Origin of the sequence: Azoarcus sp. DN11 (genome assembly GCF_003628555.1) — a bacterium.
Lineage (GTDB): Bacteria > Pseudomonadota > Gammaproteobacteria > Burkholderiales > Rhodocyclaceae > Aromatoleum.
Map to the genome: position 1 here is coordinate 2,318,612 of NZ_CP021731.1, position 229,327 is coordinate 2,547,938.

Genomic DNA, 229,327 nt, shown 5'->3' on the forward strand with positions numbered 1-229,327 from the left:
CGCGCCCGCGCACGCATGACGGCGGCAGTGACGGACGACGGTTCGCTGCGTGTTGCAGCGGACCGCGCGCCGGTGGCCGATTTGCCGCCCGCCGTGCGCGCGGTCGCGGCGGAAGGCTATGCGCAGGTGCGCGACTACCAGGACGCGGCTTATGCGGAACGTTACCTCCAGCGGCTGCGATCGGTCTGTCTCAAGGCAGGCGATGCAGAAGAGATCGGTGCGGAAGCGGCCCGTCACCTCGCGTTATGGATGACCTACGAGGATGTCGTTCGCGTTGCCGAACTGAAGACTCGTCGCTCGCGAATTACCCGGGTGCGTGCTGAAGTCGGCGCACGGCCGGGCGAGCCGGTGCGCGTCACCGAGTTTCTCAAACCGCGCCTGGAGGAAATCTGCGCGGTGCTGCCAGCGGGGCTTGCGCAGCCGATCGCACGGATGTTAAAGGGCTCGCGCCTTGCCGAGGGCATGACCTTGCGGCTGCGGACCGACACCGTGTCCGGTTTCGCACTTCTGGCGCTACTGCGCTGCCTGAAGCCCTTGCGGCCGCGAAGCCTGCGCTTCGTCCAGGAACAGCGGGCGATCGAGGAGTGGCTGGCGGCGATAGAGCGGGCCGTGCCGCGCAGTCCCTCATTGGCGCTCGAGATTGCACGCTGTGGCCGCTTGATCAAAGGCTACGGCGATACGGCCGAGCGTGGTCAGCGCAGCCTGCGGCTGATTCTCGAACTGGTGGAACAGGGCAGCGACGATCTCGAAGGGTTGGCGGGGCGGGTGGGTGCGGCGCGGACTGCTGCATTGGCCGATCCGGAAGGGCGCGCACTCGCCGGAGCCCTCGGATTGTCTCGGCCCGAGCCGAAGCCGCAACCGATTCGCATTTTTAGCAGGACATCGACCGCCGCTGGTAGTTGAAATTACAATTGTTTTGCGTACAACATAAAACACACTGAAGGAGACAAAATAATGACCAAGGCAATCAAGGCACGCAGCATTCTTCGCCACCTCGTGATCGTTGCCGGTGCATGTACCTTGCTGCATGCCCCCGCCCAGGCCGAAGCACCGATCAAGATCGGTGCAGTCGTGTCGGCCACCGGTCCCGCGTCCTTTCTCGGTGACCCGGAGGGGAAAACCCTGCGGCTTTACGTCGACCGCATCAATGCCGCGGGCGGCGTGCTGGGACGCAAGCTGGAACTGGTGCTGTACGACGATGCGAGCGACGCGAACAAGGCGAATTCGTTCGCGCGGCGTCTCGTGATGCAGGACGAGGTGGACGCGATCATCGGCCCTTCGACCACCGGATCGACGATGGCGATCGCGCCGCAGGTTGAAGGCGCGAAGATCCCGATGATCTCGCTCGCTGCCGCTTCGGTGATCGTCGAGCCGGTCCGGCCGTGGATTTTCAAGATGCCCCACTCGGACCGCATGGCGGCGCAGAAGATTCTCGGCGACATGAAGTCGCGCGGCGTCAAGCAGTTTGCGCTGCTGTCCGACACGGGAGGTTTCGGCAAGTCCGGGCGCACCGAGACGCTCAAGCTCGCGGAATCGATGGGACTCAAGGTCGTCGAGGATCAGCAGTACGGCGAGAAAGACACGGACATGACGCCGCAGCTCACCAAGATCAAGTCATCCCCGGCCCAGGCGATCATGATCTTCGGCACCGGCCAGGCACCGGCGATCATTGCACGCAATTACCAGCAACTGGCGATCAAGCAACCGCTTTACACGACGCACGGCCAGGCTTCCCAGGAATTCATCCGCATCGCCGGTGATGCCGCAGAGGGGATCCGCCTGGCGACGCCGGCCCTGCTGATCGCCAAGGCTCTTCCCGATGGCGACAAGCAGAAGGCGGTCAGCGTCAGTTACCAGAGCGCGTTCGAAAGCGAGTACAAGACCGACGTATCGTCGTTCGGCGGTTATGCGCACGACGCGATCCTGATGCTGGTCGATGCCATGAAGCGCGCGGGGGGTACGAACAAGGAGAAAGTTCGGGCCGAAATCGAGAAGTCCAATGGTTTCGTCGGCGTCAGCGGGGTCTACACGATGTCCGCCACCGACCATATGGGCCTGGATGTGTCGGCGTTCCGCATGGTCGAGGTGCAGCGCGGCGCATTCAAGGAAGTGAAATAGTCGCGCGGCAACGTGCTCATCAAAGACGGGCGGCTCCGGGCGCCCGTCGAATCGAAGAGACTACGTCATGCAACTCAATGTTGAGGACTTCCGCCGCCAAGCGCGGCGGAAGCTGCCGCGCTTCGTGTTCGATTATGTCGATGGCGGTGCCGAGGACGAAGATTGCCTGCGCCGCAACACCAGCGACCTGCGGCAACTGCACCTGGTCCCGGGCTGCCTGCGCGACACCAGTGAGATCGATCTGTCGATCGAGGTGTTCGGCCGGCGCTGGCGCGCACCGTTTGCGATTGCGCCGATAGGCTTCAACGGTTTGGTGCGGCCGCGCGGCGACGAGCTGCTGGCGCGCAGCGCCGCGGATGCCGGGGTGCCTTTCACTTTGTCCACCGCGTCGAACGGGCGAATCGAGGCAGTCCGGAATGCGGCTCGCGACGGCGAACAATGGATGCAGCTTTACGTCATGAGCGACCGCAGCATCGCCGAGCAAATCGTGCTGCGTGCGCGACGCGAGGCGTATACCGCGCTGGTGTTGACCGTGGATGTCCCCGTCAGCGGGTACCGCGAGCGCGACGTGCGCAACGGCTTCAAGCTGCCTTTCCGCCCGACGCTGCCGGTCCTGTTCGACCTGGCGCGCCACCCCGGCTGGCTGCTGGGTGTCGCGCGCCATGGCATGCCGCGGTTCGTCAATTTGAGCGAGACCGTGGAGGCGGGCACATCCGCCCAGTTGCAGGCGGCCCTGCTGGCGCGCGCGATGGACCGCGCGCTGGTCTGGGACAGCCTGGCCTGGCTGCGCAAACTCTGGGACGGCCCCTTGCTCCTCAAGGGGGTGCTCGGCCCTGACGATGCGCGCGAGGCGACCCGCCGCGGCGTCGACGGCATCATCGTCTCGAACCACGGCGGGCGCCAACTCGACGCAGCTCCGTCGACCATTTCGGTGTTGCCCGACATCGTGCGCGCCGTGGGCGGGCAATTGCCCGTATTCATCGACAGCGGATTCCGCCGCGGCAGCGACATCGCCAAGGCGCTCGCACTTGGAGCCAAGGCGGTATTGATCGGACGCCCGGCCATTTATGGCCTCGCTTGCGGCGGCTCCGCCGGCGCGTCGTCCGTCCTGAAACTGCTGGCCGAAGAGCTGGCGCGCAGCATGACGCTCCTCGGTGCCGCATCGCCCGCGGCACTTACCCCCGGTCACCTCCGGCCGTCGGCGCCGGGATCTCATTCGGGAGTCACCCATGTCTGATTTGATGCAATTCATATTTTCGGGTCTGACGACCGGGGCGATCTACGCCCTGGTCGCACTGGGGTTTGCCCTGATCTACAACGCCAGCGGCGTCATCAATTTCGCGCAAGGGGACTTCCTGATGCTGAGCGGAATGGTGTGCGCGGCGTTGCTCGGCGCAAACATGCCATTCGGTTTCGCGATCGTGATTTCCGTGGTCGTGACCGTCGTCGTAGGGCTCCTTCTCTATCGCTTTGCGATCAAGCCCGCCGGCGATACGAACGTGGTGACGCTGATCATCATCACCATCGGCGCGTCGATTTTCATCCAGGGCGTCGTGCAGGTCGTGCTCGGCAAGAACCAGCATACGTTGCCGGCATTCACCGGGGACAAGGCGTTCGAATTCATCGGCGCCTACATCCTTCCGCAGAGTCTGTGGGTGATGGGCGTTGCCCTGATGCTGGTGCTGGTATGCGGCGCGTTCTTCCGCTACACGCTGCTGGGCAAGGCGATGCTCGCGGTGGCGGCGAACAAGCTCGCCGCGCAGGCAGTGGGCATCCCGACCCAGTACATCCTGCTGCTGTCGTTCGGCATGTCAGCCTTCCTGGGGGCGGTGGCAGGTGTGACGGCGGCGCCGATCACGACCACCGTCTATGACCTCGGCCTGATGCTGGGGATGAAAGGTTTCGTGGCGGCGACGCTGGGGGGCCTTGGCAGCGGTGCCGGCGCGGTCGTCGGCGGCCTGCTGGTCGGGCTGTTCGAGGCCCTGGTCGCCGGTTATGTGTCCTCCGCCTACAAGGATGCCGTGCCCTTCGGGCTGATCATTTTCATCCTGCTGGCGATGCCCCACGGTCTCTTCGGCGCCAAACAGACGGAGCGCGTATGAAAACGATTCTTCGCCCCCCGGTGCTGGTCACCATTGCCTTTCTCGCGCTGCTGCCGCTGATCCTGCCGAACAACTTCATGATGGACGTGGCGGTTCGCATCGCGCTGGCCGCGATCGCGGTGGTCGGGCTCAATCTGCTCATCGGCTTTGCCGGTCAGGTCAGCATCGGCCACGCCGCCTTTGTCGCGATCGGCGCCTATGGCAGCGCCATCATCACGACGCGCTTCGAAGCATCGCCGGTCGTCGCCTTGCTGGGGGCCGCTGCGGGCGCAGCAGTTGTTGCGTGGCTGGTCGCGAAGCCGATCCTGCGGCTCAAGGGCCATTCGCTGACGATGGCGACGCTCGGCCTCGGGATCATCGTCAACATGGTGCTGATCAACGAGGTGAACTGGACGGGAGGCCCCGACGGCATGCCGGTGCCTCCCTTGAGTCTCGGCGGCTTCGAACTGGTCAAGATGGGGCACTGGTATGCCGTCGCTGCCGTGCTGCTGGTGCTGGCGATCGTGCTGTCCCTGAACCTGCATGAATCGCCGGCAGGCCGTGCGTTGCGCGGGCTCAATGGCGCCGAGGTCGCGGCGCGCGTGATGGGGGTGGACGTCGGGGCGTTCAAGGCCCGCGCGTTCGTCGTGTCGGCCGTCTTTGCGACCGTCTCGGGCAGCCTCACCGCGCACTATCTGGCGTTCGTCAGCCCCGCGATGTCCTCCTTCACCCACTCGGTGGAGCTTGCCACGATGGTCGTGCTCGGCGGCATGGCCTCCACCTTCGGGGCGGTGCTCGGGACGGCACTGCTGACCGTGCTGCCGCAAGTGCTAGGCGGTTTGGAAGGCTATGAAATGGTCTTGTTCGGGCTGATCCTGATGCTGACGATGATGTTTCTGCCCCGCGGGCTGGTGCCCTCGTTCGCACGCCTGATTGAGCGCCGGAGGAGCAACTGACATGCTCGAAGTACTGAATCTCTCGAAGACATTCGGCGGTGTCGCGGCGGTACGGGACGTCAGCTTCACGGTGCGCGGCGGGTCGGTGCACTCGGTGATCGGCCCCAACGGCGCCGGCAAGACGACTTTGTTCAATCTGGTCAGCGGCGTCTATACGCCCAGTTCGGGCGAAATACGGTTCGAGGGGGAGAATGTCGCCGGACTGGGCCCCGATCTGCTGGCGCGGCGCGGCATGTCGCGCACGTTCCAGAATCTCCAGATCTGCATGAACATGACCGCCTGCGAGAACGTCATGCTCGGCGCCCACCTGCTCTCCCGCAGCTCCCTGCTCGGCGGCATGCTCGGCTTCACGCGCCGGGCGGACCGTGCGCTGCGCGACGAAGCCCGTCACCTGATGGACTACGTCGGCGTGGGCGCCTACGTCGATGCCCATGCCACGCAACTGTCGTTTGGCGTGCTCAAGCGGCTCGAGATCGCCCGCGCGCTGGCCGGCAAACCGCGCCTGTTGTTGCTCGACGAGCCCGCGGCCGGCCTGAACGACACGGAAACCCACCAGGTGAGCGAGCTGATCCGCAGCATCGCGGCTTCCGGGATCACCGTCGTGCTCGTCGAACATGACATGAAGATGGTGATGAATATCTCGGACCACATCCTCGTGCTCGACTACGGAAAGAAGCTCGCGGAGGGGACCTCGGACGAAGTCCGCAGTGATCCCCGGGTCATCGCGGCCTATCTGGGCACCGAATGAAGGAGTGCGCATGAACGCAAATACCCAGCAATTTGTCGACGCATCCGCCTCTGCGATGCAGACCGCCGCGCCGGCCTTGGAGGTGCGGGGCCTCGTCGCGGGCTACGGTCGCATCGAGGCACTCCACGGGATCGACCTCACGCTCGCCCCCGGAAAACTGGTGGCCCTGGTCGGGGCGAATGGCGCGGGCAAGACCACGCTGCTGCGCACCATCTCCGGCCTGATTCGCGCCCGGGCGGGTACGGTGGAGCTATTCGGGCGCGACATCACGCACAGCCGGCCCGAGCGGCACGTGTCGGCGGGCTTGTCGCAGGTGCTCGAAGGCAGGCAGGTGTTCGGACCGCTTTCCGTGCAGGACAACTTGCGTCTCGGCGCCTTCACGCAGCAGGAACATACCGATCGACTCATCGAAGAGATGTACGAGTTGTTCCCGGTGCTGGGTGAAAAGAGTCACCTGGCGGCCGGCACACTATCCGGTGGGCAACAGCAGATGTTGGCGATCGCGCGTGCGCTGATGAGCCGTCCGAAGGTGCTGCTGCTCGATGAACCTTCGATGGGCCTGGCGCCGCTGTTGGTGCGCGAGATATTCGCCATCATCGTGAAGCTGAAGTCGCAGGGCATGCCGATCCTGCTCGTGGAGCAGAACGCGCACGCCGCACTGTCGATTGCCGACCATGGTTACGTGCTCGAACTGGGGCGCATTTCGCTGCAAGGCCCCGCGAAAGAGCTATTGCAGGACGAGCGGGTCATGGCGGCCTACCTCGGGCTGTGAAGCTTGCAGGTTCTCCTTTTTGCGGGCGAATGACTTACCAACTGGAGAGTGTTCATGGCAATAGTAGTCGCGTACGTCCCAAGGCCCGAGGGCAGGGCCGCACTGGATAAGGGAATCGAGATCGCTTCTCGGCGCCAGGAGCGCCTGATCGTTGTGAATGCGAGTCCGGGTGGCACGCACAATGATCCCGCGTTGGCCGATACCGAGGATGCGGAGTCGATTGAAAGAATCATCGCGTCATGCGGCACCGAGGCGGAATTCAAGCAATTTGTTCGCGGGCGCAGTGTCGTGGATGAGATCACCGAACTCGTCGACACCCTGCCTGCCTCGCTGCTCGTCATCGGGCTGAGAAGGCGCTCGCCAGTAGGCAAGCTCTTTCTCGGCAGCACTGCCCAGGATCTCCTGCTCAACGTGTCCTGCCCCGTTCTGGCCGTCAAGGCGGGTTAGAGATAGCGCAGCCTGGCCGCTCAAGCGGTTGTGCCGGATCAATGACCAGGAGACCCGAAGATGGAAACCGGTTCAATGCAGGGGATGGCCAGGGTAGAACGCGTGGTTGCCCGCGCGGTGAATGTGCCGTTGGAATATCCGGTACGGACGAGCGTGGGCATCGTTGCCACCTCGCCGCTGGTGCTGGTCGATCTCCACCTCGACAACGGCGTCGTCGGTCATTCCTACCTGTTCACTTACACGCCGCTTGCGCTCGAGAGCACGCGGGTATTGGTGCAGTCCTTGGGAGCGGAGCTCGTAGGCAGACCCCTGGCGCCGCTGGAGTTTGATACCTTTTTCGCCGCCCGCCTGCGCCTGCTCGGTCGCAGCGGCCTGGTGACGATGGCCTGCGCCGGACTGGACATGGCGGCTTGGGATGCACTCGCCAAGCTGCGCGACTTGCCGCTCGCGCAACTGCTCGGCGGATGCGTGAAGCCGATTCCCGCTTACGATAGCCACAGCATGGACGGCGAGGAAGTCGGGCTCTTGCGTGCCGGGCGTGCGATGGAGGCGGGATTTCGGGCGATCAAGATCAAGATCGGCTATCGCGAGCTCGCTGAAGATTGCCGCATCGTCGAGCTGATACGACGTCGCATCGGTGACGATGTGGAACTGATGGTGGACTACAACCAGTCGCTCTCCGTCCCTGAAGCGATGCGCCGTATCCGCGCACTGGAGCCTTACCGGCTTGCATGGGTGGAAGAGCCGACGCGACAGGAAGACTACGCCGGCCACGCGCATATTCGCGCCGCGGCCGGCACGCCGGTGCAGATGGGGGAGAACTGGTGTGGGGTGGGCGAGATGCAGCGCGCGCTCGATGCGGATGCCTGCGACTTGGTCATGCCGGACGTGATGAAGATCGGCGGCGTGACCGGTTGGCTGAAGGCGGCGACACTGGCGGAATTGCGTGGTTTGCCGATGTCCAGCCACATTTTCCAGGAGGTGAGTGCTCACCTCCTGGCGGTTTCCCCGACCGCGCACTGGCTGGAGCGGATGGGCCTTGCCGATCGTATCCTGCGCGAACCCTTGCGATTCGAGGACGGGGCGGCTGTCCCGTCGGATGCGCCGGGTAGCGGGGTGGCCTGGAATGAGTCGGAGGTGCAGCGTTATCTCGCGTAAGGTTGCGCGGGGTCGGCGCTGCCGTAGCGCGCCAATCCGGCGGCAACCAGCGCAGATCCGGCGGCTCGTCGATGTCATGCAGGGCAGGGCGGGACTGCACGCTCCATCCCAGGCGTCCCATGCGGCACAAGGTGTCGAAGGCAACGCTGTCCGTGCTCCACGGGATGTCGCGGAAGACGAGCGGATGGAAGGCGCGCAGGCCCAGCATGGCATACCCGCCATCAACCGTGGGTTGCATGAACGCGTCATGCGTTTCGAGCACGCGGGATGCTGACATCAGATCGCCCACCCCGATGGCCGGGCAGTCGGTGCCGATCAGCAGTATCCGTTCCCGCCGTGCGAGCGTGCGTGCGGCGACCCGGGCCATGCGGGCGCCGAGATCCCCCGCGCCCTGGCCGCTCCAGCTCAATTGCCCCGCCAGTTGCAGGCTCGCCCAGACCGGATCCTGCGGATCGGGCGTGACGCACAACTCGACCGGTCCGAGTTCCGCAGCGAGTGCCGTATTCACGGTGTGATGGAGCATCTGCCGTGCGAGCCGCGCGGCGCCCTCCGGGCCGAGCGCCGGGATCAGGCGGGTCTTCGCAAATCCCGGGATCGGCGCCTTGGCGATGATCACGATCCGCGTGGTGGTCATCGGTAGGCCTCGGCGAGCCGGCTCGCGGGGACGCCGCGCCAGTAGCTCCAGCGCAGGCGCCACATGAGAAAAATGGTGCGCCAGACGCCCCGCGATTCCCAGCGGCGTCCCGACGTCGTCACCTTGATGCGCAGGCAGGCGGGCCAGGAGCGGGTACGCAGGCGGCGCGACAGTTCGATGTCCTCCATCAGCGGCTGATCCGGGAAGCCGCCGACCGACTCGAAGGCTTCGCGCGTCATGAACATCGCCTGGTCACCGGTGGCGATACCGGTGATGCGCGAGCGCCAGTTCATCATGCGGGCGACGACGCGCAGCATCCGGGGACGGCCCGCGATGTGCACATCGAAACGCCCCCACTCGTGCCCCGCGCGAAAACTGGCGTCGATGGCTTGCAGGGCGCCGGTCGGGAGCGCCGTGTCCGCGTGCAGGAATATCAAGGTGTCGCCGTGCGATGCCTTTGCGCCGGCCTCCATCTGGCGCGCTCGACCCCGCCGGCCGCGTATCACCCGGAATCCCGCCGCTTCGGCAAGACTCGCGGTGGCGTCTTCGCTACCGCCATCGACGAAGAGCACCTCCACCCCTGCGCGCACGAGCGGTGCCAACCGACGGCTCAGATCGGGCAGGTTCGACGCTTCGTCGAGGACGGGGATGATGATCGAGGGATGCATGCCTTCCTGTTCCACTATCGGGCCACACCTTACGTCATTGGTCGGTGCGGTGCGCTGATTCCTTACAGCGCGGTTCCCCCTGCGCAATATACCGTCGGTCATGTCAACGAGACGCCCGGTGTCACTCGTGCCCGCCTCCGGCCCTAAAGTGGTGACGTGTCCACCAACGCCGCGACCCCGGGCGCCGGTTCGGACCTTTGCTAACCGGGAGTAACCATGACAGAGATCACGATGTACAGCGCACAAGGGTGCGCGTATTGCCAGGCGGCCGAACGGCTTCTCCTCGGCAAGGGTGTCGCACGGTTGAACAAGATCAGGGTGGATGCCGAGGAGGGACGCCTCGAAGAGATGATCGAGCGAAGCGGGCGCCGCACGGTTCCGCAGATCTTCATCGGGTCGCTGCATGTCGGCGGCTTCGACGATCTGGCACGTCTCGACCGGGCCGGGCAGCTCGAGCCGCTGCTGCGAGGCTGAAGGCGAAAAGCGCGACGATTCGCCGCGCGCCGCCCGGTCTACTTGGGGCGATTCCGGTCGAAGAAGACATACTTGATGGCCGCAATCGCCACGAGCACCAGCACAAGGATCGCCAGCCAGCCCACCAGGCCCATGCCGATCATCATGTTTCCCATGCCGTTCATCATGTCCTTGGTCCTCCGTCGAGGTGACCTGCGCGGATAGGAGCTGCCGGAAGCGGCCGCTCCGGCGGCGCAACCGGCGGACGGCCACGCCGCCAGTCGTGGAAGCGCCCGACCCATGCTAGCAGGGCCTGCGGCGCGTGGGCACGTTTCCACTCGCCGGCCGCGTACTTGTTGGCCTCGGCGAGCGTCGGGTAGATGTGGATCGTGCCGAGGATCTTGTTGAGCCCCAGGCCGTGGCGCATCGCGACGACGTATTCGGCGATCAGGTCGCCGGCGTGCTCGCCGACGATCGTGACCCCGAGGATCCTGTCCTTGCCCGGCACGGTGAGCACCTTGACGAAACCGTGTGCTTCGCCGTCGGCGATCGCGCGATCGAGCTCTTCGAGAGCGAAGCGCGTGACCTCGAAGGGAATCTCGCGTTCGCGCGCCTCCTGCTCGTTGAGGCCGACGCGGGCGACCTCGGGATCGACGAAGGTCGACCACGGCACCACGGAGTAGTCGGCGCGGAATTTCCTGAACGGCGCAAACAGGGCGTTCACCGACGCGTACCAGGCCTGGTGGGCGGCCGTATGCGTGAATTGATACGGGCCGGCAACGTCGCCCGCGGCGTAAATGTTCGGGTAGCTGGTCTGCAGGAACTCGTTGACCGTGACGGTATCCCCGGTCGGGATGCCGAGCGCCTCGAGCCCATAGCCCTTCAGGTTCGCGGTGCGGCCGACCGCGACGAGCAGCACGTCGAAGGGGATGCGGACTTCCTCGCCGTCGTGTTCGGCGATGAGCAGCTTCGCGCCGTCGTCGACGACGAAACGCGCGATCTTGTGCCGGGTGCGCAGGTCTATCCCTTCCGCGCAGAAGCGCTGCATGACGAGTTCGGACACCTCGGCGTCCTCGCGCGGCATCACGCGCTCGCCGCGCAGGACCATCGTCACGTTCGCGCCGAAGCGGGCGAAGGTCTGCGTCAGTTCGGCACCGATCGGCCCGCCGCCGAGCACGAGGAGCCGCCGCGGCAGTTCGCGCAGGCTCCAGATCGTGTCCGAGGTGTAGTAGCCGACGTCCTCGATGCCGGGGATCGACGGCACCGCGGGGCGCGCGCCGGTCGCGATGATGATGCTGCGCGTGGTGAGCCGCTGGTGCCCGCCGTCATTGCGCGCGATCTCGATTTCCCACGGCGAGACGATCTTCGCCCGGCCTTCGATGACGTCGACGCCGAGGCCGCGGTAGCGCTCGACCGAATCGTGCGGCTCGACGGTCCTGATGATCGCCTGCACGCGTTCCATCACGTCCGCGAAGTCGAAATCCGCTCGCGCGTCGCGAATGCCGAACTCCTTCGCGCGCCGGATGTGCGACAGCAGTTTCGCCGAGCGGATCAGCGCCTTGGATGGCACGCAGCCGGTATTGAGGCAGTCGCCTCCCATCTTGTGCTTTTCGACCAGGGTCACCTTGGCCTTCACCGCTGCGGCGATGTAACTGCTGACGAGCCCCGCCGCCCCCGCGCCGATGACGACGAGGTTGCGGTCGAAATGGCCGGGGCGCTGCCAACCGGCGTAGACCTTGCGCGCCCTGACCGCGTCGACGAGCTTTCTGGCGACCAGCGGGAATATGCCCAGCAGCGCAAAGGAAGCGAGCAGTCCCGGCGACACGATGCCGGCGAGCGAGTCGATCTGCGCGAGGCGGGTGCCGGCATTCACGTAGACGAAGGTGGCGGGGAGCATGCCGAGCTGACTGACCCAGTAGAAGGTCCGGGTGCGGATCGGCGTCAGACCCATCGCGAGGTTGATGACGAAGAAAGGGAACGCGGGCACGAGGCGCAGCGTGAAGAGATAGAAGCCGCCGTCCTTCTCCACTCCGGCGTTGATCGGCGCAAGCCGGCCGCCGAAACGCGACTGCACGAACTCGCGCAGCATGAAGCGCGACGCGAGGAAGGCGAGGGTGGCGCCGATCGTCGAGGCGAACGAGACGATCAGCGTGCCCTGCGCGAGGCCGAAGATGGCGCCGGCGACGAGCGTCATGACCGCGGCGCCGGGCAGTGACAGCCCGGTGACGGCCACGTAAAGGGCAAAGAAACCGAAGGCTGCGGCCACTGGCCGCGCGTCGCGCCAGGCGCCGATGGCGGTCTGCTGGCGCCTGAAGAAATCGAGGTCGAGGTAGCGGTCGAGATCGAAGAGGAAGAAGAGCGCGATCCCGAGGACCAGGATGGCGGCAAGGACGAGTCGGCCGGCTTTCATTTGTGGATCTCCTTTTTACAGGCCGAAATGCGGGCGAAGCCTGGCGCCCAGCCATGTTCCGGGTAATGCCGCTGCGAACCACAGCCAGCCGTGAAGACTGGTCGAAGCCACCCCCGCGAGCAGTGCGCCGATTGTGCAGCCGAACCCGATACGTGCGCCGTATCCCATCAGGAGGCCGCCCAGTACCGCCGCGGTCACTGCGCCCGGCCGTTTGTCGAAACGTGGCGCCCAGCGCCCGGCCGCGAGCGCCGCGCCGGCCGCCCCGAGCACGAGCCCGATGTCCATCAGCGAGGTGACGTCGTCGAGCACCCCGCGGGCGAGCGCGGCCGACTGGAACGGCGCCTGCCAGAAGGCCGATGACGCAGGATCCCAGCCGAGGCTCGCGGCCGCCTTCGCGCCCCACAGCGCGTAAGCCCAGGTGATCGTCCAGGGGTGGCCGGCGAGCAGCAGGGTCGCGAGATCGAGGAGGGCGATGGCGAGCAGCGCCGGCAAGAGGCTGCGCGTGCGCGCCGGCGTCGCGGGGGCCGCGAACCGTGGCCAGCCCGTTCGCCGCGGACGCCCGAGCCACCACCACAGCGCGGCGATCGCAAGGCTTTGCAGCAGTGCGGCCTGCGGCCAGCCGAGCCATTCGCCGAGCACGATCGGATCGGCCGTAGGCAGCGACGCCCACCAATCCATGTGCAGGCTCGCAGCGAAAGAGCCGGCGCAGAAGAACAAGGTCACGATCAGCATGCGTCCGTTGCCGCCGCCGAGGCTGAACAGGGTCCCCGAGCCGCAACCGCCGGCGAGTTGCATGCCGATGCCGAAGAGAAGCGCACCGACAGCGACCTGCACGGCGGCCGGCCCGAGCGGCTGCCCGAAGGCCTCGCCGGCGGCGAGCGCCGGTGCCAGCGCGAGCGTCGTCAGGCCGAGCAGTGCCAGCGGCGCCTGCAGCGCGCGCCGGTCGCGATCGACAATGAAACGCCGCAGCGTGCCGGTGAAACCGAACTCGCTCGACAGCAGCACCGCACCGAGCAGCAGACTCACCGCATAGAGCGCGAGGTGGCGCCCGCCCTGCGCAGCATAGGCCACGGCACCGACCGCCGCCGTGAGCAGGAGCCAGGCGAGCGTCGCGGCCGGGTGTCGCATCTCGTGCGGCGAGGCGAGTTCACCGACTGGCGTCACGGCCGATGGCTTCAAAAATCGGGTCGAGCTCGCGCGCCAGTTCGTCGAGCTTGGGGCTGTCGTAGGGGCCGAACACGCTGCCCGGCGTCCGCCACGACAGCGTCGCCGTGCCGTCGGTGTTCTCGGTCACGTAGTAGCGCAGCGGTGCCTCGACGCCGGCCGGCACGCTCGCCTGGAGCATGCGCACCGCGTAGTCGTTGCGGAACACCATCACCACCGCGTTGCCCGGGATCTTCACGCCACGCGCGGCGGCGCCGCGGCTCGCGCTCGCGACGGCGACGACTGCGAGGCCATGCCGGTCGACCGCGCTCTCCAGTCGATCGAGCAGTTCCGGAAACGGATATGCGCTTGCAATCGTGCGCACGCCGTCGGGCGGGGCCGCGTGGGCGACGGCGGACAGGACTGTCAGGGTTGCGAGCATCGGCGCAATCGCGTGGCGCAGGCTGATCTTCTGCATGGGATCTCCCGAAAACGGAAAGGCGGAACCGCGCCCGGTGCGTCCCGGTTCCGCCCGTCGGGGGCAGGTTGTCGGGGCAGGGCAGGCGCGCATGAAGCTTAGTCGCGCGGCGCCCGCCGTCCTTACAGAGCCGGTCAGCCCGTCGCGGCGGGCTTGGTAAGACCTAGACACTCGGGCAGGACGGAAAGATCTCGGATCTCGCCGTCCGGCGTCGCCGGGATGCGCTCCGGCTCCTGGCCGAAGCGGTTGCACCAGAGCACGCGGAAGCCGAACGCCTTCGCCGAAAACGCGTCCCAGCCGTTCGACGACAGGAAGCAGATTTCGTCCGGCGCGGTGTCGAGCCGCGTGGAGGCGAGGCGATACACCGACGGATGCGGTTTGAAGACGCGAACCTCCTCGACCGACAGCACGGCGTCGAAGAGCGTTTCGAGGCCGTTGTTACGCACCACCGCCCACAGCATCGGCAGCGATCCGTTCGAGAGGATCGCCAGTTTCATTCCCGCCGCTTTCAGCTCGCGCAGCGCCTGCGGCACTTCCGGGTAGCACTGCAGGCGCAGGTACAGGTCCATCAGCCGCTCGCGCAGGCCGGGCCGGTTCAGGCGCAGGGTGGCGAGCGCGAAATCGAGCGCGTCGCCGGTCACCTGCCAGAAGTCGGCGTAATGCTGGCCGAGCCCCCGCAACCAGGTGTACTGCAGTTGCTTGTGGCGCCAGAGTTCGGACAGGCGCTGCCAGTCGTCGCCGAGCTCGTCGCGCGCGCCTTGCGCCGCCGTGTTGAAGTCGAACAGGGTGCCGTAGGCGTCGAAGACGCACGCCTCGATACCGGTCAGTCGTGTGGGCTGCATGTGTCACCTCCAGGAAACGTGCTCGTCGGTTCGGGTTCTGGTTATCGCGAACGGGAAGTCAGCGAGCGAAGTCGTTATCGACCTGCAGCCCTTCGAGCATCTTGTTGAAACCGCTGAAAAGGTCCACCACGGCCATCAGCTCCACGAGTTCTCCGTCCGTGCTCCCCATCGCGCGCAGCGCCCCGGTGTGCGCCTGAACGCAGTAGTCGCAGCCGTTGGTCGCCGATACGGCGACGGCGATCATCTCCTTGGTCTTGCGGTCGAGCAGCCCGGGTCCCATGATCGTCTTGACCCGCTGCCAGCTGGCCTGCAGATAGGCCGGGTTGTGCGCCATGACCTTGAAGAGATTGGGCACGAAGGGCATGCCGAAGGTCTTGCGGATGTCCTCATAAACTTCCCGCACGACGCCGACGGCGTCGCTTTCACTGACGTAAGCCACGGTTGCCATTTCTTTTTCCTTTGTGTCGATCTTCGGGGTGGATCTCTGCCGGGCCGTCCACGATGGCGGCCCCGCCGGCGGATGTCTTGCGGGCCCCTTCGGTCAGCGCGGATCGACCCAGCGGCGTTCGGCGAATTTCTCGTCGAGTTCGGTGTGGAACAGGTGGTTCGAGTAGTTGCTGAGCGTCTTGACGGCAATTGCGAGGACGATCTCCAGGATCTGGCGCTCCGCGTAGCCGGCGGCCAGGAAGGCATCCACGTCCTTGCGCCGGGGCAGGCCGCGGCTTGCGACCATCGTGCGCGTGAATTCGGCGAGCGCCCGCAGTCGGGCGTCCGGAATCGGGCGGCCGTCGCGGATGGCGTTCGTCACTTCGACCGGCACGCCGGAGAATTTGTCGGCGATGAGGCTGTGCGCGCCCACGCAGTAGTCGCACCCGTTCTCGCGCGAGATGGCGAGGAAGACGACCTCCTGCTCCGCCGGCGTGAAGCCCGAATCCTTGCGGAAGGCGGCATAGCCGTCGAGATAGGTGTTGAGCACGCCCGGCGAATGCACCATGTTGGCGTACATGTTGGGGATGAAGCCCACCTGCTTGAGCGCCTTGTCCAGCACTGCTTTCGCATTGCCTTCGGCGGTTTCGGGTGATTGGGGGGGTAGGGTCAGTCTGTATTCGGCCAGCATTACGCTCTCCTTCTTCTGGTTAAATGGACCAAACGGTCCAAAAATGGCGCAAAAAAATCAGTGCAGGGCGCTCATCGCGACCTCGACGACTTTTTCGAGCTCGTCGGCGGGAAGCCCCGCCTTGACCATCGTGCGCAGCCCCGCCATCGTCGTCAGCAGGTAGCGCGCGAGCACCGCGGCATCGGCGTTGCGCGGGATCTCGCCATGCTCCTGCGCCATTTCGATGGCGGTCCGGAACATGGCGGCGAAGTCCCGTGCGGCATCCGATATGCATGCGGCGACGGCCGCGTCGCGTCCCGCGAACTCGGTCGCCGTGTTCATGATGAGGCAGCCGCGCCGCGGGCCCGGCTCGCGGGCTTCGCGCGCATTCGTAAGGAGCATCTCGCGCACGAACGCCAGCGGAGACGCCGCCGCATGCATCATTTCGCCCATGCGTTCGACATGGCGCCGGCGAAAACGCACGAGGCAGGCCTCGAACAGCTGCTGCTTGCTGCCGAACGCGTTGTAGAAGCTGCTTTTCGACAGCCCCATCGCCGCGAGCAGATCGGACAGGGACGTCGCCTCGAAGCCCCGCAGCCAGAACACGCTCATCGCGGCATCGATGGCGAGCTGGGGGTCGAATTCGAGCGGGCGGCCGGTTTGCATGAGTGTATTTTGTACCGTGCAGTCCATTTGTCAAGCTTCCGCGAACCCGTTCGTGATTTTTTCGCCGATCGGCGCGTCGTCCCAGCGCAGCGACTGGTAGTCGAGGTCTCGCGCCAGGGCCGGTTTGATGATCGCGAAATAGGGTGACACGTCGAAGTCGCGCGGCGCGAACAGGCTGTGATGGCGCACGCGCAGAAGCTCCTCGACACAACCCGGGCAGGCGGGGTCGTGGCTCGCGCGACGCGTCACGATCGGCAGGATCGGGTAGCGTACCGACTGGAATGCCTGTGCGATCAGGGTGGAGCAGATCGCGCGGGTCGGATCGCCGCTGCCCAGCGCGAGCATCCGCCGCCGGAAACGTTGCGGGACCGGCGGCGTCGGCAGCAGGTAGCGGGCGAGATCGAAGACGTTGCGCAAGTCGTACTGATGGCCGATGCGTTCGATCGCATAGGTGACGACCCGGCGACAGTCCTCTTCCGTCAAGCCGCTCGGGCGGCAGATGCGGGTGTGCAGCCCGGCGAACTCCTCGACGCCGACGCTGCGCACGCCTGCCACGATGTCGACCTCGACGAAGCAATGGCCGCGCGACGCGCGCCCGCTCAGCGCGTCGCCGACGTACAGCGCCGCATGCGACCACGTCGACTGCGTCAGGTACTTGATCGCGGTGCTGACGCGCGAATGCCCTTCGACCAGCAACACGTCGCCTGGCCGAAGACAGACGAGCAGTTCCTCGGCCGGCGTCGGCTGCGAGAGGGTGTGGACGTGGATGGGGCGAGTCAGCGTGCGCCCGAGCCAGCGGCCCATCCGGTCGAACAGGAATCCCATCGCGCTTGCCTCGGGCAGGGCGGATCAGGGCTCGCTGCCGGAATCGCCCTCGCGCAGGCGTCGTGTGGCCTTGCGCAGGAACTGGAGGTGCTTGCCGTAATTGGCGCAACCGCTGCATGCCATCGTATGCAGCCTCAGCGCGAGGCGCTCGCGCAGCGTCAATGCACGCTCCTGGCTGTCGGAAATGAGGCGGGTTACCTCCTTGCAATTCATCATGTGACGGCCTCCCCGTGGAACCAGCGGTTTTCGAGACATTCCCGCAATCCGAGACGGGCGCGGTGCAGGATCACCCAGCAGTTGCGATCGGTGATGCCGAGCCGGCGGCAGATTTCGCCGGTCTCCAGGTCGAGGAACTCCCGCATCATGTAGACGCGGGCGATGCGGTCCGGCAGATGGTCGAGGCAGGCCTCGAATACCGCCCAGAATTGCCGCTGCGAGAGCAAGGCCTCCGGATCCGCCCACGTGACTGGACGGTCCTCGGGGTTCCAGAAGCCGCGTTTGTCGAAAAGCGCGTCAAAGTCCTGGAGCTCGCCATCGTCGTCGGTGGCCTGGATGAGGTCCGAGCCGCAGATCTCGCGCGACGAGGCACGGATGTGATCGACGATCTTGTTGCGCAGGATCGCGAACATCCAGGTCTTCAGCGCCGCCCGTCCGGCGAAGCCCTTCGCGCCGGTCATCGCGGCGATGAGTGCCTCCTGCACCATGTCTTCCGCCGCGCCGGCATCACGCAGCTGCAGTTGCGCGAAGCGCAGCATGTCGCGGCGGATCGTGATGATGGACGGATCGTCCCACAGGATTTCCGTCGTCCGGCCCTTGCCCTGGTTCATCGCGTATTCCTCCCGCATTCCCGGGTTGCATTGAGTGCAGCACTGTAGCTGGACACGCAATACGGCACCAGAAAATTCAGCAGGCCGCGGCCCCAATCGATCGCCCCTCCGTCAAGCAGGACGCCTCCCTGGTTGACCCCATTCAGCATCACGCCGACCACGAGCGACACCTTGAGTGCCGCGCTGGCGATCTCGGGCCGGCAGGCCGCACATAGCACCGCGACCGGACGACTCATGCCGGACAGCCCTGCGGCAGGCTGTCGAGAAGATCCTGCAGCGGGGCGCGGCCGGCGGCGGACTGCACGACGCGCGCGACAAGCGCGACGTCGGCGGCCGGCTCCAGCGCGCGCGCATCACCCTTGCGCCCGGTCGCTGCGACGCCCAGCGTCCCTTCGGGCTTCGCCGTGACGCGATACCCGTTGCCGCAGGAGCGGCAATGCACGACGTCGCCGGGCGCGGTGGCGCGCGTGAGCACGAGTGTCGGCCCGCACACCGGACAGCTTTGCAGGGGAATGCCGTCGTCGCTGTGGCCGACGATGTGCGCGAGCACGCCGGTGTCGGCGAGTGCGAGAAAGTGGGCGCCCAGATCGGGGTCGAACTGCGTGCCCAGATGGGCGCCGACGATGTCGAGCGCGGTATCGATGGGCATGCCGGCACGGTGGGGGCGGGTGCTCGTCATCGCGTCGAAGGCATCGCAGATCGCCACCAGGCGGGCGTCGAGCGGGATCTCGCCGGCCGGCAGGCCGCGCGGGTAGCCGCGGCCGTCGGGGCGTTCGTGGTGCGACGCGACCGTCGGCAGCACTAGGCCGGCGAGAGGATGCGTGGCGAGCAGCCGTACGCCGATGTTGGGATGCGTGCGGATCGTGGCGAGCTCGTCGGCGTCGAGACTGGCCGGCTTTCTCAGGATCGCGTCGGGAATGCCGATCTTGCCCAGGTCGTGCAGGAAACCGCCGATCGTCACGCGCGCCACGTCTGCAGGGCCGAGGCCGGCCTTCTCCGCGAGCAGCTCGGCATAGCGCGAGACGCGCCACAGGTGCCCGCCGGTATAGGGGTCGCGCGCCTCGACGATCCCCGCGATCACCAGCAGGCTGGCAAGCATGTCATGGGTGCGGCTGCGTGCGGGCCGGTGCGCGCGAGGGGTGATCCACCGACCGAGTGCGTTATGAAAGTTCATGGCGACCTCCTCCCCGATTCGTCGCGCGGGGACGGGCCGGCCTTACGGCGGGGCGAAGAATTCTCACGTCGCCTCGCTCAGCGCCGCTACCAGCCGCTCGACCGATACCGGCAGGTAAGCGGTGATATCGAGCGCACGATCCTCGAAGACATCCTCATCCGGGCGCGCGCGCAGACGGGCCGCGATGACCGCGTCGCGATGCCGCAAGAGGCCTTCGATCCACGGCCGGTAGAGCCGCAGCATCGCACCCAGCCAGCGGTTCGCCGGCCACGACGGCCAGGCATGGTCGATCTCGAACCGCCCGAGCATGCGGATGACGTCCTCGGCCGGATACCAGGTCTCGCCCGTGACCCAACGGTTGGTCGCGAACAGGCCGATCGGCTCGCCCCAGGCATCCATCGAGATTGCGACGAGATGGCTGATCGCCTCGTCGCCGGCGGGCCAGGGCTCGGTCGCTGCGTGAAACGCGAACGGCGCGACTCCCGCCGGCATGCCGCCCGCACGCAGGAATGTATGGAAGTGGCCATGCTCCGCGTCGCCGCGATGGGCGTGGTAGTAGTACTGCGCGTGCGTGTCGGCGTCGAACACGTCGTCCTGCGGGTAGTGCTCGATCTCAACGAATTCGCCCTGACCGCGCAGCACCTCGCCGACGACGTTGAGGCCGACCTTCGCCAGCACGCGCCGACAGCCGAGCGCCTCCCGGCCGGCATCGAGCAGTTCGCGCCGGGTCGGCAGGTCGAACTCGTGCAGGGCCGGCAGGTAGTACGACGGCAGCGGTGGCGCAGTCAGGCCGGCGAGCAGCGGCCCGGAAGCGGTGTCGACAGCGATCATTTTGCCGCGCAGGGGTTCGCGGCGCCCGGCGCCTGGCTTCCCGCGGCGCACGGATTGCCGGCTGCAAACGCCGCCAGCGGCTGGCCGAGGGCGGTGCTGATCAGGCCGGCGGAAACCCTCGCGGCGACACTGCGACGGGTACGACACGTATGGGTGTGGTTCATGGAAACGTCCCTTCATCATCAGTGTTTTTTCTGGCGCGACCAACCGTCCGTCGACGCGGATGGTCACTCATATTGGTCGTTTCCGATAAGGAATCCTTACAACGGCGACAGGGTCAATTCTTGTGCGGGCCTGCACGCCGGGGCGGTCGGCCGGATGTAAGGACAGGGCCTCCACCACGACCAATAAGGAGGATGGAAGGGGCGGCGGGTCTCGCATCGCTTGACCCCGTAGCCAACTACGGAAATACGCTGGGCCTTCGCGACGATAGAGGAGTTCGAAACCATGAAGACGCGCACCTTGCTGCGAACAGGCATTGCCGGATCGGCGGTCGCTGCCCTGTGCTGCGCCACGCCGGTGCTCGTGATCGTGCTGGGGGCCGTGGGACTTTCCGCATGGATCGGCTGGCTCGATTACGTGTTGATGCCGGCGTTGATGATCTTCGTCGGCATCGCCCTCTACGCCCTGCGGCGGCAGTGGATCGAAGGCGCCTGTTGCGAGCCCGAAACCGAACTCGGGCCGGACTGGAAAAAGCAGGCGTCAAATGAGTGAATATGCTGCGCCCGCGCCTGCTGATAATGCCAGGCATCCCATGATTCCCTTTCGACCAGCGGCCAGACCATGAATCCCAGTTCCCGCATCCCGACCGACTCGCGGCACCGCTTTCCCTGGTACGCGCGCCTGGTGTTCGCCAACCAGCGCCGCCGCTACGGGCGCGAACTCGAGCCGGCGCGTCTGTGGGCGCGCACGCCGAGGGTCTTCGCCGCGCTGTCGCTGCTCTACGGGGCGCTCGATCGGCGCCGCTCGCCCATTGAGCCTGCGCTGCGCTCGCTCATCACGGTGCGGGTGTCGCAAATCAACTGGTGTGCGTTCTGCGTGGATATCAATTCGGCCACCTGCCTCAAACGCGGCGTGAGCGAAGTGCAGCTCGCCGAGCTCGCCGGGTTCGAGCAGTCGCCGCATTTCGACGCGCGCCAGAAGGCGGCGCTTGCCTATGCCGAGGCCATGACGCGCACCGATGCCGGCGTTGACGACGCGCTCATGGCGCGCCTGAGGTCCCATTTCGGTGATGACGGAATCATCGAACTGACGGCGCTCGTTGCCTTCCAGAACATGTCGAGCAAGTTCAACGCGGCGCTCGCCGTGGCGCCGCAAGGCTTTTGTCGAACCGGCGGCGCCCGCGCCGGCGCGGCCGACCCGAGACTGCACGCGGATTCGGCTGCCGCAGGCGGCCATCAGCACGGCGATTGAACCGATGGTCCCCGTTCGCCCCGAGCTTGCCGAAGGGCCGGGCGTGGACGGGTTCGGCCCAAACGGTACTTGACCGCGCCATTGCATCGAACGAGGAAGCCGCTTTGAGTGCCTTGCCGCCGCAGCCCCTGCCGCACCGGATCCCGTTCGTTCGCCGGCACCCGCGCCTCTTCCGGCTATGGGTCGGTATTTTGATCGCAGGCTGGGCTGCCGCCTTCGCCTTTACCTTGCGCCTGATCAATGCGTTCGATTTCGGGGCCGGCGGGTTGGCCGCGACGGTAGCGATGCGCTTTGCGGTCGAAACCGTGGCATTCACCGCGCTCGCATATGCCGCCCTCCGCAGCCTGCCGCTGGGCCTCAAGCCCGGCCTGCGCGCGACCGTCGCGCTGGGCCTATGGATCGCCCTTGTCGTGCTGGGCGATTGCCTGTCGCGCCTCGAATACGGCGCGCTCGATACGATGCTGGCCTCGCTGCGCGACGCGATGGGGCCAGGCGACATCGTACTGGCGATTCTCGCCTACATGCTGGCGCTGGCGCTGCCTTTCGTTCCCGGCGTCGAGATCGGCCTGATGATCATCATGCTGTTCGGCGCTGCAGGGGCCATCGCCGTCTACGCGGCCACGATCGCCGGGCTTGGCCTCGCCTTCGCCGCGGGCCGTCTGATCCCGGCGCGCAGCTTGATGCACCTGCTGGAGCGCGTGGGCGTCGCCATTCCCGACGAGCCGCTCGACGCGGCGATGCGCGGCCTGGTGGCCGGCGGAAGAACCGGCGGCGGGGCGTGGAGACGGGCGGTCGTGCGGCTCCTGGCCTATCGCTACCTGACGCTTGCGGTCGCCTTCAACCTGCCCGGAAATTCGGTGCTCGGCGGCGGCGGGGGCATCGCTCTGCTGTGCGGGGCGAGCCGCCAGTTCGCGTGGCACTGGTTCGTGCTCACGGTGGCGGTGGCAACCGTGCCGGTGCCGCTGCTCGTCGTCGCCGGCGGACTCGACGTCCGTGACCTCGTCCACGCGCACGACTTCGTCGAGAGCGTGATCGGGCAACTCGTCGCCGGATGGTGATGGGGAACAGCACGGCCGGGGCAACGCTGCGCCCGGCTTCGACGATGACCCCGCGGATCGTGGCGCGCACCGGGCAGGCTGAGCTTCGATCAAGCGCAAATGAATATCAGCACGCTATGATGTAAGCGGGGCAACCGGTTCGAAACCACATGTGCATTGCGCCCATGCAGTCCCGGGTTGCCATCAAACTCAACGACGTGGGAGCTTCGCGATGCGAACCCTGTTCATCCTCAACGACGCCCCCTATGGGAGCGAACGCAGCTACAACGCCCTGCGTCTTGCCCGTGCCCTGGCCAGGCGTGACGGCGAGTCGGTTCGCCTGTTCCTGATGGGGGACGCGGTGGCGTGCGCAAAGGCAGGCCAGAAGGTGCCCGACGGCTACTACAACGCCGGCGACATGGTGCGCATGGCCGGTGGCGAAGTCGGACTATGCGGGACCTGCCTCGATGCGCGGGGGATTCAGGCGAACGAACTCGTCGAAGGGACCCGCCGCAGCACCCTGAACGAACTGGCCGAGTGGACGGCGGAGGCCGACAAGGTGTTGGTCTTCTGAAAAGATGGCTTTCACCGTACGGCAGACACGGCTCGCGCCCCGGAGGCATGCCTCCCGCCTGCTTCGGGCCGCGGGAGGTCTCCTAGGCCACGCCCGCTTATTTCTTGGCCGCGCAAGGGTTGGCGGCGTTCGCCGCGCAGGGATTCTTGGCCGCGCACGGATTCGCGGCTTTTGCGGCGCACGGGTTGGCCACTTTGTCCTTCATCTTGGGGGCGCAGGGATTCTTGGCAGCGCAGGGATTCTTGGCCGCGCAAGGGTTCATCATCTTCGCCGCGCACGGGTTGGCCGCGCTATCGGCGGCAGCCGCCGGCAGTGCCAGCGCGGCAGCGGCAAGGGCTGCCAGCCCGAACGACAGGGTCTTGCGGGATAGGGTTTTCATGGGGAATCCTTTGTGTCGAGTGAGTTGAAGTGAAGGCCTTGCCAGCGGGGCGCAGCGCACGCGCCCTAGTGGTTTGGTCGGGCCACAAACGGATTCCTTACAACGAATTGCGCGGTCGTCACGCGGACGCCTCACCGGCCCGCGCCTGCAGATGCGGTATGCGGCATGCGGTGCTTGGGCGGCGGGTTCATGAGCGCTCGGCCTGGGCGCCGTGCAGGGCCGCGATCAGCGGGCAGGAAACCTTGCCCCGATGCGCCTTGCATTCACTCACCAGCGTCGACAGCGCCGCTTCCATGTGCAGCAGATCCGCCAGCCGTGCGCGCACGTCGGCGAGCCGCAGCGCGGCCAGTTCCGCTGCTTCGCTGCAATGGGTGCCGTCTTCGAGCTTCAGCAGCTGGCCGATCTCGTCCAGGCTGAACCCGAGCCGCTGCGCCGCTTTCACGAACCTGACCCGCCCCACGTCGGCACGCGGGTAGCGGCGGATTCCGCCGTAGGGCCGATCCGGTTTGGGCAACAGGCCCTTGAGCTGGTAGAAGCGGATCGTCTCCACATTGACGCCGGCTGCCTTGGCGAAGGCACCGATGGTGAGGTTTTCCGGCTCATCGTTCATGTACTTGACTCCGTAGTTGACTACGGAAGTAACTTTAGTGCACCAAGCGCAGACCCGGAAGGAGAATCCCGTGCACTATCTGAAAACCGGCCGCAGCGCCCTGGCCGCCGGCGGCTTCGCGGCCATCCTCGCCTCGACCTGCTGCCTCGGTCCGCTGGTGCTGGTCGCGCTGGGCTTCTCGGGGGCGTGGATCGGCAACCTCACGGTGCTGGAGCCGTACCGGCCGATATTCATCGGCGCGGCGTTGATTGCGCTGTTTTTCGCCTGGCGCAGCATCTTTCGCCCCGCCCAGGCGTGCAAGCCGGGCGACATCTGCGCCGTGCCCCAGGTCAGAACCACTTACAGGCTCATTTTCTGGATTGTGACCGTGTTGGTGGCGGTTGCGCTCGCCTTTCCCTATGTCCTTCCGCTGTTCTATTGAAAGGAGATCGTCATGAAGAAGCTCGTTACCCTCATCGTTCTCGGCGCCACCCTTGCCACGCCCGCCTGGGCCGCGCTGAAGACGGTCACGCTGTCCGTGCCCGGGATGACCTGTGCGGCCTGCCCGATCACGGTAAAGACGGCGCTTTCGAAAGTGGACGGCGTACAGAAGGCGGACGTCAGCTACGGAAAGCGCGAAGCGATCGTCCTCTTCGACGATGCCAGGACCAATGTCGCGGCCCTGACCCGCGCCACTGCGAATGCCGGTTACCCCTCCACCGTCAGGCAGTGAGGATGAGATCATGACCCAGGCAATCACGTTGTCCATCTCGGGAATGACGTGCGCTTCCTGCGCCGGGCACGTCAAGACGGTGCTGGAGCAGGTACGAGGCGTGCGGGTGGCGGAGGTGTCCTACCCCGGGGCGCGCGCCGACGTCAGGGCGGAAGAAGGTGTGACCGTCGAGGCCCTGACCGCCGCCGTGGCGGGGTTGGGTTACGGGGCTCGCGGGATCGGTGCGCCGGCGCGCTCCGTCAGCGAGTTCGGGGCGGGAGCGAAGCGCGACGGCGAACATCCGCTGCACGTGGCCGTGATCGGCAGCGGCGGCGCCGCGATGGCGGCGGCGCTCAAAGCCGTCGAGCGGGGTGCGCGCGTCACGGTGATCGAGCGCGGCACCATCGGCGGCACTTGCGTCAATGTCGGCTGCGTGCCGTCGAAGATCATGATCCGGGCGGCCCACATCGCCCACCTGCGCCGTGAAAGCCCGTTCGACGCGGGCATCTCCGCCGCGTCGCCGGTGATCCTGCGCGAGCGGCTGCTGGCGCAGCAGCAGGGGCGCGTCGATGAGCTGCGCCATGCCAAGTACGAGAATATTCTGGACAGCAATCCGGCGATCACGGTGCTGCACGGCGCGGCTCGCTTCAGGGACGGCCACAGCCTCACCGTGCGTCTGAACGCGGGCGGGGAATGTGCGGTGAGCTTCGATCGCTGTTTCATCGCCACCGGTGCGAGTCCGGCGACCCCGTCGGTCGCGGGCCTGAAGGAGACGCCGTACTGGACCTCGACCGAAGCGCTGGAAAGCGACACGATACCGGAGCGCCTCGTCGTCATCGGTTCGTCGGTGGTCGCCGTCGAGCTGGCCCAGGCTTTCGCCCGCCTAGGGGCCAAGGTGACGATCCTCGCCCGCGGCACGCTGTTGCGCAGCGAAGATCCGGCCGTCGGCGAGACGCTGACCGCCGCCTTCCGCAGCGAGGGTATCGAGGTGCTGGAGCACACGCAGGCAAGCCGCGTCGATTACCGGAACCACGAATTCGTGCTCGCCACCGGGCAGGGCCGGCTCGTCGCCGACAAGCTGCTGGTCGCCACCGGGCGCAGTCCCAACACGCGCGGCCTGAACTGCGAGGCAGCCGGCGTGGCACTGAACCAGCAGGATGCAATCATCATCGACGCGGGTATGCACACGAGCGCGCCGCACATCTATGCGGCCGGCGACTGCACCGACCAGCCGCAGTTCGTGTACGTCGCCGCGGCGGCCGGCACCCGCGCGGCGGTGAACATGACCGGCGGCGAGGCGCGGCTCGATCTGAGCGCCATGCCGGCCGTGGTGTTCACCGAGCCGCAGGTTGCCACGGTCGGGCTGTCCGAAGCTGGGGCGCGCGCGCAAGGGATAGTGACGGACAGCCGCTCGCTCACGCTCGACAACGTGCCGCGTGCGCTCGCCAACTTCGACACATGCGGCTTTATCAAGCTCGTGATCGAGGAAGGCTCGCACCGCTTGATCGGCGTGCAGGCGGTGGCGGCGGAAGCGGGCGAGCTGATCCAGACGGCGGCGCTGGCGATTCGTGCCGGGATGACGGTGGAGGATTTGGCCGACCAGTTGTTCCCCTACCTGACGATGGTCGAAGGGCTCAAGCTCGCCGCGCAGACTTTCCACAAGGACGTGACGCAACTGTCCTGCTGCGCGGGCTAGCGCAAAACATGGCGATGCTGCTGTCGAGCAGTGCATGTCGCTGACCTGAACTCACGAGGAGATCCATTGTGAAACGGATAGTGCAAATCACGGTTCTGGCTGTCGGCCTGATGCTGGGGACGGCGTCCGCCACGGCCGCGCCGCAGACCTACAAGCTGCGCGTTGACGGGCTGTCCTGCCCGTTCTGCGCCTATGGCATCGAGAAGAAGCTGGGCGCGGTCAGCGGCGTCGAGCACGTGGCGGTCGACATCGCCAGCGGCACCGTTATGGTCACGACGGCGGACGGTGCGACGCTGGACGAGGCCGTGGCCAGAAAGGCGGTGAAGGAGGCCGGATTCAGCCTGCGCGGCCTCCAACCGGCCGCCGCCCCGCAGGAGGCGGGACAGGCGAAATGAAGGCTGCGCTCAGGAGCGGCCTGGCCGCCGTGGGGCTGTCGGCCACAACCGCTTGGGGTGCGCCGATCACCTTCAACACGGCGCTGCCGGTGCACGAGGGCGGCTGGGTGCTGCGCGAGCAATTCGTCTTCATGAAGGCGAGCGACGATCCCACGCCTGCCCGGCGCGACATGGAGGCGACCGGGCTGGTGTCGGTGCTCGGCCATGGCCTGACCCGGGACTTCGCGCTGTTCGGCATGCTGCCCTGGTTCGACAAGCGCCTGGACATGCGCATGGGCGGTCAGGACCTCACCCGGCGCAAATCCGGCGTCGGCGATCTGACCGTGCTGGGGCGCTACACCGCCTACCAGTACGATGCACCCGGTCGCACGCTGCGCATCGCGCCGTTCCTGGGCGTGAAGGCGCCGACCGGCGACGATGGCGCCCGCGACCGCCTGGGCCGCCTGCCTTCGCCGGTGCAACCCGGTTCCGGTTCGTGGGACGTGCTCGGCGGTGCGGTACTCACCTGGCAGACCCTCGATTTCGAGTTCGACAGCCAGGTGAGCTACAAGGCCAATCGCGAAGCCAACCGCCTGGGGGCCGGCAACGTCGTCGCCCTCGACGCCTCGCTCCAGTACCGCCTGTGGCCGCGCAGCCTGGGGGCCGGCGTCCCGGCCTTCCTCTATGGCGTACTCGAAGCGAATCTCGTGCATGCGGCCCGGGATCGCGTGCACGGCGCCGACGATCCGAACTCGGGGGGGACGACCCTGTTCCTTACCCCCGGCCTGCAATACGTGACCCGGAAATGGATCGCCGAGGCCGGGGTCCAGCTTCCCGTCATCCAGCATCTCCATGGCGCGGCACTCGGGACCGATTACGTCCTCACCGCCGGCTTTCGCATCAATTTCTGAGGCGCCGAATGCAGCTTCGATCCATCGCAAAGTGGGGGCGGAACCTCACGCTCGTGCTGGCCGCGCTGATCGCTGCGGGCTGGCTCGCATTCGTGCCCCGCAGCAAGGAGCCGCCCTACACGTTCGTCGCCGCGTGGGGCGAAAAGGGCAGTGCGCCAGGCCAGTTCGATGATCCGACCGGGATCGCAGTGGCCGGCGACGAGGTGTTCGTCTCCGACTCGCGCAACGGCCGCATCCAGGTCTTCGACTTCGACGGCCGCTTCAAGCGGCTATTCGGCACGTCCGGGAGCGGCCCCGGCCAGCTCGGCCGTCCCATGAACCTGAAGGTGCACGACGGGCGCCTTTACGTCGCCGAGTACTTCAACGATCGCATTCAGGTATTCGGCCTCGACGGCCGCTCGCAGCGAATCATCGGCAAGACGGGGAACGGACCGGGTGAATTCAATGCGCCTGGCGGCGCGGCGGTGGCGCCGAACGGCAACCTGCTGGTGGCCGACTTCTACAACCAGCGCGTCCAGCGGCTCGGCGCGGACGGCACTCCGGTGCGCCAGTGGGGCGAAACGGGCAAGATCGGTATCTGGGGGGGCGAGTTCAACTATCCGACCGATGTCGCCGTTGGCCCCGACGGCACGCTCTTCGTTGCCGACGGCTACAACGACCGGATACAGGCCTTCGCCCCTGACGGCGCGTTGCTGCGCAAGTGGGGCGGCCCGTTCGCGATGAACATCTTCGGCCCGTTTAACGGCTGGTTCGCCACGGTGACCAACGTGACGGTGGATGGGCAGGGCCATGTGTTCGCCGCCGACTTCTACAACCACCGCATCCAGAAATTCGCCGCGGACGGCACGTTCCTGACCGCCCTGGGCGCCAAGGGGAGCGGCCCGGGGCAGTTCGATCACGCCATCGCCGCTGCCGTGGCCGATGACGGCACCGTCTTCGCCGTCGATTTCGGCAATAACCGCATCCAGAAGTGGCGCCAGACGGGAGCGGGACGATGATGAGCGCCACCGACCGGACACGCAGTGCCCGGCAATTTGCCTAGGAAGCAGCATTTCCGGTTCCGACGGGGGTGGGTTCGGGGTGCGTGCTTCGGGGGATGGCGCCTGGTCAGTCCTCGCTCAGTTGCGCCCGGAAGAAGGCAACGTTCACGATCAGTCCCGGCAGCAACCACTGGAACAGACGTACCATATTCAGAATCTCGTTGAACTGTGCGCCGGCGGCAGCGCGCAGTTGCTCGGGCACGAGCCTGCCAGGGTTCGGAAGGGCGAGCACCGTATCGACGGCGGTGCGATGAACCTCTTCCGTGATTCGCTCGTACGCCTCACCGCCGACTTGTTCCCGCAGCCCCGCCCATGCGGCGGAAAAGTAGGTAGGCCACCGAGCGAGGGCGCGGTAGTCCGTGTTGACGAAAGGCAGGCCGAGGCGCGACGTGATGTCACTGTAAAGTTCGCGCGTCGGCGCGTCGACGTGATGCTTTTCCATCAGGACCAGGGGGACAGTCGCGGCTGCGCCGTGCCTGTTCGCGCCCGGCTGAACCGACGTTTCCGCGCTGAGGGAATGACCTTCGAGAAGTAGCCGCGCCTGGGTCGCGATCAGCAGGTAAGGCATGTTGCCGTGCGAGAAGACCTCGATCAGTTCCCTGATCTGCTCGATCTCACGCGCCGCGTAGCCGAGTTCGGCGAGCTGCGGTTGTAGCGGCGTGACCGAAAGGCTGCTCGCAACATCCTCCGCCGCCTCGCGCAGGCGCCGACATGCGGCGACGAACTCGACCGATTCGTACAGCGGCCGCAGTCCCTCCCATAAGGTCCCGTAGAACGCCGGGTAGTGCGCCATCGCCATCGTAACCACGCCCATCCAGGGCACTTGAAGAACGCGTTTGGTCTCGTCGTAAACCGCCTTGCGTGTGCCGGTCGCCAAATACTCGGGTACCGGATGCAGGAGCGGGATGGGGTCCGGCTTCAGACGCATGAGAGCGTTCGAACCGGCCGTTTGAAGTTTCCCGGTCATCTCTTTTCAGTCCTACAGGTTGAGTACAGCACTCGCTTCGATCAGATGTACTGCGTAGCGGGCGGTAACGGTCGTTGCGTCGGAGATGATTTGTCGCGACGGCGCCCGTTTCCTTACGACGGGCCTCGCTCTGGGTTCAGCGTTCCCGCCTCGCCCAGGCCATCGGCGATGCCCCGAGCCGCGTCGAAAAGGCGCGCGAGAGCGCCGTGGCGCTCCCGTAGCCGACTTCCTCGGCAACGATCTTGACCGGCCTGCCCTTGCGCAGGAGGGTCTGCGCGAGACCGATGCGCCAGTCGGTCAGGTAGTCGAGCGGGGTCTGCCCCACGGTTTCCCTGAAGTTCACGGCAAAACGGGCGCGGGACATGCCGGCACGCGCGGCCAGTTCCTCCAGCGACCACTTGCGCGCCGGCTCCGCGTGCATCGCCTCGATCGCGCGGGCGAGCCGGGGTTCGGCCAAGCCCGCGAAAAGACCGGTTGGCATCAGGCGGTGCTCGATCGTATGACGCAATACGTGCACCAGCACGACCTCGCACAGACGGTCGACGATGGCCTGCCGACCGGAGCGCTGCTCGAACGCTTCATCGAGCAGGAGGGCGAGCGTGCTCGCGAGCGCAGGCAGGTCGGCAAGGCGGATCACCAGCAAAGGGGGCAGGGCGCGCGCCAGGGGGTTGCCCAGGCCGCCGCCGAATTCGACCGACGCGCAGACGACGTCCGCCCCCGTATCGCGATGGGTGCGCAGGCGGTGGCCGGCGGGCCGGGGGTAGAACAGGAGGCTGGGCTCGTCGATGTCGATCAGGCGGCGATCGGCGCCCTCCACCTGGAGCGGCCCGCGGCGCACGACGTGCAGGTGCCCGGCTTCGTCGGTCGCCTCGAAGGTCGTCACGCCGCACAACGTGCCGGAATAGAAGACGCGCGCACTCAGCGCGAAGCGGTCGAGCAGGGATGACAGACGGTCCATGAGATGTGAGACGCAAAGTGGTTCAAACGATAAGGAACGAGTCCTGAAGTATCGTTCGATCACTCATTCTATGCACCGTGCACTTCCGCACGCAAATGCATGAATGGAGATGATGATGCCCACGATCCTTCCTTTGAATATTTCTGACGCCGACGAATCGACCGCGGCCACCCTCAACGCAGTCAAGGCCAAGCTGGGCGGTGTGCCGAACCTCATCGCGACGCTCGCCAATTCTCCGGCGGCGCTGCAAGGCTATCTGCAGTTCTCCGAGACGCTCGGTGCCGGACAACTCAGCGCGCGCCAGCGTGAAATCGTTGCGCTGGCGACCGCCCAGGAAAACGTCTGCGGGTACTGCCTGAGCGCGCACAGCCTTCTCGGCAAGGCCATCGGGCTGAGCGAGGACGAGATCCGCCTGGCGCGCGCCGGCACGGCGAGCACGCCGCGGGAGGCTGCGATCGCGTCGTTTGCCCGTCAGCTCGTGCAGACGCGGGGGCGCGTCGGTTCCGGTGCCGTGGCGCATGCGCGCGAGGGGGGGCTGTCGGACGTGGTGATCCTCGAAATCATCGCCAACGTCGCACTGAGCGTGCTGACCAATTACACGAACCACGTGGCGGGGACGGTGATCGATTTCCCGGTCGTGGAAGTCGCCTGAACGCACACGTGAAAACCAGCCAATCTGAGGGAGTTCGACATGAAGAACGATGAGCATGAATCCGTTGCGGGCCGCCGCGACGTGCTGAAGGGGGTGGTGGGGGCCGCTGCGGTGGGCCTCGCCGCGGCGCTGTCGCCGACGGCGCACGCGCAGGCGAAGGCCGGATCGCCTTACGCCGACCCGGAGAAAAGCGCGTTGCCGCCGAGCAACATGGAATTGACGAGGGGGCGCACGGCCCTGCTGGTGGTCGATCCGCAGAACGACTTCCTCAGCGAGAAGGGCGTCGCGTGGGGCGTGGTGGGCGAATCGGTGCGCGAGCAGGGGACGGTCGCGAACATCGAGCGTCTGTTCAAGGCCGCCAAGGCCGCCGACATCCCCGTCGTGATCTCGCCCCACTACTACTATCCGAGCGACAAGGGCTGGAAGTTCGAGGGCGCGCTCGAGAAGGTGATGCACAAGATCAAGATGTTCGACCGCAAGGGGGCGCTGAATCTCACCGGTTTCGAGGGTTCGGGCGCGGACTGGCTGGAGCGGTTCAAGCCCTACATCAACGACGGCAAGACCATCGTCGCGTCGCCCCACAAGGTGTATGGGCCGCAGAACAACGACGTCGTGCTGCAACTGCGCAAGCAGCGGATCGACCAGGTGATCCTGGCCGGCATGTCGGCCAACCTGTGCATCGAGAGCCATCTGCGGGAACTGCTGGAGACAGGGTTCGAGGTCGCGGTGGTGAAGGATGCGACCGCGGGTGCGAAGCTCCCCGACGGCGACGGTTACCTCGCGGCGCTGACCAACTTCCGCATGATCGCGAACGCGGTGTGGTCGGCCGACGAGGCGACGCGCCGTATGGCGGTCATCGCGGGCTGACGTGGCTGACGACCGCGGGGCACCTTGGGCGCCGCGGTCGTTCCGCGAAGAAGTTCGGAGCAGTTGTAAGGATCGGCGCGCTGCGCCGACTATTCCCCATCATCGACACCACGACCGCGACAGGAGCAACTGATGCACGCAACGTTTCCGCTGCTCGCCGCAACCGATTTCCCCCGCATCCGGCGGGGGACGATCGAGACGCTGCAGGTGAATCTCGGCTATCGCTGCAACCAGAGTTGCGTGCATTGCCACGTCAATGCCGGGCCGACCCGCACGGAGGAGATGTCGGTCGACACCGCAAATGCGGTGCTCGATTTCATTGCCGCGAGCCCTTCGTTGACGACGCTCGACCTGACCGGCGGCGCGCCGGAGATGAATGCGAACTTCCAACGCCTGGTGAAGGCGGCGCGCGCCCGCGGCCTGCGGGTGATCGACCGCTGCAACCTGACGATCCTGGAAGAGCCCGGATACGAGGATCTGGCGCAATTTCTCGCCAAGCAGGGCGTGGAGATCGTCGCCTCGCTGCCGTGCTACCTGGAGGACAACGTCGACCGGCAGCGCGGCAAGGGCGTGTTCGGGGCGAGCATCCGCTCACTGAAGAAGCTCAATGCGCTGGGTTACGGTGCCTCCGGCAGCAGCCTGCAGCTCAGCCTGGTGTACAACCCGCAGGGCCCGGTGCTGCCGCCCCCGCAGGCGGCGCTGGAGGGGGCGTATCGCGAGCATCTCGGCGAAACGTTCGGCATCGTCTTCAACCAGCTCTTCACGCTCGCGAACATGCCGATCAAGCGCTTCGGCAGCCTGCTCGTCTCGAAGGGGCAGTTCCACGACTACATGCGCACCCTGCGCGATGCGCACCGCTCGGAGAACCTCACCGCGGTGATGTGCCGCAGCCTCGTCAGCGTCGATTGGCAGGGCTATCTCTACGATTGCGACTTCAACCAGCAGCTCGACATGCCGATCGCCGGCGGCGGCCGTCCGCGCCTGCATGTGCGCGACGCGACTGCCGCGACGCTCGCCGGCGGCGTGATCCGCGTAGCCGACCACTGCTACGGCTGCACGGCGGGGCAGGGGTCGAGCTGTGGCGGCGCGCTGGGCGAGGACCATCCCGCAAATTCAAGCTGCGCGGCGTGACGGGCGAGCTGCCGCGGATCCGACATTCAACCCCAAGGGAACACAAACCATGCATGAGCTCGTGAAGGACTATTACGGCAGCCGGTTGCAGGGCAGCGAAGACTTGCGCACCACCGCCTGCTGCGATGCGAGCCAGATGCCCGCGTGGCTGAAGCCGCTGCTCGCCCGGGTTCATCCCGAGGTACTGTCGCGCTACTACGGCTGCGGGCTGGTGTGCCCGCCCTTGCTCGACGGCTGCCAGGTGCTGGATCTCGGCTGCGGCTCGGGGCGCGACGTGTACGTGCTGTCGCAACTGGTCGGCGAACGCGGGCAGGTCGTCGGTGTGGACATGACCGAGGAGCAGCTCGAAGTGGCGCTGCGGCACCGCGACCATCACCGCGAAGCCTTCGGTCATGCCCGCGACAACGTGGGCTTCATGCTGGGCTATATCGAACATCTCGACGAACTCGGGCTGCCCGACGCGAGCTTCGACGCGGTCGTGTCGAACTGCGTCGTGAACCTCTCGCCGGACAAGGACGCGGTGTTGCGCAACGTCTTCCGCCTGCTGAAGCCGGGCGGCGAGTTCTACTTTTCCGACATCTATGCCGACCGCCGCGTGCCGGCGCAGGTGCGCAACGATCCCTTGCTGTATGGCGAATGTCTTGGCGGGGCGCTGTATTGGGGGGATTTCCTGGCGTTGGCGAAACGCCACGGTTTCGCCGATCCGCGCCTGGTCGAAGACCGCCCGATCGCGATCACCGACCCCGCCCTGGCCGAACGTGCCGCGGGGGTCCGATTCCACTCGGCGACCTATCGGCTCTTCAAGCTCGACGGCCTCGAGCCGCAGTGCGAGGACTACGGGCAGGCGGTGATCTACCGCGGCACGGTGCCGACGATGGCGCAGCGCTTCCGCCTCGACAAGCACCACGAAATCGAAGCCGGGCGCGTCTTCCCGGTGTGCGGCAACACCTGGCGCATGCTGCACGAGACGCGCTTCCGGCCGCACTTCGAGTTCATCGGCAATTCCGAGCGCCATTACGGCCTGTTCGCAGGTTGTGGCAATTCAATACCCTTCGACCGCGATGCGCAGACGCGCGTCGCCGGCGGCTGCTGCTGAGGAGTAGGTGCAATGAAATTTCTGTCGAGGAAGCTGTTTTTCGTGGTGACGCTCGTCGCCGCCCTGTTCGGCGCGGGTTGTTCACGCGAGTCGGGCGAACATCTCGTCCTGACCGGCTCGAGCACCATCGCGCCGCTCGCGACGGTGCTCGCCGAACGCTTCGAGGCCGCCCATCCGGGCGTCAAGATCGACGTGCAGGCCGGTGGTTCGGCACGCGGGGTCGCCGACGTGCGCCAGGGCCTGTCGAACATCGGCATGGTGTCGCGCGCGCTGAAGGCGGACGAAGGCGATCTCGTCGCCGACACCATCGCGCACGACGGCATCGCAATGATCGTGCATCGCGATAACCCTGTGACGGCGCTCACGCGCGAGCAGATCATCGCGATCTATACCGGCACGCTGCGGGACTGGAAGGCGGTCGGCGGTGCGGACGCGCCGATCACGGTGGTGAACAAGGCCGAGGGGCGCTCGACGCTCGAGCTCTTCCTCTCCCACTTCAAGCTCGAAGCACCGGCCATTCGCGCGGACGTCGTGATCGGCGACAATCAGCAGGGGATCAAGACCGTGGCGGGCAACCCGCAGGCGATCGGCTATGTGTCGATCGGCACGGCCGAGTACGAGGCGAGCCACGGCACGCCGATCCGCCTGCTGCCGCTCGACGGCGTAGAGCCCTCGACCGCGACGGTCGCCGCCGGGCGCTTTCCGCTGTCGCGGCCGCTGAATCTGGTCCATCGCGGCGAGCTTTCCGGCATCGCGCGCGATTTCGTCGCGTTCGCACGCTCGCCCGAGGTGAACGACCTTGTCACCGGCCAGTATTTCGTTCCGCTGGCCGTCCGCTGACCGCCTGCTGTATCGCGCGCTCGCGGTCTCCGCGGGCGCCGTGGCGGCCATCCTCGCGCTGATCCTCGTCTACCTGACGGCGGCGAGCGCAGGTCTGCTCTTTGCCGACGCGGGGCTGTGGCGGCTGGATTGGCATCCTTCGCTCGGCGCCTACGGCCTGCTCGCGATGCTCGTCGGTTCGGTGGCGGTGAGCGTGCTGGCCTTGCTTCTCGCCGTACCGCCTGGCCTGGTGCTCGCGATCTGGGGACGCTTCTTCGCGCCGCCGTGGCTGGGCGGGCTGTACCGCGGTGCGATGGGTCTGCTCGCGAGCATCCCGTCGGTGGTGTATGGTTTCTGGGGGCTGGTGGTGCTGGTGCCATGGCTCAATCGCCGGGCGCCGCCGGGGGCGAGCCTGCTCGCCGGGGCCCTGGTGCTGGCGCTGATGATCCTGCCCATCCTCGTGCTGCAGGCCGACCTCGCGCTCGACGAGGCGCGGCGCCGGCACCTTGCCGCGGCCATGGCGCTGGGCGCCTCGGTCAGCGGAACGGTGCGCCGCGTGCTACTGCCGGCGGCCGCGCCCGAACTGCTCCCGGCCGTCCTGCTGCAGCTCGGGCGGGCGCTGGGCGAGACGATGGCGGTGCTGATGGTGGCAGGCAACGTCGTGCAACTGCCCAGCGCCATCACCACGCCGATCCGTACGCTCACCGCCAACATCGCGCTCGAGATGGCCTACGCCAGCGGGACGCATCAGACGGCGCTGTTCGCCAGCGGATGGCTGCTGCTCGTGCTCGTGACGCTGATCATGCTCGGCGCAAGGGCGATGGCCGGGCGCTTCGCAGCGGGGCTGGCGGGCGCGGGGAGGGACGATGGGCGTTGAAGCACTCGATCGCGCGGGACGCAGCGATCGCCTGCACGGCCGCTGGATGGGACTGCTCGCCATGCTGACCCTGATGGTGCCGCTGTTCCTGTTCGGCGAACTGCTGGTCGACGGGCTGCCGGCGCTGAACGCCGACTTCCTGCTGCGCGCGCCGACGGACGCCGGACTGGGCGGCGGCATAGGCCCGGTGCTCGTATCCACGCTGTGGGTGCTCGCGGTGTGTCTGGGCGTCGTGCTGCCGCTGGGGCTGGGCTGCGCGCTGTTCCTCGTCGAGCATGTGCGCGCGGGGAGCCGGCTCGAACGCGCCCTGCAGCTTACGCTCGACATCCTGGGCGGCGTGCCCTCGATCGTTTTCGGGCTGTTCGGCAACCGCTTCTTCGCGGTCGAACTGGGGCTGGGTTTCTCCATCCTGTCCGGCGGGCTGACGCTCGCCTGCATGGTGCTGCCGCTTTTCATCCGCGCCGCCGAGCAGTCGCTGCGCCAGTGCCCCACCGGCTACCGCCGGGCTGCGGCCGCGCTGGCCTTGTCGCGCTGGGGCTTCGTGCGCCGCATCCTGCTGCCCACCGCGGCCCCGGGCATTGCGCTGGGCGTGGTGCTCGCGTCCGGCCGCGCGCTGGCCGAGACCGCGGTGCTGCTATTCACCGCCGGCTACGTGACGCGCTGGCCGGGGAGCTGGTTCGACTCGGGCCGCACATTGGCGGTACACATCTACGACCTCGCGATGAACGTATCGGGGGGCAGCACCAATGCCGCCGCGAGCGCGCTGGTCCTGCTGGTGTTGGCCATCGGCATCCAGACACTCGCCGTCGCACTCGGCCGGATCTCAAGGGGAGCTTCAGGATGATCGATGACCGCAAGACCGCGCCCGCACTCGAACTCGATGACGTGTCGGTATCCTACGGCAACCGTCCGGCCGTCCGGCATGCGAGCCTCAGCGTCGCGCCGGGCGAGCTGATGGCGCTGGTGGGGCCCAGCGGCTGCGGCAAGAGCAGCCTCCTCGCCACCATCAACCGCATGACCGACATGGTTCCTGGATGCCGCGTCAGCGGCGACATCCGCATCGACGGCGCCACCGTGATGGGGCAGGGGATGTCCCTGCCACGCTTGCGGCGACGGGTCGGCATGGTGTTCCAGCAACCCAATCCCTTTCCCCTCTCGATCGCCGACAACTTGCATTTCCCGTTGCGCGAGCACGGCATCGGCCGCCGCGACGTGCGCGAACGCATGGTCGAGCGCGCGCTGCGTGATGTCGGCCTGTGGGGCGAGGTGGCGGGGCGCCTCGACCAGTCGGCGCTCACGCTTTCGGGCGGCCAGCAGCAGCGGCTGTGCGTCGCGCGGGCGATCGTCCTGGCGCCCGAGGTGCTGCTGCTCGACGAGCCGTGCAGCGCCCTCGACCCGATCGCCACGGCCTCGGTCGAGCGCCTGATCCGCGACCTGAAGGGGCGCTACACGATGCTGATGGTCACGCACAACCTCGCGCAGGCGCGACGGCTCGCCGACGCGGTCGCCGTGTGCTGGGTTGAGAACGGCTGCGGCTGCGTGATCGAGAGCGGGGCAACCGAGCATATCTTCATGACCCCCGGTCACCCGGTCACCCAAGCGTACTGCCAAGGGCTGGCGGGTTAGGCGACTCTCGTCCCGCCGGCACCGGAGGTTGAACAGGCGCCCGCGCGGCGCCGATCGCTATGGCCGTTTGGCGATCAATACCGCGCTGGTGCCGCCGAAAGCGAAGGAATTGGACATGGTGTAGTCGAGATCGGCCACCTGCCGGCCCTGGTTCGGAACGTAGTCGAGGTCGCACTCGGGGTCGGGGAGGGCGAGGTGCTGCGTGGGCGGGACGGCTTGATTGGCCAGCGCCTGCAGGCAGGCCACGAATTCGACCGCGCCGGCAGCGCCCATCAGGTGGCCGTGCATCGATTTGGTGGAACTCACAGGCAGGCGGTAGGCGCGCTCGCCGAACACTTCCTTGATCGCCTGGGTCTCGGTGCGGTCGTTGAGGAGGGTGCCGGTGCCGTGGGCATTGATGTAGCCGATGGCGTCGGCCGGCAGTTCGGCGTCGGCCAGGGCGGCGCGCATGGCGGACGCCTGCCCGGCGACCGAGGGCTGGGTGATGTGGGTACTGTCGCTGCCGCTGCTGTAGCCGACCAACTCGCCGAGGATGCGGGCGCCGCGGGCCTTGGCCGTCTCCCACTCCTCGAGGACGACGATGGCCGCCCCTTCGCCGAGCACCAGCCCGCTGCGGTCGGCCGAGAAGGGCTTGCACGAGGCTGACGGGTCGCTTGCGTCCTCTTTGGCCAGGGTGCGCAAGGCTTCCCAGGCGCGGATGGTGCCCAGGGTCAGGAGCGCTTCCGAGCCGCCGGCCAGCATGGTATCGGCGTAGCCGTGGCGGATCAGGCGGTAGGCCTCGCCGATGGCGACTGCCGACGACGAGCAGGCGGTCGAATAGGTGTAATTGGGACCGGCGAGCTGGTATTCGAGCGCGATATTCGAGGCGGCCGCGCCGTTCATCGCCATGAGGACGATGAAGGGATTCAGGCGCGATACATTGTCGCGGTAAAGGCGGGCATAGGCTTCATCAAGGGAGTTCGCGCCGCCCATGCCGGTGCCCAGGGTGACGCCGGTGCGGGCGAGGTCGAGGCGGGCCGGATCGAGTCCCGCTGCGGCGACGGCCTGGCGTGCCGCCACCAGCGCGAACTGGCTGACGCGGTCGAGGCTGTTGACCTGGCGCTTGTTGAAATGGGTCTGCGGATCGAATTCGGTCTGTGCCGCGATCCGGCACTCCAACTGGTCGGCAAACTCCGCGCGCAGGCGACCGATGCCGGACTTGCCGGCCATCAGCGCGAGGAAGAAAGCGTCGGGAGTGTTGCCGAGGGGCGAAATGACCCCCTGTCCGGTGACGGCAACGCGGCGTTTCGTCATGCTTTCCCCTGGGCGCTGCGGTAGCGGTCGATCAGATTGACCAGGTCCTGAAAGTCGCTGATCTTGACATCGTCGTTCGGCACCTTGATGCCGAGGATGTCCTCGACCTTGAACACGACGTCAAAGAGGTCGAGGGAATCGATGCCAATATCTTCCAGGGTCGCTTTGGGAGTGATCTTGCCCGGGTCGATTTCGAATTTTTCGCAGATGATCTGGGTGAGAACGTCAGCAGTGGCGGTCATGGCAAATTTCCCTTCAGACAGGTGCCGGGGCGCAGAACGACGCGACGCGGGCCGCGATCTCGTCCTTGCGCTTGTCCAGTGTGAGTACGTGGTAGCTGTCGTCGACGAAGAAAGTCTCGACTTGTTGCGACCCGATGCGACGGGTGACGAAATGGGCGTTCTTGATGCTCGCCATGTCGTCTTCGACCGAATGGACGACCAGCGTCGGCCGTCGCACCCTCCGGAGTGACTGTTTTGCTGCCCTGACCAGGCGCTTGCTTTCGCGGATGACCGTGGCCGGGGTCTTGAAATGCCCGATCTTGTCCGCCGTGCGGGCGTCGCGGTTCTCCAGCACGGCGGCGACCATCGCCCGGACGCGCTCGTCCTTGATCCCGTAGGGAGGCGGTTCCTCCCACGAGACGAAGCGATGCAGGGGGCTATGGATGACCAGCGGCAGGAGCAGGCGCTGCCGCCACTTGGGGATATTCCAGCCGTCGTAGAAAAAAGTCGGGGAGAGCAGGGTGACGCCGGCCAGGCGCTCCTCTTTGCTGGCCGCGAGCAGCAGGCCGAGGAGGGCGCCCATGGACAGGCCGGCCACGTAGACGTGCCGGCATTCCTGGGCGAGCGCCTCGAAAGCCTCGTCAACCGAGCGGTACCAGTCTTCCCAGGTACTCGTCTTGAGGGCGTGCACCGAGTCGCAATGGCCCGCGAGCTGGGGGCAGGCGACGGTCAACCCCTTGCGCGCCAGCTGCCGTCCGAAGTGACGCATTTCGGACGGCGTGCCGGTGAGGCCGTGAATGAGCAAAACGCCGGTCTCCCCCCGTTTCTCATAGAAGCCGTTGGGGCCGAGAATCTTCTCCATGCTGCGCTTGCTCATGCCGCCATTCCTTCCTTTTCCCCTTATTGTGCGCCGCAGCGGCGGAGCAGTTGTTCAAAGAGGGCAATGCCCAGGTCGATTTCTTCGTTCGTGATCGTGAAGCTCGGCGCCAGGGTGAAGACGTTCTTGTAATAGCCGCCGACGTCCAGCACCAGACCGTAGCGCTTGCCATTGGCTTCGAGATCGCCCTTCAAGCCTTCGTTGAAAATCCGGTCGGCAAGTTCCCGGTTGGGCGTGTAGCCGTCCGCCTGGCACATCTCCATGCGCAGGGCGAGGCCGAGGCCGCTCACATCGCCAACCATTTTCCAGCGCGCTTTCAGCTCTTCCAGGCGCTGCAGGAAATAGGCGCCCTTCTCGCGGATGCCGGGTTCCAGGTCGGCCTCCTGGGTCATGCGCAGAACCTCCAGGGCCGTCGTCGTGCCCAGCGGATTGGACGAGAAGGTGGAATGAGTGGATCCGGGCGGGAAGACCTGCGGATTGATCAATTCTTCGCGTGCCCAGATGCCCGAAATGGGGTTGAGGCCGTTGGTGATCGCCTTGCCGAAAACGAAGACGTCGGGGACGATGCCGAAATTCTCCCACGACCAGAGCTTGCCGGTACGGTAAACGCCCATCTGGATTTCGTCGACCACCAGCAGGACATTGCGCTCCTTGAGGGTCTTGGCCAGCTTGGGGAAGTATTCGGTCGGCGGAATGACATAGCCGCCGGTGCCTTGGATGGTTTCGACGTAGAAGGCGCCGTATTCGCAGGACTTGGCCTTGTCGTCCCAGACGGCGTTGTACTCGGTCTCGAACAGCTTCTCGAATTCCTTGTGGCAGTACATGCCGCAGCTCGCTTCCTTGAGGCCGTAGGGGCAGCGGAAGCAGTAGGGGAAGGGCACGAACTGGGCGCGGTCGGAGAAGTGGCCGTAGCGCCGGCGGTAGCGGTAGCTGGAGGTGATGGCCGACGCGCCGAGGGTGCGGCCGTGGTAGCCGCCCATGAAGGCGAACATGAGGTTCTTGCCGGTGTGGTTGCGCACCAGCTTGAGCGAGTCCTCGACCGCCTGGGCGCCGCCGACGTTGAAATGGACGCGGCCCTTGACCCCGTATTTGTCCTCGATGTACTTGCAGATGGTTTCCGCCAGCTCGACCTTCTCGGCATGCAGATACTGGCAGGCAAGCTGGGGCAGGGTGTCGATCTGGCGCTTCAGGGCCTCGTTCAGGCGGCGGTTGCGGTAGCCGAAATTGACCGCCGAGTACCACATCTGCAGATCGAGGTAGGGCGTCTGCTGCTCATCGTAGAGATAGTTGCCGTCGCAGGAGGCGAAGATCTTGGGGGGATCGGCGTAATGTACGGTGTCGCCCCAGGAACAGTAGCGGGCGTCTTTTTCGAGCAGGGAAATGGTTTTCTGGTCCATGACAAAGGCTTGCTTGGTTGCGGTTAAACGGCGGCGAACAGCTGGTTGTCGATATCCCATGCCTGGACGGCGCAAAGCACGTCGCCGAAGTGTTCGAACGGGATGTGGCTGATGTTCTCACTCTGGCAGTGCCGGATGAGTGACCCCTTGGCGAACACGATGTCCGCCTCGCCTGCCAGGCAGGCGTCCGACTTGCCGTCGCCGACGAGGACGATCGGCCCGCCGTGCCGCGCCGCCAGCTGTCGGGCGACGGTGCACTTGCAGACGCCGTTGCCGCCGCGGCAGTCGGTTTGCCGGTGCGGGAAGCTCAGCTCCAGCCGGTCCGGCGAGATGAAATGCAGCTGATTGGCATAGACCGGCAGATCCTCGTGGCCGGCGTGGCGCAAGGCGGTCTGGATGGCGAAATCGAGGCCGTCGCTGACCACCGCGAGGTGGGCGAAGCGGCGCACGTACTGCCGGAAAACGTCGAAATGCGGATCGAGGCGGATCTGGCGGAAGAACTTGCCGAGGGTGATGTGATCGCCGCGCACCAGCCGCACCTGGCTCTGCATGCATTCGAGAGCGCTGATGCGTCCGTCCACCCAGTCCGTTTCGAGCGCTTGCCAGGCAGGATCCGCGTGGTGTTCCAACAATTGATCGACGGTGTCCTCGGTAGCCAGCGTGCCGTCGAAGTCGAGTACGAAAATCATCTTTCTCCGTGAAGCCTGCCGCAGAAAACTCGTCATCGACGGGGCTCGGGCGGCTGAGCTGCGCAATTTGAACGCCGCGATTGTCCATGAACGAAACTGTCGGTTTCCTGACGAGCGCGAACCGGGGCCGAGTCCCGATCTCCTCGGGTGGGGCGCCGATCCACCGAAGGCCGGTACACGGGAGCTTGTGAGCTAGCTTGCACGGGAGCGAGTGGTCCATGTTCCGGGTGAATTTCCGGAAGGAGGGGGCGATGCGGACGGGCGAGGGTGATCGACGCGCAAGCCGTCACGCCCGGCGGTATTTTCATCTACACTCTCGCCGGCGATTCGAGGAGTCGATGCGCTGCCGCCACTTCGGTTTCCACTCCAGCTTCAATTCGCGTCGCAGAACTGCGGCCTCCTCCGATTTCTTCCCGACGCCTCCCGGCTTACGACCGTCCATCCAATGAATTCCGCGCTTGTCATCTGTACTTGGTTGCTGAACATCGCCATCGACACCGGCGGCCACCTCGCCTTCAAGGCGGCAGCTCTCGAACCTGGGCACGCCACCGGGCTGGCGCGCTGGCGGCACATGCTGGCCCGTCCCTGGCTGTGGATCGGGGTCGCCTGCTTCGTGGTCGAATTCGTCGTTTGGCTGGCGTTCCTGTCGCTGATTCCGCTGGCCGAGGGCGTCCTCCTCGGCATGTTCAGCATTGTCGCGGTGATGGTCGGCGGCCGCGTCTTCTTCCACGAGCGCTTCACCCGTCTGCGGCTCGTGGGGGTGGCGCTGATCGTCGTCGGTGTCGGCATCGTGGGGTTGGCGTAAATGTCCCTCAGGCGCTTCTATCTGCTCGGCTTCGTCGTCCTGATCGCCTTCGACACCCTGTCGCAAATCTGCTTCAAGATGGCCGCCATTCATGCGGCGCCCTTTGCCGTGGAGTTCGCGTGGCTGTTGCGGGTACTCGGCAATCCCTGGGTTTACGGCTCCATCATCGGCTATGTCGGCGCTTTCGCCACCTGGATGACCCTCCTGCGGCATGCCCCCGTCGGTCCGGCGTTTGCGGCGTCGCACCTCGAAGTGATCGGGATCATGATCATTTCGGTGCCGATGTTCGGCGAGCGCCTCGGTGCCTTGCAACTCATCGGGGCGGCGCTCATCGTGGCCGGCGTCGTGTGTCTCGCCTGCGGTGAGAGATCGGATGCCTCCGTCCACAGCTGACGTCCGCCTGGAAATCCCTCCCACTGCTGGACTGCCGATACGCCTGCGCGATCTTTTTCCGCCTTGGCAAGGCGATTTCCCCGAGCGCGCGGCGGCCTTTCTCGGTGTTCCCGGAGTCGGCATCGAATGTTCCGGCACCGCCTGCCTGGTTGTCATCCTCGAGACCTTGCGCCGCAGCTCCGGCCGGAGGACCGTTGTGGTCCCGGCCTATACCTGCCCCCTGGTGATCTTCGCCGTGGCCGCTTGCGGGCTGCGTCTGCGCCTGTGCGACGTCGTCCGGGACGGCTTCGAGCTCGACCCGGAAGCCTTGGCCCGGGCCTGCGACCAGGACACCCTGGCCGTGATTCCGACTCATCTTGGCGGTCGGGTGGCGGCCATCGGGCCGGTCGCGGCGGTCGCCCGCCAGGTTGGCGCCTTCGTGGTCGAGGATGCGGCGCAGGCCTTCGGCGCAAGGCAGGACGGGCGCAGCGTCGGCCTCGCCGGCGATGCCGGCTTTTTCAGTCTCGCCGCCGGCAAGGGGTTGAGTCTCTACGAGGGCGGGATATGGGTCGCCGGCGACCCGGAACTGCGGCGCGAGATCGTCCGCGTCAGCGGCGAGATCGTGCCTGCACGCCCGCTGTTCGAGGCCTGGCGCTGCCTGCAGCTTCTCGGCCTGGCCGCGCTCTACAGGCCGCGGCTGCTGCGCTACGCCTACGGCATGCCGCTGCGCCACGCGCTCGGACGCGAGGATCCGGTGGCGGCAGCCGGCGACCTCTTTTCTTCCGATATCCCGCTGCATCGCGTCTCCGGCTGGCGCCGCTCGGTCGGCAGCCGCGCGCTCGCGCGCCTGCCAGGCTTCCAGGCGGCCCTCACGGCCCGTGCGGCCGCGCGCCTTCCCCGCCTCGCTCGCCTGCAGGGCGTCAAGGTATTCGCCGATGGCCCGGGCGGCGAGGGTACCTGGCCCGTTCTCATGCTGACCACGGCGAGCGCCGCCCAGCGCGACGCCGCGCTGCGGGAACTCTGGGGGAGCGGACGCGGGGTGGCGCGCATGTTCGCCCATGCCCTGCCCGATTACGATTACCTGCACCCCTGGCTGGAGCCGCGGTCCTGCCCGAACGCCCGCGACTTCGCCGCCCGTTCCTTCACCATTTCCAACAGCCCCTGGCTGGACGACTCCCGCTTCGAGGCCATCGTCGCCGCGCTCGAGCGCCACACGCAATGAGCGGCGGGGCTAGCGGCTGGCGGCGGCGATCCAGGCGAGAAGCTGGCGATTCACTTCCAGTTGCTGGGCCTGCCAGCGGGCCAGCGCTTCTTCCGCCACGGCGGGTTGATCGTCGAGGGCGCTGAGCCAGCGTTTCCAGCCGGTCCGGTAGTGGTGGATGGAAATCTCCCCCGTGATGTCGCTTCCCACCAGGCGGCCCGTCAGGGACGCGATCACCCGCGCGATGTCGTCGAGACCGAGGCGGCCCTGGTCCCAGTTGGTTCGCGCCACCTCCGGCGCGAGCACGTCCTTGTCGATGGACAGGTAGACCGGGGTATCGCTGCCCGCCAGCCGGCAAACGAAGGCGTCGATCAGGTCTGCGACTGCGGAGAAGGCGTGGAAGCCTTTGCCCAGCCCCAGACGGCTCGCCCAGGCGGTATCGACGCCCAGCGTCCAGTAATGCACCTGCCCGCGGAAGATCGGCGACAGGTAATTTTCCCAGGCATGGCGCCAGCCCACGTCCGGCGAGCAGATCCCGAGGACGTGGATGGTCCCGACCTGCGGCAGGCTCGCCGCATGCCGCACCCACGAGCCGCAATGGATGCCGAACGGAAAGCGCATATTGTCGGGGTGGTTGTCGAACACCACGACGTCGAATTTCTCGCTGCCGTCGAGGCGTTTGAGCAGCAGGTGGCTGAGGTGATGGTAATCGCCGCTGCCCATGAGCACCGTGCCGTACCGGCTTGGCATGCATTCCCGCAGAAAGGCCTCGAGGCGGCGCCATGCGGGCAGGCCGCAGCCGAAGCGGATCGCCTCCTGCCAGTTCGCCAGCGGGACGACCTGCGCCCCTTCCAGGCCGCGCAACGAACCGTCGAAATCAAGAACGAGCGGGGGAGGCGTGGGTATGGGCGTCGAACCAGGCGCGATCATGCTCGAAGCGTCGGGAAATCTTTTTCAGGCAAACGCGTAGCAAGGGATTGCGGACGTAGACCGCATGCCGCGTGAAGGTGAACAGGGCTCCCAGGTAGGCCTTGATTTCGGGATCGGTCCACCCCGCTACGTAGTGGCTCAGACCGTGGGCGCGGGCGAATTCGAGATTCTCCATCCAGCTCACGAAATAGAGATTGTGCTCACGTGAAGCGGGGTAGCTGAAGCCCACGTACTTGTCGATGAGCATGCCGCCGTGCGTGAAGCAGAGGTTGAAGCCGATCAGGGCGTCCTGGCTGTAATAGAGAAAGAGGTGGCCGGGAAGCGATCCATCCTGCAGGATGGCACGGAGGAATTCCCGGGTCAGCTTGTCGAAGCGGATTTTGCTCTGGGCGTACACTTCCTCGTAGAGGGCGTAGAGCGCATCGAGGAATCGAGGATCCTGAAAACGCTCGTCGCCGGTCGGCAGGATCTCCACCTGGAGCCGATCCCGAGCCCGCAGCTTGCGCCGGATATCCTTGCGCCGCCCCGACGACAGCCGGGACAGGTACTCGTCCTGGCTGGAAAAATCGATATTCACATAGGCGAGCGCTTGCCCTTCCAGCATGACGAACCCCGCATCCTCGCAGGCGGCGACGAAAGCGGCGGAATATTCCCGCTCCGCCTCCGGGAGCAGTGGGGAATGCTCGGGCAGGTCCTTGACGATCAAGAGCGCAGAACGTTCGGCCCAGGATTCGAGCATCGCTTTGGTGAGCGCCACCGGCGCGATGCCGCGCGGCATCGGCGCATATTCGCTGGAGGTGGTCCCGAAAAAGCAGGTGCGCCAGGTCAGGAGACGGCGCAGCCAGCGGCTGCCCGGCAGCGAATTGGCCAGGCGCAGGGTCTCGGCATCGGCAGTGGTGAACAGGTCGAACGGAGCGAAGAACCCGGGCGCTCCCTCGCGGGAAACAAAGGGGACGAATCCCTCGGGAGGGTGCGCGAGAAAGTGCGCAACCAGTCCGGCCGGCTCCAATGCGTTCATGTGCTGCGTCGGTGCGGAAATTTTTGCTGGAACCATGCGTGCAAAAGCGAATGTCGATACCCATGCCTGCCCATCGTCGGGACCCCGAAAATTCGCGGAAAATCCGGAAACGATGCGCGTGCTTGAAGTGTTCGACACGCCGGAAAGTTCTCGTGGTACGAGCACCGTTTCCTTCGTGGCGCCCGGTAAATGATCAACCATCCATTATCGCCCATTTCGCCGCGTTGCGGCAGATCCATCGGGCGCAGATCCATTGGGCGCTGGGTGCTGTCCGGTCGATACGCTAAACTGGCAGCCCCGATTCTGATGGCTCAGCCATAGCGGATCCCGCTTCCCCATGAAAATGTCTCGCCTCCTCGCGCTTTCGCCCGTCCTCCTTGCCTTGAGCGTCAGTACCGGTGCGGGGGCGGCCGAGCAGGAGCAGCCGCCCGGCGGGTCCGACACGCAGGCAAAACCCCTGACCGTGGCCCTGGGGGCCGGCGCCGAGCGCCTGCCGAGCTGGCTGGGAGCGGCGGACAGCAAGACCCGGGGCGTGCCGTACATCAATATCAATTGGCAGGAGCGGGTCGAATTCTCCACGGTCGATGGCCTGGTCATCGATCTCGTGCACCAGGACCGCTGGCACGGCGGCCTGGTCGGGACCATGTTGTGGGGGCGCAGCCGCAGCGACCTCGGCACGCTCGCCGACCGCGGCGTTCCCACGCTCAACAACACCCTGCAGGCCGGCACTTATCTCGAATACGACGTCACCAAAGCGTTGAGCGTGGGTGTGCGCCTGCGCCACGATATCCAGGGCACCGGCGCGGCTTATGGCGACATCTATGCCAGTCTCGATCTGCCGGCGGTAGGCTACGTCGAGCACAGCCTGCGGGTTGCGGGCGAGGCGATGAACCGCACCGCCATGCGCCGCTTTTTCGGCGTCTCGTCCGAAGCCGCGGCGAGCCTGGGCACCCCGGGGTATCGGCCCGACGGTGGCCTCAGCCAGGTCTCGGTAACCTACGATGCCTTCATCCCCACCAGTCAGTCGACCGGTGTCGCCTTTGCCGCGAGTTATGGCAGATTGGCGCATAACGCCGCCGACAGCCCGCTGGTGCAGGATTTCGGCAGATCCAGCCAGCGCAGCCTGATGGCGGCTTTCGTGTACCACTTCTGAGTTTCAGCAAGGGGCCGAAATGCGTGTTCTCCTGGTGGAAGACGACCTCCTGGTGGCCGCGGGCATCCGCGAGGGGCTGGAAAAGGCCGGCTTCGCCGTCGATCACCTGGCTGCCGCCGAGCCTGCAGAATCGGCGCTCGGTTTCACCCATTACGATCTCGCCATCATCGACATCGGCCTGCCGCGCATGGACGGTCACGAACTCATCCGCCGCCTGCGCCGGCGCGGCGTCCAGCTGCCGGTCCTGATTCTGACCGCCCGGGACGGCCTCGACGACCGGGTCGTCGGCCTCGACCTCGGTGCCGACGACTACATGGTGAAACCCTTCCTCCTGCCGGAGTTGCTCGCCCGGATGCGGGCGCTGATCCGCCGCAGCCGTTCGGCAGTCTCGTCGGAACTGAGTGCCGGCCAGGTCAGCCTCGACCTCGCCCGGCGCGTCGCGACCGCCAACGGGGCACCGCTCGAACTGACCGGGCGTGAATGGGAAATCCTGCAGCAATTGATGCTCGCCAGCCCGAACGTCGTCGTCAAGCAGAAACTCGTGGAAAGTTTGAGCGAGTGGGACAAGGAACTGACCGCCAATGCCGTGGAAATCTACGTTTCCCGGCTGCGCGCCAAACTGCAGGGCTGTGGTGTCGAAATCCGCACCTTGCGCGGCATTGGGTACCGGCTAGATGAAACCGGGACGGCCTGAACGCCACCGGCGGACGCTGCGCCAGCGGCTGCTCCTGTTCCTGCTGCTGCCCATGGCAGGTCTGCTGGTGATCAGCCTGACGACGGATTATCAATTCGCCTTCAATCCCGCGCAGGAAGCCTACGATCATGCCCTGATCGACGATGTTCTCGCCCTGGCGGCGCGGGTCCGCTCATCCGGGCCGACACTCGAGGTCGACCTGCCGGCGGCGGCCGACGCGGTTCTGCGCAGTGATACCACCGACGAGGGATTCCTCGCAGTGTATGGCCCGGACGGGCAACTGCTGGCGGGCGATGCCGATCTCAAGCCGGATGCGCTCTCGGCCAGCCTGGTCCCGCTCTTTACCAATGCCAGGCTACGCGGCCACCGCATCCGCAAGGTCTCCTACCGTTTGGAAACGGAGCGGGGGGTGGTGACGGTGGTGGTGGCCGAGACGACCCGCAAGCGCGAGCGCGCCGGGTCGAAAATTCTCGCGGCGATGATTCTTCCCAATGTCCTGATGATTGTCGCCACGCTGGCTCTGGTTTATTTCGGCATCCGCACCGGCCTTGCGCCCCTGAATCACCTCAGCGAGGAAATCGGCCTGCGTTCGCCGCGCGACCTGAGCCCTCTGCCCAAGGGCGACGCCCCCGGCGAGGCGGTCCCCCTGCTCAATGCCATAGACGCCCTGATCAAGGATCTGCGGGCGGCGGCCATTGCCCAGCAGGCTTTCCTCGCCAATGCTGCCCACCAGCTCAAGACCCCGATCGCCGGGCTGCAGATCCAGCTCGAACTGACGGCCGAAGAACTGCCGCGGGAATATCGCAACCGCATTTCCCACCTGCGCGATGCCACCCAGCGCCTGGGCCACCTCGCGCATCAGTTGCTGGCCCTGGCCCGCTCGGGCTCCGAAGCCGACGTGGTGCACGAACGCCGGCCTGTCGACCTGGCCGTGCTGTTGCAGTCCTGCGCATCGAACTGGTTCGACGCCGCGCTGGCGAAGGACATCGACCTCGGTTTCGAGCCGGAGGCGGCGGTGATCGAGGGCTCCGAATGGCTGCTTCGGGAACTGCTCAGTAATCTTATCGACAATGCCCTTGGCTACACCCCGCAGGGAGGCGTGGTCACCGTCCGCTGCGGCGTCGGCGACGAGCACCGGCCTTACATCGAGGTCGAGGATACCGGGCCGGGAATTCCGGAATCCGAGCGCGGGCGCATCTTCGACCGGTTCTATCGCGCCGAAGGGACCCCGGGCACCGGTACCGGGCTGGGGCTGGCCATCGTCAAGGAAGTGGCCGACCGGCATAACGCCGATATCGAACTGACCGACGCGACTTCCGAGGGGGGCACCCGCATCCGCGTCAGTTTCCCGCCGCTCCGGCCGCTCGCCGAAGTCCCGCTGCCACAGGCCGATGCGTAGGCAGCCATCCGCCCCTTCCGTCCTGCGCGTGTTGACGGAAGAAGTGTTTGCCGGGGGGCGATCCCGGGCGACGTGACGGCTCACGATGGTGATTTCCAAAAAAGGTCCAGAAGAGGGGGAGTGGACGTCTTTCACGCACGGTCTATAACGTGGCAGTGCAAGTGGCCGGGCGTGAACAACCTCCAAGGTGGTCGATACAGATCGGATTCAGGGGGAGTCGATGACAAGTGAGCGTGTTGCCCCTGGGATATCGCTGCGTGCAGCCCTGCTGCGGCTGGTTCTGGCTTCGCTCATGCCGCTCGTGCTGGTGGGGGCGGGCTTCCTGTGGCTGCAGTGGAACACGTATCGCACCGTGGCCGTCGAGGGGCTGCGTGAGCGCGTGCAGACGCTGGCGCTGGCGGTGGAGCGCGAGCTCGGCATGAATCTGGCAATCCTCGATACGCTCGCCGCGCTGCCGGAGATCGATAGGCGCGACTGGACCGGGTTCCACGAGATCGCCGCTGCCGCGATGTCGCCGCACGCGCTCGGCTGGGTCGTGCTGGTCGAGCCATCCGGGCAGATGGTGGTCAATACGCAGGCTCCCGTCGGCGCCCCTCTGCCCAATCTGCTGCAGATGTATGCGAAAAGGCAGGAGATCGAATGGGAGGGGCGGCACCTGCCTTCGTTCGACACGCGCATCCTGGAGCCGCTGCGCTCGGGACACGCCAGTGTCACGAGCCTGTTCTACGGTCCGGTGACCCGGCGGCCCGTGCTGAGTGCGAGCGTGCCGGTGCTGCGCAACGGCGAGCCACGCTACTCGCTTAACATGGGTTTCACGCCCGACGCGCTGGCCGCGCTGGTGGGCAGCCAGGGCGGTTCGAGCTCCGCAAACGCTGCGGTGGTCGATGCCAACGGGCGGATCATCGCGCGCAGTGCGGATCAGGCTCAATACCTGGGCGCCCGGGCTGCGGCTCCTTTCGATCGGGTCGTTGCGCTGGGGCGCGAAGGCGTCGGTGAAACTACCGACCTCGAAGGCGTGCCCATCGTATACGCGTATCGGCGTGTGGCGTCGGCCGACTGGGTGATCGTGATCGCGATTCCCCGCCACGAACTCCTCGCGCCGGTCTTGCACATGTTCGTTCCGTGGCTGATCGCGGCGGTGCTGCTTCTCGGCGCAGCGGCCTACCTCGCGCACCGGCTGCAACGACGCATGGCGCTGCCGCTCACCGCACTGGCCGCCTCGGCAGGGGCGCTTCAGCGGGGTATCGCGCCCGACATCCCGGACACCCGCATCCGGGAGCTCGACACCCTGAGCCGTGCACTGCGCCTGGCGGCGCAGCGGGAGCGGGAGGTCCGCGAGGAACTCGAACTGCGGGTACAGCAACGCACCGCCAGCCTCGAGGAGGAGTCGCGACGGCTGGAACAGACCGCCGCCGCCTTGAGGGTGAATGAGGGGCAGATGGAGGCGTTGCTCGAAAATACGCCCGCCATCATCTTCATGAAGGATCTCGAAGGGCGTTACCTGCTCGTGAACCGGTATTTCGAGCGGGTCTTCAATCTGCGCGGCGAGGGTATCGTCGGCAAGACCTGCGCCGAGCTCTTTCCGCCGGACGTTGCCGAAAGGCTGCGCGAAGACGACCGCCACGTGCTCGAGGCCGGCGCACCGGTGGAAGTCGAGGAAGTCCTCCAGCAGGAAGGCGAGCCGCGCAGCTACCTGGCGATGAAGTTTCCCGTCCGGGACGCCGACGGACGCATATACGCCTTGTGCGGCATCGCCACCGACATCACCGAGCGCAGGCGGACCCGGCTCGAACTGATGCGGACGCTCACCGTGCTGCAGGCGATCCTCGACAGCGCGAGCTACGCGATCATCTCCACCGACACGCAGGGTACGATCCTGACCGTCAACCACGCGGCCGAACGCATGCTGGGGTATTCGGCCGCGGAACTCGTGGGCCGGGCGACACCGCAGATCTTCCATGACGCGGAGGAAATGGCGCAACGCGCGGCGGCGCTCTCGCGCGAACTGGGCAAACCGGTGGCTGCAGGCTTCGAGGTCTTCACGGTGAGACCGCAGCGCGACCAGCTCGACGAGGACGAATGGACCTACGTGCGCAAGGACGGCGTGCGCGTTCCGGTACGGCTTTCCATCACTGCGCTGCGGGATGCGCAAGGTGAGATTACCGGCTACCTTGGCATCGCCTCGGACATTACCGAGCGCAAGCGGGCGCAGCAGGCAATGCTCGAGCACGAGCGCCGCTTTCGTGCCATCTTCGACCAGACGTTCCAGTTCACCGGGTTGCTCACCCCGGACGGCACCGTGCTCGAAGCCAATCAGACAGCGCTCGACTTTGTCGGCGCCGAGCGTATCGACGTGGTCGGTCGCCCTTTCTGGGAGACGCGGTGGTGGCGCATTTCGCAGGAAGTGCGGGATCGACTGCGGCTGGCCATCGCTGAGGCCGCGCAAGGCAAGTTCGTGCGCTACGAGATCGACGCCTTCGGTGCGAACAACACCATCCGCACCCTGGATTTCTCGCTCAAGCCGGTGTACGACGAGCATGGTGAAGTCGTGCTGCTCATTCCGGAAGGGCGCGACATCACCGAGCGCAAGCGCGCGGAGGAAGAGGCGCATGCGGCGCGCGCCCGGTTCGCCGGCATCCTCGAGATCGCCGCCGATGCCATCGTCTCCATCGACGAGACGCAGCGCATCACCTTGTTCAACAAGGGGGCGGAGCAGATCTTCGGCTACCGCGCAGACGAAGTCCTGGGCCAGCCCCTCGACATCCTGCTTCCCGAGCGGCTGCGGGCAGTGCACCGGGAACACGTCGCCGCGTTCGGCCGGTCCGAAGACGTCACGCGGAAAATGAACGCGCGGGGGTCGGTCTCCGGGCGTCACAAGGACGGCACCGAGTTTCCGGCCGAGGCATCGATCTCCAAGCTCCGATTGACGGGCGAAACGGTCTTTACCGCGACCTTGCGCGACATCACCGAGCGCAAGCAGGCCGAGGCCGCCATCGAGCACCTCAACCGCGCCTTGGAGCGGCGCGCGGCCGAACTCGAAGAGGTTAACCGCGAGCTGGAGTCTTTCTCCTATTCGGTGTCTCACGACCTGCGCGCGCCGCTGCGCAGCATCGATGGCTTCAGCCAGGTGTTGCTGGAAGACTATTCGGATCGCCTGGACGAAGAGGGGCGCGACTCGCTGCGGCGCGTGCGCGCTGCCAGCCAGCGCATGGCGCAGCTGATCGACGACATCCTCACGCTGTCGCGCTTGTCGCGCGCGGAGATGCGGCGCGAGCGGGTCGATGTGTCGGCCATGGCGCGCGCGGTTGCCGACGAACTGCGCGAGGCCGATCCGCTGCGCGAGGTGGAATTCGTCATCGCGGACGGCGTCGCCGCGGCGGCCGATCCACGCCTGTTGCGTGTCGTGCTGGAGAACCTGTTGGGCAATGCGTGGAAGTACACCGCGCATCATCGGCGCGCGCGGATCGAGTTCGGCACCGAACGGCGCGACGACGGTGCCATCGCGTACTTCGTGCGCGACGACGGTGCCGGATTCGACATGGCGTACGCCGGCAAACTGTTCGGGGCATTCCAGCGATTGCACACGGCGGCCGAATTTCCGGGCACCGGCGTGGGTCTCAGCAGTGTGCAACGCATTGTTCACCGTCATGGCGGCAAGGTGTGGGCGGAAGCTGCGGTGGAAGCGGGGGCAACGTTCCGCTTTACGCTCCCCGATGATGCCGCGATCGAGTGGCAAGGCCACGAGCATCCATAGGGAGGCTATGCAATGGAAAACCGAACCGTACTCCTCGTGGAGGACAACGCGGACGACGAGGCATTGACCCTGCGCGCGTTGCGCAAGCACAACATCACCAGCGTCGTGGTCAAGCGCGATGGTGCCGAGGCGTTGGGCTACCTGTTCGACGGGCGCACACCGCTGCCCGCGGTCGTGCTGCTCGATCTGAAGCTGCCCAAGGTGGATGGGCTCGAAGTCTTGCGGCAGCTGCGCGCGGAAGCGCGCACGCGCATCCTGCCGGTGGTGATCCTGACCTCGTCCAGGGAAGAGGGCGACCTGCTCGAAGGCTACGGGTGTGGCGCAAACAGCTACATCCGCAAACCGGTCGATTTCGTCGCATTCATGGAGGCCGTGCGCCAGCTGGGTGTGTACTGGCTCGATCTCAACGAACCGCCGCCCGTGCAAGGATAGCCATCATGGCCGGCCAGCCGCTCAAGGTGCTGATCGTCGAGGACGTCGAGGACGACGCGCTGCTCATCGTGCGCGAACTGCGTCGCGGCGGCTACGATCCGCTGCCGACGCGCGTCGAAACCGCGCCGGCGATGCAGGCCGCCCTCGGTGGCGGCGGCACCTTCGATCTCGTCATCTCGGACTATACGCTGCCGCACTTCTCCGGCCCCTCGGCGCTGGAGCTGTTCAACCGCTGCGGCTGCGATCTGCCGTTCATCATGGTCTCGGGCACCATCGGCGAGGAAACCGCGGTGCGCCTGCTCAAGGCCGGTGCCCACGACTTCATCCTCAAGAGCAATTTCGCGCGGTTGGTGCCGGCGGTGGAACGCGAACTGCGCGAAGTCGCGGTACGCCGCGCGCGCCGCCTCGCCGAGGCACGCCTGCGCGAGAGCGAGGAGCGCTACGCGCTCGCTGCGCAGGGCGCCAACGACGGCCTGTGGGACTGGGACCTGCGGTCCGGGTGTGTGTACTACTCGCCGCGCTGGAAAAGCATGCTCGGTTACGCCGGGGACGAAATCGGTGACGGAATCGAAGAATGGATCTCACGCGTGCATGAAGAGGACCGGCCGGGCGTGGAGGCCCGGCTGCAGGCGCACCTTTCGGGCGCCACGGCGCATTTCGAAAGCGAGCACCGCATGCGCAACCAGCGCAACGAGCTGCTCTGGATGCTCACGCGCGGTCTTGCCGTGCGCGACGAGGCTGGGCAGCCGTACCGCATCGCCGGTTCGCAGACCGATATCACCGAACGCAAGCTCGCCGAGGAGAGGCTGCGCTTCCAGGCCCTGCACGACGCACTGACCGGCCTGCCCAACCGCACCCTGTTCATGGAACGGCTGCACTGTGCGCTCGCCGGCGCTGGCGGATGCCACTTTGCCGTGATGCTGGTCGACCTCGACCGCTACAAGATCATCACCGACAGCTTCGGTCACAACGTCGGCGATGCGCTGGTGCTTGCGGTGGCGCGCGCGCTCAAGGCGCGGATCGGCCCACGCGACACGGTCGCCCGCCTCGGCGGCGACGAGTTCGCGCTGCTCGTCGAGGGGATGTCCAGCACCGATGCGGCTGCTGCCTTCGCGCGGGATTTCCAGGCTTCGCTCGCGCGGCAGCTGTCGATCGACGGCCACGAGGTGTTCACCTCGGCGAGCATCGGCATCGTCATGGGGCCGGGCGATTACGCCATGCCGGAGGAAATGTTGCGCGACGCCGATACCGCCAACCAGCGCGCCAAGGCGCAGGGCAAGGGGCGCTGCCAGGTGTTCGACACGACGATGCACACCTTCGCGGTCAACCAGTTGGGCCTGGAAACCGACCTGCGCCGGGCACAGGAGCGCGACGAACTGGTGCTCTATTACCAGCCGCTGGTCAATCTCGCCAGCGGCGAAATCGAGAGTTTCGAGGCCCTGCTGCGCTGGCGCCATCCCGTGCGGGGCCTCGTGTCGCCGACCGAATTCATCCCGATCGCCGAAGACACCGGCCTGATCGTACCCATCGGACGCTGGGCGCTGCAGGAAGCCTGTCGCCAGATCAGCGCGTGGCAGGCGCAGTTTCCGCAGCGGCGCCCGCAGGTGAGCGTCAACGTCTCCGCGGTCCAGTTCGCCCAGCCCGACCTCGCCGATGCCGTCCTCCAGTCACTGACCGAGGCCAGGCTGGAGGCCCGTTATCTGAAGCTGGAGATCACCGAGAGCGTCCTCATGGACGGCAGTGACGCTGTCCGTGCGGTGCTCGAACGGCTGCAGGGCGAGCAGATCAAGTTCCTGATGGACGATTTCGGCACTGGCTACTCGAGCCTGTCGTATCTGCACCGCTTCCCGCTGGACATCCTCAAGATCGACGCGTCGTTCGTGCAGAGAATGGACATCGAGGCCCGGCACGACGAAATCGTGCAGGCCATCGTCGCCCTCGCGCGCAGTCTCAACATGGACGTGGTGGCCGAAGGCCTCGAGACGCCGACGACGCTCGCGCGGCTGCGCGAACTGAACGTTGCCTTCGGTCAGGGCTTTCTGTTCTCGCGCCCGCTCGATGCCGAGTCGGCCGGCCGCCTGCTTGCGAGCGGACGAAGATGGAACGGGGCGAAGGCGTCGCACGGGGCGTCGGCAAGGTGATGCTGATGAAATCCGGCCGGCGCACGCCCAGGGCAGCTGCAGATCGGGCTGCGTGACGAAACAGCGGGCTCCGGGGAGGTCCCGGAGCCCGCTGCGCGGCATCACTCCTTGTCGGAAACGCCAGCCGACTCGAAGCTCGCCATCTCGTTGACGAAATTGACGGCCGCCTGCACCAGGGGATAGGCCAGCGCCGCGCCGGTGCCTTCGCCCAGGCGCAAGCCGAGGTCGATGAGCGGGCGGGCGTCGAGCGCGCTCAACTGCGCAAGGTGGCCGGGCTCGGCCGAACGGTGGCAGAACACGCAGTAGTCGGTGATGGCCGGCGCGAGGCGGGCGGCCGTCAGTGCAGCCGATCCGACAATGAAACCGTCGATCAGCAGCACCATCCCGGCCCGGGCTGCCGCCACCATCGCGCCCGCCATCATCGCGATTTCGAAGCCGCCGAATTCGGCGAGCACCGACAGGGGATCGTCCACCTTGCCGGTGCGGGCGAGGGCCTTTTCCAGCAATTGGCGCTTACGCGCAACGCCGGCGTCGTCGAGGCCGGTGCCGCGCCCGATGCAATCGGCCAGCGGCGTTCCGGTCAGGCAGTGGGTAATGAGCGAGGCGGCGGCGGTGTTGCCGATACCCATTTCGCCGAAGCCGACGATGTTGCAACCGTCGACGGCTAGGGTGCGGACGATGCCGGCGCCGCGCTCCATGGCTGTGGCGCACTCGGCCCGGGTCATCGCCGGCTCTTCGAGAAAATTCCTCGTTCCCGGCCCCACCTTGGCATCGATCAGCCCCGGGCGCGGACCGAAATCATGTGCTACGCCGGCATCGACCACGGTCAGCCCAAGGCCGTTCTGACGGGCGAAGACATTGATGCCTGCGCCGCCGGCGAGGAAATTTTCGACCATCTGCCAGGTCACGTCCTGCGGGTAGGCCGACACACCCGCCTTGGCCGCTCCATGGTCGCCCGCGAAGACGATCACGTGAGGGTTCCTCAGCGCGGGTGTGAGGCTCTGCTGCACCAGCCCGATCTTGAGTCCGAGGCCTTCCAGATCACCGAGCGCGCCGAGCGGTTTGGTCTTGCGATCGATCTTGTGCTGCAGGGCAACGGCAAACGCCCGATCCGGGGCTGGCACGGAAAATTCAGAATGCATTCGATTCATCCGGTAATGGAAAAGAAAAAGGGCTTCGCGGCCGCATCCCGACGGAATGCAACCGCGAAGCCCTGTCCACAGGCTCCCTGTACCACGTCACAGCAGGTCTTCTGGCTTTCGGATCAGCCGGATTAGCCGCGCCTTCCCGCCGGGTCTGTTTCCCCTGGGCAGTGGCATGTGCGGCATCCGTCCCCGATTACAGCGGCGGGCCCGCCACGGATTTGCACCGTGTTCCGTTTTGCTGTGACGGAACAAATTATCCCGATTGCCGACACGTCATGCAATCGCCTGCGCGCAGACCGATTCTGCGCCGGCCGACCATGTCGGGGCCGGCCGTCATTCAGGTGTTCGAGTCGGGGAAGGATTCCTTGCGCCGGCGCATGTAGGCCTGCAGGGCCTCGTCGACCGCGGGGTCGAGCTCGGGCGCCTCGTACTCGGCGAGCATCCTCTTCCAGCGCGCGTTGGCGCGCTGGGCCATGTCGAGGCGGCCCTCGGCGTCCCATTGCTCGAAGCTGTTGTTGTCCGCGATGGGCGAGCGGTAGAAGGCGTTTTCGAAGTTCGCCTGGGTGTGGGCGCAGCCGAGGAAGTGCTTGCCGGGGCCGACATCGCGGATCGCGTCCATCGCCTGGCCGTTCTCGGACAAGTCCACGCCGCCCATCAGGATCTGCATCATGCCGGCCTGGTCGGCGTCCATGATGAACTTCTCGTAACCCATCGCGAGTCCGCCTTCGAGCCAGCCCGCGGTATGCAACGCAAAGTTCACGCCCGCCAGCGCGGTCGGCAGCAGGGTGTTGGCGCTTTCGCTCGCGGCCTGCGCATCGGGAACTTTGGCGGCCGTCAGCGAACCGCCGGAACGGAAGGGAACGCCGAGGCGGCGGGCGAGGTGGGCCATCACGTACAGCACCAGTGCGGGCTCGGGGGTGCCGAACGTGGGTGCACCGGACTGCATCGACATGGAACTCGCGAAGCTGCCGAACACCACCGGCGCACCGGGATTGACGAGCTGGACGAAGGCCATGCCGGCCATCGCCTCGGCGAGCGTCTGCGCCGCCGTGCCGGCGACGGTCACCGGCGACATCGCGCCGGCGAGGATGAACGGGGTGACGATGCAGGCCTGGTTGTTGCGCGCATAGACCTTCGCCGCGCCCAGCATCGTGTCGTCGAAGGTCATCGGCGAGTTGGCGTTGATCAGGTTGATCACGGCGGTGCGCGGCTTGCCGGTCTCGGGGTCGATCCACCGGTCGCCAAGCAGGATTTTCGCCATTTCGACGGTGTCCTGCGCGCGGTCCGGATGCGTCACCGAGCCCATGAAGCACTTGTCCGAGTACTTCATGTGGCTATAGACCATGTCGAAGTGCCGCTTGTTGACCGGCAGGTCGACCGGTTCGCAGATCGTGCCGCCCGAGTGGTGGAGGCTCGCCGACAGGTAGGCGAGCTTGACGAAGTTGCGGAAGTCCTCGATGGTGCCGTAGCGGCGGCCGTCGTCGAGGTTGTGGGTGAAGGGGCAGCCGTAGGCGGGGGCGAAGACCGTGTTGGCGCCGCCGATGCGCACGCTGCGCTCGGGGTTGCGGGCGACCTGCGTGAACTCGCGCGGCGCATGCTCCTGGATCAGCTTGCGGCACATGCCGCGCGGCATGCGCACCCGCTCGCCCTGCACGTCGGCCCCGGCATCGCGCCAGATCTGCAGCGCCTCCGGGTCGTCACGGAAGTCGATGCCGATCTCCTCGAGAATCGTGTCGGCGTTGTGCTCGATGATCGAGAGCCCTTCTTCGTTGAGCACTTCGTAGAAGGGAACCTTGCGGGTGATGTACGGCACACTCGTGCCTTGCCCGCGTGACCGCGCCGCCCGGCGTGCCTCGCTTCCGCTGCGACCGCCGCGCCGGCGGGTTTCGGTGGTAATCATTGTCTCGCTCTCCATGGTGTGGTTCCGGACACATCGTCGTCATGAGTATGCGGAGGGAGATGGGGGCCGACATGACACGATGCGACCCGGGATTAGCGAATTGCGCCATGCCCGCTCCGGTAGGGCAGGGCAGATGTTTTTCGATCGCGCGTTGAAAACAGAAAAAGCGATTGCCGCAACCGCGACAATCGCTTTCGATTCGAATCGGCTTGCCCCGCCTTTCGGCGGCGCGCTCAGAAGTAGTAACCGATGCTGGCGTTGAAGCGCCTTCCCGATGCGTTGGACGAGCGGCCGGCGGCCAGTGCGTCGCCAAAGACTGGCGAGAGGTAAGGCTGGTTCTTGCCGTAGGCAAAGTCGAGCATGATCCACCAGCCGCCGCTGCCGAATTCGACGCCCGTCACGTTCTGCGTGCTGCGCTGAAAGCCGGCCGCGGATTTCCTCAGCTGGCTCCAGTCGTTATAAACGCGGAAGTTGCTGAACGGCCCGATCGAGCCGGGAATCTTGTAGCTGAGGCTGACGATATCGATATTGCCTTTTGCCGCCAGACGATTCGTAAAGCCGTACGAGCCGATGATGACGCAATCGTTGTTGCATGCCGTCCACCAGTTGCCATTCGCCGAGCCGTTTCCGGAGAAGTTGTTGCGATAGCGGATGGTCTCGAGCTTCACCCCGAAATTGCCGAATTCGCCCGCGTAATGAATCGTCTGGGCATTGCGTCGGCCGGCCGACAGGGTGGGGTTGGTCGTGTCGAGCTCGCCATTGAGTGCGGAAACACCGACTTCCGACTTGCCGCCACCGAGCTCGAACTCGTAGGCAAGGCGGCCGACAAAGGTGTTCCGTTCTTTTCTTCCGTAAGACTTCATCAGGTGGTTGCTGAAACGGAGCGAGTCATACCCGTCGAGCACCCGTGTATTGTCGGTGGCACCGAGCAGATGGCCACCGTCGGACGGAAAGAAAGCCAGCATCGTGCTCAGGCCGCCGTCCTTGCGCAAGTACTTCAGACCGAACGCGAAGGTGTCCTCATAGCCGGCGTAATAGGCCATTGATTCGAAGAAATTATGCGAGGCATACCGCAAACTTCCGAAGGGCACCAGATCCTCGCCGACGTGAAGTTCGCTCTTGTCAGAGAATCGCAGGCCGGCCCACAGGTATTCGTTCATCAGCAGGCTGGCGCCTTCGTTGGCACCGGTCTGGCGGGTCGAGTAATGGTAGTAGCGCTCCCGGCCGGACGAGATGAAGCGCCCGTCGTCATACGTGTAGCCAAGGCGGACCGTGTCGAATTCGAGCGTCCCCTTGCGGTCCGGATTCCAGCTGAGGTGCTCGGCCCGGATCCGCACGGCTCCGTCGAACTTGAGGGGAGAGTCCGCAGCCTGTGCCAGTGCCCCCGGGGCCGACAGGGAGAGACAGGTGGCGACGACCATAAGCGGCGCGGACGATGAACGCTTCAAAGACTTCATTGATCTTCCTCCTTGGTTGAATCTCGTTGTTGTGTAGTTTTCTAAATGCTCGGGCCACGTGCTCTGAATCGAATCGCCGTCCCCTTATCGCCGTGAATCTCTTCCCGTTTTGCGACGGACGACGCCATCGGGATCCCCTGAATCGAAAATGCGCGCCCGACCCGATTGGCACGCAAGAAAATGCAAGGGCAATTCGCACCCGCGGGGATCGACATCGCGGTGCCGGCAGATGAAACAGGAGTGCCGGTTCGGGTTCAATAGACGCGACGCAGGGAGAATGCCGAAGGTCGCAAGGGGAACATTGCTGCACTGCGGGCGTTCAACGGCGACGCCTTCGTGCTGCCGCGGGCAGGCAGTCAAAAAGCAGGGTATTGGCGGTCGAACGGGACCGACCGGAACTCCATGTCGCGTGCGACAAAAATCATGTCGTAATGGGACAAGCCGGGAGCCTCCCCGCGGTTGATTAGCCCTGCGTGCAGTGTCACTATTTCCACGTCGGAAACGACCGCGTGCGATGGTTCCGGGAAAGTTCAAATATGACTTTCGGACGAGCGACACCACAGCGCACACGGGTGTGTTCGAAGGGTATTCAAATGACAAGGCCGGCAATAAAGATCGGCCTGCATGGCACAGCGGTGCCTATGGAGGAGGGGTAATGAAAGACGAGCGCAATGGCGCGGCCGCAGGCCGGGCTGCGGGGCGAGGTGTTGCGGCGGGGCCGACGCGAATCGGTTTTCTGCTGCTCGACAATTTCACGCTGATCGCGCATTCATCGGCCATCGAGCCTTTACGCATGGCCAATCACCTGAGCGGGGAAGAGCATTACCAGTGGTTCACCCTGAGTGAGAACGGGGATCCGGTGCGCGCGAGCGACGGCCAGCGGATCCTGCCGGATGCACCGATGGACGCCGCAAACGATCTGGACATCGTGATCGTGTGTGGCGGCGTCGCGCAGCAGCAGGCGATCCGCAAATCCCACCTGAGTTTCCTGCAAGCACAGGCGCGACGCGGTGCCTTGATCGGCGGCGTGTGCACGGGTACCTGGGCGCTCGCACAGGCGGGGCTGCTCGACGGCTATCGGGCCAGCATCCACTGGGAGTGTATTTCGGGCTTGCAGGAGGCCTTCCCGAAGGTGCTCGTCACCAACCGCCTGTTCACGATCGAGGCCAACCGCCTCACCGCCTCGGGTGGAACGGCGCCGCTCGACATGATGCTGAACCTGATCGGCAAGCAGCACGGGCGTGAACTGATGGCGGCGATCTCCGAAATGTTCATGTGCGAACGGATCCGCAACGATCAGGAGCAGCAGCGCATTCCCCTGCGCCACGTATTGGGAACCTCGCAGCCGAAGCTCCTCGAGATCGTTGCGCTGATGGAAGCGAACATCGAGGAACCGCTGGAACTCGAGGATCTGGCCGAGATCGCCGGCATTTCGCGGCGGCAGCTGGAGCGACTCTTCCTCAAGCATCTGAACGGTTCGCCGTCGCGCTATTACCTGACCCTCCGCATCAACCGCGCGCGCCAGTTGCTGCGGCAGACCTCGATGATGATCATCGAAGTCGCCACCGCCTGCGGCTTCGTCTCGACGCCGCATTTCTCGAAGTGCTACCGCGGCTTCTTCGGCGTGCCGCCGAGCAGCGAGCGGACCATCGAGCCCGTGCCGCGCGGCGCGCGCGGGCGACGCGAAATCTTCATTGCCGACGAGAGCGCCGAAGTGCACGACACCGTCCTGCCGGCTTCGACTGCCGAAGTGGCGCTGATGGCGGCGAGAGGTGAGGCGACCTATGGGAGCGTGTTGGGCGTGGCGCGCCGCGCCGTCTGCTGAACCGGCGCGCGCCGGGTTGGAGCCCGTCCGGGACCGAAGGGTCCTCGACGGGCTTTTTAACGTCCGAATCGCGCGTGTTCCGGTATTTCCCGAAATGACGCGTTTTGGCTCTTCGCCGTCGCTTCCTGTGCAATAGGCTTTTCGGCCCCGACGCTATTCTCATCCCCACGAATAGCGCTTGCGGAGGAGCCGGAGATGAACGCGAAGGAAATTCACGATAGTGCCGTTGTCATAGACGGGCTGATCATTGCGAAGTGGAACAGGCATCTGTTCGAGGACATGCGCCGCGGCGGCCTGACCGCGGCGAACTGCACCGTTTCGGTGTGGGAAGGATTCCAGGCGACCATCGACAACATCGTGATGGTCAATCGCCTGATGGCGGAAAGCACGGACCTCGTGATGCCGGTGCGCACCACCGCGGATATCGCCGCGGCGAAGGAAGCGAACAAGACCGGGATCATCCTTGGCTTCCAGAACGCGCACGCGTTCGAGGACAAGCTGGGCTACGTCGAGATCTTCAAGAAGCTCGGCGTGGGCATCGTGCAGATGTGCTACAACACGCAGAACCTCGTGGGCACCGGCTGCTACGAGCGCGACGGCGGACTGTCGGGCTTCGGCCGCGAGGTCGTCGCCGAGATGAACCGCGTCGGCATCATGTGCGACCTGTCGCACGTCGGCGCGAAGACTTCCGAGGAAGTCATCCTCGAATCGAAAAAGCCGGTCTGCTACTCCCACTGCCTGCCCTCCGGCCTCAAGGAACATCCGCGCAACAAGTCCGACGCCGAGCTGAAGTTCATCGCCGATCACGGCGGTTTCGTCGGCGTGACGATGTTCGCGCCTTTCCTCAAGAAAGGCATCGACTCGACGATCGACGATTACGCCGAGGCCATCGAGTACGTGATGGACATCGTCGGCGAGGATGCGATCGGCATCGGCACCGACTTCACGCAGGGCCACGACAACGAGTTCTTCGAGTGGCTCACGCACGACAAGGGTTACGCCCGCGAGCTGACCCGCTTCGGCAAGATCGTCAATCCGCTTGGCATCCGGACCGTCGGTGAATTCCCCAACCTGACCGAAACACTGCTCAAGCGCGGCATGCCCGAGCGTGTCGTGCGCAAGGTGATGGGCGAGAACTGGGTGCGCGTGCTGCGCGACGTCTGGGGCGAGTGAGCCTGACGCGAGCCGCCTTTCTGCCCCTTTGCTGCCCCGACAAAAATTCTGGAGACAAAACGAACATGAAGACCGCACCGCAACTGCCGATCGAAGTCGATTCCGAAACCGGCGTCTGGACCACCGACGCGCTGCCGATGCTGTACGTGCCGCGCCACTTCTTCATCAACAACCACAAGGGCATCGAGGAAGAGATCGGCGCCGAGCGCTACGCCGAGATCCTCTACAAGGCCGGCTACAAGTCGGCCTGGCACTGGTGCGAGAAGGAGGCCGCGCTGCACAAGCTTTCCGGCGTGGCGGTGTTCGAGCATTACATGAAGCGCCTGTCGCAGCGCGGCTGGGGCCTGTTCTCGATCGAGGCGATCGATCTCGACGCGGGCACCTGCCGCGTGCGCCTGGACCATTCGGCCTTCGTCTATGAGTACGGCAAGGTCGGTCGCAAGATCGAATACATGTTCACCGGCTGGTTCGCCGGCGCGATGGACCAGATCCTCGCCGCGGCCGGCAGCCCGCTGCGCACGCTGGCCGAGCAGGTCCAGAGCGGCGCCGAGGAAGGCTGCGACTACGGCGTGTTCGTCACCCGTCCGCGCTGAAAGGAGTAATAGGCCATGGCACAGTTCGACGCCCTTTTCCAGCCGATCCAGATCGGCAAGCTGACGATCCGCAACCGCATCGTCAGCACCGCGCACGCCGAGGTCTATGCGACCGACGGCGGCATGACCACCGAGCGCTACGTCAAGTACTACGAGGAAAAGGCCAAGGGCGGGATCGGCCTGTGCATCTGCGGCGGCTCGTCGGTGGTCGCGATCGACAGTCCGCAGGGCTGGTGGAAGTCGGTGAATCTCGCGACCGACAAGATCATCCCGCACTTCCAGAACCTCGCCGACGCGATGCACAAGCACGGCGCGAAGATCATGATCCAGATCACGCACATGGGCCGGCGTTCGCGCTGGGATGGCGAGAACTGGCCGCATCTGGTGTCGCCGTCGGGCATCCGCGAGCCGGTACACCGCGCGACGTGCAAGACGATCGAGCCCGAGGAGATCCAGCGCATCATCGGCAACTACGCACAGGCCGCCCGCCGTGCGAAGGAAGGCGGGCTGGACGGGGTGGAGCTGTCGGCGGTGCACCAGCACCTCATCGACCAGTTCTGGAGCCCGCGCGTGAACCAGCGCACCGACGAGTGGGGCGGCTCCTTCGAGAACCGCATGCGCTTCGGCATGGAAGTGCTGAAGGCGGTGCGTGCCGAGGTCGGGCGTGATTTCGTGGTCGGCATGCGCATCTGCGGCGACGAGTTCCACCCGGACGGCCTCACGCACGAGGACATGAAGCAGATCGCGAAGTACTACAGCGATACCGGCCTGCTCGACTTCATCGGTGTCGTCGGTTCGGGCTGTGACACGCACAACACGCTGGCGAACGTGATCCCGAACATGAGCTATCCGCCGGAGCCCTTCCTGCATCTCGCGGCCGGGATCAAGGAAGTGGTGTCGGTGCCGGTGATCCACGCGCAGAACATCAAGGATCCCAACCAGGCGCAGCGCATCCTGGAAGGCGGCTATGTCGACCTGGTCGGCATGACGCGCGCGCATATCGCCGATCCGCACTTCGTGAACAAGATCAAGATGGGCAAGGTCGACCAGATCCGCCAGTGCGTCGGCGCGAACTACTGCATCGACCGCCAGTACCAGGGCCTGGACGTGCTGTGCATCCAGAACGCCGCGACTTCGCGCGAGCATCAGGGGCTGCCGCACATCATCGAGAAATCGACGGGCCCGAAGCGCAAGGTGGTCGTCGTCGGCGGCGGGCCGGCCGGCATGGAGGCGGCGCGCGTCGCGGCCGAGCGCGGCCATGACGTGACGCTGTTCGAGAAGAAGGACGCGCTGGGCGGCCAGATCTCGATCGCCGCGCGGGCGCCGCAGCGCGACCAGATGGCGGGCATCACGCGCTGGTATCAGCTCGAACTCGCGCGCCTGAAGATCGACCTGCGCCTGGGTGTTGGGGCGGATGCGGCGACGATCATGGATCTGCGGCCGGACGTCGTCGTGCTGGCAGTCGGTGCCCATCCCTTCCTGGAGCAGAACCCGCATTGGGGCGCCGCCGAGGGGCTGGTCGTGAGCAGCTGGGACATCCTCGAAGGCCGTGTCGCGCCGGGCAAGAACGTGCTGGTGTACGACACGATCTGCGAGTTCTCCGGCATGTCGGTCGCGGACTACCTCGCCGACAAGGGCGCCAAGGTCGAGATCGTCACCGACGACATCAAGCCGGGCGTGGCGATCGGCGGCACGACCTTCCCGACCTACTACCGCAGCCTGTACCCCAAGGAAGTGATCATGACCGGGGACATGATGCTGGAGAAGGTGTATCGCGAAGGCGACAAGCTCGTCGCGGTTCTGGAGAACGAATACACCGGCGCGAAGGAAGAACGCGTGGTCGACCAGATCGTGGTCGAGAACGGCGTGCGGCCGGACGAGAAGCTGTACTACGAGCTGAAGCCGGGTTCGCGCAACAAGGGCCAGGTGAACATCGAGGAGCTCTTCGCGATCCAGCCGCAGTCGTGCCTTGCGGAAAAGGGCGATGGCTATTTGCTGTTCCGCATCGGCGACTGCGTGTCGCAGCGGAATACGCATGCGGCGATCCTCGATGCGCTGCGCTTGTGCAAGGATTTCTGAGTCGAAACTCCTGATCGGCAACGTAATGCAGTGAAGGATGCGCGGGTTTTCTCCCTCCCCTTCAAGGGGAGGGTTGGGGTGGGGATGGGTTTCTTGCTGCGCAAATCGAAACCCATCCCCATCCTGTCCTTCCCCTTGAAGGGGAAGGAACCTGCTAACCGCGCCCGGCAATGTGTCGCCGAGAGCCCAAGCGACACAAGGAGAGAACAATGCTTGACGTAGTACTCCCCATACTGATCTTCGCCGCGCTGGCGCTCGCGCTGGCGGGCGCCGTCCGGCGCGTCCGCCTGTGGCGCCAAGGACGCCCATCGCCGGTCTCCGTGCTCGGCGGCCTGGCCGCGATGCCGCGCCGCTACCTGGTGGACCTCCACCACGTCGTCGCGCGCGACAAGGTGTTCGCGAACACCCACGTCGCGACGGGTGGCGGTTTCGTCGCGGCTGCCGTGCTGCTGATCCTGGTGCACGGCTTTCAGCTTGAAAGCCGCTTGCTGAGCTGGGCGCTGCTCGCGGCCACGGCCGTCATGTTCGCCGGCGCGCTGCGTGTCGCGGCGCGACGCAAGAACCCGCCGGCGCGGCTCTCGCGCGGCCCGTGGATGCGTCTGCCGAAAAGCCTCTTCGCGTTCGCGAGCGGCGTGTTCCTGGTCACGCTGCCGACGGCCGGTGTGCTGCCGGCCTCGTTCGGCGGCTGGGCGCTCGCCGCGGTGCTGGCGCTCGCCGTCGCGTGGGGCATCGGCGAGATGTTCCTCGGCATGGCCTGGGGCGGACCGATGAAGCATGCCTTCGCCGGCGCGCTGCATCTGGCTTTCCATCGTCGGCCCGAACGCTTCGGCGGCGGGCGCTCGACCGGCCTCAAGCCGCTCGACCTGAAGGACTCCACCGCGCCGCTGGGCGTCGGCAAGCCCGCGGACTTCACCTGGAACCAGCTCCTGGGCTTCGACGCCTGCGTGCAGTGCGGCCGCTGCGAGGCGATGTGCCCGGCCTTCGCCGCCGGTCAGCCGCTCAACCCGAAGAAGCTGATCCAGGACATGGTGGTCGGCCTGGCCGGCGGTACGGATGCGGCCTATGCGGGCTCGCCTTACCCGGGCAAGCCGGTCGGCGAACACGGCGGCGACGCGCACAGCCCGATCGTGCTGCGAGACGTACGTGAGGGCCGCGCGCTGGTCGATGCGGAGACGCTGTGGTCCTGCACGACCTGCCGTGCCTGTGTCGAGGAGTGCCCGATGATGATCGAGCACGTCGACGCGATCGTCGACATGCGGCGCTTCCTGACCATGGAACACGGCAACACGCCGAACAAGGGCAGGGAGGTGCTCGAGAACCTCGCGACCACCGACAACCCCGGCGGCTTCGATCCCGCCTCGCGCATGAACTGGGCGGCGGACCTGGACCTGCCGCTGATGGCCAAGCGCGGCACCGCCGACGTGCTGCTGTGGATGGGCGACGGCGCCTTCGACATGCGCAACCAGCGCACCCTGCGGGCACTCGTGAAGGTGCTGCGCGCGGCACAGGTTGATTTCGCGGTGCTCGGCAATGAGGAGCTCGACAGTGGCGACGTGGCGCGCCGTCTCGGCGACGAGGCGAGCTTCCAGACGCTCGCGGTACGCAACGCGGCGACGCTCGCGAAGTACCGCTTCCGCGAGATCGTGACCTGCGACCCGCACAGCGTCCACGTGCTGAAGAACGAATACCCGGCCTTCGGTGCCAGCTACACCGTGACGCATCACAGCACCTTCATCTCGAACCTGATGGAGAAGGGGCGGCTCACGCTGGGCGAGTGGACCGGCGGCCGGGTGACCTACCACGACCCGTGCTACCTCGGCCGCTACAACGGCGAGTACGAAGCGCCGCGCAAGGCGCTCAAGGGGATCGGCATCAAGGTCGTGGAGATGGAGCGTTCCGGCTTCCGTTCGCGCTGCTGTGGTGGTGGTGGCGGGGCGCCGATCACCGATATCCCGGGCAAGCGGCGTATCCCGGACATGCGCATCGAAGAGATCAACGCGACGAAAGCCGAGGTCGTGGCCGTCGGGTGCCCGCAGTGCACGGCAATGCTCGAAGGCGTCGTCGGGCCGCGCCCGGAAGTGCTCGACATTGCCGAACTCGTCGCGGCGCAGCTCGTGACGGCGCCGGCACCGGCACGACGCGCGGAAGAAGCGCTGGAAGCGGAGGTGGCAGCATGACGGACATCATTCGACGTGACCCGCGCACCGAGTGGATCGCGCGCAATCGCCTGCATCCCGAGCACGAGGCGGTGCTCGCGCAACTGAATGGCGGCGTGCCCGTGGCGCAGTGGATGGGGCCGAACGGCATCATCCGGCGCAATCCGCATGCGGTCGGCTTCATCGGCCCGAACGGCATCCGTCGCATCGATTGCAGCGGCGCGCAGACCGCCAACGCGGTCGTCACAGCGAGGCGCGAGTCCGGTGCTGCCCCGGCGCGGCGGCGCGTGCAGATCGACACCCCCGCGTTCTGCGTCGCGGTGGTCGCGGACATGCCCGGCGGTCGCCTGTCGGCGCATGACCGCGACGTACTTGGACTGGCACGTCAGCTCGCCGACGGTGTGGAGCAGGGCGCTGTGCTGCTGGTGAGTTTCGGCGAGTCGCGCGACGAGGGGCTCGGCGAAGCGGGCGTGGACCGCGTCGTGAATTTCGCCGGCGAGTCCTTCGACGGCTACGCACCGGAACAGCGCCTGAACGCGCTGGGCGGCATCGAGCGTCAGCACGAGCCGCGCCACTGGCTGTTCCCCGATTCGCCCCTCGGCGGCGCGGAACTGGGCCGGCGCTTCGCGGCACGGCGCGGCGAGCGGCCGGCGACCCAGGTGTGGCAGATCGCGGATGGGCAGTGCATCGCCCGCGGCGCGGCCGGCACCGTCGACATCACCCGCGCTCTGCCGCGCATCGTCCTCGCGCTGCCCGAATGTGCCGAACCGGTCAGCGAAACGGTCCATGCGGCCGAGTCGGTCGCGCCACCGGCGGCCTTGCCACAGGCGTTGCGCCGGGTCGAGGACCTTGGCGCGGTGGCGGTCGATCCCGCCGGGGTCGCGCTCGCGGAGGCGGAATTCATCCTCTCCGCGGGCAACGGCATCCGCGACTGGGACGGTTTCCATCGCGCGGCGAGCGTGCTTGGTGCGACCGAAGGGGCGTCGCGGGTCGCGGTGGACAACGGCTTCATGCCGCGTCACCGCCAGGTCGGCGCGACCGGCACCTGGGTGACGGCGCGGGTGTATCTCGCCGTCGGCATCTCGGGCGCGATCCAGCACCTGCAGGGCATCCAGCAGTGCGACAAGGTCATCGCGATCAACACGGACCCCGGTTGCGACATGGTCAAGCGCGCGGACCTGTCGGTGATCGCGGATTCGAGCGAAGTGCTCGCGGCCTTGGTGGAGTTGGTCGAAGGGGTTCGCAAGGAGCAGCGCAATGCAGCGTGAAGACAACGGAAAACCGACGGGCGAGCAGGCGCTGAAGATCGCGGCCCTGGTTTCGGTGGGGCGTCACCCCGTGACCGGGCGCACGCGTCGCGCGGAATACGATGCGCGCGCCGTCGAGATCGGCTTCTCTCTGGCGAAGGGCGAGGACCTTTACCTGGTCCATGCGGGCGAGTGTTCGCCCGAGGCGGAAGCCGCGCTGCGCGGCTATCTGGGCATGGGTATCGGTGCGATCGACGTGCTGCAGCAGCCGGCGGGGTCGGATGTCGTGCCGGCGCTCGAAGCCTGGCTGCGCACCGCCGCGCCACGCATCGTGCTCTGCGGTGCGCGGGGCGAAACGGGCGAGGGGTCGGGACTCGTGCCCTTCCTCCTCGCCGAGCGCCTGGGGTGGTCGTTGGTGTCGGGGCTCGCCGAGGTCGAATCGGTCGTTCGCGACACGATGACGGTGCTGCAGGCCTTGCCACGCGGGCAGCGCCGGCGGCTCAAGGTGAGGCTGCCCGCCGTCGTGACCGTCGATGGGGCGGCGCACGCTGCGCGACAGAGCGCGTTCGGTCCGGCACGGCGGGGCGAACTGCGCCGGAAGGCATTCGGGACCAACCCCGACGGTGCGGCGCGGGAGTGGACAATCGCGCCGGCACGCAAGCGCCCCAAGCGCCTCAAGATCGTCAAAGCGAGCTCGGCGCGAGACCGTTTCAAGGCCGCTGCGGCGAAAGCCGAGGGCAGTGGCGGACAGGTGCTCAACGGGGTCCCGGCGCAACAGGGGGCCGAGGCCATTCTCAAGCTGTTGCGCGAAGAAGGGGTCCTGCGGTGAGCGGCGGGCTGTCAGGGGGGACGATCTCATGATGTTTGCCGACCTCGTCGATATCGACGATTTCCGTCAGCGGCTGGGCGAACTGGGCATCGATCTCCCGGCCGACGGATCGCCCGAGTCCTGGGCACGCCAAGTGCGGGCAGCCCAGCCCGTCAACGGTCTCCCCCGCCTGATCGCGAAGTTGTGCTCCGAAGGCATCACGCTGCAGCCCGAGGTGCGCGAGGCCATCGAAATGATCCTCAAGCCCTGAGGCTCCGCTCGGAAGCGCGGCACGAGAATCTGCCGAAAATCGAATGCGACTGCCGCACCGCGGTTTGACGCAAACAGGATGGATGGAGGTCGCAAGGGGGTAACTTGCCTTGCCCCGGGAATCCTAGACTGGCTTCACGCCCGATCGACCCGAAGCATCCCTGCCGCGGCGCCTGAGGACCGCTGCACTCGCAGGACCGAAGGTCTCGACTCGTATCACTCAGATTCACCATTAACGGGCCGATGTATAGAGCCCGCCAAACCAAAACCGGAGGAGCAGATGTTTTCAGGACTGAAGCAAGCATTCAAGCATGCAATCGGCGCAGCGATGATCGTATCGGCGGTGGCAGGGGCGAGTGGCGTCCAGGCTGCCGAACAGAAGACGATCAAGATCGGCTGGACGGCATGGTCCGATGCGGAGGCGGTGACGAACATCGCCAAGCAGCTGCTCGAGCAGCGGCTCGGCTACAAGGTCGAGCTGGTGATGACCGACATCGGCCTGCAATACCAGGGCGTCGCCAAGAAGCAGCTCGACGTGATGCTGATGGCGTGGCTGCCGAATACGCACAAGGCTTACTGGGACAAGCTCTCGGGGGATCTGATGGATCTGGGAGTCCTGTACGGCGACGCAAAACTCGGTTGGGCCGTCCCCGACTACGTGCCGGCGTCCGAGCTGTCGTCGATCGCCGACCTGAACAAGCCGGAAGTGGCGAAGAAGCTGAAGAGCCAGATCCAGGGCATCGACCCGGGTGCGGGTCTGATGCGTGCGTCCGAGCAGGCGCTGAAGGACTACAGCCTCGCCGGCTATGACCTGCGCACCGGTTCGGATGCGGCCATGATCGTCGCCCTCGACCGGGCGATGACGCGCAAGGAATGGATCGTCGTGACGACCTGGAACCCGCACTGGATGTTCTCGAAGTACAAGGTGCGCTACCTGGAGGATCCGAAGAAGTCCCTCGGCGGCGCGGAAGCGATCCACGCGATCGGCCGCAAGGGCTTCGACCAGGACTTCCCGAAAGCCGCGGCCTTCATCAAGAACTTCAAGATCCCGCTGGCGGACCTCGAAGGCATCATGGCCAAGGCGAAGGATTCGTCCTACGAGAAAGAGGCCGCGGCCTACATCGCGAGCCATCCCGAGATGGTTGCAGGCTGGCTGAAGGACGCCCAGTAAGGGCGTCGTCCGGTCAGGACGCTAAACCGGTGCTCACGGCAATGCGGGCACCGGCTGTTGACGGATGGAGCAGTACGGTGGAGGCACGCAAGACCATGCAGGAAAAAATCGTTGTAAAGGATCTGTACAAGATCTTCGGACCCAAGCCGGACGTGGCGATGCAGATGCTGCGTTCGGGCAAGGACAAGGACGACATCGTCCGGCAGACCGGGATGGTGGTCGGTGTCCAGAATGCGAATTTCCATATCAACGCGGGCGAGATCTTCGTCATCATGGGCTTGTCCGGGTCGGGCAAATCCACGCTGATCCGCCTGCTCAACCGGCTGATCGAGCCGAGCTCGGGGCAGGTGCTGGTCGACGGCCAGGATGTCGCGTCGATGGATCCGCAGCAGCTCATCAAGCTGCGTCGCCGCGACATGGCGATGGTCTTCCAGTCGTTTGCGCTGCTGCCGCATCTCACGGTGCTCGCGAATGCCGCCTTCGGGCTGGAGGTGTCAGGCGTGCCGCGCAAGGAGCGCGAAGCGCGGGCGATGAAGGTGCTCGAACAGGTAGGACTGGGCGCCTTCGCCAACCGCTATCCGCGCGAGCTGAGCGGCGGCATGCAGCAGCGGGCGGGGCTCGCACGCGCATTGGTCGTCAATCCGTCGCTGATGCTGATGGACGAGGCCTTTTCCGCTCTCGACCCCCTGAAGCGCACCGAAATGCAGGGCCTGCTGCTCGACCTGCAGCGGGAGCACCAGCGCACGATCATCTTCGTCTCGCACGACCTCGACGAGGCCTGCCGCATCGGCGACCGCATCGCCATCATGGAAGGGGGGCGCATCGTCCAGATCGGCACGCCCGACGACATCATCCGCAACCCCGTGGACGACTATGTGCGAGCCTTCTTCAACGGGGTGGACGTGAACAAGTACCTGTCCGCCAAGGACGTTGCCGATGTCGACGCGGTGCCGGTCTTCTTCGCACAGAGCGATTTCGGGGACGGCTTCCACCCCGTGATCGAGCGTTTGCGCGCAGCCCGCCGCAACTACGGCTTCGTGCTCGATCCCGATCGCAAGCTCGTCGGCACGGTCTCCATCGACTCGATGATCCGCTCGCTGGAGTCCGGCTCCCGGGAGCTGTCGTTTGCCTTGCTGGGAGACCTGCCCCCGGTGAACGGCGACCTCAACCTGAGCGACCTGATCTGCCGCATCGTGAAGATGCCCTATCCGCTGCCGGTGGTCGAACCCCAGGGCCACTACATCGGTGCCGTCACCCAGACGATCCTGCTCAAGAAAATGGCGAAGGAAGAACTGACCCATGCATGATTTCCTGCCACTCGGTGAATGGGCCGAGAAAATCGTCAATTTCATCGTCAAGAACGATCACGGGGTGCTGGCCGGCCTCGGCGACGTGGTCGGTCAAATGACCGAACTGACCGAAGGCTTCCTGCATCTGATCCCCGACTGGCTCCTCGCGAGTGTGTTCGTCGCGCTGGGATTCTGGCGTATCGGCTGGAAGTTCGCCGTCGTTGCCGCCGGGGCGCTTCTTGTCATCATCGGCACGGGCTTCTGGCAAGCGACGATGGCGACGCTCGCGCTGATCATCTCGTCGACGCTCATCAGCCTGCTGGTGGGCATACCGCTGGGCATCGCGGCTGCCCTCAACCGCCGCGTCAATTATCTGCTGCGGCCGGTGCTGGACTTCATGCAGACGATGCCGGCGTTCGTGTACCTCATCCCCGCCGCGATGCTGTTCGGCCTCGGCCGCGTGCCGGCCGTCCTCGCGACGGTGATCTTCGCGATGCCGCCCGTAGTGCGCCTGACCGCGCTCGGCATCCGCCAGGTGAACAAGGAGCAGGTCGAAGCCGGCATCACCTTCGGCTGCACGCCGCTGCAGGTCCTGCTGAAGATCCAGATTCCCGGCGCGCTGCCGTCGATCATGGCGGGCGTGAACCAGACGATCATGATGGCGCTGTCGATGGTCATCATCGCGTCGATGGTCGGTGGCGGTGGCCTGGGCAACAACGTGCTCGCCAGTATCCAGCGCCTCGACATCGGGCTGGGTTTCGAGTCCGGCCTCGCCGTGGTGCTGCTCGCGATCATTCTCGACCGTCTCACCGAGAGCTTCGGTGTGCCGAAGGAAGAGCGCATCGCACGCAGGAAAAGCCAGGGTCACGAGTCCTGACCGCCGGGTGCCCGGGGCGCTTCATCTGCGCCGGGCACCGCGATGCTACATGCCCTTTACGCCGCGATCCGCGGGCCGGCGCATCACGCTGCCAGGTCGTGCTCCGCGGTCGCGGTGCGCTGCTGCGATTCGACGTCCGCCGTTCCCTGTGGCCAGCGCTCGCCGCTCGGCGGCTTGCCGAACAGCGCGCGGTAGCACTTGCTGAAGTGGCAGGCGGACTGGAAGCCGCAGGCGACCGTGATGTTCGTGATGGACATCTGCGTCTGCATCAGCAGTTCGCGCGCACGGCGCAGCCGCAATTCGAGGTAGTAGTGGCTGGGGGTCACCTGCAGAGCCTCGCGGAACAGGCGCTGCAAATGGCGCTGGGAGAGCCCAGCTAGTTGCGACAAGTCCTCCAGCGACAGCGGCTCCTCGATGTTGGCCTCCATCAGCGCGGCCACCTCCACCAGTGCCCTGCGGTTGCATCCCGCCCGTGCGGCCAGCGGGATGTGCTGGCGATCCTTGCTGTCGCGCACCCGTTCGAGGATGAACTGCTCGGAGATCTCGGCGACCAGGGTCTTGCCGAAGCGCTCGCGCACGACGGCCAGCATCATGTCGATGGGCGCGATGCCCCCCGTGCAGGTGATGCGGTCGCGGTCGATGACGAAGAGCTCCTCGACGAAGCGGATCTTGTCGTGGGCCTCACGCAAGGCGCTGAGGTTTTCCCAGTGGATCGTGGCGCGGTAACCGTTCAGCAGGCCGGCTTTCACCAGGGCATAGGTCCCGGTACATAGCCCGCCGAGAACCACCTTGTCGTGGGCGACGCGGCGCAACAAGGCGATCACCTTGTCATCGACGAAGCGGGTGACGTTCGTCCCGCCGCATACGAACACCATGTCGAATGGCCCCGCGTCCTCGTAGGTGCCGATCTGGGCCGGCGCCAGCCCGTTGCTGGAGGCCACGGGCTGGCCGTCAGTGCTGATCACGGACCAGCTGTACAAGGGCTTGCCGCTGATGTGGTTGGCCATGCGCAGGACTTCGACGGCACTCGAGAACGCGATCATCGTGAACTCGTTCAGCACCAGAAAGCCGACGCGCGTCGCCGTTGGGAGTGCGGACACTTCGGGCCTCCAGTCTCAGCGTCGCGATCGGGGCGCGGAAGATCTCGGCGCCGCGGCCGGGTGGAAGTCGAACATCGTTGTCTCCTGTCGGTGGTCCTTGCGCTTCACGCCCTGAAAGGTGGCGTGGCGCCGGCGCTGTGCGCTGCACGGATCGAGTTATATGGCTGTAAACATAGCGTCTTCCCCTTGCCTTGGCCAGTGCCGGCCATGGCTTCACTTCGGCGAAGGAATGCCCGGCCAAGGAAGCCCGATGTCGGAATTGAATGGGATTGCGTCGACAAAGCACAAATGCGCCCGAGCGGCCTGCGGGAACATTGCCTCAACGTTTCTGCACCGAAGAGGAAAGGACATGAAAGTGAGCAACCGGGTGAGGGAACTCCTCGCCGCCCGCCGTCCCGGCCACAGCCTGGACGCGCAGTTCTACACGAGCCAGGAGATCTTCGACCTCGATATGGAGGCCATCTTCGCGCGGCACTGGATCTACGTCGGCGTCGAACCCGACATCCCGGAGCCGGGCGACTATTTCACCGTCAAGCTGGGCCGCGCCTCGGTCGTTGTCTTGCGCAACGACGACATGGAGCTGCGCGCCTTCCACAACGTCTGCCGCCATCGCGGCGCGCAGTTGTGCAACGCCCACAAGGGCAGCGTCGGCAACCTGGTGTGCCCGTACCACCAGTGGACCTACGACCTGTCCGGCAAGCTGATCTACGCCGAGCACATGGGCGAGGACTTCGACCCTTCCGGGCGAGGACTGAAGCGCGTGCATGTCGAAAGCGTCGCGGGCCTGATCTTCGTCTGCCTGGCCGAGCATCCACCCGAAGACTTCGCTCAGATGCGCGAAGAGATGTCGCGCTACCTCACGCCGCACCGGCTGACCGACTGCAAGATCGCCGTGCAGGACGAGATCGTCGAGGCCGGCAACTGGAAGCTGGTGATGGAGAACAATCGCGAGTGCTATCACTGCGTGGCCAATCATCCGGAGCTGACCGTTTCGCTCTACGAGTACGGTTTCGGCTACCAGCCTTCCTCGTCGAACATCGGGCAGGTCCAGGCCTTCCGTGACCTGACCGAGCGCGAACACGCACGCTGGCAGGCGGCAGGGCTCGAGTCGGCCGAGATCGACGAGCTGGACAGCCGCGTCACGGGTTTCCGCACGCAGCGCTTGCCGCTGGACAAGGCCGGCGAATCGCAGACGATGGACGCCAGGGTCGCCTGCCAGAAGCTCCTCGGCCACTTGAGCCAGCGCAACCTCGGCGGGCTGTCGTTCTGGACCCAGCCCAACTCCTGGCACCACTTCATGAGCGACCACATCGTGACCTTCACGGTGCTGCCGATCGACGCGGATCACACCCTCGTGCGCACGAAGTGGCTGGTGCACAAGGACGCCGTCGAAGGGCGGGATTACGACCCTGCGAATCTCACCGCGGTGTGGCGCGCGACCAACCAGCAGGACCGCGAGCTGGTCGAGATGTCCCAGCGCGGCATCGCCGATCCGGCCTACGAACCGGGCCCGTATTCGCCCTACACCGAGGAGCTGGTCGAGAAGTTCGCCGGCTGGTACGTGGGGCGTTTGCAGGCGGCAGCGGAGTGACCGGCATGAACGGACCGATCACTCGTGACATCCCGCTCGCCGTGCCGTCGCTGTGGAACGCGGAGGACGACGACGTCCTGATCTGCTGTCAGGTGCGTCAGGAGACGCACGACGTCAAGAGCTTCATCCTTCGCCCGTGGCGTCCCGGCCTGGTGCGCTTCCTCCCCGGCCAGTTCCTCACGCTGGAACTGGAAATCGACGGCGAGGCGGTCAACCGCTGCTATACGATCTCCTCGCCGCCGACGCGCCCCGACACCCTGTCGATCACGGTCAAGCGCGTGCCCGGCGGCCGCGTCTCCAACTGGCTGCACGACCACCTCAGCGCGGGCATGAGCGTGCGCGCCCTGGGGCCAAGTGGCGACTTCGCATGCGCGCTGCACCCGGCGGGCAAGTACCTGTTCCTTTCCGGCGGCTCGGGGATCACACCGCTGATGTCCATGTCGCGCAGCTTCCACGACCTGGGCGAGGACCGCGACGTCGTCTTCGTGCACAGCGCTCGCACTCCCGCGGACATCGTCTTCCGCCGCGAGCTGGGCCTGCTCGCCGCCAACCAGCCGGGCTTCCGTACCGCCTTCGTCTGCGAAGGGCGCGGCAGCGAAGCCGAATGGGCGTCGCCCACCGGCTACCTCGACCTGCCGCTGCTCAAGCGGATCGCCCCCGATTTCGTCGAGCGTGAAGTGTTCTGCTGCGGGCCGGCGCCCTACATGGCTGCCGTGCGCGCCCTGCTGGCCGAGGGCGGTTTCGACATGAAGCGCTACCACGAGGAAAGCTTTAGTTTTGCCGACACGCCGGGCGAAAGCGGGGAGGGCGCCGGCACCTCGGAAACGACGACGGGCGACGCGGCATGTTTCACCGTCGAGTTCACCAAGAGCGGCCGCAGCGTGGTCTGCGCCCCCGACCAGAAGCTCCTCGACGCGGCGCGCGCGGCGGGCCTGCGGCTGCCGTCATCCTGCGCCAAGGGCATGTGCGGCACCTGCAAGTCCCGTCTCGTCTCCGGCGAGGTGGACATGGCCCACGGCGGCGGCATTCGCCAGCGCGAGATCGATCAGGGCTTCATCCTGCCCTGCTGCAGTACGCCGCGGAGCGACCTGGTGATCGAGCGATAACGGCCGCAGCGCTCCGTTCGTCGTTCTCACTCTGCATCGGGCTGGGCGGCGGGTGCGGCGCGTTGGAAGGCGTCCAGCGTCATGCAGCGCTCGAAGATCTCCATCACGGTCGGCACGTGGTCGAGGTGGCAGTCGAAGCGCTGGGCGTTGAAGATCTGCGGCACCAGGCAGCAGTCAGCCAGGGTCGGCGTGTCGCCGTGGCAGAAGGCGCCGGCGGGCCGATCGGCGAGCAGACGCTCCACGGTGGCCAGGCCTTGCTCCGCCCAGTGGTGGTACCAGGCATTCTTGGCGTCTTCGCCCACCCCCAGGGTCTGCTTCAGATACTTCAGGACCGAGAGGTTGTTGAGCGGATGGATCTCACAGGCGATCGTCTGAGCGATGGCCCGGATGCGCGCGCGGCCGGCGGCGTCGCCGGGCAGCAATGACGGATCGGGATAGACCTCATCCAGATATTCGATGATCGCGATCGATTGGGTGAGAACCTCGCCTTCATCGACGAGGGCCGGAACCAGCCCGGCCGGGTTGACGGCGAGGTAGCCCGCGTCCCGCTGCTCGCCCCTGACGAGATGCACGGGCACGGTTTCGTACTCGAGCCCCTTGAGATTGAGGGCGATGCGCACCCGGAAGGAGGCCGAACTGCGGAAATAGCTGTAAAGCGAGCGCATATCAATCCTGGTCACACGAGTGCGGGCAGCACGCGCCCGACCACTTCGCCGAAGCCGATGCGCGCCGCGCCGGGCTTCTCGCACCAGCCACGCATCACCACCGCATCCCCGTCCTCGAGGAAGGTCCGGGTTTGACCGTTCGGCAGGACGAGCGGCTGCTTGCCGCCGAAGGTGAGTTCCAGCAGCGATCCGGCTTCCTCGGGCGTGGGCCCGGACTCCGTGCCGCTGCCCAGCAGGTCGCCGGGCTGCAGGTTGCAGCCGTTGACCGTGTGGTGCGCCACCATCTGGGCGATGGTCCAGTAGGCGTGCCGGAAGCTCGTCTGCGACAGGGGTGCGGGGGCCTGGCCGGCTTCGCGCATCTGCGCCGTCTCGACCAGCACCTGGAGCCGGATGTCGAGTGCACCTTTGGCGCGGTTGGCGCCCGATTCCAGATAGGGCAGGGGCTGCGGATCCTCCGCCGGACGGGTCCATTCCACCCGAAAAGGAGCCAGCGCCTCCAGCGTGACGATCCAGGGCGAGATCGTGGTGGCGAAGTTCTTGGAGAGGAACGGCCCCAAGGGTTGGTACTCCCAAGCCTGGAGGTCGCGGGCCGACCAGTCGTTGAGGAGGCACAAGCCGAAGACGTGGGCCTCCGCCTCGTCGATGCCGATGCGGCTGCCGCGCTCGTTGCCGGTGCCGACGAACACGCCCAACTCCAGCTCGTAGTCGAGGCGCTTGCTGGGGCCGAAGACCGGCGTTGCGGCGCCGGCCGGCAGGGTCTGACCCACGGGCCGGGGAAAGCTCTGGCCCGAGACCTCGATGGACGAGGCGCGGCCGTGATAGCCGATCGGCACCCACTTGTAATTGGGCAGAAGGGGGTTGTCCGGACGGAACAGGCGACCGACGCTGGTGGCGTGGTGGATGGACGTATAGAAATCCGTGTAGTCGCCGATGTGGGCCGGGACCGTGTATTCGACCTCGGACTGGGGGACCAGGCAGGGACGCAGCGTCTGCTCCGCCGGGGAACCGGCGCGCAGGGCACGGGACAAGGCCAGACGCAGCGCCGACCACGCTGCGGGCCCCAGAGTCATGAACGGATTCAGGGTCGGACCCGAAGCTGAAGCCGCGGCGGCGGCTGCCTCTCCGGTGAACACCCCACGAGCCTGGACTGCCGCCAGGTCGACGATCTGGTCGCCGATGGCCACGCCACCCCGGAAGGCCTCATTCGAGCCGGCGCGGCGGAACACCGCGAAGGGCAGATTCTGGATGGGGAAGTCGCAGCTTGCGGCGTTGGCCGAAGCCACCCAGCTTTGCAGGCCCGCATCATGGGTTTCGTTCAGTCGCGTCATCTCGGTTGCTTGGATTGGACAGAAAAGGGTCAGTGAGCGAGGGAACCGGCGCTGCCGACGGCTCGCGGCGACGAGCCTCGACCGGCCTTGGACATCAGCACCAGCATCAGCGCGGAAATCACGGTGGGCACCGCCATGGCGAGGAATATCTCGTTGGTGGACCAATTCAGGCGGATCAGTTCCCCGCCCAGGACCGGGCCCACGATCGAGCCGATGCGTCCGACGCCGAGGCTCCAGCCCACCCCGGTGGAGCGCAGCGCCGTCGGGTAGTAGGTTGCCGCCAGCGCATTGACCGCCGGCTGCCCGCCAATGATGCAGAAGCCCGTCATTGTCACGACCAGGAACAGCAGCGGCAGGGCCACGCCCGGCTGACCGATCGTCGCGATCGTGACGGCAGCGAGCAGAAACGAGGGTACCAGCACCTTGATGAATCCGACGCGGTCGATCACCGGGCCCATCAGCAGGGTGCCGATGACGCCCCCGATCTGCAGCGCGGTGCCCACGAGCACGGCTGTCGAGGTGGACAGGCCGGCGCTGTTGGCGATGGTCGGCAGCCAGTTCGACAGGAAGTACAGATTGATCAGGTTCATGAAGTTCACGACCCACAGCAGCAGCGTGATCATGGCGCGTCCCTCACGGAACAACTCGATCATGGGCACGCCGTCCTGCTTCACCTCGGGCATCGCATAGCGGGTACGGCCATCGATCTGCACGGACGGGTCGATCTTGCGCAGGCAGGCGGCGACGCTGTCCAGACGGCGCCCCTTGAGGACCAGGAACTGCATCGATTCGGGCACATAGACGTACATCAGCACGGCCATCGCCAACGGGATCACGCCCCCGAGATAGAAGACCGACTTCCAGCCGAAAGCGGGGATCATGGCCGCCGACAGCAGTCCGCCGAGCACCGCCCCGACAGTGAAGCCGCAGGACACCAGCATCATCAGCGTGACCTTCTTGCGCCTGGGGCTGAACTCGCCGGCCAGCGCCATGGCGTTGGGCATGATCGCGCCCAGCCCGAGGCCGGTGATGAAGCGCAGTATCTGAAGTCGCGGGATCGTCGTGACGTGCGCGGTCGCCAGCATGCACAGCGAGAAGAAGACGGTGGCGCCGATCAGCACCGGGCGGCGGCCGATCTTGTCGGCCAGCACGCTCAGCGTCAGCGACCCGACCAGCATGCCGAAGAGGCCCGCACCGAACACGGGGCCGAGTTCCGCCTTGCTCACCCCCCACTCCTTGATGATCGCCGGCGCCACGTAGCCCATGGCCTGGACGTCGAAGCCGTCCATGACCACGGTCAGCGCCACCATCAGCAGGATCCACACCTGCGTGCGACTGACCCGGTTCGCGTCGATCAGCGCCGGGATATCGATGGTCGTGGCGGCATTCATGCTTTATCTCCCTGCAGCAAAGCGACTACCGACGCGGCGCAGCAGGCCGTGGCGACGGATTGGGAGCGCGGGCGCTCGGGGGGCAGGGAATGGCGGTGCATGGTTGTCTCCAGGTATTTTTATAGGGGCGATCAACTCCGCGACGCATTCGACGCGAACAGATCCTTTCGGTTGGCATGGCTGCGAAGCGATGCCGACCGTTTCCGTGATGCAATTGAAACGCGGAGCATACGTGGCGACAAACGGTCTTTTCTTGTCGATTTATAAGAAAAGGCGATGAATGGGCGATTTGCGCGGCCGATAGCCATGCGTATTCCCTCGCACGCGCGACGTCGCCGCCCCCGTGCGAGCGGGGCAGGGGTCAAGCGTCGGAACGCAGGGGCCGCAGGACAGCTGCCCGACAGGGGCCGATTGACCTTCCCTACCGGGAGCGGCGCTCAGACATCCGCGTCGACTTGCGCATTGATGTGGTCGAACAGATAGGGGTCGTCTCAGAAAATGGAAAATAAAGCACGCTAAGCCGGTTGCAACGGCCGTAGCGGCCTGAACTTCCCCGCGCCGGATCTTGGCAATGCTGCGCCAGACGTAATCGCCGGTCAGGTTAATGTGCTCCCAGCCCAGCGGCGACAGGTATTGCGACTGAGCGTCATCGACGATCTGACCGTGCCCGCGCAAGGCCTTCGCGGCTCGCTCCAGATAGACCGTGTTCCACAGCACGACAGCGGCTGTGACCAGATTGAGGCCGCTGGCCCGGTAGCGCTGCTGCTCGAAACTGCGATCGCAGATTTCGCCGAGGCGGTTGAAGAACACGGCACGGGCCAGCGCGTTGCGCGCCTCGCCCTTGTTCAGACCGGCATGGACGCGGCGGCGCAGTTCGACGCTTTGCAGCCAGTCCAGGATGAACAGCGTGCGCTCGATACGGCCCAGCTCGCGCAGCGCCACGGCCAAGCCGTTCTGGCGCGGATATCTGCAAGCCCACGATTACAGCGGCTACCACGCAAGCTTCCGTGAAGGGGTGACCCACGTCGCCTGCTGGGCCCACGCGAGGAGGAAGTACTTCGACGTGGTCAAGGCCATGCCCAGGGGGGCCCGGCCGGGGCTTGCGCATCATGCGCTGCGCCTCATCGGGCTCATCTACCGCATCGAACGGCAAATCGCCGAGGCCGACCCCGACACCCGACGGCAGCACCGACAACGGCGCACGAAACGCGTGCTCGCCTGGTTTCATTGCTGGCTGACCGCGCACGCCTCGACCCTGCTGCCCAAGTCGCCGCTGGCGAAGGCCTTCGCCTATACGCTGTCGAACTGGACAGCGCTCACCGTGTTCATCGACGACGGCAGTCTCGCCGCGGACAACAATTTGAGCGAATGCGCCATGCGTCCGGTGGCCCTGTCGCGCAAGAACTGGCTCTTCGCCGGCAGCGAGCGCGGCGGGCAGGCGGCTGCGGTACTCTTCAGCCTGATCGAGACGACACGCCTGAACGGCGTCGAGCCCTATGCCTATCTGAAGGACGTGCTCGCGCGCATCAACGCCCACCGCGTCGATCGCCTCGAAGAACTGCTGCCGATGAACTGGACGCCCGCCGCCGTATGAACGCTGCCCTGATCGAAGCCCTCAACCGCGCCACCAGCCTGGAACTGTTCCACCTCTCGACCATCCTCGAACGCCTGATGTCGGACCCGGCCCGGATCATCGAGATCCGTCGCCACCTGCATCTGGGGCAATCCGTGCGTTTCCTCGATTGGCAACAGGCCGGCGCCCAGATGTCGCTGCGCACGGGGCGGATCGTCGCGATGAAGGACACGCAACTCACCGTGCAGGACGAGCGCACCCGGCGCGAATGGAAATTGCCTTATGCAGCGATCGAGATGCCGGATGCCGGTGCGGTCCCCGCGCCATCGGTGCCCGAACCGCTGTCTCCGACCCGCGCAGACTTCCAAGTGGGCGACCGCGTAAGCTTCGAGGACCGTCACCTGCAGACCCGCGTCGGTACCATCGTCCGCATCAATCAGCGCACCGCCACCCTCGACTGCGACGATCAAAGCTGGCGCGTCTCCTTCCCGCTTCTGCGCCATCTCGTCGATCTCTGAGTCGCGGGGATTACCGGACGGATACGATGATCTCGTCGGTGACGGTGGCCATGCCCTCGATGGCCAGCGCGACGAGGGTGGCATATCGGCGCTGCGGCTCGAACTTGGCGAGGTCGGCAGGCGTCATCTGGTTGCCCTCGCGGGCAATCTTGAGCAGCCGGTTTTGGTGCACCGACCGCTCGATGCCGGCGGGCAGGTCGAGCACCTGCCATGCCTTGAGGCGCTCGATGTGTTCGAGCATATGCCGCGAGTTCGGCTTGGCGGGCGACTGGCGCAGCCACACCAGCCAAGTCGGCTTGCCATTGTCGCGGCGCTTGAGCAGCTCATCGAGGCGATGCCGGTGGGTGTCCATGAGCGGGTCGGACAAGGCCTCGTAGATGCGCCGGTTGGCGCGGGTGATCGCCTCGGCGCTCGCACGCTCGATGGCGTTGACCGCGGGCAGGATGACCGACTTCCGGCGCAGATGCTCTATCAGGGCGCTGGCCAGCACGATGCCCTTGTCGGTCTGCATGGCCAGCTCAATCAGCGTCCGCACGACTTGCCGGTAATGGCTCATGGTGAAGCGCCGGAAGCCGAACACCGTTTGCAGCTCGACCAGGTGCTCGCGCCGGGTCTGCTCTCGCTGCCCGTAGTCGTCTCAGCAATCAACGCCAACCTTGAGCTGGTCGGCGACCAACTTGAGCAAAGGCGGAAACGGCGGCTGATCGACGCCAAGGATGATGCCGGGGAAGCGCAGGTAGCAGAGCTGCACGGCGAAGCCCAGCCGGTTTTTTGGCCCGCGCCGCTGCCGGATGATGGCAAGGTCGGTTTCGCTGAACGTGTAGTGACGGATCAACCCATCCCTGGTATCCGGCAGCGCCAGCTGGCTTTAGCGCTCGGCAGCGGAGAGAACCGAACGGCGGGGCATGCATCCTCCTTTTTCTTGTAAAGGGGTAGTCCCAGCGCTCATGTCATCAGGACCTCCACCGCTCGCCCGCTTTTACGCTTCCGTCACCACGCCTTCACTACCAGCCGAAATGGCGGCGTGAAACCCCTTCATGGCCGGCGGGACTCCATGAAGTCCGGCTTCTCATGCCAGCCGCAGACATGCGCCATAGGCGATTGCCCCGAATAAGGTCGGCAAGGCAACGCCGCCAATTACCCTCTTCGCCCCCATGACGGTGGCCAATCCAACGACCATCGCTGACAAAGTTGGCAGATGGAGTCCGTTGTCCCCGCCCGGCCACAGCGAGACGACAAGCAGCGCGGTGATTGCAGCTGGCCCAATGGCGTTCAGTACGCCCTGCTCCACGCGGGTCGATTCTTTTCCGGGGACCCAGGTCCACATGGGCACCAGGCGCAGCAGGAAGGTCACGATTCCGCAGGCGATGGCGACCCATTCTGCAGGAAGATTCATTGAGTCGCTCTGCGATAGCCCAACGCAGCGCCAGCGGCCATGCCCACTGCCATCGCCAAGTACGCTGGTATAAGGGGGATAAGAGCGGCTGTTGCGACTGCTGAGGCAACCAGTACACGCCGCTGGGTGTTGCCATTGATTTCAAGCAACAACGAGAGGAATAGCGCGGGCAACACGAAAGCCAGCGAGTCGCGAAGGAACGCAGAATGACTCGTCAGTTGCTGCCCAAGAAAGGCGCCCAGCGCCGTGCCGAGAACCCACGCCGAGTAGGCGCCCAACTGCAGGCCGACATACCAATGCTCGCGCTCGGGCGGAGAGATCAGTTGCAGCTTCCCGACTGCGGAGGCAAATACCTCATCGGTAAGACCAAACGCCAAGAGGGGTAATGGCAGGGATGGCCGGCCATTACCCAACTTCGCGATGACTGAGGGTCCGTAGAAGATGTGTCGGACGTTCATCAGCAACACCGTGGAGACCACCGAAAGCAACGATCCGCCCGCGGCCACCAAGGCAATCAGTGCAAACTGACTCGCTCCGGCGAACACGATTCCGGAAATGAGCACCGCGGTCAGGGGCGGCAGGTTCGCCTGCAGAGCTGCCAATCCAAAGGAAAAAGCGATTGGTAAGTAACCCACGCCGATGGATAGACTGTCCACGAGACCATTCACAAGGGGGCGCACGGCAAACAACCTGTTACCCGACGACCGGCTTGCGGAAAGTAAATACATGCGTACCCCCGCCCCATTCGTCGGCGCCGGTCGTCGCAAATACCCGACGATGGCGAAGCAGCTCAAACCCGGCAAGGCGGGCAAGGTCGGCGAAGCGACGAGGGAATGTCTTCCTCTCAATCTCATAGTCGAAGCCTGCCACCATCGCCTGTAGCTCCAGCCAGAAAAAACGCGTGTAGGCACCTATCGCGAGCCCTGGAGACTTTGCCAGCGTCGCTTTCTTCATGTTTGCATACAGTTCTCGGCATCGGCCGATCGCCGCCGGGCCCTGGCCTGATTCGGCCTCGACCAAAGCTAGCGCGAGCGCTTGCTGGAATGTGCGATACCACTCCCAATCTTCACCGTCAGTTTCCAAGACCTCGCATTCTCCGATCCAGGCCATTGCCGTCAGGATGTATGCGGCATGGTGGCGGACCAGAGCGAGGTTTCGCTCTTCCGGAGTGTGAAACTCGGGGATAAATTCGTCGGCTACAGACAGAATCCCCCCCGGTTTCAGAACCAGCATCGCCTTTTGCAGCATGAAGGCTGTGTTGAAATGGTGTGATGCGCCAACAGACGTAATCAGCGACGTTTCGCTTTCAGGAAGCTCCAGTTCAAGGAATCCAGTCTGATGCGCCGTAATGCCAGATACTCCTCGGATATTTTCTTGGAGACAGCTGAATGCAGTGTCATCTGGTTCTATCGCCGCGACTTGTAGCTGGGGCTGCAGTTCACGGAGCATCAGCAGCGGAACTCCCGGGCCGGTGCCAACGTCAATGGCTCGAATCGAGTCCCGGCCCGCAGTATGGGCTTCAATATCTTCCGCCAGCGCCACTACCTGGCGAGCGTATGCGGGGTGCAGCAGCTCGAAAGCATCATAGTGCTCAACGTCAATACGGCTAGAGAACGACTGGTCATCGGCGACGCGCTTGGGCTGGCGTGACTTCAGCGAGAGATGACTGAGTTGGCTAGGAGTCTGCGCGGCAGAACTCCAGAGAGTGGGGTTTTAGCAGAAGGATCGGCGAAGCGAGAGGTGCGGGAAGAGACTGCGGCCGTGGTTGAATTGCTTCGCGACGGTGCTGCGCCCGTGCCGGACGGGAACGGGGACAGATTTGCGCCCCTTTTTCCCGTTATGCCGTCCTCAGTGTGCTCATCCTGCGCAGGTTCAGGGCCATACAGACGAGCTTCCACTCCGCTTTGACGCGCTCCAGGCCCCGCAGGCTGAACTGCCGGAATCCCAATACGTTCTTGATCCAGCCGTTGGGCGGTTCGGCGATCCATTTCCGTTTTCGGTAAGCCGTCTTGCCCGCCTCGCTATCGAGCTTGTCGGCCATCTGCGCGGTGTGCGGACTGCGTTCACGGTCGAAACCGAGTCGGCGCTTGCCTTCCCGGCCCAGCGCCACCACCAGTTCGGTCCCGCAGCCGTCGAGCTCCCGGAACGTCTGCTCCGAGCGGTAGCCGGTGTCGGCCAGCGCCTGGCGCGGGCGCTGCGCGAGGGTGTCGCGCACGACCTGCAACATCCCCGGCAGTAGCCCGGCGTCGCTGGCGTTGTTGGTCAGTTCGGCCGCCACGATGATGTGGGCGGTCTCGTCGACCGCCGTCTGGGCGTTGTAGCCCGGATCGAACCCGCCGCCGGCGCGCTTCATGATGCGGCTGTCTGGATCCGTGAAGTTCTCCTGTGCCTTGTCCTCGGGCACCCCGAAGTCGCGCTTGTAGCGCCCACCCTTCGGTTTGCCGTCACCGCCGCGCGGACGGCGGTCGTCATCGTCGCTGCGCCCGCGCGCCTGATCGGCCTCGCGCTGGCGCTGCTCGAGCCGCGCCCGGGCTTCGGCAATCGCCGTCAGCCGCGCCTCGCGCCGCGCGATCTCGGCCGGCACATCCAGCTCGGGCTCGTTCCTCTCGGCGTCGTCGGCGGCCTTGGCCCGATTGAGCAGCGCCTCGATCTGCCGTTTCAATTCGGCCTCCGCCTTCACCATGTGGCCGTAACTCATCGCCTTGTGGCGGCTGGCGTTCGCCTTGACCTTGGTGCCGTCGATGGCCACCGTCCCGAGCTTCACCAGCCCCATCTCGCGAGCCAGTCGCACCACCTGCACGAACAACTCGCTCAGCTCCTTCAAGTGGACAGCGCGAAAGTCGCTGAGCGTGCGGTGGGCCGGGAAGTTGCCTGCCGCCAGCACCCGGAACGCCACATCCTCGTGCAGCTTGCGCGCGATCTTGCGCGAGCTGAACACGCCCGTGGCGTACGCATACAGCAGCACCTTGACCATCATGGCCGGATGAAACGGCTGGTTGCGCGGTCCGCCCCCGGCATACCGGGTGTGGAACGCGCTCAGGTCCAATCCGTCGACCGCGTCGCTAATGAAGTACGCCAGGTGGCCTTCGGGTAGCCACTCCTGCAGCGCCTGGGGCAGCAGCATCTGCTGCTGCGGGCAATAGGGCAGATAGCTCGTCATCTCGACAGTCTACCGGCCCCGACACGCCAGGGAGGGCTTACCTCACCGACGCTTGGCTTCTGCCGCGCAGACTCCTAGGGAGTGCTAACAGTCCCCGCTGGATTAGCACTTCCGAGGCAAGAGCGCTCAGGGTCCATGAAGAGCTGATCACTGCGCGCTTCGCTTGCCCCATTTCTCCATCCGATAGGGGTAAGAAAGGGGATTCGGCGAGGCGCGCAAGAGCACGTGCGGCCGACAACTCAGGTGACGCCGCGGAAAGCGCGGAGCTGGCTGGGTGTGAGAATGCGGCCGCAAAGCGTAACGGCAGGACAGCTAGGTACGCCCCTTGGCGATCCGCGTCCACGAGGCTAAGCAATGGCCAGGAGAACGGACGCGAACCGCCATCGAACAGTTGTTTCCGGAGTTCATTTCTTGCCGCCTTTGCAGCAAGCTTGCATCCGCGGAATCGGACCAAACGGGCGTCTACACCGTTCGATACCTCGATGAGCAGTCGATCCAGCGCCGAGCGCACACCGTCCCAGCCATTCGCGGTCGAAGGCCAGTCTAGGTGAATCACCGATCTGCCGCCGGTAGTCCCTCTCGGAGGGTATTCGATGAACACCAGCGCCTTGGTCCCACGGTCGGTCGCCCCATACACATGGGGCACATCGGCCGCGAAAGCGCAGGATTCGCCAGCTCGAACGAGTTTCGGACGTTCCGGGTCGCCGACAAGCATCGCCCCGCTCAGTACGGTGACGCGTTCGCAAACTCCTGCAGGGTGCGGGGCCGACTCCTGCCGGTAGCCTGCCTTCAGTTCAACGGAATATACTTCAATCTCAGGCTCGCCGTCTGATCGTTCGATAAGCCGAACAATGGAGCCTTCGCCCGCAAGCTCCGCCGCCAGCGAATTTTCGCCAACGTCGGCACCGCTGACCAGCAGACCGAACGGGACATCCAGCGCATTCGCGATGGCCCAAAGTGTCTCGACGGTCGGATTGCCCTCGCCCGACTCGAGGGTGGAGAGGGTTGATTTGGCGATGCCACAGCGCTCTGCCAATCCCGTCAGGGTCAGTCCCCGCTGTTCCCGGGCCTTTAGTAAATTCCCGGCTAGAATGCTCATAGTGTTCATGCTCTATGTGCTTGTTCGGCAAAATGAACAAGCGTAGATTACAGCGAACGACCTGCGCCGGTCAAGCACAATGCATAACGTAGTCACCTATCGTGGAAACGCCCTGCTTAATATCCTCCTTCCTGAGTTTTCCGTTTCGCGTGTCGTTTTCAGGAGGCGACTGCACCAGTTCATCGGGTTGCCCGCCATGAGTGCAGAGGACTTCTGATCGGGGCTGGTCAGTAGGCCGCCGCACCGAGCATGCGAGCCGACCAGAACCGCCTCGCACCAAAGCTTAGGTCTTGTCCGGAAAACGATCATTAGGCAGCCAAGCCGGACATCGTCCGTCTATGTACTTACACAACGAGTATCCGGACAATAAGGGCAGGCGCACTTCGATTTCCGCGCTGCGGGAGGACGCGTCCGCGCCATGGGGCAACGCGATGAACTGGCCCCGCGCATCGACCGACTTCGACTTTGCCCGCGACGCTGGCTCGACGCCGGTCTCGGCGCGTACCGCACTATCGACTGCATATCCATGCGAACGTCGATCAAGGCCGGCGAGCAAGAAGACCAGGCCATGCGTTCAGAATAAAACTCCCCGGGGCTTTTTATTCCCAAGGCAGCGATGAGCTGTCGTTGAGGATCATGCAGGGAGTCCCCATCAATTCTTGAGTGAGAGGAATGCGCCATGGACACGCGTTGGATTGCGAGCAGCTCTGTGCTGATCATGGTGGGTTTGTCCTGGATGCCCGCGGGCGTTGCCCGCGACACGTCCATGTCTTCGGGCGAACCCGGCGTCAAGGCGGCGTCTGCAGACGACAGGAAGATGATCAAGAGTGCCATGTCGGCGGCACCGAGAAAAGTTGCCGCCGGAGCGACCATTGTCGCCATGGGTGCCGACGGCAAGATGAGAACCCTGCGCGAAGGTAAGAACGGGTTCACCTGTATGCCCGACAACCCGGTGACGCCGGGACCGGATCCAATGTGCATGGATCGCGCCGGGGTGGAGTGGGCCATGGCATGGATTGAACACAAGACCCCGGCGGCCGGCAGCGTCGGCTTCATGTACATGTTGGCCGGGGGAACCGACGCCAGCAACACCGACCCCTATGCGGCCAAACCGGATGCGGGCAACCACTGGATAAAGACCGGGCCGCACGTGATGATCATGGGCGCCGACCAGTCTTTCTACGACATGTATCCGAAGGGCGCCACCCCCGATACATCAGCGCCATATGTGATGTGGGCGGGAACGCCCTATCAGCACTTGACGATCCCTTTGAAGTAGGATAATCGGATCATTGATGCAGTATCGCCCTCCCGGTAATCCGCAGCTGGAAGCGGATCAGCCGCGGCGGTGTCGCGCGCTGACCTGGGAGGGCGAGACGCCGAAGAACTCGCGGTAGCAGCGGCTGAAGTGGGGCGCGCTGGTGAAGCCGCAGGCGATCGCGATGCTGGTGATGGGCTCGTTGGTCTGCTGCAGCAGGCGGCGCGCGCGGGTGAGGCGGGTTTCGAGGTAATAGCGCGAAGGCGTCGTGTCGAGGTGGCGCTGGAAGAGGCGATCGATCCGGCGCCGCGATACCCGTGCGCGCAGGGCGAGATCCTCGATGCTCAAGGGCTCCTCGATATTGTTCTTCATCAGTTGCAGGATGGTCTGGAGCGCGTCCGGGAAGGTGGGGTCGTCCACCAGCGTCGGCATCGGGCTGTCGGGAAGGTCGTCCAGCGTCCGGTCGCAGGCGAGGATCTCCTCGATGCCGCGCACCATCTCGTCGCCGTGGTGGTGCCGGATCACCGCGAGCATCATTCCCAACGCGCTGTTGGCTCCCGCCGACGAGATACGGTCCCGGTCGATGACGAAGGGATTGGGCAGAAGCCGGACCTGGGGGCGCAACTCCTCGAGTCCCGCACGGCTGTCCGGATGCACGGTGCAGGTGTAGCCATCCAGCAGGCCGGCGTGCGCGAGCAGGTAGCTGCCGTTCCACAGGCTGCCCAGGATGGCCTGCCGGCGCGCCACCTCGCGCAGCTTGTCGACGACCGGACGCCGGGGTTCGAGGTTCGAGCGGAACCCGCCGCAGATGATCAGGATGTCGAGATCCTTCGCGTCCAGCGCGGGCAACTCCGCGTCGACCGAAATGTTGATGCCCAGGTCGCTGCGCACCGTCGGCCCTTCCAGGCTGTACGTTTCAAAGCGGTAGAGCGGCTGGCGACTGACCAGGTTGGCGGTGACGAGCGCATCGACCGCCCCGGTGAAGGCCATCATCGAGAAATGTTCGAGCAGCACGAAGCCGATCCGGCGGCAGATCGGCGGATGAGCCTCACGGGGCGATCCGCCCTGTACATAGGCCTGGTTGCTGTGCCGCATGCGGCTGTCGAAGCTGCGCGACGCCTGCCGCACGTTGTCACCCATTCATCGTCTCCGGATCTCGATTCTTATTGAATTGCGGACGTGGAGAGAGGAGGCGGCCTGTTTCGCCAGGCCGCCGGCGCCGTGTCGCACCGGGGCACGATCGGTTCGCAGCCGTCGGTGCCAGCGCAGGGGAGAGCTCTTACCCTTCCACGTACCACCTTCCGGAGCATACACCGATGATCGAAAATCCGACCCGACCCATTCGTAGCGGTGGACGCGAGGCGCGGCGCGCAATGCGCATGGCCCCCCGCTCCTCGATGCTGCCTGCATTGGAGCGCAATCTGCCGTATTGCGAGCCGATGGACCCCGACCAGATTGCGCGGATCGACAACGCCTCGATGGCGATCCTTGAAGACGTCGGCGTCGTCTTCCGCGACGAGATTGCCCTCGAGGACTGGCGCAAGGCCGGCGCGGACGTGCGCGGCGAGCGCGTGCACCTGGACCGCGGCCTGGTGCGCGAACTGATTTCGACGATTCCGTCGACCTGGACCTACCGCGCGCGCAATATCGAAAGAAGTCTCCCCTTCGGCGGCAAGCATTCGATCTTCGTGCCGATGACCGGCGCGCCCTTCCTGCGCGATCTCGACGACGTGCGGCGGCTGCCGACGCTTGCCGACCTCAACATGTTCCACAAGCTCGCGCACCTGTCGCCGGCCCTGCATTCGACCGCGCACGTCATCGTCGAGCCGATGGACGTGAAGGTCAGCCATCGCCATCTCCACATCACGTACTCGTCGATGAAACACTCCGACAAGACCTTCATGGGGATGACCACCTCCGGCAGGAATGCCGAGGACGTGCTGGCGATGTGCGACATCCTCTTCGGCGCCGACGTGCTCGAGGAGACCCCGGTCGTGACGGGCAACTGCAACGGGAATTCGCCGCTGGTGTGGGACGAGACGATGCTGTCGGCGATGCGTGCCTTCTGCAAGCGCAAGCAGCCCGTGCTGTGTTCGCCCTTCGTGCTCGGCGGCGCGAACACGCCGGCGTCGGTCGCGCCCGCCGTCGCCCAGCTCAACGCCGAGGCCCTGTCGGGCCTCGCCTACACGCAGGTGATCCGCACGGGCGCACCGGCGGTGTACGGTCATTACCTCTCCACGGTGTCGATGAAGTCGGGCGCGCCGATGGCCGGCACGCCGGAGATCAGCCTGATGAACTACATGATCGGGCAGATGGCGCGCTTCTATGACGTTCCCTGGCGCAGCTCCAATACGCTCGGCGGGGCGAAGACCTTCGACGCCCAGGCGGGCTACGAGAGCGCGATGACCATGAATTCGGTTCTCCACGCCGGCACCAATTACATCTGGCATTCGGCCGGCTGGAACGAGGCCGGGATGCATTGCTCGGTGGCGAAGTTCGTCGTCGATGCCGAGATGTGCGCCATGGGCTATCGCATGGCCGAAGGGGTGCGCTGGGACGATTTCGACGAGGCCATGCAGGCGGTCCGCGATGTCGGCCCCGGCGGCCACTATCTCGGCCACGCGCACACGCTGGCGAATTTCGAACGCGCCTTTTTCATGCCGAAATTGTTCGATAACAATTCGATCGAGCAATGGCAGGCGGACGGCTCGCAGGAGATCACCGCGCGCGCGCTCGAATACGCCAGGAAAATCCTGGGCGAATACGAGGAACCGAAACTCGACGAAGCCACGGACGAAGCCTTGCGCGATTTCATCGCTCGGCGCGAACGGGAAATCCCCGCCGCCGATGCCGTCAATACCGAATACTGATCCCTTCTTCCTCCTCTCCGGATTGGCCGCTGCAATTGCAGCGGTTCTTTTTGGCTTCCGATTCTCGAGCGGGCGCAAAAAAATATCGCCCCGGCATCCCTTCGGACCCGGGGCGCACTTGCAGGTCGAACTGCGGATCAGAAGTAGTAGCCGATATTCGCGTAGAACGCCTTCTTCCACTTGTCCTCGCCGCCGGCCGCGGCACCGTTCACGAAATCGCCGGTGTAGGGATCGTTCTTGCCCCAGCGCAACTCGGTGTAGATGAACAGGGGGCCCGCGGTGAAGTGGGCGCCGAGGTTGACGCGTTGGGAGTCCTTGAAGGTGGACTTGTCCTTCGCGACGACGCTGTAGTTCAGGTAGGGCGTGATGTTGCTGACGGGGCCGAAGGTCCAGGGTAGGGCGTAGTTCACCTCGGCGGAATAGAAGTCGGCTTTCGACGCCACGTTGAAGGAGCCGTCATAGGCGCCGAAGGTCACGGTGTCGTTCCCCGTTGCCGACGGATTGCGTGGCGACATGTCCTGGCGGCCGAGTTCGGCGAGTATGCCGAGTGCGCCGAACTTGCCACCGTAGTGCAGCGCGTAGGCCTTGCGCGTGCCGTCGCCACCGGTGTCGTCGTTGTGCAGGGTCGAGCGCAGCGCGGAGACACCCACCTCGGAACTCGACTCGGCGCCATGCTCGAAGGTGTATGCCACCCGGCCGACGAACAGGTTGCGCTCCTTGTTGTTGCTGCCGCCGGTCACGTAGCTGTCGGCTTTCACGACGTTCACGGAGTAGCGGTTCGAGTCGCGCGACGTGCCGGCCCAGTTGCCGCCGTCCTGGGGGTAGAAGCCGAGTTGCACGTCGAGCGCGCCGAACTTTTGCTGAATCTTGGCCCCCAGGTCGTGTACGTCTTCGATGCCGATGACGTTGACGAGGCTCTGGTAGAAAGTGCTGCTGACATAAGGCAGGAGGCCGAAGGGCACCTGGTTGATACCCGCGACGACGCGGGTGTCCTGGTTGAGCTTGTAGCCCACCCAGGCCCACGCGGGGAAATTGATGCGGCCGACATCCTTCGTGTAATCGTACGGGAAGGCGCTGCCGTAGAAGCGGTACTGCGCCGACCCGAAAAAGGTGGACGAGTCGTAATTGACGTCGATCCGGAAGGTGTCGAAGCTCAGCTTGCTGACTTTGTCGCCGTAATCGCGATAGTCGTAGCGCGCGCGCAGCGCACCGCCGATCTTGAGTTGGCCGTCGCCTTCGTCGGCGTGTGCGGGCGCGTAGGCCGATGCGATCAAGAGCCCCGCAAGTGCAGCGGGGAGCGCCGCCCTGCGGAACGGTGAGTGGCTCATTTTATTGTCTCCTTGTGGACTGGTGCGGGTGTGGACATGCAGGGGATGGCAAAAACAGCCCGCAGCGGGCCGCGAACGCGGCGACGCGCGGATATCCGCTCTTTGGCGGTTAATTGCAACAAATCTTAGAATTTGGCTGCAGCGGAGAATGTGGCGCAGCGGACTTCAAATGTCCTGATTTGGACGTGCCAAGGACACCGCTGCGCGGGCGATCAATCCGGCGATTTGGAGGGTGAGCGCCGAATGGGGCCGAGTCGGATCGGCGGGCGAGGGCGTCGAAGTCGGCGAGGGCTCGCCGACGGGAAGGAATCAGACGTTCGCCTGAATGCCGCTTTGATCCAGGAACCAGTCCCGGAAGCGGATCATGGCGCAATCGTCCGCCTTGTCCTCGCGGTAGGACAGGTAATGGTGAGTCTCTTCCAGCACCACTTCCTCTTCGACCGGCCTGACCAGCAGCCCCCGTTCGACCAGCGGTCCGACCAGATGATCCCAGCCGAGGGCGACCCCCTGGTCATTGAGCACCATCTGAACGAGGAGGTTGTAATCGTTGGCGTTGAAGTAGTGGGGACCGCGGCGCACGCGGTCTTCCATGTCGAGGTGGTGAATGGCGAACCAGATCCCCCAATCGACGTGCTCGGCGACCTGCGAGCGCCCGTAGGGGCTCAGGTTGAGCAGTACGCCATCCCTCAGCCCCTCCAGGGTCCGGATGTCCGGATGCGCCTCAAGATAGCGCGGCGTGCATACCGGATAGATGCGGTCATGGAACAGCGGCACGCTGATGTAGCCCGGCCTTACGCGTGACATCTTCGTGATGAAAATATCGGGATGGATGCCCGGTTCCATCGAGAGAAAATTCTGGGTGGTGACCAGATTGAGATCGGTGTCCGGGTTCGCGCTGAAGAAGCTCGGCAGGCGATGCGCCATCCACAGCGCCGAGAAAGCCGGCGAACAGCACAGGGTCAGGCTGCGCCGCGGCCGCGCAGCCCGGCCCTCGTCTTCGCGGATCCGGTCCGCCGCTTGCGCGATGTTGATGAACGACAATTGCGCGGCGTCGAAAAAGAGGGACCCGGCGGTGGTGAGTTCGACCGAACGCCCGACGCGCTTGAAGAGGGCTGTGCCGAGGTGATCCTCGAGTTCGCGGATCTGGCGGCTGACGGCCGCCTGAGTCACGCAGAGCGTCTCCGCGGCCCGGGTGAAGCTCTGGTATCGCGCGGCGGCAACGAAACACTTCACTGCCCGCAGCGAGGGCATCTTGAGGAGTGTCTGATCGGGGTCGGCAGGCTTACTCATAACTCAAGGTTATCAGTTTTTTTCAGAAAAAGTCGATTGTGCCTTCAGGCGCGGCGTAACTAGACTTCGACCAATACAAAAACAAGCAGCAGGACCGAAATCAACGCAATCGGATCGCTCTGCGAGCAGTCGGATTCCGGCTGATACCCCGGCCGGAACTGACAAAGTCAGGGCGAACCGCCCCACAGGAGGAGTTGTCAAAAGTGAGCAATCAAACCAAGACCATCGCTTTTCTGCAGCAGCGCAAGGCGCGTCATGGCCTTCCGGGCGAGCTTTACAGCGATGCGGATGCATATCGCGAAGACCTGGCCCAGATTTGGCACAAGGAATGGATCTTTGCGGGGCACGCATTCGAGATCGAAAAGCCGGGGCAATATATCACCCTTCAGATCGGGGATTATCCGATCGCCGTAGTGCGGGGGGCAGACGGCGAAATTCGCGCCTTCCATAACGCCTGCCGTCATCGCGGATCCAGGGTTTGCGGCGAGGCGCGCGGCAAGGCGGCCAAACTGGTTTGCCCGTACCACAAATGGACGTTCGACCTGGATGGCAAATTGCTGTTTGCCGGAAACATGGGCAGCAATTTCGATAAACAGCAGTACGGCTTGAAGCCCGCGCATTGTGCGGTCGTGGAAAGCTACATTTATGTTTGCGTAGCGGAAACGGCTCCCGATTTCGAGAACTTCCGCAAGGCCGTCACGCCCTTTATTGCTCCTCACGGCCTGGATAACTGCAAGATCGCACACGAGGTCAGCATCGTCGAGAAGGGCAACTGGAAGCTGGTGTTCGAAAACAATCGCGAGTGCTATCACTGCGAGGGGTCCCACCCGGAATTACTGAATTCCTACGTCGAGAACCTCTCGGTGGCTGGCATCGCAAGCGGGGAGGAGCCCGAGCTTGCCGCTTTCTGGGACCGTTGCGAAGCGGGAGGCCTTCCGAGCCGGCTCGTGATGGCCGAGAACGGCCAGTTCCGCATGACCCGCATTCCGCTTGCGCCGAATGCCGCCAGTTACACGATGGATGGAAGGCCGGCGGTGTCGCGCCGCCTCGATCGGAGTGGCGTGGAGAACATCGGCGCGCTGCTCTATTTCAACTACCCCTCGACCTGGAACCATTTCCTCGGCGATCACGCGTTGAGCTTTCGCGTCCTGCCGATGGGCCCGAACGAAACCCTGCTGACCACCAAGTGGCTGGTGCACAAGGATGCCGAGGCGGGGGTCGATTACGACATCGACCACCTGACCCGCGTGTGGAAAGCGACGAACGACCAGGACCGCAGGCTCGTCGAGGGGACGCAGGCGGGCGTGAGCTCTCCCGCTTACGTACCGGGCCCCTATTCGGACACCGCCGAGAACGGTCCCTGCCAGTTCGACGACTGGTATTGCGACACGATGCGCCGCAAGCTGAACGTTTGATCCTTCCCGCGGGGCCTGTGGTTGTCGGCCCCTTCGGCGGATGCCAGAGGACGCCCGTCGCAGTTTTCCGGATCAGTTCGGATCGCGCGTGCATCGGTTGCCAGTAGGCATAAGGCGTTCTGATCGATTGATTACCGTGGGTTATCGAATACCCGAAGAATACATCGTTGGACGTAGCCCCCCGGGGCCTATAACTTATAGGCAGACAAGAGGAGACGCTTCGGCGAATCTTTCCGGATATAAAAGGAGACGAGGTGGCAAATGGATAGGGACGACGACATCCTTGTGGTGAAGAACATCTTCAAGGTCTTCGGCGACCGGCCACAGGAGGCGCTGAAGATGCTGGAGAAAGGTGCCGACAAGGACGAAATTTTCAAGAAGACGGGGCAGGTGATCGGTGTTTTCGATGCCACTTTCTCCGTCAAGCGGGGCGAGATTTTCGTCATCATGGGCCTTTCCGGATCGGGCAAGTCGACGATGGTGCGGCTGTTCAATCGCCTGATCGAACCGACCTCGGGCAGCATCTATCTCAACGGCAAGGAAATCACCGGGCTCAATGACAAGCAGCTGCTCGATGTGCGGCGCAAGGAAATGAGTATGGTGTTCCAGTCCTTCGCGCTGATGCCGCACATGACGGTGCTGGAAAACGCCGCGTTCGGCCTCGAGATCTCGGGCGTCGGCGAGAAGGAGCGCAATCGCCGGGCGCGCGAAGCACTGGCGCAGGTCGGGCTGGCGGCGCACGAATACAGCTACCCCCATCAGCTGTCGGGCGGCATGCAGCAGCGCGTGGGACTGGCGCGCGCGCTGGCCAACGACCCCAGCATCCTGCTGATGGACGAAGCGTTCTCGGCCCTCGATCCGTTGATCCGTACCGAGATGCAGGACGAGTTGATCCGCCTCCAGGCCGAGCACCAGCGCACCATCATCTTCATCTCTCACGACCTCGACGAAGCGATCCGCATCGGACACCGGATCGCGATCATGGAGGGCGGGCGCATCGTCCAGGTCGGTACGCCGCAGGAAATCCTCAACAACCCGGCCGATGCCTACGTGGAGAACTTCTTCAGGAACGTCGATTCGTCAAAGGTTCTCAGGGCGGGCGACGTGGCGCGCTTCGAAGCGGAGAGCGTGGTCCGGCAGACGAACGGCGCGACGCCCGGGGCGCCGGCGATTCCCTATGCGTTCATCGTCGACAACGACGGGCGCTTCCTGGGTCTTCTCGACAATTGCGCGGGCAGCGGCGACGGGCCGCGCAAGCTGGCGCCGAAGGATCTGAGCGTCGCCTCATTCGATACGCCGTTGCACGATGTCCTGGGACTCGTTGCATCCGTGCCGTATCCGCTCCCCGTCGTGACGCGGGAAGGAGCCTTGCACGGCACGATCTCCAAGGAGTCGCTGCTGAAATCGCTCAGCCGTCACTGAGCCGTCGGTAAATCACTACAGATAGCAGGCAGGCAAGATGTCGGAATTTAATCTACTTGATCCGTTCCAGACCCTCCAGATCCCTCTCGGCGATTGGGTGGAGGCGAGTCTGAATTACGTCGTCCAGAATTTCCGTGACGTGTTTCGAGCGGTACGCTGGCCCATCGACCAGGTGCTGAACGGCATGGAAGGTTTGCTCCAGTCGGTGCCCCCCACCATCGGCATCCTCCTGGGGTCCCTGCTCGGCTGGCAGATCGCCGGACGGCGCATGGGCATCCTCTGTGCGGTCACCCTCTTTTTCCTGGGCCTGATCGGCGTGTGGTCGGAATCCATGACCACCTTGGCGCTGGTGCTGACCTCCGTTTTTTTCTGCGGGTTGTTCGGCGTGCCGCTGGGCATCCTGTGCGCGCGCTATGAACGGTTGGAAAAATTCATCCGGCCGGTGCTTGATGCGATGCAGACGCTGCCGGCCTTCGTCTACCTGGTGCCGGTCGTGATGCTTTTCGGCATCGGCGACGTGCCGGGTGTGCTGGTGACGATCGTGTTCGCGCTGCCGCCGCTGGTACGGCTGACCAACCTCGGCATCCGCCAGGTTCCCGTCGACAAGATCGAGGCGGCGCGCGCCTTCGGCTGCACGCCGTGGCAGATGCTGACCCGGGTGCAATTGCCGCTGGCCACGCAGACGATGATGGCGGGCCTGAACCAGACCCTGATGCTGTCGTTGTCGATGGTGGTGATCGCCTCGATGATTTCGGTCGGTGGCCTCGGGCAGATGGTGCTGCGCGGTATCGGCCGCCTGGACATGGGCCTGGCCACCGTCGGCGGCGTCGGCCTGGTGCTGCTGGCGATCTTCCTCGACCGCCTCACGCAGGCAATGGGCGAGCGCGGCGGATCCGACGACAGGATGCTGCGCTGGTACCAGAAGGGCCCCGTCGGCCTCGGCTTGCGGCTCATCCGCCCGAACCACGCCAAACCCGGCCCCGTCCGGCACGCGCTGTAATTCACTCCCGCTGCACAACCAAAAAAGAGAGGTTAGGAGACTATGTTGTTCGATGCCGGTAACCTGATTCAGAAGTTGGCTCGTGCCCTGACGGTCGCAGCCGTCACCTTGTTGCCGCTCCATGCGATGGCGGCCACGCCCGACAAGCCGGGGCAGGGCAAGAGCGTCACGCCGATCTTCCCGCCGATCGCGGAGGAGCGTTTCCGCGGCGAGGTCGCCATGATCGGCCTGCGGGAACTCGGCTACACGGTGAAGGACCCCAAGGAAACCGAATATCCGACGATGATGGTGGCCCTGTCGCAGGGTGACGCGGACTTCACCGTCCACCTGTGGGAAAAGCTGCACGACAAGTTTTACCAGAAGGTCGGCGGCGACAGCACCCTGGTTAAAGTGGGGAACGTGATCCCCGGTGTGGTGCAGGGCTACCTGATCGACAAGAAGACCGCCGACGCCTACGGCATCAAGTCCCTTGCCGACCTGAAGGATCCGAAAATCGCCAAGCTGTTCGACACCAACGGTGACGGCAAGGCGGATCTGACCGGCTGCAACCCCGGCTGGGGTTGCGAACTGGTGATCGACCATCACCTGAAGGCCTACGGGCTGGAACGCACGGTGAGCCACAACCGCGGTTCCTACTTCGCCCTGATGGCCGACACCATCACCCGTTACAAACAGGGACAGCCGATCCTCTACTTCACCTGGGCGCCGCAGTGGATTTCGGGCGTGCTGGTCCCGGGCAAGGACGTGGTGTGGCTCGAGGTGCCGCGCACGGACCTGCCGGGCGGGGATAACAGCGTCAACACGATGGTGGATGGCAAGAACCTCGGCTTTGCGGTCGACACCATCAAGGCTGTCCTCAACAAGGATTTCGCCAGGAAGAACCCCCCCGCCCGCGAGTTCCTCGCACATGTGCAGATCAGTGCCGCCGACGAAAGTGCGCAGAACCTCAAGATGCTGAACGGCGAGAAGACCGCCGATGACGTTCGCCGCCATGCGGCCGATTGGGTGAAGCAGCACCGCGCTCAATTCGACGAGTGGCTGGCCCTGGCGCGCGCCGCCAAGTAAGCAATCCCTATCCCCAGTGGCGTGTAGGGGTGCCCGCGTCGCGGGCACCTCCGGCCCTTCGCATGCCCATTTTTCGTGTCTGGCCGCCCGGCCAGGGGTGAGAGATCCAATGTCCCTGTATTCGTTCGTCAAAGATTTCCATTTCGAGCAAGCCCCGCTTGCCACGCGCCGGCTCGTTCTGATCAGCCTGCTGGATATCCTCGGTGTCGCGGCAGGCGCGCGGAACAACCAGACCAGCAGCATCCTTCGCCAGTACGCCATCGAGCATTACCCGGGCGCCGCCAACGCCAGCCGGATCCTGTTCGACGGGCACCGTGTCCATCCCCTCGGCGCCGCGTGGGCCGGCGGTTTCTGCGTCGACAGCCTCGATGCGCACGAAGGCCACTTCACGTCGAAGGGGCACGCCGGTGCGACCGTCGTGCCGGCCCTGCTGGCGCTGGCCGACGCATACCGTGAGCAGGGCCACGCGATCAGCGGCGAGGAGTTCCTGAGCGCGCTGTGCATCGCCTATGAGGCGGGGCTGCGCGCGGGCGCCGCGTTGATGGCGACGGCGCCCGAATACCATGCGTCCGGCGCCTTCTCGGGCGTCGGCGTCGTGTGCGGAGGCGCGCGGCTCCTCGGCCTCGACGAGCAAACCTTCCGTCACGCGCTCGGGATCGCCGAGTATTTCGGACCGCGCTGCCCGATGATGCGCCTCGTCGATCACCCTTCGATGCTGCGCGACGCGCATGGAGCGGGGGCCTACGCGGGGATCAACGCGCTGCTGCTCGCGAAAGCGGGGGTGACGGGCGCGCCGGCGGAGACGGTCGAGCGGAGCGACGTGGCGCCGCACTGGCACGACCTCGGCGAGCGCTGGGAGATCGATGCGCAGTACTTCAAGCCGTGGCCGGTGTGCCGCTGGGCGCAACCGGCGCTCACGGCGATGGAGGCGCTGCGCAAGGAGAATCCCGATCTCCGCGCCGAGAACATCGAGGGCATCCGCGTCGAGACCTTCCATGAGTCGATGCGGCTTCAGGGGCACGCTCCCGCCAATGCCGACGAGGCCCAGTATGCGTTGGCCTTTCCCCTCGCAGCGCTGATCTGCCGTGGGCAGGTCGGGCCGGACGAGGTGACCGGCGAGGCGATTCATGCTCCGGATATCCGCGCACTGAGTGCCTGCATCGAGATCGTCGAGGCCGATGACCTGTCGGACCGTTTCCCCGAGGAGATCCTGTCGCGGGTCCATCTCAGGCTCAAGGACGGGCGCGAGTTGAGCAGCGCCACCACGGCCGCGAAGGGCGACCCCGCGACGCGCATGTCCGAGGAAGAGTTCCGGGAAAAATTTCACCGCATGGCCCGTGGGGCGCTCCCCGAGGCGCAGCGCAAGGCCATCGAGCGCCAGGTGGCGGAGCTCCCCTCTAGCGCAAGCTGCGCGTCCCTGTTCGATCTGATCCTGAGCACCACCGACGGGTCGAAGGCAGGCACCGGCAGCGCATCCGCGAAGACGGAAACCGCTCCCGGCTGACAGAGGCTGAGGACGCTTCGGCGGGTTCGTCGGAGCGTCCCGTTCGCAGGCGCACAACCATGCCACTAGTCATGACATCGCAGCGACCGGAATCGGCGAAGGCTGCGCCGAAGATCCACGTCGAGTCCTTGACGGAGATCGATCACGGAGGACGTCCGGCAGACAGGATCCGCGTTCCGTTCAGGAGCCTGCTGAAGCACAAGAATCTGCCCCACCTGCATGAGCGCCGCTGGTTGGAACCGTCGGGTGGCTGCCGGCGCGTGTTTTTCGTCGTGCTCGATCACTTTTCGCTGATGTCCTTCACCGGCGCCGTGGACGCCCTGGTGACGGCGAATCTCGTTAGCCGGGAGCCGCTGTTCGAGACGATGGTCGTGAGTGCCGATGGGGAAATGGCGGTCAGCGATCTGGGCATCGGCATTTCCGTTGACGGCGCCATTACTGCGCTCCAGGCACGGCGCGGAGATCTGGTCGTTGTCTGCGGCGGGCTCAGGGTTCGGTTGCACAGTTTCCCCGCCCTCCGCACCCAGCTGCTTGCGGCGCACGCTGCTGGGGCAACGTTGGGGGGGCTTTGGAACGGCGCCTTCTTTCTCGCCGATGCAGGCCTGCTTCACGATCGCGATTGCGCGGTGCATCCGGACGCGCGCGCGCTGATGGCAGAGAGATTCCCGCGGACAAGGGTTGCGCGGCATTCCTATGTCGTAGACGGGCAACGGATGAGCTGTGCCGGTGCCAACAGCTCGCTCGCAATGATGCTGGCGTGGCTGCGGAGCGATTACGAGTCTGCGGTCGTCGATTCGGTCGAGGAAATACTGGGTTGCGATAAGAGCCCTGAGGTCATCGGGGCGCCGGCGGACCGGGATCCCACGTTGCCGCAAGCCCTCAAATTGGCCCTGGAATTAATGCACAGCAATATCGACGAGCCGCTCGCGATCGAGGAAATCGCCGAATTATCCGATTTGTCGAGACGGCAGCTGGACCGGCTTTTCACTCGCCATCTGGGTGCCTCGCCGTCACGGTATTACCTGGAATTGCGCGTGACCCATGCGCGCCAGCTTTTGCAGCATTCGAACGCGCCGATCGCGGAAATTGCCGTTGCCAGCGGATTTGCGAGCATCTCGCACTTCTGCCAATGCTTCCGGCAATTCTTTCATGTCGCACCGGGGAAATTCCGGCTGCAGCAGGTCGCAAGATAGACGGAAAAGAATAAGGCGTTATTGAATTCGCCGGTTCTCGTTCGATTCATAACGTCCATTCATGAATTGCCGGGACGAAATGTTGATTGTCCCGACAACGCAGCGAAATTACCATTTTTTTGCCCTCAACCCCTTCAATAATATTCACTAGGTGACGCAATGAATTTCGATGGCATCTGGACCCCGGTCGCAACCGCTTTCGCCGAAGACGGTTCCATTAATTTCGATATCGTCGGAAAGACGATCGACAGGCTGATCGGCCAGGGCGTGCACGGCCTGATCGTCGGTGGCACCACGGGGGAGTACTACGCGCTGAGCAAGGACGAGCGCAAGCGCCTGTTCGACTACGTGGTCGACCACGTCAAGGGCCGCCTGCCGCTGATGGCCGGGATCAACGCCACCACGACGGAAGAGAGCCTGGAGCTCGGTCGTCATGCGAAGGCCGCCGGCTTCGGTTCGATCCTCGTCGCCGCGCCGTACTACTGCCAGCCCACGCAGGACGAATTGCTCGCGCACGTGCGCTGCGTCGATGACGCGCTGGGCCTGCCGATCATGCTCTACAACTTCCCGGACCGCACCGGCACGCCGATGAGCTTCGAGTTCATCAACGCGCTGCGCGACCGGCCCAACGTGCAGGCGATCAAGGAGAGCACCGGTTCGATCCAGCGCATGCACGCGCTCGCCACCGAGCACGCCGACCAGCTCCAGCTCAGTTGCGGCATGGACGACCAGATCCTGGAGTTCTTCGTCTGGGGTGCGCGCAGCTGGGTGTGCGGCGCGTCCAACTTCCTCGCGCCGGAGCACGTCGCGCTGTATCAGGCCTGCGTCGTCGAACGCGATTTCGTCAAGGGCCGCGAGCTGGCCGCGCGCATCATGCCGATGCTGAACCTGCTCGAACAGGGTGGCAAGTTCTGCCAATACGTCAAGTTCGGCTGCGAACTGGCGGGCCTGCCGGTCGGCCCGGCGCGTCGTCCGCTGCTGCCGCTGGGCGAGGCCGAGAAGGCCGCGTTCAAGCGCGCCTACGACACGCTGGTTTCTCACCGCGGTTAAGGCCTGGCGGCGGAGGCGCTTCAAATGCAGCTCAAATGCAATTTTCTGCCCCAGGACGATGGGCGCTGTGGCTGGTACGAGATGCTGCCTCCGCCTCCCCCGTCGAAGCCGCTGAAGGGCGATATCAAGGCCGACTGGGTGGTGCTCGGCGCGGGCCTGTCGGGCCTCGCGGCGGCACGCCGGCTGGCCGAACTCCAGCCGAACGCGTCCATCGCGGTGCTGGATGCCCGCCGTGTCGGGTTTGGTGCCTCGGGGCGCAACTCCGGCTTCATGGTCGACCTGCCGCACGACCTCACGAAGCACGATTACACCGGCGACCAGTCAGCCGACCTGATGCAGATCCGTCTCAATCGCGCGGCGATCGATTACGTGCGCGGAATCGTCAAAACGCACGGGATCGAGTGCGACTGGCGCGAGCAGGGCAAGCTGCACGGCGCCGTGGAGCCGCGCGGCGAGCGGGCGCTGGAGGGCTTCGCGAAGGGCCTGTCGGCGCTCGGGGAGCCTTACAGCGTGCTCGACGCCCGGCAGATGAAGGCGGTGACGGGCACGGACTTCTACCGGTCGGGTGTGCATGCGCCCGGCTGCGTGCTGGTCCAGCCGGCTGCGCTCGTGCGCGGGCTCGGCGCGACGCTGCCCGAGAACGTGCGCGTGTACGAGGACACCGCGGTGCGCGAGATCGTGGTCGGCACGCCGCACCAGCTCGTCACCGACCAGGGACGCATCACGACCCCCCGACTGATTCTCGCCAACAACGCCTACGCGGCGCAGTTCGACAAGCTCGGGCTGAAAGGCATGATGCTGCCGATCTACACCTACGGCAGCCTGACTCGCCAGCTCACACCCGACGAGCTCGCGCGGCTCGGTGGCGAGGAGAGCTGGGGCCTGATCCCGGCCGACCCGATGGGAACGACCGTGCGCCGTATTGCGAGCGGCCGCATCTGCATCCGCAACTCCTTCACCTACAACCCGGACATCAGTGCCGGTGCGAGCCGCCTCGAACGCGTGCGCGACTCCCATCGGCGCTCATATGAGCGCCGATTCCCGATGCTCTCGGGCATCGAGTTCGAATACACCTGGGGCGGCGCGCTGTGCCTGTCGCGCAATGGCGGCGCACCCTTCGGCGAGATCGCGCCCGGTGTGTTCAGTGCCGTGGGCTGCAACGGACTGGGCCTGACGCGCGGCACGATCGGCGGAAAACTCATCGCCGAATACGCGCTCGGCAGCAAGAGCGAATTGCTCGACATCCTGCTGCAACAGCCCAAGCCGGTCGCCAATCCGCCCGAGCCGCTGCTCGGCATCGGGGTGCGCTCGACCCTGATGTGGAAAGAGTGGCAGGCCGGCGTCGAACTTTAATCATTACAACGGAGGAGAATCCAATGACCGATACCCTGACCCGCGACGCGATCGCGCAAAAGATCAAGCGTCTCGAGTACCGCAACCTGGCCTTCATCGATGGCCGCTTCGTGCCCGCCCGCTCGGGCAAGACCTTCCCGACCCTGAACCCGGCGACCGGCGAAGTGCTGACCGAAGTCGCCGCGTGCGACACCGAGGACGTCGACGTCGCGGTCAAGGCCGCCCGCCGCGCCTTCGACTCGGGCGTGTGGTCGCGCCTCGCGCCCGCCGAACGCAAGGCGATCATGAAGCGCTTTGCCGACCTGATCGACGAACATCGCCTGGAACTCGCGATCCTCGAATCGCTGGAGGCCGGCAAGCCGATCGGCGAATGCTTCAACGTCGACATCCCCGACACCGCCAACACCATCCGCTGGAACGCGGAGACCGCCGACAAGCTCTACGACGCCGTCGCCCCGACCGCGCCGGACGTGGTCGCGACCGTCCGCCGTGAGCCGCTCGGCGTCGTCGGCGCGGTGCTGCCGTGGAACTTCCCCGCCATGATGGTGGGGTGGAAGCTGGGCCCGGCGCTGGTGACGGGCAATTGCGTGATCGTGAAACCCGCCCAGCTCACGTCGCTGACCACCATCTGCATCGCCGAACTCGGCCATCAGGCGGGCATCCCGGCGGGCGTGCTGAACGTCGTCCCGGGGCTCGGCAGCACGGCGGGCCAGGCGCTGGGCATGCATCCGGACGTCGACCTGATCGCCTTCACCGGCTCCACCGCGGTGGGGCGGCGCTTCCTCGAATACTCGGCCGCGACCAATCTCAAGCGCGTGGCGCTGGAACTGGGCGGCAAGAATCCGCAGGTCGTCATGCCCGACGTGAGCGCCCTCAAGACCGTCGCGAGCAACGTCCTCGCCTCCGCCTTCTGGAACATGGGCGAGAACTGCTCGGCGGGCTCGCGCCTGATCGTGCATCGCTCCATCAAGGACGCGCTGCTCGACGAGATGCTGGTCCAGCTCGAAACCGACTGGAAGACCGGCGACCCGCTGGACCCGGAAGTGCGGCTCGGCGCGCTGATCCAGAAGGATCACATGGACAAGGTGCTCGGATTCATCGATCGCGCAAAGGCGGCCGGCCTGACGGCGCTGACCGGCGGGGAGCAGGTCCTCAAGGAAACCGGCGGCTATTTCGTCGCGCCGACGATCTTCGACGACGTGCCCACGGACGCCGAAATCGCGCGCGAGGAAATCTTCGGGCCGGTGCTCGCGGTGATCCCCTTCGACACCGAGGAAGAGGCCGTCGCCATCGCCAACGACACCTGCTACGGGCTCGCAGCCTCGCTGTGGAGCGACGATCTCAGCACCGTCCACCGCATGTCGGCGGCGATCCGCGCCGGCACGGTCTCCGTCAACTGCTTCTCGGAGGGGGACATCACGACGCCCTTCGGCGGGTACAAGCAGTCCGGTTTCGGCGGGCGCGACAAGTCTGTGTATGCCCACGAGCACTACACCGAGCTGAAGACGACCTGGATCAAGGTGGCTTGACGTCAGGGCCTGCCGGAATCGAAACTGATTTCCGGCAGGCGCACCCCAATCGGTAGGCCAAGACAAGAGCCGTACCTGCCGTCCCCCGGACGACGATCGGCCGTACAGGAAATTCCCCCATGCTCAGCCTCACCAGCTCCGAATTCCTCAACCCCGTCAATACCCAGACCTGGGCCAACGGCCGCCATGTCGTGCGCTGTCGCAAGGTCATCCAGGAAACCCACGACGTCCGCACCTTCTGCTTCAGCATGGAGGAGCCGGTGCTGTTCTTCTTCAAGCCCGGCCAGTTCGTGACGCTGGAGCTGGAGATCGACGGCAAGCAGGTGATGCGCTCGTACACGATCTCCAGCGCGCCCTCGATTCCCTACAGCTTCTCGATCACGGTGAAGCGCGTGCCGGGCGGCCAGGTGTCGAACTGGCTGCACGACAACCTGGAGGAGGGCAGCGTTGTCGCCGTGCATGGGCCGGTCGGGCAGTTCAACTGCATCGATTATCCCGCGCGGAAGGTGCTGTTCCTCTCGGGCGGCGTCGGCATCACGCCGGTGATGTCGATGGCGCGCTGGTTCTTCGACACGAATTCGGAAGTGGACATGGTGTTCGCGCACAGCGCGCGCGCGCCGAAGGACGTCATCTACCGCGCCGAGCTCGACTACATGTCGACGCGGATCGAGAACTTCAAGCTGCATCTGATCTCCGAACGCACCGAGATCGGTCACGCGTGGAGCGGTTATCGCGGCTACCTGACGCGCGCGATGCTGGACCTCATCGCCCCCGACTTCCTCGAGCGCGAAGTCTTCTGCTGCGGCCCGACGCCCTACATGCGCGCGGTGCGCCACCTGCTGCAGGAGGCGGGCTACGACTTTGCGCGGTATCACGAGGAATCGTTCGGCGCGACGCCCGAGGGGGACATCGCGGTCGCCCAGGAGCATGCCGCCGAGGCGCACGAACATGAGGGGGCAGCGCAGGATACGTACTGCGTCACCTTCAAGGAGTCGGGGAAGTCGGTTCAGGCGGGCGCTGGAATCACCCTGCACGCCGCTGCCGCCAACGCTGGCGTCACCATCCCCAAGGCCTGCGGCATGGGCATCTGCGGTACCTGCCGCGTGAAGGTGCTCGAAGGCAAGACCGAGATGGCGCACAACGGCGGCATCACCGACGAGGAAATCGCCGAAGGCTATGTGCTGAGCTGCTGCACGAAGGCGGCGTCGGACGTGAGCGTCGAGTACTAGCCGGAACGAGCGCCGCTCCCCCCACGGCAATCGCATGAACGCATCGTAGGGCGAATAGCGCAGCGCTTTTCGCCGCGGGTATCGCATGACGATGCGCGCCATACGGTGGATAACGCTGGCTTATCCGCCCTGAGAATCTCCAACCCGCCAATGTCGCCCGTCCGCGGTCTAAGATGAATCAGCGGCACTGCGCCGGTGCGCTTTGGGGAGACGATCATGCAGAGTTCGACTCGATTGCCGTCAGACGTCGAGGCGCTGCAGCGGCTCCATCGCGCCCTGCGCACTCTTAGCGCAAGCAACCGCGCCCTGCTGCGCGCCGAGGACGAAGACAGGCTCTATCACGAGTTCTGCCGTATCGCGGTCGAGGAGGGCGGTTACCGGCTCGCCTGGGTCACACGGGCGGAGAACGACGAAGCGAAGACCGCGCGGGCGATTGCCAGCGCCGGCATCGACGAAGGCTATCTCGAATCCGTGCAGATCAGCTGGGCGGAGGACACGCCCCTGGGGCGGGGGCCGACCGGCATCGCGATCCGGACCGGCAAGCCGTCCGTGATGCAGAACATCCAGACGGACCCGTACGCCGCCCCCTGGCTCGAAACCGACCTCGCACATCGGTTCCGGTCCTTCATCGCGTTGCCCTTGCACGTCGAGGGCGCGGTGATCGGAACGATCACCATCGGCGCCCCCGAGGCCGACGCGTTCAGCGAGGACGAGGTCGCGCTGCTCACCGAGACGGCCGATGACCTCTCGTTCGGTATCGAGACGCTGCGACTGCGCGCCCGCCATCGCGCGGCCGAGGAAACGATCCGGCAGATGGCGTATTTCGACGCGCTGACGGGGCTGCCCAACCGCCTGCAGTTGCGCGACCAGTTGCGGGCCGCGGTCGACGTCGCCCGCGGCGCGAATCGTCCGCTCGCGGTGCTCCACCTGCGGATCGGCAGCCTGCGCGAGATCACCGAGGCGCTGGGCTACCGCGAGAGCGACCTGTTGCTGCTGGAAATTGCCCGACGGCTGTGCGCCATCGAAGCGACCGGGAACGTCGCGCGTGCGGCGGAGGATGCCTTCGTGATCGTGCTTGCGCGCGGCGATGCGGAGGCCGCCCGCGATCATTCGCAGCGCATCCTGGCGGCGCTCGCCGCGCCCGTCCAGCTTTCCGGTTTGCTGCTCGATGCGCGCGCCACGATCGGCATCACGCTGTACCCCGGACATGGCGACGAGCCCGAGGCCTTGTTGCGCCGCGCGGCAATCGCGAATTTCCGCGCCCGTCAGACCGGGCGGCGCTATCTCTTTTATGCCGGGGGTCTGGACACGGAGTGCACGCACCGCCTGGAGCTCATGGGCGAGTTGCGGCGCGCGATAGAAGGCGAGGAGTTGCGCCTGTTCTGCCAGCCCAAGGTCGAGATCCGCTCGGGCCGCGTGTCGGGGGTCGAAGCCCTGGTTCGGTGGGACCATCCGCGTCTGGGGATGATCGATCCGGGGGCATTCATCGGGCTCGCGGAGAGCGCCGGGCTGATTACGCCGCTCACCTATTGGGTGCTCAGGGCGGCGTTGCGCGAGGGATACGCGTGGCACGCGGCCGGGCTCGCAGTGCCGCTGGCCGTGAACCTGTCGCCGCACGACCTGCGCGATCCGCTGCTCCTCGACCACGTGAGCGACGCGCTCGCGACGTGGGGCGCGAAGCCGGACTGGATTGCGTTCGAGATCACCGAAGGCGCGTTGATGGACGACCCGATCGGCGCACGCGACAGGCTTGTCGCGCTGAAGAAGCTGGGCGTCGAACTCTCGATCGACGACTTCGGCACCGGGTATTCGTCGCTTGCCTACCTGCAGAAGCTGCCGATCGATGCGATCAAGATCGACCAGTCGTTCGTGTCCGGAATGACCAGTAGCGAGGACTCGTCCGTGATCGTGCGCTCGACGATCGACATGGCGCACAACCTCGGCTTGCGCGTCGTCGCCGAGGGTGTCGAAACGCGCACGATAGCCGAGCGACTCGGGCAACTGGGCTGCGAGGCCGCGCAGGGGTATTACATCAGCCGCCCGATGCCGGTCGCACAGTATCCGGACTGGAGTGCCGCGTTCTCGTGGGTGCAGTGAGCCGCGCCGGCGGGCGAGCTCAGGGCCGGCTTCAAATCGGTCGGCGATGAGGCGAGGGCGGTCCGTGCGGCACCCGCCGCATAGACGGAGCCCGTGACGCACATCAGCGAATCGGACGGCACGCGGGCGAGCGTTTCGCTGACCGCTGCCAGCGGGTCGTCGACGGCATGCACGGGGAGGCCGGGGAAGTGCTGCCGGATCCAGTCGGCGATCGCCGACGGTTCGAGCGAGCGCTGACGGTCGGCGCGCGTGACGACGAAGGCGCTCGCCTTCGCAGCGAATATCGGCAGGAGTCCTGCGAGATCCTTCCCGGACGAAATGGAGATGACCATGTGCCGCTCGCGGCAGTCGAGCACGTCCAGCGAGTGCATCAGGGCGCGCGCGGAGGATTCGGTGTGCGCCCCGTCCGCGACAATCCAGGGGCGGCGTCCGAGGATTTCGGTCCGACCCGGCAGCGCGACCTGCGCCAGGCCGCGGCGCGCGGCGTCTGCGAGTTCGGGCAGGGGCAGCAGCTCCGCGTGGAGGATGCACGCGAGCGCCATCGCGGCGTTACCGGCGAGATGGGGGCCCAGCACCGGCAGGGTGAGGTCCATCGCCAGTGGACCGCATTCGACGTGCATGGCCACGCCGTCGGCGGAAGTCCGCGTTACATTCGCGGTGAAGTCGATGCCGAGGCGGTGCAGCGGGGCGGCCCAGTTCGTCGCCTGCGCCTCGATGACTGCGAGCGCCTCGCGGGGCAGGTCGCCGATCACGACAGGCACGGCGGGCTTGATGATTCCCGCCTTCTCGCGGGCGATCGCGGCGAGCGTGGTGCCGAGACGGTCGGTGTGCTCCAGTTCGATGCTGGTGATGCAGGACACGAGCGGGGTGATGACGTTGGTCGGATCCAGGCTCCCGCCGAGGCCGACCTCGATCAGCGCCACGTCGGCCCTGGTGTTCTCGAACAGCGCGAAGGCAGTCGCCGTCGCGAAGTCGAAGAAACCGGGCGGGTGCGCGTTGTCCTGCAGCTCGACGAAGTGGGGCCGGACGCGCTCCACAGCGGCGACGAATTCCGCTTCGCCGACCTCTTGCCCACCGACGCGGTAGCGTTCGCTCCAGCGCTGCAGGTGCGGCGACGTGTAGGTGCCCACGCGCAGGCCGGCCGCGCCGAGCACCGCCTCGCACAGCAGGGCGGTGCTGCCCTTGCCCTTCGAGCCGGCCACATGGATGCAGCGCAGCGCGCGCTGCGGGTTGCCGATGCGGGCGAGCAGGTCACTCATCGGCTGCAGGGCGAGCGCGTCCGGCGGTCGGGAGCGGGACGACTCGGCCGCCACGAGCGCTTCGATGAGCCGGACCACGTCGCCGATGTCGCGCAGCGGTTCGGCGACGGCGTCCGCCAGGCCGGGCGGGGGGCTCATCCCCACGCGGCCTCCATCAACCCCTGCGGCACCGGAAGGCCATGTTGGCGGCAGGCGGCTTCGAGGGTGTTGAGCAGCAGGCAGGCGATGGTCATCGGCCCGACGCCGCCCGGCACCGGCGTGATCGCGCCCGCCACTTCGACGGCGCTGTCGAAGTCCACGTCGCCGACCAGCCGCCCTTTGCCGTCGGGCGTGTCGATGCGGTTGATGCCGACGTCGATCACCGTCGCGCCGGGCTTGATCCAGTCGCCGGGAACCATGCGCGGCCGGCCCACCGCGGCGACGAGGATGTCGGCGCGCCGGCATTCGTCCGCCAGGTCGCGCGTCCTGGAATGAGCGACGGTCACCGTGCAGCTCTCGCGCAGAAGCAGCGCGGCCATCGGCTTGCCGACGATGTTCGAACGTCCCAGCACGACCGCGCGCAGGCCCGCAAGATCGCCCAGGCGATGCTTGAGCAGCATCAGGCAGCCCAGCGGCGTGCAGGGCACCATGCCGTCGCCGCCGGTCGCCAGCGCGCCGGCATTGACGGGATGGAAGCCGTCGATGTCCTTCTCGGGGCGGATCGCGTTGATGACGCGATCGGCGTCGACCTGCGGCGGCAGCGGCAACTGCACGAGGATGCCGTGAACGGCCGGATCCTCGTTGAGCCGATCGATCAGCTCCAGCACCTTTTCCTGCGGCACGTTGTACGGCAGCCGGTACTCGAACGAGGCCATCGCCGCTTCACGGGCCTGGCGTGCCTTGTTGCGGACGTACACCTGGCTGGCCGGGTCCTCGCCGACAAGGATCACGGCGAGGCCAGGGGTGACGAGATGCTGCTCGCGCAGACGCACGACGTGGCGGCCGATCTCGGCACGCAGGTGCTCGGCGGCTTGCTTGCCGTCGATGATCACGGCGTTCATCGGAACACCACCGTCTTGTTGCCGGTGAGGAAGACGCGGTGCTCGATGTGGTATTTGACGGCACGTGCGAGCGCCAGGCATTCAGTGTCGCGGCCGACGGCGACGAGGTGTTCCGGCTGGTAGGTGTGATCGACGCGCTCGACGGCCTGCTCGATGATCGGGCCCTCGTCCAGATCGGAGGTCACGTAGTGCGCGGTCGCGCCGATCAGTTTCACGCCGCGGTCATGCGCCTGGTGATAGGGTTTCGCGCCCTTGAAGCCGGGCAGGAAGGAGTGGTGGATGTTGATCGCGCGGCCCGAGAGCTTGCGGCACAGGTCCTCGGACAGCACCTGCATGTAGCGTGCGAGCACGACCAGATCGGTGCCCGTCTCGGCGACGAGTTCGAGCAGGCGCTCCTCCTGCGCCGCCTTCGTCTCGGACGTCACCGGCAGGTGATGGAAGGGGATGCCGTGCCAGTCCGCGAGGCGCTTGAGGTCCGGATGGTTCGACACGATCGCCGGCACCTCCATCTTCAGCTCGCCGGTGCGAAGTCGATAGAGCAGGTCATCGAGGCAGTGGTCGAACTTCGACACCATCAGCAGCACCTTCGGGCGCGCCAGCGTGTCGTGCATCTCCCACGTGAAGTCTTCCTCGGCGCGCGGCAATTCGTTGCCGAAGGCGCGCTTGAGCTCGTCGAAGGACGGCGTGCGGCCCGACGTCGTCGAGAAGACCGTGCGCACGAAGAAACGCCCGGTGAGGATCTCGTCGAATTGCTGCATCTCCATGATGTAGCAGTGGCGCTCGGCCAGGAAGCTCGAGATGCGGGCGACCGTGCCGATCACGCCCTTGCAGCTCGCCTTGAGTACGTAAATGTTCTTGCCTTCGGTCATTACCGACATCGCGCGTCTCCTCTTTGTCATATGGTTGGCCGTTGCGGACGATGTCATCCGTCCGGCGTTTGGCTGTCGCCCAATTTAGTCTTCCGGGGAGCGCTTGCCTGTCTGGTTACGACAATTTCGGATCGCCTCACGACACCCGCGCCCGCGCTGGCAATGGCGTCCATCGCGGGGAAATCCGGCTGTCGCGTTTGGACATGGAGGGGTCGTTGAGGCGCCTGCCAGTTGCGGGGGCTACGCCTAACCTGTGCCGCATCGGGTCCGCTGCGGTCGGCACCCGCAACGACCTGAAGGAGAAGACGACATGGCGGAACAGTTCGACGACGAGGATTTCGACCTGGCGGCATTGCCCGATGACGAACTCATCGAGCAAGTGCACGACGACCTCTACAACGGCCTGCGCGACGAGATCGTGGAGGCGACCAACATCCTGCTGTCGCGCGGCTGGAGCGCAAGCCGGGTGCTCGACGAGGCACTGGTGGAAGGCATGCGCATCGTGGGCGTGGATTTCCGCGACGGCATCCTGTTCGTGCCCGAAGTGCTGATGGCGGCCAACGCGATGAAGGGCGGCATGGAGATCATCCGTCCGCTGCTCGCGGACACCGGTGCGGAAACCGTGGGCAAGATCGTGATCGGCACGGTCAAGGGCGACATCCACGACATCGGCAAGAATCTGGTGGCGATGATGATGGAAGGGGCGGGCTTCGAGGTCATCGACATCGGCATCAACATCCCGGTCGAGACCTACCTCGATGAGATCGAGAAGCACAAGCCGGACATCCTGGGGATGTCGGCGCTGCTGACGACGACCATGCCCTACATGAAGGTCGTGATCGACACGCTGAAGGAAAAAGGCCTGCGCGACGACTACATCGTGTTGGTGGGGGGCGCCCCGCTGAACGAAGCCTTCGGCAAGGCCGTCGGTGCGGACGCGTACTGCCGCGATGCGGGCGTCGCGGTCGAGACGGCCAAGGCGCTCATCAAGCAGCGTCGCGCCGCCTGAGGCGGCACAAAGGGACGCGGGCGTGGAACCGATACTGATCATCGCCTGCGGCGCGCTCGCCCGCGAGCTCAAGGCCGTGATCGCCGCAAACGGGTGGCAGCACGTGCAGTTGCAGTGCCTGCCCGCCGACCTCCATAACCGCCCCGATCGCATCCCCGAGGCGGTGCGCGAAAAGATCCGGGCGGGGCGGGCACGTTTCGGGCGCATCCTCGTCGGCTATGCCGACTGCGGCACGGGCGGGCTGCTCGATCGCGTGCTCGAAGAGGAGGGCGTCGCGCGCCTGCCGGGCGCCCACTGCTACGAGTTCTACGCGGGCACGCCGGCCTTCACGGCGCTCGCCGACGCGGAGCCGGGCAGCTTCTACCTCACGGATTTCCTCGTGCGTCATTTCGAGCGCCTCGTGATCCGCGAACTCGGCATCGAACGTCATCCGGAGCTCGCATCGATGTATTTCGGCAACTACCGCCGCCTGGTCTACCTGGCGCAGGCCGAGGATGCGCAATTGCACGAGCAGGCGCGGCAGGCCGCGGCGCGGCTCGGGCTCGAGTTCCAATACCGATTCACCGGCTACGGCGACCTCCAGACGGCCATCGTCCGGTTCCACCGCCAAGAGGGGCGCGACGCCCGCACGGAGCAGGTTTCATGGCAAAGCTGATTGTTGTGCAGTGGCGTGACATCCCTGCGCAGGTGATCGTCAAGAACGGACGGGAGAGCGCGAAAGCGCAGCTCTCCGAGCGCTTCCAGGTCGCGATCGACCGGGCGGCGATGCGCGCCGGCAAGGGCAGCTCGGACGCCTATTTGGAGGACTGGCGCCGACAGCCGCCACGCGAGTGCGGCGGCGACCTGCAGGCCGAAGCGGCTGCCGAAGCCGCCCGCATCGAGGCCGGTTACAGCGACGCAGACCTCGATGCGCTGGTTCGCGCCAAGGGCAATGCGACCAGCACCGACACGGCGTAATAGAAAACGACATCGACAAACAGCCACACCGGTCGCGCGAAACCGACGGTGGCGGACGAAGGAGACATTCATGTACGCAGCACGCCGGTGGGTGGTCCGACACTCACGTGGTTTCGAGATCATCTACAACGCCTTCGAGCCGATCATTGCGCGGCTCGATCCGCTGTGGCGCCGTGTCGGATATGCGCGCGCGGAACGGCCGGTCGCGGAGGTCGAGAAGGCCATCAAGGGCTTCCTGTTCGACTGCAAGATGTGCGGCCAGTGCGCGCTCAGTTCGACGGGGATGTCCTGTCCAATGAACTGCCCGAAGACGCTGCGCAACGGCCCCTGCGGCGGCGTGCGTGCGAACGGGCACTGCGAGGTCAAGCCCGAGATGAAGTGCGTGTGGGCGGAGGCCTGGGCCGGCAGCCAGCACATGAAGTCCGGCAAGAGGATCTATGTCGTCCAGAAGCCGGTGGATAACCGCTTCCGCGATACCTCGTCCTGGCTGCGCGTCGTGCGCCAGATCGCCGAACGCGCCGCGCAGGGAGAGCAGAAATGATTTTCGACGACGAACCGACGCCCGGCGAAGGACTGCCGATCCTGCCCGGCCACGTTTCGCCTGGCCGCTTGGAGCGCGTGCTGCGCGCCGGCAAGTTCGCGGTGACGTCCGAAATCGACCCGCCCGATTCCGCCGATCCGGACGAAGTGTTCAAGCGCGCCGCGATCTTCGACGGCTACGTCGACGCGATCAACGCGACCGACGGCTCGGGTGCGAACTGCCATATGTCCAGCGTCGGCGTGTGCGCGCTGCTGACGCGCCGCGGCTACGCGATGGTGATGCAGATCTCGTGTCGCGACCGCAACCGCATCGCGATCCAGGGCGAGATCCTGGGCGGAGCCGCAATGGGGGTCGCCAACATCATGTGCCTGACGGGCGACGGCGTGCAGGCGGGCGACCATCCGCAGGCCAAACCCGTGTTCGACCTCGACTCGATGTCGCTGCTGGAGATCGCTCGTGCCATGCGCGACGAGCAGCGCTTCCAGAGCGGGCGCAAGCTCGACACGCCGCCGTGCGTGTTCCTCGGCGCCGCCGAGAACCCCTTCGCGCCGCCCTTCGACTGGCGTCCGCATCGGCTCGCGAAGAAGGTCGCCGCCGGCGCACAGTTCATCCAGACGCAGTACTGCTACGACATCCCGCGGCTGCGCACCTTCATGGCGCAGGTGCGCGATCTCGGCCTGCTCGAAGGCCCGAACCGCGTCTACATCATGGTCGGCGTCGGCCCGCTCGCGTCGGCCAAGAGCGCAACCTGGATCCGCGACCATGTGCCCGGCGTCCACATCCCGGACAGCGTCATCACACGCCTGGCGGGTGCGGAGAAGCAGAAGGCCGAAGGCAGGAAGCTCTGCATCGATCTGATCGAGGAGATCCGCGAAGTCGAGGGCGTCAGCGGCGTGCACGTGATGGCCTACCGCCAGGAGGAGGCGGTTGCCGAAATCATCCAGACCTCCGGCGTGCTCGAGGGGCGTGTTCCGTGGTATCCGGGGCGTGACCGGCAAGTTCAAAGGCAGGCGGTGGGGGCCTGACCGGGGCCGTAATCAGCTCGCACAAGAAGGAAGTCGTCCGCGGCTTTTCGACAATCCGCCACAAATACAGCGCTGGCCGTTTTCACGGCCAGCGCCTTGGCGTTGATCATCGCGGTTCGGCTGCTTGCCACGCCTGCCGGGATAAATAAGGCCCGGGGGGACCGGGCCTCCGAGGGCTACCTGGCCGCGACGGGTGTCACTTCAAAAACGCAGTGCTGATGTCCGCCACGCTCCCCCGCGCACGACACCTCGCGGCAGCGTGCCCGCGTTGTTCGCCCCACTTCGTCGGAGAGCCAATCCATTGCCCCCGCGAACCAGCCCGCAAACATGTAGCACAGGCGTCCCTCAGCTTCCGGCTGCGCGAGCACGAAGGCGGAATGCTCAAGGACGATGGTCGCCGAGGTGTCTTCGGGAGCAATGTCGCGGAAACTGAACTGCCCCCAGCCGCGCTGCGATAGTCGCTTGAGGTAATGCTCGAACACCTCCACCCCGCCTAGTCCGTGGCGTGCAGATTCCTTGCTGCACCAGTGATAGGCCGACTGGTAGCCGGCAGGGTAGAGAACGGCCTCGTACTGCCCCCGGCCCAGTGCCTTCTCCACCGCGAGATGGTTATTGACGAAGAAATGGCGCGGCACGTACAGCATGGGCAGGCCATCGGTCGTCCACACCCCGGTGTCCGGCGCGACCTCGATCGGTACTTGCGGCTCCCGGTTCATGACGCCCAGACCTCGCCGAACACCCGCAGCCAGTTCGCCCCCAGCACCTTCTCGATGCGCGACGCCTTCCAGCCGGCGGCCTGCATGCCATCGGTGAGATTCGGCATCTCGCCCAGCGTGCGCAGCCCTTCGGGGTTCTGGATGGTGCCGAATTCCGTCAGCTTCCGGTAGCGACCCTTGTCGTGGGTGATCCAGTCGAAGAAGCCCTTGTCGTACCCTTGGGTGAAATCGGTGCCGATGCCCACGCAGTCTTCGCCGACGAGATTGATCGTGTAATCGATCGCCTCCACGTAGTCCATCACGTTCGCGTGGACGCCCCGCCGCAGGAAGGGCGGGAACATCGTCACGCCGATGAAGCCGCCATGATCGGCGATGAAACGTAGCTCCTCGTCGCTCTTGTTGCGCGCGTGCTCCTTGAGGCCGGCGGGCAGGCAGTGCGAATAGCACACGGGTTTGGTGGACGCGAGGATCGCTTCGCGGGAAGTATTCGCCCCCACGTGCGACAGATCCACCATGATGCCGACGCGATTCATCTCGGCGATGAACTCGCGGCCGAAGCCGGAGAGCCCGCCGTCCCGCTCGTAGCAGCCGGTGCCCACCAGGTTCTGCGTGTTGTAGCAGAGCTGGATGACGCGCACGCCCATGTCGGCAAAGGCTTCGATGTACCCCAGGTGGTCTTCGCAGGCATAAGCATTCTGGAAGCTGAGGATGATCCCGGTCTTGCCTTCGCGCTTGGCGCGGTGGATGTCCTCCACGTTGCGCACCAGGGTGACCAGGTCGGCATTCTCGCGGATCAGCTTCTTCATATCCGCGATGTTCTCCACCGTCTCCTGGAAACCTTCCCAGACCGAGACCGTGCAGCTGGCGGCGGTCAGGCCGCCTTTGCGCATGTCCTCGAAGAGCGCACGGTCCCATTTGGCGATCACCAGCCCGTCGATCACGATGCTGTTGTGGTGCTGCTCGTTCATTGCTTCTTTCCTCGTTGGTTATCGATGGAAGGATCCACGACGCACCGTCAGCGGGCCGCCTCGGTGGCTTCGCGACCCATGGCGACGCCCATCGGCCGCCCGGCACCGTCATGGGAGTGGGCGATTTCCTCCAGGGACTTGCCGCGGGTTTCCACACCCAGGAGATAGACCATCAGGGCAGCGGCGAAGAAGCAGCCGGCGCCGACGGTGAAGACACCGCCCTGACCCCAGGCGGGCAGCACCACACCCACCAGATAGGGGCCAAGCAGCGATCCCACTCGCCCGATGGCCGACGCAAATCCCGATCCGGTGGCGCGCGTCCCGGTCGAATAGAGTTCGGGGGTGTAGGTATAGAGCACCGCCCACATGCCGAAGAGGAAGAACTGCATCAGCAGGCCGGAGAGGATCAGCGGCGTTTCGCTGCCGACGTTCGCCGCAACTTGGCCGTAGAGAAAAACGCCGCACGCACCGCCCACGAGGGCGGCGATGCAGGTGGGCTTGCGACCCCACTTCTCGACGAGCCATGCCGCGCAGAGGAAGCCGGGGATGCCGCCCAGGGAGATCAGCACGGTGTACAGCACCGATTTGGTGACGGCGAAGCCCGCCTGTTGCAGCAGCGCTCCGAGCCAGGTCGTCAGGCCATAGAAGCCGAGCAGCGCAAAGAACCACAGGCCCCAGATCATGATCGTGCTGGAGCGATGCTCGGGCGACCACAGGGACGCAAAGCCGCGGCGACCGCTCTGCTGTACAGGAGGGACTGCCACCGGCCGCGGCAATTCGCGCACGCCGAGGCTTGCCTGCACCTTGCTCTCGACGGCGGCCAGCACCCGCTCGGCTTCATCGTGGCGCCCTGCGTGTTCGAGCCAACGCGGCGACTCGGGAACGAAGCGGCGCACCACCAGCAGGAACAGCGCGGGAATGGCCAGGACGACGAACACGGTGCGCCAGCTCGCGATGCTGAGGAAGTAGTAGGAAATGAGGCCGGCGGTGATGAAGCCCAGCGGCCAGAAGCCGTCCATCAAGGCGATGTATCTGCCGCGCTGGCGGGCGGGGATGAATTCCGACAGCAGCGCCTGGGCTACGGGAAACTCCATCCCCATCCCGAAGCCCAGGATGACCCGGTAGAGGGTCAGGGTTTCGGCGTCGGCAGCGGTCGAACAAAGGTAACTGGCAACGCCCCAGATCACCATGCTGACCTGGAAGACGGGCTTGCGACCGAACTTGTCCGCCAATAGACCGGAGAGCGCCGCGCCCACGGCCATGCCCACGAAGCTTGCGCTCGCCAGCAGGCCTGCCTGCGCCGTGGTGAGGGCAAATTCCGCCTTCAGCGAACCGAGCACGAAGGTCATCATGCCGAGGTCGATGGAATCAAAGAAGAATGCGCCGGCGATGATGATGAAGATCAGGCGGTGGTAGCCGCTGACCGGAAGGCGCTCCAGACGCTCCGCCGCCGTGTGGGCGGCACTCGAACCAGACAGGTGTCGCATGTTGTCTCCTCTGTATTTTTGAGTACTCACGGTCTGCACGCCGGAGCGCTTGCAGACTATCAGCGGGTCCGGAGGGCCATGAAATCGTTTCTTCTGATGAGACTCATAAGACGCCGTTTGCCCCGCCGGCACTGGATTTCCGGTCATCGCCCCGGATTTTCTGCGCTAACATCTTTGCCATGGATATTCGGCATCTAAGGACTTTCGTAACCGTCGCGCGCATGGGCAGCGTCACCAAGGCGGCGGAAGCACTCCACATCACCCAGCCAGCGGTGAGCGGCCAGCTCAAGAGCCTTGAGGAGGCACTGGAGCTGAAGCTGTTGTCGCGCACCACCTCTTCGGTCGCGCTCACCCAGGCCGGCCAGGACCTGCTGCTGCAGGCGGAGCGCGCGCTCGATGCCTTCGGCGATTTTCTCCACCACGCGAAGGCGCGTCGCGGCCAGGTGTCGGGCCAGTTGCGCATCGGTGTGGCGATGTACGATCCGGTGATGCTGCGCGTCGGACCGCTGATGCGCCGGGCGACGGAGGAATATCCCGGTCTGCGCGTCGACATGCAGGTGGGACGGATCAGCTGGTTCCACGACGCCTTGCGCAGTTCGGAGATCGACGGCGCGATCTCGGTCTGCCGCACAGCCATGCCGGGTATCGATGAGTTGGTACTGCGCGAGATGGTCTTCGAACTGGTGATCCCGAGTGCCTGGCATGATCGGCTGGGTGCCGATCCGCTCCAGGCCCTGTCGCGCTTGCCGTGGATCCGCATGAGCCCGCGCAGCGCCCACCACGCGATGATGCAGGAGATCCTCCAGACGCTGGGAATGCGTCCGGTGGAGACGGTCGAGGCGGACCACGAGGCGGTGATCCATGCCCTGGTGGCCGCCGAGGTGGGCGTCGGCCTGCTCAGGAGCGACCTCGCGCAGGCGAGCGAGGAGGCCGGAACGATCCGGCGGCTACCCGCCTACAGCGCGGCAGCACGGCTCTCGTTCATCTACCCGACCGAACGCCGCAACGACCCGGCGATGGGCGCGCTGCTGAATACCCTCACCAAGGTCTGGCGGCTCTGAAATGGTCGCGCCTCAATCGGGCCGCGCCCTCAGCGGCGCCGTCTGATCCATCAGCCAATCGCGGAAGATCCTGATTCCCGTCGAATCGACCAGATCGCGACGGCAGACGAAGTAGTGCATCCGGTCGGGGGCGAGCCAGGTTTCGGCGACCGGTCGCACCAGTTGGCCCGCGTCCAGTTGGTGCTGCACCAGGTGACGCCAGGCCAGCCCGACACCGACTTCCTCGTGTACCGCATCGAGCAGCATCGAAAAATGACTGAAATTCATCGTCATCTTGCCCATCGATGCGCGGAGCCCGAACCGGCTCATCCAGACCGCCCAATCGACCGGCGCCCATAGCCTCGCCTTCCAGTGGCTCGCGTTGAGGTTGAGCAGCGGGACCGTCAGCAACCCTTCCAGCGTCGCGATCCGGGGATTCTGTTCCAGGAAGCCGGGCGTGCACACCGGGAATATTTCTTCCGAAAAGAGATGCTCCGCCACGTATTGCGGATGCTCTTCGAGCCCGAGCGTCACTGCGGCATCGAAGCGCTCGTGATAGTCGGGGTTTCCGTCGGCGCTGACCAGGAAGAGCTGCAGTTCGGGGTATTGCGCGCGCAGCCGTTTCAGCCGCGGCATCAGCCAGAGCTGGGCGAAGGCGGTCGTGGTGATGAGATTCAGGTCCTCATGGCGGTTGTGCCGCAGCAGATCCCGCGAGGCCGTGGCGATGTGCTGCAAGGCGGACGAAGCGGCCAGATACAGCGAATGTCCGGCGTCGGTGAGTTCGACCTTGCGGTTCCCGCGCAGGAACAGCTTCTGGCCGTAGAACGCTTCCAGGGTCTGGATCTGGCGGCTGATTGCCGCCTGTGTCACGCACAACTCCTCCGCCGCCAGCTTGAAGCTGTCGTGGCGTGCGGCGGCCTCGAAGGCGCGCAAGGCGTTGAGCGGTGGAAGGAGATGCCGGGAGCTCGACATCGGTGAGTCCGGTGACAGAGGGGGTTTCCAGAGTTAAGCAAAAAGTAACTGAAAAAGCCAGATGACGTTGTTTTGCTGGCCGATCACTTAACAAAAACGCAAGTGAAGCGGTCCAAAAACTCGTTTGTCAGCCGTTTTCGACTCCTTGAAGATGAATCGCCCGTAACCATCAGAAAGGTGCAGCTGTGACAAAGAGGTTCGAAAACAAGGTCGTCGTGATCACCGGAGGCGCCGGCGGCGTCGGACAGGCGCTGGTGCGCCTGTTCGCCGCGGAAGGCGCGCGGCTCATGATCTCGGACATCAACGCGGACGGCTGCAAGGCTGCCGCGGAGGAGGCCCGCGCGCTCGGCGCCGAGGCCGATTACGTGGCCGGCAACCTGCGGGAAAAGGAGTACTGCGAGGCGGTCATCGCCCGTGCGGCGGAACGCTTCGGTGGCGTCGACATCCTGCTCAACAACGCCGGCATCATCCCGCGCGGGACGATCGAGGAAACCACGGACGACATGTGGTTCACTGCGATGGACGTGAACCTCAACGCGGTCTTCTTCATGTGCCGCGCCGCGATTCCGCACATGAAACGCCGCGGCGGGGGGGCCATCGTCAACACATCTTCGGTCTGGGGCACCTATCCGGGGCCCGGGCACGTCGCCTACTGCACCAGCAAGGGCGCCGTCGCCGCGCTGACCGGCAACCTCGGTCGCGACTGCGCGCCGCTGGGCATTCGCGTCAATGCCGTCTGCCCGCACGAGATCAACACGCCGATGATCCGCACCGGTTTCGAGCGCCGCGGGCTCGATCCGGACAAGGCCGTCGATGAGCTGAACAAGACCGTGCCCATCGGCCGCATCGCCGAACCGGAGGATATCGCGGACGTCATCGCCTTCCTCGCTTCGGATCAGGCGCGCTACATCGCCGGCACCTGCGTGGAAGTGACCGGTGCGAAGCCGGTTTCGGGTTGAGGAGAGGAACATGGATCTGCAAGACAAGGTCGCCGTCGTCACCGGCGGCGGACGCGGCATCGGGCGCGGCATCACGCAAAGACTGCTGGCCGCTGGCGCCAGGGTGCTCGTCGCACAGCGCCAGCCGCTGGACGAAGTGCTGGGCGCAAACCCGAACGTCGCGTGGTTCAATGCCGACCTCGGCGAGGTGGAAGCGCCTTATGCCATCGCCCACGCGGTCGAGGAGCGCTTCGGCGGCGCGGACATCCTGGTCAACAACGCCGGCTTCATGTTCGAGAAGTCGCTGGACGACATGACCGAAGCGGACTGGGACCGGATGATGGTGGTCAACATGCGCGCCCCGGTGTTCCTCGCGAAGGCGCTGCTGCCGCAGATGCGTCGTCGCGGCGGTGGCAGCATCGTGAACATCGGCTCGATCGAGGGCATCGGCTCCAATCCGTGGCATGCGGCGTATTGCGGGTCGAAGGCCGGCGTCCACGGCTTCACGCGGGCCCTGGCGGTGGATCTGGGGCGCGACGGCATCCGCTGCAACGCGATCGCGCCGGGCTGGATCAATTCGGACCTGAGCAACGACTATATCGATGCCCAGCCCGATCCCGTCTCGGCCCGCGCCGGCCTGCTGAAACTGCATCCGGTCGGCCGCACCGGCGAGCCCGATGATGTCGGCGCGGCGGTCGTCTTCCTCGCCAGCGACGATGCTGCTTTCATCACCGGGCAGGTCATCGTCGTGGATGGTGGCCGTACGGCGAAGCTCCCGCTTCCCTTCTGATCCAGGCTAGTGTTTCGCGGCCGGCAATGCCGGCCGCTTTCCGTTCACCGGTCGCGTCAGGCGGCCAGAAGACGGGCGTCGGCACGTCCCATGCTGCCGTAAGTCGCCTCGCAGCGCGCGGCCAGCAGCGCCATCTCCGCGGAGGAGAGCGGCGAGCGCGAACGCTCGAAGTCATCGAACTCGTCGGCCATGAACACCTCGCGCCGCGCACGCACCTGGCGCTGCACCGGCTCGCAGGTGCGCTCGTTGCTCGGCGGCAGGCCGTAAAGGGCGTGATAGCGCTTGGAGAAATGCGGGGCCGACGCGAAGCCGCAGGCGTCGGCCACCTGGATGACCGTCATCGAGGTCTGCCGCAGCAGCTGGCGCGCGCGGTTGAGGCGGACGTTCTGGTAATAGCGCGACGGCGAGCAGCCCAAGTGCTTCAGGAAAAGCCGCTCGACCTGGCGGCGCGACACGTTCGCCGTTTCCGCAAGATCCTCGAGTTCGAGCGGCTCCTCGATGTTCGCTTCCATCAGCGCGACCAGTTCGAGCAGCTTCGGCTGCGAAGTGCCGAGCATGTGGCGCAGCGGCACCCGTTGTTGCTCCTGCTCGCTGCGAATGCGATCGCACGTGACCATTTCCGAGATCGCCGTCATCAGCTCCGGCCCGTGTTGCTGCCCCACGAGGTGGAGCATCATGTCCAGCGCGGCCGTGCCGCCCGCCGCCGACAGCCGTTTCGCCTCCAGCGCGAACAGCCGGTTCGTCACGAGCACCTTGGGGAAGGCCTCCTGCAACGCGGGAATGAGCTCCCAATGAATGCTCGCACGGTAGCCGTCGAGAAGACCCGCCTGGGCCAGCGCCCACGTGCCGGTCGCGATGCCGCCCACCATGCAGCCGCGGCGTGCGGCGGCCTGCAGGAAGCTCAGATGCGCCTTGTGGATCGCCTGCTGGGGGGCGAGGCCGCCGCACACGATCACGATGTCCAGGTCCTGCGCGTCTTCCATCGCGGCGTCCACCATCACTCGCTGGCCGTCGCTCGCGCGCACGGGCTCGCCCGTTTCACTGAGGGTGAGCCATTGGTAGTGCTCCTGCCCGCTCAACTGGTTGGCCATGCGCAGCGGTTCGATCGCGGCCGAATGCGCGATCAGCGTGAAATTGCCAAGCAACAGAAAACCGATCCGCACCGGTGCGGCCCCGCTCGCCTTGAAAGTCACGCACCCTCTCTTCGCTTCCGAACTCATGATGTCTCCTCCAACTGCACTGAATCGCGGCTCCAGGCAGCGTGAACTTTCGGTATTTACGTCGGCCACCCGCTGCGTCGTCTCCTTCTGGTCGTCATTCCGGTGTTTTCCGCATGAATACGATTCATGCTGCCATTACGCTATTTGCGAACCAGATGACGCAGGAGATTGCGGAAACAATGGTATTGAGCTGTATAGTTGGTGTGAAGTAGAGCAAATTTCATGTGAGACATAATCCAGATTTATGGCAGAAGATTCGGTCGGCCCACGACTTCACGCCTTGCTAGTCTTCGAGACGGCGGCACGTCACGGCAGCTTCACGCGTGCGGCAGCCTCGCTCGGCATCAGCCAGCCGGCGGTCAGCCACACGATCTGCGGACTCGAGGAGAGCTTGGGCGTCGTGCTCTTCGATCGCCTGCACAGGGGGGTGCGCCTGAGTGACGCGGGGCGCTACCTCTACGAGCAGGTCAATCTGGGGCTGGGCATGATCGACCAGGGCGTGCGCGAGGTGCGCAAGTTCAGCGCGTCCGATCAGGTCACGCTTGCCGCCTCGACCGCGACCGCGACCTTGTGGTTGTTGCCGCGGATGGCGCAGTTCAAGCAGGCCAACCCGCAGATCGAAATCCGCTGCATCACCGCCGACACCGACGTCGATCTCAGTGCCGACGGCATCGACCTGGCGATCACATTGGGGCGGGGAGAGTGGTCACGCTACTCGCGCTGGCGGATGTTCGACGAGGACGTCTTCCCCGTCTGCAGCCCCGGGTACGCGCAGACACTCGGTGAGAATCCGACGCCGCAATCGCTCAGCACGGCCACGCTGCTGCACTTCGAGGAGCGTTACCGGCCGCGTATCGACTGGGCCGACTGGCTCGGCAAGTTCGGCGTGAGCCTCCCCCGCAGCGGGGCACAGCTGCGGTTCACCGACTATTCGGTGGTGCTGCACGCGGCGATGGAGGGGCAGGGCATGGCGCTGGGGTGGCGGCACATCGTCACGCCCTTACTGGAGCAGGGGCGTCTGGTGCGCCCGCTCGCAGAACATGTGCTGACCGGCCATCCGATCTACATCATCGCGTCGCCCAACCGGGCATTGCGTCCGTCCGCGGCGATCCTGCGCGACTGGCTGCTGGAGGAGTCGCGCAACGACAGGGCCGAGTGAGCCCCACGTCGCGCAGTGGGGAGCCGGTCACGCCGGCTCGGCCTGGGCGGTTTGCTCCTGACGCATGTACGGGGGACCGGACGCGATCGCGGTCAGCCGCATCTCGAAGAACATGTCGCCGTCGATCTCGTTGGTGACGCTGTTCTCGTCCGTTTCGAAGTCGATCCGCACCGATGCAGCTCCGGCCTGGCGGGCCTGGGTCGCGGCTTCGTCGGCGGCGAGCGCGCGGGCGTATTCGACCGCTTCGCCGAGCTGCGGGAAATCCTTGGGGCCTTCCGGCGCGAAGACGCGGAAGGTGCCGCGCACGGGCTGCGTGATCGTCAGATGCACGCGCTGCGAAACCTCGCCCAGCACGGCGCCGACGGCGTTGGCCACTTCGGCGAAGCGGGGCATGTGGAGGCCGGTGCGCAATCCTCGCGCGACCTCCGGATAGTAGCTCGCGGCAGGCCCGCCGACGGCGACGACGGGCGCGTCGGACGCGAACTGGACCGAGAACAGCGAGGGCTTGGAGGGATCCCGGCGCTGTTCCATGACCAGCTCGGTGAGCAGCTTTGCGAGCTTGTCCGTCTGGGCCGCCGCGAGCCGGTTCTGTTCGTGCAGCCCCGCCTCGATCAGCTTCTGGCTGATGCCTTCGACGACGAGATCGAAGACCGCGCGCGACGGGCCTTCGGCATCGCCGTCGGGCCACGTGCCGTAGCCGTAGAGGCGGCGCATCTGCCGCGCCCAGATCCGGGCTCCCAACTCCGCCGCCCGGGTGGACCAGTGGTCCGAGATGCCCAGCACGTGCGCCGCATCGGTGGGCGTGAAGCCGCTGTAGATCACGAGCCCCTTGCGTTCGAGGCGGGCCAGCGCACGAGCGAGGCGACGGTCCTCGGCGGTGACGTACTCCATGTCCACCGGCTTGATGGAGACACGCTCCCAGGCCTGCCGCTCGTCGTCGGGCAGGCGGCCCAGCAGCGCCTCGTCGTGTTGCAGGCGCAGCGCGAAGCGCAACTGGCTGGCGTTGGGGGCTCCGCGGGACTGGCGTTCGAGCACGGGCAACACTTCCGTATGCTCGGCGGCGAGCAGGCTGAGCGGCACGACCCGGCGCGGGCCGATCGAAATTCCTTCGCCGCCGCTGAAACGGACCTCGCTGTCGCCGCCCAGCCCGATCGAATAAATACGCACCGCTTCGACCATCGGCTGCCATCCGCCGATGAGTGCGCCATCGAAGCTGAGTTCCGGCCGCCCGTTGCGCACGACGGCGATATCCGTCGTTGTGCCGCCCATGTCGGCCACGATCGCGTCGCGCAGCCCGCTCAGCGCGCAGGCGCCGAGCACGCTCGCGGCCGGGCCCGACAGCACCGTGCCAACCGGGCGCTGCATGGCCGATTCCGCATTGATCAGCGAGCCGTCGCCCTTGACGATCATCAGCGGTGCATCGATGCCGCGTGCGGCCAGGATCGACTCGACCGACTCGATGAGCCGCTGCACGTGGGTGATCATGCGTGCGTTGAGCGCGACCGTCGTGGCGCGTCGCGGTGCGCCGAGCGAGGACGCGAGTTCGTGCCCGCAGGTCGCGGGTTTGCGCGAGAGCTCACGCACGAGTTCGCGCACCCGCATTTCGTGGCGCGGATTGCGTACGCTGAAGGTGGCCGAGATCGCGAAGGCCGACACCTTGTCGCGCCAGTTCAGGATCGCCTTGCGCACGGCGTCTTCATCGAGCGGCGCGGCTTCGGCACCGCCCGCATCGTGCCCGCCCGCGATCGTGACGATGGCGTCGGGACCGAGCAATTCGGCGAGCCCGCTGTTCTGCACCTGACGCTCGTCGTAACCGATCAGCAGGGCACAGACGGGCGAGCCCTTGCCTTCGACGACCGAGTTCGTCGTCAGCGTCGTCGACAGGGACACGAGCGATACGTCGGACAGGCTTTCCGGTGGCAGGCTGTCGATCGCGCGTGCGATGCCGACGGTCAGGTCGTAGCGCGTCGTCAGCTGCTTCGCGGCTGCAAGCACTTCGCGGTGCTCGTTGACGAGCACCGCGTCGGTGAATGTGCCGCCCGTATCGATACCCAGCATCAAGCCCATTTTTGTCCCTCCGTCAGGTTTGGTTTCCCGCGCACTTGGCCGTCGTGCGGTCACTCCTGCGACCGCGCGCATACAAGGCCCTCACGAGGCCGACGAGGCTCAGGCCGATCCACAGGACCTGGGTGATCACGGCGGCGAGGTTGAAGTTGTACATCAGCGAGAACAGCAGGCAGGCGGGGCTGAGGATGTTCAGCCCGATGTAGCGAAGATCGTCGTGCTGGAGTCGGCCGAGCTGCAGGCCGGCATACGCGACCAAGCAGGCGATTACACCGATGAGTCCAACAAAATCCGAGGGGGTCATGAGAGTCTGGGGAGAGTTGATGGGGGCAGGTGCTCCGAAGGCGGCATGGGCCATGGAGCTAGTTGTCTTGGTCTCACCCCGGCAGGGCGTGAGCTCGGACGCGGCGTCTCTGTACAGCGTCCGCAGATTGATCCATGCGCAATTTAGTCTTCTTTCCGACATTCGCTTGTCTGGTTACGACAAGTTCGGGTCGTGAGGCGACAGGCCTGTCCTTGCTGACGGCCGTGGTTGCGCAACGCGAGTCGGGCTGCATAAACGGAGCTGCATAAGCGTGTCGCGTTTGGACATGGAGGGGTCGTTGAGGCGCCTGCCAGTTCCGGGGGGCACGCCTAACCTGTGCCGCATCGGGTCCGCTGCGATCGGCACCCGCAACGACCTGAAGGAGACGACGAGATGGCGGAACAGTTCGACGACGAGGATTTCGACCTGGCGGCACTGCCCGATGACGAGCTCATCGAGCAGGTGCACGACGACCTCTACAACGGCCTGCGCGATGAGATCGTGGAGGCGACCAACATCCTGCTGTCGCGCGGCTGGAGCGCGAGCCGGGTGCTCGACGAGGCACTGGTCGAAGGCATGCGTATCGTGGGCGTGGATTTCCGCGACGGCATCCTGTTCGTGCCCGAAGTGCTGATGGCGGCCAACGCGATGAAGGGCGGCATGGAGATCATCCGCCCGCTGCTCGCGGACACGGGTGCCGAGACGGTGGGCAAGATCGTGATCGGCACGGTCAAGGGCGACATCCACGACATCGGCAAGAATCTGGTGGCAATGATGATGGAAGGGGCGGGCTTCGAGGTCATCGACATCGGCATCAACATCCCGGTCGAGACCTACCTCGATGAGATCGAGAAGCACAAGCCGGACATCCTGGGGATGTCGGCGCTGCTGACGACGACGATGCCGTACATGAAGGTCGTGATCGACACGCTGAAGGAAAAGGGCCTGCGCGACGACTACATCGTGTTGGTGGGCGGGGCGCCGCTGAACGAAGCCTTCGGCAAGGCCGTCGGGGCGGACGCCTACTGCCGTGATGCGGGCGTCGCGGTCGAGACCGCCAAGGCGCTCATCCAGCAGCGACGTGCGGCCTGACGCAGCGCTTCACAACGACAAGAACCTCACACCGAGGTGCCGGTGGCCGGCACCCGCAATCCACCAAGGATGGAAACATGACCGACACCATCATCAGCTCGCACAAGAAGGAAGTCGTGATCGGCTTCGAGCGCCCCTTCGTCGTGATCGGCGAGCGCATCAACCCGACCGGCCGCAAGCTGCTGGCCGCCGAGATGGCCGCCGGCGATTTCTCCCGCGTGATCTCCGACGTCCAGGCACAGCTCGAAGCCGGCGCTCACATGCTGGACGTCAATGCCGGCATTCCGCTCGCGGACGAGCCCGCCATCCTCGCCGAGACCGTCAAGCTCGTGCAGTCGCTCACCGACGTGCCGCTGTCGATCGACTCGTCGATCGTTGCGGCGCTCGAAGCCGGGCTTTCGGTGTACAAGGGCAAGGCGCTGGTGAACTCGGTGACGGGCGAGGAAGACCGGCTGGAATCGGTGCTGCCGCTGGTGAAGAAGTACGGCGCAGCGGTGGTCGCGATCAGCAACGACGAAACCGGCATCTCGCAGGACCCCAACGTGCGCTTCGAGATCGCCCGCAAGATCGTGAACCGCGCGGCGGATTACGGCATCCCCGCCTGCGACGTCGTCGTCGATCCGCTCGTGATGCCGATCGGCGCCGTGTCGACCGCGGGCCGCCAGGTGTTCGAGCTGTGCCATCGCCTGCAGAAGGAGCTCAAGGTGAACACCACCTGCGGCGCCTCGAACGTGAGCTTCGGCCTGCCCAACCGCAACGGCGTCAACGCCGCGTTCATGAGCATGGCGATCGCCTCGGGCATGACCTCGGCGATTACCAACCCGCTGCACACCGAGATCATGACGGCGATCATGGGCGCGGACGTGCTGATGGGCCACGACCAGGACTGCATGCGCTGGATCCGCAAGTTCCGCGAAGTGCCGCCCGCCAGCGCCGATGGAGCCGAGGCACGCGGTCGCCGCGAAACCCGGCGTCGGCGCGTCGAAGCCTGATTAGCAGACTAGCAAGCTGGTCAGACCATCTCTCCCTCCCCTTCAAGGGGAGGGCCGGGGTGGGGATGGGTTCAGCAGGCACGTAAGAAACCCATCCCCCTCCTGTCCTCCCCCTTGAAGGGGGAGGAACCTTCTAAAAAATAGACCCGATCCCCAGGAGACCCCCGTGACCCAGGACGCCCTCGTCGTCTTCACCCCCTCCGGACGGCGCGGCCGCTTTCCGGTCGGCACGCCGGTGCTGCAGGCTGCCCGCGCGCTCGGCGTCGACATCGACTCGGTGTGCGGCGGTCGGGGCATTTGCGGCCGCTGCCAGGTCGTGTTGAGCGAAGGCGAATTCGCCAAGCACGGCGTGAACTCCTGTGCGAGCAACCTCAGCGAGCGCGGCGAAAACGAGCAAACCTGGGAGAAGACCCACGGCGCGATGAGCCCCGGCCGGCGTCTGAGCTGCTCGACGACGGTGCTTGGCGACGTCGTGATCGATGTGCCCGCCGACAGCCAGGTGCATCGCCAGATCGTGCGCAAGCGTGCCGAGGTGTGCGACATCGAGCTCGATCCGGCGGTGCGGCTGTATTACGTCGAAGTGCAGCAGCCGGACATGCACTTGCCGTCGTCCGACCTTCGCCGCCTTAAGGAAGCGCTGGACTTCGACTGGCGACTCAGCAACCTGCAGGCCGACATCCGGGTCGTGCAGCAGCTGCAATCCGCCTTGCGGCAGGGCGACTGGAAGGTCACGGTCGCGGTGGTCGACGCCGAACGCATCATCGCGGTGTGGCCGGGCCTGCGCGAGAAGGTGTATGGCATGGCCGTGGACGTCGGCTCGACGACGATCGCGGCGCACCTGTGCGACCTGCAGACGGGCGAGGTCGTCGCCTCCGCCGGCAAGATGAACCCGCAGATCCGCTTCGGCGAGGATCTGATGAGCCGGGTCTCCTACGTCATGATGAAGCCGGGCGGCGACGGCGAGATGACGCAGGCGGTGCGCGGCGCCCTGAACGAGCTGGCGACGGAACTGGCAGGGGAGGCGGGCATCCGCGTCGTCGACATCCTCGAAGCGACTTTCGTCGGCAATCCGATCATGCACCACCTGTTGTTCGGGATTAATCCGGTCGAACTCGGCGGCGCGCCGTTCGCACTGGCCACCGACGAGGCCGTGACCGGCCTGTGGGCGACCGAGATCGACCTGCACATCCACCCCAACGCCCGCATCTACGCGCTACCCTGCATCGCCGGCCACGTCGGCGCGGACACCGCGGGCGTCATCCTGTCCGAGACGCCTTATCTCACCGATGCGATGACGCTGATCGTCGATATCGGCACCAACGCCGAGATCGTCCTCGGCAACCGCACCCGTCTGCTCGCTGCCTCCAGCCCCACCGGGCCGGCGTTCGAAGGCGCACAGATCAGCTGCGGCCAGCGCGCGGCACCGGGCGCCATCGAGCGCGTGCGCATCGATCCGCTGACGCTCGAGCCGCGCTTCCGGGTCATCGGCTGCGAGCTGTGGTCGGACGAAGCGGGCTTCGCCGAAGCGACGGCTGCAACCGGTATCACCGGCATCTGCGGCTCCGGCATCGTCGAGGTCATCGCCGAGATGTACCTCGCCGGCATCATCGATCAGGACGGCGTGATCGACGGCACGCTCGCGGCTCGCAACGCCCGCATCCAGCCCAACGGGCGTACCTTCGCGTACACGCTGTTCGAGAGCGAGGCGCGCACGCTGCAGATCACGCAGAACGACGTGCGCGCGATCCAGCTCGCGAAAGCAGCGCTGTATGCCGGCGTGCGCCTGCTGATGGACAAGCTCGGCATCGCACAAGTCGAGCGGATCAGTCTCGCCGGCGCGTTCGGCAGCCACATCGACGTCAAGTACGCGATGATCCTGGGCCTGATCCCCGACTGCCCGCTCGAGCACGTCGCGGCGGTCGGCAACTCCGCGGGCACGGGCGCGCGCATCGCGCTGCTGAACCGCGGCCGGCGGGCGGAGATCGAAACCGTCGTGCGCCGCGTCGACAAGATCGAAACCGCCGTCGAAGCGAGCTTCCAGCAGTATTTCGTCGATGCGATGGCGATCCCGCACAGATCCGATCCCTTTCCGAACCTGCGCTCCGCCGTGCCGTTGCCGGAAAACCGGGCCGGCGAGCGCACGGCGCAGGCGGGACGATCGCGGCGCGGACGGCGCGAACGGGCGCCTGCGGAAGGGGGCGAGACCTCGAGTCCGTCCACCTCCACGCTGCCTGCGTGCTGATCGAGCGCGACAAGCGCATCGTCTCTGAGGGTATGCTTGCAGGGGTATGAGTACACAAATCGAGCCCCTGATCGAGGCGCTCGCGGTCCACGGCCTCATCGTGCGCGGCGGCCTTAACTTCGGACGCGACGAGAATGTGCCGCCGGGTCCCTCGGGGCATGCGGCACGCGCGGTCGTGCTGGTGGGGCAGGCCGGTGCATCGGCCTGGCCGCATTTCTGCGCGTGGCGCGAGCGGCAGGCGAGCGACTTGCGTCATCCTCTCGATACCTGGGCGCGCGAAGTGATCGGCGGCGTTGCTGCACAGTTCGGTGCCCGGGCCGTTTCCCCGTCGGACAGGCCTTTCGTACCCTTCCAGCAATGGGCGATGCGCGCGGAGGGGCTGCGCCCATCGCCGCTCGGCCTCCTCATGCACCCGCGCTACGGCCTGTGGCACGCCTACCGTGGCGCGCTGTTGTTCGACACGGAGATCGACATCGCCGCCACGAGCGGGGAGGGCGTCCATCCGTGTGACGCCTGTGTCGACAAGCCCTGCCTGACATCCTGCCCGATCGGGGCCTATTCGGGCACCGGCTTCGACTACGCCGGTTGCCGCAGCCACCTGCACTCCGGCGCCGGTGAGCGCTGCATGAGCGCCGGCTGCCTCGACCGTCGCGCCTGCCCGCATGGTGCGGCGTATCGCTATCCGCCGGACATGCAGGTGTTCCACATGAAGGCGTTTACCGCGTAACGGCCACGTTCGCAATCTGAATGGCCTGGGCGCAGCGAACGCGTCCGCCGTTTCCCTCGCCGTTCCCGACGCCGCCTGGTGCCTCCACCCGCGGCGTTTTTTTCTGCCTGTCGCAATTTCGCAAACCGTCGCACGCCGCAGTCCAAATTGAGCAAGTGCGTGACGGATACAGGCAAAAGGTCCTCCGGCAGAATTCCTAACATCTCCTCTCAAGAAGCCGCCAATCCGCTGCGGCACAGGGCTTCCACGACAGCCAATAAACCAGAGGAGACACTACGAATGTTTGCAATGACCGACCGCATCGCCGATTTCGACGACGAACTGAAGGCGGCGATGGATGCCGAGTTCGAGCGCCAGGAGTCGCACATCGAGCTGATCGCATCCGAGAACTACACCAGCCCGCGCGTGCTCGAGGCACAGGGCAGCGTGCTCACGAACAAGTACGCCGAAGGCTATCCGGCGAAGCGTTACTACGGCGGCTGCGAGCATGTCGATGTGGTCGAACAGCTCGCCATCGATCGCGCCAAGCTGCTGTTCGGTGCCGACTTCGCGAATGTTCAGCCGCACTCGGGTTCGCAGGCCAACGCGGCGGTCTACATGGCGTTGCTGGAGCCGCACGACACGGTGCTGGGCATGAGCCTCGCACACGGCGGCCACCTGACCCACGGCGCCAGGGTCAACTTCTCCGGCAAGATCTACAACGCCGTGCAGTACGGCCTGAACGAGACGACGGGCGAGATCGACTACGACCAGGTTGCCGCGCTGGCGAAGGAGCACAAGCCGAAGATGATCGTCGCCGGCTTCTCGGCCTACTCGCGCGTCGTCGACTGGAAGCGCTTCCGCGAGATCGCCGACGAAGTGGGCGCCTACCTCTTCGTGGACATGGCCCACGTCGCCGGCCTGGTCGCTGCCGGCCTGTACCCCAACCCCATCCCCTTCGCCGACGTCGTCACCACCACCACCCACAAGACCCTGCGCGGCCCGCGCGGCGGCCTGATCCTCGCGCGCCGCAACGTGGATCTCGAGAAGAAGCTCAACGCCGTCGTCTTCCCCGGCATCCAGGGCGGCCCGCTGATGCACGTCATCGCCGCCAAGGCCGTCGCGCTGAAGGAAGCGCTGCAGCCCGAGTTCCGCGCCTACCAGCAGCAGGTGCTGAAGAACGCCCGCGCGATGGCCGGCGTGTTCATGGAGCGCGGCTACAAGATCGTCTCGGGCGGCACCGACGACCACCTGTTCCTCGTCGATCTCGTCACCAAGGGCCTCACCGGCAAGCAGGCCGACGCGGCGCTGGGCGCAGCTCACATCACCGTCAACAAGAACGCCGTGCCGAACGACCCGCAGTCGCCTTTCGTCACCAGCGGCATCCGCATCGGCACACCCGCGATCACGACGCGTGGCCTGAAGGAGGCCGAGGCGAAGGAACTCACGAACTGGATCTGCGACGTGCTCGACCACATCGACGACCAGTCGGTGATCGCCGCGGTGCGCGAAAAAGTCTCGGCCTTGTGCGCGCGTTTCCCGGTCTATCCGGCCACGCGCTGAGCGGCCGGCGGAGCGACACGTCATGGCGATCAGCGTATTCGAGATGTTCAAGGTCGGCATCGGCCCGTCCAGTTCCCACACCGTGGGCCCCATGCGTGCTGCTCTGACCTTTGCCGCCGGGCTCAAGGACGCGGGGCTGCTGCCGCGCGTGCGCCGCGTGCGCGCCGAGCTGTACGGCTCGCTCGGCGCCACCGGCAAGGGGCACGGCAGCGACAAGGCCGTGCTCCTGGGCCTGGAAGGCGAGGCGCCGGATCTCATCGACCCCGACACGATCGACAGCCGCCTCGCGGCGATCCGCGCGAGCAAGCGGCTGTCCCTGATGGGTCTGCACGCAGTGCCCTACGAGGAAAAGACCGACCTCGTTTTCCTGCGCCGGCAGACGCTGCCCTACCACCCGAACGGCATGCGCATCACGGCCTTCGGCGAGGGCGATGCAGAGCTGGCGAGCCGCGTGTACTACTCGGTCGGCGGCGGCTTCGTCGTCAATGAGGAGGCCGCCGGCGCGGACCGTATCGTCGAGGACGCGACCGAGCTGCCGTACCCGTTCCACAGCGCGGACCAGCTGCTGACGCAGTGCGCGGTGAACGAGCTGTCGATCAGCCAGCTGATGCTGGAGAACGAGAAGGCGTGGCGCAGCGAGGCCGAGACGCGCAACGGCCTGCTGCACATCTGGAAGGTGATGCAGGCCTGCGTGCGGCGCGGCTGCGAGATCGAAGGCACGCTGCCCGGCGGCATGAAGGTGAAGCGCCGCGCGGCAGCGATGTTCCGCAAGCTCTCGGGCGCACCGGAAGCGTCGCTGCGCGACCCGCTCACGACGATGGACTGGGTGAACCTCTACGCGCTGGCGGTGAACGAGGAAAACGCCGCGGGCGGTCGCATCGTCACGGCGCCGACCAACGGCGCAGCCGGGATCATCCCCGCGGTGCTGCACTACTACTACCGCTTCATCCCCGGCGCGACCGAGGACGGCGTCGTGCGCTTCCTCGCGACCGCGGCGGCGATCGGCATCCTGTTCAAGGAGAACGCGTCGATCTCGGGCGCCGAAGTCGGCTGCCAGGGTGAGGTTGGCGTCGCGTGTTCGATGGCGGCCGGCGCGCTGGCCGAAGTGCTGGGCGGCACGCCGGAGCAGGTCGAAAACGCCGCCGAAATCGGCATGGAGCACAACCTCGGCCTCACCTGCGATCCGGTCGGCGGCCTCGTGCAGGTGCCGTGCATCGAGCGCAACGCGATGGGCTCGATCAAGGCGATCAACGCCGCGCGCATGGCGCTGCGGGGCGACGGCAAGCACTACGTGTCGCTCGACAAGGTGATCAAGACCATGCGCGACACCGGACGCGACATGAAAGACAAGTACAAGGAAACCTCGCGCGGCGGGCTCGCCGTGAATGTCATCGAATGCTGAACGATGACGTCAACTTCAATGCATTTTAACGGCGAAATCTGTACTCAAAGGAGATAGAGTCATGCAGCACTATTCCGGCTTCGGGCTCGTCAAGCACGCGCTCAGTTACCACGAGAACTGGCAGCGTGCGTGGCGCAACCCGACCCCCAAGAAGAAGTACGATGTCGTGATCGTCGGCGGCGGCGGTCATGGCCTCGCCACCGCGTATTACCTCGCCAAGGAACACGGCATCACCAACGTGGCCGTGGTCGAGAAGGGCTGGCTCGGCGGCGGCAACACTGCGCGCAACACCACCATCGTCCGCTCCAACTACCTGTGGGACGAGGCCGCGTGGCTCTACGAGCACGCGATGAAGCTGTGGGAAGGCCTGTCGCAGGACCTCAACTACAACGTGATGTACTCCCAGCGCGGCGTCATGAACCTGGGCCACACGCTGCAGGACATGCGCGACATCCACCGCCGCGTGAACGCCAACCGCCTGAACGGCATCGACGGCGAGGTGCTGGACGTGAACCAGATCCAGGAGATCGTGCCGATCATGGATCTGTCGCGCAACACGCGCTACCCGGTGCTGGGCGCCTCCTGGCAGCCGCGCGGCGGCGTCGCGCGCCATGACGCGGTGGCCTGGGGCTTCGCCCGCGGTGCGGATTCCCGCGGCGTCGATATGCTGCAGCAGACCGAAGTCACCGGCATCCGCAAGAACGGCAACAAGGTCGTCGGCGTCGAGACCAACCGTGGCTTCATCGCGGCCGACACCGTGGGCGTCGTCACCGCCGGCAACTCCGGCGTGCTCGCCAACATGGCCGGCTTCAAGCTGCCGATCGAATCGCACCCGCTGCAGGCGCTGGTGTCCGAGCCGATGAAGCCCATCCTCGACACCGTCGTGATGTCGAACAAGGTGCACGGCTACGTGAGCCAGTCGGACAAGGGCGACCTCGTGATCGGCGCCGGCATCGACGGCTACAACGGCTACGGCCAGCGCGGCAGCTACTCGACGATCGAGCACACGCTGCAGGCCATCGTCGAGATGTTCCCGATCTTCTCCCGCGTGCGCATGAACCGCCAGTGGGGCGGCATCGTCGATACCTGCCCGGACGCCTGCCCGATCATCTCGGAGACGCCGGTGGGCGGCCTGTTCTTCAACTGCGGCTGGGGTACCGGCGGCTTCAAGGCGACGCCCGGTTCGGGGAACGTGTTCGCAGCAACGCTCGCGGCCGGCAAGGCGCATCCGCTTGCGGCGCCGTTCTCCATCGACCGCTTCATCTCCGGAAAACTCATCGACGAGCACGGCGCCGCGGGCGTCGCGCACTGACAGGAGCAGACAACATGCTTCACATCTACTGCCCGCACTGCGCGGAATACCGCGAGGAAGAAGAGTTCCGCCCCAGGGGCGAAGCCCACATCGCACGCCCGGTCGAGCCGGAAGCCACCAGCGACGAGGACTGGGGCAACTACCTGTTCTTCCGCAAGAACCCGCGCGGCCTGCACCACGAGCTGTGGTACCACGCCGCCGGCTGCCGCAAGTTCTTCAACCTCACGCGCGACACCGTGAGCTACCAGATCCACGAAACCTACAAGGTCGGCCAGAAGCCTTCGGTCACCCAGCATGCTTCGGCCGGCAAGTCTTCCAGCAAGGGGGCGGCAAAATGAGCCAGCAGAACCGACTCGGCACCGGCGGGCGCATCGACCGCAGCCGCCCGCTGCGCTTCACCTTCAACGGCGTCGAATACCAGGGCTTCGCCGGCGACACGCTCGCTTCCGCGCTGCTCGCCAACGCCGTCGATGTCGTCAACCGCAGCTTCAAATACTCCCGTCCGCGCGGCATCGTCGCCGCCGGGGCCGAGGAGCCGAATGCGGTCGTGCAGCTCGGTGCGAGCGAAGCCGCGCAGGTGCCGAACGTGCGCGCCACGCAGCAGGCGCTGTACGGCGGCCTCGTCGCGGCGAGCACCAACGGCTGGCCGAACGTCGACAAGGACCTGATGGGCGTGATCGGCAGCGTCGGCGGCAAGTTCATGCCCCCGGGCTTCTACTACAAGACCTTCATGGCGCCCGCCTCGATGTGGCCGAAGTACGAGAAGTACATCCGCAAGGCTGCTGGCCTCGGCCGCACGCCGAAGGAGAAGGATCCGGATATCTACGACCACATCAACCGCCACTGTGACGTGCTCGTGATCGGCGCCGGCCCCGCGGGTTTGGCCGCGGCGCTGGCCGCCGGCCGCAGTGGTGCGCGCGTGATCCTGTGCGATGAGCAGGAAGAGATGGGCGGATCGCTCCTCGATTCGCGCGAACTGGTCGACGGCCGCTCGGCTTCCGCCTGGGTCGCCTCGGTGCTCGCCGAGCTCGCGACGATGCCCGAAGTGCTGCTGCTGCCGCGCACCACCGCGAACGGCTACCACGACCACAACTTCGTGACGCTGCACGAGCGTCGCACCGAGCACCTCGCCGACCTCGCGCCGAGCATCAACGGCCGCCGCCAGGTGCGCGCCCGGATGCACCGCGTACGCGCCGGCGAGGTGATCCTCGCGACCGGCACGCACGAGCGTCCGCTGGTGTTCTCGCACAACGACGTGCCGGGCAACATGGTGGCCGGCGCCGTGTCGACCTACATCCGCCGCTACGCCGTCGTCCCGGGCCGCCGCCTCGTGCTGTCGACCTCGAACGACCACGCCTACCGCGCCGCGCTCGACTGGCACGACGCCGGCCGCGAAGTGGTCGCGATCGTCGATGCGCGCGAGCATCCGGACGGCGACCTCGTCAACGAGGCGCGTTCGCGCAACATCCGCATCATCCCCGGTTCGGCGGTGATCGAAGCGAACGGCAAGAAGCGCGTCAGCGGCGCACAGGTCGCGCGCATCGACATCGGCGGCTTCAAGGTCGCCGGCCGCGTCGAAACGCTGTCCTGCGACACCATCGCAAGCTCCGGCGGCTACAGCCCGGTCGTGCATCTGGCCGCGCACACCGGCGCGCGTCCCGAGTGGCGCGACGACATCCTCGGCTTCGTCCCCGGCAAGGTGCCGGGCATGACCCCGGTGGGTGGTGTGCAGGGCAAGGGCGCGATTGCCGAGGCGCTCGCCGACGGCGCCGCCGCGGGTGTTGCAGCGGCGCAGCGCACCGGCGTCCAGGTCGAAGCGCCCGCGCTGCCCAAGGTCGCCAAAGTGCGCGAAGGCAAGGCCGCGGCGCTGTACCAGGTGCCGCATGTGAAGCCCGCGATGCGCGCCCCGAAGCAGTTCGTCGATCCGCAGAACGACGTCACTGCCGCCGGCATCGAACTCGCCACCCGCGAGGGCTTCGAGTCGATCGAGCACGTCAAGCGCTACACCGGCATGGGCTTCGGCACCGACCAGGGCAAGCTCGGCAACATCAACGGCATGGCGATCGCCGCGCGCTGCCTGAAGCAGACGATCCCGCAGACCGGCACCACCGTGTTCCGCCCGAACTACACACCGGTCACCTTCGGCGCGATCACCGGCCGTCACTGCCGCGAGTTCTTCGACCCGCGCCGCTATACCGCGCTGCACGCGTGGCACGTCGAGCACGGCGCGAAGTTCGAGGAAGTCGGCCAGTGGATGCGTCCGTGGTACTTCCCGCGCGGCAACGAGACCATGCACGAGGCCGTGCAGCGCGAATGCCGCGCCGTGCGAGAAGGCGTCGGCATCCTCGACGCCTCGACGCTGGGCAAGATCGAGATCCAGGGCAAGGACGCGCGCGAGTTCCTCAACCGCCTCTACACCAACGCCTGGACCAAGCTCGACATCGGCAAGGCGCGCTACGGCCTCATGTGCAAGGACGACGGCATGGTGATGGACGACGGCGTGACCGCGTGCATCGGCGAGAACCACTTCCACATGACCACCACGACCGGCGGCGCCGCCGCGGTGCTCGACTGGATGGAGCTGTGGCACCAGACCGAGTGGCCCGAGCTGGAGGTGTACTTCAACTCCGTGACGGACCACTGGGCGGCGATGGCGATCAACGGCCCGAACGCGCGCAAGCTGCTGGCCGAGCTCACCGACGACATCGATCTGTCGCGCGACAACTTCAAGTTCATGGACATGCGCGAAGGCACGGTCGCCGGCGTTCCGGCCCGCGTCTACCGCATCTCCTTCACGGGCGAGCTGTCGTACGAAATCAACGTGCAGGCCAACCACGCGATGCACGTGTGGAAGGCGCTCTTCGAGAAGGGCGAGAAGTACGGCCTGACGCCTTACGGCACCGAGACCATGCACGTGCTGCGCGCCGAGAAGGGCTTCATCATCGTCGGCCAGGAAACCGACGGCTCGATGACGCCGGAGGACCTCGGCATGCAGTGGTGCGTCGGCTACAAGAAGCCGTTCTCGTGGATCGGCCGCCGCGCGCTGACGCGCCCGGACACCAAGCGCGAGGACCGCAAGCAGCTGGTCGGCCTGAAGCCGCTCGACCCGAAGCTGGTGTTGGACGAAGGTGCGCAGATCGTGCTGGAGAAGGAGATCACGATTCCGATGCCGATGGTCGGGCACGTCACGTCGAGCTACTACAGCCCGAACCTGGGCCACTCGTTCGCGCTCGCGGTCGTCAAGGGCGGAGCCAAGCACATGGGGCAAACCGTTTATCTGCCGATGGCCGACGGCCGGGTGCATGCGGCCGAGGTCGTGAGCCCGGTCTTCTACGACGCCGATGGAGCACGTCAAAATGTCTGAGATTGCACAAATGGATCTGAACCCGCGCGGCGCGGTGAAGTCGGAATCGCCGCTGGCGATGGCGCGTGCGAATGTCGCACTCGCGTCGTCGCCCCGTGACGCCGGCGTCGTGGTCCGCGAGAAGCCCTTCCTCGGCCACCTCGTGCTGCGCGGCAACGCCCAGGACGAATCCTTCCGCGCCGGCGTCGAGCGCGTGCTGGGCCTCGCACTGCCGCTCGCGCTCGGTCCCGTCGCCCGCGACGAGTCGCGCGGCGTCAGCATCCAGTGGATGTCACCCGACGAGTGGCTCATCGTCGTGCCGGCCGGCCTCGAGTTCGAGGCCGAGGCCGCGTTGCGGCGCGAGCTCTCCGGCCACTACGCGGTGATGAACGTCACCGGCGGTCAGACGGTGCTGGAGCTTACCGGCCCCAAGGTGCGCGAGCTGCTGATGAAGTGCACGCCCTATGACGTGCATCCGCGCGCCTTCCCGGTCGGGAAGGGCGTCTCCAGCGTGTTCGCGAAGAGCTCCGCCGTCATCCGCCGCGTCGACGAAGAGCGCTGGGAACTCGTGATCCGCCGCAGCTTCGCGGACTACCTGTACAGCTGGATCCTTGACGCCGCGGAGGAGTTCGGCGTGTTCGTCGCGCCGGCGGAAACCGCCGGTTCGACCGAACGTCGTATCGTTCGCGAGGTGGCGGTGGAGGGCCACTGACGGGAGCGCGGAACAACGCAGGGATCGCGCCGCCGGCATGACATCCGACCCGAATGTCGCCGGCGGCGCTGCCGTTCCCGCCCCGCGAGGATGGATATCGCGGAGAGGAGTCCGGGGAATGCCCGATGTTGCGAAGGTGCGGGTGGTCGACGACGACCCTGTGACCCGCACCTGCCTGGCGGAACATTTCGCCGCAGAGAGTTACGAAGTGCTCGTCACCGGCACTGCCGAAAAGGCAGGCCGGCTCGCGGTGATCGAGGCCGTTGACCTTGGTCAGCGACTTCGCGAGGTCCCTTCCGGCCAACTACTCCCAGTCGCCCGTCCGGCCTAGCCGCCGTTCAAGCGACGGGTCCGCTCTGACACCTGCCGGACAGCCGATGCGAACTTTTCGGCCTCAACCGCCATTCGCCAACCGCTCCCAATCCAGCCGCAATGCGACGGTTACCTGCCGCTCGCTCCCAAACTGCATCGAGCGGTAGTTTCTCCATCCAGTGACCCGCCCTGACGCCCCAAAGCGGTCCGTCGGGTTGCTCCAAAGCGGCCGCATGTGAAGGCTCCGGATTTGTGCGTTTCGCATCTGCGCAAGAGGCCGTTCTCGGACTCGTGCAGTCAGCCACAACCGGCCGTTCGTGGTCCGCTCGGAATCTTCCACGCTCGCCCCCTCGTGGATGACTGGCTTACCACGGCGAAATTGAACTCCGCTTTGGCGCTACCCGGCCAGAAGGCTCCAGTCACCGCCCGATACCGATAGCGTCCGTCCGGGCGAGGCGGTATGCTCACTGCCTACGTGCCACTTAGATCGGATCACCCCATCATTCCGTTGGATGCTGCTTTTCTTGTCGTGCTATTTTGCATCGCGGGTAGCTCCATATTTTATGCAGTAACTTGCAGAAGTGTTATCGGGCATTTCGAGGTTATACGGCAAAACCGAAGTCATAAAACAAAATTATGTGCTACGAGCAGGGAGATTCACGCATGGCCAGTGAACCTAATCGGCGAATAAAATTTGCGTACCACCTGAAGGACTGGGCATACGAGGGCGGAGACCCGAGTTATCTAAAACGAAGAGGAACAAAGATCGCACCAAGCGAGTTCACGCCCGATATGGAAGCAGCCATCTTTTGCCCAGGCTGCTACACGAACCTTAATCGCGTGCCGAAAGACAAGGACCGCTTTTCAAACGGCCGAGAAGCGTATTTCGCGCACCTTTCGAAGTTTAGTCACGTGAACTGCGATCTCCGCTCTACAAAGCCGGAGGGGAAACGGTACGACTCGTACGAAGAGGCACAGAGGGCAATAGACGACGAGAATCTTGTCATCGTTAACGGATTCGTTAAGGAGCGGCCGGAGGTCAATGTACTGCCAGGAGGGGAATACGGTGAAACACCGATAGAGGATATCAAAGGTCCGCTAGCGGACGTTCCCATTTCGAGGCATAGCGGCGAATCATTCAAGCTCCCGAGCAAGATCACAACCGTACGGGGCTTTGTCGCGGGTTCGATGAGAACCTCTATAAGTACTACCATTTTCCCGGGAATCGGTACGCCATCAGACTTGTTGATCTTCTGCAAGACGTTCGGCTGGTGACCGGCGAGGATGATGTACCGAGGCTCTATTTCGGGATCATCAAGAGTTCGGGAAATGCAGGCCGAACTTCACGAAATATTCGCATGACTTGGCTGGTATGCAACCCCGCCGTGAAAGATTTTTGTTTTAAAGAAGTTGACGCGGAAGCGCAGGAGAAGGGTATCCGCGACGATACAAAAGACAGAATTCTCATTATGTATGGCACGATTACCGGGAGCGGAATCGGGTTGGCTATAGAGAAGCTAGGGTGGGGTGAATATGCTCTTCTTCCCGAAAAATACAACAAGCTTTTGTTGGGGCGCTCATAATACGTCGCTTCATCGAACGTAAAAAAACGGCCAGCGCCATTTTCCCCGCCGCTGAGCTTCGCGTTATGAATCATTTGTGAGACCAGCCAACTACGAGGATTGAAGAATGCAAAATCCGATCGCCGACCTTGAAGACCTTTCGCGTACATGCAACTCGGTGTCGATGCTCGTAATGGATGCTTCTGCGTTCGAAAGATTCTTCGGGAGAATTTACGGGGCTGTGAATCGCTTTCGCGTGCAGCCGCACAACGAGCAGGAGGCTACACAACTGGTTGAGACCGCCGCTCAACTTCTCGAAGCTGCCGTCAACCATCACCATAGCGTATCCGCTTCCGCTACGCCCAACGCGCTAAGAGTCTATGACGAGACAATCCGTTTGCTCGTACACATCATGAGCACGGACCTGTGGATGAATGATTCGGTGTACGAGGAAGCAAAAAAGACGAGGCACGCGCTAAATGCGCTCAAGGCTTGTGGCATCAACCCTCCTGGGCATTCTGAGCAGCATTACTCGTCGCGGTATGGAAGTGGGGATGCGAACGAAGCCGGAAGGGTCGAGGCGTGGCGCTATGTGAGGGAGAATATCGAGGAGTTCACGCGTTTCGTTTATAACCTCGCTTACAACCACAATTTCGTTCCAGACCCGTTCTGGTGCGGACCGCAATCCGCAGCTCTTTCTCTTTTCGAGAAGTTGAAGTACCTGGGGTCTGGCGCCTCATTGATTGAGCGTCAACCATAGGCGAGCGATGCTTAACATTCGCGGGGGACATGATGGCCACATGGGAAGCAGTTCGAGCGGAAGCGGAAAGAATGTTCGAGCGCCACACTCAATCCTGCATACGGCTGGCAGCTTCAATCCGTTTCAATAGCGAGAATCGCCAACATTTATTATCGCTATGCTTGTATTGCTCAGTCATAGAGCTTTGCCCCTCGCTGGTTATCCTGATCCAGCGGGGTGAGTTCATCGGGCTTCCGCACCTTATTCGCTCCATGTACGAGGCAAGCATTGATCTTGCGAACGCATTAAAGAATCCAGAGTACTTTGAGTCACTTTACGCTGGTTACTTGGCGAAACTCATCGGCGTCATGCAACAAGCTCATGATTCAGCGGCTCCTGGGTTTATAACGGCCACGGGCAGCATTGAAGCAATTCGATCCTTTTTGAAAGAAAAGAAGAAGGAGTTGGCGGCATTGAAGAAGGCCGGACATGAACCGCTACAGATAGGTCAGCGTTTTGAGATTGCGGTCGGAAATCAAGAATATCTTTCCGCCTACGCCTACCTCTGCGGTTATGCTCACAACGACATTGCGGCTTTGGAGGCGCGTCATCTTAGAAAGTGTGAAGACGGGGATGTCAAGTTGATCGTCTTCGAGGAGATTGGCGCGCAAAATGAAACCCACTTGATCGATCTTGCAAATACTGTATTGCTCGGGGCGTCGGGAAGAACTCATCGATTCTTTGAGTCTGACGATGCAGTCGAAATCGACAGCTTAGTTCAAGAGCTGAACGCATTCCGCGAGCAGTGGCCGGCGGAGAAGGAATCCAGATGATCCTCAACAAATGCTTGCAACGTGCCGTCAAAATGCTGCGCATTTTGCCGTCCGCAGAGGGCTGCCGTTGAACGACAGCAGTCCTCTGCGCTCAGCGACGGCAATGGCTAACGTGTTCGATTCGCACGAAAAAGGCTGGCTTACCGTCTTGTCGTAGTGTTCGCGCGACATTCCGGACCTCCTCTGTCTTGCCCGAACCTGCCTCGGACAGCAGGATAATCCGTTGGTCGCTCAGCAAGTTTGGCCAGCGAAGCGTTTCACGTCTCCCACTTAATCGTGTCAGATCCACATCGTCATCCGTCCCCACTTCAAGGGCGAGTTCATGGAAGGTCCGATCTAATGGTATGAAATCGTCGAAGAAGCGCTTCATATGAATTCGTTCTCAAACGCTTCCGCTGCGGCGGATAAACGCTATTCGTTAGGGATGCCGTAACAAGTGAGCACTAAGGGCCGCTGCAACTTCAAGCGCGCAGTGAACTGAAAGCGGACTCCGTTACGTCCTTCACGGCAACGGCGATAAAAGGCCGGGAATTGATCCTGACCGTGCTGATGTTTCATGTGCCGAAGTAGCAAAGATGACGGCGATGGAGTCACTGGCCACGGCTATGATTTTCGCGAGTGTGAGTTCGCCGACACTGCTGCGAGGTATTATTAAGGAGAGTTCCTCCCATTAAGCTGCATCGCTTGGGCGTGGGGTGTCACATTGAAAAATGAAGACGACGACCGACGTCGGTTGCTGTGCCTCGGAAAAACGACGGGTCACGACCTTGATGCACGCCGTCAGATTTGTAACAGACGGAGACTCCGTCGGGACGTCCAGAACGAGGACACAGCCGAGGCCCGTCAGCGCTGCATAGGAAGCTGCTTGACTCGTGGGCTTATATTTCTCGTCGATGAGCGTGTCCACCAGAGCCGTCTTCTGACCTCTGCGCGCCTTTAGCTCAACCGGCACTTCCCCAAACAGGATGTCGACATTTCCACCGAAGCGTTCCGGCTTTTTTGACACCATCGCACCGAACTTGTCCCGAAGGCGCTCGTACAGAAATGGCAAGAAGAAATCGTCCTCCATGCGCTGGTAGCCGATGCCATCATGTGACTTGAGCCAGTTGAGCGCGGGGGTCTTCAGAAAGCTCGGCTCTTCGAGGCAGTAAGCGACCTGCTTGACAGCCCAACTCGCGAATTGGGCGAATTCTTGTTCCAGCTTGGGCTTGCCGACAAAGCAAAGGTTTGCCTGCAACTGGCGCACGATGCCCTCGTAGACCTTGATCTCAGCCTCGGACATGAGCTGGCGCTTTTCAGGCGTCAGCGCACAGTAGGTCGCACCGAGCACGTTTCTGACCGCAGGGCGATGAATAGAGAACTGAATCTCGATCGCGTCTATCTGCTGGACGGGGCTTTTTATCTTGACCTGATCAATATCAAGCTCGCCCTTCACGGCCAACATAAAAGGCAGGATAGCTTTGAGGCCTGTGTTGCTCGACAGCGGCGTAGCCATGATGGCTTGGCCGCCCGCACCCTCGACAGGTTGTATGACGTGGCGGAAGTTCACGTTGCTCAGCAGGAAACTGAACGTTGTCTCACCAGTGGCACTGCTTCGGTGATCCAAGTATTCGCGCAAGAATCCGAGCTGTTTGTCGGCGGCCACAGCAGGCTGAGACAGGTCGGCAACTGAACTCATTTGTTCGTGTGTTTTTTCTTGGAAGCTGACGCAGCTAACGACATTGGCCTTGAACGCGTCGAGGAACTTCTGCCTGTATACCTGAACGCTGAAGACCGGGACACCAAACTCGTCTTCTGCCTCCTGCTCGAACGACTCGATAGCCGGTTGTAGACCGCAAGAATCTCCATCGCGCAGGTAGCCCAGAACTGTAGTCAACTTGGACCCAAAGAATGCACCCAGCGTCTGAGCCTCTCGTGCCTCGACATGGGACACAGCATCGTCAATCAAGCCACCAAACATCACGGACAAGAATGTAGCAATATCTCTTGCGGGTCGACTGTTGCTATGGACACTGACCGAGGACTGCGGCGTAAGGCCTTCCAGAGCCGTCCTTAAGAACAGGTCGGACAGGCCAAGCTGCAGCGTGACCGGATCGGGCTGATCGACGGCGGACAGCTTTGTCAGAAGCACTCCGCTGAAAAAAACTTCGCCGAGTTCCTCGAACGGAAGCTTGAAGAGTTCGCCTGAATCTTCAGGCCTAGCGATAATCATGATTCAGTGGCTGACGAAGTGTCATGTTAGCTGAGTGATTGGATTACACCTGGGTACGTTCGTGTGAGGATACACGAAGGCCGGCCTAGGCCGATGGCACGACACACATCGTTGGTGGTTGAAATGGCCGTTCACGGAGCTCATCTGTGGCTACATTGGGTCGAAAGTTCGAGCTCATCGACCGGAGAAGCGGTCATTGACCGCCATCAGTGGGCGAATGGCAGTTGACCGACACATTGCCGCCCGACATCGCCCATCAGATCAACGACCGTTCCGGCCGATGGACTGCCCGTGGGACGTCGTGCTGAGTGGCCGCAGCGCTCCGTAAGCCGTCGTCGGGCAGCTGAAGAGACGTACATCCGCTCAGGGTCGGGCACGGACGGAGCCCTGAAGAACCTGCACGACAGATTTCTGACTCCTCCGGTTTCGTAGTGCAGTAATTTCGGTCGGCCGCATGGCGTGGCGGCCCGCTGCCCCAGGCCCGGTGGTGCCGCCGCGGCTGGATTGGTACACTGCCGGTCTTTGCGCCCGGCGCTGCCGTGGCGGTTTCACGTGATCAGAATCGAACAACTCAACAAGACCTATCGCGTCGACGGACGCGAAGTCAGTGCGCTGACCGACGTCAGCCTCGAAATCGGCAAGGGCGAAGTGTTCGGCATCATCGGCCGTTCCGGTGCCGGCAAGAGCACGCTGCTGCGCAGCCTCAACCTGCTCGAACGTCCAAGCGCAGGCCGCGTGCTGATCGACGGCGAGGACATCACCCGCTTCGACAGCCGCCGCCTGCATGCCCTGCGCCAGCGCATCGGCATGATCTTCCAGCACTTCAACCTGCTCAACGCGAAGACCGTGGCCGGCAACATCGACTGGCCGCTGAAATGTACCGGCAGTCTCGATGCCGCGCAGCGCGCCGAGCGCGTGGCCGAGCTGCTGGCACTGGTCGGCCTCACGGAGCATGCGAACAAGTATCCCGCGCAGCTTTCGGGCGGGCAGAAGCAACGCGTGGGCATTGCGCGTGCGCTCGCCAACCGGCCGCAACTGCTGCTGTGCGACGAGGCCACCTCTGCGCTCGATCCCGAGACCACGCAGTCGATCCTGCGTCTGCTGCTCGACATCAACCGCCAGTTCGGGCTCACCATCGTGCTCATCACGCACGAGATGCAGGTCATCCGCACGCTGTGCGACCGTGTCGCGGTGATCGATGGCGGCCACATCGTCGAGAGCGGCAAGGTGGTGGACGTGTTCCTGCATCCGCAGCACGCGGTCACGCGCGGCATGGTGGCGCAGAGCGACCCGCTGACCGCGGCGATGCTGGACCCCGGGCGTGCCTTCGCGAAGGACAAGCTGCGCGGCACGCTGGTACGCCTGACCTATCTCGGCGACGTCACCTATCGGCCCATCCTAAGCCACATCGCGGCGGCCACGCCGGCGCGCTTCACGATCCTCCAGGGCGAGGTTTCGAGCATCAAGGACCTGCCGTTCGGCCAGTTGCTGCTGGAGTTCGAGGGCAGCGAGGACGACATCGGCAAGGTGTTCGCAGAACTGAACCGCTTCGAGATCCACCACGAGGTGCTGCAATGATCGACCTGTCGATGATCGAATGGGGCGACATCGCGTTCGCGACCTGGGAAACGCTGGTGATGACCGGCGTGTCGCTGCTGTTCACCATCCTGCTCGGCCTGCCGCTCGGGATCCTGCTGTTCGTGACGGCCAACGGCCAGCTGCTGGAGCAGCGCGGGCTGTACCGCGTGCTGTCCTTCGTCGTGAATGTGCTGCGCTCGGTGCCTTTCCTGATACTGCTGATCGTGATGATTCCGGTCACGGTGCTGCTCATCGGCACATCGCTCGGCGTCGAAGGCGCGATCCCGCCGCTGGTGGTGGGGACCTCGCCGCTGTTCGCCCGACTGGTCGAGAACGTGCTGCGCGGGATCGATCGCGGCGTGATCGAGGCCTGCCGGGCGATGGGCATCCCGACGCACCGCATCATCTTCGGCGCGCTGCTGCCCGAGGCGATGCCCGGGTTGATCGCCGCCACCACCGTCACCGCGATCACGCTGATGTCGTACGCGGCAATGTCGGGCGTGATCGGCGGCGGCGGCCTGGGCGACCTCGCCATCCGTTTTGGCTACCAGCGTTTCCAGACAGAAGTGATGGTGATCACCGTCGCGCTGCTGGTGCTGCTGGTGCAATTCATCCAGCTCGCGGGCGACCGGCTCGTGCTGCGTTTCAGCCGCAAATGATCTTTGCGACATTGACCTTTCCTACGAGGAGCCTTCCATGACCCTGACCATCCGCAAACTGCTGTGCGCCGCCATCGGCACCCTCGCTTTCGCCGCAACGCCCCACGCGGCCGACAAGCTGGTGATCGCAGCCACTCCCGTGCCCCACGCCGAACTGCTCGAGTTCGTCAAGCCGATGCTGGCGAAGGAGGGCGTGGATCTGGAAGTCAAGGTCTTCACCGACTACGTGCAGCCTTCGATGCAGACGAACGAGAAGCGGGTGGACGGCAACTTCTTCCTGCACAAGCCCTATCTGGACGAGTTCAAGAAGAAGCAGAAGAACGACATCCAGACCATCGTGACGAAGGTCCATGTCGAACCGTTTGCCGGCTATTCGCTCAAGCACAAGTCGCTCGCCGAACTGCCCGAAGGCGGCACCGTGGCGCTGCCGAACGACCCGTCCAACTCGGGCCGCGCACTGCTGCTGCTGGCGAAGCAGGGCGTGATCACGCTCAAGGATCCGAACAACATCATCGCGACCACGAAAGACATCGTCGCCAATCCGAAGAAGCTGAAGTTCCGCGAACTCGAGGCGGCCACACTGCCGCGCGTGCTGAACCAGGTCGACCTCGCCCTGATCAACACCAACTACGCGATCCAGGCCAAGCTGAACCCGGTGAAGGATTCGCTGTTCATCGAGGACGCCAGCTCGCCCTACGCCAACCTGCTGGTCGCGCGTGAAGACAACGCCAACAGCCCGGCGATGAAGAAGCTGGCCGCGGCGCTCACGTCACCCGAAGTCAAGAAGTTCATTGCCGAGAAGTACCAGGGCGCGGTGGTGCCGGCATTCTGACGGGTCGGGCCGGGCCCCGTGCGGGGCCTGTTTCGGAGGCTGGCAGTCGCGTGTAAACGCGATTAAGGCTGCCCGTGCAAACTTGTGATGAGTTGTGCCCCGGCGATTTACATTTCCGGGTCGGGTCACGTCGCGCGATTGATCGCACCTGTCGTATTCCGACAAGTTAAGGTCCCATCGCTGATTTATCGTCGGTTTTCGTAACACCCACCGGGAACCGACATGAACCAGATCTTCATCGACGATATTCACGCAGACGCGCAGGTCGGCATCTATCCGCACGAGCTGGTCGGTTCGCAGCCCGTGTCGATCACCTTGCGCCTGGGCATCGGCGGGCGGGCGGCGCGCAGCGACCGCATCGAGGACACGATCAACTACGCGGAGCTGGTCGCGCGCCTGCGCGGGTACCTGGCCGAGCGCCGCTTCGCATTGCTCGAACACCTGGCCGATTCGCTGGCGGGGGTGATCTTCGAGGAGTTCCGTCCGAGCTGGATCAGCCTGTCGGTGCACAAGCCGCAGGTGCTCGAAGGGGTGGGCCGCGTCGGCGTGATGATCGAACGCCAGTACGACGAATACGTCGCACAGGCGCCGTTCCCGCTGCAGCAGGCAGCCTGATTCCACGACCCCGACGACGACGAATTCCGCTTATGGAAAGATGCCGGGAAGCACGCGAAGGTCACTCTCCCTCTCTACCCCGCTTTCCCTCGCGTGCGGCGTCTTTCCCTTTTATTCCCGGCAGCATGACCTCCAGGAGAACACGGTGACCAGGGATGCCGCAAAGAAGCTGAAAGAGGCCTTCGCCGGCGCGCAGGACGTGGCGCAACGCAAGGCGGCCGCGGTGGCCCTGCTGAGGCACAGTCTCGATCTCGGGCACCGGCGGTTGTCGTTGAAGCGGCTGGAAACTGCCATCCGATGCGGGGTCGCACCCGATGACGAGGACCTTCACCGTTGTGCGGATCTTGTGTTGAAGGTCAGCGATCCGTGCATCCATGCCCGCCTGGCGCAGCTGAGCCGTCGGCTCGCGGCGATGCGCTGTTCCGCCGCGTCATGAGCAGGGAAGGCGAGGACATGGCGAACGACCCGGACACCAAGGCTCCCGAGCACGGGGGCAGGCTGCGGGCGGCCGCAGCCCATTACGGCGTTCCCCTGTCCGACTGGCTCGACCTGTCGACCGGGGTGAGCCCTTACGGCTGGCCGGTGCCGCCGCTTTCCGCCCGCTCGTGGGCACGCTTGCCGGAAGAGGACGACGGCCTCGAGGCCGCCGCCGCTGCGTATTATGAGAGCCCGAACGGGCTCGCCGTGGCCGGTTCGCAGGCGGCGATACAGGCACTTCCGCAGCTTTTTCCGCACGGTTCGGTGACCTGCCTGTCTCCGCTCTACAATGAACACCCTCATGCATGGAGGGCACAGGGGCACGCGGTTCGCCTGCACCCTGCCGGCGACCTGCGCGGCGCACTGGCTGCCGGAACGCCGCATATCGTGCTCTGCAATCCCAACAATCCCACGGGCCAACGCTACGGCGGCGCCGAACTGCTGGAGGCGGCCGCGTCGCTCGGGGCGCGCGGCGGCGTCCTTGTCGTCGATGAAGCCTTCATCGACGTGAATCGAAAGGAAAGTCTGGCCGCCGTCGCCGGTTCGGAGGCGGCGCCGAACCTGATCGTCCTGCGCTCGCTGGGCAAGTTCTTCGGTCTGGCCGGCGCGCGGGTCGGGTTCCTGTTCGCGTCGGCGGACTTGCGCGCCCGCCTGGCATTCCGGCTCGGGCCGTGGACGATTGCGGGCCCTTCGCGTGAGGTCGCGCGGCTGGCGTTGTCCGATCGTTCATGGCAAGGCGAGATGCGCCGGCAGCTGCGCGAAGCCGGGCAGCGCCTGGTGCAGATGCTCGAACCGATGGGCGTGGTGGGCGCAACGCCGCTGTTCGCAACGGTTTCTCCGCCGCGCGCGGATGAAGTCCACGAATTTTTTGCCAGAGCCGGGATCCTGACGCGGTACTTCAAGGACAATGCGCTGGTCCGGTTTGGGCTTCCCGACTCGGAGGCCGCTTGGGAGAGACTCGCGGCCGTGTTGGCAGAAGCGCGGGGTCGCCGCATGTAGGCGCAGAGCCGGTGTCAGCCGCGTGACAAACTGTCCCGTCGGCAACACCGCGGGGGCGTGCAGCCCCCGATTCGGGGGCGGCGGGGCTGTGGCCCGGAGTTTGCTGTGGATCGCGTAGACCTTGCCTTCCGGCAGGGAGTCCACCGCGACACAGGGAATACCGATGACCCTTGCCTCCTGCGCATCGTCGATCTCCGCCGCGCCCGCCGTAGCCCTGGTGGATGCGCCGGCGCGGCTGCACCTGGGATTTCTCGACCCGAACGCTTCACTCGGACGCCGCTTCGCGAGCCTCGGCCTTGTCATCGACGGCATGAGCACGCGCGTGAGCGTGTCGGCTGCAGCGCGCGACGCCATCGTGGTGCCGGCCGGTTGCGCCGACGACGTCCGCGAACGCATCGCGCGGCATCTGGCGACGCTGCGGTGCGAGACCAGTGAGGACGCGCCCGTGCGCGTGGTGCTGCATGGCGGCCCGCCCGCACACGCCGGCTTCGGCTCCGGGACGCAGCTCGCGCTCGCGCTGGGCCGCGCGTTCGGCGCTTGTCACGGGCTCGAACTCGACACCCGGCGCATCGCCGCCTTGCTGGCGCGGGGCGGTCGATCCGGCGTCGGCATCGCCGGCTTCGACCGGGGAGGGCTGCTGCTCGACGGCGGGCCCGGGGCCGCAGGCGCGACGCCGCCGCTGCTCGCCCGCGTCGCATTTCCGCAAGCCTGGCGGGTGCTGCTGGTGCTCGACGAACGTTGCGACGGCTTGCACGGCTCCGCCGAGCGCGTCGCGATGGACCGCCTTGCGCCGTTTCCGCGCGAGCTGGCGGCCGAGCTCTGCCACCAGGTCGTGATGCGTGTGCTGCCCGGCGCGATGGAGGCGGACTTCGAGCCGTTCGCCGAGGGCGTGTCGACGCTGCAGCGGATCATCGGCGACTACTTCGCGCCGGCGCAGGGGGGCTCGATGTACACCAGCCCGGCCGTTGAACGCGTGCTCGAGTGGATCCGCCCGCGCTATTGCGCCGGCATCGGGCAGAGCTCGTGGGGGCCGACCGGCTTCGCGATCCTGCCTTCGGCGGAACGCTGCGCCGAGGCCGTCGCTGCCGCGCGCGCGGCGGGCGTTGTCGATCCGGCGCTGCGACTGGTCGTCGTGGCGGGGCGCAATCACGGCGCGCGGCTCGACGACCGACCGTCTGCTCCTCGGGACGGCCGCGGCAGCGCCTGATCGCGCTTCCGGCCGTTCCCTTTTTATCGATTTTTTTCGCCACGGACGGACCCATGCCAGCCCGATACATCCTCCACATGTTCACCCCTTCTGCCCAGATGAGCCCCTTCGACATCAACATGGCGGTCGATGCGGGCTACGACGTGGTCGTGCCGTATTGCGGCGTGAGTGCCGCGGAGATCCGCGGCCTCACGCAGGATGCGATCTTCTCGCGCGGACCGAAGGGAGTGAAGGCCACCGGCATCTTCATCGGCGGGCGCAACGTGATGCTCGCGTCCGACATGCTGGAGACCGCACGTTCCGCAATGGTGCCGCCCTTCGAAGTGTCGGTGATGGCCGATCCGAGCGGCTCCTACACCACCGCGGCAGCACTGGTCGCCTGCGTCGAGCGGCAGTTGAAGTGTGCGCATGACACGAGTTTCGCCGGCAAGCGGGTACTCGTGCTCGGCGGTACCGGCACGGTCGGACGCATCGCCGGCGTGCTTGCGGCGGGGCTCGGTGCGGAGGTGTCGCTCGGCCATCACGCGAAACTGTCGTCGGCCGAGGCCGCAGCCGCAGAGACCGGTCAGCGCTTCGGCTGCGTGCTGGCCGGTGCCGATGCGAGCATGCCCGACGCACGCCGTGCGGCACTCGCGGGGGCCGATATCGTCCTCGCGGCGTCGGTGGCCGGCGTCCAGGTCGTCTCGGAAGCGGAGCGCGCCGCGGCCGCCCACCTACTCGTCGCAGCGGACGTCAATGCGGTGCCGCCCGAAGGGATCGCCGGGGTCGGTGTCATGGACGATGGCAAGCAGCTGCCTGAGGGCAAGGGTGTGGGCATCGGCGCGCTCGCGATCGGCAACGTCAAGTATCAGGTGGAGCACCGGCTGCTGCGCTCGATGCGCGAGGGCGACAAACCGGTCTATCTCGGTTTCCGCGAAGCCTTCGCGATGGCACGCGAAGTCATCGCCGAGAAAGAAGGCCATTAATGGCTGAGCTCCGCGTGCCTCCGTTGCTCGTCGTCGCTGGACTCTCAGCGCGCATGCTCGCCGAGGCCGCGCGTACCAGCGGCTATCGGGCGATCGCGCTGGATCTCTTCGCGGATCGCGACACGCGGCGCGCGGCGGAGGCGTGCCTGCCGATCGGGGACGCGGCGAGTCTCGCGATCGACGGCGATGCGCTGGTCGACGCCCTGGGCCGTGCCCGCGCCGCGGGGGCGCAGGCGTGGGTGGCGGGGAGCGGTTTCGACGGGCATTCGGAACTCCTCGCGGCAGGGCAGGCGGTGCTGCCGCTTGCGGGCAATCCGCCCGAGGTCGCCGCGCGCGTGCGCGATCCGGCACAGTTCTACGGGCGGCTCGCGGCCCTTGGCATTCCGCACCCGCAGACCCGGTGCGACCGTCCGCCGTCGCCGCGCGGCTGGCTGCGCAAGAACGCGGCGAGCAGCGGCGGCTGGGACGTCCGTGCGGCGCGTCCGGACGATGCCGACGCGGAATCTTCGATCTATTACCAGCGCATCGCCGCGGGCGTGCCGATGTCGGCGCTCTTCGTGGCCGACGGCCGCCGTACCCGGCTCGTCGGCGTCAATATGCAGATCGTGCGGCCGTTCTGCGGGCGTCCCTTCGTGTTCCACGGCTGTATCGGGCCGGTCGGCGTCGCGCCGTCCGTCCGTTGCGCGCTGGAGGCGATGCTCGATGCGCTTGTTGCCGATTTCGGCCTGCGCGGCTTGAACGGGCTCGACTTCCTGCTCGACGACGACGAGATCCGCGTGATCGAACTCAACCCCCGCCCGCCGGCGAGCATCGCGCTGTATCCCGATGCCATACCGGAGGGATTGTTGCGGGCCCATGTCGAGGCAAGCTGCGGCGGCCGGTTGCCGGCGCACGACCCGCACGGCGCCGTCGCGGGCGTGCGCGGCTTCGAGACCGTGTTCGCACAGCGGGCGTGGAACGTCGGCGCGCCGGAATCGGCCGCACTCGCGCAGCAGACGTGGTGCCACGACCTGCCGGCGAGCGGCACGCGCATCGCGCGCGGAGAACCGCTGTGCACGGCCTCCGCCGCGGGCGGCGACGCAGACGAAGTCGAGGCGCTACTGTCGCAGCGGCGCCGGCAGATACCTTTCCTCCTGGAGCAGGCGAATGAACGAAGCAGCGAAGGTGCTCGCGGCCGAGCGCTCGAGTGTCAATGAACTCGCGGCACCGCTCGTCACCCGGCTGATCGGCCGCGCGGACGAGTGGCGGCTCGACATACAGCGGACGGATGCGGGCGTCACGATCGTCGATGCCGGCATCGGCACGCGCGGCAGCGTCGCCGCGGGACTCGCGATCGGCGAAATCTGCATGGGCGGACTCGGCCGCGTGCGCCTCGCCTCGGGCGGCGAGGGCGGTAGCGAGGGCGGCTGGCCGACCTGGGTCGAGGTCGCCAGTTCGCAGCCAGTGCTCGCGTGCCTCGCGAGCCAGTACGCGGGCTGGAGCCTGTCGGCGAGCAAAGAGGAGGGCGGGGGCAGGAAGTTCTTCTCGCTCGGCTCCGGCCCGGCACGCGCGCTCGCCTGCCGGGAACCGCTCTTCGAGGAGCTCGGCTACCGCGACCGCGTCGGCCCCGCCGTGCTGGTGCTCGAGGTCGACCGGACTCCGCCGCCGATCGTGATCGACAAGATCCTGCGCGATTGCGGCCTCGAACCGTCGCAGCTCACGCTGGTGCTGACGCCGACGACGAGCCTCGCCGGCTCGACGCAGGTCGTCGCGCGCGTGCTCGAAGTCGCGCTGCACAAGGCGCACGAGCTGGGTTTTGCGCTCGGCGACATCGTCGACGGCAGCGCCCGCGCGCCGCTGCCGGCGCCGAGCCCGGACACAGGCATCGCGATGGGGCGCACAAACGACGCGATCCTCTACGGCGGCCAGGTGCATCTGACGGTCGCGGGCGATGACGACGCGGCGCGCGACCTCGCGCACAAGCTGCCGTCATCGACTTCGCGCGACTACGGACGCTCGTTCGCCGACATCTTCCGCGACTACGAGTACGATTTCTACCGCATCGACGGGGCGCTGTTCGCGCCGGCCGAGGTCTGGGTCAGCAGCCTTGCGAGCGGGTGTACGTGGCACGCGGGCAAGCTCGACATGGGCTTGCTGCGCCGTCTGTGGCTGGACGAGGCATGACGCCCCTCGACCTCTCGGCGCCCGGGCGCCCCCGCGTGGCGATCCTGACCGACGAGACAGGCTGGCATACCACCCGCTTGCGCCGGGCGCTGGCGCGCCGCGGTTACGAAGGCCGCTGCGCGGACCTCGAGGATTGCCGCTTCGACATCTCCCGGGCCGGCCCCGGCATCGTGATCCCCGGCTTCGGGCGCACGCTGCCGGTGGCCGCGATCGTGCGCGGCATCGCCGGCGGCAGCCTCGAACAGGTCACGAAGCGGCTCGGCATTCTGCACGCGCTGCGCGAGCTAGGCGTGCCGGTCTATAACGATGCGCGGGCGATCGAGCGCAGTGTCGACAAGTCGATGACGAGTTTCCTGCTGCATCGCGCCGGCATCGCTTCGCCGCCGTCGTGGGCGATGGAGTCGGAGGCCGAGGCGCGGCGGCTGGTGATGGCCGAGACGGCGGCCGGCCGCTGCCTCGTCTTGAAGCCGCTGTTCGGATCGCAGGGCAAGGGCTTGCAGCGCGTCGGCTGCGTCGACGGGCGCCCGGTGTCGCTGCCCGGGCTCGCGGACTACGGCCGGCTCGCCTATCTGCAGCGCTTCGTGCCGCAGCCCGAAGGGCCGGGCACGCCGGGTTTCGACTGGCGCGTGCTGGTGGTCGGCGGACGGGCGGTCGCGGCGATGCGACGCGTGAGCGCGCACTGGGTCCGAAATGTCGCACAAGGGGCTCGCTGCCAGGCAGCGCCGGTCACGCCCGCGCTCGCAGCGCTTGCAGAAGGAGCCGCCACGGCGCTCGGCATGGATTACGCCGGGGTCGATCTCGTGCCCGACGCGAGCGCGCCGCTCGGGGCGCAGGTGCTCGAGGTGAATGGGGTCGCAGCGTGGCGGGGGCTGCAGTCGGTGACGGGTTTCGACATCGCGCAGGCGATGGTCGACGATCTCCTCGGCCGCCGGTTGGGCGTCGCCCTGTCGCCGGTCGACGCGCTTGAGCGCGCAGGGTAGCGGCGTGGGCGCGATCGACGAACGGCTTGCCCACGGGCGGGCCGCGTTCCTGTGGGCCTGCGGGCTCGACGTCGCGGTGCGCAAACCCGGCAACGTCAGCCGCCACTCCGGCGGCCACGGCATGCAGGCGCAGGCCTTTCTCGCGAGCGCGGAAGTCTCCGCCGGGCCGCTGTTTGCCCGCGGGGCGCCCGTCGGCGAGCGCATCGAGGCAGCGGTCGCGGCGACGCGTGCGGCGGTCGGCTGCAACACCAACCTGGGCATCCTGCTGCTGTGCGCGCCGATCGCGGCGGCGCTCGAGGCCGTCGCAAGCCGGGAAGCTTCGCGGTGCATCGACCCCGTCGCGTTGCGCCGCACGCTGCAGACGGTGCTCGCGAACCTCGACATCGACGACGCGCACGCAGCCTATCGCGCGATCGCCCTCGCGAACCCCGGCGGGCTCGGGCGGTCGGACGAGCAGGACGTCGCGGAGGAACCCACGATCGATCTACGCGCCGCCATGGCACTCGCCGCCGGGCGCGACAGCATCGCGCGCCAGTATGCCAACGGCTATGCCGACGTGTTCGATCACGGCCTCGCCGCGCTGTGCGCCGAAGCGCTGACAGGCGAGCGTCTCGCGCACGCGGTGCAATCGGTTTTCCTCGTCTTTCTCGGCACCTGGCCCGATACACACATTGTTCGAAAACTCGGCTGCGCCGCGGCGCAGACTGTCACCGCCGAGGCCGCCGCGTGGCTGGATCGCTTCCGCTGCGAGCCCGGAGCGGGGGAGTCGGCCGGATTCACGGCGTGGGACGAGCACCTGAAAAGCGCGGGAATCAACCCTGGAACGAGCGCGGACCTGACCGTTTGCACGCTTTTTGCGGGCGCATTGCTGCAGCCGGACGTGATCGGCCTGCGCGTGGCCGAAAGTTGGCATAAAACGTGAATTCACTTGCTCCGACATCGGTCCAGTCCGACGTCCGGAACTTCGGTGTCCCCCCGATGAGGGACATCGGGTGAAACACTCAAAGGAGAAACATGCAATGGCAAAAATCGATCGCATGCTGGTAGGGGAGTCGCTGGTGGGAGACGGCAACGAGGTTGCGCATATCGACCTCATCATCGGGCCGCGCGGCAGCCCCGCGGAATCGGCGTTCAGCCACGCACTGACGAACAACAAGGACGGCTTCACCTCGCTGCTTGCGGTGGTCGCGCCCAACCTGATGACGAAACCGGCAACGGTGATGTTCAACAAGGTCACGATCAAGGGCGCCAAGCAGGCCGTGCAGATGTTCGGTCCGGCGCAGCGCGGGGTCGCGATGGCGGTTGCGGACAGCGTCGAGGACGGGACGATTCCGGCGAGCGAGGCGGATAACCTGTTCATCTGCGTCGGCGTCTTCATCCACTGGCTCGCCGAGGATGACAAGAAGATCCAGGACTACAACTACCAGGCGACGCGCGAGTCGATCCAGCGGGCCGTGGCTGGCCAGCCGACGGCGGCGGAAGTGGTCGCGAAGAAATCCTCGATGGCGCACCCGTTCGCTGCGCACGTATAAACAATGGTGGCAGGCCGCCTGCACGGCCGCGCCCATGCAAAAAAGCCGAAGACGTCCTTCGGCTTTTTTGCTGCTTGCTACGACCGTTCAGTCGGTGCGCGGGTGCGGCACGAGGCCGGTGCCGAGCAGGTGCAGGACTTCGGCGGTGCGTCGCGGCAGATGATCCGGCACTGCGCGCGTTCGTTCGATCACCACACCGACGCCATCGACGTCGTCGAACTTGCCCGGCTTCGTCACCGCCACCCGCAGCCAGTGGGCGCCGAAGCGCGTCAGGAGCAGGTTCGAGACGGCCTCAGCGAAGGCCTCGAGGAGCTGGAAGCGATGCGTCTGCAACAGCTCGCGCAGCGCCGCGCGCACCTCGCCATAGTCGATCGTGTCGCCGATCCGGTCGGTGCTGCACGCCAGCGCGCGCGGCACACCGGCGGCCAGATCGATGCGGATCGGCTGCGGCTCGTGCAGTTCGTTGTCGCAGATGCCGATGACGGTGTTGCCGCGGAAACCGTCGATGAAAATCACGTCCATGGCAGCGGGAGCGCCAGCGACGGATGATGCAGCGTCTGTCGGCATCCGCAGCAGGGGATGGGTGGCGTGCAAGGCGGCGCTCCAGCGAGAGGTTTTCGGGGGAAGGGGGGTGCCACGTTCGACGGGAAAACCTGTGTCACCCGCTCCGGTCAAAGCGAGATTCGCGCCATATCGGCGAACTGCGCCGGATGCTGCGGTGCGCAATATAAGGATCCGCTTTTGCGTCGTCGCCGGGCGGAACTCGGCTTATACTCCAAATGCCGGATGGGGTAGTTTGCCCACAAATAAATCGCCGCCCGCCGGGGCGTCCCCGGGTAGTCGCCAGGGAAAACGGTGGCCGCGAAGGTCGATGAGGTGCGTCAGACACCTTGCGCCGGAAGCGGACGAGACGCAGGCCTTTGGAGGAGGAGACCGTTGTGATGTCGTCGATGCTTGAGCCCCGGGGCCATGCGCACCGGGTCCATGAGGTGGTTGAAGGGCGGGGAAGCGGAACCAACGATCTGGTGACGAGCTCCTGGGCCCGCTGTCTAAAAGATTACCATCTCGACCCCGACAAGCCCCTGCACCCGACGGTGCTCGCCGAACGTGCACTCGAAGAGCGGCGCAAGCACTCCGCCGACGTCATCGACTGCGCGAAACTCGAAATGACCACCCTGTACCAGCAGCTCGGCGACCGCGAGTCGGCAGTGGTGCTGGTGGATACCGAAGGCACCATCCTGCACATGGTGGCCGCGCCGGAGTTCGCGCGCGAGATGGGCAAGGTCGGCTTCTGCCCCGGCGCGGTGTGGAGCGAGTCGGCGGTCGGCACGAACGGCATGGGCACCTGCCTCGTCGTGGGCGAGCCGGTCGCGGTGCGGCAGCAGGACCATTTCTTCGGCGTCTATACGTCGCTGACGTGCTCGGCCGTGCCGATCTTCGATCCCGATGGTGCCCTCGTCGCGGTGCTCGACGTCACGAGCCGCTCGCAGCTGATGCAGCAGCACTCGCTGGTGCTGCTCGGCATGACCGCGCAGATGATCGAGAATCGGCTCCTCGACCTGCGCTTTCGCGAAGCGTGCCCGGTCCACTTCCACAGCCGCCCGGAGTTCGTGTACACGCTGCACGAGGGCAAGCTGGTCGTCGCCGACGACGGCAGCATCCGCGCGGCCAACCGCAGCGCGCTGTTCCAGCTCGGTTATCCGTCGGTGCATGCGATCCGCGGCAAGAAGATCGACGAGGTGTTCCAGACGACCCTGGCGGACATCCTGCAGCGCAGCGCCCGCAGCTCCTTCCATCCGGTGCCGACCTTCTGCACGCAGCGCTCGAACCGCTTCTTCGTCGTCGCGCAGGAGCCGGCGACGTTGTCCGTGCCGAGCGTCGAGCGCGCCGGCGCGAGACAGCTTGTTGCCAGCCTGCCCCCTGTCCGCGGGCCGGAATGTTCGTTCGGCGACGATCGCATCGCTTCGCAGCTGAATGTGGCCGCGCGCGTCATCGCGAAGCAGATTCCCGTGTTGCTGCACGGCGAGACCGGTGCGGGCAAGGAAGTGTTCGCGCGCGCCCTGCACAAGGGCAGCCCGTTCGCATCGGGCGCCTTTGTCGCCGTGAACTGCGCGTCGCTGCCCGAAAGCCTGATCGAGAGCGAGCTGTTCGGTTACCGCGCCGGGGCTTTCACCGGAGCGCAGCGCACGGGGCGGCGCGGCAAGATCCTGCAGGCCGACCGTGGCACGCTGTTTCTCGACGAGATCGGCGACATGCCGCTTACGCTGCAGGCCCGGCTCTTGCGTGTACTCGATGAGCGCCAGATTTCGCCGCTCGGCACCGAGGAGACGATCCCCGTCGACTTCCAGCTCGTCAGCGCAAGTCACCGCAACCTGCCGAAGCTCGTCGCCGACGGAGTGTTCCGCGAGGATCTGTATTACCGCCTGTCCGGCCTGGAGGTGTCGCTGCCGCCCTTGCGCGAGCGCGCCGACAAGCGCGAGCTGCTGTACCGGGTCCTGCAGGAGGAGGCAGCGGGGCAGCGGATGACGATCGATCCGGACGCCGAGGCCTTGCTGATGAGCCACCCGTGGCCGGGCAATCTTCGCCAGCTGCGCCACGTGCTGCGAACCGCGGTCGTGCTCGCGGCGGGCGACCGGCTGCGGCTCGAGGACCTGCCACCGGCCCTGCGGCAACGCATCGCAACACGGCCCGAACCGCTGGCCGCGCCGCCTGCCGCGCTGCGCGAACCGGAAGTGACGGCGGGAAGCAGCGAGCCCGGTGGCGATTACGGGGACGACGAATTGGCGGCGCTCAATCCGGTTCAGGCCAGCGAGCGTGCGGTGTTGCTCGGCCTGCTCGAACAACAACGCTGGAATGTGAGCAATGTCGCCAAAGCCCTCGACATCAGTCGAAACACCCTGTATCGCCGATTGCACCGACTACGCATCCCGCTCTCCCACAGCGACTTCCCGGTCCAGTGACGACGTTCCGGGGGCTGCTCCGCCGCATGTGCCGGAGGAGCATGTCCCCACCGGCGGCACCGCGGGCGATGCCGCGCAGCGCGACCGCTGGGCCTGGGCGCTGACCGGGTCGGGGCATTATCTCGACGAAGCGCTGGAGCTCGCGTTCCGCCTGCCGAACGTCGATTTCTTCCTGTCGGCCGCGGCGGAGGAGGTGCTGCCGCTGTACGGCCACCGCATCGATGCGATGAAGGAGCGCTTCCGCGTGTTCCGCGACAAGAGCGCGAGCTCGGTGCCCGTCGGCATGCTGTACGACGACGTCTATCACACCGTCGTGATCGCGCCGGCCACCAGCAACACCGTCGCGAAATGCGCGGTGGGCATCTCCGACACTTTGCCGACGAACATGTTCGCGCAGGCGGGCAAGCTCGGCATCCCCGGCATCGTATTTGCGTGTGACACCGAGCCGGTGGTGGTCACGAAGAGCCCGCGCGAGTGGGTGGAGCTGCGCCCGCGCAACATCGACCTGGAGAACGTGGCTCGGTTGCGCCGCATCGACCACTGCGTGGTCGTCGAATCGGTCGCCGCGTTGGAACAGGCCCTGAATGAACGTCTTGCGGAGCTTTCGCTGAAATGAATCTGCCCCCACGAGCCCGGCGGGAGGCCTGATGGAACACATTGTCCTGCTCACGGGACGCCTTGCGCAGCCCGCCCTGGAACGCGTGCTCACCGGCATGGCGCCCGCGCCCTTCACGTGGGAAGTGCGCGAGATCGGCCTGCAGGTGGCCGGCCTGATGACGGCCGACATGATCCGCCGCCGCGTCCCCGCGCCGGTCGCGGCCGACCGCGTGCTCGTGCCGGGGCGCTGCCGCGGCGATCTCGACGCGCTGTCGGCGCACTACGGCGTGCCGGTCGAGCGCGGGCCCGACGAGCTCAAGGACATTCCGCAGTACTTCAATCGCAGCCCCTCCGCGGGGCGCCTCGATACCTACGATATCGACATCTTCGCCGAGATCGTCGACGCACCCCGCCTGGAGATCGCGGCGATCGTCGAGCGCGCGCGGCGCTTTGCGGCAGATGGTGCGAACGTCATCGACCTCGGCTGCCTGCCGGCGACTCCCTTCCCGCAGCTCGAAGACGCGGTCGTCGCGCTGAAGGCGGAAGGCTTCCGGGTCAGCGTCGACTCGCAGGACACCGACGAGCTGCTGCGCGGCGGACGCGCCGGCGCGGACTACCTGCTGAGCCTGACCGCCGACACGCTGTGGATCGCCGACGAGGTCGCCGCCACGCCGGTGCTGATCCCGCGCGAGCCGGGCGACGAGGCCTCGCTGTACGCGGCGATCGAGACGCTCTCGCGCCGTGGGCGGGCCTTCCTCGCCGACGCGATCCTCGACCCGATCCCGTTCGGGTTGCTCGGTTCGCTGTGCCGCTACCAGCGGCTGCGCGAGCGCTTCCCCGACGTGGCGATCATGATGGGCATCGGCAACGTCACCGAACTCACCGAGGCCGACACCAGTGGCATCAACGCGATCCTCTTCGGCATCGCCGCCGAACTGCGCGCCGGCGCGGTGCTGACGACGCAGGTCAGCTCGCATGCGCGCCGCGCGGTGCGCGAAGCCGACGTCGCCCGGCGCATGATGTACGAAGCGCGCGAGAGCAGTTCGCTGCCCAAGGGCATGACCGACGCGCTGATGACGGTGCACGCGAAGCGTCCGTTCCCGGACACGCCCGAAGAGATCGACGCCACCGCCGCCGCGATCCGCGACCCGAGCTTCCGCGTGCAGGTTTCCGAGCGCGGGCTGCACATCTACAACCGCGACGGCCACCACGTGGATACCGACCCGTTCGCGCTCTATCCGCAGCTCAAGCTCGACGGCGACACCGGCCACGCGTTCTACCTTGGCGTGGAGCTCGCGCGGGCCGAGATCGCATGGTCGCTCGGCAAACGCTACGTGCAGGACCAGCCGCTCGACTGGGGCTGCGCGACCGAGCGCCGCGCGGACGACCTGCTGCACCAGTGCGCGCCGGGGCCGACGAAGCAAGCGCCCGCCACCCAATCCTTATCCCAATCCCGATCGAATCACGCGCCCGAGGTCGCGCAGCACCCATGATCTTCGAGACCATCGTCACCACCGTCGATGCCGACGGGCGCCCGCACTGCGCGCCGATGGGCGCGCGCTACGTGTCCGACGAGGTCGTGCTGATGCCGTTCCGGCCGTCGGCGACGCTCGACAACATCCTCGCGAGCGGCGTCGCGGTGATGAACCTCACGACCGACGTGCGCGTGTTCGCCGGCTGTGTCACGGGCCGGCGCGACTGGCCGACGGTGCCGGCCGAGCGCATCGCCGGGCACCGCCTCGCCGGTGCGCTGGCGCACGTCGAACTCCGGCTCGACGCCTGCGACGAGGGCCCGCAGCGGCCGGTGCTGCACTTCTCCCGCGTGTGCGAGCGCACACACGCGCCGTTCCCCGGCTTCAACCGCGCCCAGGCCGCCGTCGTCGAAGGGGCCGTGCTCGTGAGCCGGCTGCGCATGCTGCCGGCCGAGAAGGTCGACAGCGAAATGGCCTATCTGCAGATCGCGATCGACAAGACCGCCGGGCCGGCCGAGCGCGAGGCGTGGGGGTGGCTCACCGAGGCGGTCGCCGCGCATCGCGCCGCAGCCTCCGGCACAGGACGGGCCGCAGCATGATCCGCCTGCTTGCGAGTGTGCGTGACTGCGACGAAGCCTTGGCCGCCGCGGGCGCAGGGGCAGATTTCATCGACTTGAAGGAGCCGCGCGCCGGCGCACTCGGCGGGCTCGCGATCGAACGCATTCGCGAGATCGTCGCCGCTCTGCGCGACGCACATCCAGTGGTGCCGGTGAGCGCGACCATCGGCGATTACCCGGCCGACGCAGCCGACGAGATCGACGCGCGCGTGGATGCAGTCGGCACGTGTGGCGTCGATTACGTCAAGGTCGGCATCGCCGGTGGCGACGCGCGGGCGCAGCGCGCGCTCCTCGCGCGGCTCGCGGACTCGCAGTGGGCGGTCGTGCCGGTGTTCATTGCCGACCGCGGGCTCGACCCGGCCCTCGTCGAAGCCGCCTGCCGGTTGCCGTTTCCCGCGCTGATGGCCGACACCGAGGACAAGCGGGCGGGGAGCCTGTTCGACTGCGTGAGCGAAGCCGCGCTCGCCGCGTTCGTCGAACGCGTGCGGGGCGCGGGAAAGCTCGTCGGGCTGTCGGGGGCGCTGCGCGAACACCATCTGCCCCGCCTCGCATTGCTGGCGCCGGACTTCGCGGGTTTTCGCGGGGCGCTGTGCGACGGCGCGCGTACCGGCGTGCTCGACCCCGACGCGCTGCGGTCGGTACGCCGAGCACTGGCAGATGGCTGACAATTTCGAGGCGCCGGTCGAGGAGCTCTCTACCTGCCTGCAAGAAGTCGAAGGTGACGCCTGCGTCCCCGGATCCGGCCGGTGAGGCTGCTGCCCGACACGCATTTCCCGTTCTGGTGACAGGCCCGCGACCCATGCGTCACCGCGGAAGGTCGTAGCGTGGTGGAAGCTGCCGACGAAGTCTTCGTCAGCAGCGTGTCCTTGTGGGAACTCACTATCAAGGCCGGACTGGGCAAGGTTCGCGTCGATTTCCCGCATTCGCCGAACAGGTCGAAGCAATGGGCTTCACCTTGCTGCCGATCGAAAATGCCCGCATCCTCGAACTCCCCGCCTTGCGGACCTGAGACGACCATCGGAGCCTGTCGAAAAGCCGAATTCATACAATTCGGCCTTTACTGCCGATGGAGGGCCTCAACCTTTCCAAATGGTAACGAAAAGGAACGCATGACGTGGCTATGATCCCGGCCGGCTAGTCGTCATGTACGACGCCGTTGCCCAGCGCATATGCGAGCACCGGCGTGTCCTGCCTGTCGCGGCCACCAACCATCAGCGCCCTTGCCAGGGCGGGCCTCGATTTCAGCCAGGATGTCGGTCATGGATTTCTCGCAAGGAAAACGGCGACTTGGCGTCGCTGCAGTGGCAGTGCTGCTCGGCAGCGGAACGTACCTCTGGGCCGGTCATAACGGACAGGGCGCCATAGCAGCACAGCAGCCCCTGGAGACGGCCAAACCGTCCAGCATTCCAGCTGAAGAAAGCATATTGCTGACCGATGCGCAGCTCAAGTCGGTGTCCATCCAGGCGGTGGATGAGAGGGAGTTCGCCGTGGATAAGGAGGCCGTCGGCAACATCGACTTCAATCAAGACATGACGGTACAGGTGTCGCCACCCTATCAGGGCCGGGTCGTGCAGTTGTTCGCCAAGACCGGGGACAAGGTGGAGAAGGGCAAACCCCTGTTTGTCATCGACAGCCCGGACCTCGTGCAGGCTGAGTCGACGCTGATCGCCAGTGCGGGCGTGCTGAAGTTGACGACGAGCGCGCTCAACCGGGCCAAGGCGCTCTATGAAGTCCAGGGCATTGCCGAGAAGGATTACCAACAAGTCGTCTCGGATCAGCAGACCGCCGAGGGCGCCTTCAAAGCGGCCCGCGATGCAGTCAAGATCTTTGGCAAGAGCGAGTCGGAAATCGATCGGATCGTGCAAGAGCGTCGCATCGACGCGCACATGCCTGTAGCGAGCCCCATTCATGGCCAGGTGACGGCGCGCAATGCCGCCCCTGGGACCCTGGTGCAGCCGGGCGGAACCCCCGCACCCTATACCGTTGCGGACCTGTCCACCAAGTGGATGCTGGCGAGCGTCCCCGAGGCGGACTTGCCCTTCATGCGCTTGGGCCAAGAGGTTGATGTCCGCCTGCAGGCTTACCCCGGGCGGATATTCCACGGCAAGATCAGCAATATCGGCGCGACGGTGGATCCTTCCACGCACCGGGTGACCATCCGCTCTGAAGTGCGCGACCCGAAGAACGAATTGCTGCCCCAGATGTTCGCCACATTCATCGTGCGCACCGGCGAGTCGGTGCGGGGGCCGGCCGTGCCAGTCAGCGGCGTGGTGCGCGAAGGCGACGGTACCATGACGGTCTGGGTGACCACCGATCGGCGGCGTTTCACGGCAAGGAGCGTCAAACTGGGGGTCCAGCGTGATGGCGTCGACCAGATCGTCGACGGACTGAAGGCGGGAGAATTGGTGGCCGCCGATGGCGCACTCTTCCTCAGCAACGCACGCATCCTGGGGGCGAAATGAACGTTGATCGTCTTCAGGCGCATGCATTGACCGGAGCCCTCCCATGCTGAGGTCAATGATCTCCTTCGCGCTGCTGCGCCGGCCCATCATCCTGCTCGGCCTCATTGTGTTTATCGGTGCCGGCATCGCTGCCTTCACCAAGCTCAATATCGAAGCCTATCCGAATCCGGCGCCGGTGATCCTCGAGATCACGGCGCAGACCTCTGGTCTCTCCGCCGAGGAAATGGAGCGCTATTACACAGTGCCCATGGAAGTGGGGCTGGCGGCGACGCCCGGCGTGGAAAGCATCCGCTCCACCTCCTTTTACGGCCTGTCGTTCGTCCGCGTCACCTTCAAGTACGGTATCGATTACTACTTTGCCTATACGCAGGCTGCCAACAGCCTGCGGCAGAACGTTTCCCTGCCCAATGGGGTGCAGCCGCAGATTCAGGCGTCGAGCCTGGTGGGCGAAATCTACCGCTATCAGTTGAAGGGGCCGAAGCACTTCGGTCTGACCAACCTGCGCACCCTGCAGGACTGGGTGCTGCAGCGCCGCTTCCTGACGGTGCCGGGCATTCTGCAGGTGGTTGCGTGGGGCGGCACTACCAAAGAATATGAAGTCGAGGCCGACCCGCACAAGCTGCAGGCTTACCACGTCACCCTGCCGCAACTCATCGCCGCACTGGGCAATGCCAACATCAACGTCGGCGGCCGCACCATCAATATTGGCCAACAATCCGTCAATGTGCGCGGTGTGGGCCTGATCGACAAGGTGGAGGACATCGAGAAGGTGGTCCTCAGCCAGACCAATGGCGCGCCGGTGTTGGTGAAGGACGTAGCCAAGGCCAGCATCGGCTATGTGCCACGCCTGGGTCAGGCTGGGCGCGACGGCGACGAGGACGTGGTGACCGGCGTGCTGGTGATGAACCGTACCCTGCAAACCAACGACGTGGTCGCCCGCGTCAAGCAGGAAGTGGAAAAGATCAACAGCGACGGCACCCTGCCGTCAGGCGTCAAAATCGAGCCCTATTACGACCGCTCCACGCTCGTCGGCGTCACGACGTATACGGTGCTGCACAACTTGATCTTCGGCTGTTTGCTGGTGTTCTTCATTCAGTGGATCTTCCTTGGCGACCTGCGCAGCGCGCTCATCGTCGGCGCCAACATTCCGTTCGCGCTGTTCTTCAGCATCATCATGCTGGTCCTAGCGGGTGAATCGGCCAACCTTCTGTCCGTCGGAGCGGTGGACTTCGGCATCATTGTCGATTCGGCGGTGATCCTGGTCGAGAACATCTTCCGCAATTTCCAGAAGAGCGCCGCCGACCGGCAGGGCCTCATCGATGACTACTCGCAAAGCCATCTGCGTATGCACATGGACGGTGCGGAAGGGTGGACCAACCGCCTGCGCATGATCTTCATCAGCGCGTTGCAGGTGGACCGGGCGGTACTGTTCTCGTCCCTCATTACGGTAGCCGCCTTCATCCCCCTGTTCACCATGCAGGGGGTGGAGGGGCAGATCTTCGGGCCCATGGCGCGCACCTATGGCTATGCGCTGGCCGGCGCCTTGATCGCCACTTTCACCATCACTCCGGTGCTGTCCTCGTATCTGTTGCCAAAGCATGTCGAGGAGACTGAAACCTGGCTGGTGGTGCACCTGCGCCGTATCTACGCGCCTGTACTGAAATGGGCGCTGGCGCGCCGGCGCACCACAGTCGGCCTGGGCGTTGTCTTCCTGCTGCTGGCCGGACTCCTGGTGCCGCGCATCGGCAGCGAGTTTTTGCCGGCGCTGGAAGAAGGCAATTTGTGGATACGCGTCACCATGCCCCCACCATTTCGCTGGACGCTGGCAATGCGGCGGTGAACCGCATGCGCGAGATCCTCCAGAGCCATCCGGAAATCATCACTGTGGTGTCCCAGCATGGTCGCCCGGACGACGGTAGCGACGCCTCGGGGTTTAACAACTGCGAGTTCTTTGTGCCGTTGAAGCCTTTTGATGACTGGCCGGCCGGCCGGACCAAAGACCAGCTGGTGGCGGAGTTGCAACGGGAATTCGCCAACGAGTTCACCGGCATGGAGTTCAACTTCTCGCAGTACATCCAGGACAACATCGAGGAAGGGTTGTCGGGCATCAAGGGCGCCAATTCCATCAAGATCATTGGCCGGGATCTCCCCACCCTGGAGAAACTGGCCGACCAGGTGCAGCATGAGATGGCGCAGATCTCGGGGGTGGAGGATCTGGGCGTGTTCCACGTGCTTGGCCAGCCGAACCTGAACGTAACGGTGGACCGCGCCAAGGCAGCGCGCTACGGCCTCAACGCTGGCGACATCAATACCGTCGTGCAGGCCGCCATGGGCGGCGCCCAGGCGACCACAGTGCTGGAAGGGGACCGCCAGTTCGCGCTGACGGTACGTCTGGCGCCGGAGTACCGCAAGTCCATCGATGCTGTGCGCAAGTTGCGGGTGACATACCAGAACGCCGCTGGCGGAACTTCCTACATCCCCTTATCGGATCTGGCCACCATCTCGTTGGATACCGGCGCCTCCTACATTTACCACGAGCGCAACGAGCGCTTCATCCCGGTGAAGTTCAGTGTGCGCGGCCGTGACCTCGGCAGCACAGTAACCGAGGCGCAGGTGCGTATCGCCCAGAAGGTCAAGCTGCCGCAGGGCTACCGGCTGCAATGGGCCGGGGAATTCGAAGAACTGCAGCAGGCCAAGGACCGCTTGGCGGTGATCCTGCCGATCGCCCTGGTTATCATCCTGGTGCTCCTGTACGCACTCTTCAATTCCTTGCGCGACAGCCTGTTGACGCTCGCGGCCATACCCTTCGCCATTGCCGGCGGCGTAGTGGCGCTCTATCTGTCTGGCCTGGCCTTGAGCGTGTCGGCGGCGATCGGCTTTGTCTCACTGTTCGGTGTGTCAGTGATGAACGGCATCCTCGTCATCACATACTTCAACCAACTGCGGTCGGAAGGACAGGAACCGATGGAGGCGATGTTCAATGCAGCTAGCCAACGCATGCGTCCCATGTTGATGACATCGCTATCGGCCTGCATCGGCCTGCTGCCGGCCGCACTATCGACCGGCATTGGCAGCCAGGTGCAGCGGCCGCTGGCCACTGTGGTGGTGGGCGGCATGCTGATCGGCCCTGTCATGCTGCTGGTGGTGGCACCAGCCCTGCAGATGATGTTCCTCGGCGCCAAACCGGCCCAGTCTGCGCCGGCGAGTGATTACGATGAGACCGTCTAAGAATGCATAGAAGGAGTCAATAAACATGAATATCTTGTCCCTCCTATCGCTACTGACGTGGCTACCAGCCACGCCGATGTGGGCGCAGCAACACACAACCTTGGCGCGCGCCATCAAAACGTCGGCGGCTCCGAAAGCGCCGGCCACCGTGGGTGGCGCGACGGGGCATCCGTCCACAAAATGACATTGTCGGCGACCCCGTTCGCGTACGCGGAGAGGAGTCCCGTCCGCCGATTTCCTCGCAGGACTGCCATTGTGATTTTTCCTCATTTCCCTGCCGTACGGTGCCAGTGTGGTACTGCCGTGGCAGCGCTACTGGCCACGCTCTTGGCCACAGGTTGTGCCGTCGGTCCGGACTTCCAGCGCCCGGCTGCACCTTGTATGTTTAAGCCAGACCAGTACGGTAGAGTCTGGTTGCCGCTGAGGCGGCCAGACCGGACCGTGCAGTTTGAGCGCGCCTGGGGTGTCCGAGCCCGTGACTGAGTGCAGAGCGCACGGCCGCCGTGCTGGTCTTCCTGAAGCCCGAACGGTTACGCGCCCCGGTTCGACCGAGCGCGCATGCACAAGGAAGGGATCCGAAGATCATGTCTGTGACCTCAGTGGTGGTGGGCATCGACGTCGCCAAGGCGCATGTCGATGTCGCGGTGATGGGCGCCAAGTTTGATGCTCAGCAGTTCGATAACGATGCCGAGGGCCACTCGGCGCTGGCGGCAGCCTTGCAGCCGCAAGGGGTGGCGCTGGTGGTGATGGAGGCCACCGGCGGCTACGAGGCGACCCTCGCCTGCGCGCTGCAGGCGGCGGGCCTCGCCGTGGCGGTGGTCAATCCGCGCCAGGCGCGCCACTTCGCCAAGTCGATGGGGCGCCTCGCCAAGACCGACGCGATCGACGCGCGCATACTGGCCGAGTTCGCCGCGGTGCTGGTGCGCCGCGAGGATCTGGCCAGCCTCATCCGCCCGCTCGCCGACGCTCAGCAGCAGGCCTTGGCTGCGGTGGTCACCCGCCGCCGCCAGCTGCTGACCATGCTGCTGTCCGAGCGCCAGCGCCTGCAACTCGCGATCCCCGTGGTGCGCCCGAGTATCGAGGCCATGATCGAGGCCATCCGCAAGCAGCTCGACGAGGTTGAAGCGCAGATGGTCGGCCACGTGCGCGAGCACTACGCCGCGCTCGACAAGCTGTTGCGCTCCGCGAGCGGCATCGGCCCCGTGGCCAGCGCCACCCTGATTGCCGAGCTGCCCGAGCTGGGCCGGCTCAACCGCCGCCAGATCGCCGCACTCGTCGGGGTGGCGCCAATGGCCAACGACTCGGGCACCAGCCGCGGCCGACGCCGCGTGCAGGGCGGGCGCTTCGAGATCCGCCGCGTCCTCTACATGGCCACGCTCACCGCCGCCACCCACAACCCCACCATCAAGGCCTTTTACCAGCGGCTCATCGCCGCCGGAAAGCTGCCCAAGGTCGCCCTGGTCGCCTGCATGCGCAAGCTCCTGACCACTCTCAACGCCATGGTCAAGACCAACACGCCTTGGGCTGCCGACTTCCATTCTGCTTGACTCCAAAGACGGTTACTCAGGCGACAGACTATGCGCCCGCTCCGCTGCCGGTGACGACGACTGCGGCGCCCGTGGCCGGCGGCGACGCCCAGCACTTTGTGTTCGGCCGAGACATCCCGGCCGAGTGGTGGCGTCTCTTCCAATCGCCCCAACTGGACACGCTCATCCGGCAGGCGTTCAAGGCCAACCCCACCATTGAGGCCGCACAAGCGGCGCTGCGGCAGGCGCAGGAGAATGTCTATGCACAGCAGGGCTTTTTCTATCCCACCGTGCAGGCGAACTATTCGCCTTCACGCATCAAGCTGTCGGGCAATACTGGCGGTAACTCGCCGGGCCTGCAGGGGGACGGCTCGGTGATTGCCACTGGACAGACCGATACGGTGCCACCGGCTAGCACGCCGGTGATCTACAACTGGCACAGCGCCCAACTGACCGTGGGCTATGTGCCGGACGTGTTTGGCGGGAACCGTCGCCAGGTCGAGTCCTTGGAGGCGCAACGGCAAGCGCAACGCTTGCAACTCGAGGCCACCTATCTCACCCTGGCCAGCAACGTGGCGGCGGCGGCCATTCAGGAAGCCTCTCTGCGCGAGCAAATTGCGGCCGTGAATCACATCATCGCGACCAATACCCAATCGCTGGACATCCTGCAGCAACAGTTCCGCCTGGGCTACGCCATGCGTCTTGACGTGGCAGCCCAGGAGGCGGCCCTCGCACAGGCAAGGCAGTTGCTGCCACCGCTCCAGAAGCAGTTGGCGCAGACGCGGGATCTGATTCGGGCACTCGCCGGCAAGCTACCGAGCGAGGAAGTGGCGGAAACCTTCACCCTGGCGGCGCTGCATTTGCCCACTGAGCTCCCCCTGAGCCTGCCGTCCGACCTCGTTGTACAGCGCCCCGATATCCGTGCAGCGGAGGAACAGCTGCACTCGGCGAGCGCCCAGGTGGGTGTCGCGCTCGCAGCACGGCTGCCCCAGTTCTCGATCAATGCCATCGCAGGCGGCAATGCGGCGCGCTTCGGCGATATGTTCATGGACTCAGGCAAGTTCTTCAGCATCGTCGGCAACGTGACGCAGACGCTCTTCGATGGCGGCACTCTGCGGCATCGCCAACTGGCTGCGGAAGAAGCGTTGGCCCAGGCGAAAGCACAGTACCGCGGCACCGTACTGACCGCGTTCCAGAATGTGGCCGACACCTTGCATGCCCTCCACGTCGACGCCGACGCGCTGAAAGCCGCCGTGGAGTCCGAACGGGCAGCTCAGATCACGCTGGATCTGATCCGTAAACAACAGGAACTGGGCTATGTGAATTACCTGGCCCTGCTGAATGCCGAACAAAGCTATCAGTTGGCGGCAATCACCTTGGTCCAAGCGCAGGCAGCTCGTTACGGCGATACCGCGGCACTCTTCCAAGCCCTCGGGGGCGGTTGGTGGAACCGCAAGCCAGCCGAGGGCGACAAGTTGGCCTCAGACACGCGCCTGTCGAGCCAATAAGCCAAAGGACTAGACCGGCCGGGCGTGAAAGATGGTTACGATGCATTATCTGGAGCGAATGACGATAAGGCGCAACCTATACCCCGAGACAGCGAGGCAAAATGGATACCCCAAAAAACAATGGGTTTGCTATCGGCGGTCGTATCCTCGTCATCGAGGACGAGCCGGACACGATCGGCTATCTCTGCGACGGTCTCAGGGAAGCAGGCTATACGGTCACCTGGAGTGCCGACGCCGACGAGGGGGAACGCCTGGCCGGAGCAGGGCGCTGGGACGCTATCATCCTCGACCGCATGCTGCCGCACGACGTTGACGGGCTTTCCATCCTGCGTGCTCTGCGCGCGGCCGGTGACGATACTCCGGTGATGGTCCTGAGTGCACTCGCAACGCTGGATGAACGGGTACGTGGCCTGCGCGGCGGCGGCGATGACTACCTGACCAAACCATTCGCGTTGCCGGAGGTCCTCGCCCGCATCGAAGTACTGATGCGCCGCGCCGGCAGGCAGGAGGAGGTGCGAGAACTGTGCATTGCCGACCTCCGGCTCGACTTGACGACACGGCGCGTCGAACGTGCCGGCAGGCCGGTGCTGCTGCAACCCAAGGAGTTCCGCCTGTTGGAGTACCTGGTGCGCCACCAGGGCCAGGTCGTTACCCGCACCATGCTGCTGGAGTCGGTCTGGGACTATCGCTTCGATCCGCAAACCAACGTGATTGATGTGCAGATCAACCGCCTGCGCAACAAGATCGACAAGGATTTCGCCCCGCCATTGCTGCATACGGTGCGCGGCGTCGGTTACCGGTTGAGTGTCGATGGTTAGACTGTGGCACTCCGTCGCGTTCCGTCTGGCCTCGACGGCCGGCATCTTATTAGTGCTGGCGGTGGTTTTGCTGTCGTCAGTCTTCTATGTTGGCACCATTGGTGTACTGTCGCGGGGAGCGGACAACAAAATCCGGTCGATCTCGTCGCATCTGAATCAGGATTTCGAGACGCGTGGCCTAGCCGCGCTGGTGCTGAAGATTCAGTCGGCACTCACGGACGGAGTGGACTCGGACACCGAGATCTATCTGCTCACCACCCCCACTGGCGCGAAATTGGCAGGCAACATCGCAGCCTGGGCTGATGCCACTGTGCCGCTGGACCGGGTCATTGAACATGACGTGACCCGCGACCATCGTATATCCTCGGCCCATCTGCTGCTACACCGCCTGCCCGATGGCTCATTGCTGATCGTCGGACGCGACATGCAGGATTTGGTCGATATCGAGCGCCTTATTTCACGCGCACTGGCCATTGGTGGGGCCGCAGCACTCGTTCTTGCCATCGGTGGTACGTTGTTGCTTCGCCGCCTTATCGAGCGACGTATCTCCACCATCCGGCACACGGCCCACGCCATCGAAGCGGGCAACCTCCACCAGCGCATCCCGGTGAGCGAGGGCGGCGATGAATTCACCCGCCTCAGCAACGAACTGAACCATATGCTGGACCGCATCCAGCAGTTGATGGACGGCGTGCGCCACGTCTCCAACGTCATCGCACACAACCTGCGCACACCACTGGGCCGCATACGGGGCCATTTGGAGAAGGCCCTGCGCACGCCGGCCGACAGTGTCATGTTGGCGCGGGAGGCCAATTATGTTATCGACGAGGTCGATGGCCTCATCGTCGTATTGGAAAAACTGCTGCAGATCGCGGAGGCGGAATCCGGCACGCGCCGCCAGCCCTTCGAGCCGGTTGATCTGCGCGAACTGGTCACCGATGTGGTCGAGCTCTACGACGCCGCCGCGGAGGCGCTTGGCATCCGGCTCATTAGCTCGGTCGAGGAAGCGTCGCACATTCTCGGTGACCGTGATCTTATCGCATGCGCACTCGGCAACCTGCTCGACAACGCCTTCAAATACGCCGGAGAAAACGCCCTCGTGCTCATTCACATCTTCCAGCGACGCGACGGTGTGGCCCTCATTGTCCAGGACAACGGTCCCGGCATCCCGCTCGAGGAACGCACGCGGGTCCTGCAGCGCTTCTACCGGCTGGACGGCGCCCGTCCGGGACACGGCCTGGGTCTCTCCATCGTGGCGGCCATCGCACAGGCGCACGGCGCCACCTTGCATCTTGATGACGCCAAACCGGGGCTGCAGGTGCGGCTTCTGTTTCCCTTGGTGACGTCAGGCTCCGTCACATTGGTCGCCGGCAACAGTGTGAGTGGGAGGTCTGCGTGCAACGCCGTACATTCAGCGCCATGTTAGTGATAATTCGGTGCGTTGAATGACACTGTCATGCTGGATGGGCATTTTATGGTTCGGAAAACCGGATTGGATCGGGTCCGCTTGTAGCGCGAACGCCGGCCACCTGTCCGTCGGCAACGAGACCAGACGCGGATCAGCGCATTGGGGAACATCCTCTGTCACCTCGCCGCTAGGAGCTTACGACAGATGGGTGTCGACAGCCATGCCCGACTTCGTGGGATCGATGATATTGGGTGGCGGGATGTCCCTTCGGGTTTTCCGCCCGCGGATTTGACGGCCTCGTCGAATGCCTCCTTTGTCGGCATCGCTGCCCGCCGCATCACCGCAACAGGCATGTGGCGGCTCTTACCCTCGTGCCTTGCGGAACTCCGCCGGCGTCTGCTGCATCAGGCGGCGGAACATCGTGATGAAGGCCGAGGCGCTGGCGTAGCCGAGTTCGAGCGCGACGGCTTCGACCGTGCGCCCGGCGGCGAGGAGCGGCATCGCCTTGAGGATGCGCAGGCGCTGGCGCCATTCCGACAGGGGCATGCCGAGATCGCGCTGGGCGCGGCGCAACAGCGTGCGTTCGGTGGTGTTGGCGAGCCACGCAAGCTCGGCCATCGTGCGGTTGTCGTCGGGGTGGGTGTCGAGGAACCGGAGCACGGCGCCGAGCGCCTGATTGGAGGACGAAGGGAGGTAGCTGCCGGCGCAGGGGGCGTGCGCGAGCTGGTCGACGAGCACCTGCAGGAGGCGGGTGTTTTCGGCGTCGCGAAGCGTGTCGGGCGCCTGCAGGCGCAGGGTAAGTCCGGAGCTGACCGTCTTGCGCAGCCCTCAGTCCGATGCGTTGATCTCGTCGATGAATTCGCCGTCGCGCAATGCGCGGTCGATGGCGGCATCAAGCCGGATCAGGAGTTCGTAGAGGGTTTCGCCGTCGCGGAGCTGGAGCATAGCAGAGGCCGCATAGTTCACATCGAATCCGCCCCCTGTGTGATCACGGTGATCGCAGCATGGATGCTCGATCCCGTCGTGTGTTCAGCCTTGAGCTTGGGTGAGCCGAGGGTCACCGTGGCGGCGTTGTGCGATCTGAATCTACTTCGACCGCCTGCTGGTAGCCCAGTCGATGAGTGAGCCAGTAATTCTGCTCACGGTGGACGGCAAGCTTGCACGTTATGGCAGCACTGTCCGAGTCATCCAATTCGCATGGTTTGGGGATGGCGGCGGTCGGCCGGTAGTCACCTATTTAACAGAGCGAGGGAGAGCCTCTGCCGAAAGGCGTTGATGTCCTGTCCAATTGCAAACAGACAGGGAATCAGGAACAGGACATAGATCGAGGAACTGACCATCCCGCCGATGGTCGGCGTAGCGATGGGTTTCATGATCTCGATGCCGGGTCCATTAAGGAACATGATCGGCAGCAACGACAACGTGGCACAGGCGACAGTCATCAGCTTGGGGCGCAGGCGGGCGACGGAGCCCTCGACAACCGCCTCCATGTAGCTTGCGCCTTCGCCTCTTCTCGCCAGTGCCCAGCGGATGAACACGATCATGATGATGCCGGTCTGGATGGCTACCGCGAACAAGGCGATGTAGCCGATGATGACGGCAGTCGTCATCGAATAGCCCAGCGCCCACTGCAGCGCCACTGCGCCGACAAAGGCGAAAGGCGCCGACAGCATGATGACCAGGCTATCGGTCAGGGAGCGGAAGGCCATGACCAGCAAGGCAAGCATGATCACCAGCGTGGCGGGCACGATCCATTTGAGCTGCGCGTGGGAACGGGCGACATTCTGGTGCTCGCCGGTCCATTCAACTGCATAGCCCGCGGGCAGTTCCAGCTTCTCGGCAAGCAGCGCTTGCGCCTTGTCCACGTAGTCCGCCGCACTGGCATTGCCGACATCGACATAGACATAACTCGTCAGGGCACCATTTTCGTTGCGCAGCATTTCCGGCAATTTACGTACCGACACCTCGGCAATTTCGCTCAGCGCCACCGAGCGCTGCCCCGACGCCACGACCGGCGTGTTGCGGATCTTTTCAAGCGTATCGATGTACTCGGGCGCGTACTGGATGCTCAGAGGAGTAGTCAGGTTGTTGTGATCCTTGAAGGCAGCGACATTGTCCCCGCCGATGGCATAACGTGCCGTCAGCATCGCTTCGTCGGTGCGGATGCCCAGCCGGGCCAGCCGTACCGGGTCGAACTGGGTATCGATGAAATAACCCGATGAGATGCGCTCGGCAATTACCGATTGGCTTTCCGGGAGGGTTCGCAGCAGTTCCTCGATCTGCTGGCCGAGGGTCTCCAGGGTGGCAATGTCGTTGCCCTTGATCTTCAGGCCGACGGCCGTCTGAATGCCCGTATCCTGCATTGCCACACGGGCGCTGATCGGCTGCACCCAACTGTTTACATACCCGGTGATCTTCATTGCGGCGTCCATCTCGGCGACCAGCTTTTCCTTGGTCATGCCGTCTCGCCACTCGGCCTTGGGCTTAAGGAGGATGGTGGTCTCGATCATCGACACCGGTGCTGGATCGGTTGAGGTATCGGCCCGCCCGAGCTTGCCGAACACCCGCTTGACCTCCGGGAAAGCGGCCAGCTTCTTGTCCATTTGCTGCAGGATCCATGCGGCTTCGCGGACGGGGACGCCGGGCAGTGTGGTTGGCATGTAAAGAACCGTCCCCTCGTCCATGCGCGGCATGAAATCGGTCCTGAAATGACTGAGCAGGAGGATGGCCCCGGCAATCGCCGCCAGACTGCCTCCGAGGAAAACATAGCGGAATCGAATGGCTTGGGTCACCGCGCGGCGATAGCCACGCACCAATCCCGAATTGGCCGGCGTGCGGCCGGGTTCCACCTGGGCGTCTTTCCTCAAAATCCATTGGATGAGGATGGGGAGCAGGAACATCGTCAGCAAGGTGGAAAAGGCCATGGCAAAGGTCTTGCTGTAGGCCAGCGGGTCGAACAACCGGCCTTCCTTTTCGGTCAGGAAGAAGACGGGCAGGAAGGACACAAGGATGATGAGCAGCGAGAACAGCAGGGGGCGAGCCACGTGGGCGATGGATTGAACGATGATTGCCCGTCGTCCTTCCGCACTGACCACACCAGCCATGCGGCGACGTGCCGCCAGCTCGGCCGTGCAGTTCTCGACAATGACGATGGTCGCGTCCACCATTTCGCCGATGGCAATGAAGAGGCCGGCCAGGGAGAACAGGTTGATGGTCTGATGGAAGCCCGCCAGCGGGATGGCGGTAAAGGCGACGCCCAGCAGGAGGATGACCACCGGCGCCACGGCAGTGCGGGCATTGCGCAGGAACAGGACCATCACCGTGATCACGACGACCAGTTCGTAAGCGAGCGTGCACAGGAAGTGTTCGAGCGTGTCCCAGATCAGCGCCGAGCGGTCGTAGGTGGTGACGAGATCGACACCGGGCGGCAGTCCAGCCTTGAGTTCCGTGAGCTTCTGGTCAAGGGCACGGGTGATTTCCAGGACATTCTGCTTCTGCTCCATCACCACAATGCCGCCCACCACTTCGCCCTTGCCGTCGAGTTCGGCGACTCCGCGGCGCTGGTCATAGCCCACCTGAATGAAGCCGATATCTTTCAAATGCACAGGGGTGCCGTTCGGGCGATGGCCGACGACCATCAGTTCGAGCTGGTCGATGTTGTGGTAAGTGACGATGCCACGAATCTGATAATCCCGGTTGGTCACCTCCAGCGTGCGCCCGCCCGCCTCTGGAAAGGCGTTCTGGAAGGTGGCCACGATCTGCTTCAGGGAGAGGCCCGATTCGGCCAGGAGCGGCGGAAAGAGCTTGAGCTGGTACTGCTTTTCAAGGCCACCCACCGAGGCGACTTCGGCGACGCCCGGTACACTTTGCAGCCCCGGCTTGACCTGTTGCTCATGCAGCAGGCGCAGGTCACGCAGGTCGAGCAAGCCGTCCGCACTGACCAGTGCGTACTGATAGATCCAGCCCATGCTGCTGGCGTTGGGACCGAGCGTCACGGTGGCATCGGCAGGCAATTGCGGGCGAATCGCGTTCAGCCGGTCGGCCACGATTTTCTGGATGGGAGCGCGTTGTGATTCGCGCTTCAGGATGACGTAGATGAACGAAAACCCCATGTGCGAGGTGCTGCGGATCGACTGGATGCCGGGCGTCCCGGCCAGGGACTTGATCACCGGCTCGGTGACCTGGGCCTCCAGAAGCTGCGGACTGCGCGGCCATTTTGCATAGAGGACGATCTGCGGATCGGAAATGTCTGGAATGGCGTCCAGGGGCGCCGTGAAAATGGCGTAGGCGCTCAGTACGATGGCGGCGAGCACACTCGCCAGGACGAGCAGCCGGTGCCGGATGATATTTTCAATGATGGTGATGTTCATTGCTGGGAGGTGTGATCGAGCACATGTCCTGTCCGGGCGCTTTCAGCTTCTCTTCGGCATCGACGAAGAAACTCCCGATCGAGACCACCCGGTCGCGTTCAAAAAGGCCATGCCGAACTTCCGTATAGAGTTCCCCTTTCAGTCCGGTACGAATCGATCGAGGTGCATACAGACCGCTGCCGGCCGGCTGCATTTCGATATAGGCGACTTGCTCGCCACCGTCCTCGATAATGGAAACGTTGGGAATCGAAAGATAGGGGCCGCGCTCGACAACGATCTCCATCAGGTAGCGAGCCCCGGGGGAGTGCCCCTGATCTGCCAGCGTCGCCTGGACAAGGACGCCGCCGGTTTGCCGCAGGACTTTAACGGTTTTGCCCTGGTGCATTTGCGTTCGGGCATTGGCGGCGAAACTGCGAGTGCGCTGGCCCACCTGGAGCCCGTCGGCTTCCAATGTGCTTAGCCGGGCCGATATGGTTCTGCCACCCGGATCGACCGTGCCGACCGTGCGTATCCAGGTCTGGATAGGGCGCACTGAGGCTTCAGTCAGGGTCAGGGTCAGGTCGCTGGCCTGTGCTTCGGTAATCTTGACGCCGCCGGCCTGGGCCGCTCGCATGCGCTCGCGCAGATCCGCGCCTTGGGCAGGCAACACTGCCAGACACCACAGGCCGGCAACGGTAATGGCAAAGCGATTCACTTTGGTCTCGACTCCGGGGGAATTCCGGCAAGCCCGGACCGGTCATTCCCGCCTTGGCGGAAATGACCGGATCGGGCCATCGCCAGGCAAGTCAATGACAATAGTTGTCCTTGCTGTCCATGACGTGCGTTCCCCAGGGATACAAGCCGACGTTCGGAATTCGCTCGACGGCTTCCGTCTTGCCGTCGATGATGTAGACGGAGTGATCGGTCGATCCTGCCAGGTAGATTTTCTGGTCTGCCGTGTCGGTGGTGGCGGTCTCCAGTTGCAGATTCGTACCGATCTTGATGCGGCCGGCGGGCTTCAGGGTGTTCATGTCGTACACGTAAACAAAGCTTGTCGTCGAACTGATGACGAAAGCCTTGCCGGCTGCAAAGTTCACCCCGGTCATGTCCGGGCCGGCCGGCAGCGTGGCGGCCACTTCGTTCTTCTGGAGATCGATGATGGAAATGGTCTCGTCGCCGTTGTTTACCGTGATGGCGTACTTGCCGTCATGCCCCATGTAGATGCGCCAGGGATTCTGTCCGACGCGGATGACTTTGACGACCTTGTCCTCGCGGGTATCGATGACTCCCACCACGCCCAGGTCGCCGTCGGCGGCATAAATGTAGCGCCCGTCGATGCTCATGGCGGGCATAGAGATACCCTTGATGTCCTTCAGGTACTTGCCGGGGTCAAGGCGCGAAATTCCGGGCACGCTGGCAATCTGGATTTTCTTGAGCAACTGGTGTCGGGTCACATCGATCACGCCCACCCAATGCGCACCGTAATTGCCCACGTAAGCCTTCGAGCCATCGTGGGTGAAGGTGATATTGAGCGGTTCGGCCAAGCCTTCGATGGTCTTGATCACGCTGAGCGAAGCCATGTCGATGACGGTGATCGAGTCGCCCTCGGGATTGCCCTGGTAGTAGTAGCGCCCGTCCGGGGAAAAGGAGAAGTGCTCCGGCGCAATTCCGACCGGAATCTTTTTGACCAGTTCGAGGGTGCGGGCATCGATGACGTAGGCCGTGTTGGCTCGGGTGCCGCCGGTGACGACATAGCGCCCGTCGGGCGACATCATCACCATGTGCGGATTCACGTTGTTGCCGAGGAAAGTGTGGCCGAGGATTTTCCTGGTCTTGATGTCCATGAAGGCGATGTCGTTGGAATCACGGTTCACGATCATGACGACGGAAGTCGGGTCGGTAACAATCGTCTTGGCGGATGACGAGGCATGGGACATTGCCATACCGGGCATCAGTTTCATCTGAGCATTGGCAGACTGCGGGATAGCGACGCTGAGGGCGACAATGGCGCCGGCGATGATGCTGTTCAGGTTCAGCTTCGGCATTTCATGATCTCCTTGTATTCTTTCAGAAGCTGACCTTCAGTCGAGCCCCGGGTACCAGGTAGCTGCCCTGCGTCTTGGATTCGGTGACGTATTGCAGGAGGAAGGAAAGTGCCATGTGCTCGGTCATGCGCAGGTTGTAGAACCCTTCCATGACTTTTTCTTTGGCGCCTTCGCCCAGCTTGGTTTGCGCGTAGCCCACACCCCACATGTCGAGGGGGTTGAAGGCATAGGGAGCCTGGAAGGCCACGCCGCCGCTGTAGAACTTCATCGTGTCGGGGCCGGTGGGGAGACTGCCGACATAGCCGCTGCCATAGCGCCCGAACAGCGAGACTGCGGCAGTCAGTTTCTGGTCCGCGCTCAGGCCATAGCCGGTGCGGTTGGTGCCGCTGCTGTTGTCGCTCCTTGCCCACGCCCGGTAATGGCCTTCCTGCAGCATGAACGGCCGGGCGATATATTCCACCTCTGCCAGAGAATAGAGGGAGGTCGATAGGCTGGTTGCACGGTCATTACTCTGCTGGACGCCCAGCTTGAAATTCAGGTCGCCCTTGGGATCGTAGACGGCGGCCAATCCAAAGCCGTTGGATGTGAGGCCGAGGACCGGGTTGTTGACCAGGGCGCCGTTGATGAAACGTTCCGTTTCATCATTGGCAATGGCATTTCGGTCAAAAATGCTCGTCAAATCCAGGCGGCCGACGGTGAGGCCCAGTTTTTGATCGAACATCCCGGTTCTGATCCACGCTTCGCGCACATTCAACTGGTTGTTGCTGAGGCGGGCAGTCTGGTTGTTAACCAAGTTGAGAGCCGACGGGATTTCCTGGTCCGGGGAGGCGCCGCCGATTCCAACCAGATCTGCAAAAAACTCGGTATTCAGCGCCGCCGATTTGGCCCGGAAGGTCACGTCTGCGGCGGTAACCCCGTAGGCGTGATTTCTCGCTTGAGTCGGCCCCAGACCAGCCTGGGCTGATGATCCCTTCGTCTGATACGCCATTTGCGCCGTGGTGACACTGCTAACCCCCAATTCGACGCCGCTCTTCTTGTCGGCGGCCAAGGCGTCCTCGATCTCTTCACGAATCGTCTGGCGGCGATAGACCCGTTCGCGCCGATAGGTCATCGCCGGCACGGCACCTTCCGCGGGGTGGTCATATTCGTTGCCGTTGGCATCGACGTAGACCTGGACCTGCTTGACCGTGGTTTTGGGCTCGGACATCACCGCGCTGGTTTCCACATTGCTGAGCCGCGACTCCATCTCCTCCAAGCGCAGCGCCACCACGGAGGCGTTGGCCGCAGGCGTTTCAGCCTTTGGAAGGGCCTGGGCCAACAGTGCCTGTTGGGCCAGCATTTGTTGCTGCATTTCGAGCAACCGCTTTTCGAGCGTCTCGATGCGCTGCACCAGCGCCTTGCGCCCTGGATCGGCTTTGCCGGGCCTTGCCGGCTCTTCGGCAGCGTTGGCGTGGAAATTGAGTGCCGAAAGAAGCGCAACCGCGATCGCGGTGCGTTTGAGATGGTGGTGCATGGATCCCCCTTGTTCCGGCGAGCGTCCCCGCAGCCGGTCATTGTCGAACGTAAAGCGGAGCAGGGGAAAACAGGGGCAGTTGCACTGGCCGCCGCATCCCCGCAGCGCTTTTGCTGATTGTCGGCGGCAGGTCTCCTGGCTCTCGGGTCATCGCGCTTCGCAAGCCTTCCCGGAACATGTCCAGTGGCATACAGGGGCGAAGCGCTCGCCGATTACAGTTGCGGGGGCAGCTCCGGCATTCGGACGCTCGGTCCGGCACCGGATTCCCTTTTAATCCCCGGGAGGGGAACCATCAACGACGTCAGTCTATGACTTTCTGCATATCCTCGTCAAGTGTTTTAACTATATATAGTGCATTTAGCTAAATGTTGCACTACCAATAGTGGTATGTACATTTCTCCGAGCTCCAGCTCCCAAGAACCGGGCCATAACCCAACTGAATCTGCCTCGTCGAATTGCCGCAACAGGCATGTGGCGGCTCTTACCCTCGTCCCTTGCGGAACTCCGCCGGCGTCTGCTGCATCAGGCGACGGAACATCGCGATGAAGGCCGAGGCGCTGGCGTAGCCGAGTTCGAGGGCGACGGCTTCGACGGTGCGCCCGGCGGCGAGGAGCGGCATGGCCTTGAGGATGCGCAGGCGCTGGCGCCATTCCGAGAGGGGCATGCCGAGATCGCGCTGGGCGCGGCGCAACAGCGTGCGTTCGGTGGTGTTGGCGAGCCGCGCAAGCTCGGCCATCGTGCGGTTGTCGTCGGGGTGGGTGTCGAGGAACCGGAGCACGGCACCGAGCGACGGATCGGACGAGGAGGGGAGGTAGCTGCCGGCGCAGGGGGCGTGTGCGAGCTGGTCGACGAGCACCTGCAGGAGGCGGGTGTTTTCGGCGTCGCGAAGCGTGTCGGGCGCCTGCAGGCGCAGGTGGTCGAGGAGCGCGACGATGAGCGGGCTGACGGCGAGCGCGCAGGGATTGCGGGGCAGGCGATCGCACAGCGGCGCGGCGACGTACAGCGAGCAGTATCCCGCCTCGTTGCGGTTGAGGCCGACATGGGCGACGCCGGGCGGCAGCCACACGCCGTACTGGGGCGGGGCGAGGAAGTGTTCGCGTTCGACCTGGATTTCCATCACGCCCCTGAACGAATAGACGAATTCGCCGCCGGCGTGCTTGTGCATCGGGAAGAGGGTGTTCGCCGGCAGGGCCGTGGCACGGAAGTGGATCGGCGCGGGCAGGTGCTCGCCCTGCGGTTCCATGCGCTGCATGTTGCGGAAGTGCTTCATGTCTGTGCGAGGGTCTGTGCGTGGTGGCGCGGGATTGGCGGATCGTTGCTAGCGATTGGCGGATTCTGACTATATCAGTTGATACCGCCATCTTCACACTTCAGCCATCACCCGATTCGCTGGAGATCTCCGATGGACCCCCGCCTCGCCCTCGATACGCGCGCCGCCGGCCTGATGACCTTGCTGTGCCTCGTGTGGGGCCTGCAGCAGGTGGTGCTGAAGGCGGTGGCCAATGACATCGCCCCCGTGTTGCAGATCGGCCTTCGATCCGGCATCGCGGCGGTGCTCGTCGGGGGCATCCTGTTCTGGCGGCGCGAGCGGCTGGCCTGGGACACCTGGCGGCCGGGGATGGTTGCGGGCCTGCTGTTCGCCCTCGAATACCTGTTCGTCGGCCAGGCGCTGCTCCTGACGAGCGCCGGCCACACGGTCGTGCTGCTCTATACCTCGCCGATCTTCGCGGCGCTGGGCCTGCACTGGAAAGTGCCCACCGAGCGGCTGTCGCGGCTGCAATGGCTGGGCATTGCGCTCGCTTTCGGCGGCGTCGCCGTGACCTTCCTCGGGAAGGGCGATGCCGAGGCCGCCGTGCGTCCGCTGTCGCTCTGGGGCGACCTGCTCGCGCTGCTCGGCGGACTCGCGATGGGCGCGACGACGGTGACAATCCGCATGTCGCGCCTGTCGACCGCGCCTGCGGCGCAGACGCTGCTGTACCAGCTGATTGGCGCCGCGGTGTTGTTGCTCGCGGGCGCATTCGCCACCGACCAGAACGCGTTCGTCGCCACGCCGCGCGCCGTCGCGAGCCTCGCGTTCCAGTCGCTCATCGTGTCGTTCGCGAGCTTTCTCGCGTGGTTCTGGCTGCTGCGCACCTACCTCGCGTCGCGCCTGGGGGTGTTCTCGTTCCTGACCCCGGTGTTCGGGGTCGCGCTCGGGGCAGTGCTGCTCGGCGAGACGCTCGAACCGCGATTCGTCGCGGGGACCGCGCTGGTGCTGCTGGGCATACTGGTCGTCAGCGCCCACGCGCGGATCGGCGGCGCACTCGCGATGATGCGGGGAGCGGCCCGAACGGCCCTGCGCTGAGGGCCGGTTCGTCACGCCGTGGCTCACACTGCGGTTGGGGCGAGCAGGAGCTCCCTGAGCCGCGCGATGCCGGTGCGCTCCAGCAGGTGGATGGGATAGGCCGCCTCTGCGGCGAATGCCGGAAAGCGCCGGTCGACGATGCCTTCGGCCGCGAGCATGCCCCAGTCGTCTGGCGCCGGCGTCGTCACCGCGATCGGGCAGGATTTGACGAGGATCGCGCGCTCGGCGTTGAGCCGGTTGGCGAGCCACAGCGCGAGGCTGTCGGCGGTGACGTCCCAGTTCGTCAGCTCGTCGGCCTCGCGGCGCAGGAGCTGCAGCGGCATCCACAGTGCGACGCGCCCGCTATGGACAGTGCGCTCGAGCTCGCGCTCGTCGGCCGCGAGCACGAGGCCGGGGCACAAGCCCTGCAGCATGAACGCGAACTGGCCCATCGCGAGGACCGCCATGTTGTGCGCGACGACGTCGTCGAGATGCCATTCGGCCTGCGCGAGCCGCGCGCTGTCCGCGTACGGGCCGCCGCCGGGGACGATGACGACCCGTCCGCCGCCGAGGTCGTGCAGGTGTTCGAGCCAGTCGACAAGCAGGGGATCCTTGGCCAGGCTGCCGCCGATCTTGATTACCCACATGATGAACTCCGGTCGAGGAGGAGGGCGACGGCGACGCTCGGCGCGCAGGTGTCCGCCCACCGATGGACGGAGTCGGTGGCGGCGGCGTTGAGGCCGGCGACGGAATGGAAGGCAACGAAGGGGTGGTGGCCGTGGCGTGCGAGCTCGCGCGCGAGGAACAGGCCGCAACCCGCACCGACGAGCGGCGCGTCCGGCGGCAGCCCCGCCTGTGCCGCCACGCGCACGAGATTGGCGGTGATCTGGACGAGCATCGCGGCGCGCCAGCGCTCGGCGAGCGCTACCCAGGCCGCGGCGTCGGCGTCGCGCGCGTCCATTCCGATCATGCGCGCGATGCGGCGGCAGCTCGCCGCCTGGCTCTTGTCGCCGCCGTCAGCGGCGGAATGCTGGTCGTGCTCGGGGTCGAGCTCGCCGGTGAGGCGGAACACGTCGGCGGTGGTGGCAAAGAACTCGTTCATGACGTTGTAGCGTTCGCCGCCGAACGTCATCCGGCGCGCCAGTGCGCACAGCGGGGTGCGCACGACCCCGACATAGACGAGTTCGCCGCTCGCGAGCCGCTCGGCGTCGCCGCGACCGTGCGGGGCCGGGGCGCCGTCGCGGATCGGGATCAGGTCGGTCGTCGTGCTGCCGATATCGACGAGCAGGGCGTCGGGGTGGCGGGCGGCGACCTGGAACGCGGTCGCGAGCCAGTTGGCCGAGGCGACGTCGCGCCAGCGTGCCGGCCCGTCCTCGGCGCTCGCCCAGTCGGCCCGGCCGGCGAAGAAGCGGGTCGCGTCGCCGAGGCGCTCGGCAAGCCGTCGGACGAGCGCGGCTACGCCGGCCTCGCGGTCGGGAAAGAGGTCGGTCATCTCGGCGGTCATCGTCACGGCGTGGCGCGCCCGTCCGAAGCCGGGCCAGCGCTCGATCGCGGCGTCGATGGCCGCGTCGAGGTGCGTAAGTCCCTGCCACAGCGGGGCCGCCCACTGCGCCACGTCGCGCACGCAGCCGTCGACGACCAGGCTCGCCTTGACGTGGGCGCCGCCGATGTCCCAGCCGACCACGGCCGGGCGGTCGCTCTGCGAGTCAGTGCGGGCCATGCGCGACCTCCGCGGCGTCGGAGTCGAGGATCTCGCGGGCGAGGTTGCGGTCGAGCGCCGCGGACAAGCCGACGTAGGCGCAGGTCACCCGCGGGTTGATCTCGATCACGACCGGTCTTGCGGTTGCGGCCGCATCGTCGGACAGCGACGATGCGGGCCAGACGACGTCGACGCCGACGTAACCGGCGAGGCCCGGCAAGGCCGCGGCGATCTGCTGCGCGAGCGCGGCGAGGCGCCTGCCGGCGGCTCCGTCGATCGCCGCGATGCCGATGTCGACCCCGTGATAGACGACGGCGCCACCCGGCGATGACGCGATGCGCTGACGATTGACGGCGAGGAGTTCCGCCCGACCCGCGCGGCACAGCAGCGACAGGCTCAGCGGAATGCCCTCGATCCAGGCTTCGAGGGTGCTCGCGGCGCCGCGGTCGAACCGCGCCACCAGGTCGTCGCGTGCCGCCGCGAAGTGCGCATGGCGTTGCGCGTCGACGCTCCCCGCGCCGTCGTCGGGCTTGACGATCCAGCCGGCGACGCTTGCAGGTTCGGGCTCGCCCGGCTGCCACGCAGGCGGCACGTCGATCCCGCTCGCGGCAAGGCAGCGCCGCGTCGCCGATTTCGATGCGGCCACGCGGATCGCGGGTGTCGTGCAGCCGACCCAGCGCTCGGCGCCCACGCAGTCGGAAAGCTGCGCGAGCAGGTCGTCGCTCTCGGGGGCGACGACCCACACGCGGTCGTAGGCGGGGATTTCGCCGGCGAGGAAATCGGCGGCGGCCAGCCCGCCGTCACCGCCGTCGACGCAGCGAATGCCGGCGAGCGCGGCGGGCAGGGGCGCATGCCGGCTCACGACGCACGTGAGCTCGACGCTGTCGACCCGCTGCAGATCGGCGGCCAGCGCGTCGCGCATCGCCAGCCCCTGCGCGAGCAGCCCGGGGTCGGGCGGTTCGCCGCCGGGAGACGCGAGGCCTCCGCCGCTGATACATTCGTAGACCAGCACTCTCTTTCTTCGCTCACTCATGCAAGTCGTCCCCGTCATCGATCTGCTCGCCGGCGAGGTAGTGCGCGCCGTCCGCGGCGAGCGCAGCACCTACCGTCCGATCCGTTCCGCACTCTGCTCCGGCAGCGAGCCGCTGGCGGTGGCCCGCGCACTGCTCGACTGCACCGGATCCAGCATCCTCTACATCGCCGATCTCGACGCGCTGACCGGCGGCGTGCCGCAGGCCGGTGTCCTCTCCGCCTTGCTCGCCGCGCTGCCCGCCACCACGCTCTGGCTCGACGGTGGCTTCCGCGACGGGGCGGCGTTTGCCGCGCTCGTCCGGCAGCTCGGTGCCGATGGCGACCGCGTCGCGCCGGTGTTCGCGAGCGAATCGCTCGCCTCCCCGCAGGCCGCCCGCGAGGCCTTCGTGCACCACCCCGGCGCGATCCTTTCACTCGACCGGCGCGGCGACCAGGTCCTCGATCCGGCCGGCTGCTGGGCCGACGCTTCGCTCTGGCCTGCCCGCGTCATCGTCATGACGCTCGAACGCGTCGGTGCTTTCGCCGGGCCCGAGCTCGAACTTGTCGCGGCGATCCGCCGCCGCGCGCCCGGCGCGATGCTCATCGGTGCCGGCGGCATCCGCGATGCGGCCGACCTCGACCGCGCGGCGGCGGCTGGCGCCGATGCCTGGCTCGTCGCATCGGCGCTGCACGATCGCCGTCTCGCTCCCCACGACGTCTCCCGCTGAGCAGGCGGCGCAACCGGCCGCACCGGCCGTTCGCTTCCTTGTCTAAATCACGATCCATGCCAAGACGCCGCCAGTCGCGGGACTTGCGCATACCGTGCGCGCCACCGCGTTGCGGTCGCCGACTGTGCGGCAACGGGACCACTGTGTAACGGGACATTTTGTAATCGTCCCTGCGCGCGCGGACACCGCTGCACGCGGCTTCCCGCCGGAAAACGCCGTGCACTGTCCGTTTTGGTGCGCGTGACGGGTCGGGGTCGTCGCAATTCGCATGCACAGCGCGTCATGGCACGTCGTTTGCGTTCTACCTCGATGGGACAGGGAGGAAACTGTCCCGGCCGCCCGACCTCCCGCCCGTCCGACGGGGTGCCCAGGGACGGCGACTTGGCATCGATTGTGACCGGCCGGTGGTGCTGGATGAAACCCGGCAACGAAACGCTCGAAAACAAGAGGAGACATCAATGAGTATGGCCTTGAAGCATCCACTGATTGCCGGGGTCGTTTTCACGTGCGCGGGGCTCGCACACGCCGACGCGCAACTCGACCGCGCCTTGCAGGACCCGGCCAACTGGGCCGTGCAGGCAGGCGACAACTACAACCAACGCTACAGCACGCTCAAGCAGATCAACGCCGGCAACGTCAAGAAACTGCAGGCGGCATGGACCTTTTCGACCGGCGTGCTGCGCGGTCATGAAGGTTCGCCGCTCGTGATCGGCAGCGTCATGTACGTCCATACGCCGTTCCCCAACAATGTCTTTGCGCTGGACCTGAAGACGCAGGAGATCCTGTGGAAGTACGAGCCGAAGCAGGACGCGGCCGTTATCGCGCAGATGTGCTGCGACACCGTCAACCGCGGCCTCGCTTACGGTGACGGGAAGATCTTCCTGCAACGCGCCGACAGCGTGCTCGACGCGCTCGACGCGAAGACCGGCAAGGTCGTGTGGTCGGTCAAGAACGGCGATCCGAAGCTCGGCGCCGTGAACACCAATGCGCCGCATGTCTTTGGCGACAAGGTCATCACCGGCGTGTCGGGCGGCGAGTGGGGGGGTACGCGGCCACCTGACCGCCTACGACCTCAAGACCGGCAAGCAGGTCTGGCGCGGCTACAGCACCGGCCCGGACGACGAGATGCTGATCGACCCGGAAAAGACGGTGACCTGGACCGACGGCAAGCTCATGCCGGTCGGCAAGGACTCGTCGCTGAAGACCTGGAAGGACGATCAATGGAAGACCGGCGGCGGGACGACGTGGGGCTGGTACAGCTACGACAAGGACCTGAACCTCGTCTATTACGGCAGCGGCAACCCGAGTACGTGGAACCCCTCGCAGCGGCCCGGCGACAACAAATGGTCGATGAGCATCTGGGCGCGTGACCTCAACACCGGCAAGGTGAAGTGGGTGTACCAGATGACGCCGCACGACGAGTGGGATTTCGACGGCGTCAACGAGATGATCCTCGCGGACATCGACGTCAAGGGCAAGAAGACCAAGGCGCTGGTGCACTTCGACCGCAACGGCTTCGGCTACACGCTCGATCGCACGACCGGCGCGCTGCTCGTCGCCGAGAAGTTCGACCCGGCGGTCAACTGGGCTACCCACGTCGACATGAAGACCGGCCGTCCGGAGGTCGTCGCGAAATACAGCACGCAACAGAACGGGCCCGACGTGAACACGAAGGGGATCTGCCCCGCGGCGCTCGGCTCGAAGGACCAGCAGCCGGCGTCCTTCGATCCGAAGACCGGACTCTTCTACGTGCCGACCAACCACGTCTGCATGGATTACGAGCCGTTCGAGATCCAATACACCGCTGGTCAACCGTATGTCGGCGCGACGCTGTCGATGTATCCGGCGCCGAAGAGCCACGGCGGCATGGGCAACTTCATCGCGTGGGATGCCGGCAAGGGCAAGATCGTGTGGTCCAAGCCCGAGAAGTTCTCGGTGTGGAGCGGCGCCCTCACGACCGCGGGCGACGTGCTCTTCTACGGCACGCTCGAGGGCTACCTGAAGGCGGTGAGCCTGAAGGACGGCAAGGAGTTGTGGAAGTTCAAGACCCCGTCCGGGATCATCGGCAACGTCTTCACGTACATGTATGAAGGCAAGCAGTACGTCGGTGTGTATTCGGGCATCGGCGGATGGGCCGGTATCGGCATGGCCGCGGGTCTCGAGAAGGACGCCGAAGGCCTGGGTGCGGTCGGCGGCTATCGCGACCTGCAGAAGCACACCGCGCTGGGCGGCTCGCTCACGGTGTTCGCGCTGCCCGACTGAGGCAGCAAACGGAAACCGAACCGGCGGCGTCGCGAACCCGCCGCCGGTGCGGTTTCCCCCAGCACCGCTGCCATTCAACTGGCAATCAGACGCCCGTCCGCCCCCTTCGGGCCGGGCAGGGCGCAACGACTTCGACACCGGAGGAGACAGTCGATGAAGAGACGAGCACTCATTTGTTCCCTGGCGGTCCTCATGACGAGCGTCGCGGTGCCGGCCACGGCGTTGAGCGACCCGCTATACACCGTCGTCGATGGCTACAAGGTCGACCCGAACACGATGCAGGGCTTTCGCACCTGGCGTTCGGCCGCGTGCGACCGCTGCCACGGCCCGAACCAGGAAGGCCTGGTCGGCCCCTCGCTGATCGAGCGGCTGAAAGTGCTGACCCCGGACGAATTCAAGACGACGGTGCTCGGCGGACGTCTCGCGAAGGGAATGCCGAGCTTCGGACAGAATCCGAAGGTTGTCGAACACATCGACCAGCTCTACGCGTACCTCAAGGGACGCTCGGACGGTGCCATCACGCGCGCCAAGGTCGTCGAAATCGAGCAATGACATGATCAACCGCCCGCTGTCATGGCTGCGTGGCAGCCTCCTTGTCCTCGCATGCGCACTCGGTGGCACGGCGATGCAGGCATCCGCCGAGGATGCCCCGCCGCGCAAGGCTTTCCGCGTCTGCAAGGACCCGCACAACCCTCCATTCACCGATGCGCGCGGCGAAGGCTTCGAGGACAGGATCGCCGCCCTCTTCGCGGCCCGGCTCGGCCTGCCGGTCGAAAACTACACCTTCCCGCAACGGCTCGGCTTCGTGCGCAACACGCTGCGCTACAAGCTCCCGGGCAAGGACTACCCCTGCGACATCGTCATGGGCGTGCCGGCCGATTTCGGCCAGCTGCTTCCGACCAAACCCTATTACCGTTCGACCTACGTGCTCGTGCTCGCGTCCGGCCGGGGGCTCGACGGTGTGCGCACCGAAGAGGAGTTCCTCGCGCTGCCTGCGGACAGGCTCGCCAACCTGAAGATCGGCGTATTCGACCGCTCGCCCGGCTCGGCGTGGCTGGCGCACCACGACCTGGTCGAGCGCGGCGTCCCGTACAAGATCATGAACCCGAATCCCGATGAGGTGGCTGGTGACCTCATCGCGCGCGACCTCGCAAGCGGCGCGATCGACGTCGCGGTACTGTGGGGACCGATCGGCAGCTACACCCAGCGCAAGGCGAGCGACGCGGTGCTGCGCGTGGTGCCGCTTTCGTCCGAACGGGGGGTCAAGTTCGACTACGAGATGGCGATGGGCGTGCGCTTCGGCGAGAAGGCCTGGAAGCAGCAGATCGAGGCGCTGATCGACGAAAACCAGGCCGAAATCGCGAAGATCCTCGAGGAGTTTGGCGTACCGCTCGCGCCTGACTCGACCCCGCACGCGACGGCGACGCATTGAGGTGCGCATTGCGGAGGACGACGGGCGCGACGAGAGACGAACGATGATGCGACGCATGCTGTCGTCGCTCCCGCTGCTGGCCGCGCTGCTCGCGGTGACGCCCGCCGCCGCGGCCGACGCCGCCGGCCCCGTCTCGGAGGCCGAGCGGCTGGTCTTCGAAGACGCGCATCTTCGCAACCTGCCGGCCAAAGCGAGCCTGCACTACCGCTATCGTCACAGCGAGACCGGGCAGGCGGAGATCGATGACGAGGTGGTGCTGACCGCAAGCCCCGAAGAGGGCAAGGAACGGGTCGTGCACGTCGACTACCTGCACGGCGAGCGGCATCTCGCGCTGCCGGACGTTGCGGACCCGATCAGCAACCCGCTGATCCTGTACTTCCTCGAGGCCGACGTGCGCGACATGCGTCGGCGCCTGGGCGGGCAGGAAAACTACTTCCGCCACCGCATCCGCCTCGCGCTTGCGGAGGCTGCGACGCTGTCGGACGTCGTCGTGAGTCACGAGGGCAAGGCCGTGCAGGCCACACGCATTGAGATCCGGCCGTACGCCGCCGACGAGCAGCAGGAGCGGCTGCGGGGATTGGGGAACAAGATTTATCGGTTCACGCTGTCGCGGCTGGTGCCGGGCGGCGTGTACGAGTTGAGCACGCACGTTGCCGCGCCCGCCGGCGGCCAGCCGCTGCTTGAAGAGGTCGTGACACTTCGCGGTGAAGGCGGCGGCGACGCACCCCGGCAGGGGCCGGGCTACATGACGGAGGAGGGGAAATAGCGATGATGAAGAAACTGTTTTGCCTGCTTGCCTGCGGGATCGCGCCCTGGGCGCCGGCGGCCCTCGCCGCGAACGATTTTCCGACGGTCGAGCGCGTCGAATACGTGCTCGGCTGCGCGCGCGATGCCCACGGGCCGGCGCAGGAGGCCATCTACAAGTGCTCGTGCATGATCGACGCGATCGCCAAACGCCTGAGCTATGACAAGTACGTCGAGTACTCGACCGCCGCCAACGCGCTCAGCATCGGCGGCGAACGCGGCGAGACGATGCGCGCCTACGGCGCGGGCAGGGAAATGGCGTCGAAGTTCCGCGCCATCCAGGCCGAGGCGCGCAAGGCGTGCCTGATGAGCTGAGGCGCGCTGCCGTCCGCGCGGCGCGCCGCCTGATGGCCTTTGCCTTCGCCGCGTTCGGGCCGGCGTGGGGCGGCACGGCGCTGCCGTTCGACATCGTCGAGGCCGCGCCGGGCCTCTTCGTCCACACCGGCCGGCACGAGGAAACGTCGCGGGCGAACCGCGGCGACATCGCGAACGTCGGCTTCATCGTCGGCGAGCGCTGCGTCGCGGTCATCGACACCGGCGGAAGCCTCGCCGTCGGCCAGGCGCTGGCCGCAGCGGTGCGCCGGGCCACCGATCGGCCGGTGTGCTACGTCATCAACACGCACATGCACCCGGACCACGTGTTCGGCAACGCCGCGTTTTCCGGCGGGACCGTCCGTTTCGTCGGCGCCGCGAGCCTTCCCGAGGCGCTCGCTGCGCGCGCTACGCATTACGAGGCCGGGCTTGCCGAAGCGCTTGGCGATGCGGCGGCGGGCAGCCGCATCGTCGCGCCGGACCTGCTGGTCGATGACCGCCTGCGCCTCGACCTCGGCGGCCGTGTGCTGGTCATGCAACGCTGGCCGACGGCGCACACGAACAACGACCTGACGGTGCTCGACGAGGCGAGCGGCACGCTGTGGCTCGGCGATCTGCTGTTCGATGAGCGCATCCCTTCCGTCGACGGCAGCATCAAGGGGTGGATCGCGGTCGGCGAACGGCTGCGCGAGCAGGCGGTGACGCGGGTCATCCCCGGTCACGGCCGCATCGCGCCGCCGTGGCCGGCGGCCCTGGACACGCAGTCGCGCTATCTGCGGCAAGTCGTGGCGAGCGTGCGCGCGGCGCTTGCGGCGGGCAAGACGCTGCGCGAGACCGTCGACGCCGCCGATCCGGCCGACGCCAACGGGTGGCTCCTCGCCGAGGCCTATCATCGGCGCAACGTCACCGCCGCGTATGCGGAACTCGAATGGGAGTAGCGGGCATGCGCCACCTCCTGCAGTGGATCCTCACCTGCTGCGTCGCCGGCAGTGGCGCGGCGTTCGCGGCGTCTGACGACGCCGACGCGAACGCCGTGTGGCGGAGCCTACGGGCGGGCCTGTTTAGTGAACGGCCGATCGCCGCGGCGGATGCCGACACGCTGGTGCTCGAAGCGCCCGCCCGCGCCGAGGACGCCGCGATCGTGCCGATCGCCGTGCGCAGCCGCCTCGACCCGGCGACCGGGCGGGGCGTGAAGACCGTCTGGCTGGTCGTCGACGGCAATCCGTCGCCGGTGGCTGCGACCCTGCACTTCGGCCCCGCAAGCGGGGGGGCTGATGTCGAGACGCGCCTGCGCATCGAGCAGTACGGTTTTGTGCGCGCGATCGCCGAGCTGGACGACGGCTCGCTCCACATGGCGACGCGCTTCGTGAAGGCGTCCGGCGGTTGTTCCGCACCGGCCGGCAAGGATCCGGCCGCGGCTGCGGCGAACCTCGGCCGCATGCGGCTGAAGGTGGAGGAGGCGGGCAGCGCGGGCGGGGCGTTGCGGCGGGCGCAGCTGATGATCAGCCACCCGAATACTTCCGGTCTTGCGATGGACCAGCTCACACGGCTGTACCCGAAGCCGCATTTTGTGCGTCAGGTGACGGTGCGCTACCGCGGCCAGCCGGTGTTCGCCGCGGAGGTCAATTTCTCGATCAGCGAGAACCCGAGCTTCCGCTTCGTGTTCCGCAGCGACGGCGACGGCGAGCTGGAGGCCGTAGTCGTCGATACCGAGGACCGGACGTTCCAGAGCCGCGTCCCGGTCGCCGCTCGCGCCGACGGAGGCTGAGTGCGCGCGGCCGTCGGCCGGTGGCTCCTGCTTGCGGCGCTGCTGGTGCCGACGCCGGCCCGCTGCGCCGCGGAATTCGAGCCGGTCGCACCCGGCGCCTACGTACTGTCTGCCGAGGCGCTGGCCGCTCAGGGCGCACCCGCGGAAACCGGCAACGTCGGCCTGCTCGTCGGTGATGCCGCCGCGCTGCTCGTCGACACCGGGGCGTCGTACCGCCAGGGGCGCGAAGTCCTCGCCGCCCTGCGGCGCGCGACCGACCGGCCGCCGCGGCTTGCGCTGGTCTCGCACGCGTTGCCGGAATTCCTGTTCGGCGCGGCAGCCCTGCAGGACGCGGGGCTGCGCGTCGTCGCCCAGCCCGACAGTGCCAAGCTCATCGCCCAGCGCTGCCAGATCTGTCTGGATCGCGCGATCGCCCAGTACGGTGCGGAGGCGATGGCCGGCACGCGCGTGCCGGTGCTCGAAAGCAGCGCAACCGGGGATTGGCAGGTCGATCTGGGCGGTCGGCAGGTCGAAGTGCTCGATTTCGGCTGGGCGAGCACGCCCGGCAGTGTGGGGGTGTTCGATCGAGCGAGCGGCACGCTATACGCGGGGGGCGTCGTGCTCGCCGGTCGTGTGCCGATGTTGCGGGATGCGGACTTCGACGGCTGGGTCGCCGCGCTCGGCCGGATCGCACGCCTGCCGGTGCGGCGCGTCGTGCCGGGGCACGGGCCGGTGGTCACGCTCGACGCGGTTGCGCAACTGCGCGCCTATCTGCTCGAACTCGATGCCGAAGTGCGGCGCTTATATGCGAGCGGGGCGAGTCTGCCCGAGGCGGTGGCCGAAGCGCGGCTCCCGGCTTACGCGACGTGGGTGGGTTACCCCGAGCTTCACCGGCAGAACGTGCATTACCGCTATCTTGCGGTCGAACGAGAGGATTTCGATGCCGCCGCGGGAACGTCCGGCCGGTAGCACGCGGGAAAATCGGACGCCGGAAACGAAAGGGCCGCGATTGCGGCCCTGTGTCTTATTGCTGCGCGGCGCTCGCCAGCAATTCGGCGTGGTACCTTGCCCGCAGTTCCGCGAGCACCAGCGAGTCGTCCGGTACCTTGCGGGTGAAGGTCCAGCCGGTGGGCGTGTGGACGAACGCGAAGCCGGTCGGCGGATCGATGTAGACATCGAACGAGCCGGGGCGGGACTGCGGGACCTCGCTGGAGGTCAGGTAGTTGCCGTAGGGGGCCGGGTCGTCGGTGGCGGCCTGCGCGCCGAAAGCGGCGCTAAGCAGGACGGTGCCTGCGAGGGCGTATGCGAGCAGCGGTTTCATCGTGGGTCCTTCCCGTAAAAGAAAACTGGGTAGGGTTACGGTATGCCCTGGGCACACTTGTTATCCCCGCGTCGAGCTTCCTTATACGGGAAATGCCGCGCTGCAGCAAATTTAAATTGCTGATCTCGAAATAGGGTTTTCTCTGCCGCTGGCCGGCTTGTCCCGCAGATGCGGATCGGGGGCTACGCCATGTATGTTGCGCCGCATGATGCGGCCCCGGACTCCTCGATCATTTTCCTTCCGCGAGTTTCTTCAGGTTGTCCAGACCAGCCTTGTAGATGCCGGTCACCGCCGCGATCGCCGCCTCGTCGTTGCGTTCCGGCGGCGGATTGTTGTTGGGCTCGCCGCGATAGAAGCCGGCTTTCCATTCGACGAGGGTGGTGCCGCCATCGCCCGGCAGCACGTTGAGCGTCGAGCTGTAGTTCGTGACGGGAACGGGGCCGGGGTCGGTCATCTTGTACGTCAGGCGGCGCTCCTCTGCGGAGTAGCGCGTCAGTTCCTCGACGATCCTGCCGCCACCCTTGAGAGTCAGCGTGCGCACCGAGCCGACCTCGTTGCCGGCGGTTGCCCGCGACGATTCGATGGCCGGGTGCCAGCTCTGTAGCGCGGCAAAATCCTTGACGCGCTCCCAGACTGCCTCCGGTGGCGCGGCGATCGTGATCGTCTCGGTGACTTTCTGGTGCATCGGGCCGTGTGCCCAGGCGGCAGTGGCGGCACACAGCAGGGTCGCGGCGATCAGGGTCTTGCGCATCGTGGTCGGCTCCAGTGGGGGAATAAATGATCCCCTGCCCGAAAAAGGGGGGCGGGCAGGGGTCGGCGTAGCCGTTCCGCGGCTGCGGTCCGGTCGCCGAGGGGGAGATGAGGTTGGGCACGCCACGGTCGGTGGCGGTGCGGCGTTCGAGGCGGCGGAAAGTGGCGGATGGACATGGCAAACGGGGCGGTTCGGGCCGGTTTCCGCTTCTTTCAGGATTCGTGCCAGATGCCGGGATCCGCACAGCCGAAGCGGGAGTTGTGCGCCGGTTGGCCGCCAGAGTGCCGATGGGCATGTGGCTTCGTGACAGTGTGTCCCGTGCCGCGGCGGGCGGCGCTGACACACTGTTGAGCCAAGCAGCGCCGTCGGGCGCCCGTTCGGGGGCGAAGGGCTTGCGCGGCAGGGGCGCTGCGAAGTGGCATGTCGCTTGCCTTGGAGTGACCATGACTGCCAATCCCGCCTCTCCACCTTCCGCCGCGGCGACGGGCCGGCCGTGGACCTGCCCGTTCTGCCCGCTGTGCTGCGACGGTTTTTCGCTCGCGGCTGCGCCGCAGCCGACGCTGATCGGCAGCGACTGTGGGCGTGCAGCCGCGGCCTTGTCGTGCTTCGGGGCCGCACCTGCGTCGGCGACGGCCACGGTCGACGGACGCGCTGCCGACCATGAAAGCGCCGTCGCTGCGGCCGCCGCGATCCTGGCCGCGAGTGCCCAACCGCTCTTCGCGGGGCTCGCGACCGACGTCGCCGGCATGCGCGCCTTGTACCGGCTTGCGAACGGCTGCGGTGCGATCCTCGATCACGCCAATGGCGACGCGCTGATGGTGTCGACCCGCGCGCTGCAGGACCGCGGCGTCTTCTACACGACGCTGGCCGAGATTCGCAACCGCGCCGACCTGGTCGTCTGCCTCGGCACGAACGCGACCGACCACTATCCGGAGTTCTTCCGCCGCACGGCGCCGGCCGCGGATGCGCCCGCGCGGCATGTCGTCTTCCTCGGCGCACGCATGGCGGCTTCCGCGCCTGGGCTGGAGGCGTGCACGACGGAGGAGATTGGGTTCGCCGGCGACGTTTTCGACACCGTCGCGCTCATCGCTGCGCGGCTCGCCGGACGCCGTACGGCCGCGAGCGATCCCGCGCTCGATGCGCTCGTCGCCCGCATGCAGGCGGCGCGCTACACGGTCGTCGTATGGGAATCCTCCAGCCTGCCGGCGCATGGCGCGCTCGTCGCCGAGGCGATCCAGCGCATCGTCAATACGCTCAACCGCACGACGCGCGCGGCGGCGTTCTGCCTCGGCGGCGGCGATGGCGGCTACACGGCGAACCAGGTGACGACCTGGCTGTCGGGCCTGCCGCTGCGCACCGGCGTGCATGCGCGCGGGCTCGTGCATGAGCCGCAACGCTACGCGACGGCGCAGGTCCTCGCGCAGCGTGCCGTGGATGCGCTGCTGTGGGTGTCCGCGTTCTCGCCGGAGCTGGCGCCGCCCGACACCGACCTGCCGCTCGTGGTGCTCGGCCACCCGGGGCTCGAAGCGGCCGCGACGCGGGTGAATTCGGTGTTCATTCCGGTGTCGACGCCGGGCATCGGCTCGGCCGGACATCTCTTCCGCGCCGACGGCGGCGTCGTGCTGCCGCTCGTGCCGATCTACGCAGACACGCTGCCGGGCGTCGCCGCGGTCGTGGCGGACATCGCTACGAGCATCGCCGCGGCGCGCGCGGAAGGAGGGGCGCGATGACCACGCTGCGTCTGAAGGGCGGCCGCGTCATCGACCCGGCCAACGGTATCGACGGCGAGGTCCGCGACATCGGCGTGCGCGACGGCCGCATCGTGGCGCTGCATCCGGCCGAGAAGGTCGATCGCGAAGTCGACGTCTCCGGCATGATCGTGATGGCCGGCGGCATCGACATGCACACGCATATCGGCGGCGGCAAGGTGAACCTCGCGCGCATGCTGCTGCCCGAGGACCACCGTGCGAACCGCGCGCCGGACAACCCGCTGGAACTCGCGTCCGCCGGCTGCTGCACGCCGGGCACGCTCGCGACCGGCTACCGCTACGCGGAGATGGGCTACACCGCGGCCTTCGAGCCGGCGATGGCGCCGTCGAATGCGCGCCATGCGCACATGGAGATGGGCGATACGCCGATCCTCGACCACGGCGCCTACGTGATGCTCGGCAACGACGAGCTGATGCTGCGCATGCTCGCCGAGGGCCAGGACTTCGAGCGCATCCGCGACTACGTCGGCTGGACGATCCACGCGACGCGCGCGATGGGCGTCAAGGTCGTCAATCCCGGCGGCATTTCGGCGTTCAAGTTCAACCAGCGGAAACTCGACGTCGACGAAGACCACGCGCACTGGCGCGTTACGCCGCGCCAAGTCGTGCAGACGCTCGCACGCGCGCTCACCGAGCTCGGTATCCCGCATCCGCTGCACATCCACGCGAGCAACCTCGGCGTGCCGGGCAACATCGGCTCGACGCTCGCGACGATCGCCGCGCTCGAAGGGCTGCGCGGGCATCTGACGCACGTGCAGTTCCACGCGTACGGCACCGAGGGCGCGCGCAAGTTCTCGTCGGCGGCGCGCGAGCTGGCCGAGGCGGTCAATGCCAACCCGAACGTGAGCATCGACGTCGGCCAGATCACTTTCGGGCAGACCGTCACCGCCTCCGGCGACACGATGCGCCAGCACGCGAACGCGGACCTCGGCAGTCCGCGCAAGTGGATCGGCGCCGACATCGAGTGCGACGCCGGCTGCGGCGTCGTGCCCTTCCGCTATCGCGAGCAGAGCTTCGTCAATGCGCTGCAGTGGGCGATCGGCCTCGAGCTCTTCCTGCTGGTCGACGATCCGTGGCGCGTCGTGCTGACGACCGACCACCCGAACGGCGGCCCCTTCACGAGTTATCCGCACCTCATCCGCCTGCTGATGGACAAGTCCTTCCGTGACGAGCAGCTCGCGAAGCTGCACCCCGAGGTCGCCGCTAACGCGCTACTGCGCGGGATCGGCCGCGAACTCAGCCTGTACGAGATCGCGATCATGACGCGTGCCGCGCCCGCGCGGCTGCTCGGGCTCACCGACCGCGGCCAGCTCGGCGAGGGCGCCGCGGCCGACATCGCGGTCTATCGCGAAGACGCCGATCGCGAGGCGATGTTCACGACCCCGGAATACGTGTTCAAGGACGGCGAGCTGGTCGTGCAGCAGGGCCGGCTCGTTGCGACGCCGGTCGGTGGCACGCATTTCCTCGAGCCGGAGTTCGATCCGGCGATCGAGCGCATGCTCGCGAAGTACGCCGACGAGCATCTGGCGACCGCCTGGCGCCACGCTGCCATCGGCCGCGACGAGCTGTGCGCGTGCGCGAACGGCGGGCGCCTGCTGGCATGCCCGCTGCACGGGCGCGGGGGGCGCAAATGAGCGCCGCGGCGATGCTGGAGCTCAACGGCGTCGTGATCGACGACACCTTCGCCGAGGCCTTCCCGATGAAGGCCACGCGCCTTGTCATCACGGCGCACAACGCGACGTGGGCGAACCACGCCGCGGTCGCGCTGACCGGTTTCGCAACCTCGGTGATCGCCTGCGGCTGCGAAGCGGGCATCGAGCGCGTGCTGGACCCGGGTGAGACGCCGGACGGGCGGCCGGGGGTGGCGGTGCTGATCTTTTCGATGTCCGGGAAGGACCTCGCGAAGCAGATTGAACGGCGTGTCGGCCAGTGCGTGCTGACCTGCCCGACGACCGCGGTGTATGCCGGCCTCGATGCCGCCCCCGACGCAGACCGGACTGCGCTCGGCAAGAACCTGCGCTTCTTCGGCGACGGCTGGCAGATCTCGAAAGTGATCGACGGCCGGCGCTTCTGGCGCGTGCCGGTGATGGACGGCGAGTTCGTCGCTGAGGAGACCACGCCGGTGGTCAAGGCCGTCGGCGGCGGCAACCTGCTGATCCTCGCGCACGACACCGAGGCCGCGCTCGGCGCTGCGGAAGCGGCTGTCGTGGCGATGCGCGCGTTGCCGAACGTGATCCTGCCTTTCCCCGGCGGGGTGGTGCGCTCGGGCTCGAAGATCGGCAGCAAGTACGCGTCGCTGCCGGCATCGAGCAACGACGCGTTCTGCCCGGCGCTGACGCCGCTCGCGAAGCGGACCGAATTGACGCCGGAGATCGGTTGCGTGATGGAGATCGTCATCGACGGGCTCACCGACGGCGACGTGGCCGCGGCGATGCGCGTCGGCATGGAAGCGGTCGTCGCACGGGGCGCGGCCGCCGGGGTGCGGCGCATCTCCGCCGGCAACTATGGCGGCAAGCTCGGACCCTACCTGTACCGCCTGCACGCGCTGCTGGGCAAGGGTGGAGCAGGGGTTTCGCGGAGCAACGCTCCGCGCCTGCGGAACGGGCTGGCTGTGCAAAGCCAGCCCCCCGGGGCATAGCCCGTTGGAGAGCAATCGAGTGAATACGAGCATAGTCCCGGCCTTCCGCCTGCGGCTCCGCACACAACCCGCGTTGCGGCTGGATCTGTCGGGATTCGTGCCGCAGGCACTGGACCGCGAGACGCCGTCGGGTGTCGCACGCCGGACGCTGTGGCACGGCAACGTGCAGGTGCCAATCGGCGAATTCTTCGACGTCGAAGCGATGGCCGCCGATGGCCCCGAACTCGTCTTCGAAGGCGATCTGTCGCGCTGCGACGGGCTCGGCCGCGGGCTCGACGGCGGGCGAATCCGTGTCGAAGGCGATGTCGGGGACTACGTCGGCGCCGGGATGCGGGCCGGCGAGATCGTCGTTACCGGCAGCGCCGGCATGCTCGCCGCGTGCGAGATGGCGGGCGGGCGGCTGGAGGTCGGCGGCGACGTCGGCGACTACGCGGCCAGCGCGCTGCCCGGCGACATGGACGGCATGCGCGGCGGCCTCTTCATCGTGCGCGGCAAGGCCGGCGCGCGCTTTGGCGACCGCATGCGGCGCGGTACCGCAGTCGTGTTCGGCGACGCGGGCGACTTCCTCGCGTCGCGGCTGGTGGCCGGCACGATCACGGTCGCGGGCGCGGTCGGCGCACATTGCGGTTACGGCATGCGCCGCGGCACGCTGATCTTCGCCGGCCCGCAGCCCGAGCCGCCGCCGACCTTCGTGCCGACGGGCCACGACGTGCAGGTGATCTGGACGCTGCTCGCGCGGAGCCTGGCGGTGCACGGCGGCCCGTTCGCCGCGCTCGCGGCCGGCCGACCGCGGCGCTTCGTCGGCGATCTCGCCGCCGACGGCAAGGGGGAATGGCTGCTGCCGGCCTGAGCCGGCGGCGGTGAGTTCTCCCGCCTACCGAGCCGGTCGCCACGGCGGCCGGCCGCCCCCAACCCCGATCTCATACCCAACCTCATCCCATCCCTGGAGCACTCATGAGCGACTACACCTTTCACGCCGGCGAGGCGACCGTACTGGCGGCCGACGGCCAATACACCGACGCGATGCCGGAGATCCTGATCGGCCGCACCGACGGCCCGGTCGGCCAGGCCTTCGCGAACCTTATGGCGCAGAGCAAGGGCCACACCGCGATGTTCGCGATCCGCGCGTGCAACCAGCTGGTGCGGCCGGCGACGATGCTCGTTCCGAAAGTCACCTTGAAGGACAGCGCCAACATCGAGCTCTTCGGCGGCGTCGTGCAATCGGCAACTGCCGATGCCGTCGTCGACTGCCTGATCGAAGGCGTGATCCCGAAGGCCGAGGCGAACCGCCTGTGCATCATCAGCCTGGTGTGGATCGACCCGCGCTGCGCGACGCACGCCGAGCTCGACAAGAAGGACATGTACCGCACGAACTACGAGGCGACGAAGCTCGCGATCCGCCGCGCGCTCGCCAACGAGCCGACGGTCGACGAGCTGATCGCCAATCGCCACACGATCCGCCACGACATGGACGACTGGAGCTGACGGCCGGCGCCGGCCGCCCGCCGACCCGGTCGGTCGGATTCGAGCGCAGCGAGGCATGAGAGCGTCGGCCCTGATAACGCCGACTGTCGGCCTCGCTGGCAAAGTCGTCTTCAACACAACCCGCGCAGGAGGACCCCCATGGCCTGCTTTGCCTTGCTCGACGACTGTAACGCCACCGCCGCGTATCCGACGAGCCGGCTGTACACCGGCTTCGTGCGCGAGCACCGCTGCGACGACCCCGCGACGCTCGAAGCCGTCTGGAGCGGTGTTGAGCGCGATCTGCGCGCGGGCGGCCATGCGGTCGTGCTTGCCGACTACGAATGGGGCGCGCGCCTGCACGGTGTCGACACGCGCGCCGCCGCGGAGGGCGGGGCGCTGCGCGTGCTGATCTTCGCGCGGCTCGCGCAGTTGTCGGCCGACGAGGTCGACGCCTGGCTGCTCGCGCAGGATGCCGACGAGCGCGCCGGTTACCCGTACGACGGCGCGCATCGCGCCCCCGCGGCTATCCTCGCGCCGCGTGCGAGCGTCGACCGCAAGGCCTTCGACGACGCGATCGCGCGCATCCACCACGCGATCGGCGAGGGCGAAACCTACCAGGTCAACTACACTTACCGGCTCGATTTCGACGTGTTCGGTTCGCCGGTGTCGCTGTACCGGCGCCTGCGCGGGCGGCAGCCGGTGGCCTACGGCGCGTTCATCGCGCTGCCCGCGGGACCGGGGCCGAGCCACGTGCTGTCGTGCTCGCCGGAACTCTTCCTGCGCCATCACGACGGACGTCTCGTCACGCGGCCGATGAAGGGCACGTCGCGGCGCGCACCGGACGTCGAGGGCGACAGCGAGCTCGCGCGCATGCTCGAAGGGGACGTCAAGAACCGCGCCGAGAACCTGATGATCGTCGACCTCTTGAGGAACGACCTCGGCCGCATCGCGAAGGTCGGCAGCGTGCGCGTGCCGGCGCTGTTCTCGATCGAGCCGTATTCGACGGTGTTCCAGATGACCTCGACGGTGGAGGCGGACCTGCCCGACGAGGTCGGCTTCCCGGCCATCCTGCGCGCGCTCTTCCCCTGCGGCTCGATCACCGGCGCGCCCAAGCACCGCACGATGCAGCTGATCGGCGAGCTCGAGGGCACCCCGCGCGGCCTCTATACCGGCAGCATCGGCTGGATCGACGCGCCGGGATCGGGGCGGTCGGGGGCAGCGTGCGGCGACTTCTGCCTGTCGGTCGCGATCCGCACGCTGACGCTCGACGCCGCGCACGGCAAGCTGCAGCGCGGCCGGATGGGGGTCGGCGCGGGGATCGTCATCGACAGCACCGCGGCGGAGGAATTCGAGGAATGCGCGCTGAAGGCGCGGTTCCTGACGGGACTCGTCGCCGACGAAGGCGACGCGGTGCCGCCGCGTGAGGCGCGCGCGCCCGCAGACATCGTGGCGCAGGCGGCGATGCGTGCGGACACGGTACCGCGCGGCGCGGCGGGCGGGGTATGACGCCGATGGCTGCGCGGGCGCGGGCGCTTGCGGCGACGCCGCGCTGCATCGCGCTGTTCGATCTCGACCTGACGCTCATCTCCTACGACAGCGGGATGGCTTTCCTGCGCTTTCTCGTCGACCGCGGTGCGTTCGAGGCCGACGTTCCCGAGCGCTACCTCGACGCCTGCCAGCAGTATGTGCGCGGCGAGCTGCCGGTGGCCCGGCTGCATGCGATCGCAATGGCGCCGCTGGCGCGCTTTTCGGTGGCCGAAGGCGACGCGCTGGCCGCCGCGTTCGGTGCGCAGATCGCCGTGACGATTCCGCAAGCGGCGCGCGCGCTCGTGGCCGCGCATCGGGAGCGGGGCGACCTGTGCGCCCTGGTGACCGCGACCAACGATGTCGTCGCAACGCCGTTCGCGCGCGAGTTCGGGCTGGACCAGTTGCTGTCGAGCCGCGCCGAGATCCGGGACGGCCGGTACACCGGCGCGGTCGAGGGCGAGTTGTGCCACGGCGCTGCGAAGGTCGCGCGCGTCGAACAATGGCTCGCCGAGAACGGACTCGCCTGGCCGGGGCTTGCGCACTCGGTGTTCTATTCGGATTCGGCGAGTGACCTGCCGCTGCTCGAACGCGTCGCCGAAGCCGTCGTCGTCCGCCCGGATCCGCGCTTGCGCGCCGAGGCTGAAAAGCGCGGCTGGCGCATCGTCGAGGCGCTGGCCGATGAGCGCTAACGGACAGGACTCGGCCAATCGCGACGGAGTGGGGCGATGACCGGTCTCCTCACGACGCTGCAGCGCCGCTGGCAGCTCCCTGACGGGCGCGGCACGGCCGCACTCCAGGAGTTCGCACGGCATCACGGCACGCCGCTGTACCTGTACTCGGCGCCGCTCGTCGAGCGCAGGATCGGCGAACTGCGCGCCGAACTGCCCGCGGGGCTTGCGCTGCTGTACGCCGTGAAGGCGAACCCGCTGCCGGCGGTCGTTGCACGCATCGCGCCGCTGGTCGATGGCTGCGACGTGACGTCCGCGGCCGAGATCGCGCTCGCACGCGCGGCCGGGGTCGCCGGCGAGACGCTCAGCGTCGCCGGCCCCGGCAAGCGCGACGAGGACCTCGCCGCTGCGGTCGCCGCGGATGCGCTCGTCGTCGTCGAATCGCTGGCCGAGGCGCGACGGCTTGCGGCGCTCGCGAACGGCTGCCGGCCGCGCGTCGCACTGCGCGTGAATCCTCCGTTCAGCCTCGCCGCCGACGCGCAGATGGGCGGCGGGCCGCGCAAGTTCGGCGTCGACAGCGAGGACGCGCCGACCGTGCTCGGCGAACTCGGCCGCCTGCCGCTCGCCTTCGAAGGTTTCCACGTCTATGCGGGCTCGCGCTGCCTCGACGCGCTCGCGATCGCCGAAGCGCAGCGCGCGACCTTGAAACTTGCGTGCGAGCTCGCGTCCTTCGCGCCCGCGCCCGTGCGCGTACTGAACCTCGGCGGCGGACTGGGCATTCCGTGCTTCCCCGGCGAGACGGCGCTCGATCTGGCGGTCGTCGGCGATGCGCTGCGCGCCTTGTCGAAAGAGGCGGCACGCCGGCTTCCTGGTGCCCGCCTCACGCTCGAACTCGGTCGCTATCTGGTCGGCGAGGCGGGCCTGTACCTGACGCGCGTGGTCGAACGCAAGATTTCGCGCGGCGGGACCTTCCTGATCGTCGACGGCGGCGCGCACCACCACTGGCACGCCACCGGCGCGCTGGAAGGGCGCCGTCACCTGCATTTCCCGATCGCCGTGGTCGGGGCAGGGCGGCGCGCGACCGAGCGCGTGACGCTGGTCGGCCCGCTGTGCGCCCCGCACGACACCTGGGCTGAGGACATCGAGCTGCCCGTGACCGGGCCGGGCGACCTCGTGGTGGTGTTCCAGTCCGGCGCCTATGGCGCGAGCGCGAGCCCGCAAGCCTTTCTCGGCCGGCCGCCGGCCGCCGAGCTTCTGGTCGACCGGGCAGCATGGCTGTCCGACCCGCCCCCCCGAACGTAGCCGCAGGAGACTGAACATGCTTGACGAACACGATCGCGACGGCGCCGGGGCGCAGAGTCGATCCACCAATACTGCGCGTGGGAAGCCGCGCGCGCCGAAGGCTTTGAAGGCCGCGAAACCGGAGACGTCGACCCCGTCCGCCAAGTCGCGCAACGCTGCCTCCCGCCCGACCCGCAAGGAAGCTGAAGCCGCCGTGCGCACGCTGCTGCGCTGGGCCGGCGACGATCCGGCGCGCGAGGGCTTGCGCGACACCCCGGCGCGCGTCGTGCGGGCCTACGAGGAGTTCTTCGCCGGCTACCGCACCGATCCGGCGGAACTGCTCGCGCGCACCTTCGAGGAGGTCGAGGGCTACGACGAGATGATCGTGCTGCGCGACATCCGTTTCGAGAGCTATTGCGAGCATCACATGGTGCCGATCATCGGCCGCGCGCACGTCGCCTACCTGCCGCGCCACCGCGTCGTCGGCATCTCCAAGCTCGCGCGCCTGGTCGACGCCTATGCGAAGCGGCTGCAGATCCAGGAGAAGATGACGGTGCAGATCGCCGACACGCTGCAGGCGGTGCTACAGCCGAAAGGGGTCGCGGTAGTGATCGAGGCGGCGCACCAGTGCATGACGACGCGCGGCGTGCACAAGCCGGGGGTGGCGATGGTCACCAGCCGGATGCTCGGCGCCTTCCGCGACGATGCGACGACGCGCCGCGAATTCTTCGCTCTCGTCGGCGGTGGCGGGGCGCAGGCGCCCACTCATGGCTGATCCGGGCGGCGCACGCGGCGGGCGGCCGGAGCGCCGCGCGCTGCGGGGTTGCGCCGATGAAGGGTCAGGCCGCGAGCGCGCGCAGCCGCTCGGCGCCTTCCGCCTGGAAATAGTCGAGCAGCGCCACCATTGCCGGCGTCGGCGCGCGGCCCTCGGGCACGAGCACGTTCCACTCGCGCATCACCGGCGTGCCGAGCACGGGGAGCCGCACGATGCGGCCGGCGGCGAGCTCCATCGCGAAGCACTGGTGCGACAGGAACGCGATCCCCATGCCCGCCATCGCCGCCTGCTTGAGCGTCTCGTTGCTGCCCAGCTCGTCGGCGCGCACCGCCTTGACATGGGCCGCGCGCAGGAAGCGTTCGAGGTTCGCGCGCGTGCCCGAGCCCTGTTCGCGCAGCAGCAGCCGCTCGCCGGCGAGTGCGCTGGGCGGGATGCGCGCGCGGCCGGCGAGCGGGTGATCGGGCGCGGCGACGAAGGACAGCGGATGCGGCGCGAACGGGATGCGGCGCAGCGGCAGGCCGCTCGGCGGCTCGCCGGTGATCGCGAGGTCGGCGCGCTGGTCGCGCAGCAGCCGGTGCACGACCTCGCGGTTCGCGACCGTCAGGCGGAAGCCGACGTCCGGGTAGCGCCGGCCGAATTCGGCCAAGAGATAGGGCACGAAATACTCCGACGTGGTGATCGCCGCGACCTCGATCGTGCCCGCCGGCATGTCGCGCTGCGCCTTCAGCTGCAGCTCGGCCATTTCTATGGATTCGAGCGCGACGCGCGCCTGGCGCACGAGGATCTCGCCGGCCGCGGTCAGGTGGATCTGGCGCCGGCCGTCGACCAGCACCTCGCCGGTGATCTCCTCGAGCTCCTTCAGCTGCATCGACACCGCCGGCTGCGTGACGTGCAGCAGATGCGCGGCGGCGGTGAAGCTGCCGGAGTCGGCGACGGCGACCAGCGCGCGCAGCTGGCGCATGCTCAAGCGTTGAACGAGTCGCATCAGGAATCCTTATTTCAAACCCACTGATTATTCGATTGGAGCTTATTCATCGTAATCCGTATTGTCCAGATACCGGCAACGGAAACAGACACGACAAGGAGACGACGACATGGGCGCACCGGAAACCGCCGAAGCCATCCTCGACCCGAAGAAGCGCTATCGGGCGGGCGTGCTGAAGTACGCGCAGATGGGCTATTGGGACGGCGATTACCAGCCGAAGGAAACCGACGTGCTGGCGCTGTTCCGCATCACGCCGCAGGAAGGCGTCGATCCGATCGAGGCCGCGGCGGCGGTGGCCGGCGAATCGTCGACCGCCACCTGGACCGTCGTCTGGACCGACCGCCTGACCGCGTGCGACCGCTACCGCGCCAAGGCTTACCGCGTCGACCCGGTGCCGGGGCAGCCCGGCCAGTACTTCTGCTACGTCGCCTACGAGCTCGACCTCTTCGAGGAAGGCTCGATCGCGAACCTCACCGCGTCGATCATCGGCAACGTCTTCAGCTTCAAGCCGATCAAGGCCGCGCGCCTCGAAGACATGCGCCTGCCGGTCGCCTACGTGAAGACCTTCCGCGGCCCCCCGACCGGCATCGTGGTCGAGCGCGAGCGGCTCAACTGCTTCGGCCGGCCGCTGCTCGGCGCGACGACCAAGCCCAAGCTGGGGCTCTCGGGCAAGAACTACGGCCGCGTCGTGTATGAGGCGCTGCTCGGCGGCCTCGACTTCACCAAGGACGACGAGAACATCAACTCGCAGCCCTTCATGCACTGGCGCGACCGCTTCCTGTACGTGATGGAAGGCGTCCAGCGCGCCGCCGCCGGCACCGGCGAGATCAAGGGGCATTACCTCAACGTCACCGCCGGCACGATGGAGGAGATGTACAAGCGCGCCGAATTCGCGAAGGAACTGGGCTCGACGATCATCATGGTCGACCTGATCATCGGCTGGACCGCGATCCAGTCGATGAGCAACTGGGCGCGCGCGAACGACATGATCCTGCACATGCACCGCGCGGGCCACGGCACCTACACGCGGCAGAAGAACCACGGCATCTCGTTCCGCGTGATCGCCAAGTGGCTGCGGCTCGCCGGCGTCGATCACCTGCACGCGGGCACCGCGGTCGGCAAGCTCGAAGGCGACCCGATGACGGTGCAGGGTTACTACAACGTGTGCCGCGAGATGAAGAACGAGGTCGACCTCGCACGCGGGATCTTCTTCGAGCAGGACTGGGCAAGCATCCGCCGCGTGATGCCGGTCGCCTCGGGCGGCATCCACGCGGGCCAGATGCACCAGCTGATCTCGCTGTTCGGCGACGACGTCGTGCTGCAGTTCGGCGGCGGCACCATCGGCCATCCGATGGGCATCCAGGCAGGCGCCACCGCGAACCGCGTCGCGCTCGAAGCGATGGTGCTCGCGCGCAACGAGGGGCGCGACATCGCCAACGAGGGGCCCGAGATCCTCAAGGACGCCGCGCGCCAGTGCACGCCACTGCGTGCCGCGCTCGATACCTGGGGCGAGGTGACCTTCAACTACACCTCGACCGACACGTCCGACTTCGTCGCGACGCCGACCGCCGCCTGATCCGCCCCGACCCCAGATCCAGGAGAGATGACATGAGAATCACCCAAGGCGCCTTTTCCTTCCTGCCCGACCTCACCGACGCGCAGATCTCCGCGCAGGTCGAGTACTGCCTGGTGCAGGGTTGGGCGGTCAGCATCGAATACACCGACGACCCGCACCCGCGCAACACCTACTGGTCGATGTGGGGCCACCCGATGTTCGACCTCGTCGATCCCGCCGGCGTCATGAGCGAGCTCGCCGAATGCCGCGCGACCTGGCCCGACCGCTACATCCGCATCAACGCGTTCGACTCCATGCATGGCTGGGAAACGATGCGCATGTCGTTCCTCGTCAATCGGCCGGCGCACGAGCCCGGCTTCCGCCTCGTGCGCCAGGAAGGCGAAGGGCGCGTCGTGCGCTACACGCTCGAAAGCTACGCCGTCGTGCGCGCGCCCGAAGGAGAACGCTACACCGCCTGACGCCTGCAGGAACGCGCCCCATCGACGGCGCGCCGCACCCCCGCCCACGAGGAGACACCACGATGAACGCCGTCGATCGGCAGGCCGCGGGCCTGCCTTCCGCATCGCCCGACACCGCGCGCCGCGCCGAGACGGACGCGCCGTCCGGCACCGTCGACCTCGCAGCCGAGTACCGCGAGGCCGGCGTCGGCGAGGTGCTCGACGAGCTCGACCGCGAGCTGGTCGGCCTCGTGCCGGTGAAGCGCCGCGTGCGCGAGATCGCGGCGCTGCTGCTGGTCGACCGCGCGCGCCGCCGCATCGGCCTCGCGACCGAGGCGCCGTCGCTGCACATGAGCTTCACCGGCAACCCCGGCACCGGCAAGACTACCGTCGCGCTGCGCATCGCGCAGATCCTGCAGCGGCTCGGCTACGTGCGCCGCGGGCACGTCGTCGCGGTGACGCGCGACGACCTCGTCGGCCAGTACATCGGCCACACCGCGCCCAAGACCAAGGAAGTGCTGAAGCGCGCGATGGGCGGGGTGCTCTTCATCGACGAGGCCTACTACCTGTACCGCCCCGAGAACGAAAAGGACTACGGCCAGGAGGCGATCGAGATCCTGCTGCAGGTGATGGAGAACCAGCGCGACGACCTCGTCGTGGTGCTCGCCGGCTACGGCGACCGCATGGAACGCTTCTTCGAATCGAACCCCGGCCTGAAATCGCGCATCGCGCACCACATCGATTTCCCCGACTACTCCGACGGCGAGCTCGGCGACATCGCCGGGAAGATGCTCGCGCGTTGGAACTATCGCTTCGACGACGCGGCGCGGCGCGCCTTCGACGAATACATCGTGCTGCGTCGCCGCCAGCCGCATTTCGCGAACGCCCGCAGCGTGCGCAACGCCCTCGACCGCATGCGTCTGCGCCAGGCGCTGCGCCTCTTCGAGGCGGGCGCGACCGTCGATGCCGCGGCGCTGACGACGCTGACCGAGGCCGACGTGCGCAGCAGCCGCCATTTCCGGCCCGCCACCGCGCCCACCGAACGCATCGCCGAACGCACCGAATTCTGACCCAGGGGAACGCCGCCATGTTCGACATCGAACGCACGACACTGACCGAATACCTGATCGCCCAGCGCCGCCTGCATCCGGGCGCGACCGGCGAGTTCAACGCACTGATCCTGCAGGTGGCGCAGGCCTGCAAGGCGATCTCGCGCGCCGTCGCGCAGGGCGCGCTCGCGGGCGTGCTCGGATCGCTCGACAGCGAGAACGTGCAGGGCGAGACGCAGAAGAAGCTCGACGTGCTCGCCGACCGCATCTTCCTGCGCGCAACGCACTGGGGCGACGACCTCGCCGGCATGGTGTCGGAGGAGAACGAAGCGCCGATCCCGCTGCCGGCCGGCGGCTCGCGCGGCAAGTACCTGCTGGTGTTCGATCCGCTCGACGGTTCGTCGAATATCGACGTGAACGTCGCGGTCGGTTCGATCTTCTCGGTGCTGCGTGCGCCGACGCCGGGCGAGGACGCGCGGCCCGAGGATTTCCTGCAGCCGGGGACGCGCCAGGTGGCGGCCGGCTACGCGATCTACGGGCCGTCGACGATGCTGGTGCTGACCGTCGGCGACGGCGTCGCGGGCTTCACCTTCGACCCGATCCTCGGCGAATTCTTCCTCACGCACCCGGAGATCGGCATCCCGACGACGACGCGCGAGTTCGCGATCAACGCGGCCAACTCGCGCTTCTGGGAGCCGCCGGTGCGCCGCTATGTCGACGAATGCCTCGCCGGCCGCAGCGGCCCGCGCGAATCCGATTTCAACATGCGCTGGGTGGCGTCGCTGGTCGCCGAGACGCACCGCATCCTGATGCGCGGCGGCGTGTTCCTGTACCCGCGCGACCGCAAGGACCCGGCCAAGCCCGGCCGGCTGCGCCTGCTCTACGAGTGCAACCCGATCGGCATGATCGTCGAACAGGCCGGCGGGCGCGCCTCGACCGGCGAGCGGCCGGTGCTCGACGTCGACCCGACGAGCCTGCACCAGCGCATCGGCTTCGTGTTCGGCTCGCGCGAGGAGGTCGAGCGCATCGAGCGCTACCACCGCGAGCCTGCGCCGCAGCCCGAGAGCGACTTGCCGCTGTTCCACGCGCGGAGCCTGTTCCGGCAGAACTGATTTCTCAAACGCCAAGGGGGACATCATGTCCGAACGCCACCCAATCGTCGCCATCACCGGCTCGTCAGGAGCCGGAACGAGCACCGTGCAGCGTACTTTCGAGGAGATCTTCCGCCGCGAGAAGGTCACCGCGGCCGTCGTCGAGGGCGACAGTTTCCACGCATTCGACCGCCTGGAGATGCGCAAGCGTCTCGCCGAGCTGGAAGGCGTGCCGAACAACCATTTCAGCCACTTCGGCGAGGAGGCGAACCTGTTCGCCGAGCTGGAGCAGTTATTCCGCAGCTATGCCGAATCCGGCCGCGGCATGCGGCGCAAGTACCTGCACAGCGCCGAGGAGGCCGAGCCCTACGGCCAGCCCGCTGGCACCTTCACCGCGTGGGAGGAGATCCCGGCGGGCTGCGATCTGTTGTTCTACGAGGGGCTGCACGGCGCGGTGGTCACCGACAGGGTGGATGTCGCGCGTTTTCCCGATCTGCTGATCGGCGTGGTGCCGGTGATCAACCTGGAATGGATCCAGAAGCTGCACCGCGACAAGAGCACGCGCGGCTATTCGACCGAGGCGGTGACCGACACGATCCTGCGCCGGATGCACGATTACGTGCATTACATCTGCCCGCAGTTCGCGCGCACGCACGTGAATTTCCAGCGTGTGCCGATGGTGGATACGTCGAACCCGTTCATCGCGCGCGCGGTGCCGACGGCCGACGAGAGCATGGTGGTGATCCGCTTCGCGGATCCGAAGGGGATCGATTTCGCGTACCTGCTGAACATGATCCACGGCAGCTTCATGAGCCGCGCGAACACCATCGTCGTGCCCGGCGGAAAGATGGAGTTGGCGATGCAGCTGATTTTCACGCCGTTCATCTGGAGGCTGGTGGAGCGCAGGAGGAAGGTGCTGTGAGGGCGGGGGTTTTTGTGCCTTCGATGCGTGACGCCCGGGGTATTTGTTCCGCCGGCTGCGGAACTCGCCCTGCGGGCTCAGACAGTCCTCGCCGGCTCCACAAACACCCCGGACGTCACTCGCGCTGTGCCGGTTCCGACCGCGCCTGATCAATCCCCCTCTGGAGATCCGCCCGTGAACATGAGACTCGAATCGCCAGCCCTCGACCCAGCAACCCTCGACGCCCAGTGTGCAAACGCGCTGCGTTTTCTCGCGATCGACGCGGTCGAGCAGGCCAATTCCGGCCACCCCGGTATGCCGATGGGCATGGCGGAAATCGCCGTCGCGCTGTGGCGCCGCCACCTGTGCCATGACCCGGCCGACCCGCAGTGGCCCGACCGCGATCGCTTCGTGCTGTCGAATGGTCATGGCTCGATGCTGTTGTATGCGCTGCTGCACCTGACCGGCTACGACCTGCCACTCGACGAGTTGAAGCGCTTTCGCCAGTTGCACTCGAAGACCCCGGGCCACCCCGAGCACGGACTGACGCCCGGTGTCGAGACGACGACCGGCCCGCTCGGCCAGGGTCTGACCAACGCCGTCGGCATGGCGCTGGCCGAGAAGCTGCTGGCGCACACCTTCAACCGGCCCGGGCATGACATCGTCGACCACCGCACCTGGGTGTTTCTCGGCGACGGCTGCCTGATGGAGGGCGTGAGCCACGAGGCGGCGTCGTTCGCAGGTGTGCAGCGGCTGTCGAAGCTCGTCGCGTTGTGGGACGACAACCGCATCTCGATCGACGGCGACGTCGGCGGCTGGTTCGGCGACGATACGCCGCAGCGCTTCCGCGCCTACGGCTGGAACGTGATCGAGGGCGTCGATGGGCACGACGTCGAGGCGGTCGACCGTGCGATCCGCGAGGCACTCGCGAACGCCGAGAACGACGTCGGTCCGACGCTGATCTGCTGCCGCACGACGATCGGCCACGGCAGCCCGGCGCGTGCCGGTACCGCCGCGGTGCACGGTGCGCCGCTGGGCAGGGACGAAGTCGCCGCGACGCGTGCCGCGCTCGGCTGGCCACATGCGCCGTTCGATGTGCCGGCCGAGGTGCGCGCTGCCTTCGACGCCCGCGACGCCGGGGCGGCGCGGCACGGTGAATGGAACGCGCGCTTCGCCGCCTACCGCGCGCAATGGCCCGATGCGGCGAAGGAGTTCGAGCGCCGGGTCGCGGGCGATCTGCCGGCGGACTTCGCGGCGCAGGCCGACGCGTTCCTCGCCGAGGTGCAGGGCGAGCGCCCCAAGGTCGCGACGCGCAAGGCGAGCCAGCAGGCCATCGGGCGGCTCGCGCAGGCACTGCCCGAGTTGCTCGGCGGTTCGGCGGATCTGACGCATTCCAACCTCACCGACTGGTCGGGCTGCGGCGCGGTGCGCGCGGACGCGGGCGGGCGCCACATCAACTGGGGCGTGCGCGAGTTCGGCATGGCCGCGGCGCTCAACGGCGTCGCGCTGCACGGCGGCTTCGTGCCCTTCGGCGCGACCTTCCTGGTGTTCTCGGACTATGCGCGCAACGCGATCCGCATGAGCGCGCTGCTTCGGCAGCGGGTCGTGCATGTAATGACGCACGACTCGATCGGTCTCGGCGAGGACGGCCCGACGCACCAGCCGGTCGAGCATATCCCGTCGCTGCGCCTGATCCCGGGGCTCGACGTGTGGCGTCCGTGCGACGCTGCCGAAACACAGGCCGCGTGGAATGCGGCGGTGATGCGCGCGGACGGCCCTAGCCTGCTCGCGCTGTCGCGCCAGAACCTGCCGAACCAGGCGCGCAGCGCCGGTCAGCTCGCGGCGATCGCGCGCGGCGGCTATGTGCTCGCGGAAGCTCAGAACGGCAAGCCGGCCGTCGTGCTGATCGCGACCGGCTCCGAAGTCGAGCTGGCGATGGCCGCCCGCACGCGCCTCGCCGCCGACGGCATCCATGCACGGGTCGTGTCGATGCCCTGCACGAGCCGCTTCGACGCGCAGGACGCCGACTGGCGCGACGCGGTGCTGCCGCCGGGCGTGCCGCGCGTCGCGGTCGAGGCGGCCCGGCCCGACGGCTGGTGGAAATACGTCGCCGGCCGCGATGGACGCACCCGCGGCGATGTCGTCGGCATCGAGCGCTTCGGCGAATCGGCCCCGGCGGGCGAGCTCGCAGCGCTCTTCGGGCTGACGCCGGAGCGCGTTGCCGACGCCGCGAGGCGGCTGGTCGCGGGGTGAGCCGAACGGCCCGGCTGTGATGTAGGGCGGGCAAGTAATTAGGTGATGTCAGGTTAGTGGGACACGGCCCCCTCCCCTTCAAGGGGAGGGTTGGGGTGGGGATGGGTTAAACAAACGCCGCCGAAACCCATCCCCCTCCTAGCCTCCCCCTTGAAGGGGGAGGAACGAGGAGCCCGCCCTACGCCCTTAAGGAATTCGTAACACCATCGAGGAGACCGCATTGACCATCCGAGTCGCAATCAATGGCTACGGCCGCATCGGGCGCAACGTGCTGCGCGCCCATTACGAAGGAGGGCGACGCCACCCGATCAGCATCGTCGCGGTGAATGCGCCGCGCGGCACGCCCGAGGCGAACGCCCACCTGACGCGCTACGACAGCCTGCAGGGCCCGTTCCCGCACGCGATCGACGTGGACGGCGACAACTGGATCGTCGGCGGCGACCGCATCCGCGTCATCAGCGAGCGCGACCCGGCGAAGCTGCCGTGGCGCGAGATGGGTATCGACGTCGTACTCGAATGCACCGGCCGCTTCCGCTCGAAGGCGGCCGCTCAGCCACACCTCGACGCTGGTGCGGGCAAGGTGCTGATCTCAGCGCCGGGCGGCACCGATGTCGACGCGACCGTCGTGTATGGCGTCAATCACGGCACGCTGCAGCGCGGGCATCGCGTGGTGTCGAATGCGAGCTGCACGACCAACTGCCTCGCGCCCATCGTCTACGCGCTGCATCGCCCGCTCGGCATCGTGCGCGGAAAGATGACGACCGTGCATTCCTACACCAACGACCAGGTGCTGCTCGACGTCTATCACGAGGACGCGCGCCGCGCCCGCAGCGCCACGCAGTCGATGATTCCGACCAAGACCGGCGCCGCCGCCGCGGTCGGCCTCGTGCTGCCCGAGCTCGCGGGCCGGCTCGACGGCTATGCGATCCGTGTGCCGACGCCCAACGTGTCCTTCACCGACTTCACTTTCGTCGCAGAGCGCGAGACCACGAAGAACGAGGTGAACAACCTCGTCCGCGAAGCCGCGCACGGCGCGCTGAAGGGGATTCTCGCGGTCAACGACCTGCCGCTGGTGTCCTGCGACTTCAACCACAACCCGCATTCGAGCATCTTCGACGCCACGCTGACGCGGGTCGATCACGACCTCGTCACCGTCACCGCGTGGTACGACAACGAGTGGGGCTTCTCGCTCCGCATGCTCGATACGACGGTCGCGATGATGGAGGCCGACTGACATGCTGATGAACGAGTCCTCGAACTTGCGCTGTCCGTCGCTCTCCGCCTGGCCGGCCGCCGCGCGTGACACGGCCTTGCGCGCCCGCGACGATTTCCTGCGGCTCGAACAGGTGCCGCTGATGGGGCGCCGCGTGTTCATCCGCGCCGACTTCAACGTGCCGCTCACGCCGGACGGCCGCGTCGCCGACGACACGCGCATCCGCGCGACGCTGCCCGGCATCCGCCAGTGCCTCGCCGCCGGCGCGACGGTCGCGATCGCCTCGCATCTGGGGCGGCCGAAGGAGGGCGCGCTCGGGCCCACCGAATCGCTCGCGCCGGTCGCCGACTGTCTGTCGCGGCTGCTCGGCCGGCCCGTGCCGCTCATCCGGGAGTGGACCGACGGCCGCTTCGCGATGCGCGCCGGCGAGCTCGTGCTGCTCGAGAACTGCCGCGGCAACGCCGGCGAGAAGGCCGACGACCCCGCGCTCGCGGCGCGCATCGCGAGCTGGATCGACGTCTATGTGAACGAAGCCTTCGGCACCGCGCATCGCAAGGAATGCACGTTGCACGCGCTCGCGCTGGCCGCGCCGGTTGCCTGCGCCGGTCCGCTGCTCGCGGCGGAACTCGACGCACTCGGGCGCGCGCTCACGCAGCCCGAACGTCCGCTGGTCGCGATCGTCGGCGGCTCGAAGGTATCGACCAAGCTCACGATCCTCGAAAGCCTCGCCGACCAGGTCGATGCGCTCGTCGTCGGCGGCGGCATCGCGAACACCTTCCTCGCGGCGCGCGGGCTCGCGGTCGGCACCTCGCTGCACGAGCCCGATCTCCTCGATGCCGCGCGCGCCGTCGAACTGCGCCTCGCGGCGCGCGGCGCGCGACTGTGGCTGCCCGAGGACGTCGTCGTCGCGGACCGCTTCAGCGCCGACGCGCGCGTCGCGGTGCGGTCGGCCGATGACGTTCAGCCCGGCGAGATGATTCTCGACATCGGCCCACGCGCGCAGGCGGGCCTCGCCGACGAGCTCGCCAATGCCGGCACGATCGTCTGGAACGGCCCGGTCGGCGTGTTCGAGCTCGCGCCCTTCGCGGCGGGCACGCAAGCGCTGGCGGCGGCAGTCGCCGCGAGCCGCGGGTATTCGATCGCCGGCGGCGGCGATACGCTCGCCGCGATTGCCGCCTTCGGCATCGGCGCGCGCATCGACTACATCTCCACCGGTGGCGGCGCCTTCCTCGAGTTCCTCGAAGGGCGCGAGCTGCCCGCGGTGGCCGCGCTGCGCGCCCGCGCGCACCTGAACAGCCGCCGCATCGTGCCGGTGCCGGCCTACGAGCACGAACCGGAGCCGGGCTGATCCGTTCCTCCACCACCGAATCCCCACCCTACGAGGAGACAACGATGGCAATGATCGCCCTGAGACAACTGCTCGACCACGCCGCCGAACACGGCTACGGCGTGCCCGCATTCAACATCAACAACATGGAACAGATCCAGGCCATCATGGCCGCGGCCGAGCGCACCGACAGCCCGGTGATCCTGCAGGCCTCGGCCGGCGCGCGCGGCTATGCCGGCGAGGCCTTCCTGCGCAAGATGGTCGAGGCCGCCGCCGAACAGTGGCCGGACATACCGATCTGCCTGCACCAGGATCACGGCGCGAGCCCCGCGGTGTGCCAGCAGTCGATTCGCTCCGGCTTCACCAGCGTGATGATGGATGGCTCGCTGAAGGAGGACATGAAGACGCCCGCGAACTACGACTACAACGTCGCCGTCACGCGCCGCGTGGTCGAGATGGCGCACGCGGTCGGCGTGTCGGTCGAGGGCGAGCTCGGCTGCCTCGGCTCGCTCGAGACCGGGCAGGCGGGCGAGGAGGACGGCGTCGGCGCCGAAGGCACGCTGGACCACGCGCAACTCCTCACCGACCCGGCTGAAGCGGCAGACTTCGTCGCCGCGACCGGCGTCGACGCGCTCGCGGTCGCGATCGGCACGAGCCACGGCGCCTACAAGTTCACGCGCCCGCCGACCGGCGACATCCTCGCGATCGAACGCATCGCCGAGATCCATCGTCGCATCCCCGACACCCACCTCGTGATGCACGGATCGAGCAGCGTGCCGCAGGAATGGCTCGCGATCTTCCGCGAGTTCGGCGGCGAGATCGGCGAGACCTACGGTGTCCCGGTCGAGGCGATCGTCGCCGGCATCCGCAACGGCGTGCGCAAGGTCAATATCGACACCGACCTGCGCCTGGCGATGAGCGCCGCGATCCGCCGCCTCGCGGTGAAATCGCCGGGCGAATTCGACCCGCGCAAGTTCTTCAAGGTCGCAAAAGAAGGAGCCGAGGCGATCTGCGTCGCGCGCTTCGAAGCCTTCGGCACCGCGGGCCAGGCGCCCCGCATCAAGCCCCTGCCGCTCGCGAAGATGGCCAGGCGCTACGCCTGACGGCGCGCCGTCGCCGGTCGCGAAGCGCCCCGCGGCCGACGACGATCACTTCCCTCGTCTATCTTCTCATTGCCAGCCCCAACGGCGGCTGTAGATACCTTTCATCGCCTGCGTCAGTCCCATATACCCCAGCAGGATCATCGGCAGGAAGACGAAGTACAGCGGCGGCAAGGCCTGGAGCTTGAAGGAATCTGCAAGCGGCCCCATCGGCAGGAAGATCCCCACCGCCATGATGATGCCGGTCATCACCAGCAAGGGCGTGGCGGCGCGGCTCTGGATGAAGGGGAGCTTGGGCGTGCGGATCATGTGCACGATCAGGGTCTGCGTCAGCAAGCCGACGATGAACCAGCCGGACTGGAACAGGGTCTGCTGCTCCGGCGTCGTCGCACCGAACACGAACCACATCATGGCGAACGTCGTGATGTCGAAGATCGAGCTGATCGGCCCGAAGAACATCATGAAACGGCCGATGTCGCCCGGCTGCCAGCGCTGCGGTTGACGCAGCAGGTCGTCATCCACATTGTCGAAGGGGATGGCGATCTGCGAGATGTCGTACAGCAGGTTCTGCATCAGCAGTTGCATCGGCAGCATCGGCAGAAACGGAATGAACGCGCTGGCCGTCAGCACCGAGAACACGTTGCCGAAGTTCGAGCTCGCCGTCATCTTGATGTACTTGAGCATGTTGGCGAAGGTGCGGCGGCCTTCGAGCACGCCTTCCTCCAGCACCATCAGGCTCTTTTCCAGCAGGATGATGTCGGCGGCTTCCTTGGCGATGTCCACCGCCGTGTCCACCGAGATGCCGATGTCGGCGGTACGCAGGGCCGGGGCGTCGTTGATGCCGTCACCCATGAAGCCAACCACGTGCCCGTTGCCTTTCAGCAGCCGCACGATGCGCTCCTTGTGCGAAGGCGTGAGCCTGGCGAAGACGTCGTGCCTCTCCACCGCCTTGGCAAGTGCGGCATCGGTCATCTGCTCGACGTCGGAACCGAGCAGCACGCCGTCGGGCTCCAGGCCCACCTCGCGACAAATCTTGGCCGTGACCAGTTCGTTGTCGCCGGTGAGTACCTTGACGGCCACGCCATGCTCGGCCAGCGCCTGCAGCGCCGGCGCGGTGGACTCCTTCGGCGGATCGAGGAAAGCGACATAGCCGATGAGCGTCAATTCACGCTCGTCGCCCACGCCGTAGGCCTCCCTTGCCGGCGGCATGTCCTTGGCGGCGACGGCAACCACGCGCAGGCCTTCTTCGTTGAGCGCGGCCGTCACGGCGCGGATGCGGGCCAGCAGGTCGGGCGTCAAGGCCTCGACCGCCTCGCCGTGGCGCACCCGCGTGCAAGCGGACAGGATTTCCTCGACCGCGCCCTTGGTGATAAGCACATGGTGTTCGTCATGCTCGGCCACCACCACCGACATGCGGCGACGCGTGAAGTCGAACGGAATCTCGTCGACCTTGCGGAAATCCGCCGCCACTTTCAGCTCCCGATGCACCCCGGCATGTTCCAGCACGGCCACGTCGAGCAGGTTCTTGAGCCCCGTCTGGTAATAGCTGTTCAAGTACGCGAGTTCGAGCACGTCGTCGGAGTGCTCGCCCCATACGTCGACGTGTCGCGACAGGAAGATCCTGTCCTGCGTCAGCGTGCCGGTCTTGTCGGTGCACAACACGTCCATCGCGCCGAAGTTCTGGATGGCGTCGAGCCGCTTGACGATGACCTTCCGGCGCGACAGCACTACCGCGCCCTTGGCGAGCGTCGACGTGACGATCATCGGCAACATTTCGGGCGTCAGCCCCACGGCGATCGACAGCGCGAACAGCAGCGCCTCCATCCAGTCGTGCTTGGTGACCCCATTGATGAAGAGCACCAGCGGCGACATCACTAACATGAAACGGATCAGGAGCCAGCTCACCTTGTTCACGCCCGCCTGGAACGAAGTGGGAGCCCGGTCGGTCGCCGTGACGCGGCTGGCCAACGCGCCGAAATAGGTACCGTTTCCGGTGCCGAGCACGATGGCCGTGGCCGAGCCGGACACCACGTTGGTGCCCATGAACAGGATGTTGTCCAGTTCCAGCGGGTTGATGGCCTTCTTGTCGCGCTGGGTGCCGAACTTCTCCACCGGCATCGATTCGCCCGTCATCGCGGCCTGCGACACGAAGAGGTCTTTCGCGCCAAGCACACGGCAATCGGCCGGGATCATGTCGCCGGCAGACAGTATGACCAAATCACCGGGCACCAGCAGCTTGATGGGTAATTCCACTCGCTGCGCCAGCCGCATGTGGAGATGCACACCAAAATAGTGCTCGGCCTCCGGCGCGGCATCCTCCGATGCATCGCGGCGCATCACAGTGGCTGTGTTGCTCACCATCGCCTTGAGGGCGTCGGCGGCCTTGTTGGATTTCGCCTCCTGCCAGAAGCGCAGCAGCGTGGAGAGCACCACCATCGAACCGATCACAATGGTGGCCTTGAGGTCCTCGGTCACGTAGGAGATGACCGCGAGCAGCGTCAGCAGCAGGTTGAAGGGGTTGCGGTAGCAGTGCCACAGGTGCATCCACCAGGGCAACGGCTTTTCGTGCTCGACCTCGTTGAGGCCCACGCGCTCGCGGATGGCATCGGCTTGGCACTCGGAGAGCCCGTCATCGTGGCTGCCGAGCCGATTGAGCAGTGTTTCCGCATCGGCCGTGGAAGCGGCGACGAGCGTCTTGGTCAGGCTGGCCGGCACCTCGCGGCTGACACCGGTCTGCGCCAGGGTATCCAGCAGAGCCAGACGGCGGAAGTGCCGGGCGATGTGGCGGGTACGAAGAAATCCCGCAAAAAATTGCTTCAGGATGGTGAAGTTCATGTTTTCTCCTTGTCGCCACCATCCTGAACCGGTCAGGATGGTGGCTGCCGAGACGGACAGTCCATGGTGTTTTCTCAAAACTCCGTATGCAGGCGCACGGATGCGACGTTGACGGGGCCGCGGTCGGCGTTGTAGGCCGGGTTGCGGATGCGCTGCCAATCCAGCGTTATCCACGCGGCCTTGGCGAGGTTCAGGTTGTAGAAGGACTCGACGATGGCTTCCGGCCGGTAGTTCAACCGCCCATCGCCGATGAAGAAGCCCAGGCCGCCCGCTGCAAGGTAGTCGCGGTGAACGTCGGAGAGGCCGTTGCGCGCCACGGCGAGGCCGAGGCTGTCCTGCCCGCGCCCCCAGGAGGTTCCCTTGATCAGGACACCGCCCGACAGCGAGCGGTCGATCTCGGTGAAGGCGTAGGTTTCGGTTTTGCCGTCCGCCCAGTTCGCGCGGCCGAACAGCCCGACGTCGTCCAGCAGGGCTTGTTCGAGGCTGAAACCGATGCCGCGCTTGGTCTGCTCGCCAGTGCGCACGTCGTTGATGTCGGGTGTTCCTCCGGTCCTCTCGGCAAGGTCAAGCGCATCCTGGTAGCGGGACATCCGGGTGCGGTTGCTGAAGGCCAGCACGCGCAGCTTGCCGGGCTGTCCCGCGATGCTGTGGGCATGCTCCAGCTCGACCTGATCGCCGTAGTGCCGGAAGATGTGCCGATCGAGCGCCTGCTGATTGGGCAGCTTGGGCTGGATGAAGCGGCCTGCCCGCACCACCCAGTCGTCGTGATACCACTCCAGCGCAACGCCCCAGGAGTAGCCGCGCGCGTCAGCCGCGTAGTCATACGCCCCGTGCGTCATCAGCGACCAGTTGAGGAACTGGGTGCGCGGATCGTGGCTATACGCGTTGCCGTCGAAGACATCGAGCACCGACAGGTTGCCCGCCGTCAGCACCCAGCGGCGTCGATCGACCATCCCCGCCAGCTGGTTGGCCCCCGACTCGACGGCCTCCTGCTCGCCACCTTCACCCCAGGTCTGGCGAAGGAACAGGCGGGCGCGATAGCTCTTCAGCCTTCGGCTGGAAGAGCGGGCGATCTCGCCGTTGGTGAATCCGCCCAGGCCCGTGAGACCGGACAGCGCGAGGCCCCGTGCCGCTTCGGGGTTGAAATACAACTCGCCGCCAGCCCACGGACGCCAGCCGAACATGGCCGTGGTCGTGAAGGAATAGCTCCTTTCCTTGTCGGTTTTCAGGCTGTGGCCGCCCGAGTAAGCGGCCGGGAAAGACCGCTTGTCCTGCCACACGTAGGTCGCCTGAAACTTGGCGTTCCAGTCCTCGGGTTGAACGGTGTCGGCGAAGCCGAAGCCGGACAACATGGCTCCCGCAAGAGCGGCGGCGAGTCTGACAAGCGCCATCTGGCGCGAAGCGATGAAATTGAAACGCATGCACATCCCCCGCCGAGCGCGCAAGATGCGCTCGGCCCAACAGGCGCTGCTGCCAGCAGCACCGAACGGTCAACAAAGGGAGCAGCAAAGCAACCGAGAACCGGTTGCCTGGCCGCTACCCGCCAAAATCAGCAAGGTAGCGGCGAGAGATGACACCCGCAGTTACCTTGCCCGTGTGCCGTCGACGCAAGATCGACTACCGGGACTGCCCACAGGTGGAACTCCATTCGAAACGACCGGCGCATTGTAATGCGCGCGAAAGTCGCAGACAATACCCTATCCCCCGGGATAGGATAACAAACATGACTACCCACATTTCGCACCCCGAAATCATCAAGCGGCTCAAGCGTGCCCAGGGCCATCTCAAGAGCATCGTCACGATGCTGGAAGAAGGGCGCGGCTGCCTGGACGTTGCCCAGCAACTGCAGGCGGTGGAAAACGCCATCGCCAACGCCAAGAAAACGCTGGTGCATGACCATATCGATCACTGCCTCGAACACGCCGTGCGCGAGGGCACGCAGAGCGCGGACGACACCATCCGCGAGTTCAAGGCGATCACCAAATACCTGTAAGGCACCTCATGACGGAATTCTCGACGCTGTTGCAGCAAGGCAATGCCTGGCTGTTCGTCCCCAGTGCGATCCTGCTGGGCGCCCTCCACGGGCTGGAACCGGGCCACTCCAAGACCATGATGGCGGCCTTCATCGTGGCCATCCGCGGCACGGTCATGCAAGCCGTGCTGTTGGGGCTGTCGGCGACGCTTTCCCATACCGCGGTCGTATGGGCCGTGGCGATGGCCGGTCTGTACTTCGGAAGCAACTGGAACCCGGAAACGACGGAGCCGTACTTCCAGGTGGCCTCCGCGGTGCTCATCATCGGCGTAGCCGCGTGGATGCTCTGGCGCACCTGGCGGCAGCAACACGCGTGCTTCCACGATCACAGCCATGACCACGATCACGGTCATGACCACGATCATCATCACGGCGAGGCCATGCAAATCGACACCGGCCACGGCGTGGTGCGGCTGGAAGTGTTCGAGGATGGCGTGCCGCCCCGTTTTCGCCTGTACCGCGAAAGCGGGCACGGCCATGTCTGGAGCGCCGATCAGGTCAGGATCGAGACCGAGCGGCCCGACGGTAGCCGCCAGGGCTTTACTTTTGTGCAGCGTGACGGCTTCGTCGAATCCGAACAGGAAATCCCCGAACCGCACGAGTTCGTCGCCCGTCTGCGCCTGGGGCATGAACACCATAGCCACGACTATGACGTCGAGTTCGTCGAACACGACGACCATCACCACGCCATTACGGATTACGAGGGGCTGGACGTGTCGGCACCGGGCTACCAGGATCCGCACGAGCTTGCCCACGCCAACGACATCCGGCGACGCTTCGCCAATCGGGAAGTGACCACCGGGCAGATCGTCATGTTCGGCCTGACGGGGGGCCTCATCCCGTGTCCGGCGTCGATCACGGTGCTGCTGCTGTGCCTGCAGTTGAAGAAGATCACCATCGGCGCAGTACTCGTGCTGTGCTTCAGCATCGGCCTGGCCCTGACGATGGTGGCCTCGGGCACGTTGGCCGCCCTGAGCGTGAAACATGTTTCCAGGCGTTGGGGCGGTTTCGGCGAATTCGCCCGCAAGGCACCGTATTTTTCCGGGTCCTTGATCGTGCTGGTCGGGCTGTATGTCGGCTATCAGGGGCTGCGCGCGCTGGTCTGAGGCAGCGGTGCTGCCACGTGTCCGTTGATCCGGCCGATATGGGCCCCGATCCATTCCGGTAAATCGATCGGGGAAACTTCCCGGCGTCGCGGTACTCGAACTGTTACAAAATGCCGACAGCGACGTCGTCGCCCATTCCGGGTGATGCGGTTCGGCGGTGCGTCTCGTCGGATGTCGAATAAAACGTTCGAGGAGACAGCCGTGGCCACGAAAATGCCCGTGCAGGGACGTCGGGCTCCCATCCAGCATTCCACCGCAGCAGGCGTCAGCCGTCGCCGCTTCATCGAAGCGGCCGGCGCGATCGGTGCGGCAGCGGCGCTGTCGCCGTTCATCATGCCGCAGCGCGCGTTCGCTGCCAAAAAGACGCTCAGGATCCTGCAGTGGAACCACTTCGTGCCCGGCTACGACAAGTGGTTCGACGGTACCTACGTGAAGGAGTGGGGCGCGAAGAACGACACCGAGGTGATCGTCGACCACGTCGGCATCCCCGCGCTCGCCACGCGCGCCGCGGCGGAAGTGTCGGCGCAGCAGGGGCACGACCTCTTCATGTTCCTGTCGCCGCCGCCGGCCTACGAGGAGCAGGTCATCGACCACCGAGAGATCTACGACGAGTGCATCCGCAAGCACGGCAAGCCGGTCGATCTCGCGGTGCACAGCACCTTCAATCCGAAGACGAAGAAGTATTTCGCCTTCTCCGACAGCTACGTGCCGGACCCGGTGAATTACCGCAAGGACTTGTGGGACGACATCGGCATGACGCCGAGCACCTGGGATGACATCCGGGTCGGCGGTCGCAAGATCAAGGAGAAGCACAACATCCCGGTGGGTGTCGGCCTGTCCGCCGAGCTCGACACCGCGATGGCGATGCGCGCGCTGCTGTTCTCCTTCGGCGGATCGGAGCAGGACGAGCAGGGCGACATCGTGCTGAACTCGAAGAACACGCTCGAAGCGGTGAAGTTCGCACGGGCGCTCTACCAGGAGGCGATGACGCCGCAGGTGATGGCGTGGGACGCGTCGTCGAACAACCGGGCGATGCTGGCGGGGCAGATTTCCGTGGCGCTCAACGCGATCTCGATCACGCGCGAGGGCGAGAACAAGAACATCCCGGGCACCGACAACATCTGGCTCGCCAAGGCGGCCGCCGGCCCGGTGCGGCGGATCGGCCTCGAGCACGTGATGGACTGCTACGTCATCTGGAAATTCGCCGCGAACATCGAGGGCGCGAAGAAGTTCCTGATCGACTACATCGACAACTTCCACACCGGCTTCATGGCGAGCGAGTTCTACAACTTCCCGTGTTTCGCCGCGACGGTGCCGGACCTGCAGCAGCAGATCGCGAAGGACAGCAAGGCCAGGCCGGCCGACAAGTACAAGGTCCTCGGCGACGTGCTCGACTGGGCGACCAACGTCGGCTATCCGGGCTACGCCAACGCCGCGATGGACGAGATCTTCAACACCTGGGTCATCAACACGATGTTCGCGAAGGCCGCGAGCGGCGCCGACACGCCGGAGAACGCCATCAAGGAGGCGGAAGCGCAGTGCAAGCGCATCGTCCAGAAGTGGCGCGCGAAGGGTCTGGTCTAGGCGGACCGCCGCCATGGCGACGGTAGAGACCCGGGCGCTGTTCAAGCGCTTCGACGGCGTGGCCGCGGTGGATGGCATCGACCTGCCGGTGCGCGAGGGCGAGTTCCTGGTGCTGCTGGGCCCGTCCGGCTGCGGCAAGACGACGCTGCTGCGGATGATCGCCGGGCTGGAGACGCCGTCGTCGGGCGACGTGCTGATCGACGGACGCGTCGTGACGCCGCTGCCGCCGCGCGAGCGCAACATGGCGATGGTGTTCCAGAGCTATGCGCTGTACCCGCACCTCACGGTCGCGGACAACATCGCCTTTCCGCTCAGGGCGCACGGCATGCGCGGCGCGGAAGCCGCCGAGCGCGTGCAGCGGGCGGCGGCGATGTTTTCCATCGAACGGCTCCTCAAGCGCAAGCCGCGCCAGCTCTCCGGCGGCGAACGCCAGCGCGTGGCCCTCGCGCGGGCCGTCGTGCGCGAGCCGGTAGTCTTCCTCCTCGACGAACCGCT

213 protein-coding genes, 5 pseudogenes and 2 riboswitches (2 of these 220 cut by a window edge) are annotated in these 229,327 nt (G+C 65.9%); of the genes and pseudogenes, 146 read left to right on the forward strand and 72 right to left on the reverse strand.

What is annotated here, in order from left to right; genetic code table 11:
* The 9 genes from CDA09_RS10555 to CDA09_RS10595 form a co-directional block, all read left to right on the forward strand.
* Positions 1–903, forward strand: partial view of an indolepyruvate oxidoreductase subunit beta family protein gene (locus tag CDA09_RS10555; protein ID WP_121428585.1) — the 3' portion only. Its footprint begins 615 nt before the window's first position; the window shows 903 of its 1,518 coding nt (coding positions 616–1,518); its start codon lies beyond the left edge, outside the window; its stop codon occupies positions 901–903.
* Between the two features lie 51 nt (positions 904–954).
* Positions 955–2,118, forward strand: coding sequence for an ABC transporter substrate-binding protein (locus CDA09_RS10560; protein WP_121428586.1), 1,164 nt, complete (start codon positions 955–957; stop codon positions 2,116–2,118).
* A gap of 124 nt (positions 2,119–2,242) precedes the next feature.
* On the forward strand, positions 2,243–3,355 hold the full coding sequence (locus tag CDA09_RS10565; protein WP_286164461.1) for an alpha-hydroxy acid oxidase: 1,113 nt from the start codon (positions 2,243–2,245) through the stop codon (positions 3,353–3,355).
* A complete protein-coding gene (locus CDA09_RS10570; protein WP_121428588.1) occupies positions 3,348–4,220 on the forward strand; it encodes a branched-chain amino acid ABC transporter permease in 873 nt (290 codons plus the stop codon). The genes CDA09_RS10565 and CDA09_RS10570 overlap by 8 nt, the downstream gene beginning before the upstream one ends.
* Positions 4,217–5,155: a branched-chain amino acid ABC transporter permease gene (locus tag CDA09_RS10575; RefSeq protein ID WP_121428589.1), complete on the forward strand. Its 939-nt coding sequence runs from the start codon at positions 4,217–4,219 to the stop codon at positions 5,153–5,155. The genes CDA09_RS10570 and CDA09_RS10575 overlap by 4 nt, the downstream gene beginning before the upstream one ends.
* Before the next feature lies 1 nt (position 5,156).
* A complete protein-coding gene (locus tag CDA09_RS10580; RefSeq protein ID WP_121428590.1) occupies positions 5,157–5,903 on the forward strand; it encodes an ABC transporter ATP-binding protein in 747 nt (248 codons plus the stop codon).
* 10 nt (positions 5,904–5,913) lie between these two features.
* Positions 5,914–6,675 carry an ABC transporter ATP-binding protein gene (locus CDA09_RS10585; RefSeq protein ID WP_217351304.1) on the forward strand — a complete coding sequence of 254 codons (762 nt, stop codon included), beginning with the start codon at positions 5,914–5,916 and terminating at the stop codon, positions 6,673–6,675.
* A 54-nt stretch (positions 6,676–6,729) separates the two neighbouring features.
* Complete coding sequence (locus tag CDA09_RS10590) at positions 6,730–7,122, forward strand: universal stress protein (RefSeq protein ID WP_121428591.1); 393 nt, start codon at positions 6,730–6,732, stop codon at positions 7,120–7,122.
* A 60-nt stretch (positions 7,123–7,182) separates the two neighbouring features.
* Positions 7,183–8,280, forward strand: a complete 1,098-nt coding sequence (locus tag CDA09_RS10595) for an enolase C-terminal domain-like protein (RefSeq protein WP_121428592.1) — start codon at positions 7,183–7,185, stop codon at positions 8,278–8,280.
* Between the two features lie 112 nt (positions 8,281–8,392).
* Here CDA09_RS10595 and CDA09_RS10600 read toward each other — a convergent pair.
* A pseudogene (locus CDA09_RS10600) lies at positions 8,393–8,914 on the reverse strand (TIGR04282 family arsenosugar biosynthesis glycosyltransferase); the annotation flags it as partial.
* Positions 8,911–9,582, reverse strand: coding sequence for a TIGR04283 family arsenosugar biosynthesis glycosyltransferase (locus CDA09_RS10605; protein WP_121428593.1), 672 nt, complete (start codon positions 9,580–9,582; stop codon positions 8,911–8,913). The pseudogene CDA09_RS10600 and the gene CDA09_RS10605, both read right to left, overlap by 4 nt.
* A 216-nt stretch (positions 9,583–9,798) precedes the next feature.
* Here CDA09_RS10605 and grxC point away from each other — a divergent pair, with 216 nt between their 5' ends.
* Positions 9,799–10,056 (forward strand): glutaredoxin 3, encoded by a 258-nt coding sequence (gene grxC / locus CDA09_RS10610; RefSeq protein WP_121428594.1) that lies wholly within the window; start codon positions 9,799–9,801, stop codon positions 10,054–10,056.
* Positions 10,057–10,094: 38 nt separating this feature from the next.
* Here the strand turns inward: grxC and CDA09_RS23640 are convergent, their stop codons facing one another.
* The 14 genes from CDA09_RS23640 to CDA09_RS10675 form a co-directional block, all read right to left on the reverse strand.
* A complete protein-coding gene (locus CDA09_RS23640) occupies positions 10,095–10,223 on the reverse strand; it encodes a hypothetical protein (protein WP_286164462.1) in 129 nt (42 codons plus the stop codon).
* Positions 10,220–12,445, reverse strand: a complete 2,226-nt coding sequence (locus CDA09_RS10615) for a dihydrolipoyl dehydrogenase family protein (protein ID WP_286164463.1) — start codon at positions 12,443–12,445, stop codon at positions 10,220–10,222. The genes CDA09_RS23640 and CDA09_RS10615 overlap by 4 nt, the downstream gene beginning before the upstream one ends.
* A 15-nt stretch (positions 12,446–12,460) precedes the next feature.
* Positions 12,461–13,609, reverse strand: a complete 1,149-nt coding sequence (locus CDA09_RS10620) for a YeeE/YedE family protein (protein WP_121428595.1) — start codon at positions 13,607–13,609, stop codon at positions 12,461–12,463.
* Complete coding sequence (locus tag CDA09_RS10625; RefSeq protein ID WP_121428596.1) at positions 13,593–14,066, reverse strand: DUF302 domain-containing protein; 474 nt, start codon at positions 14,064–14,066, stop codon at positions 13,593–13,595. Before CDA09_RS10625 ends, CDA09_RS10620 begins: the two co-directional genes overlap by 17 nt.
* A gap of 134 nt (positions 14,067–14,200) precedes the next feature.
* Positions 14,201–14,908 (reverse strand): haloacid dehalogenase type II, encoded by a 708-nt coding sequence (locus CDA09_RS10630; protein WP_121428597.1) that lies wholly within the window; start codon positions 14,906–14,908, stop codon positions 14,201–14,203.
* A gap of 58 nt (positions 14,909–14,966) precedes the next feature.
* Positions 14,967–15,356 carry a carboxymuconolactone decarboxylase family protein gene (locus CDA09_RS10635; protein ID WP_121428598.1) on the reverse strand — a complete coding sequence of 130 codons (390 nt, stop codon included), beginning with the start codon at positions 15,354–15,356 and terminating at the stop codon, positions 14,967–14,969.
* A gap of 93 nt (positions 15,357–15,449) precedes the next feature.
* Positions 15,450–16,025 (reverse strand): carboxymuconolactone decarboxylase family protein, encoded by a 576-nt coding sequence (locus tag CDA09_RS10640; RefSeq protein WP_121428599.1) that lies wholly within the window; start codon positions 16,023–16,025, stop codon positions 15,450–15,452.
* A 57-nt stretch (positions 16,026–16,082) separates the two neighbouring features.
* Positions 16,083–16,670 (reverse strand): TetR/AcrR family transcriptional regulator, encoded by a 588-nt coding sequence (locus CDA09_RS10645; protein ID WP_164844405.1) that lies wholly within the window; start codon positions 16,668–16,670, stop codon positions 16,083–16,085.
* Positions 16,671–16,700: 30 nt separating this feature from the next.
* Positions 16,701–17,495: a YiiX/YebB-like N1pC/P60 family cysteine hydrolase gene (locus tag CDA09_RS10650; protein ID WP_121428601.1), complete on the reverse strand. Its 795-nt coding sequence runs from the start codon at positions 17,493–17,495 to the stop codon at positions 16,701–16,703.
* Between the two features lie 24 nt (positions 17,496–17,519).
* Positions 17,520–17,711 (reverse strand): anti-sigma factor family protein, encoded by a 192-nt coding sequence (locus CDA09_RS10655; RefSeq protein ID WP_121428602.1) that lies wholly within the window; start codon positions 17,709–17,711, stop codon positions 17,520–17,522.
* A complete protein-coding gene (locus CDA09_RS10660; protein ID WP_121428603.1) occupies positions 17,708–18,322 on the reverse strand; it encodes a sigma-70 family RNA polymerase sigma factor in 615 nt (204 codons plus the stop codon). Before CDA09_RS10660 ends, CDA09_RS10655 begins: the two co-directional genes overlap by 4 nt.
* Entirely contained in the window at positions 18,319–18,558 is a 240-nt protein-coding gene (gene nrtS, locus CDA09_RS10665) for a nitrate/nitrite transporter NrtS (protein ID WP_121428604.1), read from the reverse strand. The genes CDA09_RS10660 and nrtS overlap by 4 nt, the downstream gene beginning before the upstream one ends.
* Positions 18,555–19,496 (reverse strand): HD-GYP domain-containing protein, encoded by a 942-nt coding sequence (locus CDA09_RS10670; RefSeq protein ID WP_121428605.1) that lies wholly within the window; start codon positions 19,494–19,496, stop codon positions 18,555–18,557. Before CDA09_RS10670 ends, nrtS begins: the two co-directional genes overlap by 4 nt.
* Positions 19,497–19,559: 63 nt before the next feature.
* The gene (locus tag CDA09_RS10675; protein WP_121430821.1) at positions 19,560–20,327 is read right to left on the reverse strand and encodes a DUF6969 family protein; all 768 of its coding nucleotides are present in this window, start codon (positions 20,325–20,327) and stop codon (positions 19,560–19,562) included.
* A gap of 447 nt (positions 20,328–20,774) precedes the next feature.
* On the opposite strand from CDA09_RS10675, the gene merF reads away from it, so the two are divergent.
* The 4 genes from merF to CDA09_RS10695 all read left to right on the forward strand — a co-directional run bounded on the left by merF (position 20,775) and on the right by CDA09_RS10695 (position 23,351).
* A complete protein-coding gene (merF, locus tag CDA09_RS10680; protein ID WP_121428606.1) occupies positions 20,775–21,041 on the forward strand; it encodes a mercury resistance system transport protein MerF in 267 nt (88 codons plus the stop codon).
* 132 nt (positions 21,042–21,173) lie between these two features.
* Positions 21,174–21,740: a carboxymuconolactone decarboxylase family protein gene (locus CDA09_RS10685; protein WP_286164464.1), complete on the forward strand. Its 567-nt coding sequence runs from the start codon at positions 21,174–21,176 to the stop codon at positions 21,738–21,740.
* A 104-nt stretch (positions 21,741–21,844) separates the two neighbouring features.
* Entirely contained in the window at positions 21,845–22,798 is a 954-nt protein-coding gene (locus CDA09_RS10690) for a hypothetical protein (protein WP_121428608.1), read from the forward strand.
* A gap of 211 nt (positions 22,799–23,009) precedes the next feature.
* The gene (locus CDA09_RS10695) at positions 23,010–23,351 is read left to right on the forward strand and encodes a DsrE/DsrF/TusD sulfur relay family protein (protein WP_121428609.1); all 342 of its coding nucleotides are present in this window, start codon (positions 23,010–23,012) and stop codon (positions 23,349–23,351) included.
* A 97-nt stretch (positions 23,352–23,448) separates the two neighbouring features.
* Here the strand turns inward: CDA09_RS10695 and CDA09_RS10700 are convergent, their stop codons facing one another.
* Positions 23,449–23,730 (reverse strand): hypothetical protein, encoded by a 282-nt coding sequence (locus tag CDA09_RS10700; protein WP_121428610.1) that lies wholly within the window; start codon positions 23,728–23,730, stop codon positions 23,449–23,451.
* Between the two features lie 187 nt (positions 23,731–23,917).
* Positions 23,918–24,340: a mercury resistance transcriptional regulator MerR gene (gene merR, locus CDA09_RS10705; protein ID WP_121428611.1), complete on the reverse strand. Its 423-nt coding sequence runs from the start codon at positions 24,338–24,340 to the stop codon at positions 23,918–23,920.
* Positions 24,341–24,410: 70 nt separating this feature from the next.
* Here merR and merT point away from each other — a divergent pair, with 70 nt between their 5' ends.
* The 6 genes from merT (at position 24,411) to CDA09_RS10735 (ending at position 29,010) form a co-directional block, all read left to right on the forward strand.
* Entirely contained in the window at positions 24,411–24,761 is a 351-nt protein-coding gene (gene merT, locus CDA09_RS10710) for a mercuric ion transporter MerT (RefSeq protein WP_121428612.1), read from the forward strand.
* A gap of 12 nt (positions 24,762–24,773) precedes the next feature.
* Positions 24,774–25,052 (forward strand): mercury resistance system periplasmic binding protein MerP, encoded by a 279-nt coding sequence (merP, locus tag CDA09_RS10715; protein WP_121428613.1) that lies wholly within the window; start codon positions 24,774–24,776, stop codon positions 25,050–25,052.
* A 10-nt stretch (positions 25,053–25,062) separates the two neighbouring features.
* A complete protein-coding gene (gene merA, locus CDA09_RS10720; protein WP_121428614.1) occupies positions 25,063–26,727 on the forward strand; it encodes a mercury(II) reductase in 1,665 nt (554 codons plus the stop codon).
* A gap of 68 nt (positions 26,728–26,795) precedes the next feature.
* Positions 26,796–27,122, forward strand: a complete 327-nt coding sequence (locus CDA09_RS10725) for a heavy-metal-associated domain-containing protein (RefSeq protein ID WP_286164465.1) — start codon at positions 26,796–26,798, stop codon at positions 27,120–27,122.
* Positions 27,119–28,012 carry a transporter gene (locus CDA09_RS10730; RefSeq protein WP_121428615.1) on the forward strand — a complete coding sequence of 298 codons (894 nt, stop codon included), beginning with the start codon at positions 27,119–27,121 and terminating at the stop codon, positions 28,010–28,012. Before CDA09_RS10725 ends, CDA09_RS10730 begins: the two co-directional genes overlap by 4 nt.
* Positions 28,013–28,065: 53 nt before the next feature.
* Complete coding sequence (locus CDA09_RS10735; protein ID WP_286164466.1) at positions 28,066–29,010, forward strand: NHL repeat-containing protein; 945 nt, start codon at positions 28,066–28,068, stop codon at positions 29,008–29,010.
* Between the two features lie 109 nt (positions 29,011–29,119).
* Here CDA09_RS10735 and CDA09_RS10740 read toward each other — a convergent pair whose 3' ends face one another.
* Together CDA09_RS10740 and CDA09_RS10745 are read right to left on the reverse strand one after the other, a co-directional pair.
* Entirely contained in the window at positions 29,120–30,019 is a 900-nt protein-coding gene (locus CDA09_RS10740; protein WP_121428617.1) for a hypothetical protein, read from the reverse strand.
* A 136-nt stretch (positions 30,020–30,155) separates the two neighbouring features.
* Positions 30,156–30,977: an AraC family transcriptional regulator gene (locus CDA09_RS10745; protein WP_121428618.1), complete on the reverse strand. Its 822-nt coding sequence runs from the start codon at positions 30,975–30,977 to the stop codon at positions 30,156–30,158.
* A 133-nt stretch (positions 30,978–31,110) separates the two neighbouring features.
* Between CDA09_RS10745 and CDA09_RS10750 the strand changes: the two genes are divergently transcribed.
* The 8 genes from CDA09_RS10750 (at position 31,111) to CDA09_RS10785 (ending at position 38,045) form a co-directional block, all read left to right on the forward strand.
* Entirely contained in the window at positions 31,111–31,629 is a 519-nt protein-coding gene (locus tag CDA09_RS10750; RefSeq protein WP_286164467.1) for a carboxymuconolactone decarboxylase family protein, read from the forward strand.
* Positions 31,630–31,668: 39 nt separating this feature from the next.
* A complete protein-coding gene (locus tag CDA09_RS10755) occupies positions 31,669–32,496 on the forward strand; it encodes a cysteine hydrolase family protein (protein WP_121428619.1) in 828 nt (275 codons plus the stop codon).
* Between the two features lie 132 nt (positions 32,497–32,628).
* Entirely contained in the window at positions 32,629–33,627 is a 999-nt protein-coding gene (gene arsS / locus CDA09_RS10760) for an arsenosugar biosynthesis radical SAM (seleno)protein ArsS (protein ID WP_121428620.1), read from the forward strand.
* Between the two features lie 49 nt (positions 33,628–33,676).
* Complete coding sequence (locus CDA09_RS10765) at positions 33,677–34,723, forward strand: methyltransferase domain-containing protein (RefSeq protein WP_121428621.1); 1,047 nt, start codon at positions 33,677–33,679, stop codon at positions 34,721–34,723.
* A 12-nt stretch (positions 34,724–34,735) separates the two neighbouring features.
* Complete coding sequence (locus tag CDA09_RS10770; protein ID WP_121428622.1) at positions 34,736–35,563, forward strand: phosphate ABC transporter substrate-binding protein; 828 nt, start codon at positions 34,736–34,738, stop codon at positions 35,561–35,563.
* Positions 35,523–36,419: a PstC family ABC transporter permease gene (locus CDA09_RS10775; protein WP_121428623.1), complete on the forward strand. Its 897-nt coding sequence runs from the start codon at positions 35,523–35,525 to the stop codon at positions 36,417–36,419. The genes CDA09_RS10770 and CDA09_RS10775 overlap by 41 nt, the downstream gene beginning before the upstream one ends.
* A complete protein-coding gene (pstA, locus tag CDA09_RS10780) occupies positions 36,409–37,263 on the forward strand; it encodes a phosphate ABC transporter permease PstA (RefSeq protein WP_121428624.1) in 855 nt (284 codons plus the stop codon). The genes CDA09_RS10775 and pstA overlap by 11 nt, the downstream gene beginning before the upstream one ends.
* Entirely contained in the window at positions 37,260–38,045 is a 786-nt protein-coding gene (locus CDA09_RS10785; protein ID WP_121428625.1) for a phosphate ABC transporter ATP-binding protein, read from the forward strand. Before pstA ends, CDA09_RS10785 begins: the two co-directional genes overlap by 4 nt.
* Positions 38,046–38,102: 57 nt before the next feature.
* On the opposite strand, the gene CDA09_RS10790 is transcribed toward CDA09_RS10785, so the two are convergent.
* Genes CDA09_RS10790 through CDA09_RS10810 form a run of 5 tightly spaced genes read right to left on the reverse strand, consistent with a single transcriptional unit; the run spans position 38,103 to position 42,522 of the window.
* A complete protein-coding gene (locus tag CDA09_RS10790) occupies positions 38,103–39,338 on the reverse strand; it encodes a beta-ketoacyl-[acyl-carrier-protein] synthase family protein (protein ID WP_121428626.1) in 1,236 nt (411 codons plus the stop codon).
* Positions 39,335–39,580, reverse strand: coding sequence for an acyl carrier protein (locus CDA09_RS10795; RefSeq protein ID WP_121428627.1), 246 nt, complete (start codon positions 39,578–39,580; stop codon positions 39,335–39,337). The genes CDA09_RS10790 and CDA09_RS10795 overlap by 4 nt, the downstream gene beginning before the upstream one ends.
* A 13-nt stretch (positions 39,581–39,593) precedes the next feature.
* Complete coding sequence (locus CDA09_RS10800; protein WP_121428628.1) at positions 39,594–40,436, reverse strand: alpha/beta hydrolase; 843 nt, start codon at positions 40,434–40,436, stop codon at positions 39,594–39,596.
* A gap of 23 nt (positions 40,437–40,459) precedes the next feature.
* Positions 40,460–41,833, reverse strand: a complete 1,374-nt coding sequence (locus tag CDA09_RS10805) for an aspartate aminotransferase family protein (RefSeq protein ID WP_121428629.1) — start codon at positions 41,831–41,833, stop codon at positions 40,460–40,462.
* Between the two features lie 23 nt (positions 41,834–41,856).
* A complete protein-coding gene (locus CDA09_RS10810) occupies positions 41,857–42,522 on the reverse strand; it encodes an HAD-IB family phosphatase (protein ID WP_121428630.1) in 666 nt (221 codons plus the stop codon).
* Positions 42,523–42,967: 445 nt separating this feature from the next.
* On the opposite strand from CDA09_RS10810, the gene CDA09_RS10815 reads away from it, so the two are divergent.
* The 3 genes from CDA09_RS10815 to CDA09_RS10825 are packed head-to-tail and all read left to right on the forward strand — an operon-like array spanning position 42,968 to position 44,921.
* A complete protein-coding gene (locus CDA09_RS10815; protein WP_121428631.1) occupies positions 42,968–43,327 on the forward strand; it encodes an EamA family transporter in 360 nt (119 codons plus the stop codon).
* Positions 43,328–43,720: a DMT family transporter gene (locus CDA09_RS10820; RefSeq protein WP_121428632.1), complete on the forward strand. Its 393-nt coding sequence runs from the start codon at positions 43,328–43,330 to the stop codon at positions 43,718–43,720. It begins immediately after the preceding gene.
* Positions 43,701–44,921, forward strand: a complete 1,221-nt coding sequence (locus tag CDA09_RS10825) for a DegT/DnrJ/EryC1/StrS family aminotransferase (RefSeq protein WP_121428633.1) — start codon at positions 43,701–43,703, stop codon at positions 44,919–44,921. Before CDA09_RS10820 ends, CDA09_RS10825 begins: the two co-directional genes overlap by 20 nt.
* 9 nt (positions 44,922–44,930) lie before the next feature.
* On the opposite strand, the gene CDA09_RS10830 is transcribed toward CDA09_RS10825, so the two are convergent.
* Positions 44,931–45,830 carry an arginase family protein gene (locus CDA09_RS10830; protein WP_121428634.1) on the reverse strand — a complete coding sequence of 300 codons (900 nt, stop codon included), beginning with the start codon at positions 45,828–45,830 and terminating at the stop codon, positions 44,931–44,933.
* On the reverse strand, positions 45,778–47,049 hold the full coding sequence (locus CDA09_RS10835) for a GNAT family N-acetyltransferase (protein ID WP_286164468.1): 1,272 nt from the start codon (positions 47,047–47,049) through the stop codon (positions 45,778–45,780). Before CDA09_RS10835 ends, CDA09_RS10830 begins: the two co-directional genes overlap by 53 nt.
* Before the next feature lie 136 nt (positions 47,050–47,185).
* Between CDA09_RS10835 and CDA09_RS10840 the strand changes: the two genes are divergently transcribed.
* The 6 genes from CDA09_RS10840 (at position 47,186) to CDA09_RS10865 (ending at position 56,421) form a co-directional block, all read left to right on the forward strand.
* Positions 47,186–48,001 (forward strand): MipA/OmpV family protein, encoded by an 816-nt coding sequence (locus CDA09_RS10840; RefSeq protein WP_121428636.1) that lies wholly within the window; start codon positions 47,186–47,188, stop codon positions 47,999–48,001.
* Between the two features lie 19 nt (positions 48,002–48,020).
* Positions 48,021–48,695 (forward strand): response regulator, encoded by a 675-nt coding sequence (locus CDA09_RS10845; protein WP_121428637.1) that lies wholly within the window; start codon positions 48,021–48,023, stop codon positions 48,693–48,695.
* The gene (locus tag CDA09_RS10850; RefSeq protein ID WP_121428638.1) at positions 48,676–50,094 is read left to right on the forward strand and encodes a sensor histidine kinase; all 1,419 of its coding nucleotides are present in this window, start codon (positions 48,676–48,678) and stop codon (positions 50,092–50,094) included. The genes CDA09_RS10845 and CDA09_RS10850 overlap by 20 nt, the downstream gene beginning before the upstream one ends.
* A 220-nt stretch (positions 50,095–50,314) precedes the next feature.
* Positions 50,315–53,848, forward strand: coding sequence for a PAS domain S-box protein (locus CDA09_RS10855; protein ID WP_121428639.1), 3,534 nt, complete (start codon positions 50,315–50,317; stop codon positions 53,846–53,848).
* Positions 53,849–53,860: 12 nt separating this feature from the next.
* Positions 53,861–54,280, forward strand: a complete 420-nt coding sequence (locus CDA09_RS10860) for a response regulator (RefSeq protein ID WP_121428640.1) — start codon at positions 53,861–53,863, stop codon at positions 54,278–54,280.
* A gap of 5 nt (positions 54,281–54,285) precedes the next feature.
* Positions 54,286–56,421, forward strand: a complete 2,136-nt coding sequence (locus CDA09_RS10865; RefSeq protein WP_121428641.1) for a two-component system response regulator — start codon at positions 54,286–54,288, stop codon at positions 56,419–56,421.
* A 101-nt stretch (positions 56,422–56,522) separates the two neighbouring features.
* Here CDA09_RS10865 and cobT read toward each other — a convergent pair whose 3' ends face one another.
* The 3 genes from cobT to CDA09_RS10880 all read right to left on the reverse strand — a co-directional run bounded on the left by cobT (position 56,523) and on the right by CDA09_RS10880 (position 60,923).
* Entirely contained in the window at positions 56,523–57,563 is a 1,041-nt protein-coding gene (gene cobT, locus CDA09_RS10870) for a nicotinate-nucleotide--dimethylbenzimidazole phosphoribosyltransferase (RefSeq protein ID WP_121428642.1), read from the reverse strand.
* 83 nt (positions 57,564–57,646) lie between these two features.
* Positions 57,647–57,824, reverse strand: a riboswitch (cobalamin riboswitch).
* A 79-nt stretch (positions 57,825–57,903) separates the two neighbouring features.
* Complete coding sequence (locus tag CDA09_RS10875; RefSeq protein WP_121428643.1) at positions 57,904–59,466, reverse strand: trimethylamine methyltransferase family protein; 1,563 nt, start codon at positions 59,464–59,466, stop codon at positions 57,904–57,906.
* Positions 59,467–59,699: 233 nt separating this feature from the next.
* A complete protein-coding gene (locus CDA09_RS10880; protein WP_121428644.1) occupies positions 59,700–60,923 on the reverse strand; it encodes a hypothetical protein in 1,224 nt (407 codons plus the stop codon).
* A 514-nt stretch (positions 60,924–61,437) separates the two neighbouring features.
* Here CDA09_RS10880 and gbdR (CDA09_RS10885) point away from each other — a divergent pair.
* From gbdR (CDA09_RS10885) to CDA09_RS10935, 11 genes are all read left to right on the forward strand, one after another.
* A complete protein-coding gene (gene gbdR, locus CDA09_RS10885) occupies positions 61,438–62,748 on the forward strand; it encodes a choline metabolism transcriptional regulator GbdR (protein WP_286164469.1) in 1,311 nt (436 codons plus the stop codon).
* A 195-nt stretch (positions 62,749–62,943) separates the two neighbouring features.
* Entirely contained in the window at positions 62,944–63,921 is a 978-nt protein-coding gene (locus CDA09_RS10890) for a dipeptidase (RefSeq protein ID WP_121428646.1), read from the forward strand.
* Between the two features lie 65 nt (positions 63,922–63,986).
* Positions 63,987–64,514, forward strand: a complete 528-nt coding sequence (locus tag CDA09_RS10895; RefSeq protein WP_121428647.1) for a DUF5943 domain-containing protein — start codon at positions 63,987–63,989, stop codon at positions 64,512–64,514.
* 15 nt (positions 64,515–64,529) lie between these two features.
* Positions 64,530–66,593 (forward strand): dimethylglycine demethylation protein DgcA, encoded by a 2,064-nt coding sequence (gene dgcA, locus CDA09_RS10900; protein WP_121428648.1) that lies wholly within the window; start codon positions 64,530–64,532, stop codon positions 66,591–66,593.
* Between the two features lie 209 nt (positions 66,594–66,802).
* A complete protein-coding gene (locus CDA09_RS10905; protein ID WP_121428649.1) occupies positions 66,803–68,770 on the forward strand; it encodes a (Fe-S)-binding protein in 1,968 nt (655 codons plus the stop codon).
* A complete protein-coding gene (gene etfA, locus CDA09_RS10910) occupies positions 68,767–70,017 on the forward strand; it encodes an electron transfer flavoprotein subunit alpha (RefSeq protein WP_121428650.1) in 1,251 nt (416 codons plus the stop codon). The genes CDA09_RS10905 and etfA overlap by 4 nt, the downstream gene beginning before the upstream one ends.
* Positions 70,007–70,825: an electron transfer flavoprotein subunit beta gene (gene etfB, locus CDA09_RS10915; protein ID WP_121428651.1), complete on the forward strand. Its 819-nt coding sequence runs from the start codon at positions 70,007–70,009 to the stop codon at positions 70,823–70,825. The genes etfA and etfB overlap by 11 nt, the downstream gene beginning before the upstream one ends.
* A 28-nt stretch (positions 70,826–70,853) precedes the next feature.
* Entirely contained in the window at positions 70,854–71,075 is a 222-nt protein-coding gene (locus CDA09_RS10920) for a hypothetical protein (RefSeq protein ID WP_121428652.1), read from the forward strand.
* A gap of 279 nt (positions 71,076–71,354) precedes the next feature.
* Positions 71,355–72,245 (forward strand): glycine betaine ABC transporter substrate-binding protein, encoded by an 891-nt coding sequence (locus tag CDA09_RS10925; protein ID WP_286164472.1) that lies wholly within the window; start codon positions 71,355–71,357, stop codon positions 72,243–72,245.
* A gap of 77 nt (positions 72,246–72,322) precedes the next feature.
* Positions 72,323–73,552, forward strand: coding sequence for a glycine betaine/L-proline ABC transporter ATP-binding protein ProV (gene proV / locus CDA09_RS10930; protein ID WP_286164473.1), 1,230 nt, complete (start codon positions 72,323–72,325; stop codon positions 73,550–73,552).
* Positions 73,545–74,411, forward strand: a complete 867-nt coding sequence (locus CDA09_RS10935; RefSeq protein ID WP_121428653.1) for an ABC transporter permease — start codon at positions 73,545–73,547, stop codon at positions 74,409–74,411. Before proV (CDA09_RS10930) ends, CDA09_RS10935 begins: the two co-directional genes overlap by 8 nt.
* 83 nt (positions 74,412–74,494) lie before the next feature.
* On the opposite strand, the gene CDA09_RS10940 is transcribed toward CDA09_RS10935, so the two are convergent.
* Complete coding sequence (locus tag CDA09_RS10940) at positions 74,495–75,511, reverse strand: GlxA family transcriptional regulator (RefSeq protein ID WP_286164474.1); 1,017 nt, start codon at positions 75,509–75,511, stop codon at positions 74,495–74,497.
* Positions 75,512–75,860: 349 nt separating this feature from the next.
* Here CDA09_RS10940 and CDA09_RS10945 point away from each other — a divergent pair, with 349 nt between their 5' ends.
* On the forward strand, positions 75,861–77,102 hold the full coding sequence (locus CDA09_RS10945; RefSeq protein WP_121428654.1) for an aromatic ring-hydroxylating oxygenase subunit alpha: 1,242 nt from the start codon (positions 75,861–75,863) through the stop codon (positions 77,100–77,102).
* A 5-nt stretch (positions 77,103–77,107) separates the two neighbouring features.
* Complete coding sequence (locus CDA09_RS10950; RefSeq protein ID WP_121428655.1) at positions 77,108–78,208, forward strand: FAD-binding oxidoreductase; 1,101 nt, start codon at positions 77,108–77,110, stop codon at positions 78,206–78,208.
* A gap of 26 nt (positions 78,209–78,234) precedes the next feature.
* Here CDA09_RS10950 and maiA read toward each other — a convergent pair whose 3' ends face one another.
* The 4 genes and pseudogenes from maiA to CDA09_RS10970 all read right to left on the reverse strand — a co-directional run.
* Positions 78,235–78,873 (reverse strand): maleylacetoacetate isomerase, encoded by a 639-nt coding sequence (gene maiA / locus CDA09_RS10955; RefSeq protein WP_121428656.1) that lies wholly within the window; start codon positions 78,871–78,873, stop codon positions 78,235–78,237.
* 11 nt (positions 78,874–78,884) lie between these two features.
* A complete protein-coding gene (gene fahA, locus CDA09_RS10960; RefSeq protein ID WP_121428657.1) occupies positions 78,885–80,201 on the reverse strand; it encodes a fumarylacetoacetase in 1,317 nt (438 codons plus the stop codon).
* 29 nt (positions 80,202–80,230) lie between these two features.
* Positions 80,231–81,592 carry an MFS transporter gene (locus tag CDA09_RS10965; protein WP_121428658.1) on the reverse strand — a complete coding sequence of 454 codons (1,362 nt, stop codon included), beginning with the start codon at positions 81,590–81,592 and terminating at the stop codon, positions 80,231–80,233.
* A gap of 515 nt (positions 81,593–82,107) precedes the next feature.
* Positions 82,108–82,558 (reverse strand): annotated as a pseudogene (locus tag CDA09_RS10970) (Tn3 family transposase); the annotation flags it as partial.
* Between CDA09_RS10970 and tnpC the strand changes: the two are divergent.
* Positions 82,491–83,186 carry an IS66 family transposase gene (tnpC, locus tag CDA09_RS10975; RefSeq protein ID WP_286164475.1) on the forward strand — a complete coding sequence of 232 codons (696 nt, stop codon included), beginning with the start codon at positions 82,491–82,493 and terminating at the stop codon, positions 83,184–83,186. The pseudogene CDA09_RS10970 and the gene tnpC sit on opposite strands and share 68 nt — an antisense overlap.
* Positions 83,183–83,683, forward strand: coding sequence for a hypothetical protein (locus CDA09_RS10980; protein WP_121428659.1), 501 nt, complete (start codon positions 83,183–83,185; stop codon positions 83,681–83,683). Before tnpC ends, CDA09_RS10980 begins: the two co-directional genes overlap by 4 nt.
* A 25-nt stretch (positions 83,684–83,708) precedes the next feature.
* Here CDA09_RS10980 and CDA09_RS10985 read toward each other — a convergent pair.
* The 4 genes and pseudogenes from CDA09_RS10985 to CDA09_RS11000 form a co-directional block, all read right to left on the reverse strand.
* Positions 83,709–84,545: pseudogene (locus CDA09_RS10985) on the reverse strand (DUF4158 domain-containing protein); the annotation flags it as partial.
* Between the two features lie 207 nt (positions 84,546–84,752).
* Positions 84,753–85,079, reverse strand: coding sequence for an AzlD domain-containing protein (locus CDA09_RS10990; RefSeq protein WP_121428660.1), 327 nt, complete (start codon positions 85,077–85,079; stop codon positions 84,753–84,755).
* On the reverse strand, positions 85,076–85,735 hold the full coding sequence (locus tag CDA09_RS10995; RefSeq protein WP_217351305.1) for an AzlC family ABC transporter permease: 660 nt from the start codon (positions 85,733–85,735) through the stop codon (positions 85,076–85,078). Before CDA09_RS10995 ends, CDA09_RS10990 begins: the two co-directional genes overlap by 4 nt.
* A gap of 37 nt (positions 85,736–85,772) precedes the next feature.
* The gene (locus CDA09_RS11000; RefSeq protein ID WP_121428662.1) at positions 85,773–86,528 is read right to left on the reverse strand and encodes a methyltransferase domain-containing protein; all 756 of its coding nucleotides are present in this window, start codon (positions 86,526–86,528) and stop codon (positions 85,773–85,775) included.
* Positions 86,529–86,591: 63 nt separating this feature from the next.
* Here CDA09_RS11000 and CDA09_RS23350 point away from each other — a divergent pair, with 63 nt between their 5' ends.
* On the forward strand, positions 86,592–86,729 hold the full coding sequence (locus tag CDA09_RS23350) for a hypothetical protein (RefSeq protein ID WP_164844406.1): 138 nt from the start codon (positions 86,592–86,594) through the stop codon (positions 86,727–86,729).
* Between the two features lie 187 nt (positions 86,730–86,916).
* Here CDA09_RS23350 and CDA09_RS11005 read toward each other — a convergent pair whose 3' ends face one another.
* Together CDA09_RS11005 and CDA09_RS11010 are read right to left on the reverse strand one after the other, a co-directional pair.
* Positions 86,917–88,239 (reverse strand): IS1182 family transposase, encoded by a 1,323-nt coding sequence (locus CDA09_RS11005; RefSeq protein ID WP_121427554.1) that lies wholly within the window; start codon positions 88,237–88,239, stop codon positions 86,917–86,919.
* A gap of 37 nt (positions 88,240–88,276) precedes the next feature.
* Positions 88,277–89,347: a helix-turn-helix domain-containing protein gene (locus tag CDA09_RS11010; protein ID WP_121428663.1), complete on the reverse strand. Its 1,071-nt coding sequence runs from the start codon at positions 89,345–89,347 to the stop codon at positions 88,277–88,279.
* A gap of 670 nt (positions 89,348–90,017) precedes the next feature.
* On the opposite strand from CDA09_RS11010, the gene CDA09_RS11015 reads away from it, so the two are divergent.
* On the forward strand, positions 90,018–90,617 hold the full coding sequence (locus CDA09_RS11015; protein WP_217351306.1) for a hypothetical protein: 600 nt from the start codon (positions 90,018–90,020) through the stop codon (positions 90,615–90,617).
* Between the two features lie 57 nt (positions 90,618–90,674).
* Here CDA09_RS11015 and CDA09_RS11020 read toward each other — a convergent pair whose 3' ends face one another.
* On the reverse strand, positions 90,675–91,736 hold the full coding sequence (locus tag CDA09_RS11020) for a GlxA family transcriptional regulator (RefSeq protein WP_121428664.1): 1,062 nt from the start codon (positions 91,734–91,736) through the stop codon (positions 90,675–90,677).
* 239 nt (positions 91,737–91,975) lie between these two features.
* Between CDA09_RS11020 and CDA09_RS11025 the strand changes: the two genes are divergently transcribed.
* Positions 91,976–93,466 (forward strand): trimethylamine methyltransferase family protein, encoded by a 1,491-nt coding sequence (locus CDA09_RS11025; protein WP_217351307.1) that lies wholly within the window; start codon positions 91,976–91,978, stop codon positions 93,464–93,466.
* A gap of 137 nt (positions 93,467–93,603) precedes the next feature.
* Here CDA09_RS11025 and CDA09_RS11030 read toward each other — a convergent pair whose 3' ends face one another.
* Both CDA09_RS11030 and CDA09_RS11035 read right to left on the reverse strand, forming a co-directional pair.
* The gene (locus CDA09_RS11030) at positions 93,604–94,794 is read right to left on the reverse strand and encodes a putative porin (RefSeq protein WP_121428666.1); all 1,191 of its coding nucleotides are present in this window, start codon (positions 94,792–94,794) and stop codon (positions 93,604–93,606) included.
* Positions 94,795–95,103: 309 nt separating this feature from the next.
* The gene (locus CDA09_RS11035; RefSeq protein WP_121428667.1) at positions 95,104–96,084 is read right to left on the reverse strand and encodes a LysR substrate-binding domain-containing protein; all 981 of its coding nucleotides are present in this window, start codon (positions 96,082–96,084) and stop codon (positions 95,104–95,106) included.
* Positions 96,085–96,287: 203 nt separating this feature from the next.
* Between CDA09_RS11035 and CDA09_RS11040 the strand changes: the two genes are divergently transcribed.
* From CDA09_RS11040 to CDA09_RS11090, 11 genes are all read left to right on the forward strand, one after another.
* Complete coding sequence (locus CDA09_RS11040; RefSeq protein ID WP_121428668.1) at positions 96,288–97,499, forward strand: aromatic ring-hydroxylating oxygenase subunit alpha; 1,212 nt, start codon at positions 96,288–96,290, stop codon at positions 97,497–97,499.
* Positions 97,500–97,760: 261 nt separating this feature from the next.
* Positions 97,761–98,921: a glycine betaine/L-proline ABC transporter ATP-binding protein ProV gene (gene proV / locus CDA09_RS11045; protein WP_121428669.1), complete on the forward strand. Its 1,161-nt coding sequence runs from the start codon at positions 97,761–97,763 to the stop codon at positions 98,919–98,921.
* A gap of 37 nt (positions 98,922–98,958) precedes the next feature.
* Positions 98,959–99,921, forward strand: coding sequence for a glycine betaine/L-proline ABC transporter permease ProW (gene proW, locus CDA09_RS11050; protein ID WP_121428670.1), 963 nt, complete (start codon positions 98,959–98,961; stop codon positions 99,919–99,921).
* A 42-nt stretch (positions 99,922–99,963) separates the two neighbouring features.
* The gene (gene proX, locus CDA09_RS11055) at positions 99,964–100,986 is read left to right on the forward strand and encodes a glycine betaine/L-proline ABC transporter substrate-binding protein ProX (protein WP_121428671.1); all 1,023 of its coding nucleotides are present in this window, start codon (positions 99,964–99,966) and stop codon (positions 100,984–100,986) included.
* Positions 100,987–101,095: 109 nt separating this feature from the next.
* Positions 101,096–102,490, forward strand: a complete 1,395-nt coding sequence (locus tag CDA09_RS11060) for an MmgE/PrpD family protein (protein ID WP_121428672.1) — start codon at positions 101,096–101,098, stop codon at positions 102,488–102,490.
* 59 nt (positions 102,491–102,549) lie between these two features.
* Positions 102,550–103,683, forward strand: coding sequence for a GlxA family transcriptional regulator (locus CDA09_RS11065; RefSeq protein WP_217351308.1), 1,134 nt, complete (start codon positions 102,550–102,552; stop codon positions 103,681–103,683).
* Between the two features lie 159 nt (positions 103,684–103,842).
* Positions 103,843–104,733 (forward strand): dihydrodipicolinate synthase family protein, encoded by an 891-nt coding sequence (locus tag CDA09_RS11070; RefSeq protein WP_121428673.1) that lies wholly within the window; start codon positions 103,843–103,845, stop codon positions 104,731–104,733.
* 24 nt (positions 104,734–104,757) lie between these two features.
* Positions 104,758–106,086, forward strand: a complete 1,329-nt coding sequence (locus CDA09_RS11075; RefSeq protein WP_121428674.1) for an NAD(P)/FAD-dependent oxidoreductase — start codon at positions 104,758–104,760, stop codon at positions 106,084–106,086.
* A gap of 23 nt (positions 106,087–106,109) precedes the next feature.
* Entirely contained in the window at positions 106,110–107,615 is a 1,506-nt protein-coding gene (locus CDA09_RS11080) for an aldehyde dehydrogenase (protein ID WP_121428675.1), read from the forward strand.
* A 119-nt stretch (positions 107,616–107,734) separates the two neighbouring features.
* Positions 107,735–108,844, forward strand: a complete 1,110-nt coding sequence (gbcB, locus tag CDA09_RS11085; RefSeq protein ID WP_121428676.1) for a glycine betaine monooxygenase reductase subunit — start codon at positions 107,735–107,737, stop codon at positions 108,842–108,844.
* A gap of 216 nt (positions 108,845–109,060) precedes the next feature.
* Complete coding sequence (locus CDA09_RS11090; protein ID WP_121428677.1) at positions 109,061–110,941, forward strand: putative bifunctional diguanylate cyclase/phosphodiesterase; 1,881 nt, start codon at positions 109,061–109,063, stop codon at positions 110,939–110,941.
* Here the strand turns inward: CDA09_RS11090 and CDA09_RS11095 are convergent.
* From CDA09_RS11095 to purU, 3 genes are read right to left on the reverse strand one after another with little or no spacing between them, the layout of a single operon-like run.
* The gene (locus CDA09_RS11095; protein ID WP_121428678.1) at positions 110,872–112,338 is read right to left on the reverse strand and encodes a bifunctional folylpolyglutamate synthase/dihydrofolate synthase; all 1,467 of its coding nucleotides are present in this window, start codon (positions 112,336–112,338) and stop codon (positions 110,872–110,874) included. The genes CDA09_RS11090 and CDA09_RS11095 overlap by 70 nt on opposite strands.
* Positions 112,335–113,240 (reverse strand): bifunctional methylenetetrahydrofolate dehydrogenase/methenyltetrahydrofolate cyclohydrolase FolD, encoded by a 906-nt coding sequence (gene folD / locus CDA09_RS11100; protein WP_121428679.1) that lies wholly within the window; start codon positions 113,238–113,240, stop codon positions 112,335–112,337. Before folD ends, CDA09_RS11095 begins: the two co-directional genes overlap by 4 nt.
* On the reverse strand, positions 113,237–114,118 hold the full coding sequence (gene purU, locus CDA09_RS11105; protein ID WP_121428680.1) for a formyltetrahydrofolate deformylase: 882 nt from the start codon (positions 114,116–114,118) through the stop codon (positions 113,237–113,239). Before purU ends, folD begins: the two co-directional genes overlap by 4 nt.
* A gap of 301 nt (positions 114,119–114,419) precedes the next feature.
* On the opposite strand from purU, the gene CDA09_RS11110 reads away from it, so the two are divergent.
* The 5 genes from CDA09_RS11110 to CDA09_RS11130 all read left to right on the forward strand — a co-directional run bounded on the left by CDA09_RS11110 (position 114,420) and on the right by CDA09_RS11130 (position 117,641).
* Positions 114,420–115,118, forward strand: coding sequence for a cobalamin B12-binding domain-containing protein (locus CDA09_RS11110; protein ID WP_121428681.1), 699 nt, complete (start codon positions 114,420–114,422; stop codon positions 115,116–115,118).
* 22 nt (positions 115,119–115,140) lie between these two features.
* A complete protein-coding gene (locus CDA09_RS11115) occupies positions 115,141–115,773 on the forward strand; it encodes a DUF1638 domain-containing protein (RefSeq protein ID WP_121428682.1) in 633 nt (210 codons plus the stop codon).
* Positions 115,761–116,075 carry a virulence factor gene (locus CDA09_RS11120; protein ID WP_121428683.1) on the forward strand — a complete coding sequence of 105 codons (315 nt, stop codon included), beginning with the start codon at positions 115,761–115,763 and terminating at the stop codon, positions 116,073–116,075. The genes CDA09_RS11115 and CDA09_RS11120 overlap by 13 nt, the downstream gene beginning before the upstream one ends.
* A gap of 70 nt (positions 116,076–116,145) precedes the next feature.
* Complete coding sequence (locus CDA09_RS11125) at positions 116,146–116,616, forward strand: methylenetetrahydrofolate reductase C-terminal domain-containing protein (protein ID WP_121428684.1); 471 nt, start codon at positions 116,146–116,148, stop codon at positions 116,614–116,616.
* A complete protein-coding gene (locus CDA09_RS11130; RefSeq protein WP_121428685.1) occupies positions 116,613–117,641 on the forward strand; it encodes a methylenetetrahydrofolate reductase in 1,029 nt (342 codons plus the stop codon). The genes CDA09_RS11125 and CDA09_RS11130 overlap by 4 nt, the downstream gene beginning before the upstream one ends.
* Here CDA09_RS11130 and CDA09_RS23645 read toward each other — a convergent pair.
* The 4 genes from CDA09_RS23645 to CDA09_RS11145 form a co-directional block, all read right to left on the reverse strand.
* The gene (locus CDA09_RS23645) at positions 117,617–117,751 is read right to left on the reverse strand and encodes a hypothetical protein (protein WP_286164476.1); all 135 of its coding nucleotides are present in this window, start codon (positions 117,749–117,751) and stop codon (positions 117,617–117,619) included. The two genes, CDA09_RS11130 and CDA09_RS23645, sit on opposite strands and share 25 nt — an antisense overlap.
* A 66-nt stretch (positions 117,752–117,817) precedes the next feature.
* Positions 117,818–118,309: a 4-vinyl reductase gene (locus CDA09_RS11135; RefSeq protein WP_217351309.1), complete on the reverse strand. Its 492-nt coding sequence runs from the start codon at positions 118,307–118,309 to the stop codon at positions 117,818–117,820.
* 44 nt (positions 118,310–118,353) lie between these two features.
* On the reverse strand, positions 118,354–119,325 hold the full coding sequence (locus CDA09_RS11140; protein WP_121428687.1) for a dipeptidase: 972 nt from the start codon (positions 119,323–119,325) through the stop codon (positions 118,354–118,356).
* 47 nt (positions 119,326–119,372) lie between these two features.
* Positions 119,373–120,812, reverse strand: a complete 1,440-nt coding sequence (locus CDA09_RS11145) for an MFS transporter (protein ID WP_121428688.1) — start codon at positions 120,810–120,812, stop codon at positions 119,373–119,375.
* Positions 120,813–120,991: 179 nt separating this feature from the next.
* Here CDA09_RS11145 and CDA09_RS11150 point away from each other — a divergent pair, with 179 nt between their 5' ends.
* The gene (locus CDA09_RS11150; protein WP_121428689.1) at positions 120,992–121,873 is read left to right on the forward strand and encodes a LysR family transcriptional regulator; all 882 of its coding nucleotides are present in this window, start codon (positions 120,992–120,994) and stop codon (positions 121,871–121,873) included.
* 12 nt (positions 121,874–121,885) lie between these two features.
* Here CDA09_RS11150 and CDA09_RS11155 read toward each other — a convergent pair whose 3' ends face one another.
* Positions 121,886–122,824: a LysR substrate-binding domain-containing protein gene (locus tag CDA09_RS11155; RefSeq protein WP_121428690.1), complete on the reverse strand. Its 939-nt coding sequence runs from the start codon at positions 122,822–122,824 to the stop codon at positions 121,886–121,888.
* Between the two features lie 185 nt (positions 122,825–123,009).
* Here CDA09_RS11155 and CDA09_RS11160 point away from each other — a divergent pair, with 185 nt between their 5' ends.
* Together CDA09_RS11160 and CDA09_RS11165 are read left to right on the forward strand one after the other, a co-directional pair.
* Entirely contained in the window at positions 123,010–123,783 is a 774-nt protein-coding gene (locus CDA09_RS11160; RefSeq protein ID WP_121428691.1) for an SDR family NAD(P)-dependent oxidoreductase, read from the forward strand.
* A gap of 10 nt (positions 123,784–123,793) precedes the next feature.
* Positions 123,794–124,552, forward strand: a complete 759-nt coding sequence (locus tag CDA09_RS11165; RefSeq protein WP_121428692.1) for an SDR family NAD(P)-dependent oxidoreductase — start codon at positions 123,794–123,796, stop codon at positions 124,550–124,552.
* A gap of 56 nt (positions 124,553–124,608) precedes the next feature.
* Here CDA09_RS11165 and gbdR (CDA09_RS11170) read toward each other — a convergent pair whose 3' ends face one another.
* Positions 124,609–125,772, reverse strand: a complete 1,164-nt coding sequence (gene gbdR / locus CDA09_RS11170) for a choline metabolism transcriptional regulator GbdR (protein ID WP_121428693.1) — start codon at positions 125,770–125,772, stop codon at positions 124,609–124,611.
* Positions 125,773–126,052: 280 nt separating this feature from the next.
* Between gbdR (CDA09_RS11170) and CDA09_RS11175 the strand changes: the two genes are divergently transcribed.
* The gene (locus CDA09_RS11175) at positions 126,053–126,931 is read left to right on the forward strand and encodes a LysR substrate-binding domain-containing protein (RefSeq protein WP_164844407.1); all 879 of its coding nucleotides are present in this window, start codon (positions 126,053–126,055) and stop codon (positions 126,929–126,931) included.
* A 27-nt stretch (positions 126,932–126,958) separates the two neighbouring features.
* On the opposite strand, the gene CDA09_RS11180 is transcribed toward CDA09_RS11175, so the two are convergent.
* Both CDA09_RS11180 and CDA09_RS11185 read right to left on the reverse strand, forming a co-directional pair.
* A complete protein-coding gene (locus tag CDA09_RS11180; RefSeq protein WP_121428695.1) occupies positions 126,959–128,998 on the reverse strand; it encodes a hydantoinase/oxoprolinase N-terminal domain-containing protein in 2,040 nt (679 codons plus the stop codon).
* Between the two features lie 13 nt (positions 128,999–129,011).
* A complete protein-coding gene (locus CDA09_RS11185; protein WP_121428696.1) occupies positions 129,012–129,299 on the reverse strand; it encodes a CBU_0592 family membrane protein in 288 nt (95 codons plus the stop codon).
* Positions 129,300–129,692: 393 nt separating this feature from the next.
* On the opposite strand from CDA09_RS11185, the gene CDA09_RS11195 reads away from it, so the two are divergent.
* The 15 genes from CDA09_RS11195 (at position 129,693) to CDA09_RS11260 (ending at position 146,109) form a co-directional block, all read left to right on the forward strand.
* Entirely contained in the window at positions 129,693–130,391 is a 699-nt protein-coding gene (locus tag CDA09_RS11195; RefSeq protein ID WP_121428698.1) for a cobalamin B12-binding domain-containing protein, read from the forward strand.
* A gap of 77 nt (positions 130,392–130,468) precedes the next feature.
* Complete coding sequence (locus tag CDA09_RS11200) at positions 130,469–131,383, forward strand: dihydropteroate synthase (protein WP_121428699.1); 915 nt, start codon at positions 130,469–130,471, stop codon at positions 131,381–131,383.
* 166 nt (positions 131,384–131,549) lie between these two features.
* The gene (locus CDA09_RS11205) at positions 131,550–133,625 is read left to right on the forward strand and encodes an ASKHA domain-containing protein (protein WP_121428700.1); all 2,076 of its coding nucleotides are present in this window, start codon (positions 131,550–131,552) and stop codon (positions 133,623–133,625) included.
* Positions 133,626–133,671: 46 nt separating this feature from the next.
* Entirely contained in the window at positions 133,672–134,352 is a 681-nt protein-coding gene (locus CDA09_RS11210) for a hypothetical protein (protein WP_121428701.1), read from the forward strand.
* 279 nt (positions 134,353–134,631) lie between these two features.
* Positions 134,632–135,894 carry a serine hydroxymethyltransferase gene (glyA, locus tag CDA09_RS11215; protein WP_121428702.1) on the forward strand — a complete coding sequence of 421 codons (1,263 nt, stop codon included), beginning with the start codon at positions 134,632–134,634 and terminating at the stop codon, positions 135,892–135,894.
* Positions 135,895–135,916: 22 nt separating this feature from the next.
* On the forward strand, positions 135,917–137,296 hold the full coding sequence (locus CDA09_RS11220; protein WP_121428703.1) for an L-serine ammonia-lyase: 1,380 nt from the start codon (positions 135,917–135,919) through the stop codon (positions 137,294–137,296).
* Positions 137,297–137,357: 61 nt separating this feature from the next.
* Positions 137,358–138,608: a sarcosine oxidase subunit beta family protein gene (locus tag CDA09_RS11225; protein WP_121428704.1), complete on the forward strand. Its 1,251-nt coding sequence runs from the start codon at positions 137,358–137,360 to the stop codon at positions 138,606–138,608.
* 14 nt (positions 138,609–138,622) lie between these two features.
* Complete coding sequence (locus CDA09_RS11230; protein ID WP_121428705.1) at positions 138,623–138,946, forward strand: sarcosine oxidase subunit delta; 324 nt, start codon at positions 138,623–138,625, stop codon at positions 138,944–138,946.
* Positions 138,943–141,972 carry a sarcosine oxidase subunit alpha family protein gene (locus CDA09_RS11235; protein WP_121428706.1) on the forward strand — a complete coding sequence of 1,010 codons (3,030 nt, stop codon included), beginning with the start codon at positions 138,943–138,945 and terminating at the stop codon, positions 141,970–141,972. Before CDA09_RS11230 ends, CDA09_RS11235 begins: the two co-directional genes overlap by 4 nt.
* A 10-nt stretch (positions 141,973–141,982) precedes the next feature.
* On the forward strand, positions 141,983–142,663 hold the full coding sequence (locus CDA09_RS11240; protein WP_121428707.1) for a sarcosine oxidase subunit gamma: 681 nt from the start codon (positions 141,983–141,985) through the stop codon (positions 142,661–142,663).
* A gap of 118 nt (positions 142,664–142,781) precedes the next feature.
* The gene (locus CDA09_RS11245) at positions 142,782–142,994 is read left to right on the forward strand and encodes a response regulator (RefSeq protein WP_121428708.1); all 213 of its coding nucleotides are present in this window, start codon (positions 142,782–142,784) and stop codon (positions 142,992–142,994) included.
* A gap of 644 nt (positions 142,995–143,638) precedes the next feature.
* A complete protein-coding gene (locus CDA09_RS11250) occupies positions 143,639–144,250 on the forward strand; it encodes a hypothetical protein (RefSeq protein ID WP_217351310.1) in 612 nt (203 codons plus the stop codon).
* An 83-nt stretch (positions 144,251–144,333) separates the two neighbouring features.
* The gene (locus CDA09_RS23510; RefSeq protein WP_217351311.1) at positions 144,334–144,558 is read left to right on the forward strand and encodes a hypothetical protein; all 225 of its coding nucleotides are present in this window, start codon (positions 144,334–144,336) and stop codon (positions 144,556–144,558) included.
* A 106-nt stretch (positions 144,559–144,664) separates the two neighbouring features.
* Positions 144,665–145,297 (forward strand): hypothetical protein, encoded by a 633-nt coding sequence (locus CDA09_RS11255; RefSeq protein ID WP_121428709.1) that lies wholly within the window; start codon positions 144,665–144,667, stop codon positions 145,295–145,297.
* Positions 145,298–145,368: 71 nt separating this feature from the next.
* Entirely contained in the window at positions 145,369–146,109 is a 741-nt protein-coding gene (locus CDA09_RS11260) for a DUF5677 domain-containing protein (RefSeq protein WP_121428710.1), read from the forward strand.
* A gap of 27 nt (positions 146,110–146,136) precedes the next feature.
* On the opposite strand, the gene CDA09_RS23355 is transcribed toward CDA09_RS11260, so the two are convergent.
* Together CDA09_RS23355 and CDA09_RS11265 are read right to left on the reverse strand one after the other, a co-directional pair.
* Positions 146,137–146,280, reverse strand: coding sequence for a hypothetical protein (locus CDA09_RS23355; protein ID WP_164844408.1), 144 nt, complete (start codon positions 146,278–146,280; stop codon positions 146,137–146,139).
* A 499-nt stretch (positions 146,281–146,779) separates the two neighbouring features.
* Positions 146,780–148,321: a hypothetical protein gene (locus CDA09_RS11265; RefSeq protein WP_121428711.1), complete on the reverse strand. Its 1,542-nt coding sequence runs from the start codon at positions 148,319–148,321 to the stop codon at positions 146,780–146,782.
* A gap of 552 nt (positions 148,322–148,873) precedes the next feature.
* Here CDA09_RS11265 and CDA09_RS11270 point away from each other — a divergent pair.
* The 13 genes from CDA09_RS11270 to fae (CDA09_RS11330) all read left to right on the forward strand — a co-directional run bounded on the left by CDA09_RS11270 (position 148,874) and on the right by fae (CDA09_RS11330) (position 160,328).
* Positions 148,874–149,899 (forward strand): methionine ABC transporter ATP-binding protein, encoded by a 1,026-nt coding sequence (locus tag CDA09_RS11270; RefSeq protein WP_121430829.1) that lies wholly within the window; start codon positions 148,874–148,876, stop codon positions 149,897–149,899.
* Positions 149,899–150,558, forward strand: a complete 660-nt coding sequence (locus CDA09_RS11275; protein WP_217351330.1) for a methionine ABC transporter permease — start codon at positions 149,899–149,901, stop codon at positions 150,556–150,558. The genes CDA09_RS11270 and CDA09_RS11275 overlap by 1 nt, the downstream gene beginning before the upstream one ends.
* A 37-nt stretch (positions 150,559–150,595) precedes the next feature.
* Entirely contained in the window at positions 150,596–151,390 is a 795-nt protein-coding gene (locus CDA09_RS11280; RefSeq protein ID WP_121428713.1) for a MetQ/NlpA family ABC transporter substrate-binding protein, read from the forward strand.
* Between the two features lie 222 nt (positions 151,391–151,612).
* Complete coding sequence (locus CDA09_RS11285) at positions 151,613–152,005, forward strand: dihydroneopterin aldolase (protein WP_121428714.1); 393 nt, start codon at positions 151,613–151,615, stop codon at positions 152,003–152,005.
* A gap of 145 nt (positions 152,006–152,150) precedes the next feature.
* Entirely contained in the window at positions 152,151–152,441 is a 291-nt protein-coding gene (locus CDA09_RS11290) for a hypothetical protein (protein WP_128106560.1), read from the forward strand.
* Between the two features lie 17 nt (positions 152,442–152,458).
* Positions 152,459–153,481, forward strand: coding sequence for a threonine-phosphate decarboxylase CobD (gene cobD, locus CDA09_RS11295; protein ID WP_121428716.1), 1,023 nt, complete (start codon positions 152,459–152,461; stop codon positions 153,479–153,481).
* A 163-nt stretch (positions 153,482–153,644) separates the two neighbouring features.
* Positions 153,645–154,688 (forward strand): beta-ribofuranosylaminobenzene 5'-phosphate synthase family protein, encoded by a 1,044-nt coding sequence (locus CDA09_RS11300; RefSeq protein WP_121428717.1) that lies wholly within the window; start codon positions 153,645–153,647, stop codon positions 154,686–154,688.
* A gap of 53 nt (positions 154,689–154,741) precedes the next feature.
* Complete coding sequence (locus tag CDA09_RS11305) at positions 154,742–155,653, forward strand: NAD(P)-dependent methylenetetrahydromethanopterin dehydrogenase (protein ID WP_121428718.1); 912 nt, start codon at positions 154,742–154,744, stop codon at positions 155,651–155,653.
* Positions 155,653–156,849 carry an ATP-grasp domain-containing protein gene (locus CDA09_RS11310; RefSeq protein ID WP_286164477.1) on the forward strand — a complete coding sequence of 399 codons (1,197 nt, stop codon included), beginning with the start codon at positions 155,653–155,655 and terminating at the stop codon, positions 156,847–156,849. The genes CDA09_RS11305 and CDA09_RS11310 overlap by 1 nt, the downstream gene beginning before the upstream one ends.
* A complete protein-coding gene (gene mch / locus CDA09_RS11315; RefSeq protein WP_121428719.1) occupies positions 156,800–157,816 on the forward strand; it encodes a methenyltetrahydromethanopterin cyclohydrolase in 1,017 nt (338 codons plus the stop codon). The genes CDA09_RS11310 and mch overlap by 50 nt, the downstream gene beginning before the upstream one ends.
* On the forward strand, positions 157,813–158,796 hold the full coding sequence (locus CDA09_RS11320; protein WP_121428720.1) for an ATP-grasp domain-containing protein: 984 nt from the start codon (positions 157,813–157,815) through the stop codon (positions 158,794–158,796). The genes mch and CDA09_RS11320 overlap by 4 nt, the downstream gene beginning before the upstream one ends.
* A gap of 4 nt (positions 158,797–158,800) precedes the next feature.
* Complete coding sequence (locus tag CDA09_RS11325; RefSeq protein WP_121428721.1) at positions 158,801–159,718, forward strand: triphosphoribosyl-dephospho-CoA synthase; 918 nt, start codon at positions 158,801–158,803, stop codon at positions 159,716–159,718.
* A 97-nt stretch (positions 159,719–159,815) separates the two neighbouring features.
* Entirely contained in the window at positions 159,816–160,328 is a 513-nt protein-coding gene (fae, locus tag CDA09_RS11330; protein ID WP_121428722.1) for a formaldehyde-activating enzyme, read from the forward strand.
* Positions 160,329–160,415: 87 nt separating this feature from the next.
* On the opposite strand, the gene CDA09_RS11335 is transcribed toward fae (CDA09_RS11330), so the two are convergent.
* Entirely contained in the window at positions 160,416–160,850 is a 435-nt protein-coding gene (locus tag CDA09_RS11335; protein ID WP_121428723.1) for a dihydroneopterin aldolase, read from the reverse strand.
* A 419-nt stretch (positions 160,851–161,269) separates the two neighbouring features.
* On the opposite strand from CDA09_RS11335, the gene CDA09_RS11340 reads away from it, so the two are divergent.
* The 11 genes and pseudogenes from CDA09_RS11340 to CDA09_RS11400 all read left to right on the forward strand — a co-directional run bounded on the left by CDA09_RS11340 (position 161,270) and on the right by CDA09_RS11400 (position 176,942).
* Positions 161,270–163,288: a sigma-54-dependent Fis family transcriptional regulator gene (locus tag CDA09_RS11340; RefSeq protein WP_121428724.1), complete on the forward strand. Its 2,019-nt coding sequence runs from the start codon at positions 161,270–161,272 to the stop codon at positions 163,286–163,288.
* A gap of 28 nt (positions 163,289–163,316) precedes the next feature.
* Complete coding sequence (locus tag CDA09_RS11345; RefSeq protein WP_286164085.1) at positions 163,317–163,904, forward strand: flavoprotein; 588 nt, start codon at positions 163,317–163,319, stop codon at positions 163,902–163,904.
* A 31-nt stretch (positions 163,905–163,935) separates the two neighbouring features.
* Positions 163,936–165,378, forward strand: coding sequence for a DUF6513 domain-containing protein (locus CDA09_RS11350; RefSeq protein WP_121428726.1), 1,443 nt, complete (start codon positions 163,936–163,938; stop codon positions 165,376–165,378).
* A complete protein-coding gene (locus CDA09_RS11355; protein ID WP_121428727.1) occupies positions 165,375–165,956 on the forward strand; it encodes a DUF447 domain-containing protein in 582 nt (193 codons plus the stop codon). Before CDA09_RS11350 ends, CDA09_RS11355 begins: the two co-directional genes overlap by 4 nt.
* Positions 165,953–166,639, forward strand: coding sequence for a (5-formylfuran-3-yl)methyl phosphate synthase (locus tag CDA09_RS11360; RefSeq protein ID WP_174718436.1), 687 nt, complete (start codon positions 165,953–165,955; stop codon positions 166,637–166,639). The genes CDA09_RS11355 and CDA09_RS11360 overlap by 4 nt, the downstream gene beginning before the upstream one ends.
* A 594-nt stretch (positions 166,640–167,233) precedes the next feature.
* Positions 167,234–168,436: an efflux RND transporter periplasmic adaptor subunit gene (locus CDA09_RS11370; RefSeq protein WP_121428728.1), complete on the forward strand. Its 1,203-nt coding sequence runs from the start codon at positions 167,234–167,236 to the stop codon at positions 168,434–168,436.
* A gap of 55 nt (positions 168,437–168,491) precedes the next feature.
* Positions 168,492–171,664 (forward strand): annotated as a pseudogene (locus CDA09_RS23650) (efflux RND transporter permease subunit).
* 584 nt (positions 171,665–172,248) lie between these two features.
* Complete coding sequence (locus CDA09_RS11385) at positions 172,249–173,211, forward strand: IS110 family RNA-guided transposase (RefSeq protein WP_502697064.1); 963 nt, start codon at positions 172,249–172,251, stop codon at positions 173,209–173,211.
* A 71-nt stretch (positions 173,212–173,282) separates the two neighbouring features.
* Positions 173,283–174,698, forward strand: coding sequence for an efflux transporter outer membrane subunit (locus tag CDA09_RS11390; protein WP_217351242.1), 1,416 nt, complete (start codon positions 173,283–173,285; stop codon positions 174,696–174,698).
* A gap of 101 nt (positions 174,699–174,799) precedes the next feature.
* Complete coding sequence (locus CDA09_RS11395) at positions 174,800–175,516, forward strand: response regulator transcription factor (RefSeq protein WP_121428731.1); 717 nt, start codon at positions 174,800–174,802, stop codon at positions 175,514–175,516.
* Positions 175,509–176,942 carry a sensor histidine kinase gene (locus CDA09_RS11400; RefSeq protein ID WP_121428732.1) on the forward strand — a complete coding sequence of 478 codons (1,434 nt, stop codon included), beginning with the start codon at positions 175,509–175,511 and terminating at the stop codon, positions 176,940–176,942. The genes CDA09_RS11395 and CDA09_RS11400 overlap by 8 nt, the downstream gene beginning before the upstream one ends.
* Positions 176,943–177,287: 345 nt before the next feature.
* Here the strand turns inward: CDA09_RS11400 and CDA09_RS11405 are convergent, their stop codons facing one another.
* The 6 genes from CDA09_RS11405 to CDA09_RS11435 all read right to left on the reverse strand — a co-directional run bounded on the left by CDA09_RS11405 (position 177,288) and on the right by CDA09_RS11435 (position 186,101).
* Positions 177,288–177,662 (reverse strand): helix-turn-helix domain-containing protein, encoded by a 375-nt coding sequence (locus tag CDA09_RS11405; RefSeq protein WP_286164086.1) that lies wholly within the window; start codon positions 177,660–177,662, stop codon positions 177,288–177,290.
* 491 nt (positions 177,663–178,153) lie between these two features.
* Entirely contained in the window at positions 178,154–181,294 is a 3,141-nt protein-coding gene (locus CDA09_RS11415) for an efflux RND transporter permease subunit (RefSeq protein WP_121428733.1), read from the reverse strand.
* Positions 181,275–181,988, reverse strand: a complete 714-nt coding sequence (locus CDA09_RS11420; RefSeq protein ID WP_121428734.1) for an efflux RND transporter periplasmic adaptor subunit — start codon at positions 181,986–181,988, stop codon at positions 181,275–181,277. The genes CDA09_RS11415 and CDA09_RS11420 overlap by 20 nt, the downstream gene beginning before the upstream one ends.
* Before the next feature lie 91 nt (positions 181,989–182,079).
* Positions 182,080–183,318 (reverse strand): YVTN family beta-propeller repeat protein, encoded by a 1,239-nt coding sequence (locus CDA09_RS11425; protein WP_121428735.1) that lies wholly within the window; start codon positions 183,316–183,318, stop codon positions 182,080–182,082.
* Positions 183,319–183,340: 22 nt separating this feature from the next.
* Positions 183,341–184,831 (reverse strand): hypothetical protein, encoded by a 1,491-nt coding sequence (locus CDA09_RS11430; protein ID WP_121428736.1) that lies wholly within the window; start codon positions 184,829–184,831, stop codon positions 183,341–183,343.
* Between the two features lie 108 nt (positions 184,832–184,939).
* Positions 184,940–185,140, reverse strand: a riboswitch (cobalamin riboswitch).
* A gap of 172 nt (positions 185,141–185,312) precedes the next feature.
* The gene (locus CDA09_RS11435; RefSeq protein WP_121428737.1) at positions 185,313–186,101 is read right to left on the reverse strand and encodes an AraC family transcriptional regulator; all 789 of its coding nucleotides are present in this window, start codon (positions 186,099–186,101) and stop codon (positions 185,313–185,315) included.
* A gap of 132 nt (positions 186,102–186,233) precedes the next feature.
* On the opposite strand from CDA09_RS11435, the gene CDA09_RS11440 reads away from it, so the two are divergent.
* Positions 186,234–187,175 carry a DMT family transporter gene (locus CDA09_RS11440; protein ID WP_121428738.1) on the forward strand — a complete coding sequence of 314 codons (942 nt, stop codon included), beginning with the start codon at positions 186,234–186,236 and terminating at the stop codon, positions 187,173–187,175.
* 23 nt (positions 187,176–187,198) lie between these two features.
* On the opposite strand, the gene CDA09_RS11445 is transcribed toward CDA09_RS11440, so the two are convergent.
* From CDA09_RS11445 to CDA09_RS11455, 3 genes are read right to left on the reverse strand one after another with little or no spacing between them, the layout of a single operon-like run.
* Complete coding sequence (locus tag CDA09_RS11445) at positions 187,199–187,801, reverse strand: amino acid kinase family protein (protein ID WP_121428739.1); 603 nt, start codon at positions 187,799–187,801, stop codon at positions 187,199–187,201.
* Positions 187,792–188,874 carry a hydantoinase/oxoprolinase family protein gene (locus tag CDA09_RS11450; protein WP_121428740.1) on the reverse strand — a complete coding sequence of 361 codons (1,083 nt, stop codon included), beginning with the start codon at positions 188,872–188,874 and terminating at the stop codon, positions 187,792–187,794. Before CDA09_RS11450 ends, CDA09_RS11445 begins: the two co-directional genes overlap by 10 nt.
* Positions 188,861–189,865, reverse strand: a complete 1,005-nt coding sequence (locus CDA09_RS11455) for an ATP-grasp domain-containing protein (protein ID WP_286164087.1) — start codon at positions 189,863–189,865, stop codon at positions 188,861–188,863. Before CDA09_RS11455 ends, CDA09_RS11450 begins: the two co-directional genes overlap by 14 nt.
* Before the next feature lie 19 nt (positions 189,866–189,884).
* Here CDA09_RS11455 and CDA09_RS11460 point away from each other — a divergent pair, with 19 nt between their 5' ends.
* The 9 genes and pseudogenes from CDA09_RS11460 (at position 189,885) to CDA09_RS11500 (ending at position 198,118) form a co-directional block, all read left to right on the forward strand.
* Positions 189,885–190,592 (forward strand): HisA/HisF-related TIM barrel protein, encoded by a 708-nt coding sequence (locus tag CDA09_RS11460; protein WP_121428742.1) that lies wholly within the window; start codon positions 189,885–189,887, stop codon positions 190,590–190,592.
* Positions 190,593–191,050: 458 nt separating this feature from the next.
* Positions 191,051–192,854 (forward strand): annotated as a pseudogene (locus tag CDA09_RS11465) (methanol/ethanol family PQQ-dependent dehydrogenase).
* A gap of 153 nt (positions 192,855–193,007) precedes the next feature.
* Complete coding sequence (locus CDA09_RS11470; RefSeq protein ID WP_286164088.1) at positions 193,008–193,406, forward strand: c-type cytochrome; 399 nt, start codon at positions 193,008–193,010, stop codon at positions 193,404–193,406.
* Position 193,407: 1 nt separating this feature from the next.
* On the forward strand, positions 193,408–194,286 hold the full coding sequence (locus CDA09_RS11475; RefSeq protein ID WP_121428746.1) for a quinoprotein dehydrogenase-associated putative ABC transporter substrate-binding protein: 879 nt from the start codon (positions 193,408–193,410) through the stop codon (positions 194,284–194,286).
* Positions 194,287–194,329: 43 nt separating this feature from the next.
* Positions 194,330–195,052, forward strand: a complete 723-nt coding sequence (locus CDA09_RS11480; protein WP_286164089.1) for a hypothetical protein — start codon at positions 194,330–194,332, stop codon at positions 195,050–195,052.
* A 2-nt stretch (positions 195,053–195,054) separates the two neighbouring features.
* On the forward strand, positions 195,055–195,405 hold the full coding sequence (locus CDA09_RS11485) for a hypothetical protein (RefSeq protein WP_121430833.1): 351 nt from the start codon (positions 195,055–195,057) through the stop codon (positions 195,403–195,405).
* On the forward strand, positions 195,390–196,340 hold the full coding sequence (locus CDA09_RS11490) for a quinoprotein relay system zinc metallohydrolase 2 (protein ID WP_121428748.1): 951 nt from the start codon (positions 195,390–195,392) through the stop codon (positions 196,338–196,340). The genes CDA09_RS11485 and CDA09_RS11490 overlap by 16 nt, the downstream gene beginning before the upstream one ends.
* A 5-nt stretch (positions 196,341–196,345) precedes the next feature.
* Entirely contained in the window at positions 196,346–197,170 is an 825-nt protein-coding gene (locus tag CDA09_RS11495) for a quinoprotein dehydrogenase-associated SoxYZ-like carrier (RefSeq protein ID WP_121428750.1), read from the forward strand.
* Entirely contained in the window at positions 197,171–198,118 is a 948-nt protein-coding gene (locus tag CDA09_RS11500; protein ID WP_121428752.1) for an MBL fold metallo-hydrolase, read from the forward strand.
* Positions 198,119–198,173: 55 nt separating this feature from the next.
* Here the strand turns inward: CDA09_RS11500 and CDA09_RS11505 are convergent, their stop codons facing one another.
* Both CDA09_RS11505 and CDA09_RS11510 read right to left on the reverse strand, forming a co-directional pair.
* Positions 198,174–198,470: a hypothetical protein gene (locus CDA09_RS11505; RefSeq protein WP_121428754.1), complete on the reverse strand. Its 297-nt coding sequence runs from the start codon at positions 198,468–198,470 to the stop codon at positions 198,174–198,176.
* Between the two features lie 229 nt (positions 198,471–198,699).
* A complete protein-coding gene (locus CDA09_RS11510; protein WP_121428756.1) occupies positions 198,700–199,221 on the reverse strand; it encodes an SRPBCC family protein in 522 nt (173 codons plus the stop codon).
* 443 nt (positions 199,222–199,664) lie between these two features.
* Here CDA09_RS11510 and CDA09_RS11515 point away from each other — a divergent pair, with 443 nt between their 5' ends.
* The 9 genes from CDA09_RS11515 (at position 199,665) to folE (ending at position 209,343) form a co-directional block, all read left to right on the forward strand.
* Entirely contained in the window at positions 199,665–200,951 is a 1,287-nt protein-coding gene (locus CDA09_RS11515; protein WP_121428758.1) for a molybdopterin-binding domain-containing protein, read from the forward strand.
* Positions 200,948–202,624, forward strand: coding sequence for a formylmethanofuran dehydrogenase subunit A (locus CDA09_RS11520; RefSeq protein WP_121428759.1), 1,677 nt, complete (start codon positions 200,948–200,950; stop codon positions 202,622–202,624). The genes CDA09_RS11515 and CDA09_RS11520 overlap by 4 nt, the downstream gene beginning before the upstream one ends.
* Positions 202,621–203,628, forward strand: a complete 1,008-nt coding sequence (gene fhcD, locus CDA09_RS11525; RefSeq protein WP_286164090.1) for a formylmethanofuran--tetrahydromethanopterin N-formyltransferase — start codon at positions 202,621–202,623, stop codon at positions 203,626–203,628. Before CDA09_RS11520 ends, fhcD begins: the two co-directional genes overlap by 4 nt.
* A gap of 19 nt (positions 203,629–203,647) precedes the next feature.
* On the forward strand, positions 203,648–204,478 hold the full coding sequence (locus tag CDA09_RS11530; RefSeq protein WP_286164091.1) for a formylmethanofuran dehydrogenase subunit C: 831 nt from the start codon (positions 203,648–203,650) through the stop codon (positions 204,476–204,478).
* A gap of 104 nt (positions 204,479–204,582) precedes the next feature.
* Positions 204,583–205,113, forward strand: coding sequence for a formaldehyde-activating enzyme (gene fae, locus CDA09_RS11535; protein ID WP_121428763.1), 531 nt, complete (start codon positions 204,583–204,585; stop codon positions 205,111–205,113).
* A gap of 138 nt (positions 205,114–205,251) precedes the next feature.
* Positions 205,252–206,598 (forward strand): aminodeoxychorismate synthase component I, encoded by a 1,347-nt coding sequence (gene pabB, locus CDA09_RS11540; protein ID WP_121428765.1) that lies wholly within the window; start codon positions 205,252–205,254, stop codon positions 206,596–206,598.
* Entirely contained in the window at positions 206,595–207,308 is a 714-nt protein-coding gene (locus CDA09_RS11545) for an HAD family hydrolase (protein ID WP_286164092.1), read from the forward strand. Before pabB ends, CDA09_RS11545 begins: the two co-directional genes overlap by 4 nt.
* 36 nt (positions 207,309–207,344) lie before the next feature.
* Positions 207,345–208,589 (forward strand): alanine racemase, encoded by a 1,245-nt coding sequence (locus CDA09_RS11550; protein WP_121428766.1) that lies wholly within the window; start codon positions 207,345–207,347, stop codon positions 208,587–208,589.
* A 16-nt stretch (positions 208,590–208,605) separates the two neighbouring features.
* A complete protein-coding gene (gene folE / locus CDA09_RS11555) occupies positions 208,606–209,343 on the forward strand; it encodes a GTP cyclohydrolase I FolE (RefSeq protein WP_286164093.1) in 738 nt (245 codons plus the stop codon).
* Positions 209,344–209,407: 64 nt separating this feature from the next.
* Here the strand turns inward: folE and CDA09_RS11560 are convergent, their stop codons facing one another.
* On the reverse strand, positions 209,408–210,328 hold the full coding sequence (locus tag CDA09_RS11560; RefSeq protein ID WP_121428768.1) for a LysR family transcriptional regulator: 921 nt from the start codon (positions 210,326–210,328) through the stop codon (positions 209,408–209,410).
* Positions 210,329–210,437: 109 nt separating this feature from the next.
* Between CDA09_RS11560 and CDA09_RS11565 the strand changes: the two genes are divergently transcribed.
* From CDA09_RS11565 to fba, 9 genes are all read left to right on the forward strand, one after another.
* Positions 210,438–211,904 carry a form I ribulose bisphosphate carboxylase large subunit gene (locus CDA09_RS11565; protein WP_121428770.1) on the forward strand — a complete coding sequence of 489 codons (1,467 nt, stop codon included), beginning with the start codon at positions 210,438–210,440 and terminating at the stop codon, positions 211,902–211,904.
* A 32-nt stretch (positions 211,905–211,936) separates the two neighbouring features.
* Positions 211,937–212,362, forward strand: a complete 426-nt coding sequence (locus tag CDA09_RS11570; protein WP_121428772.1) for a ribulose bisphosphate carboxylase small subunit — start codon at positions 211,937–211,939, stop codon at positions 212,360–212,362.
* A gap of 62 nt (positions 212,363–212,424) precedes the next feature.
* On the forward strand, positions 212,425–213,411 hold the full coding sequence (gene cbbX / locus CDA09_RS11575; RefSeq protein ID WP_286164094.1) for a CbbX protein: 987 nt from the start codon (positions 212,425–212,427) through the stop codon (positions 213,409–213,411).
* Positions 213,412–213,428: 17 nt separating this feature from the next.
* On the forward strand, positions 213,429–214,502 hold the full coding sequence (locus CDA09_RS11580) for a class 1 fructose-bisphosphatase (RefSeq protein ID WP_121428774.1): 1,074 nt from the start codon (positions 213,429–213,431) through the stop codon (positions 214,500–214,502).
* 25 nt (positions 214,503–214,527) lie between these two features.
* Positions 214,528–215,403, forward strand: coding sequence for a phosphoribulokinase (locus CDA09_RS11585; RefSeq protein WP_121428776.1), 876 nt, complete (start codon positions 214,528–214,530; stop codon positions 215,401–215,403).
* A 180-nt stretch (positions 215,404–215,583) separates the two neighbouring features.
* Positions 215,584–217,635 (forward strand): transketolase, encoded by a 2,052-nt coding sequence (gene tkt, locus CDA09_RS11590; RefSeq protein ID WP_121430837.1) that lies wholly within the window; start codon positions 215,584–215,586, stop codon positions 217,633–217,635.
* A 220-nt stretch (positions 217,636–217,855) separates the two neighbouring features.
* Positions 217,856–218,869 (forward strand): type I glyceraldehyde-3-phosphate dehydrogenase, encoded by a 1,014-nt coding sequence (gene gap, locus CDA09_RS11595; protein ID WP_121428777.1) that lies wholly within the window; start codon positions 217,856–217,858, stop codon positions 218,867–218,869.
* A gap of 121 nt (positions 218,870–218,990) precedes the next feature.
* A complete protein-coding gene (locus tag CDA09_RS11600) occupies positions 218,991–220,196 on the forward strand; it encodes a phosphoglycerate kinase (protein WP_286164488.1) in 1,206 nt (401 codons plus the stop codon).
* 44 nt (positions 220,197–220,240) lie between these two features.
* Positions 220,241–221,278 (forward strand): class II fructose-bisphosphate aldolase, encoded by a 1,038-nt coding sequence (fba, locus tag CDA09_RS11605; protein WP_121428779.1) that lies wholly within the window; start codon positions 220,241–220,243, stop codon positions 221,276–221,278.
* Positions 221,279–221,344: 66 nt separating this feature from the next.
* Here the strand turns inward: fba and mgtA are convergent, their stop codons facing one another.
* Positions 221,345–224,269 (reverse strand): magnesium-translocating P-type ATPase, encoded by a 2,925-nt coding sequence (mgtA, locus tag CDA09_RS11610; RefSeq protein WP_217351243.1) that lies wholly within the window; start codon positions 224,267–224,269, stop codon positions 221,345–221,347.
* Positions 224,185–225,531, reverse strand: coding sequence for a carbohydrate porin (locus CDA09_RS11615; protein ID WP_286164095.1), 1,347 nt, complete (start codon positions 225,529–225,531; stop codon positions 224,185–224,187). The genes mgtA and CDA09_RS11615 overlap by 85 nt, the downstream gene beginning before the upstream one ends.
* Positions 225,532–225,833: 302 nt before the next feature.
* On the opposite strand from CDA09_RS11615, the gene CDA09_RS11620 reads away from it, so the two are divergent.
* From CDA09_RS11620 to CDA09_RS11635, 4 genes are all read left to right on the forward strand, one after another.
* The gene (locus CDA09_RS11620; protein WP_121428783.1) at positions 225,834–226,103 is read left to right on the forward strand and encodes a metal-sensing transcriptional repressor; all 270 of its coding nucleotides are present in this window, start codon (positions 225,834–225,836) and stop codon (positions 226,101–226,103) included.
* A gap of 8 nt (positions 226,104–226,111) precedes the next feature.
* Positions 226,112–227,248, forward strand: coding sequence for a nickel/cobalt efflux protein RcnA (locus tag CDA09_RS11625; RefSeq protein ID WP_121428785.1), 1,137 nt, complete (start codon positions 226,112–226,114; stop codon positions 227,246–227,248).
* Between the two features lie 201 nt (positions 227,249–227,449).
* The gene (locus CDA09_RS11630; protein WP_217351244.1) at positions 227,450–228,832 is read left to right on the forward strand and encodes an ABC transporter substrate-binding protein; all 1,383 of its coding nucleotides are present in this window, start codon (positions 227,450–227,452) and stop codon (positions 228,830–228,832) included.
* Positions 228,833–228,845: 13 nt separating this feature from the next.
* Positions 228,846–229,327 carry the 5' end (the start) of an ABC transporter ATP-binding protein gene (locus tag CDA09_RS11635; RefSeq protein ID WP_121428787.1) on the forward strand. The gene runs 538 nt beyond the window's last position, so only the first 482 of its 1,020 coding nucleotides appear in the window; its start codon is at positions 228,846–228,848; its stop codon lies beyond the right edge, outside the window.

Coding starts and splice junctions, on each gene's coding strand:
- CDA09_RS10560 (WP_121428586.1), top strand. CDS start 955: ATGACCAAGGCAATCAAGGCACGCAGCATTCTTCGCCACCTCGTGATC.
- CDA09_RS10570 (WP_121428588.1), top strand. CDS start 3,348: ATGTCTGATTTGATGCAATTCATATTTTCGGGTCTGACGACCGGGGCG.
- CDA09_RS10575 (WP_121428589.1), top strand. CDS start 4,217: ATGAAAACGATTCTTCGCCCCCCGGTGCTGGTCACCATTGCCTTTCTC.
- CDA09_RS10580 (WP_121428590.1), top strand. CDS start 5,157: ATGCTCGAAGTACTGAATCTCTCGAAGACATTCGGCGGTGTCGCGGCG.
- CDA09_RS10585 (WP_217351304.1), top strand. CDS start 5,914: ATGAACGCAAATACCCAGCAATTTGTCGACGCATCCGCCTCTGCGATG.
- CDA09_RS10590 (WP_121428591.1), top strand. CDS start 6,730: ATGGCAATAGTAGTCGCGTACGTCCCAAGGCCCGAGGGCAGGGCCGCA.
- CDA09_RS10595 (WP_121428592.1), top strand. CDS start 7,183: ATGGAAACCGGTTCAATGCAGGGGATGGCCAGGGTAGAACGCGTGGTT.
- CDA09_RS10605 (WP_121428593.1), bottom strand. CDS start 9,582: ATGCATCCCTCGATCATCATCCCCGTCCTCGACGAAGCGTCGAACCTG.
- grxC (WP_121428594.1), top strand. CDS start 9,799: ATGACAGAGATCACGATGTACAGCGCACAAGGGTGCGCGTATTGCCAG.
- CDA09_RS23640 (WP_286164462.1), bottom strand. CDS start 10,223: ATGATGAACGGCATGGGAAACATGATGATCGGCATGGGCCTGGTGGGC.
- CDA09_RS10615 (WP_286164463.1), bottom strand. CDS start 12,445: ATGAAAGCCGGCCGACTCGTCCTTGCCGCCATCCTGGTCCTCGGGATC.
- CDA09_RS10625 (WP_121428596.1), bottom strand. CDS start 14,066: ATGCAGAAGATCAGCCTGCGCCACGCGATTGCGCCGATGCTCGCAACC.
- CDA09_RS10630 (WP_121428597.1), bottom strand. CDS start 14,908: ATGCAGCCCACACGACTGACCGGTATCGAGGCGTGCGTCTTCGACGCC.
- CDA09_RS10635 (WP_121428598.1), bottom strand. CDS start 15,356: ATGGCAACCGTGGCTTACGTCAGTGAAAGCGACGCCGTCGGCGTCGTG.
- CDA09_RS10640 (WP_121428599.1), bottom strand. CDS start 16,025: ATGCTGGCCGAATACAGACTGACCCTACCCCCCCAATCACCCGAAACC.
- CDA09_RS10645 (WP_164844405.1), bottom strand. CDS start 16,670: ATGCAAACCGGCCGCCCGCTCGAATTCGACCCCCAGCTCGCCATCGAT.
- CDA09_RS10650 (WP_121428601.1), bottom strand. CDS start 17,495: ATGGGATTCCTGTTCGACCGGATGGGCCGCTGGCTCGGGCGCACGCTG.
- CDA09_RS10655 (WP_121428602.1), bottom strand. CDS start 17,711: ATGATGAATTGCAAGGAGGTAACCCGCCTCATTTCCGACAGCCAGGAG.
- CDA09_RS10660 (WP_121428603.1), bottom strand. CDS start 18,322: ATGAACCAGGGCAAGGGCCGGACGACGGAAATCCTGTGGGACGATCCG.
- nrtS (WP_121428604.1), bottom strand. CDS start 18,558: ATGAGTCGTCCGGTCGCGGTGCTATGTGCGGCCTGCCGGCCCGAGATC.
- CDA09_RS10670 (WP_121428605.1), bottom strand. CDS start 19,496: ATGAACTTTCATAACGCACTCGGTCGGTGGATCACCCCTCGCGCGCAC.
- CDA09_RS10675 (WP_121430821.1), bottom strand. CDS start 20,327: ATGATCGCTGTCGACACCGCTTCCGGGCCGCTGCTCGCCGGCCTGACT.
- merF (WP_121428606.1), top strand. CDS start 20,775: ATGAAGACGCGCACCTTGCTGCGAACAGGCATTGCCGGATCGGCGGTC.
- CDA09_RS10695 (WP_121428609.1), top strand. CDS start 23,010: ATGCGAACCCTGTTCATCCTCAACGACGCCCCCTATGGGAGCGAACGC.
- CDA09_RS10700 (WP_121428610.1), bottom strand. CDS start 23,730: ATGAAAACCCTATCCCGCAAGACCCTGTCGTTCGGGCTGGCAGCCCTT.
- merR (WP_121428611.1), bottom strand. CDS start 24,340: ATGAACGATGAGCCGGAAAACCTCACCATCGGTGCCTTCGCCAAGGCA.
- merP (WP_121428613.1), top strand. CDS start 24,774: ATGAAGAAGCTCGTTACCCTCATCGTTCTCGGCGCCACCCTTGCCACG.
- merA (WP_121428614.1), top strand. CDS start 25,063: ATGACCCAGGCAATCACGTTGTCCATCTCGGGAATGACGTGCGCTTCC.
- CDA09_RS10730 (WP_121428615.1), top strand. CDS start 27,119: ATGAAGGCTGCGCTCAGGAGCGGCCTGGCCGCCGTGGGGCTGTCGGCC.
- CDA09_RS10740 (WP_121428617.1), bottom strand. CDS start 30,019: ATGACCGGGAAACTTCAAACGGCCGGTTCGAACGCTCTCATGCGTCTG.
- CDA09_RS10745 (WP_121428618.1), bottom strand. CDS start 30,977: ATGGACCGTCTGTCATCCCTGCTCGACCGCTTCGCGCTGAGTGCGCGC.
- CDA09_RS10755 (WP_121428619.1), top strand. CDS start 31,669: ATGAAGAACGATGAGCATGAATCCGTTGCGGGCCGCCGCGACGTGCTG.
- arsS (WP_121428620.1), top strand. CDS start 32,629: ATGCACGCAACGTTTCCGCTGCTCGCCGCAACCGATTTCCCCCGCATC.
- CDA09_RS10765 (WP_121428621.1), top strand. CDS start 33,677: ATGCATGAGCTCGTGAAGGACTATTACGGCAGCCGGTTGCAGGGCAGC.
- CDA09_RS10770 (WP_121428622.1), top strand. CDS start 34,736: ATGAAATTTCTGTCGAGGAAGCTGTTTTTCGTGGTGACGCTCGTCGCC.
- pstA (WP_121428624.1), top strand. CDS start 36,409: ATGGGCGTTGAAGCACTCGATCGCGCGGGACGCAGCGATCGCCTGCAC.
- CDA09_RS10785 (WP_121428625.1), top strand. CDS start 37,260: ATGATCGATGACCGCAAGACCGCGCCCGCACTCGAACTCGATGACGTG.
- CDA09_RS10790 (WP_121428626.1), bottom strand. CDS start 39,338: ATGACGAAACGCCGCGTTGCCGTCACCGGACAGGGGGTCATTTCGCCC.
- CDA09_RS10795 (WP_121428627.1), bottom strand. CDS start 39,580: ATGACCGCCACTGCTGACGTTCTCACCCAGATCATCTGCGAAAAATTC.
- CDA09_RS10800 (WP_121428628.1), bottom strand. CDS start 40,436: ATGAGCAAGCGCAGCATGGAGAAGATTCTCGGCCCCAACGGCTTCTAT.
- CDA09_RS10805 (WP_121428629.1), bottom strand. CDS start 41,833: ATGGACCAGAAAACCATTTCCCTGCTCGAAAAAGACGCCCGCTACTGT.
- CDA09_RS10810 (WP_121428630.1), bottom strand. CDS start 42,522: ATGATTTTCGTACTCGACTTCGACGGCACGCTGGCTACCGAGGACACC.
- CDA09_RS10815 (WP_121428631.1), top strand. CDS start 42,968: ATGAATTCCGCGCTTGTCATCTGTACTTGGTTGCTGAACATCGCCATC.
- CDA09_RS10820 (WP_121428632.1), top strand. CDS start 43,328: ATGTCCCTCAGGCGCTTCTATCTGCTCGGCTTCGTCGTCCTGATCGCC.
- CDA09_RS10825 (WP_121428633.1), top strand. CDS start 43,701: ATGCCTCCGTCCACAGCTGACGTCCGCCTGGAAATCCCTCCCACTGCT.
- CDA09_RS10830 (WP_121428634.1), bottom strand. CDS start 45,830: ATGATCGCGCCTGGTTCGACGCCCATACCCACGCCTCCCCCGCTCGTT.
- CDA09_RS10835 (WP_286164468.1), bottom strand. CDS start 47,049: ATGGTTGATCATTTACCGGGCGCCACGAAGGAAACGGTGCTCGTACCA.
- CDA09_RS10840 (WP_121428636.1), top strand. CDS start 47,186: ATGAAAATGTCTCGCCTCCTCGCGCTTTCGCCCGTCCTCCTTGCCTTG.
- CDA09_RS10845 (WP_121428637.1), top strand. CDS start 48,021: ATGCGTGTTCTCCTGGTGGAAGACGACCTCCTGGTGGCCGCGGGCATC.
- CDA09_RS10850 (WP_121428638.1), top strand. CDS start 48,676: ATGAAACCGGGACGGCCTGAACGCCACCGGCGGACGCTGCGCCAGCGG.
- CDA09_RS10855 (WP_121428639.1), top strand. CDS start 50,315: ATGACAAGTGAGCGTGTTGCCCCTGGGATATCGCTGCGTGCAGCCCTG.
- CDA09_RS10860 (WP_121428640.1), top strand. CDS start 53,861: ATGGAAAACCGAACCGTACTCCTCGTGGAGGACAACGCGGACGACGAG.
- CDA09_RS10865 (WP_121428641.1), top strand. CDS start 54,286: ATGGCCGGCCAGCCGCTCAAGGTGCTGATCGTCGAGGACGTCGAGGAC.
- cobT (WP_121428642.1), bottom strand. CDS start 57,563: ATGCATTCTGAATTTTCCGTGCCAGCCCCGGATCGGGCGTTTGCCGTT.
- CDA09_RS10875 (WP_121428643.1), bottom strand. CDS start 59,466: ATGATTACCACCGAAACCCGCCGGCGCGGCGGTCGCAGCGGAAGCGAG.
- CDA09_RS10880 (WP_121428644.1), bottom strand. CDS start 60,923: ATGAAGTCTTTGAAGCGTTCATCGTCCGCGCCGCTTATGGTCGTCGCC.
- gbdR (WP_286164469.1), top strand. CDS start 61,438: ATGGTTCCGGGAAAGTTCAAATATGACTTTCGGACGAGCGACACCACA.
- CDA09_RS10890 (WP_121428646.1), top strand. CDS start 62,944: ATGAACGCGAAGGAAATTCACGATAGTGCCGTTGTCATAGACGGGCTG.
- CDA09_RS10895 (WP_121428647.1), top strand. CDS start 63,987: ATGAAGACCGCACCGCAACTGCCGATCGAAGTCGATTCCGAAACCGGC.
- dgcA (WP_121428648.1), top strand. CDS start 64,530: ATGGCACAGTTCGACGCCCTTTTCCAGCCGATCCAGATCGGCAAGCTG.
- CDA09_RS10905 (WP_121428649.1), top strand. CDS start 66,803: ATGCTTGACGTAGTACTCCCCATACTGATCTTCGCCGCGCTGGCGCTC.
- etfA (WP_121428650.1), top strand. CDS start 68,767: ATGACGGACATCATTCGACGTGACCCGCGCACCGAGTGGATCGCGCGC.
- etfB (WP_121428651.1), top strand. CDS start 70,007: ATGCAGCGTGAAGACAACGGAAAACCGACGGGCGAGCAGGCGCTGAAG.
- CDA09_RS10920 (WP_121428652.1), top strand. CDS start 70,854: ATGATGTTTGCCGACCTCGTCGATATCGACGATTTCCGTCAGCGGCTG.
- CDA09_RS10925 (WP_286164472.1), top strand. CDS start 71,355: ATGTTTTCAGGACTGAAGCAAGCATTCAAGCATGCAATCGGCGCAGCG.
- CDA09_RS10935 (WP_121428653.1), top strand. CDS start 73,545: ATGCATGATTTCCTGCCACTCGGTGAATGGGCCGAGAAAATCGTCAAT.
- CDA09_RS10945 (WP_121428654.1), top strand. CDS start 75,861: ATGAAAGTGAGCAACCGGGTGAGGGAACTCCTCGCCGCCCGCCGTCCC.
- CDA09_RS10950 (WP_121428655.1), top strand. CDS start 77,108: ATGAACGGACCGATCACTCGTGACATCCCGCTCGCCGTGCCGTCGCTG.
- maiA (WP_121428656.1), bottom strand. CDS start 78,873: ATGCGCTCGCTTTACAGCTATTTCCGCAGTTCGGCCTCCTTCCGGGTG.
- fahA (WP_121428657.1), bottom strand. CDS start 80,201: ATGACGCGACTGAACGAAACCCATGATGCGGGCCTGCAAAGCTGGGTG.
- CDA09_RS10965 (WP_121428658.1), bottom strand. CDS start 81,592: ATGAATGCCGCCACGACCATCGATATCCCGGCGCTGATCGACGCGAAC.
- tnpC (WP_286164475.1), top strand. CDS start 82,491: ATGAACAGCGTGCGCTCGATACGGCCCAGCTCGCGCAGCGCCACGGCC.
- CDA09_RS10980 (WP_121428659.1), top strand. CDS start 83,183: ATGAACGCTGCCCTGATCGAAGCCCTCAACCGCGCCACCAGCCTGGAA.
- CDA09_RS10990 (WP_121428660.1), bottom strand. CDS start 85,079: ATGAATCTTCCTGCAGAATGGGTCGCCATCGCCTGCGGAATCGTGACC.
- CDA09_RS11000 (WP_121428662.1), bottom strand. CDS start 86,528: ATGCTCCGTGAACTGCAGCCCCAGCTACAAGTCGCGGCGATAGAACCA.
- CDA09_RS23350 (WP_164844406.1), top strand. CDS start 86,592: ATGGGCTTCAATATCTTCCGCCAGCGCCACTACCTGGCGAGCGTATGC.
- CDA09_RS11005 (WP_121427554.1), bottom strand. CDS start 88,239: ATGACGAGCTATCTGCCCTATTGCCCGCAGCAGCAGATGCTGCTGCCC.
- CDA09_RS11010 (WP_121428663.1), bottom strand. CDS start 89,347: ATGAACACTATGAGCATTCTAGCCGGGAATTTACTAAAGGCCCGGGAA.
- CDA09_RS11015 (WP_217351306.1), top strand. CDS start 90,018: ATGGACACGCGTTGGATTGCGAGCAGCTCTGTGCTGATCATGGTGGGT.
- CDA09_RS11020 (WP_121428664.1), bottom strand. CDS start 91,736: ATGGGTGACAACGTGCGGCAGGCGTCGCGCAGCTTCGACAGCCGCATG.
- CDA09_RS11025 (WP_217351307.1), top strand. CDS start 91,976: ATGGCCCCCCGCTCCTCGATGCTGCCTGCATTGGAGCGCAATCTGCCG.
- CDA09_RS11030 (WP_121428666.1), bottom strand. CDS start 94,794: ATGAGCCACTCACCGTTCCGCAGGGCGGCGCTCCCCGCTGCACTTGCG.
- CDA09_RS11035 (WP_121428667.1), bottom strand. CDS start 96,084: ATGAGTAAGCCTGCCGACCCCGATCAGACACTCCTCAAGATGCCCTCG.
- proV (WP_121428669.1), top strand. CDS start 97,761: ATGGATAGGGACGACGACATCCTTGTGGTGAAGAACATCTTCAAGGTC.
- proW (WP_121428670.1), top strand. CDS start 98,959: ATGTCGGAATTTAATCTACTTGATCCGTTCCAGACCCTCCAGATCCCT.
- proX (WP_121428671.1), top strand. CDS start 99,964: ATGTTGTTCGATGCCGGTAACCTGATTCAGAAGTTGGCTCGTGCCCTG.
- CDA09_RS11060 (WP_121428672.1), top strand. CDS start 101,096: ATGTCCCTGTATTCGTTCGTCAAAGATTTCCATTTCGAGCAAGCCCCG.
- CDA09_RS11065 (WP_217351308.1), top strand. CDS start 102,550: ATGCCACTAGTCATGACATCGCAGCGACCGGAATCGGCGAAGGCTGCG.
- CDA09_RS11070 (WP_121428673.1), top strand. CDS start 103,843: ATGAATTTCGATGGCATCTGGACCCCGGTCGCAACCGCTTTCGCCGAA.
- CDA09_RS11075 (WP_121428674.1), top strand. CDS start 104,758: ATGCAGCTCAAATGCAATTTTCTGCCCCAGGACGATGGGCGCTGTGGC.
- CDA09_RS11080 (WP_121428675.1), top strand. CDS start 106,110: ATGACCGATACCCTGACCCGCGACGCGATCGCGCAAAAGATCAAGCGT.
- gbcB (WP_121428676.1), top strand. CDS start 107,735: ATGCTCAGCCTCACCAGCTCCGAATTCCTCAACCCCGTCAATACCCAG.
- CDA09_RS11090 (WP_121428677.1), top strand. CDS start 109,061: ATGCAGAGTTCGACTCGATTGCCGTCAGACGTCGAGGCGCTGCAGCGG.
- CDA09_RS11095 (WP_121428678.1), bottom strand. CDS start 112,338: ATGAGCCCCCCGCCCGGCCTGGCGGACGCCGTCGCCGAACCGCTGCGC.
- folD (WP_121428679.1), bottom strand. CDS start 113,240: ATGAACGCCGTGATCATCGACGGCAAGCAAGCCGCCGAGCACCTGCGT.
- purU (WP_121428680.1), bottom strand. CDS start 114,118: ATGTCGGTAATGACCGAAGGCAAGAACATTTACGTACTCAAGGCGAGC.
- CDA09_RS11110 (WP_121428681.1), top strand. CDS start 114,420: ATGGCGGAACAGTTCGACGACGAGGATTTCGACCTGGCGGCATTGCCC.
- CDA09_RS11120 (WP_121428683.1), top strand. CDS start 115,761: ATGGCAAAGCTGATTGTTGTGCAGTGGCGTGACATCCCTGCGCAGGTG.
- CDA09_RS11125 (WP_121428684.1), top strand. CDS start 116,146: ATGTACGCAGCACGCCGGTGGGTGGTCCGACACTCACGTGGTTTCGAG.
- CDA09_RS11130 (WP_121428685.1), top strand. CDS start 116,613: ATGATTTTCGACGACGAACCGACGCCCGGCGAAGGACTGCCGATCCTG.
- CDA09_RS23645 (WP_286164476.1), bottom strand. CDS start 117,751: ATGATCAACGCCAAGGCGCTGGCCGTGAAAACGGCCAGCGCTGTATTT.
- CDA09_RS11140 (WP_121428687.1), bottom strand. CDS start 119,325: ATGAACGAGCAGCACCACAACAGCATCGTGATCGACGGGCTGGTGATC.
- CDA09_RS11145 (WP_121428688.1), bottom strand. CDS start 120,812: ATGCGACACCTGTCTGGTTCGAGTGCCGCCCACACGGCGGCGGAGCGT.
- CDA09_RS11150 (WP_121428689.1), top strand. CDS start 120,992: ATGGATATTCGGCATCTAAGGACTTTCGTAACCGTCGCGCGCATGGGC.
- CDA09_RS11155 (WP_121428690.1), bottom strand. CDS start 122,824: ATGTCGAGCTCCCGGCATCTCCTTCCACCGCTCAACGCCTTGCGCGCC.
- CDA09_RS11165 (WP_121428692.1), top strand. CDS start 123,794: ATGGATCTGCAAGACAAGGTCGCCGTCGTCACCGGCGGCGGACGCGGC.
- gbdR (WP_121428693.1), bottom strand. CDS start 125,772: ATGAGTTCGGAAGCGAAGAGAGGGTGCGTGACTTTCAAGGCGAGCGGG.
- CDA09_RS11180 (WP_121428695.1), bottom strand. CDS start 128,998: ATGGGCTTGATGCTGGGTATCGATACGGGCGGCACATTCACCGACGCG.
- CDA09_RS11185 (WP_121428696.1), bottom strand. CDS start 129,299: ATGACCCCCTCGGATTTTGTTGGACTCATCGGTGTAATCGCCTGCTTG.
- CDA09_RS11195 (WP_121428698.1), top strand. CDS start 129,693: ATGGCGGAACAGTTCGACGACGAGGATTTCGACCTGGCGGCACTGCCC.
- CDA09_RS11200 (WP_121428699.1), top strand. CDS start 130,469: ATGACCGACACCATCATCAGCTCGCACAAGAAGGAAGTCGTGATCGGC.
- CDA09_RS11210 (WP_121428701.1), top strand. CDS start 133,672: ATGAGTACACAAATCGAGCCCCTGATCGAGGCGCTCGCGGTCCACGGC.
- glyA (WP_121428702.1), top strand. CDS start 134,632: ATGTTTGCAATGACCGACCGCATCGCCGATTTCGACGACGAACTGAAG.
- CDA09_RS11220 (WP_121428703.1), top strand. CDS start 135,917: ATGGCGATCAGCGTATTCGAGATGTTCAAGGTCGGCATCGGCCCGTCC.
- CDA09_RS11225 (WP_121428704.1), top strand. CDS start 137,358: ATGCAGCACTATTCCGGCTTCGGGCTCGTCAAGCACGCGCTCAGTTAC.
- CDA09_RS11230 (WP_121428705.1), top strand. CDS start 138,623: ATGCTTCACATCTACTGCCCGCACTGCGCGGAATACCGCGAGGAAGAA.
- CDA09_RS11235 (WP_121428706.1), top strand. CDS start 138,943: ATGAGCCAGCAGAACCGACTCGGCACCGGCGGGCGCATCGACCGCAGC.
- CDA09_RS11240 (WP_121428707.1), top strand. CDS start 141,983: ATGGATCTGAACCCGCGCGGCGCGGTGAAGTCGGAATCGCCGCTGGCG.
- CDA09_RS11245 (WP_121428708.1), top strand. CDS start 142,782: ATGCCCGATGTTGCGAAGGTGCGGGTGGTCGACGACGACCCTGTGACC.
- CDA09_RS11250 (WP_217351310.1), top strand. CDS start 143,639: ATGGCCAGTGAACCTAATCGGCGAATAAAATTTGCGTACCACCTGAAG.
- CDA09_RS23510 (WP_217351311.1), top strand. CDS start 144,334: ATGACTTGGCTGGTATGCAACCCCGCCGTGAAAGATTTTTGTTTTAAA.
- CDA09_RS11255 (WP_121428709.1), top strand. CDS start 144,665: ATGCAAAATCCGATCGCCGACCTTGAAGACCTTTCGCGTACATGCAAC.
- CDA09_RS11260 (WP_121428710.1), top strand. CDS start 145,369: ATGTTCGAGCGCCACACTCAATCCTGCATACGGCTGGCAGCTTCAATC.
- CDA09_RS23355 (WP_164844408.1), bottom strand. CDS start 146,280: ATGTCGCGCGAACACTACGACAAGACGGTAAGCCAGCCTTTTTCGTGC.
- CDA09_RS11265 (WP_121428711.1), bottom strand. CDS start 148,321: ATGATTATCGCTAGGCCTGAAGATTCAGGCGAACTCTTCAAGCTTCCG.
- CDA09_RS11280 (WP_121428713.1), top strand. CDS start 150,596: ATGACCCTGACCATCCGCAAACTGCTGTGCGCCGCCATCGGCACCCTC.
- CDA09_RS11285 (WP_121428714.1), top strand. CDS start 151,613: ATGAACCAGATCTTCATCGACGATATTCACGCAGACGCGCAGGTCGGC.
- cobD (WP_121428716.1), top strand. CDS start 152,459: ATGGCGAACGACCCGGACACCAAGGCTCCCGAGCACGGGGGCAGGCTG.
- CDA09_RS11300 (WP_121428717.1), top strand. CDS start 153,645: ATGACCCTTGCCTCCTGCGCATCGTCGATCTCCGCCGCGCCCGCCGTA.
- CDA09_RS11305 (WP_121428718.1), top strand. CDS start 154,742: ATGCCAGCCCGATACATCCTCCACATGTTCACCCCTTCTGCCCAGATG.
- CDA09_RS11310 (WP_286164477.1), top strand. CDS start 155,653: ATGGCTGAGCTCCGCGTGCCTCCGTTGCTCGTCGTCGCTGGACTCTCA.
- mch (WP_121428719.1), top strand. CDS start 156,800: ATGAACGAAGCAGCGAAGGTGCTCGCGGCCGAGCGCTCGAGTGTCAAT.
- CDA09_RS11320 (WP_121428720.1), top strand. CDS start 157,813: ATGACGCCCCTCGACCTCTCGGCGCCCGGGCGCCCCCGCGTGGCGATC.
- fae (WP_121428722.1), top strand. CDS start 159,816: ATGGCAAAAATCGATCGCATGCTGGTAGGGGAGTCGCTGGTGGGAGAC.
- CDA09_RS11335 (WP_121428723.1), bottom strand. CDS start 160,850: ATGGACGTGATTTTCATCGACGGTTTCCGCGGCAACACCGTCATCGGC.
- CDA09_RS11340 (WP_121428724.1), top strand. CDS start 161,270: ATGTCGTCGATGCTTGAGCCCCGGGGCCATGCGCACCGGGTCCATGAG.
- CDA09_RS11350 (WP_121428726.1), top strand. CDS start 163,936: ATGGAACACATTGTCCTGCTCACGGGACGCCTTGCGCAGCCCGCCCTG.
- CDA09_RS11355 (WP_121428727.1), top strand. CDS start 165,375: ATGATCTTCGAGACCATCGTCACCACCGTCGATGCCGACGGGCGCCCG.
- CDA09_RS11360 (WP_174718436.1), top strand. CDS start 165,953: ATGATCCGCCTGCTTGCGAGTGTGCGTGACTGCGACGAAGCCTTGGCC.
- CDA09_RS11370 (WP_121428728.1), top strand. CDS start 167,234: ATGGATTTCTCGCAAGGAAAACGGCGACTTGGCGTCGCTGCAGTGGCA.
- CDA09_RS11385 (WP_502697064.1), top strand. CDS start 172,249: ATGTCTGTGACCTCAGTGGTGGTGGGCATCGACGTCGCCAAGGCGCAT.
- CDA09_RS11395 (WP_121428731.1), top strand. CDS start 174,800: ATGGATACCCCAAAAAACAATGGGTTTGCTATCGGCGGTCGTATCCTC.
- CDA09_RS11400 (WP_121428732.1), top strand. CDS start 175,509: ATGGTTAGACTGTGGCACTCCGTCGCGTTCCGTCTGGCCTCGACGGCC.
- CDA09_RS11415 (WP_121428733.1), bottom strand. CDS start 181,294: ATGAACATCACCATCATTGAAAATATCATCCGGCACCGGCTGCTCGTC.
- CDA09_RS11425 (WP_121428735.1), bottom strand. CDS start 183,318: ATGCCGAAGCTGAACCTGAACAGCATCATCGCCGGCGCCATTGTCGCC.
- CDA09_RS11430 (WP_121428736.1), bottom strand. CDS start 184,831: ATGCACCACCATCTCAAACGCACCGCGATCGCGGTTGCGCTTCTTTCG.
- CDA09_RS11435 (WP_121428737.1), bottom strand. CDS start 186,101: ATGAAGCACTTCCGCAACATGCAGCGCATGGAACCGCAGGGCGAGCAC.
- CDA09_RS11440 (WP_121428738.1), top strand. CDS start 186,234: ATGGACCCCCGCCTCGCCCTCGATACGCGCGCCGCCGGCCTGATGACC.
- CDA09_RS11445 (WP_121428739.1), bottom strand. CDS start 187,801: ATGTGGGTAATCAAGATCGGCGGCAGCCTGGCCAAGGATCCCCTGCTT.
- CDA09_RS11450 (WP_121428740.1), bottom strand. CDS start 188,874: ATGGCCCGCACTGACTCGCAGAGCGACCGCCCGGCCGTGGTCGGCTGG.
- CDA09_RS11460 (WP_121428742.1), top strand. CDS start 189,885: ATGCAAGTCGTCCCCGTCATCGATCTGCTCGCCGGCGAGGTAGTGCGC.
- CDA09_RS11470 (WP_286164088.1), top strand. CDS start 193,008: ATGAAGAGACGAGCACTCATTTGTTCCCTGGCGGTCCTCATGACGAGC.
- CDA09_RS11475 (WP_121428746.1), top strand. CDS start 193,408: ATGATCAACCGCCCGCTGTCATGGCTGCGTGGCAGCCTCCTTGTCCTC.
- CDA09_RS11480 (WP_286164089.1), top strand. CDS start 194,330: ATGATGCGACGCATGCTGTCGTCGCTCCCGCTGCTGGCCGCGCTGCTC.
- CDA09_RS11485 (WP_121430833.1), top strand. CDS start 195,055: ATGATGAAGAAACTGTTTTGCCTGCTTGCCTGCGGGATCGCGCCCTGG.
- CDA09_RS11495 (WP_121428750.1), top strand. CDS start 196,346: ATGCGCCACCTCCTGCAGTGGATCCTCACCTGCTGCGTCGCCGGCAGT.
- CDA09_RS11505 (WP_121428754.1), bottom strand. CDS start 198,470: ATGAAACCGCTGCTCGCATACGCCCTCGCAGGCACCGTCCTGCTTAGC.
- CDA09_RS11510 (WP_121428756.1), bottom strand. CDS start 199,221: ATGCGCAAGACCCTGATCGCCGCGACCCTGCTGTGTGCCGCCACTGCC.
- CDA09_RS11515 (WP_121428758.1), top strand. CDS start 199,665: ATGACTGCCAATCCCGCCTCTCCACCTTCCGCCGCGGCGACGGGCCGG.
- CDA09_RS11520 (WP_121428759.1), top strand. CDS start 200,948: ATGACCACGCTGCGTCTGAAGGGCGGCCGCGTCATCGACCCGGCCAAC.
- fhcD (WP_286164090.1), top strand. CDS start 202,621: ATGAGCGCCGCGGCGATGCTGGAGCTCAACGGCGTCGTGATCGACGAC.
- fae (WP_121428763.1), top strand. CDS start 204,583: ATGAGCGACTACACCTTTCACGCCGGCGAGGCGACCGTACTGGCGGCC.
- pabB (WP_121428765.1), top strand. CDS start 205,252: ATGGCCTGCTTTGCCTTGCTCGACGACTGTAACGCCACCGCCGCGTAT.
- CDA09_RS11545 (WP_286164092.1), top strand. CDS start 206,595: ATGACGCCGATGGCTGCGCGGGCGCGGGCGCTTGCGGCGACGCCGCGC.
- CDA09_RS11550 (WP_121428766.1), top strand. CDS start 207,345: ATGACCGGTCTCCTCACGACGCTGCAGCGCCGCTGGCAGCTCCCTGAC.
- folE (WP_286164093.1), top strand. CDS start 208,606: ATGCTTGACGAACACGATCGCGACGGCGCCGGGGCGCAGAGTCGATCC.
- CDA09_RS11560 (WP_121428768.1), bottom strand. CDS start 210,328: ATGCGACTCGTTCAACGCTTGAGCATGCGCCAGCTGCGCGCGCTGGTC.
- CDA09_RS11565 (WP_121428770.1), top strand. CDS start 210,438: ATGGGCGCACCGGAAACCGCCGAAGCCATCCTCGACCCGAAGAAGCGC.
- CDA09_RS11570 (WP_121428772.1), top strand. CDS start 211,937: ATGAGAATCACCCAAGGCGCCTTTTCCTTCCTGCCCGACCTCACCGAC.
- cbbX (WP_286164094.1), top strand. CDS start 212,425: ATGAACGCCGTCGATCGGCAGGCCGCGGGCCTGCCTTCCGCATCGCCC.
- CDA09_RS11580 (WP_121428774.1), top strand. CDS start 213,429: ATGTTCGACATCGAACGCACGACACTGACCGAATACCTGATCGCCCAG.
- CDA09_RS11585 (WP_121428776.1), top strand. CDS start 214,528: ATGTCCGAACGCCACCCAATCGTCGCCATCACCGGCTCGTCAGGAGCC.
- tkt (WP_121430837.1), top strand. CDS start 215,584: ATGAGACTCGAATCGCCAGCCCTCGACCCAGCAACCCTCGACGCCCAG.
- CDA09_RS11600 (WP_286164488.1), top strand. CDS start 218,991: ATGGGGCGCCGCGTGTTCATCCGCGCCGACTTCAACGTGCCGCTCACG.
- fba (WP_121428779.1), top strand. CDS start 220,241: ATGGCAATGATCGCCCTGAGACAACTGCTCGACCACGCCGCCGAACAC.
- CDA09_RS11615 (WP_286164095.1), bottom strand. CDS start 225,531: ATGCGTTTCAATTTCATCGCTTCGCGCCAGATGGCGCTTGTCAGACTC.
- CDA09_RS11620 (WP_121428783.1), top strand. CDS start 225,834: ATGACTACCCACATTTCGCACCCCGAAATCATCAAGCGGCTCAAGCGT.
- CDA09_RS11625 (WP_121428785.1), top strand. CDS start 226,112: ATGACGGAATTCTCGACGCTGTTGCAGCAAGGCAATGCCTGGCTGTTC.